General features: G+C 44.4%; 155 protein-coding genes (2 of these 155 only partly in view). 69 read left to right on the top strand and 86 right to left on the bottom strand.

Translation table 11 applies throughout. The annotated features are described in order from the left end of the window. Positions 1-112, bottom strand: the 5' portion of a protein-coding gene (locus EZE20_RS06075; protein WP_165933421.1) for a YcaO-like family protein. Its footprint begins 1652 nt before the window's first position; the window shows 112 of its 1764 coding nt (coding positions 1-112); its start codon is at positions 110-112; its stop codon lies beyond the left edge, outside the window. A gap of 616 nt (positions 113-728) precedes the next feature. Further along, positions 729-1025 carry a hypothetical protein gene (locus EZE20_RS24325; RefSeq protein WP_132115563.1) on the bottom strand — a complete coding sequence of 99 codons (297 nt, stop codon included), beginning with the start codon at positions 1023-1025 and terminating at the stop codon, positions 729-731. A 16-nt stretch (positions 1026-1041) separates the two neighbouring features. Between EZE20_RS24325 and EZE20_RS06065 the strand changes: the two genes are divergently transcribed. Continuing rightward, the gene (locus tag EZE20_RS06065; protein WP_132115561.1) at positions 1042-8904 is read left to right on the top strand and encodes a SpvB/TcaC N-terminal domain-containing protein; all 7863 of its coding nucleotides are present in this window, start codon (positions 1042-1044) and stop codon (positions 8902-8904) included. Between the two features lie 3 nt (positions 8905-8907). Beyond that, the gene (locus tag EZE20_RS06060) at positions 8908-17988 is read left to right on the top strand and encodes a Tc toxin subunit A-related protein (RefSeq protein WP_132115559.1); all 9081 of its coding nucleotides are present in this window, start codon (positions 8908-8910) and stop codon (positions 17986-17988) included. A gap of 130 nt (positions 17989-18118) precedes the next feature. On the opposite strand, the gene EZE20_RS06055 is transcribed toward EZE20_RS06060, so the two are convergent. After that, positions 18119-18496: a helix-turn-helix domain-containing protein gene (locus EZE20_RS06055; protein ID WP_132115557.1), complete on the bottom strand. Its 378-nt coding sequence runs from the start codon at positions 18494-18496 to the stop codon at positions 18119-18121. A 380-nt stretch (positions 18497-18876) separates the two neighbouring features. Here EZE20_RS06055 and EZE20_RS06050 point away from each other — a divergent pair, with 380 nt between their 5' ends. From EZE20_RS06050 to EZE20_RS06035, 4 genes are all read left to right on the top strand, one after another. Next, entirely contained in the window at positions 18877-20289 is a 1413-nt protein-coding gene (locus tag EZE20_RS06050) for a DUF1593 domain-containing protein (RefSeq protein ID WP_165933420.1), read from the top strand. A gap of 554 nt (positions 20290-20843) precedes the next feature. After that, positions 20844-21359, top strand: coding sequence for a helix-turn-helix domain-containing protein (locus EZE20_RS06045; protein WP_317129155.1), 516 nt, complete (start codon positions 20844-20846; stop codon positions 21357-21359). An 84-nt stretch (positions 21360-21443) separates the two neighbouring features. Next, on the top strand, positions 21444-22670 hold the full coding sequence (locus EZE20_RS06040; protein ID WP_228713583.1) for an ice-binding family protein: 1227 nt from the start codon (positions 21444-21446) through the stop codon (positions 22668-22670). A gap of 46 nt (positions 22671-22716) precedes the next feature. After that, the gene (locus EZE20_RS06035; RefSeq protein WP_132115551.1) at positions 22717-22860 is read left to right on the top strand and encodes a lasso RiPP family leader peptide-containing protein; all 144 of its coding nucleotides are present in this window, start codon (positions 22717-22719) and stop codon (positions 22858-22860) included. 24 nt (positions 22861-22884) lie between these two features. On the opposite strand, the gene EZE20_RS06030 is transcribed toward EZE20_RS06035, so the two are convergent. Continuing rightward, complete coding sequence (locus tag EZE20_RS06030) at positions 22885-24837, bottom strand: asparagine synthetase B family protein (RefSeq protein ID WP_165933419.1); 1953 nt, start codon at positions 24835-24837, stop codon at positions 22885-22887. A gap of 605 nt (positions 24838-25442) precedes the next feature. Between EZE20_RS06030 and EZE20_RS06025 the strand changes: the two genes are divergently transcribed. Beyond that, positions 25443-26144 carry a hypothetical protein gene (locus EZE20_RS06025; RefSeq protein ID WP_132115550.1) on the top strand — a complete coding sequence of 234 codons (702 nt, stop codon included), beginning with the start codon at positions 25443-25445 and terminating at the stop codon, positions 26142-26144. On the opposite strand, the gene porU2 is transcribed toward EZE20_RS06025, so the two are convergent. Further along, a complete protein-coding gene (gene porU2, locus EZE20_RS06020; protein ID WP_132115549.1) occupies positions 26141-29401 on the bottom strand; it encodes a putative type IX secretion system sortase PorU2 in 3261 nt (1086 codons plus the stop codon). The genes EZE20_RS06025 and porU2 overlap by 4 nt on opposite strands. Before the next feature lie 220 nt (positions 29402-29621). Here porU2 and EZE20_RS06015 point away from each other — a divergent pair, with 220 nt between their 5' ends. Beyond that, entirely contained in the window at positions 29622-30509 is an 888-nt protein-coding gene (locus EZE20_RS06015; RefSeq protein ID WP_132115548.1) for a phosphotransferase family protein, read from the top strand. A 13-nt stretch (positions 30510-30522) separates the two neighbouring features. Here EZE20_RS06015 and EZE20_RS24525 read toward each other — a convergent pair whose 3' ends face one another. The 3 genes from EZE20_RS24525 to EZE20_RS06000 all read right to left on the bottom strand — a co-directional run bounded on the left by EZE20_RS24525 (position 30523) and on the right by EZE20_RS06000 (position 32687). After that, positions 30523-31056 (bottom strand): endo-1,4-beta-xylanase, encoded by a 534-nt coding sequence (locus EZE20_RS24525; protein ID WP_262709642.1) that lies wholly within the window; start codon positions 31054-31056, stop codon positions 30523-30525. Positions 31057-31082: 26 nt separating this feature from the next. Continuing rightward, a complete protein-coding gene (locus tag EZE20_RS24520) occupies positions 31083-31817 on the bottom strand; it encodes an endo-1,4-beta-xylanase (RefSeq protein ID WP_165933418.1) in 735 nt (244 codons plus the stop codon). Positions 31818-32150: 333 nt separating this feature from the next. Beyond that, a complete protein-coding gene (locus tag EZE20_RS06000) occupies positions 32151-32687 on the bottom strand; it encodes a DUF4142 domain-containing protein (RefSeq protein ID WP_132115545.1) in 537 nt (178 codons plus the stop codon). Between the two features lie 199 nt (positions 32688-32886). Between EZE20_RS06000 and EZE20_RS05995 the strand changes: the two genes are divergently transcribed. Further along, complete coding sequence (locus EZE20_RS05995; RefSeq protein ID WP_132115543.1) at positions 32887-33495, top strand: dihydrofolate reductase family protein; 609 nt, start codon at positions 32887-32889, stop codon at positions 33493-33495. Between the two features lie 195 nt (positions 33496-33690). Then, complete coding sequence (locus EZE20_RS05990; protein ID WP_132115709.1) at positions 33691-35310, top strand: hypothetical protein; 1620 nt, start codon at positions 33691-33693, stop codon at positions 35308-35310. 413 nt (positions 35311-35723) lie between these two features. On the opposite strand, the gene EZE20_RS05985 is transcribed toward EZE20_RS05990, so the two are convergent. The 7 genes from EZE20_RS05985 to EZE20_RS05955 form a co-directional block, all read right to left on the bottom strand. Then, positions 35724-37649, bottom strand: coding sequence for an alpha/beta hydrolase-fold protein (locus EZE20_RS05985; RefSeq protein ID WP_132115707.1), 1926 nt, complete (start codon positions 37647-37649; stop codon positions 35724-35726). 104 nt (positions 37650-37753) lie between these two features. Beyond that, positions 37754-39310 (bottom strand): glycoside hydrolase family 43 protein, encoded by a 1557-nt coding sequence (locus EZE20_RS05980; protein WP_132115705.1) that lies wholly within the window; start codon positions 39308-39310, stop codon positions 37754-37756. Positions 39311-39334: 24 nt separating this feature from the next. Next, the gene (locus tag EZE20_RS05975; protein WP_132115541.1) at positions 39335-39856 is read right to left on the bottom strand and encodes a VOC family protein; all 522 of its coding nucleotides are present in this window, start codon (positions 39854-39856) and stop codon (positions 39335-39337) included. 36 nt (positions 39857-39892) lie between these two features. Beyond that, positions 39893-41569 (bottom strand): glycoside hydrolase family 43 protein, encoded by a 1677-nt coding sequence (locus EZE20_RS05970; RefSeq protein WP_132115539.1) that lies wholly within the window; start codon positions 41567-41569, stop codon positions 39893-39895. A 25-nt stretch (positions 41570-41594) separates the two neighbouring features. Further along, positions 41595-44054: a glycoside hydrolase family 95 protein gene (locus EZE20_RS05965; RefSeq protein ID WP_132115537.1), complete on the bottom strand. Its 2460-nt coding sequence runs from the start codon at positions 44052-44054 to the stop codon at positions 41595-41597. A 33-nt stretch (positions 44055-44087) separates the two neighbouring features. Next, entirely contained in the window at positions 44088-44792 is a 705-nt protein-coding gene (locus EZE20_RS05960) for an NUDIX hydrolase (RefSeq protein ID WP_132115535.1), read from the bottom strand. 214 nt (positions 44793-45006) lie between these two features. Next, complete coding sequence (locus EZE20_RS05955) at positions 45007-45930, bottom strand: AraC family transcriptional regulator (protein ID WP_132115533.1); 924 nt, start codon at positions 45928-45930, stop codon at positions 45007-45009. Positions 45931-46436: 506 nt separating this feature from the next. Between EZE20_RS05955 and EZE20_RS05950 the strand changes: the two genes are divergently transcribed. The 4 genes from EZE20_RS05950 (at position 46437) to EZE20_RS05935 (ending at position 52649) form a co-directional block, all read left to right on the top strand. After that, positions 46437-47027 (top strand): RNA polymerase sigma factor, encoded by a 591-nt coding sequence (locus EZE20_RS05950; RefSeq protein WP_132115531.1) that lies wholly within the window; start codon positions 46437-46439, stop codon positions 47025-47027. Positions 47028-47385: 358 nt separating this feature from the next. Next, positions 47386-48309 (top strand): SIS domain-containing protein, encoded by a 924-nt coding sequence (locus tag EZE20_RS05945; protein WP_132115529.1) that lies wholly within the window; start codon positions 47386-47388, stop codon positions 48307-48309. A gap of 53 nt (positions 48310-48362) precedes the next feature. Beyond that, on the top strand, positions 48363-50939 hold the full coding sequence (locus EZE20_RS05940; protein ID WP_228713581.1) for a glycosyl hydrolase-related protein: 2577 nt from the start codon (positions 48363-48365) through the stop codon (positions 50937-50939). 96 nt (positions 50940-51035) lie between these two features. Beyond that, a complete protein-coding gene (locus EZE20_RS05935; RefSeq protein WP_132115527.1) occupies positions 51036-52649 on the top strand; it encodes a T9SS type A sorting domain-containing protein in 1614 nt (537 codons plus the stop codon). A gap of 55 nt (positions 52650-52704) precedes the next feature. On the opposite strand, the gene EZE20_RS05930 is transcribed toward EZE20_RS05935, so the two are convergent. From EZE20_RS05930 to araA, 3 genes are all read right to left on the bottom strand, one after another. Next, a complete protein-coding gene (locus EZE20_RS05930) occupies positions 52705-54045 on the bottom strand; it encodes a serine hydrolase domain-containing protein (protein WP_132115525.1) in 1341 nt (446 codons plus the stop codon). A 183-nt stretch (positions 54046-54228) separates the two neighbouring features. Next, positions 54229-54933, bottom strand: a complete 705-nt coding sequence (locus EZE20_RS05925) for an L-ribulose-5-phosphate 4-epimerase (protein ID WP_132115514.1) — start codon at positions 54931-54933, stop codon at positions 54229-54231. 3 nt (positions 54934-54936) lie between these two features. Continuing rightward, positions 54937-56427, bottom strand: a complete 1491-nt coding sequence (araA, locus tag EZE20_RS05920) for an L-arabinose isomerase (RefSeq protein WP_132115512.1) — start codon at positions 56425-56427, stop codon at positions 54937-54939. Between the two features lie 589 nt (positions 56428-57016). Here araA and EZE20_RS05915 point away from each other — a divergent pair. Continuing rightward, positions 57017-57976: a hypothetical protein gene (locus EZE20_RS05915; protein WP_132115510.1), complete on the top strand. Its 960-nt coding sequence runs from the start codon at positions 57017-57019 to the stop codon at positions 57974-57976. 17 nt (positions 57977-57993) lie between these two features. Continuing rightward, a complete protein-coding gene (locus EZE20_RS05910; RefSeq protein WP_132115508.1) occupies positions 57994-60282 on the top strand; it encodes a hypothetical protein in 2289 nt (762 codons plus the stop codon). A gap of 29 nt (positions 60283-60311) precedes the next feature. Here EZE20_RS05910 and EZE20_RS05905 read toward each other — a convergent pair whose 3' ends face one another. Continuing rightward, positions 60312-61172, bottom strand: a complete 861-nt coding sequence (locus EZE20_RS05905) for a class D beta-lactamase (RefSeq protein WP_132115506.1) — start codon at positions 61170-61172, stop codon at positions 60312-60314. 200 nt (positions 61173-61372) lie between these two features. On the opposite strand from EZE20_RS05905, the gene EZE20_RS05900 reads away from it, so the two are divergent. Then, positions 61373-61981, top strand: a complete 609-nt coding sequence (locus EZE20_RS05900) for a gluconate 2-dehydrogenase subunit 3 family protein (protein ID WP_132115504.1) — start codon at positions 61373-61375, stop codon at positions 61979-61981. Positions 61982-61996: 15 nt separating this feature from the next. Next, the gene (locus EZE20_RS05895) at positions 61997-63715 is read left to right on the top strand and encodes a GMC oxidoreductase (protein WP_132115502.1); all 1719 of its coding nucleotides are present in this window, start codon (positions 61997-61999) and stop codon (positions 63713-63715) included. Positions 63716-63776: 61 nt separating this feature from the next. Here EZE20_RS05895 and EZE20_RS05890 read toward each other — a convergent pair whose 3' ends face one another. The 17 genes from EZE20_RS05890 to EZE20_RS05810 form a co-directional block, all read right to left on the bottom strand. Further along, entirely contained in the window at positions 63777-64646 is an 870-nt protein-coding gene (locus EZE20_RS05890; RefSeq protein WP_132115500.1) for a DNA/RNA non-specific endonuclease, read from the bottom strand. Between the two features lie 17 nt (positions 64647-64663). Then, a complete protein-coding gene (locus EZE20_RS05885) occupies positions 64664-65053 on the bottom strand; it encodes a nuclease A inhibitor family protein (RefSeq protein WP_132115498.1) in 390 nt (129 codons plus the stop codon). A gap of 677 nt (positions 65054-65730) precedes the next feature. After that, the gene (locus EZE20_RS05880) at positions 65731-66141 is read right to left on the bottom strand and encodes a cupin domain-containing protein (protein WP_132115496.1); all 411 of its coding nucleotides are present in this window, start codon (positions 66139-66141) and stop codon (positions 65731-65733) included. A gap of 71 nt (positions 66142-66212) precedes the next feature. Beyond that, complete coding sequence (locus EZE20_RS05875; protein WP_132115494.1) at positions 66213-67010, bottom strand: cation transporter; 798 nt, start codon at positions 67008-67010, stop codon at positions 66213-66215. A gap of 166 nt (positions 67011-67176) precedes the next feature. Then, entirely contained in the window at positions 67177-68133 is a 957-nt protein-coding gene (locus EZE20_RS05870; RefSeq protein WP_132115492.1) for a hypothetical protein, read from the bottom strand. A gap of 60 nt (positions 68134-68193) precedes the next feature. Continuing rightward, entirely contained in the window at positions 68194-69021 is an 828-nt protein-coding gene (locus EZE20_RS05865) for a helix-turn-helix domain-containing protein (RefSeq protein WP_132115490.1), read from the bottom strand. Between the two features lie 171 nt (positions 69022-69192). Beyond that, the gene (locus tag EZE20_RS05860) at positions 69193-69813 is read right to left on the bottom strand and encodes a hypothetical protein (protein WP_132115488.1); all 621 of its coding nucleotides are present in this window, start codon (positions 69811-69813) and stop codon (positions 69193-69195) included. 17 nt (positions 69814-69830) lie between these two features. Beyond that, positions 69831-70241, bottom strand: coding sequence for a hypothetical protein (locus EZE20_RS05855; protein ID WP_132115486.1), 411 nt, complete (start codon positions 70239-70241; stop codon positions 69831-69833). A 225-nt stretch (positions 70242-70466) separates the two neighbouring features. Next, the gene (locus tag EZE20_RS05850) at positions 70467-70721 is read right to left on the bottom strand and encodes a 2TM domain-containing protein (protein ID WP_132115484.1); all 255 of its coding nucleotides are present in this window, start codon (positions 70719-70721) and stop codon (positions 70467-70469) included. A gap of 10 nt (positions 70722-70731) precedes the next feature. Continuing rightward, the gene (locus tag EZE20_RS05845; RefSeq protein WP_132115482.1) at positions 70732-71184 is read right to left on the bottom strand and encodes a nuclear transport factor 2 family protein; all 453 of its coding nucleotides are present in this window, start codon (positions 71182-71184) and stop codon (positions 70732-70734) included. Between the two features lie 17 nt (positions 71185-71201). Continuing rightward, entirely contained in the window at positions 71202-71963 is a 762-nt protein-coding gene (locus tag EZE20_RS05840; protein ID WP_132115480.1) for a hypothetical protein, read from the bottom strand. Positions 71964-72046: 83 nt separating this feature from the next. Further along, positions 72047-72616, bottom strand: coding sequence for a Crp/Fnr family transcriptional regulator (locus tag EZE20_RS05835; RefSeq protein ID WP_132115478.1), 570 nt, complete (start codon positions 72614-72616; stop codon positions 72047-72049). 47 nt (positions 72617-72663) lie between these two features. Beyond that, complete coding sequence (locus EZE20_RS05830; protein WP_132115476.1) at positions 72664-73029, bottom strand: DUF2200 domain-containing protein; 366 nt, start codon at positions 73027-73029, stop codon at positions 72664-72666. Beyond that, positions 73004-73423: a DUF1801 domain-containing protein gene (locus EZE20_RS05825; RefSeq protein ID WP_132115474.1), complete on the bottom strand. Its 420-nt coding sequence runs from the start codon at positions 73421-73423 to the stop codon at positions 73004-73006. The genes EZE20_RS05830 and EZE20_RS05825 overlap by 26 nt, the downstream gene beginning before the upstream one ends. A gap of 4 nt (positions 73424-73427) precedes the next feature. Continuing rightward, positions 73428-75596 (bottom strand): cation:proton antiporter, encoded by a 2169-nt coding sequence (locus EZE20_RS05820; RefSeq protein WP_132115472.1) that lies wholly within the window; start codon positions 75594-75596, stop codon positions 73428-73430. A gap of 1008 nt (positions 75597-76604) precedes the next feature. After that, on the bottom strand, positions 76605-80024 hold the full coding sequence (locus EZE20_RS05815; protein ID WP_132115470.1) for a CheR family methyltransferase: 3420 nt from the start codon (positions 80022-80024) through the stop codon (positions 76605-76607). Between the two features lie 71 nt (positions 80025-80095). Next, the gene (locus EZE20_RS05810) at positions 80096-80524 is read right to left on the bottom strand and encodes a response regulator (RefSeq protein WP_132115468.1); all 429 of its coding nucleotides are present in this window, start codon (positions 80522-80524) and stop codon (positions 80096-80098) included. A 582-nt stretch (positions 80525-81106) separates the two neighbouring features. Between EZE20_RS05810 and EZE20_RS05805 the strand changes: the two genes are divergently transcribed. Beyond that, the gene (locus EZE20_RS05805) at positions 81107-82036 is read left to right on the top strand and encodes a nucleoside hydrolase (RefSeq protein WP_132115466.1); all 930 of its coding nucleotides are present in this window, start codon (positions 81107-81109) and stop codon (positions 82034-82036) included. A gap of 187 nt (positions 82037-82223) precedes the next feature. On the opposite strand, the gene EZE20_RS05800 is transcribed toward EZE20_RS05805, so the two are convergent. From EZE20_RS05800 to EZE20_RS05775, 6 genes are all read right to left on the bottom strand, one after another. After that, positions 82224-83777, bottom strand: coding sequence for a sulfatase family protein (locus EZE20_RS05800; protein WP_132115464.1), 1554 nt, complete (start codon positions 83775-83777; stop codon positions 82224-82226). Positions 83778-83932: 155 nt separating this feature from the next. Further along, a complete protein-coding gene (locus EZE20_RS05795; RefSeq protein WP_132115462.1) occupies positions 83933-86557 on the bottom strand; it encodes an alkaline phosphatase D family protein in 2625 nt (874 codons plus the stop codon). A 140-nt stretch (positions 86558-86697) separates the two neighbouring features. Beyond that, positions 86698-88365, bottom strand: a complete 1668-nt coding sequence (locus tag EZE20_RS05790; protein WP_132115460.1) for a RagB/SusD family nutrient uptake outer membrane protein — start codon at positions 88363-88365, stop codon at positions 86698-86700. An 18-nt stretch (positions 88366-88383) separates the two neighbouring features. Next, positions 88384-91794: a SusC/RagA family TonB-linked outer membrane protein gene (locus EZE20_RS05785; protein WP_132115458.1), complete on the bottom strand. Its 3411-nt coding sequence runs from the start codon at positions 91792-91794 to the stop codon at positions 88384-88386. 189 nt (positions 91795-91983) lie between these two features. After that, a complete protein-coding gene (locus EZE20_RS05780; protein ID WP_165933417.1) occupies positions 91984-93093 on the bottom strand; it encodes a FecR family protein in 1110 nt (369 codons plus the stop codon). A gap of 227 nt (positions 93094-93320) precedes the next feature. Beyond that, a complete protein-coding gene (locus tag EZE20_RS05775) occupies positions 93321-94766 on the bottom strand; it encodes an aminopeptidase P N-terminal domain-containing protein (protein WP_132115454.1) in 1446 nt (481 codons plus the stop codon). A 328-nt stretch (positions 94767-95094) separates the two neighbouring features. On the opposite strand from EZE20_RS05775, the gene EZE20_RS05770 reads away from it, so the two are divergent. Both EZE20_RS05770 and EZE20_RS05765 read left to right on the top strand, forming a co-directional pair. Continuing rightward, positions 95095-97017, top strand: coding sequence for a sulfatase family protein (locus EZE20_RS05770; RefSeq protein WP_132115452.1), 1923 nt, complete (start codon positions 95095-95097; stop codon positions 97015-97017). 65 nt (positions 97018-97082) lie between these two features. Beyond that, positions 97083-97547, top strand: coding sequence for a hypothetical protein (locus EZE20_RS05765; RefSeq protein WP_132115450.1), 465 nt, complete (start codon positions 97083-97085; stop codon positions 97545-97547). Positions 97548-97611: 64 nt separating this feature from the next. Here EZE20_RS05765 and EZE20_RS05760 read toward each other — a convergent pair whose 3' ends face one another. After that, positions 97612-98745, bottom strand: a complete 1134-nt coding sequence (locus EZE20_RS05760; protein WP_132115448.1) for a BamA/TamA family outer membrane protein — start codon at positions 98743-98745, stop codon at positions 97612-97614. 436 nt (positions 98746-99181) lie between these two features. On the opposite strand from EZE20_RS05760, the gene EZE20_RS05755 reads away from it, so the two are divergent. From EZE20_RS05755 to EZE20_RS05710, 10 genes are all read left to right on the top strand, one after another. Next, entirely contained in the window at positions 99182-100141 is a 960-nt protein-coding gene (locus EZE20_RS05755) for a tyrosine-type recombinase/integrase (RefSeq protein WP_228713578.1), read from the top strand. A 178-nt stretch (positions 100142-100319) separates the two neighbouring features. Continuing rightward, entirely contained in the window at positions 100320-101240 is a 921-nt protein-coding gene (locus tag EZE20_RS05750; protein WP_132115446.1) for a Wzz/FepE/Etk N-terminal domain-containing protein, read from the top strand. A 27-nt stretch (positions 101241-101267) separates the two neighbouring features. Then, entirely contained in the window at positions 101268-101546 is a 279-nt protein-coding gene (locus tag EZE20_RS05745; protein ID WP_132115444.1) for a hypothetical protein, read from the top strand. 378 nt (positions 101547-101924) lie between these two features. Next, positions 101925-104426, top strand: a complete 2502-nt coding sequence (locus tag EZE20_RS05740; RefSeq protein WP_132115442.1) for a TonB-dependent receptor — start codon at positions 101925-101927, stop codon at positions 104424-104426. A gap of 59 nt (positions 104427-104485) precedes the next feature. Continuing rightward, positions 104486-105934, top strand: coding sequence for an ABC transporter permease (locus EZE20_RS05735; RefSeq protein ID WP_132115440.1), 1449 nt, complete (start codon positions 104486-104488; stop codon positions 105932-105934). 1 nt (position 105935) lies between these two features. Beyond that, positions 105936-107285 (top strand): ABC transporter permease, encoded by a 1350-nt coding sequence (locus EZE20_RS05730; protein WP_132115438.1) that lies wholly within the window; start codon positions 105936-105938, stop codon positions 107283-107285. Positions 107286-107321: 36 nt separating this feature from the next. Next, positions 107322-108017: an ABC transporter ATP-binding protein gene (locus EZE20_RS05725; RefSeq protein WP_132115436.1), complete on the top strand. Its 696-nt coding sequence runs from the start codon at positions 107322-107324 to the stop codon at positions 108015-108017. A gap of 4 nt (positions 108018-108021) precedes the next feature. Further along, on the top strand, positions 108022-109440 hold the full coding sequence (locus tag EZE20_RS05720; RefSeq protein WP_132115434.1) for an ABC transporter permease: 1419 nt from the start codon (positions 108022-108024) through the stop codon (positions 109438-109440). 1 nt (position 109441) lies between these two features. Beyond that, positions 109442-110812, top strand: a complete 1371-nt coding sequence (locus EZE20_RS05715; RefSeq protein ID WP_132115432.1) for a DUF3526 domain-containing protein — start codon at positions 109442-109444, stop codon at positions 110810-110812. Between the two features lie 55 nt (positions 110813-110867). Continuing rightward, positions 110868-113039 (top strand): DUF5916 domain-containing protein, encoded by a 2172-nt coding sequence (locus EZE20_RS05710; RefSeq protein ID WP_165933415.1) that lies wholly within the window; start codon positions 110868-110870, stop codon positions 113037-113039. A gap of 27 nt (positions 113040-113066) precedes the next feature. On the opposite strand, the gene EZE20_RS05705 is transcribed toward EZE20_RS05710, so the two are convergent. Further along, positions 113067-114314 (bottom strand): mandelate racemase/muconate lactonizing enzyme family protein, encoded by a 1248-nt coding sequence (locus EZE20_RS05705; protein ID WP_132115428.1) that lies wholly within the window; start codon positions 114312-114314, stop codon positions 113067-113069. 286 nt (positions 114315-114600) lie between these two features. Here EZE20_RS05705 and EZE20_RS05700 point away from each other — a divergent pair, with 286 nt between their 5' ends. The 5 genes from EZE20_RS05700 (at position 114601) to EZE20_RS05680 (ending at position 119438) form a co-directional block, all read left to right on the top strand. Next, on the top strand, positions 114601-115518 hold the full coding sequence (locus EZE20_RS05700) for an ROK family protein (protein WP_132115426.1): 918 nt from the start codon (positions 114601-114603) through the stop codon (positions 115516-115518). Continuing rightward, entirely contained in the window at positions 115515-116423 is a 909-nt protein-coding gene (locus EZE20_RS05695; protein ID WP_132115424.1) for a DMT family transporter, read from the top strand. The genes EZE20_RS05700 and EZE20_RS05695 overlap by 4 nt, the downstream gene beginning before the upstream one ends. A gap of 243 nt (positions 116424-116666) precedes the next feature. Next, on the top strand, positions 116667-117578 hold the full coding sequence (gene rbsK, locus EZE20_RS05690) for a ribokinase (RefSeq protein ID WP_132115422.1): 912 nt from the start codon (positions 116667-116669) through the stop codon (positions 117576-117578). A gap of 31 nt (positions 117579-117609) precedes the next feature. Then, positions 117610-118605, top strand: coding sequence for a GRP family sugar transporter (locus EZE20_RS05685; protein ID WP_132115420.1), 996 nt, complete (start codon positions 117610-117612; stop codon positions 118603-118605). 296 nt (positions 118606-118901) lie between these two features. Then, positions 118902-119438: a DUF2975 domain-containing protein gene (locus tag EZE20_RS05680; protein WP_132115418.1), complete on the top strand. Its 537-nt coding sequence runs from the start codon at positions 118902-118904 to the stop codon at positions 119436-119438. A gap of 57 nt (positions 119439-119495) precedes the next feature. On the opposite strand, the gene EZE20_RS05675 is transcribed toward EZE20_RS05680, so the two are convergent. The 4 genes from EZE20_RS05675 to EZE20_RS05660 form a co-directional block, all read right to left on the bottom strand. Next, positions 119496-119984 carry an RES family NAD+ phosphorylase gene (locus EZE20_RS05675; RefSeq protein WP_132115416.1) on the bottom strand — a complete coding sequence of 163 codons (489 nt, stop codon included), beginning with the start codon at positions 119982-119984 and terminating at the stop codon, positions 119496-119498. Continuing rightward, a complete protein-coding gene (parS, locus tag EZE20_RS05670; RefSeq protein ID WP_132115414.1) occupies positions 119984-120496 on the bottom strand; it encodes a type II RES/Xre toxin-antitoxin system antitoxin in 513 nt (170 codons plus the stop codon). The genes EZE20_RS05675 and parS overlap by 1 nt, the downstream gene beginning before the upstream one ends. 334 nt (positions 120497-120830) lie before the next feature. Beyond that, a complete protein-coding gene (locus EZE20_RS05665; protein ID WP_132115412.1) occupies positions 120831-121253 on the bottom strand; it encodes a response regulator in 423 nt (140 codons plus the stop codon). 219 nt (positions 121254-121472) lie between these two features. Beyond that, complete coding sequence (locus EZE20_RS05660) at positions 121473-122078, bottom strand: hypothetical protein (RefSeq protein ID WP_132115410.1); 606 nt, start codon at positions 122076-122078, stop codon at positions 121473-121475. 334 nt (positions 122079-122412) lie between these two features. Here EZE20_RS05660 and EZE20_RS05655 point away from each other — a divergent pair, with 334 nt between their 5' ends. The 7 genes from EZE20_RS05655 to EZE20_RS05625 all read left to right on the top strand — a co-directional run bounded on the left by EZE20_RS05655 (position 122413) and on the right by EZE20_RS05625 (position 136262). After that, complete coding sequence (locus EZE20_RS05655) at positions 122413-123675, top strand: MFS transporter (protein WP_132115408.1); 1263 nt, start codon at positions 122413-122415, stop codon at positions 123673-123675. Positions 123676-123752: 77 nt separating this feature from the next. Then, a complete protein-coding gene (locus EZE20_RS05650; protein WP_132115406.1) occupies positions 123753-125249 on the top strand; it encodes an L-fucose/L-arabinose isomerase family protein in 1497 nt (498 codons plus the stop codon). Positions 125250-125310: 61 nt separating this feature from the next. Beyond that, the gene (locus tag EZE20_RS05645; RefSeq protein ID WP_132115404.1) at positions 125311-128502 is read left to right on the top strand and encodes a SusC/RagA family TonB-linked outer membrane protein; all 3192 of its coding nucleotides are present in this window, start codon (positions 125311-125313) and stop codon (positions 128500-128502) included. A 12-nt stretch (positions 128503-128514) separates the two neighbouring features. Continuing rightward, positions 128515-129948: a RagB/SusD family nutrient uptake outer membrane protein gene (locus EZE20_RS05640; RefSeq protein ID WP_132115402.1), complete on the top strand. Its 1434-nt coding sequence runs from the start codon at positions 128515-128517 to the stop codon at positions 129946-129948. A gap of 30 nt (positions 129949-129978) precedes the next feature. After that, on the top strand, positions 129979-132522 hold the full coding sequence (locus EZE20_RS05635; protein WP_132115401.1) for a hypothetical protein: 2544 nt from the start codon (positions 129979-129981) through the stop codon (positions 132520-132522). A gap of 57 nt (positions 132523-132579) precedes the next feature. Beyond that, on the top strand, positions 132580-135549 hold the full coding sequence (locus EZE20_RS05630; RefSeq protein ID WP_132115400.1) for a glycosyl hydrolase: 2970 nt from the start codon (positions 132580-132582) through the stop codon (positions 135547-135549). Further along, positions 135546-136262: an SGNH/GDSL hydrolase family protein gene (locus tag EZE20_RS05625; RefSeq protein WP_132115399.1), complete on the top strand. Its 717-nt coding sequence runs from the start codon at positions 135546-135548 to the stop codon at positions 136260-136262. Before EZE20_RS05630 ends, EZE20_RS05625 begins: the two co-directional genes overlap by 4 nt. A 2-nt stretch (positions 136263-136264) precedes the next feature. Here the strand turns inward: EZE20_RS05625 and EZE20_RS05620 are convergent, their stop codons facing one another. Beyond that, complete coding sequence (locus tag EZE20_RS05620) at positions 136265-137029, bottom strand: GntR family transcriptional regulator (RefSeq protein WP_132115397.1); 765 nt, start codon at positions 137027-137029, stop codon at positions 136265-136267. A gap of 533 nt (positions 137030-137562) precedes the next feature. Here EZE20_RS05620 and EZE20_RS05615 point away from each other — a divergent pair. Next, complete coding sequence (locus EZE20_RS05615; protein ID WP_132115395.1) at positions 137563-138144, top strand: HPP family protein; 582 nt, start codon at positions 137563-137565, stop codon at positions 138142-138144. A gap of 240 nt (positions 138145-138384) precedes the next feature. Here the strand turns inward: EZE20_RS05615 and EZE20_RS05610 are convergent, their stop codons facing one another. After that, positions 138385-139023 carry a hypothetical protein gene (locus EZE20_RS05610; RefSeq protein ID WP_132115393.1) on the bottom strand — a complete coding sequence of 213 codons (639 nt, stop codon included), beginning with the start codon at positions 139021-139023 and terminating at the stop codon, positions 138385-138387. Positions 139024-139373: 350 nt separating this feature from the next. Here EZE20_RS05610 and EZE20_RS05605 point away from each other — a divergent pair, with 350 nt between their 5' ends. The 3 genes from EZE20_RS05605 to EZE20_RS05595 all read left to right on the top strand — a co-directional run bounded on the left by EZE20_RS05605 (position 139374) and on the right by EZE20_RS05595 (position 142936). Further along, a complete protein-coding gene (locus EZE20_RS05605) occupies positions 139374-140558 on the top strand; it encodes a glycosyltransferase family 1 protein (protein WP_132115391.1) in 1185 nt (394 codons plus the stop codon). Further along, positions 140558-141862: a family 1 glycosylhydrolase gene (locus EZE20_RS05600; RefSeq protein WP_132115389.1), complete on the top strand. Its 1305-nt coding sequence runs from the start codon at positions 140558-140560 to the stop codon at positions 141860-141862. Before EZE20_RS05605 ends, EZE20_RS05600 begins: the two co-directional genes overlap by 1 nt. A 522-nt stretch (positions 141863-142384) precedes the next feature. Continuing rightward, the gene (locus tag EZE20_RS05595) at positions 142385-142936 is read left to right on the top strand and encodes a helix-turn-helix domain-containing protein (protein WP_132115387.1); all 552 of its coding nucleotides are present in this window, start codon (positions 142385-142387) and stop codon (positions 142934-142936) included. Between the two features lie 210 nt (positions 142937-143146). Here EZE20_RS05595 and EZE20_RS05590 read toward each other — a convergent pair whose 3' ends face one another. Next, positions 143147-143863: a hypothetical protein gene (locus tag EZE20_RS05590; protein WP_132115385.1), complete on the bottom strand. Its 717-nt coding sequence runs from the start codon at positions 143861-143863 to the stop codon at positions 143147-143149. 393 nt (positions 143864-144256) lie between these two features. Here EZE20_RS05590 and EZE20_RS05585 point away from each other — a divergent pair, with 393 nt between their 5' ends. The 6 genes from EZE20_RS05585 to EZE20_RS05560 all read left to right on the top strand — a co-directional run bounded on the left by EZE20_RS05585 (position 144257) and on the right by EZE20_RS05560 (position 152791). Beyond that, positions 144257-145885, top strand: coding sequence for a sulfatase family protein (locus EZE20_RS05585; protein WP_132115383.1), 1629 nt, complete (start codon positions 144257-144259; stop codon positions 145883-145885). Positions 145886-146097: 212 nt separating this feature from the next. Beyond that, entirely contained in the window at positions 146098-147168 is a 1071-nt protein-coding gene (locus EZE20_RS05580) for a DUF4249 domain-containing protein (RefSeq protein ID WP_228713576.1), read from the top strand. A 50-nt stretch (positions 147169-147218) separates the two neighbouring features. Further along, positions 147219-148154, top strand: coding sequence for a carbon-nitrogen hydrolase family protein (locus tag EZE20_RS05575; protein ID WP_132115379.1), 936 nt, complete (start codon positions 147219-147221; stop codon positions 148152-148154). Positions 148155-148377: 223 nt separating this feature from the next. Then, positions 148378-149778 carry an FG-GAP repeat protein gene (locus tag EZE20_RS05570; RefSeq protein WP_132115377.1) on the top strand — a complete coding sequence of 467 codons (1401 nt, stop codon included), beginning with the start codon at positions 148378-148380 and terminating at the stop codon, positions 149776-149778. A 46-nt stretch (positions 149779-149824) separates the two neighbouring features. After that, positions 149825-151234, top strand: coding sequence for an FG-GAP repeat protein (locus EZE20_RS05565; protein WP_132115375.1), 1410 nt, complete (start codon positions 149825-149827; stop codon positions 151232-151234). A gap of 348 nt (positions 151235-151582) precedes the next feature. Further along, the gene (locus EZE20_RS05560) at positions 151583-152791 is read left to right on the top strand and encodes a hypothetical protein (RefSeq protein WP_132115373.1); all 1209 of its coding nucleotides are present in this window, start codon (positions 151583-151585) and stop codon (positions 152789-152791) included. 50 nt (positions 152792-152841) lie between these two features. On the opposite strand, the gene EZE20_RS05555 is transcribed toward EZE20_RS05560, so the two are convergent. The 12 genes from EZE20_RS05555 to EZE20_RS05495 all read right to left on the bottom strand — a co-directional run bounded on the left by EZE20_RS05555 (position 152842) and on the right by EZE20_RS05495 (position 171725). Next, on the bottom strand, positions 152842-154740 hold the full coding sequence (locus EZE20_RS05555; RefSeq protein WP_132115371.1) for a glycoside hydrolase 5 family protein: 1899 nt from the start codon (positions 154738-154740) through the stop codon (positions 152842-152844). Between the two features lie 67 nt (positions 154741-154807). After that, complete coding sequence (locus tag EZE20_RS05550) at positions 154808-155521, bottom strand: RraA family protein (protein WP_132115369.1); 714 nt, start codon at positions 155519-155521, stop codon at positions 154808-154810. A gap of 33 nt (positions 155522-155554) precedes the next feature. Next, positions 155555-157204, bottom strand: a complete 1650-nt coding sequence (locus EZE20_RS24275; protein ID WP_199879875.1) for an SMP-30/gluconolactonase/LRE family protein — start codon at positions 157202-157204, stop codon at positions 155555-155557. After that, on the bottom strand, positions 157182-158471 hold the full coding sequence (locus tag EZE20_RS05535; protein ID WP_132115367.1) for an MFS transporter: 1290 nt from the start codon (positions 158469-158471) through the stop codon (positions 157182-157184). The genes EZE20_RS24275 and EZE20_RS05535 overlap by 23 nt, the downstream gene beginning before the upstream one ends. Then, complete coding sequence (locus tag EZE20_RS05530) at positions 158468-161344, bottom strand: glycoside hydrolase family 2 protein (RefSeq protein ID WP_132115365.1); 2877 nt, start codon at positions 161342-161344, stop codon at positions 158468-158470. Before EZE20_RS05530 ends, EZE20_RS05535 begins: the two co-directional genes overlap by 4 nt. Beyond that, positions 161341-162138 carry an SDR family NAD(P)-dependent oxidoreductase gene (locus EZE20_RS05525; protein WP_132115363.1) on the bottom strand — a complete coding sequence of 266 codons (798 nt, stop codon included), beginning with the start codon at positions 162136-162138 and terminating at the stop codon, positions 161341-161343. Before EZE20_RS05525 ends, EZE20_RS05530 begins: the two co-directional genes overlap by 4 nt. A gap of 11 nt (positions 162139-162149) precedes the next feature. Then, on the bottom strand, positions 162150-163340 hold the full coding sequence (locus EZE20_RS05520; RefSeq protein WP_132115360.1) for an enolase C-terminal domain-like protein: 1191 nt from the start codon (positions 163338-163340) through the stop codon (positions 162150-162152). A gap of 33 nt (positions 163341-163373) precedes the next feature. Continuing rightward, positions 163374-164702: an endo-1,4-beta-xylanase gene (locus EZE20_RS05515; RefSeq protein ID WP_132115358.1), complete on the bottom strand. Its 1329-nt coding sequence runs from the start codon at positions 164700-164702 to the stop codon at positions 163374-163376. Positions 164703-164742: 40 nt separating this feature from the next. After that, positions 164743-166179, bottom strand: coding sequence for a glycoside hydrolase 5 family protein (locus tag EZE20_RS05510; RefSeq protein WP_132115356.1), 1437 nt, complete (start codon positions 166177-166179; stop codon positions 164743-164745). A 69-nt stretch (positions 166180-166248) separates the two neighbouring features. Next, positions 166249-167700 carry a RagB/SusD family nutrient uptake outer membrane protein gene (locus EZE20_RS05505; RefSeq protein ID WP_317129154.1) on the bottom strand — a complete coding sequence of 484 codons (1452 nt, stop codon included), beginning with the start codon at positions 167698-167700 and terminating at the stop codon, positions 166249-166251. 44 nt (positions 167701-167744) lie between these two features. Beyond that, positions 167745-170738: a SusC/RagA family TonB-linked outer membrane protein gene (locus EZE20_RS05500; protein ID WP_132115354.1), complete on the bottom strand. Its 2994-nt coding sequence runs from the start codon at positions 170736-170738 to the stop codon at positions 167745-167747. A gap of 249 nt (positions 170739-170987) precedes the next feature. Beyond that, on the bottom strand, positions 170988-171725 hold the full coding sequence (locus tag EZE20_RS05495; RefSeq protein ID WP_132115352.1) for an IclR family transcriptional regulator: 738 nt from the start codon (positions 171723-171725) through the stop codon (positions 170988-170990). 224 nt (positions 171726-171949) lie between these two features. Here EZE20_RS05495 and EZE20_RS05490 point away from each other — a divergent pair, with 224 nt between their 5' ends. Further along, positions 171950-174307, top strand: a complete 2358-nt coding sequence (locus tag EZE20_RS05490; protein WP_132115350.1) for a TonB-dependent receptor — start codon at positions 171950-171952, stop codon at positions 174305-174307. Between the two features lie 5 nt (positions 174308-174312). Next, a complete protein-coding gene (locus tag EZE20_RS05485) occupies positions 174313-175473 on the top strand; it encodes a PepSY-associated TM helix domain-containing protein (RefSeq protein WP_132115348.1) in 1161 nt (386 codons plus the stop codon). Between the two features lie 197 nt (positions 175474-175670). On the opposite strand, the gene EZE20_RS05480 is transcribed toward EZE20_RS05485, so the two are convergent. Both EZE20_RS05480 and EZE20_RS05475 read right to left on the bottom strand, forming a co-directional pair. Next, positions 175671-177284, bottom strand: coding sequence for an SdrD B-like domain-containing protein (locus EZE20_RS05480; protein ID WP_132115346.1), 1614 nt, complete (start codon positions 177282-177284; stop codon positions 175671-175673). Between the two features lie 215 nt (positions 177285-177499). Further along, the gene (locus EZE20_RS05475) at positions 177500-178801 is read right to left on the bottom strand and encodes a DUF2254 domain-containing protein (protein WP_132115344.1); all 1302 of its coding nucleotides are present in this window, start codon (positions 178799-178801) and stop codon (positions 177500-177502) included. A 366-nt stretch (positions 178802-179167) separates the two neighbouring features. Between EZE20_RS05475 and EZE20_RS05470 the strand changes: the two genes are divergently transcribed. From EZE20_RS05470 to EZE20_RS05460, 3 genes are all read left to right on the top strand, one after another. Next, the gene (locus tag EZE20_RS05470; protein ID WP_132115342.1) at positions 179168-180109 is read left to right on the top strand and encodes a DUF808 domain-containing protein; all 942 of its coding nucleotides are present in this window, start codon (positions 179168-179170) and stop codon (positions 180107-180109) included. A 429-nt stretch (positions 180110-180538) separates the two neighbouring features. Further along, complete coding sequence (locus EZE20_RS05465) at positions 180539-180913, top strand: BlaI/MecI/CopY family transcriptional regulator (RefSeq protein ID WP_132115340.1); 375 nt, start codon at positions 180539-180541, stop codon at positions 180911-180913. A gap of 459 nt (positions 180914-181372) precedes the next feature. Beyond that, positions 181373-182542 (top strand): M56 family metallopeptidase, encoded by a 1170-nt coding sequence (locus EZE20_RS05460; RefSeq protein WP_228713574.1) that lies wholly within the window; start codon positions 181373-181375, stop codon positions 182540-182542. A gap of 220 nt (positions 182543-182762) precedes the next feature. On the opposite strand, the gene EZE20_RS05455 is transcribed toward EZE20_RS05460, so the two are convergent. Then, positions 182763-183134: a hypothetical protein gene (locus EZE20_RS05455; protein WP_199879874.1), complete on the bottom strand. Its 372-nt coding sequence runs from the start codon at positions 183132-183134 to the stop codon at positions 182763-182765. A 534-nt stretch (positions 183135-183668) separates the two neighbouring features. Between EZE20_RS05455 and EZE20_RS05450 the strand changes: the two genes are divergently transcribed. Next, entirely contained in the window at positions 183669-184430 is a 762-nt protein-coding gene (locus EZE20_RS05450; protein WP_132115336.1) for an SDR family NAD(P)-dependent oxidoreductase, read from the top strand. 204 nt (positions 184431-184634) lie between these two features. Here EZE20_RS05450 and EZE20_RS05445 read toward each other — a convergent pair whose 3' ends face one another. Next, positions 184635-186770 carry an alpha/beta hydrolase gene (locus EZE20_RS05445; RefSeq protein ID WP_132115334.1) on the bottom strand — a complete coding sequence of 712 codons (2136 nt, stop codon included), beginning with the start codon at positions 186768-186770 and terminating at the stop codon, positions 184635-184637. A gap of 250 nt (positions 186771-187020) precedes the next feature. Here EZE20_RS05445 and EZE20_RS05440 point away from each other — a divergent pair, with 250 nt between their 5' ends. Further along, on the top strand, positions 187021-187326 hold the full coding sequence (locus EZE20_RS05440; RefSeq protein WP_132115332.1) for a hypothetical protein: 306 nt from the start codon (positions 187021-187023) through the stop codon (positions 187324-187326). Here EZE20_RS05440 and EZE20_RS05435 read toward each other — a convergent pair whose 3' ends face one another. After that, the gene (locus EZE20_RS05435) at positions 187327-189531 is read right to left on the bottom strand and encodes a TonB-dependent receptor plug domain-containing protein (RefSeq protein WP_228713572.1); all 2205 of its coding nucleotides are present in this window, start codon (positions 189529-189531) and stop codon (positions 187327-187329) included. It lies immediately after the preceding gene. 745 nt (positions 189532-190276) lie between these two features. Here EZE20_RS05435 and EZE20_RS05430 point away from each other — a divergent pair. The 4 genes from EZE20_RS05430 to EZE20_RS05415 are packed head-to-tail and all read left to right on the top strand — an operon-like array spanning position 190277 to position 193786. Then, a complete protein-coding gene (locus EZE20_RS05430; protein WP_132115330.1) occupies positions 190277-191227 on the top strand; it encodes a glycosyltransferase family 2 protein in 951 nt (316 codons plus the stop codon). Continuing rightward, entirely contained in the window at positions 191224-192132 is a 909-nt protein-coding gene (locus EZE20_RS05425; RefSeq protein ID WP_132115328.1) for a glycosyltransferase family 2 protein, read from the top strand. Before EZE20_RS05430 ends, EZE20_RS05425 begins: the two co-directional genes overlap by 4 nt. Next, positions 192129-192815: a transmembrane-type terpene cyclase gene (locus tag EZE20_RS05420; protein ID WP_132115326.1), complete on the top strand. Its 687-nt coding sequence runs from the start codon at positions 192129-192131 to the stop codon at positions 192813-192815. The genes EZE20_RS05425 and EZE20_RS05420 overlap by 4 nt, the downstream gene beginning before the upstream one ends. Before the next feature lie 2 nt (positions 192816-192817). Then, positions 192818-193786: a UbiA family prenyltransferase gene (locus tag EZE20_RS05415; RefSeq protein WP_132115324.1), complete on the top strand. Its 969-nt coding sequence runs from the start codon at positions 192818-192820 to the stop codon at positions 193784-193786. Positions 193787-194579: 793 nt separating this feature from the next. Here EZE20_RS05415 and EZE20_RS05410 read toward each other — a convergent pair. Next, positions 194580-196577, bottom strand: a complete 1998-nt coding sequence (locus EZE20_RS05410) for an alginate lyase family protein (protein ID WP_228713570.1) — start codon at positions 196575-196577, stop codon at positions 194580-194582. A gap of 491 nt (positions 196578-197068) precedes the next feature. Here EZE20_RS05410 and EZE20_RS05405 point away from each other — a divergent pair, with 491 nt between their 5' ends. Continuing rightward, on the top strand, positions 197069-198607 hold the full coding sequence (locus tag EZE20_RS05405) for a DUF5060 domain-containing protein (RefSeq protein ID WP_132115320.1): 1539 nt from the start codon (positions 197069-197071) through the stop codon (positions 198605-198607). 227 nt (positions 198608-198834) lie between these two features. Here EZE20_RS05405 and EZE20_RS05400 read toward each other — a convergent pair whose 3' ends face one another. The 5 genes from EZE20_RS05400 to EZE20_RS05380 form a co-directional block, all read right to left on the bottom strand. After that, positions 198835-201132, bottom strand: a complete 2298-nt coding sequence (locus EZE20_RS05400; protein ID WP_132115318.1) for a S9 family peptidase — start codon at positions 201130-201132, stop codon at positions 198835-198837. Positions 201133-201260: 128 nt separating this feature from the next. Continuing rightward, positions 201261-202334 (bottom strand): ACR3 family arsenite efflux transporter, encoded by a 1074-nt coding sequence (gene arsB / locus EZE20_RS05395; RefSeq protein ID WP_132115316.1) that lies wholly within the window; start codon positions 202332-202334, stop codon positions 201261-201263. Between the two features lie 114 nt (positions 202335-202448). Then, entirely contained in the window at positions 202449-203051 is a 603-nt protein-coding gene (locus EZE20_RS05390; protein ID WP_132115314.1) for a YdeI/OmpD-associated family protein, read from the bottom strand. A 96-nt stretch (positions 203052-203147) separates the two neighbouring features. Next, positions 203148-203678 (bottom strand): DUF4385 domain-containing protein, encoded by a 531-nt coding sequence (locus tag EZE20_RS05385; RefSeq protein WP_132115312.1) that lies wholly within the window; start codon positions 203676-203678, stop codon positions 203148-203150. A gap of 261 nt (positions 203679-203939) precedes the next feature. After that, positions 203940-204320 carry a DUF3244 domain-containing protein gene (locus EZE20_RS05380; RefSeq protein ID WP_132115310.1) on the bottom strand — a complete coding sequence of 127 codons (381 nt, stop codon included), beginning with the start codon at positions 204318-204320 and terminating at the stop codon, positions 203940-203942. A 241-nt stretch (positions 204321-204561) separates the two neighbouring features. Between EZE20_RS05380 and EZE20_RS05375 the strand changes: the two genes are divergently transcribed. Next, on the top strand, positions 204562-205635 hold the full coding sequence (locus EZE20_RS05375) for a carboxypeptidase-like regulatory domain-containing protein (RefSeq protein ID WP_228713568.1): 1074 nt from the start codon (positions 204562-204564) through the stop codon (positions 205633-205635). On the opposite strand, the gene EZE20_RS05370 is transcribed toward EZE20_RS05375, so the two are convergent. From EZE20_RS05370 to EZE20_RS05325, 10 genes are all read right to left on the bottom strand, one after another. Continuing rightward, complete coding sequence (locus EZE20_RS05370; RefSeq protein ID WP_132115306.1) at positions 205632-206264, bottom strand: DUF2721 domain-containing protein; 633 nt, start codon at positions 206262-206264, stop codon at positions 205632-205634. The two genes, EZE20_RS05375 and EZE20_RS05370, sit on opposite strands and share 4 nt — an antisense overlap. 84 nt (positions 206265-206348) lie before the next feature. Further along, positions 206349-207224, bottom strand: coding sequence for a TraB/GumN family protein (locus tag EZE20_RS05365; RefSeq protein WP_132115304.1), 876 nt, complete (start codon positions 207222-207224; stop codon positions 206349-206351). Between the two features lie 152 nt (positions 207225-207376). After that, positions 207377-208303: a sugar phosphate isomerase/epimerase family protein gene (locus EZE20_RS05360; protein ID WP_132115302.1), complete on the bottom strand. Its 927-nt coding sequence runs from the start codon at positions 208301-208303 to the stop codon at positions 207377-207379. Between the two features lie 87 nt (positions 208304-208390). Further along, positions 208391-209776 carry a Gfo/Idh/MocA family protein gene (locus tag EZE20_RS05355; RefSeq protein WP_132115300.1) on the bottom strand — a complete coding sequence of 462 codons (1386 nt, stop codon included), beginning with the start codon at positions 209774-209776 and terminating at the stop codon, positions 208391-208393. A 33-nt stretch (positions 209777-209809) separates the two neighbouring features. Then, positions 209810-211015 carry a Gfo/Idh/MocA family protein gene (locus tag EZE20_RS05350; protein ID WP_132115298.1) on the bottom strand — a complete coding sequence of 402 codons (1206 nt, stop codon included), beginning with the start codon at positions 211013-211015 and terminating at the stop codon, positions 209810-209812. Between the two features lie 40 nt (positions 211016-211055). Then, the gene (locus EZE20_RS05345) at positions 211056-212024 is read right to left on the bottom strand and encodes a phosphotriesterase family protein (RefSeq protein WP_132115296.1); all 969 of its coding nucleotides are present in this window, start codon (positions 212022-212024) and stop codon (positions 211056-211058) included. Further along, on the bottom strand, positions 212011-213375 hold the full coding sequence (locus tag EZE20_RS05340; protein ID WP_132115294.1) for an FAD-dependent oxidoreductase: 1365 nt from the start codon (positions 213373-213375) through the stop codon (positions 212011-212013). Before EZE20_RS05340 ends, EZE20_RS05345 begins: the two co-directional genes overlap by 14 nt. An 8-nt stretch (positions 213376-213383) precedes the next feature. After that, positions 213384-214187 (bottom strand): sugar isomerase domain-containing protein, encoded by an 804-nt coding sequence (locus EZE20_RS05335; RefSeq protein ID WP_132115292.1) that lies wholly within the window; start codon positions 214185-214187, stop codon positions 213384-213386. 35 nt (positions 214188-214222) lie between these two features. After that, complete coding sequence (locus tag EZE20_RS05330; protein WP_132115290.1) at positions 214223-215149, bottom strand: ROK family protein; 927 nt, start codon at positions 215147-215149, stop codon at positions 214223-214225. Next, a complete protein-coding gene (locus tag EZE20_RS05325; RefSeq protein WP_132115288.1) occupies positions 215146-215943 on the bottom strand; it encodes an SDR family NAD(P)-dependent oxidoreductase in 798 nt (265 codons plus the stop codon). The genes EZE20_RS05330 and EZE20_RS05325 overlap by 4 nt, the downstream gene beginning before the upstream one ends. Before the next feature lie 109 nt (positions 215944-216052). Here EZE20_RS05325 and EZE20_RS05320 point away from each other — a divergent pair, with 109 nt between their 5' ends. Both EZE20_RS05320 and EZE20_RS05315 read left to right on the top strand, forming a co-directional pair. After that, positions 216053-216931, top strand: coding sequence for an AraC family transcriptional regulator (locus EZE20_RS05320; protein ID WP_228713566.1), 879 nt, complete (start codon positions 216053-216055; stop codon positions 216929-216931). Between the two features lie 743 nt (positions 216932-217674). Beyond that, positions 217675-218013 carry an IS30 family transposase gene (locus EZE20_RS05315; protein WP_132115284.1) on the top strand — a complete coding sequence of 113 codons (339 nt, stop codon included), beginning with the start codon at positions 217675-217677 and terminating at the stop codon, positions 218011-218013. Positions 218014-218572: 559 nt separating this feature from the next. Here the strand turns inward: EZE20_RS05315 and EZE20_RS05310 are convergent. Next, the gene (locus EZE20_RS05310) at positions 218573-219253 is read right to left on the bottom strand and encodes a LytR/AlgR family response regulator transcription factor (RefSeq protein WP_132115282.1); all 681 of its coding nucleotides are present in this window, start codon (positions 219251-219253) and stop codon (positions 218573-218575) included. Positions 219254-219777: 524 nt separating this feature from the next. Here EZE20_RS05310 and EZE20_RS05305 point away from each other — a divergent pair. After that, a complete protein-coding gene (locus EZE20_RS05305) occupies positions 219778-220236 on the top strand; it encodes a helix-turn-helix transcriptional regulator (RefSeq protein WP_132115280.1) in 459 nt (152 codons plus the stop codon). A 176-nt stretch (positions 220237-220412) separates the two neighbouring features. On the opposite strand, the gene EZE20_RS05300 is transcribed toward EZE20_RS05305, so the two are convergent. Next, positions 220413-230686, bottom strand: partial view of an SdrD B-like domain-containing protein gene (locus EZE20_RS05300; RefSeq protein ID WP_165933414.1) — the 3' portion only. Its footprint extends 454 nt past the window's final position; 10274 of the gene's 10728 nt are visible here — the last part of the coding sequence; its start codon lies off the right edge, out of view; the stop codon is at positions 220413-220415.

Below are 230686 nucleotides of genomic sequence, written 5' to 3'. Positions count from 1 at the left end.
CTGCATGCTGTGGTTTGATTTCAACATTTTTAAAATCCAGTTTCAGAATTGCTTTGTGAAGCGAATCATCCTCTGGGAATTCCACTGATACAGCTAAAGGATTCTTTTTCAAAAGTACTTCATCCTGCACAAACCCGTAATAGACTTCCAGAATCTCATGAAGCGAATAAGCAGGTTCATAGGTCTTCCTCAGGTAATCCAGGCTAATTTTTTCACAACCAAAAAAATCATTAATAATTTTGATTTGCAGGGAGTTATGGTACGTTTTATGCGTCTGGCCATCTGATAGAATTACGGCATTCCCGTTGGAGCCCAACAGAAACAGGGCTGAATTCCAGACCATGTCAGCATACGGGGAATTGCTGTGTTGATCCATCAGAATCACCGCTGCCACTTGCTAAGGTGGTATTTTTAACCGTACCCCGCCTGACTAACTTGGGTGATGTGTAACTTTTTTTCTTTAAAGATTCGTTGAAATTTTTCATAAAATGAGAGTTTACGAGTAAAAAAGAGAGGTTGCCAATGAAAAAGTCCAGTTTCTGGGACCAAAAAAATGTATCCAAATATACTTAACGGTTCCGGGAAAATAATTGAAAATTCCAAAGAAGGTTGAAATTTTGAAAATTAGTTTCATGCATAATGTGTAACTGCTTTATAATCAGAAATCTGGAGGCGAATCATTGGTAGTAACCGTTTAATAAAAACTGCCGTACTTTTCTTGTAACTGTCTACCTTCGGTTGTAATTTTTGGCCACAATTCCGAAAAAGGGTGTGTGTAGAAGTTGCTCGTACGTGCCATTTCTTATCAGGCCATTCTTACGGCAAAACAACTGCGTCCGAACAAACAGATCATCAGGTTTTAATCTGTTCAAGGCAAAGGGAACGCTACCTACTAAAATGATACGGGTGTACCATGACGAGTCACTCACACGCAGGAAATCAAGGAAATTCGGCTGAGTCCGGGTTGGCTGATTTCTTTCAATTTTGAATAGGTAGATACATGATTCCCATGATGGGTCAGTCATACTAAACCCTTGGCTTATGAACAGCAATTCTCAATCCAGGCAGGGAGGCAAACCTGAGTTGCCTGATATTCAGGAGCATACCGCTATTGGCACGCTCACTAAAGAATCTCCCACGGAAAGCAACCAAATCTCTATTCCGAAAATTGAACTACCCAAAGGTGGGGGAGCGATTAAGGGTATTGACGAGAAGTTTAAGGTAAATGCAGCCAACGGTACGGCCTCACTTGGCGTGCCATTACCCATTACATCGGGAAGGCAGGGTTTTTCTCCTTCGCTCAATTTAAGTTACAGCAGTGGGGGAGGGAACGGACCTTTTGGTCTGGGATGGTCGCTGGATTTACCCCAAATTAGTCGTAAAACGGATCAGGGAATTCCCAGGTACAGCGGAGAAGACGTTTTTACGATGTCTGGTGCCGAAGACCTGGTCCCGTATCTGCTCGAAGATAATTTAGGAAATTGGACTACAGACCGGCAGCAGGCTGGAACCTATACAGTGACTCGCTACCGTCCGAGAATTACCTCCGATCATTCACGCATTGAATTGATCGAACACGCTGCTCATCAGTCCTATTGGCGGGTTACTTCGGCTGCAAATGTGGTTACGATTTTTGGCCGCTCCCCGCAGTGTCGCATTGCAGACCCGGTGGACGGGCGAAAGATATTTACCTGGCTTCCCGAATTCAGTTACGATGATAAGGGGAACTGGATGCGATACAGCTATAAGGAAGAAGACCTGATGCTGGTGGCAGATACCGTACAGGAAAAACACCGCCGTAGCGGGCTGGAACGCTTCACGAACCGATACCTTAAGCGGGTTCGCTATGGCAATGCCCTTCCTTACACGCCTGATCCTTCGCTGCCCTATGATCCTTCAGCGCCGACCGACGACACTTGTTATTTTGAGCTGATTCTCGACTATGGTGAGCATGATACCGAAGTGCCACTTCCGTCCGAAGTACCCAACCAACCGTGGCCAGTCCGGCAGGATGCGTTTAGTAGTTACCGCTCTGGTTTTGAAATCAGGACGTACCGCCTTTGCCGAAACATTCTGATGTTTCACCATTTTCCTCAGGAGCAAAATCAGGATGGGAGTGATTTTGGGGTAAATTACCTGGTGCGCTCGCTGGCATTTTCCTACGTTCCTTCCTCTATTAATGATTCAGGGGCAGCGGAGGTAAACTACCTTGCCCAGATAACCGGTCATGGTTTTGTTCGGAAAGGCGATGGAACCTACAGTAAAAAATCATTGCCTGCGCTCACGATGGAATATCGCCATTTGCAGTGGAATACGGACATTAAACAGGCGAGTCAAAACGATTTGGAAAACCTTCCCGAAGGGCTGAGCGGCCAGTATCAGTTTGTGGATTTATACGGAGAAGGTATAAGCGGCCTGCTTACCGAGCAGGGAAATGGCTGGTATTACAAAAATAACTTAGGCGATATAGACGACGATGGAGAGGTGCAGTTTGGCAGCATGCAGCCTGTGCTGTCGAAACCCAATTTTACCGGGTTGGGTTCAGCCATCGCGCTGGCCGATTTGGACGCTGATGGTCTGAAAGAAATGGTCATTCAGGGAGGAGGTGTGCAGGGTTTTTATAGCATGGGAACAGGCGGTGAATGGCAGGATTTCACCTCTTTTCAGCACCTGCCAAATCTGGACATAAGTGACCCGAACGTACGTCTTCTGGATCTTACGGGTGACGGCAAGCCGGACCTGGTCATGACCGAAGAGCGGGTGATTACCTACTACCAAAGTAAAGGAAAGCTGGGTTACGAGGCCCATGCCCGGGCCCTGAAAGCGCTGGATGAAGAACGTGGCCCGGCACTCGTGTTTGCCGATGACCATAATAAGGTAATGCTGGCCGACATGAGCGGTGACGGCCTGACCGACATTGTCCGTATACGAAACGGTGAAGTGTGCTACTGGCCAAACAAAGGCTACGGACGGTTTGGTGCCAAAGTAACAATGGGCAACGTACCCCGTTTTGACCTGCCCGACCGCTTCAACTCGCTGCATCTGCATTTGACGGATATTAGCGGAACCGGAGCTTCTGACATTATCTACACAGGAGACGGGCATTTCAAAGCTTACATCAATATGGGGGGAAATGCTCTGTCGGATGTACAGGTTATTGAACCATTTTTCCCCATAGATGACATGGTGAACCTGCAAACGGTTGATCTGCTGGGAACGGGAACGAGTTGCCTGGTCTGGAGCAGTGGCCTGCCCGGCGACCGCACCTATCCGCTGCGTTACATCGACCTGATGGGCAGTCGTAAACCGCACGTGCTTACTGCCTACGAAAATAGTATGGGGATGCGAACCAGTCTGGACTATCGCAGCAGCACCCACTTTTACCTGACGGATAAACTGGCAGGATATCCCTGGATTACCAAACTACCTTTTCCGGTACAGGTGGTGGAGCGCTCCACCGTTGAGGATGCCGTAACCAATACTCAGTTTTCTACCCGTTATACCTATCATCACGGCTTTTACGACCATGAGGAACGCGAATTCCGGGGATTTGGTCGGGTGGATCAGTATGACACCGAGCAGTATTTAACGTGGAAGGATGAAAATGAAGATAGCGCATTTGAGCTATCGGAAGAAACTTTTCAGCCGCCGGTACTGACCCGGACCTGGTATCACACCGGAGCATTTTTCAGAAAAAATTTGGTATTAAATCACTTCAAAAGTGAATACTGGCCCGCCAGATACGAAAACATATTTCCTGGTGAGCTAGGAGTCTTATATGAACCCGAATTACCCGATGCTATACTTACTTCCTCACCTTCCATTCTGGATCCAAATGTTCTGGACTGGCTGACTGCCGGGGAATATCGGGAAGCCTCCCGGGCCTGTAAAGGAATGGTGCTTCGCACGGAAGTGTTTGACCTGAAGGCGGTTGATTCCCAAAATCCCACGGACGATGAACGTCGCCAACAGTTGAAGCCCTATACCGTTGCGGCCCATAATTGCCGGATTCTGCTGCAACAACCTCAACGGGAAAATGAGCATGCCTGCTTTCAGGTTCTTGAAAGTGAGGCCTTCACCCTAAGTTATGAAAAGGATATTTCGGATCCGCGCATTAGTCATTCGCTCATGATTGAAACGGATCGCTATGGTAACGTGCTGCATTCGGCCTCGGTGGCCTACAACCGCCTGAACCCTGACCTTAGTCTGCCACAAAAAGTTCAACAGGAACAGGCGAAGATATACATCACCTTTACCCGAAATAAGTACACCAACGATGTACTTTCTGGCAACAGCTACCGCCTGCGCATGCCTTGCGAGGCGGAGACCTTCGAGTTAAGGAATATTCCAAAGAGCGGACAATTTTATACCCTGTCTGATTTCGACGACGCATTGGCAGCAGCGACTACCGAAATCCCGTATGTCCAGCCGCATACCAACGCTGCCGAGCGTAGGAAAATCGAACATTCACACAACTTGTTCTTGAAAGATGACCTGAGCGGGGCGCTCAATCCCGGAGAACTTGAATCGCTGGGTCTGGCCTATGAATCCTACGCTCTCGCCTATACGCCTGCCATGCTTTCCCAACTTTTCCCGGCAGGCTTTTTACCCAATAATATTCTTGCCACGGATGGATTTTTCGTTCATTTTAACGGAGATTCTGCCTGGTGGGTGCCTTCGGGTACGGCCCGATATCTGCTGGCAGGTGAAGGAGTAAATGACGCCGCCGCGCGCTTTTTCAGCCCCATGGCTTACCGTGATCCGGCGGGTTCGCAAGTACAGGTAACGTATTACAAAACTTACTATTTCTTTACCCAAAGCAGTACAGATGCCCTTGGGAACACCATTACTGCCGAACGATTTAATTTCCGGACTTTGAGTCCCGTTACGATTCGCGATGCCAACGATACGTTGAGTACTGCCATTTCGGATGAATTGGGAATGGTAAAAGCCACGGCGCTATTGGGTAAAGATCTGGACGGAGATGGTACTCCCGAAAGTCAACTGGCTGACAGCCTGTCGGGCCTGAATGAATGGACGGATGACGAAGAGCCGGCTATTCAGAACTTCTTCCAACTGACCGACGCAGATGCTATCGACGTTGCCGCGCGAAATTTTCTTCGGCAGGCTACTTCCCGCTACGTCTACGATCTACACGCCTGGACTACCCACCAAAAACCTTCCGTCACTTGCGGAATCATGCGTGAGACGCATCATGCCGATCTGACAGCCGGGCAGGAAAGTGCTTTGCAAATTGCTTTTGAATACACAAGTGGGATGGGGCAGGTAGCCATGGTGAAGTCCAAAGCCGAACCCGGTTTGGCCAAAACGACGACCCTTCATCCCGATGGCACCTACACTGTTGCCGAACTGGATACTTCTCCCGCTATTCGTTGGCTTGGCAATGGACGCACCGTGTTGAACAACAAAGGAAATATGGTCAAACAGTATCAGCCCTACTTTTCTGTAACTCCTGCCTACGAAGATGCTCCGGAGTTGGTGGAAACGGGTGAAACTTTTATTATTTACTATGACAGTTTGGGTAGGCATATCAGCACTATTTTCCCCGATGATACTTTGCAGGAAATACACTTTGATGCCTGGAAGAAAGAAATTTGGGATCAAAATGATATGGCGCTGCAAAGCCCGTGGTACAACGACCGCATCAATCGGCTGATTGACTCACAGTTGACTGCCGATGGTAAAGACCCCGCAAAAGAACAAACCGCTGCCGCCAAAACCGCAGCCCACGATGCTACTCCCTCGGTAGTTCATTTCGATTCGCTGGGACGACCCGTCCTGACCGTGGCCCATAACAAAAGGCACGATAACAGCGACGAATTTATTCAGACTTCTATCGATCTGGACCTGGAAGGGAATGCGCAATTGGTAACCGATGCGCGGGGCAATACGGTGATGAACTATCAGTATAACATGCTGGGTACCCGCGTGTACAGCAATAGCATGGATGCAGGTGAACGGTGGCAATTTGCTAATGCACTGGGAAAGCTGCTCATTAGTCGTGACGCAAGAAATCATACAGTGGCAATTTCTTATGACGCCTTACACCGGGAAACACAGAAGCGGGTCACGGGCGGAGATGGTGTGTTGCTGAACCATGTGTTTGAAAGATTAATTTACGGGGAAAATCAGGCCAATGATAAAGCGCTGAATCTACGCGGCAAAGTATGGCATCACTACGACACGGCGGGCAAGGTGGAATCCGTTGCCTTTGATCTGAAAGGTAATTTGCGGCACCAATTTCGAAAGTTAAATCAAGACTATAAGGCCGTTCCGGATTGGAGTGGTGCAAATCCGGATGCCTCTTTACAGGCTGGTTCAGGCTCGGAAACACGCATGACCTACGACGCTCTAAATCGCATACGTACCCAAACGCACCCGGATGGAAGTACGGTGACCCACGGCTATAATGCCGCCGGGCTGCTTGACCGGGTGGATGTTACCCGTAACGGAACCACGGAGGAGTATGTGAAAAATATAGACTACAATGAAAAGGGACAGCGCAGGTCAATTACCTACGGAAATGACATACGAACAACCTATACCTACGACCGCGAAACTTTTCGTTTGCTGACCATTATCTCCCGTCGCCAGAATAATGAACTATTACAGGAGCTGCACTACACCTATGATGCCGTAGGCAATATCACCGAAACGGAAGACCGCGCCATTCCAACCCGATTTTTTGCCAATCAGCTCATTGCTCCTCGTAACCGCTACACCTACGATGCCGTGTACCGCCTAACGGAAGCGCAGGGTAAAGAGCATGTAGCGCAGGTCAACCACAGCACCTGCGATAACTGGAAAGATTTGCCCTTTCTGAAAAAATATAGTCCAAACGACGATATGCAGTGGCGTAATTACACCCAAACGTATCGCTACGATTTGGTGGGCAATATTCTGGAAATGAGACACCTGGCCACCAATGGCAACTGGACGCGCACGTATACCTACGAGGCAACAACCAATCGTCTGATCCAGACGCAGGTCGGAGGGCAAACCTACACCTACGCCCATCATCCGGCGCACGGTTTTCTGACCTCACTTCCCCATTTGCAAAATATGAGCTGGAATTTCCGGGACGAATTATCCGGCACTACCACTCAGCGAATATGTACAGGTACTGAGCCGGAAACTACATTTTATGTATATAATGGCGCTGGCAAACGGGTGAGAAAAATTACAGAAAACCAGGGCGCAGGAGGAAATCCACCAACCGTCAAGGAGGAAAGGCTATACCTGGGAGATGTTGAAATTTATACAAAAATAAGCGGCAATTACTCCGGACTCATAAGAACTACACTGCACATCAGCGACAATCAGGGCCGAATTGCCATGATCGACTCTCGCAACGGAATAGACGACGGAACGGATACTGTAACGGTTCGATATCAACTGGGAAACCGCTCCAATTCAGCCCATCTGGAACTAGACGGCACGGGCGCCGTCATATCGTATGAGGAGTATCATCCGTATGGAACCACGGCTTATCAGGCCGTGAGTGCGACCATTCGGGCCGCCGCCAAACGCTACCGCTACACTGGCATGGAGCGAGACGAGGAAACCGGCCTTAGCTACCATAACGCCCGCTACTACATGCCCTGGCTGGGCAGATGGCTGAAACCGGATCCGGTGGGGATGGCGGCAGGTGTAAATTTCTATTCCTACGTAAATAATAATCCAGTAAAACTGATCGACCCTAACGGCACCGACGACGATGAAGGATGGGGTTGGGGTACTTATCTGGCTATCGGAGCAGTAGTTGCAGTAGGGGTTGTAGCGACTATTGCAACAGCAGGTGTTGCTGGTCCTGCTTTTGCAGCAGCCGGTAGTGCTATTGCAGCGGGTGCAGGAGCAAGTGCTGCCACTGCTGCTACTGTTGGAACAGTTACAGCAGTTGTAGCCGGGGGTGCCGCAGCCGGTGCGGTCGGAAATGTTGCAGCCACTGCGACATCCAATGCATTGTTTGATCGAGAAGACTCTTTGGGAGACGCTGCAATTTCTGGTGCTGCGGCAGGGGTAATTACTGCAGGGGCAGGAGCCGCAATAGGAGCAGCTGCCAGAGGTGCTGGAACGGCGGCAAGAGCTGCTCAAACCGCAGGTACAGCTAGCCGAACACAAAGGGCTGTGGCTACGGTTGCAACGGCTGCCGAATCATCTACTGCTGCTAGGACTGCACTTAGAGCTACTAGGGGTGCAACGTTGGGAGCTGTGGGAGGTGCAACGGCTGAGGCTACAAGGCAAGTTTCGGCTGGTGAAAGTCTGGATGCTGGGCGTATTGGAACTGCAATGGCAGCGGGAGCTGTATTGGGAGGTGTTCTTGATCCAGCAATTTCAGCAACAAGCTTACCAGGTACTATGGCTCAGGCTACTCAAAGGGCAAGTGGTGCCGGTACAAGAGCCGGAATTTCACTTAGATCATCTGTACAGACTGCCAGAGCGCGAGCCAGTGGTGAGAATTATTTAATTACGAGACATGGTGATGTCTCAGGTAGAGAGGTAGTATCAGTTGCCACACCAGAAGGTCCGAAAGCTTTTTATAATCGTACTGGAGGGGGTGGAACTAATTCAGGTGGTGCAAAAGCTGGAGATTGGGCTCCATTTGAAGGATTCTCTCAACGAGACGGTGTTTTCGAATACAACGGCAATATGTACAGAGTTCCCAATGAATGGTTTATAAAGCATCGCATTAGTGCAGGATTAGATGAATCTAGTCCTCTATATAGGTTTGGAAGTGATCAAAATATTTCCACGTCAAAATGGCTCCTAAACCAAAATATTCCAAAATCTACTACTTCACGTTCTGGGGCTGAGGTAAATCCTGAATTGCAAGCAGCTGGAATTGAGATACCGGTATTGAATTTTATAAATGTAAACTTCTAAATCATGCCATCAGACAACCAAACTATCCCCTACCATGTTTCCGGACGAGTGACGGACATGAGCAATTTTCCCCTGGACCAATTGCTCGTCCGGGTATTCGATCGGGACCTTCGTAGCGAAGAACTGATTGGGGAAACTGTCACCAACCGCGACGGGTGGTATAATCTGGACTATTTCCCCGAAAATTTTCTGAAAGATGAAAAACAATATCCCGATTTGGACGTGAAAGTTTTCACTCGAAACGGACGACAGCTGCTCTATGAACCGACCATCAAAGAGATTCGGTTCAATGCCAGAAGGCGGGAAGTAATTGACATCAAATTGACCCGAAGTATACCTAGGGAGGCTGACGAATTTACCCGGTATTTAGGTGAACTAGACGCTCTACGAGGAGATGTGCCCATGTACGAATTAGATGAAAACGAAAAGGTGCAGGACATTAGTTTTCTGACCCATGAAACTGGAATTTCGGGCGAAAGGATTGAATATCTGGTACTTGCCTATCGTTTGGAGGCCCAGTTCGGATTGCCGCCTATGGTGGCCTACGGTTTGCTGCGAATGGAAACACTCATTCGCCGGGATATGAAAGATATGTTGCGGGCTCGATTTACCATCGGGCTGGATTCAGATCTTCAACTGTTGCTTTTTGATCTGGCACTATTAGATGAGAAACGAATTCAGGCAGATCTTGAAACAGCCGTTACTGCTAACTACATCCCTAAGAATGCTCTGGAAGAATACCGGAAAGCAAAGGAAATTTTGAACAAATATCGTCCTGAGGCCAGCGATTTTGACCAAAAAGAAAAACCACGCCGGGTACTGAATCTTTTGTCTGGATTTATTTTAACCGATCGAATCAGTCAGGTCACAGAACTGCTAAATCAATCGAGTGGCGATATGAACGCTTTTTTCGAATCGCTGGAAGAAAATGATTTATTTACTACCAATGAGGACAAAAATAATGCCGAAGTAAGCCTCTTGCTTGGCTCACTACTGGGCTACAACGAGGAGCTTACGGAGGAGATAAAGCGCGTGGCAGGTGTTCGCAGGCCGGAGGATCTCAAAAAACTGGTTCAGCTGGAAGATTCGGACTGGAAAGCTATTTTAGGCAAGGTATCTGGTGAAGGACTAAATGAAACAAATTCTCTGAACCAAAGGATCGTGGATTTCCATGCCTCACGAATGGTCAAGAATCTGGAAGCCAGGTTTCCTTCTGAAACATACCTGAGACGGTTAATCCTGGATAAAAATCCGATGCCACGCAGAAAAGAACTGGGGGCATTTCTTATGGATCATCCTGATTTTGATCTGAAAGAAACACGCCTGGATGCCTATTTTAAAGAACATAAATTGCTGGATGAAAGAGACGAATCGGTAAAAGTTGAGCTGAAAAGACATCAGCGTATTTTTCGGCTAACGCCTACGTATGAAATTGCTAAAGGGCTGATGGATCAGAATATTCATTCTTCCCAGGGAGTAGTAGCCGTTGGGAAAACCCGATTTATTAACGAAGTGGCTTCAAAAGCCGGACTGACGCTGGCAGAAGCAGAAAATGTTTTTGCCAAAGCAGAGAGAACGCACACGGCAACCTTGCTGGTGGTGGCCGATCTGAACGATATGAAGGTTGCTGCCGGGATTCCGGCTTTGGCAGGCGATCAACTAGCCCTGAAACTGGGGAAAGTTGGAGAGGACTTTCCTACCCTTAAAAACCTTTTTCATCTGACAGATACTTGTGCCTGTGAGCACTGCCGTTCTGTGTACAGTCCAGCGGCGTATCTGGTTGAACTGTTGCAGTTTTTGGATAAACGAAGAGTAAAAGACACGCAGCCACCCATCACTCTGACCAATGCCAAAGACGCCCTTTTTGAACGGCGTCCCGACCTGGGTGACCTGGATTTGAGCTGCGATAATGCCAATGTACCTGTTCCTTACATTGACTTGGTATGCGAGGTTTTGGAAGAATACATTAGCCCGGATCCCGGATTTAATTTCAATGGGCAGGTAGCCGCAGGCGCGCCGACCAATGTTCTGCTAACAGCCCTTTTAACTTCCGGTTTTCCCGTCACAGATAAGGCAAATATTTTTCCGCCAGATGTACATGGCGACTTTATTTTGCGTGATAAAAATCTGGTATTAAAACTGCACAATACGGGGGTTAACCAATGGAATATTAAGGAGCTTCACCAAACGTACGGCACCGCCAATGAGCTTTCTGCCAGTCCCTACTATGTTAATGAAAATGCTTATAATGTACTGAAAAACAGCGAGTATGCCTTTGGTCTGCCTTTTGATTTATCCCATACCGAAGCCAAAGCTTATTTTGATCGCTTCGGCATTGCCCGTGCGGAATTGATGGCGTCGCTGCAGTCGGGTAGTCAGCCAGCCGATATCGACCTCGCTGCTGAGCGGTTGGGACTGACCAAACAACAAAAAGATCTGGTAGTCACGCAAGCGGTAGGTAATCAAAATGTGTATTGGAATACTGCCGGCGTGGCAAGTACAGAAATTAAGGTGGTTTCGACGATGCTGGACAAAACCGGCCTTACTTATCGGGAATTGAATGAGCTTTTGGAACTTGATTTCATGGGCGCAAATCTTTTCATAAAACACCTGGACGAGAGTTGCGATCTTAGTCAAAAAACGATTGAGAACCTCACCGCCGGAGTGCTGGACCGCATTCATCGGTTGTTGCGGCTGCGAAAAGCTACCGGCTGGTCGTTTCAGGATTTGGATGCCATAATCATGACGCCCGCTTTGGGAAACGGTAACCTCGATACGGCCTGTTTGATCAACATGGGACATTTGGTGGAAATAAAGGATAAAACCGGTCTTAAAATTTCTGAGCTGACGGGTTTTTATGGCGATATACCTCATACTTTTACCAGCAATGAAAAATACGTACCGCTCTACCAGCAGGTATTTTTAAACAAAGCGACCAATGGCGAGATAAATCCGGAATTATTACCGGAAAAAATTGATGGCTCTACCAATCTTGTCACTCATAAAACCTCTTTATCACTGGCACTGCAACTCACAGAAGTTGATTTTGACCGATTACTTGCAGGCATGACCAATACGGATCTTAGCTGGGCAAACCTTAGCTATCTGTACGCCTCGGCTCGTTTTTGTAGTAAAAGAAAAATATCTATAAAAGATTATCTGATCTACAAGGAATTGACTGCTCTGGAACCCTTTGCCTCACCAGCCAATACCCTGCAATTTATCGACTATCTGGATCAGGCAAAAAATTCGACCTTGTCTGCTGCTGATGTGAAATATATGCTGCACCACGAGTCCGAAAATCTTGATTTGCGCAGCATTACCGACAATAAAATCAGTGAAATGCTGCTGCAAATTCAAGAAAGTTATGCAGCAGCCTACCTTGCAAACAGATCGGCATTTGATGACAATCTTTCCGTAGAAGAACTCTCAGGAAATTTGAAAACTATCCTTCTTCGTCTGCCAGGAATTACCCAGGAGATTGCCAATGATTTTGTAAAAATGGCAACCGGTGCCTGGACTGAACCTCCGATGCCGGCTGCTTCCGGGTTTATTGATGAGTACCTGGACTTATTTCTGGATACAACCCCTATCATCGCAGCTCAGGCAGCGATCTCCCCCGCCGAAGACAATACCGATCCACAAGCCGGTGCGACAAAAAAGGCATTCATTCAATCCATTCTTGACCCCTTATCGGCTTTTCTTTTTGCAACAGATAAAGAAAATGCCCTGATTTCCATTTTGGCAGAATCCTTCCGTACCGAGCAGGATGTTGTCAGTTCTGTCCTGGTTTACAGCGAACTGGGCCAGCCGGGAGGCGACTATCTATACGATTTGCTTACGGACGACAGCCTTGTTGATCTAAATGATCCGGAAAATTTTCCGGTGGTAGACGAAACAACTTACCCCAAACAATACGATTCGCTTCGGCTGCTGCACAAAATGCTGCCCATGATCGCCTCGCTGGGAATACCTGCTACCGACCTGACCTGGTGGCTTGAATCTGCCGGACCGACCCCGGTAGGAATGGGTTGGTTGCAGCCGGATCAAATTCCCTACAAAAACGCGCAGACTGCCGCTTCCTATCAGCAGTGGTTGCACCTGACAGGCATGGTGGCGGTTTCAAAGAAATATCCGGCTCTCGAAAATCCGGCTGACCCTGAGCAACCTTTTACGTTTGTAGGAGTACTCGATCTGTTGTTGAATGGAGTTTCAACCGCTGATTGGCTGGATCAGCTTGCGGTAATCAGTGGGTATGACAGACAGGCGCTGGAAGAACTGGATGCACATTTCGGATGGTCGAACCCAACGCTGGAATCGTATAAAATGCTTCAAACCTGGGATAGGCTGGAAGAAAGCATGGAATACATCCGTAAAATGAACGTAACCGTTGCCCAGGCGCTTGAAGTAACCAAAACCGAACTAACCGGTGCGGACGCTGCCATGCTGCGGGCGGCACTCAAAACGCGCTACTCTGAGTCGCTTTGGCTGATCACGCTGAAAGAAATCATGGATAAAATTCGTCCCCAAAAACGGGATGCACTGGTTTCCTATATCCTGGCCGAAAATGCGGACGTAACTACCACAGCCGACCTGTATGATTTTTATTTGATTGATGTAGAAATGGAAGCCTGCATGCCTTCTTCACGCATCGTGCAGGCGCATGGAGTTGTGCAATTATTTGTACAGCGCTGTCTGATGGGCCTCGAACCTAACACGGCCGCCGATACCGTGGCGGACCCTGGATGGGAGCAGTGGAAATGGATGAAAATGTACCGCGTTTGGGAAGCCAACCGGAAGGTATTTCTATATCCTGAAAACTGGATTGAACCCGAACTGCTCGACGACAAGTCGTATCTTTTTTCTGAACTGGAAAATGAACTGCTACAAAACGAGCTGAACGAGTTTACGACCGAAGAAGCCATTATTCGTTACGTAGAACGGCTGGACGATATTTCTTTTCTGGAAGTGATGGCAACTTACTACGAAACCGAAGCCTACACGATGCACGTTTTTGCCCGCTCCAAAGGCGGCGATCCTCCGCAGTACTACTACCGACGTTTTGAAAGTGAAAGGTATTGGACACCCTGGACGATGGTGCCGTTGGAAATTTCCTCCAATCAGCTGTTGGCCTTCAAGCGCAACAGCCGGCTGCATTTGGCCTGGCCGGTGTTCACCGAAGAAACCAATGAAGATCAGATTCCGACGACACCAGCCGTTTCAGGATCTAATAATACACCTTCATCAAAGCTCAATATTCCCGAGAAACGGTTGAAAATTCAATTGGCAATCAGTCAATTCGCTAACAATCAATGGAAGCCCAAGAAAATTTCGCAGTCAGCCATTACCACTGACTTTACCATATATCATTCAGAGCTGAATCATGAAAAATATAACCTGATTTATGGTCCGTTCACAAATACAATTTTGGTTTTTCATTCTTCATGGGATAACAATACCGAGTACCACACTCGGGATGGAATTTTCAAAATCGCCGGATGCCAGGGATATCCCGAACTTTTGGATACCCAGCAAAAATACATGCGGGATTTCTTGCCGGATATCAGCGATGCGTATTTGCGGCCACAGCGCTATTTTGAACAGGGAGTATTTAATTCACCCGATAATCTCTTTATTTTACATTTGCTATCCTTCTTTGGATTGTCTGAACGGCTGAACAAAACCCCCGGCCTGTTCCGAATTTCTCACCCATTTCAGCTTAATTTGTTCGATATTATCGGGTATGTTTTCATGCTTCTGCTTTCTAATGTTTTCCGAGACGGCAAAGGGAAAGAACGATTTGTCAAGCTTCCGTTCGGTACCTTATTTCCCTATTTCTTTGAAGATAGTCATCAAGCCTACGTAGCGGTACCGGGTTTTTATGGTAAAACAAAAGATGCTAGTGGAAATGAAATGACTGTGCGGCGTACCTTCTCCGATATTCATAAATTGGTCATGGATCTTTGGGCTCTGTTTGTTAAATATGTACAGTTATTTCAGGCAAATCAGGATGCTGCCGCAACGTTCAACGCACTACAAATTGACCCTGATTTTCTGCATATTGTGACAGAACTGGAAGTCTACAAAACCTTGAGCATCGGGGAAGAATGGCGGAATTTTTACTATCCCATGATGTGCAGATTGCGAACCGTTCTCTATAACCAGGGTGTGGATGGCATCATGAAAAGAGATTTGCAAATGGAGCAGAACGACTTTAATTTCAATGCGAACTACGCTCCCGCACCGACACTCGTTACGCCTTATCCGGTTGAGGATTTTGATTTTAGGAGTGATGCCAGTTACAGTTCCTATAACTGGGAGCTGTTTTACCATACTCCTCTGATGATTGCCAATCGCCTGCGTAACGATCAGAAGTTTGATGAAGCCTTCCGATGGTATCACTACATGTTCAATCCAACTGGTACGCTGGACGGAGTAGTTCCAAATAAATATTGGGTCACCAAACCTTTTTTCCAACACACCGATAGCGATTATCTGGCACAACGAATCGACGTGCTGTTGTATAAAGTAGCTACTCCCGGCACGCCTGAAATTGCCGAATTGGAATTTGCCATAAATCAATGGCGCGAAAAGCCGTTCCGACCCCATACCGTGGCCCGTTTCCGACCCGTGGCCTACCAGAAAACCGTGCTGATGAATTACCTGCAGGCGCTGATCGACTGTGGCGACTACCATTTTCGGATGGATACCATGGAGTCAATCGTGCAGGCAACGCAATACTATATGTTGGCCCATAAACTTCTGGGGCCGAAACCTCGGGTGGTCTCGCCGGTAGTCAAACCTCCTTACCAAACCTACAACCAAATGGAGGCCGACCTGGATGCTTTTGGGAATGCGCTGGTGGAATTGGAAAACCTAATCCCGGATTTGAGTACCCTCCCGCAGGGTGGAGCTGAATTGCCTCCTGTTCCCGAGACACTTACGTCGCTTTATTTCTGCATTCCGCTCAATGAGAAAATGCTTGGGTACTGGGACACCATCGACGACCGGCTATGGAAGATTCGCAATTGCCGCAATCTGGACGGGGTAGAACGTTCGCTTGCACTTTTCGCGCCGCCAATCGATCCCGGTGCGCTGGTTAAAGCGGCAGCGGCGGGTTTGGATATTGGCAGCGTGATAGCCGGTATGAACGCTCCACTGCCACACTACCGCTTCAATGTGCTTGCACAAAAAGCAACCGAACTGGTACAGGAAGTGCGGTCATTGGGGGGCGCGCTGTTGCAGGCCCTGGAAAAGAAAGACGCCGAAGCGATGTCTCTGCTACAAAATAGTCTGGAACGTAAAATTTTGAAGCAGATGCGTAGCATAAAGTTGCTGCAAATCGAAGAATCAGAACAGCAGATTGAGGTCCTGAACAAAACCAAAGAAACTACGCAGGAAAGACATTCCTACTATGCGTCTATTGAAAAAATCATCGACAACGAACAGTTGAATCTGGATAAATTGTCGGAAGGGCAGGACTTTCAGCTGGCTGCCCAAATTGTGCAGGCAACCGGGGCGATTTTGGGCCTAATACCGGATTTCAACATTGGCGGTCACGGCGCTGGCGGATCGCCCGCGTTTACGGCCTCTTTTGGGGGCTCCAATCTAGCCGAGGCCGCCAACGCCGCCGCAAGCGTACTGAATATTCTCAGCAGTCAGGCCAACTATCAGGCTAATCGAGCGAGTATTCTGGGTGGATACGACCGCCGTTGGGAGGACTGGAAATTACAGGAACGTACCGCGGCTCTTGAAATCAGACAGATAGATCAGCAAGTTGTTGTGGCCGAATTAACTAAACAACGCAATGAAAAAGACCTGGAAAATCATGACATTCAAATTGAGAATAACGAGAAGTCCGAAGCCTTCATGCGGGATAAATATACCAACAAGGATTTGTATCAATGGATGATTGGAAAAATCAGCAGCGTGTATTTTCGTGCCTACCAACTAGCCTATGATATGGCCAAAAAAGCGGAAAAAAGCTATCAGCACGAGCTGGGCAACAACGATACTTTTATTGATTTTGGCTACTGGGACAGTCTGAAAAAAGGTCTGCTGGCATCTGACCAATTGCTACATGATGTCAAACGAATGGAGGTTGCTTACCTGGACAAAAATAAGCGGGAATACGAAATTACAAAGCATGTTTCGCTGGACATGCTGGATCCGCTCGCCCTCACAAGGCTGCGTGCCACGGGTTCCTGCACGTTTGATATCCCTGAAGCCGTGTATGATATGGACCATCCCGGCCATTACTTTCGCCGCATCAAGTCCGTCAGTATTTCACTGCCCTGCATTGCCGGACCGTATACATCGGTGAGCGGAAAGCTTTCCCTGGTAGCCAATAAATTTCGCAAAAACACGGACATGGCTCAGGGGGCTGCGACTCCAATCGAAGAATATCAGGAAGATCCGGGCAATGATAGCCGCTTTGCGTATAACATTGGCACTATTCAAAGCATTGCCACAAGCAGTGCACAAAATGATAGCGGTCTGTTTGAATTCAATTTTCGCGACGAACGCTACCTGCCTTTTGAGGGCACCGGAGCTATTGGAACCTGGCGTTTTGAATTGCCGGAAATGAGACAATTTGATTATCAGACCATCCGCGATGCCATTGTACACGTACGATACACGGCCCGCGATGGCGGCAGCACGCTGCGCGGGTTGGCTTCTAGTACCCTGGCTGAAAAACTAACGGGTTTGGCTCAGGAATTAGGCAAGACCGGTCTACACAAAGCAATTAGTCTGCGACACGAACTTCCCAACGTATGGCATTTGTTCAAAACCAACGGAGACGCGCTCATTACCCTTGAAAAAGAAAGGCTTCCCTACTTTACGCAACCTTTGGCAGCGAGTATCAGCAACGTTATTTTTCTGGCCCGACTTGAAGATAATGCAGCTTCTCTCACTCTTCAACTAGATGGCGACGACCTTGTGCTGAACCGTAACGACAGCTGGCAAATGTGCATCGGAGAAACCACCGAAATCGACCTGAATACTCAGTTTCAACTCACGATTGACGCTGGCGATCGTCCTAAATTGGTAGAGTTACTGATGGTTGTGAAGTATGAGTTTTGAATTTTAAGTCTAAATTTCCTTCTTGAAAATTTAGGGTTAATTTTCCTATTGCCGCAGATTATGTCTCGCAGTCCTGAGATTCAAAACAGGATTGTGAGACATAGCGTTTGAAGGGTATGTAATTAAAGAGTCATCTTAATTCATACTCAGCAATCAGCGCGTCGACAGGTATATGCAATAACTTGCTGAATCTACGCACCATTGTCATCGAGAGTGCACGTTTGTAATTAAGTATTTTACTAATAGTACCTTTATCACCAAATTCTTTGGCGAGATCGGCAGGTTTGTATCCAAAATCTTCCATTCGGATTTTAATCATCTCAATGGGATCAACTTCTGGTAATTGGCTTGTTTTTTCTTCATAGCTAGAAATCAGATGTGCTACCAAAAGTTTCTCTTTGTGCTCATCCGTTCCATTTTCTGCGTACTTGATTTCCTGATAGCGAGTCAGTGCCTTGCTGTATTCTTGCTCAGAATCTATGAGATACCAGCTTATTTTCCGGCTCATGACTAAATTTTTTGATTTGTTGGAAACAAGACAAATATTTCACCATTTACTCAATTTCTCCGATGAAATGCAGTACTGCCCTGTTTCCTGAGTATAAAGTTAAAACTTTGACAACAAAAAATCCATTTAATAGCCATTCGTGGTTGATATTAATGCTTTTATAGTTTTAAGCTGTAAAGATTTGTAGTCTCGGCAGTCAGATAAAGCCGGTTCAGTAGGAAAAAAATATCACTACACAGGAGCCCTGAATTATCCGGATATATAAAGTAACCGCAGCACACATGCAAATGATTTTATACCTTTATCAAAAATCGTCGAAAACTCGTTTCATTGGTTTTTCACCAACTTTCCTGACAACCTAATCTATGCCAACAATGCTCATGAATGCTATACTCAAATTAACATTTTTCACCCTACTTTTCAGTTTCGGTATTTTTTCACCTCTGCTTGCTGCAGATACAAAACCCAGAATCATTATCATTTCAGATATTAGCGGAACAGCCGAACCGGATGATTATCAGTCATTTATACGGTTTTTGTTGTACAGCAATGAAATGGAAATCGAAGGAATTGTTGGGGTCGGTTCCATTTATGGGCCCACCCGGGGAGACAATAAATATTTCCACGAGGTGATTGACCTGTATGGCACCGTGCGCAACAACCTGCTGAAACATGCCAAAGGCTATCCTACGGCAGACTATCTAAAATCGCTGGTGACGGTGGGTCAGCGGGGAACAGTAGGGATGGAAAATGTTGGCGAGGGAAAAGCTACTCCGGGCTCAGAGATGATCATTAAAGCATTGGAAAGAAAGGACTCACGTCCCCTGTGGATTAGTATTTGGGGGGGCACATCCACAATGGCACAGGCGCTGTGGGATATCAACTATTCCCGTGGTTTTAGTAAGAAGAAGATCCAGACCTTGCTATCCAAAATCAGGATCTATGATATTGCCGGTCAAGATAATGCGGGTGGATGGATTGCCAAAACCTTTCCGGCGGTATTTTACATCCGATCTTCACAGCAGTTTTTGGGCATGGCCGAGGGGCACGTTGCCGCCGCACAGGGAGGGAATCTTGACGTTGGTAATACGGAATGGTTCAAAACTAATATTCAGGAACAAGGGCCCATAGGCGGCATTTATCCAAAAAGAAAATACAGTTATGAGGGCGACACACCTGCCTTTATGCACCTGATTCCAAACGGTTTGTCAGATCCTGAAATGGTACATTATGGAGGATGGGGCGGACGATTTAACAAGGAAAAAGTCAAGAATCCGGCGGTACGATCAAATAAAGTTCTGGAAAATGAATTTTACGATTTTTTCATGTACAACGACGCGAAGGATTCCTGGACATATGGTGATAAGACTTATACTAATGTGTTTAGCGGACTTTACCGGTGGCGCGAAGAATATCAAAATGACTTTGCCGCCCGTATCAAATGGACGATGCTTTCCAACGAAGAAGCCAATCACAATCCGGTAGCGGTAGTGAATGGGGATAAAACGAAAGAAATAATTCGCATGAAGTCTACGCCTGGTCGTAAAATTCAACTGAGTGCCAAAGGTTCGAATGATCCGGATTCTGATCAGCTTTCGTACGAATGGTTTTACTATATGGAACCCGGGACCTATAATCAGCCGGTAAAAATCACAAATTCGGATGCGGAAACGGCTACGTTGCACATCCCGACGGATGCTGACAATACGGAAATTCACATCATTCTTAGAGTTCGAGATTCCGGTATACCCAATTTGTTTGCATATCGGCGTATAGTTGTAGTGGTTAAGTAGTAATGCTTTGGAATGTAAAAAGTCATCTATGTATCCATGGAATAAAATGGAGTTATAAAATATTTTATCTGGAATTGGATGTTTCAGGAGTCCAAAACCTCTTTAATGCTCATTTACCCGTAGATGTTAGAAAAAGTCCATAATTCCGCACAAAAATGCATTCAAAAATGTAAATGAATGATAATTTTCAGTTATAAAAAATTGCCATCCGAACAGGTTTTAATGGGTTAAACAAAGAAATTAAAACCATTTTGAGTAGTTAAGGATATAGTACATATTTTAACAGATGTACACAATTTTTATACACAAAGAATAAAACAAAAGCCTTGGCTTGCTTTATTATATTCCTGATAAATGTTATAAAAAGTTAAGGTTGTAAAATTTTCCCTTCATGAAAGAATGATCGGTGAAACTAACTATTTGTTATCCAGTATTCTAGCTGTGCGTGTCATTCAGTTGGCCTAACATTCTTAACCTTTTACTTCCCTATTCGCTTGATTCTACACATTAAATATATGGTTAGCCTATGTTGCAAAACGTTGGTTCAGGCCATTTTGGACGAATATGATATTCCCTACAAATCCATCGAATTGGGGGAAATAGAGCTAAAAAGTGCCATTTCTGATGAAAAAAGAGCAGAATTGAAGCGTGCTTTGCTGAAATCGGGACATGAACTTATGGATGATCGAAAGGCTGTTATGATCGAAAAAATCAAAGGGGCTGTTATTTCCATGATTCGAGAACCAAATGAAGAACTAATCTTAAAGGTAAAACATTCTGACTACCTGTCTAAGAAACTGGATTACGACTACACCTATATGGCCAACCTGTTTTCAGAGGTTACAGGTGTAACTATTGAACATTTCATCATTGCTCATAAAATTGAGCGAGTTAAGGAACTTCTGTTGTATGACGAATTGAATCTCACCCAAATCGCTGAAAGCCTTAACTATTCCAGTGTTAGCCATTTATCTAGTCAGTTTAAAAAAGTTACGGGACTTACCCCTACTTTTTACAAACAACTTAAAAACAAAAAACGAACGATACTTGAAGATGTGGGAAAAATATAAATCAAATACATAATTATATAACGCTATTGAGTCAAAATACAGGCAGATTTGTGAGGTTATATCGGCTACACAACCATTATGTATATGAAAGGCTCAAATTTACTACTATTCTTTCTTCTCGCATGCGCTGTTAGTAATGGCTTTGCGCAAACGATGGCTCCCAACTTGCGGACTGCTGCGAGCTTTGCACTGTTTACGGTCAACGGAGCATTTACTAATTCGGGAGCCTCACTAATTAATGGTGACATTGGAACCAACGTAGGTGATTTAACCGGATTTCCACCCGGAATAGTAAATGGTAGCATCCGCCTGCAGGCTTCCTCCGAAGCAATTCAGGCTGCATCCGATGTAATAGCCGTTAACACTTATTTAAGCGCTATCTCTTGCGGAACAACCCTTTCGGCAGAATTGGCCGGGCTAACACTTACGCCTGGAATTTGGTGTCAGCCTACGGCCTCGGCTACGACCCTGAATGGTTCGCTAACGCTCAGTGGATCCGGTATTTACATCATCAAACTAAATAGTGCGTTAACCACCGGCACCGCATCAAGTATCGTATTGACGGATGGAGCTTCGGCAAACAATGTCTTTTTTCAAGTGAACGGTGCAATTGTGGCCGGAACAAGTTCCAGTTTGCAGGGGACATTTGTGGCAAATGGTGCCATAACACTCAATACTGGTGCGTCTCTCATGGGAAGAGGATTGTCGATCGCAGGAGCTATTGTTCTGAACGGCAACACTGTTACGAATGTAGCAGCCCCGCTTCCTGTTTCGCTTGTGTCGTTTTTTGCCAAAGCGGAGACAGCCACAAATACGGTGGATATAAGCTGGACAACGTCCTTTGAGACAAACAACCGGGGATTTGTAGTTGAGCGAAGCAAAGACCTTGTGACTTTTACCAAAGTAGGCGAAGTGGGTGAAATCGCCGCGACGAGCAAAGCCCTCAAAAACTACACACTTGTGGATCTAACTCCCTACACTGGAACAAGTTATTATCGACTGAAACAGACGGATCTAAACGGAAGAACAACAATTTATCCGGCCATTTCGGTGGTTCTTCGTGCCGATTCGTACAGTGTTTACCCCAATCCAATCAACGATGATGGTCAGTTTTCACTTCGGTTAGATGAGCCGGAAACGGCCACGATTCGCTTCTATGGTACCGATTCACGCTCTTTGCCAATTCAGAAAACTAGTGTGGAAGCGGGAAATCTCCAATTGAAATCGGCAGATAAGCTATCCGCAGGCGTATACATCCTTACGGTTGAAGAACGAGGCTTAACGCGCCAATATCGCTTGCTCGTCAGGTAATTCGGTCCCATTTTTTACAAATGTTTTCTTAAAATTCCACTTGACCATGAGGACAAAATCTATTCATGCCCTGGCGCCTGCGCCAAAAAAAGCTTATATAGCCCCAAAAATCGTTAGAGTTGGCCACGTGAAAGATCTCACGATGAAAATAGGTTCTTCCACGGATGGAATGGGGAGCTTTGGGGGCTAGCACCGTGAGCTGAAAAACTAACTTTTAACGACGTTCCGAAACCGAACTGAGCCAGAGGGAGAAGTAAATAAATCGGCTTAAAAGCCAGTTATAGCGTGTTTTTTGTTGGATAGGTATTCGGGAATTAAATACCACATCGACGATTTGGTGAAAAACAGTTCGGTCGATGATTTCCCAAATGGCGTGCGATGGAAGGGTAAACTGCTCCTGAGTAGCCAAATATAGCTGCCTTGCCGAAAGATTTCCGTACTCCACAAAATTTGTTTTTGATTGCCGGTCAATTATTGCCGCAGGAAGAACATTTTGGAGGCCGTTACGTATCAGCCCGCGCCCTCTGCCCTGATCAAAATTTACCCACGATGGGGTTGAAAGCCCGAGTTCAACCACGCGTTTATCAAAAAAGGGAAAGGCGTACTGATGCCCGTAGTAGGCTCCAATATGGTCGAACTGCTCATTGCAAATCACATTGGTAGTATTGATAATTTGACTTACTGGAACGTGATTATTGCCTGAAAAACAAGCGTTTAGTCCCTTGGTAGTTTGAAGATTTCGGGAAAAAGTTAGTTGCCTGAACTCTGGATTGAAAGCACTGTCAATTAGCTCTACATGTGCCATTTTGTCCCTAAGCCTTTTGATACAATATCGAATAATACTTGCCGTCGAAAGATGCAATTGTTTTTTTTGATTACTTATCGAACGCAGAAACGCACCCAGGTGCTCACGTCTAAAACGATTGGTAATTTCGGTACCGATCAAATGCAACAGGTATTTCTCCAATTTTTGCCGGTCACTCAAACTAAGCCATTTGTCGCTGATTTTAGTAAAATTACTGCCAGGCCATGAAATTCTCTGTCGACAGGCGCGCTCTAACCCGGTCCAATCCTGACAATCAATCAACTGATCCAGATAGTCAAAGCCGGTGGGAATAACACTGTCTCCGTCGTGACCGGTAAGAATAGTGTCGCAGCCTAATTGCCGGGCTTTTATTGAAACGCTCAGGTGAAAACTCGACGGGATGATAAACTGCTCGGGCCGATCAAACAGGCGATTTATTTCCAGTATTGAGCTAAGCACATCAGCTATTGGCTGAACGGTATGATGCTCAGGATTCCACTGCTTGAGTACTTCTTTGACGTAAAACGTTTCGTCGGTAGACGAAAGTCCGGTATCAATTGTAAATGTGTGAACCGACGCCCGTCCCTGAGTTTGGAGCAGCTGCTGCGCCATAGAACTCACCGCGGAGGAGTCCAAACCGCCACTCAAATGAGAACCAATCCGGTCTTTGCTTCTCATGCGGGAATCAATGGCACTAGTAAAATCATCCTCAAATTGTGCGGCATAATCACCCGCAACTTTTAATCCGTCCAATCGACTGTGATCCGGTTTCCAATAGGGTGTATTCAGAGTTTCGGTGCGACTCAATTGCAGACAGTGTCCGGGCAAAACACTATAAATTCCTTCGTAAAAAGTCTCAGAACTGTACGGAATGTAGGCTTTTGGCCAGCTTAGATACTCCCGGAATTTGTTTCGGTTGGGTTTGACAACTACCTCTTCGAATGCAAGTAATGCTTTGATTTCCGTGGCAAAAGCACAAAATAAACCCGGTTGATGCACATAATACAGCGGTTTTACGCCCAAAATATCCCGTGCACACAAAAGCAGTTGTCGGCGGGCATCCCAAAGAGCAATCGCAAAATCGGCGTTTGGTTGGTTAAATGAGGCATTGCTGTCCCGAAGGTAATTTGGGATGAAGCAACTTTCTGTATTTATTTGGGTAAAAAGGGTTGTATCTGCAACGGAAAAAACCTCAGCCTTGTCATCTGTTTCAAGGGTGCCATCAAACGACAGCAAAACGCCTTGTTGCAAAAAAAGGCTTTTGACTTTACCCCTGTGGGCCAAAAGGCGCTTTATTGCTGTGATGTCTTGGGGTGATGTTTCGCGTCCATCAAAACGGATCATTCCAGCAATTGCGGCCATAGTTTGAGGATGTCAGTAGGTAGTCTTGGGAAATTATCCTGAGTTAATTATTTAGGTAAATAAATGACAATTTCTAATTCAGCGTTTTGTGATCGGTAATTACCTAAACTTAGGCTTAATTATATGTATTACAAGAACGTGTTTTTCTGATTAATAAGCGAATGCTCCGTAGGAGCTGCCTGTTTTTGGCTCAATAGGTTCGCACCCAGGGTGCTAAAAATCTTTTGCTCAGTTAAAAATCAACCAACAGCTTTCCTCGCTGAGGCTGGAATTGTTAACTATTGATAACCAAGCTTCTAACCAATAAGTGATTGTCTGATTTTATCATTCAAATTTATATTTGCTTTATTGTTGATCGATGAATAGTCTGGTAAAGTTTGAATTTAATTTGGGGTATTTTTCGGGTGACGCCAATCTGCCAGCGAGCTTTGACCGCCCTGCAGTCCTGACCGCTCAGCCTGACATTTAAAATATTTACAATTTCATTCATTCATCAGTAACTAGATGCGTAAATAGTTAAACAAACGGTTATATTTAGGTACGCGCTGCTGAAAAATTGTAGATTGTCATTTTAAACTATTTTAATCAAGAATTACCACACAAGAATGCTAAAAACCAGATGTTTACAGGCAACCCTGATCATAACCCTCCTGATCGTATGCATGAGTTGTCAGGATAAGGACGCGAGACCCGTAGTGAACGATTCCGCTTATTTTCCTCTGGAAGTTGGAAATTTCTGGATTTATCAGGTAACGACTGAAAGTTTTGCAGCGGCGAATTTGCCTGTAAAACAGACGTTTCAGGTCCAGCAAAAAATCAGCAGTTCCTTCGCCAGAAATGGGGAAATGGTTTTTGTATTGGATGAATCTTTCCGACCCAACGCGGACTCTCCCTGGAAACTCACAAGCATTCGCACGGTCCAAAAAAATAGGCTTGAAGTAATTGAACAGAATGATAATGCGCCGGTTGTTCCTTTAACATTTCCAATTGATTTAACGACCTTTTGGGACAAAAATCGTTACAACACAAGTTCGGAGAAGTTGCTTAATTATCAGGACGTAGCTCGCCCTTTTGCAGTCGAAAATCTCGATTTTGCCAACACAGTTACGGTTTCGGGTAGCAACGATTCTACCCTGGTTGGACAGGAAAAATACCTGCGAGTTTACGCGCCTGGTATTGGCTGCGTGTACCGGGAAGATAGGTCGCTGACCTTTTGTCAACAGTCACCCACTTGTATTGGGAAGGGTAAAATCGAGTCAGGCAGCATAGAGAGGTGGGTGTTAATTTCCTCAGTACAAATGCCTTAATCTTGCCACAGCACATTGCCAGAGCGCCGTTCGCTGCGTCCATCCTGCCAGTTTAGTTGAAGTCGGAAAGGGTATAGACCCGGTGTCTGAGCTTGCCACAAAATCCGGTTTTTGCCGGTCCGTACCGGAAGAGGCCCTTCAAAAACCGGGATTCCCAAAACTGAGTAGATCGTTAAAATGGCTTCGGCGGGAAGATCCAAAGTTGGCAGGTTTAACTCAAACCGAACATAAGAACTTGCCGGATTCGGATAACTCTCGAAGGAAAAAGGTTCATTAGTGCCGGCCACCTGCAAAATCAGGGTGTATGGTGGCTGCGTACGGTTTCCGGCGGCATCTTTTCCAAAAACAAGGAGATGGTACGTACCTCCTTCATCCAGAGTTAGCGTCGTTTTAAACTGAATGTGATTGGTTGAAATACGCTGAACGGTCAGCCTTTCAGAAAGGATTTTTTCCGGTTCACACGTTTCGCAAGGGGCAATAAATATTTCTACGGCATCAGCATCTAGTACTGATAATGGGTTTTCGTCAAATAGTTCAATCGTAAGTTCGGGGTTTGGACCCAGCAGAACATTATTTTGCTGCACAGCGTCATTGACCAAAACCGAAAGTACCGGACTAACATCATCCGGCAGGACATTCACCGGATAGCTGCTTCCAACACTAGCTATGCTCCAATCTACATCCAAAACTCCGGTGTTATTATCTCGACTCAGTTCCGCAATCTGCTCGTCAGGATCAATCCTCAGCTCGATTTTTTGCAGCATTCCGTCGTTGGGAATATTGATTTTTAGGGTATCCCGATACCGAAAAGAATCAAAATGAATGACCTGATCGCTTATCTTTTTACCAATCATTCGTAAAGAAACCGCCACAGATTGATCCGGCTCAAACCGGCCCAAATTCGTCAATGGAACAACCACCTGAATGGAATCACTATTTTTCAGGGTACTTCCCCTCACTACAGCCTGAATGTACATCCCGTCCGGGCTGAGCGAAAAATCTGGACTATTCAAAGGATACATCACAAGGGCTGGATCACCCTGCAGCACCATTTGCAGAAGTACCGATGTGTCGTATAAGTTGACTCCTTCGTTGTCGAGTTCAGCGTTTACCAGTTGTTGGATGCGACCAAACGCAAGGCCCCAGGTCGCCGGATTATCAAATAATGTTTTGTAAAGCTTTGTAAGGTAACGTGCTGTGGATGTTTCGTAGCTGTAATAACTATGAGCCAAAACCAGCGCTGCACCCTTTTCGGGAGCCAGTAACCAATCGGTAGACAGGGTGTTGAAACGTGAGAAAATTTCACCCACTCCGCAGCCATTAAAAATCATCATGGGGTAATGAGAATTACGAAATCCGTTTTGAGGAGCCGAGGCGAAACCAAAATTCATGTCTGTAATGGCCGGTCCGGCGTGACCCAGAAAGGTGAGTAGACTCACGCCTTCATTGACCGTCGGTGCCAGGTTGACTGGCTCCACAAGCTCGTAGGGATTGCTTTTACTGAATGATTTTACCTCGCCCCCCAGCAATCCATTTTCAAAAATAGTCTCCAGACCATGCATCGCTGATTTCAGGCTTTCTGCTTCGTTTTCAGACTTTCCGCCACTTATATGGACCAATTGTTTGCGCCAAAGCCCATTGGAAGTAGCGCCTTCCAGGCGTTTAACTTTGGCCAGGTAGGTCAATACCTGCTCATTGGACTGCACGTTTAGCCGCCCGGTCGGGATAGCGGGCGTGTTCTGAGAAAAGCCTTGTAGACCCGCCGTTAACAAAATATCAGAACCCGGATAACCCATTGTAGGCACAAGGTCATCGGTTGCGGTTTTGACAAAGTAGGGATAACTGTTGGCTTTACCCAACAGCAGCAGATTCTTCACTGAGCTTGAATGCAGCATAAAATCAGCAAAACGACGAATCGCCAATGGACTGCGTTCACCGTAGTTGAAAGCGTCAAAAAGCGAGTCCACCTCTACCACCAAAGGCTTGTGGGCGCCTCCTTCCACCGAAGCCCGGTAGTCTGCGTAGGCAATCGCCGATTGTTTGAGCGACCCATGGGTCAGGATCAGGTAATCCATTTCTGCGGGGTAGGATTTACGTAAACGTACAGATTCTATTTTCATAGGTTTCAATACCTGACTTGCCAGCAAGATTTTTCGGTTTTGATTCATCCCATCGACCACAATTTGGACCTGGTCGCCGGTATTTTTTAGGGGTAAAAAACGGCAATTTATTGGATCCGTTATGTCATAGACAAATGCTGATGGCGGTGTATTTTGCAGCGGTACAAGCGCCGTCTGACGCTGCCCGGCGGACAGATGAAACACCCGGCCTGTTTGGCCCGACAGATTAAAACCCTGTGGGTAGGTTACCTTTACGTACGAGATTGAAAATTGATTGGCAGCGCCGTTTCGTTCGGGTTTAAAGAGCAAGGTAAGCTGATTTTTCGGCAACAATCCGGGAAGGAGCGTTGACCGGAAAGTTTGGCTCAAAAAGCCCAAAATACGAAGTGAAGCCAATGGTAATTCGTCTTCAAGTTGCACCTGAATCTGATGAGGTGCGTTATCACGACCGTTGACAAGCCCTTCCACTTGAATAGGCCCGGTTGTTGGCAGGTGATCGGCTAGAGTAAAAGTAACTTTGCCTACCGAATCTGCCGTTAACATGTTACCCGTCCAGTTTTCGTGAGGTTCAAAATAACTCTGCTGTAAAAAGGGTTCGATGCCTTTTAAGTTATTAAACGAATAGTCACTCGTAAACGCCTGAACCACCTCCTGCAAGTGATATTTTTCGGGTACGAGCCCCTGCGCTGAACCATCATACACAGCTACACGTTTACCGACGACTGTCTGATTGAACGTTAGAAAATAAGCCGATTGATCTGAATACAACGTTTGGTAGGGATGTGGGCGCTTCTGAGGACGATACAAAAGCGAGTCCTGACTACCGTCGTTTTTCTCTCCGTAAAATTCCAGGTAAGATTGTTCCTCAAAAAGGCCGTTTTGTAAACCAACAAGTCGGATGGCGACTTCTTTTCCACGAAAAAATACTTGCCAATTGGCCGGATTTCTACTCAGAAATGATGCATCACTTTCATGTAAATCCTTGTAGCTGATTCGGTAAACACCCGTTTTGTTTACAGTAAATTTCACGTACGCTTGCCCCTCTCCGATCCACTCGGTCCCGTATAACGCCTGAGATTGTACGCTGAACGTAAAGACCAGTAGCCACAGGGTAAGTATCCCACATTTTAAATCCATAGTTGCCAGCGGACTTCATTGGTCACGCCTTGTCAAATATACCCTTATTTTGCCGTAATAAAGCCATTTAGGGAGGCTTATGTTACATGAATATGTTGGAGCAGTGTTTAAAAATGATCACTGGTTTCTCCAATTCTGATGAAAAAATCCTAAGTTTGATAGGTTTCACTTTTGATTTAAATCTTGTTTTTTGACGAACAGAATCTTTTACCCACATAAAATGACATCCATGCACACGCAGAAATTACGCGTAGAAATTGAACAACAACTAGGCAGAAAAATCCAACGTTTTTCCTTGTTGGGCAAAGGCATGTGTAACAATGCCTGGCTGGTACTTGCCGAGGATCAGCAGCGGTACGTGATCAAGGAGGAAAAAGCTGAAAAACAGGAAGAAGAGGAGAACGACTTACTTGTGGAAGCAGAAATCATTGTGAAATTGAATGAAAAATTGCCTGAACTACCAATTCCACAGGTGGTATTTATCAACGAGAACCCAAAAATGTATGGCTATGAATATGCAAAGGGTGAATTAATGAAAATTGCCTGGAATAGCCTAACCGAAGGACAAAGAAATGAGGTATGTATTGGACTTGCCAGCTTTCATGCCAACTTGATAAATGCACTCAACATGGGCGAAATAGAGGAGCTGCAACTATCGGTTAATTTGTCCGATGAGGAAGATGAGGATGCGGTGGAAGATCTGAAACTTTTTCAGGCTGATGTGGAGCTTGCCGAAAACTATAAAGAAATGGCAAAGCTATGTTACGAGATCGTACAGGCCACAGCTTCGCAGGCAATTTTGGGCCTTTGCCATAACGACAGCCATCACGAAAACATCCTGATTCAAGAAGGACAATTATCCTGCGTCATTGATTTTGGCGATGCGGATTTTGGCGACATTCACCGGGAGTTTACCCGATATTTTCAGGATTATCCCGGCTATGCCGACTTAATCATTCAAAACTTTGAGAAACAGTCCGGCAAAAAACTATCCAAAAAACGGATTCTTGCCTTGACTGTACTTGATGCTTTGGAGGAACTACGAAGTGATTTCAAGGAATTTGGACATGTGGATTGGTTTGAACAGTTTTGGCCATTTTTATGCTAACTAAATCGGTAGACTAGTTAGTAGTAAATGCCTGATTGTTAATCACTTTTTCTGTTACATGTGTAGTGAATGTTTGTTTGGTACCGTCGGGTTTTGTAAGCAACAGTTTATAATCACCCGAAAAACCTCGAAATTTCACCTGACCATTTTTGTCCGTTCGTACGGTTAAATTTTTGGTCATCCAGTCATTTTTTATCAGTTTCACAAGCCGCCTATAAACCGGTTTGGGATTAAAATCTTTGTCTAAAAGCCCGCCGCCTTTGAGCCAAATCATACGGTCGGATAACCCCCACCAATGAATGGAAACCATGGAAGGATAGCCAAAGGCCAGTGTATAAAATTGCTCGGCAAATTCGGCCTGTGCTTCCTCCGTCCATACCCCCTCGCGCCAGCCGCCTGTAATGGCTTTTCCCGAAGACTGTGGTGTGAACTCTGTAATATGCAGCGGCAGACCAAGTTCCTGATATTTATCAAAGGTGGATACAACCTCTACGGGCGAAAACCACATGTCGCGGGGTTCGTGGGCCTGTATGCCAATACCGGTCACTGGTGTATTACGGTTTTGAAGCTCTTTTACCAACTGATAAAATTTTTGCGAACCTCAGGTTTGGCAATTACATAAAACTCATTAATAATGAAATCGCCGGCGGAGTCTGCCTCAAACGCCCATTTATACGATTTTTCTACCCACGATACTGTTTGATCAAGCGTTATACCTTTTACATCGTAACGAGTTCCTTCGTCGATTTTACTTTCACCAAATACGTTGTCTTTCAATGCAGATTCCCACGGAATAGTCGTTACCGGCTCATTCACTACATCCCACATCTTCATTTGGTTTTTGAAACCGCCCACCAGATTTTGAATGCGTGCCTTGTACAAATCCGTGGCCAAATCAGGCGGCACTTTCAATACCCAGGGCGGTGTTCCAGACATATTAGTCCATCCCAGCGTATGGCCTTTGGGGGTAATTCCATTTAGTTTGCACCAATCCAGTTTTTGCTGCAATTTTTGCCATTCCGGTTTACCTTGCTCTTTTTCGTAGGGAGCCCATTTGACTGTCAATTCCGTAAAGTTGAATAATTCAGTAAACCGTTCCTGAAATTTTCGCACCTCCTCGGCGCTGAGCCTTGGACTAAACATTTCTTCGCTTAGATTGCCGAAAAGAAAATCCTGGGTTTGCTGGTTAATTTCAATTTTGACTCCTGACAAAGGTTTCCCCTGCATGTCGGTAAAGGTGAGCAGGGCATCGCCTTTACGGAATTTCTCAATATTTTGCCGTGCCTGACTCAGCAGCTGTGCTTCCACTTTTTGCTTATCAGTGTTTTGTCCAGGGGATTTTATTGGAAAAAAGTGGATGAAGCAAAAGCTTAGCATCCTTATTAAAAGTGGCATAGAATTTAATTGAATTTCTTTTTTCATTCAAATAGTCAATTAGTTAAATTTTGTACCTCCCAGCTAAACGAAATGTTTCAATCATCCATTGGTTCTGCTACCATTGAAACAGGTCGCACGGGCATTTGTCCCGCTTTTGCGTTTTTATTTTGAGTGAAAAGTTCTGCATTCTACCCAAAGAAAAAGCGCCGTAAGTATTTAACCTACGGCGCTTCCTGAATTTTGAGTTCTTTCTTTCATCAATCCTTACGGATTTGTCATATTCCTGATACTATCGCGCAGCATCATTGCCCCATTCAGGTGTTGTTGTAGAGCAGGCAATTTGCCCGCTGCCCAGTTTGTCAATTCGGCGTCCCGACCAGTACCATTCTGATTTTGAAAGAGTGCAATCGTTTCCTTATGCGAGTTAATCATCATATTGGCAAATGTACTATCGAAAGCCATTCCCTGCCTTGCCATCAAAGAATCGACTTTCTGCTGTTTGGCAGTACTCAGTGTTGCCGGAAAGTTGATTCCTTTTGAACTGGCAATTGACATGATTTCGTTGTTAGCCTTGGTGTGGTCATCAACCATCATTTGTCCAAAAGCCTTCACAGATTGTGACATTCCTCGTTCCTGCGCCATTTCTCCCAGTCTTACTTCCAGCATGCCGCCATCTGCCGCTGCTATGACAAAGTTCCGATCCATTTCTCCCACCAGATTGTCGTCATTGTCGTCATTATCACAAGCACTTACCGCAAATAAGTAGACCAATAAATACGCAAATAATTTAACCTTCTTCATAGTTCAAACATCAGATATAGTGATTGATTACTACTATTTAGTGGTTAAATAACTATGCCTATGTAAGAATTGACTAAAAGAAATGTTTAAAGCTTAATTTCATAGTTCCTGTCGGAATCAGCCTTTATGAATGACGCAAATACAGGACAACTGCGTGAATAAAATTTCCCAAATTTGTAACTAATTTAACGCTGAGGGCATGAGAAAAATAGTTGTTCAGGAATTTATCTCTTTGGATGGAGTCATTCAGGCTCCGGGTAGGCCAGATGAAGATACAACCGGAGAATTTAAACTTGGAGGTTGGGTGGCTCCCTATTTCCAGGATGCAGACGCGCAGGCTAATGAGTTTATGGAAAGAAATTTGATGGCGACTGACCTACTTATGGGTAGAAATACGTATAAAATTTTTGCCGACTATTGGCCTGATCATTCAGACAAATGGCCAGGCATAAACGAGGTTACGAAATATGTTGTTACCGATCATTTAGTCGAGCTAAGTTGGGTAAATTCAGAACAGATATCGGATGATGTCATTGCGAAAATCAAAAAACTAAAAGACGGAGAAGGTTCCGTTTTGAAGGTAATTGGTAGTAGTGTTTTGGCTCAAACCCTGCTTGAACATGATTTGGTTGATGAATTGGTACTTATGATTTTCCCGGTGATCTTGGGGGCTGGCAAACGCCTTTTTGCGGATGGATCTCATCCTGCTGCATTTTCAATGACTGAAAGTGTAGTTACATCCAACGGGGTATTTCTTGCAAGTTATACGCGAGCAGGGGATGTAAAAACCGGAATTGTTGGGGACTAGCAAAGTGAAATTCATTTTGGTTTAAACTGCCCCGCTAAAATTTCCGATAGATTTTGTTTGAATCCGGCTTTGTAGTAGTGAATATTAAATATGTAACTATTTAAAAATTGCAAGGCGATGCAACAAACTTTCAGATTTTTTACCTTCCTACGGCTTCCAGGATTTTACAAAACCATATTCCCGGGCTTAGTCCTGATGATTATGACTTTTGTGTCGTATGGGCAGGTGCCAAGCCCGCTTGAAAAAGTAGTCATTACTGCTACAAACCAGAAAACCAACGTTCGTGTCGGAGAAAATGGGGAGTTATTGATCAATGTTTCGGCTAATGATGCCAAAGCTATGAAGAAGCGGGGTCTGGTGCGATATAGTGATTTTGGTGCGCCCGTCGATGGTAAGTCTGACGCGATTGACGCCATTGCTGCGGCACATGCCTATGCCAATCAGCAAGGACTACCCGTGAAAGCCGATGAGGGTGCTACCTATTACGTTGGCAGAAAGGAGCGAACGGCTGTGATTCGGACGGATACCGATTTTGGTAAAGCCTCTTTCATTATCGATGATGTGGATGTCGAAAACCGTAACACCTCCATTTTTGTGGTGAGTTCGAGTCTTCAACCCTTCGCTTTGAAAGGAATAACTTCGCTGAAACGCAATCAGGACAAAATCAGCGCTACCTTGCCCGGTCCGTGTCTGATTACGGTTACCAATTCAACTAAAAAACATTACATCCGGTACGGCCTGAACCAAAATAACGGTGCATCGCAGACGGATATCTTTATTGTTGATAAAAATGGAAATGTGGATATGGATGCGCCGATAATCTGGGATTTCGAACAGATTACGGAGATGAGTGCCTTGCCAATTGACGAAAAACCTCTGACAATTACCGGCGGCCGGTTTATGACCATAGCCAATCAGGCCGAATCAAAGTATACGTATTATCAGCGGAACATTGCCATCAAGCGCTCCAATGTTGTCATTGATGGGCTCGAACACCGCATTACCGGCGAAGGCGACCACGGAGCGCCTTATGGTGGATTTTTGAGTATCCGGGATTGTGCCTATGTAACTGTAAAGAACACGATCCTGACCGGTCACAAAACGTATAGTACGATTGGTGCGGCGGGAAAGCCCGTTTCCATGGGTTCTTACGATATTTCCCCAAACCGCGCTTTGAATATTTCATTTATCAATTGCAGCCAAACCAACGATATCAACGATCGAACGTATTGGGGTATACTAGGGTCGAATTTCTGCAAGAACATACTTTATGATCGCTGTGTATTTTCGCGCTTTGATGCCCACATGGGAGTGGCAAACGCTACTATCCGCAATTCAACCCTGGGTCATATGGGTATCAATGCTATTGGCAGCGGGACACTTCTGATTGAGAATAGTACAATCCGGGGTAATACGCTGGTGAATCTCCGCTCAGATTACGGAAGTACCTGGCAGGGAGAGTTTATTATCCGTAACTGTGTTTTCGTCCCTTCCGGCGGTCGGCCTGTCACCGCTTCATTAATTGGGGGTTCGTATTCAGGTCAGCACGATTTTGGTTACATCGCCTACATGCCGGAGCGAATAATAATTGAAAATCTAAAAATTGATGATTCCAGCCATCCCGAAAACTATAACGGGCCGGCTATTTTTGCCAACTTTAACCCCCAAAAAACGGACGAATCGTACGAAGAGAAATTTCCTTATGTGATTACCAAAAACGTGACGCTAAAAAACGTGACTACCGTTAGCGGAAAACCCCTGCGCGTGAGTGATAACGCGTTCATGTTCAGGAATGTGAAGGTGGAGGTACAGTAGAAAGTCTCCATTCTTAATTAGCTTACTATCAAGTGCTCAACCGAGTTCTTGTGCGTATGAAAGCGTTTCTTAGAAGGAAAATTAAACCCTATGCACTCTTACGAAAACAAGGGTCTTCCGTTTGGTGATGTTTCATTGGGGTGCAAAAGAATTTGCTATTCGAGATAACCAGATTTGTGTAATCTTCCAACAGTGGTAGGGTAGATTTTGAACCACTAGTGGAATTTAAAGTCCTTTTTTATAACAGGACAGGTTATACTTGGTTAAATAAGGAGCGATTTTATCAACTAAAACAATAGTTTTGGCTGCAAACTAGAAGTCTTGCAGCCAAACTTTGCTTTTTTTGTCGGTTTCGGCTGATTGGATATAAAAGCACCTTTTACGCGTACCGAATAATTCAATCAGTAAATAGTTCAGGGTTGAAATAGCAATTGAGAAAACCTATGCAAATCGTGCCGCCAAACAGGCCAGGTATGTCCGCCGGGTGATTCGCTGTACTGGTATTTTACGCCCAGTTCATCAAACTTTTGCAACATAATCTGACAATTTTTATGGGCAATATCTTCGGGTCCACCCATTGAAATGTACAGTTTTTTCAGATTGGAATTGATCGTTTTCGCATTCGTTTTCATGAACTCATACTGTGGTTCCGAAAGCTGGGGATTGTTGGCGAACCATCCCGAACTGAATACACCCAAATAGGAAAACAGATCCGTGTTTTTAATTCCGGCATACAGCGTTTGCAGGCCGCCCATTGATAGTCCGGCCAGGGCGCGGTTTTTGGCATCTGTCTCTACCTTAAAATTGCTTTCCACAAACGGAATTACGGCTCCTTTCAACTCATTTTCAAAGGTTCGAAGCACGTTTTCATTGAAACCTGCCAGTCCACCCGTGCTTACATTTCCATCAACCATGACCACGACCATGGGTTTTGCTTTATTTTCGGCCACAAGGTTATCCAAAATCAAATCCGTTTTGCCTTGCGTTGCCCACCCGCGCTGATCTTCGCCTCCACCGTGCAAAATGTACAGAACGGGATATTTTTGACTTGCCTGTTCATAGCCCGGTGGTGTGTATACATACATTTCACGCCAGCTGTTCAGGGGTTTTGAAAAATAGCGCTTGATTCGAATGTCTCCATGCGGCACATCTTTAAGGGCATAGTAGTCGCCATCAGGCGTTGGAATTTCGATACCGCTTGCCATTCGGCCCATGCCATAAAACGTTTCACTGCCGGGATCGGCGACAGCCAGCCCATCCACTAGCAACGAGTAGTAGTGAAACCCCCGGCTGACGGGTTGGGTAGTTACCTGCCAAAATCCGGCGCTATCTTTTACGGCATCGTATTTTTTACCTAAATCAAATTGGACCCGCTGCGCATCGGGCGCTTTAACCCGAAAAACCACCCGATTGTCGGGAAGAATTTGGGGGAATTTAGACGAACGTATAGTGGTTGCCGCCGGTGTGCCCAAAATAGTGTACTGCATAAAAGTTGACGGATCAACTGGCTTGAATAGAAACTGAGAGAACATATACAAGCCATTTTTCCAAACCTTAAAATCGTGAACACCGGGCTCGATGTAGTACACATGTGGCACCTGATGCTGATATAAATAGTCGTGCGTGCGCTTGCTGATGGAAAGCAGGCCGTCACCATCGCCGCAGGAAATCCACAAAAGTTTGAGTTTGTCTTTGGCCAGTTGCGGATCTGGAACTAATTCCGCAGGCATTCTGGTATTGGGAGCCGACGAAAATCCGCCTACCCAGGCAAAGGTATTCAGATGTGTAAGTCCAAAATTGAGCGATTGCCCGCCGCCCATCGACAACCCCGCAATCGCGCGGTGTTCAGGGTCGGTTAGTGTCGGGTATTTTTTTTCAATAAATGGAATCAGATCCGTAAGCAGGTCCTTTTCAAAGGTAGCAAATGCTGCCACTTTGTCTTTATCAAAGACATTTCCCACGGCGCGGTCGTCTTTCATGGCCCGGCCGTTGGGCATGACCACAATCATAGGTTGTAACTTCCCATCGGCATACAGATTATCTAGAATTACCTGCGGATTCCCGCCTTTGAGCCATTCTTTTTCATCCCCACCTATGCCATGCAAGAGATAAAGTACAGGGTATTTGGTTTTTTTGGAAAAACCCGGAGGTGTATATACGAGCGCTTTACGCGTTGTGCCTACCGTTTTAGACGCATATCGTACGGTATCCAGTTGTCCGGTGGCAATGCCAGACCGAATCTGATCAAAACCCCGGGGCATTTCTTTGTCGATTTTTTGAGCCTGTGTACTCAGCGCCATCAGCAACGGGAGAGCCATAAGGGAAATAAGTTTTTTCATGTTCATAGGTTCAATAGGTTAGGTGAAAAAATCTATCAGTTTAAGAATTCAGGAAAAGAGTTTCAGTAAAAAAGGTAGCAATACAAATTCATAATCGCGAGCATTTACCGCAAACCGGTATTTAGGTGGAAAAAGTCAAAATCAGCATTTCCTCCGGTTTCTTTGGTCGCGAATGCAAATAATCCGAAGCGATAGCCCATAAAGTGGGGGAGTGTATAGGGCATTTTCATAGGCGCTCCGATGGCGTGCCAGGTTTTGTTGTCGAGGCTGTAAAAGAATTGGGCAATATCTTTTCGATCTTTAAAATCACATTGTGCTTTGAGGTACACCCGATTCTGAGTCAAGGGAACAGACGCCGAGTTTTTGGAATCTGCGGTCACCAACTCGATTTTTCGAATGCCGTTTTCAACACTGACCCCGACCCAGCCGTAGTTTTTTTGAAGCAAACAAAGCCCCGCGCGGTCTCCTTTTTTCATGCCCGACACATCGAGCAAAGTATGGCCCGTACATTCAGGTCCGATGGTGCGTTGGGTTAAGGTGTTTCGAGCCGCAACCAAAGACGAATCAATCCGGCCGGTTTTTAAGCGCAAATACCCTTTACGTTCCTGCAATGACCATAACGCGTTGTCAGGATTATGATTCCACTGCCAAACCAGCGGAAGTGAGGCCTGACCTTTTTTCCGGCTAAACTCATCGGAGGCCACCAAACCCGGAATCAGGCTTTGATTTTTTGGCAGCGGGAGCGTTGCCGGTACTTTTCCATCAGTGCCCAAAACGGGCCAACCGTCTTCCCAAACTACCGGAACCAGGTAAGGAATGCGTCCTACGCCTCCCGAATCCTGAAAAAGATAAGCGTACCACTTGCCGTCGGGTGTATCAATGAGTCCGCCCTGCGCCACGCCCTGATCCTGTAAGGCTACCCGGCCCTCGTACGGTCCCGTAATTTTGTCGGCGCGATGAATGATAACGGTTCTCATACCACCGCGTGGCCAGCTAATATGAAAAAGGTAGTATTTACCTTGTACTTTAAACATTTGTGAGCCTTCGGCGGCCAGTCCGCCCTGCGTTCCTGACGGAAGGCTGGCGTTCTCAATAAGCACCTGCTCGGTTGTGCCGGGCTTAATCCCGCTGGCATCAGTGTTTAATTCAACAAGCTTGATTTTACCAGCACCGTAGATCAGGTAGGTACGGCCATCATCGTCAAAAAACAGGCTGTGGTCATGGTAGGAAGGTCCAAACGAAACCATTTCCCAGGGATCATTTTCAATATTTCTGGTCGAAAAAATGTAGGTTTTTCCCGTGGTTTGAGCAAAGGTTGTGACGTAGAATTTTCCCTGATGATGGCGAAAACTACTTGCCCATGAACCCCGGCCGTACGCATTTTTTCCGTGGCTAAGCGTGAGGGCATCCACCTGAGCCAATGTATCATAGGCGTAACTAACCAATTGCCAGTTGACCAGGTCTTTCGACTTCATAATCGGTAGTCCGGGGCTCATGTGCATGGTAGTGCTGCTCATGTAGTAGGTGTCACCAACCCGGATCATGGCTACGTCGGGTACGTCGGCGTGGATGATTGGATTATGGGCCGATTGCGCCATAGCAAAACCATCACCTAACAAAAAGTAAACTGTCAGAAATGCTAAAAGGAATGATGATTTCATCATAAGGAAAAAATTATAAATCAATCAATTAAGCGGGCCGATAAGCTCTACAAATGTTCCGTCAGGATCCTGAACCAGGACAAAATGTGCATCCTTGTTCAGGAGAATGGGCGAATTCCCAAGTAGCGGAATCTGCCGTTGCGCCAGGCGATCCAGAATCGGTTTTAGAGACTTGACCTGAAAGGTGATGTACTGCATGCCGGTATCGTCCTGAATGACTTTTTGGGCCGGATGTGTAGATTTTTTACCAAAACTCATCAATTTCCAGTCGGTAGCTTCGGGACTATTTTCTACCTTCAAAATATTCACCAAAACCGCCGTTCCGCCCGTCAGTCCAGAGCGATTGCCAAAATCTTCGTTTATGGTGAAACTGCCCGTTTTTACCATTCCGAGTGTATTGATGTAAAAATCCAGCGAGCGGTCCATATCCTCAACTACCACGCCAATACCGATTTGTCTGCTGGTAAAGTTGGATTGGGCCTTCATCGAAATACACACAAGGAGCAGGAAGGCTGTGCAGAAGATTTTTAAAGAGTTATTTTTCATAAAAAAAGTAAAATGATGAGAATATTGTAAAAGGATCTACTTAAACATAGGATCATTGCCGCTGTATTTCAGATACTTAAAAGAGGCAGAATTCGTTGTTGCCTCGCCTGAGGAAGTTGCGTAAAGGCCATACAAACAACCAATGAACCCACCGGCAACTTTAGTACTCAAAAACTTACCATCTACATTATCTTTCAGCAAAGTCCAGCTTTTGGCATCGGTGGAAAAATGAAAGGAATACGAATCACCAGCCGACGAAATGCGGAATAAAACTTTCTCTGTGGAGGTCGGAAGGTCAATTTCAGTGAGTAGGTCCATGGACTTATCGTTGCTTTTCCAGAGTTGTACAACGGGCTTGTCAGAAGAAATCGATTTGCTCAAAAAGTAAAAGTGTTTTTCATCCTGTAAAATCATCAAACCAGCCTTTTCCTTAGAGGATACCGGCGTGAATTTCACCTCCGTTTCGGCGGTGCTGTACAGGTGTTGTTGCCGTTTTCCTATGAAGGACGGATTGCCCAATTCCATCACCGTCTCAGGTTTTAGTTTAAGCGTAAGGCCCTGCTTTTTAGAGAGCGAATATGAATTTTTGTCAATTGTCCGCATGAAAAGCAGCGTGGGGTCCAGGGTTTTATCGAATTTCATGGTATAGGAAAAATTACCAGACTGGGGAAGTGCCCCTTTTTGTTTTACTTCTTTGTAATTGGCCGTATAGGCATACTGTATTTCCTTAGTATCAGGATTTATAATTGGCCAGTCGTCCTTCCATTCAACAGGCGCAATAAATGTCTCACGACCTGTATTATAAAAATCGCCTTCATAGGGCCGTACCGCTAGAAAAATAGCGTACGTTTTGCCATCCGGGCCTTCCACAAACTGCGCGTGACCGGCCGAAGTAACGGGGTCCTTGCGGTCGGCAGGTAAATCTCTTTGGGTTAAAATCGAATTGTTGGCATACGGCACGTAGGGTCCCCATACATCCTTACTTCGGAATACTACTTCGGTATGATTGATTGACGTTCCCCCTTCGGCAGCGTAGAGATAGTACCAGCCATTCCGCTGTAAAATGTGGGGTGCTTCTATCCACACAGGTTTTTTGCTCAAATCTACACCGCCGTTTACCAGTTGTTTTTCTTCTCCGATCACTTTCAGAGTAACCGGATCAAACTCATACATGCGGATGGTGCGGTGGCCTGAATACAATGGTTTACGATTGGGTGCATCACTGTTGTAGAGGATGTAAGCCTTACCGGTTTCGGTGTCGAAATACAAAGAAGGATCGATGCCACGCACCTGCGGAATTTTGACCGGATCACTCCACGGTCCGGCGGGATTGGTAGCCGTGGCGACGAAATTTCCATCATGATCTATGTCGGTGCAGGTTACATAAAAAGTGCCCTTGTGATAGCTTATAGCCGGAGCAAAAAGCCCACGCGTGAGGTGTTCGCCCATAAAATCCATTTGCGAGGGACGGTCAATGACGTTGCCGATTTGCTTCCAGTTTTTTAAATCCTTGCTGTGAAAAACCGGAATGCCCGGAAAGTACGAAAACGTGGAATTGACCAAGTAGTAGTCTGAGCCCGCCCGAACGATGCTTGGATCCGGATAAAAACCCGTAAGAATGGGATTTACCAGCGTAATAGATTGGGCCAGTACAGGGAAATTCAGCAGTACGCACAGGAGCGAAAGCAGGTAAGAACTTCGTAGTTTATTCATGATTCAATGAGTTAAAATGGGTTGTTTATAGAGCAGAAAAGGAATACACCTGTCCGGGTTTGGTAGAAATATCATAAAGCCAGGTTTCTTTAAGCACCAGTGGCGTTAGTTTTGCCTGTGCCGAAATGCGGGGCTGAGGCGTTGGTTCAAGTTGATAAAATGGATTTGGATTTTCTCCAATCGCTTTTTTCAGTTTGCGGCGGGAGTCCCGAATCGGATTTGGAACCCGAAGTCTCAAATTACCACCAAGGGTCGATTTGACGGAAACGCTCGTCAATTTACCTGCTTCCCATTTCATATCAACAATCTCAAATCCACCCAACGCCCGAATTCCGCCAATGCTGCCTGCCGGCCATACGTCGGGTAGTGCCGCCAGCAAATGCACCGCTCCATCGGCGCTTTGGACCAGCATTTCTGTAATGCCGGAAGTACAGCCAAAATTTCCGTCAATTTGAAACGGGGGGTGTGCATCAAACAAATTGTTGTACGTACCCCCACCTCCGGGGTTTGAACCCAGCGGGGAAAGTTGATTCTGAATAAGCGTATAGGCATGATTGCCATCCTGCAGGCGCGCCCACCAATTGACCTTCCAACCCATGCTCCATCCGGTTGATACGTCACCGCGCTGCATGAGGGTGGTTCGTGAGGCCTGAAACAAGTCGGGTGTACGATAGGCCGAAATCTGGCTGGAGGGGAAAAGTCCATACAGGTGCGACACATGCCGGTGATGATCTTCCGGGTCGTCTACGTCATCAAGCCATTCCTGCAGCTGTCCGTGTTGACCAACGTGCATGGGCGGCAAGCGGCGACGCAGATTTCGAAGTGTATCCGCAAAATCGCGGTCTTTTTTCAGAAGTTCTGCTGCCCGAATAACCGTAGTGAACGCATCAAAAACAAGCTGATTATCCATAGTTGTCCCGGCATCCAAAGACGAACCGGCGTGGGCTTTTGGTGCATTTTCGGGTGAGCTTCCGGGGTTAATTACCAGCCAGGAATTGCCGGGATGCTCCACCAGAAAATCTGCATAGAACAGAGCAGCTCCTTTCAAAACCGGATAAATACGTTCCAGATACTTTCTGTCTCCATTGTACATAAAATGTTCCCAAAGATGTTGAGCTGTCCAGCTTCCACCAGCTGTCCACATACCCCAGAAGGCTCCGTCAATTGCCCCGGTCACCCGCCAAATGTCAGTATTGTGGTGGGCCATCCAGCCCCGGGCACCGTACATGTCACGCGCGGTTTGTTGTCCGGTAACCGACAACTCTTCTACCATTTTCAAAAAGGGTTCATGAAGGTCGGCAAGGTTGGTTTTTTCAGCAGGCCAATAGTTCATCTGCGCATTGATATTGATGGTATATTTGCTGTCCCAGGGCGGTCTCATTTTGTTATTCCAGATTCCCTGAAGGTTGGCAGGTTGTCCACCAGGCTGTGAAGATGAAATCAGCAAATACCGTCCGTAGTGAAAGTAAAGTGAAACCAGGTGCGGGTCGTTGGCAGTTCGGAAATTTTTTAAGCGCTCATCCGTAGTCAGTTGTGCGGCATTGGTAGCTCCCAGATCGAAATGAACCCGGTTGAAAAATTGCTGATAAACCTTTTGGTGCTGATCCAAAATAGTTGCATATGATTTTGGAAAAGCCTTGTTCAAATAGCCCAACGCGCGGGCATGCGGATCTCCGCTTAGCTCCTGATAATTGGTAAAATTGGAGGCAATAGAAATATAAATCGTGGCGGTAGTAGCCCCGGTTACCAAAAGGGTCGAGTCAGTGGAACTTATGATGCCTCCTTCGGTTTTCAGGCGGGTAATTCCCTCGAAATTAACCAATCCTTTCACTCCTTCGTGATCGGAGGTGGTAGCCTGCAGCATTAATTCATTGGGTTTACTTGTCTTTATTTGTGCCGGTTTATGTTGCGTTGCGTAGGATACTGTAAAAGTTAATTTTCCAGGTTTATTGGCAGTCAGATGCATGATTAATACCCGATCCGGGAAAGATGCAAGCATCTGCCGCGTATAGGTCACATCCTCGACTGAATAGGTGGTAGTGGCTACGGCACGTTCCAAATCCAGCTCCCTGGAATACTCGGTATAGCTTTCATGCCCGGGAAATTCAAGGTGTAGCGAGCCGACCGGCTGAAACATTTGCCCGTGTGATTTTTTTGTAATGATGGATTGATTGGCCAATTGCTCGGCATCTTTTTGTTTGCCATCAAAAATCAACTGTCGGATTTGGGGTAGAGCGGCCCGGGCCGCCGGATTGTCATTTCGGTTGGGTCCGCCGCTCCATACTGTATGTTCATTGAGTTGAAGTATCTCTTTTTCAACATTTCCATACACCATCGCCCCAAGTTGTCCATTGCCAACAGGCAGGGCATTTTCCCATGTATTTCCCGAAGGGCTCGTGTACCAAAGTTTTAATTGGGGTTGTTGCTTTGAAAAAGCCCTCGATGAGCAGGCCATTAAAAACAGGATAAGTAAAGTCTTTTTCATAAACAGGTATAATGGTAAAAAGATGTGCAGGGCTCAGGTAAGTTCTGCAAACTCAGGCAGAAAAGAATTGAAGCCTTTCAGGTAGTCCTGATATTTATCAGCGTTTAAGCGGTACAATGTGCCTTTTTTTGTTACCGAAGCCGCGTCCTTTTCTCCGGTACTTTCCAGGATTTGGGTCGAAAGAATTTTCCGGCTAAAGTTTCGTCGGTCCAGCGATACATTATAGATAGCCTCGTAGAGTTTTTGCAACTGTGGGAGGGTAAAGGTGTTAGGCAATAATTCGAAGCCAATCGGAAACATTGCCGCTTTATAGCGAAGCTGCCGAAGGGCTACTTCTACCATTTGATCGTGATCGAAAATCAGCGATGGCTTTTGAGAAAGCTCAATCCAGGAAGCATTATGATTGGCGAGTGCAGCAGGATCCTGATCATGAATCGAAATGAGTGAATAGTATCCCACCGAAATGGTCCGCTCCACAGGGTCCCGATCAATTTGACCAAAGGTATGCACCTGTTCCAGATAAGGATTGTGAATGCCCGTCAGGTTGAAAAGGATGCGAACGGCAGCCGCGTGCAGATCTTCTTTTTCGTTCAAAAAGCCACCCATCAATGACCATTTTCCCAGCTCCGGTTCAAAATTACGTTTGATCAACAGTAATTTAAGGCATTCTCCGTCGAAGCCGAAAATGATGCAGTCAACGGCGACCAGGATGCGGCCCGAATGCGGGTAGTTCGCCATGGAAAAGGTTGATTTTTAAAGTGTTGTAATATAAATTTTTAATGTGTCAAATATACACAATTAAGGGTAGAATAGTGTTTATCCAGTATAAATAATTAATTTATTCAGAAAAAAAGAAGTAGTTGCTCAGAAGTCCATTGACCGGAAAGTTTGAGGTACCTGTCGGTTTGTAACGTTAGTTAAGCAGATTTCTTTGGTTCTTGCCGGCATCAAACTACGACTCAGGTGGTTGCTTCCGTCTATACCGGCCTTCGATCTTTCGATATTCGACCGGCGAAAAACCCATGTGCTTTTTGAACAGCCTGGAAAAATAGAATGGATCATGTATGCCAATTTCAGCGGCAACCTCATTCACTCGCAAATCACTGAAATGAAGCAGTTGACAGGCTTTTTGTACCCGAAGGTGATTAAAGTATTCAATGGGTGCATAGCCGGTAGCTAGTTTAAATTTTCGTGAAAAAAAAGACACCGACAGGTGGACGGATCGGGCAAACTCCTCAACCGTCAATGGTTCGGACAAACTGTTTTGCATCCGGTCTATTGCCTGGTAAACAGGATTGTGGGTATCACTAATGGGAGATGGCGGCTCAAAATTTTCGGGTACCAGAAAGGAAGCCAAAAAATAGGAAAGTGTAAGGTTGGCATATAGCAGGTTGGCCGTGCTGTACCCCTTTAAAAAGGTCTCAAAAATCTGATCAAATAGCTTAACCCTTTCCGTGGAATACACAACCCGGCCCGTATGCAAGTAATTTCCGGTTCGGTCCCGGAATGCATCAAGTAGTTGTGGTGAGCCGTTGCCAATATAATGAAACCAATAAATTGTCCATGGATTTTGCGGATCTGCTCCGTAGGAATGAGCTAAAAAGGGAGGAATGGCAAGGAAGTCCCCCGCCTGCATGATTAATCGATGGGTTGGCAAATCCACCCATCCCTGACCGTCGGTGCAATACAAAAATATAACCTGTGAAATACCTGCCGGTCGATGATAGTAATGATGTTGGGCTTTAGGGTAAAATCCCATACGGGTGATCAACAGCGCACTAATCAGGGGCATGCTCAGGCATTTTTCGACCATAGCTGCAGGTACTTCGATGATTTTTTCACCCGTGAATCCTCGACTTTTTCCAGGTACTACCATTCGGAATAATAAAGCTTTTAAAATCTATAAATGTTAGGTAGGATTCTCCATGAATGGAAAAGAGCTTAGGTATGAAAAGATACTGAGAAAGCTGCTTTGGGTAGAGGTATTTCTATTAAATGGCTCAAAATCATGGTGTACATTAGAAGTAAAGTTATATCTGGTTGGTATACAAGTAAGTATTTGAAAATAGAATAATCCATGTTTTGGAGAAAATACTTCATTTTCTTTATCTCAGAAAATACGAATTTTGTGAGAATATTGTACAATTTAGACTCCCGAACCGCCTTTCGAATCGAACAAAAGGTCCTCACGCAGTCATTGGTACCGGGCAATAAGGGCCTGCATTAAGTTGATCCTGGAAATGTACCCAAGAATATACTTTTTTCAGAGTCAATCGGATGATCAACAGCCCTAACAAACGCCGGTTTAAATGTAAAGTAACTACCATAATCAAAAAAAATTGTAAACAAGAGTAATTGGCTGGATACAATTTCGCAAACCTTATGAAGGATAATTTAACAAAATCAGAGCACGTTGAACTCTGGAATTCGTTTCGGGATGGTAGCATGTCCGCTTTTTCGCAACTATATGACAACTTTTCTGATGATCTATATCGCTATGGTTATAACCTGGTCCGTAACCAACAACTCGTAGAAGACTGCCTGCACGGGTTGTTTCTACATTTGCACGAGCGCAAGGAAAGCCTGGGTTCTACCGATAATATCCGATTTTATTTATATAAAGCCATGCGCCGCCGACTGTTCGATTCGGTCACCCACCTAAACCGGTTCGACTCGCAGGAGTGCCATTTTGCACAAGCCACTTTTGTGGTACCTCCTCATGAAAGTGAACTTATTGATTGCGAACTCAGGACGCAACAAAACATCCTTTTGGATGCTGTTTTGAATAATCTACCTAAGCGACAGCGCCAGATTTTGTGCCTGATTTATTTTAAAGGACTTTCCTATCCACAAGCAGCTGAGGTGATGAATATTTCAATGAAAAGTGTTTATAATACGTTAAATATCGCCATTTCAACGCTACGAATGCAGGCCAAAGTGACTTTTGAACGAAATGGGGCATTTCTTTGCTGATTACTTTTTCTGATGGATACAATACCAATCCATAATTTTTTGAACTAAGTAGCTGTTAGCTTTTAGGTGAGTAGCGGAAAGCCGCCCGGCCATTAGTGAGTTATTGTGCTAATAATCAAATGTTTGTACCATTATTTAATTATCTATTTAAGTAGTCAGGCAGAACTAGATTATATTTTGAAAATATAAACTCTCAAATGCCCCTACGAGGCTTAAAAATTCTGATAATTCAAGAGTTATCCCTTGAAAAATATACTCTAAACTAATTCTGCCTGACTACTTATTGAAAACCAACATGTTCAAGTACTTACCTGGAAAAAAGTGCTTCAATTAATAAACTAATCGACTCGAAAAGTTCATGAAGGAAAACAAAATCTTAGCCGAAATCAAAGAAATTCCTCAGCGGGCGATGACCTTGCTGCAATCTGAAATTCCTGCCCTTCCGACGGCAGTTCCCTATCTGGGTATGGGTTCCTCGTACTTTGCCCCGCTGGCTTTTAAATACATGGGTGTACCCATCCAGCCTGAAATCGCCTCCGAATACGCTGCCTATTTGTTCACCAAAAAACAGCCGTTAGCCGTTATCCTTTCGCAGTCGGGCCGTAGCAGTGAAGCACTTTGGTGTACGTCCCTTTTTGATCAATACGTAGCCATCAGTAACTACCCCGAAAACGCACTGAGTCATCAGGAAAATGTTCGCATGGCCATCGACCTGCGGGCGGGAGAAGAGCATTTTTCTTCTTCCAAGACCTTTGTCAATACTCTCCTGGCGCTTTACAAAGGATTTGGGTATGATCCGGCCCCAACGGTTGAATTACTTATTTCCCGTTTTTCTGATTACGAAGCCAGGGGTAAAGAATTGGCCGGACAAGTATTTGAACTTTTGGCTACCCGGCCAATTCACGGCATTTATATTACCGGCAGTGGACCCAATATCGCCACAGCCATGGAAGCAGCCTTAATTTTGAGTGAAAGTACGCAGCGAAGTTTTCAGGGCCTGCCCATGGCCCAGTACGACCACGGGCCCAAGGAAACTGCACCGAACAGTTTGGTCATCCAGATTATGGCACCTGGCAAAAACTACGAGCGTACTCTTAAACTGAATGAAACCATTCGTCAGTTTGGTGCACACGTGCTGACGCTGGAAGCAGAAGATGTTGAAGAGCACTTTTCTATTTTGCATCATAGCGTGGTATTTAATTTTATGGCTTTTTATCTCTCCGAGCTACTGGGAATCAAAGAAATGTTTGCCGTTGGCGGAAAGGTTACGGAAGTTCATTGAACCATTTATAAATCGTGCAAGGAATCAAAATAATTACTCATAATCGGAAATCTATGTGGCGGATCTGTTGCCTGATTGGGCTTTGTTTAATGGCTTTGGGCATGAAGGTAGCACGCGCGCAGCAGCCAACAAGGCTCTACATTGCCAACGACGAACATACCGATTACAAGTGGACGGGCAACGAGGCGCAGTATGATTCGGCTTTTGTGCACATGCTGGACTACTACCTGGATCAAATCGATTCCACCAAAAACAATCCAGATGATTTTCAGGCGCGTTTCAATTGTGATGGCAGTTTCTGGTTGTACACCTACGAAAAATACCGAAGTCCCGCGCAGTTCAACCGGTTGGTAAGCGCCATTGAATCGGGTCATATCAGCAGTCCGCTAAACACCTTGGTTAGCACCTACGGCGCACAGCCAACCGAGGCGGTCTTGCGGGGTATGTACTATGCCGGGCAGATGGAACGTAGACTCGGACTACGCTTTCCAATGGCTGTGTGCATGGAAAATCAGACTTTACCTCTTGGTTTGAGCTCTTTATGGGCCGGTTCGGGAGCCAAATACAGCTGGCGTGGAGTGTGTGGTTGCGCCTCTCGGCTTTCCAATACTAGTCTTGCGCATCGTCAGCATCAATTGTACCGCTACATGGGACAGGATCAAACCGGTGTTTTGATGAAATGGTACAACCTGAGCACGGACAATAAATCACTGGGTGGATACGCAGAAACGAGGCTGGTAAATGAGCTCCATCAAGCCACCGAATCCATTGCTCAAACCGTCGAGCGCTTATCCAACCTATGCTACACAACTGCCTATCCCTATCACATAGCAGGGGCTTTTGGATACGGTTGGGACGATTTGGCAACGTTCGTTTCTCCGGCTTTTGTGCAGGCTGCACAACAAACCACAACCACTGATCGTAAAGTTCGGGTATCGAATGAAGAGGATTTTTTCAAGGATATCGTCAGGTCCTATCCTGATTTACCCACCGAATCGCTTAGCTATGGTAACGAGTGGGACACCTACTCCGCTTCGATGAACGAGACGACAGCATTGGTCCGGAGGGCTACCGAAAAATTAAGAAGTGCGGAAGCGCTGGCTTCGCTGGTTTCTTTGCAGAATAAATCGTTTGGAAAGAATTTGATTGAACTTCGCCAAAAAGCCTGGGAAGGGTTTGGCCTGTACTGGGAACATGACTGGACCGCAGACGGTCCTGTATCGGCGCAGGACCGGGGGAATTGGCAGAAAAAAATGCAGGAACAGATTTCTACCTACGTAGATACGCTCTATCAGCTCTCGTCTAAATCTTTGGGACAGCAGCTCAAAAAATCTACCAATCCCCGCTTTTATGTTTTTAATCCTTTGAGCTGGGAAAGAGACGATGTGGCCGATATTGAGTACGATGGAAATTATCCGGTAGCTGTACTAGATGTTTCTTCGGGTCAACTATGTGCCAGCCAATTGATTACAAAAGAGGGGAAGCGTTTCCTGAGAATTATGGCCAGGAAAATTCCGTCGGTTGGCTACAAAGTCTTTGAGCTCAGTGAAGGGAGTTCGAAAAAACTTCCGGTTGCCGCCACGCTTTCGGACGGATTTTTCAAAAATGCTTTGTACCGTTTGCGAATACATCCGTCCGGCGTAATTTCCCAACTCTATGATAGTTTGGCTCAAAGCCGGCAACTCATAAAGATCCAGGATGGAAAATACCTAAATGATCTGGGAACACTTAAACTTGATGATGGTGAGCCACTTGTCATAGAAAATGAAGGCCCTGTATCCGTTACATTGAAAGGCACTTCAAGTCTTCCTGTGTTGCATTCGTTTCGGATTACGCTTTTCAAAGATATTCCCCGGATTGAAATTCAAAATTCGATTGAAGAAAATTTTAAGGACATAAAGACCTGGGCATTCTCATTTGATCTTATAAATCAAACCACCAGTCATGAAGAATTAGGTGCGGTTTTGACTGCAAAAATTCAAACCCGCGGCGGCGACTATTCCGCTCAAAATGCGCGGTATGATTGGCTGACGTTCAATCATTTTGCTGATTTGAGTGAAGAAAATTACGGTGTAACCCTGTCAAATCTTGATTGTAGTTTCTTTAAGTTGGGAGCTAGCACGCCCGATTCACTATGGGAACAGTCGGCACAGCTCTACGCGTTGGCGGGCGGCCAAACGGATGGTGAAAAATTGGGGATTCCGGCTCAACATGGGCAGAGTCGCTTTAACTATCATTTTGCTCTCACAACCCATGCGCAGGCATTTGATGCAACCGCAGCCATGAAATTTTCCCTTGAACACCAAAATCCGCTGATGGCTCAATGGATTACTGGTACCATTGGACGTAGCCCCAATGAATTTTCCTTGCTTTCGGTTACCGACCCTGACTTGCTGCTGTGGAGTGTCAAACCATCCGAAGAAGGAATTGAAAAGGGACTTATCACCCGCTTTTGGAATCTTGCAAATCAGCCCAAAACTCCGGCTTTTCGACTGAACCTGTCCGTCCGAAACGTACGGCAGACCACTCACCTGGAAACTGACGAACTGCAATTAACAACTACAAAATCTCCATTTACAGCTATTTTCAACCCCTACCAACTGCGTACCTTTCGCTGGATTATACGGTAGAGATACAGATAATCCTGAATTTTAATTGGAGGAATATCGGGAAAATCCGGTAAAAACCCGTTTACAGCTTAAAACCTGGATTATCCTGATTTACAGATGAGCATTAAATTCTTTTGGTATTTTAAAATTTGGATACTTGTATTCACGAGCGTTTCCCCGGCGTTGGCTACTACCTACTATGTTTCTTCGACAGGCAATACTACTAATGACGGCAAGACCGTTTCAACCCCATTTTTGACTATTCAGCAAGCCTCGAATTTGACCATCCCAGGCGATAGTGTGCTGGTTATGAATGGTGTATACACCACAACTTCCGGCCCGTTACTATCCATAACTCGATCAGGTACGGCAGGTGCCTGGATCACCTACAAGGCTATGAATGGACACAGCCCCAAAATTACGGCCTCGGGCAATGTGTGGAATGCTGTGAGTATCAACGGTTCCTACGTTGTTTTTGAGGGTTTTGAACTGATGGGTAATAACGCAAATCTTACGTACGAAGCCGCTCTCAAATCCTATAACGATCAGGTTAGTGGTGTGTCTGCACCTAATCCGGTTTTTAATACTAACGGGCTTTCGATTGGTGGACTGCGCGACGAATCAAAAAAACCGCATCATGTAATCATTCGTAGCTGCAAAGTACATGATTTTCCAGGTGGAGGAATCAGTGCTATTCAAACCGACTACACGACTATTGAAAATAATCTGGTTTTTAATAATGCCTGGTATATGGTGTATGGCGGTAGCGGAATCAGCGTGTTGACGCCCTACAACAGTGATCAGGTCTCGACCTACAAAATAATTGTTCGAAACAATACGTGCTTTTCCAACAAAACAACTATTCCCTGGATCTCGCTGAAACGATTGAGCGATGGAAATGGCATTATCATTGACATCAATCAATATCCGTATGGCGGAAAAGTAGGTGACGAAATGTATGTGGGACGCACACTCGTAAAGAATAACCTTTCGGTCAATAACGGCGGCTCCGGAATTCATGCCTATCGGGCCAATCATGTGGATATGATCAACAATACAGTCTACCAAAATGGTACGGTGCTGTCCGATTATGCTAATATTTTTGCGAATGACTGCGTGGATGTAAATATCATAAACAATATCAGTTATGCCGCTATGGGCAAGAATTGTAATTCCACTAACCGAAATGTCAATGTGGTTTACGACTATAATCTGTATTTTAACGGTATAGTGGCGGTTAAAGGTCCACACGACCGGATTGCTGATCCCGAATTTGTCAACCCCTCGTCAGACCGTATCGTGGCCAATTTTCAACTAAAAGAATCCAGCCCCGCCATTGATCAAGCCACGCAAACTGCCGGTTTTTTCAGTCAAAAAGATATACTCGGAGTTGCTCGCCCGCATGGACTCGGGCCTGACATTGGAGCCTATGAATTTACTAATGCGCTACAGGAAATCATTACGAGTGTAGTTTCACTTCCTATACGCCATTCGGCTAGGGTGTATCCCAATCCTGCGAAGGAAAGCCTGACCATGCAGTTACCGGAGGATCTGAATTCTAATGTAGACGTTGAAATACTGGATTGCCGCGGGACTTCCCTTAAAAAACAAAACGTATCACAGCAATCAACAGATCTTAACATTCAATCGCTCGCCAGCGGATTATATGTGCTCGTAGTTTCGGAGAACAATCGCGTAATTTCGGTGCACACCTTCGTCAAGGAAAAATAGTACTTATAAGTGAATTGCACTTGAAATCTGAATCTGCGGGTGTTTTCAACTGGATTCAGGGCTTTCTGACAAAATCAAACGCTGCGTTTCCCTGTGAAAAGTGAAAGGCTTTTTGGCCCACTTTTTCAAAGAAAATCATTTTGATTCTCGCAGCCTCAAACCCAAATTCTGTATCGGAGTACGGTGTCAGCTGGAAAGCGCTTTGACCCGTCGCTTGCCCGAATAAGTTGCCGTCTTTTACAAAAACAGTAATTTCCAGCGGAAAATTGGCCGAAGTGTAGGTCCCCTCGTAGCTTGTCAATACTTCTTTTTCGACCTTTACTACTTTGCGCACCGATAAATCGGGATATGAAAGCGGATAACCGTAAGCGGCATTCAGAATTTGAATGGAAATATCGTTGGGTTCAAATTGTTTTCGACCGTTGACGAGCTGAATAAACAGGGTTTTATCCTCCCGATTATAGCCCACAAAAGAAACATAGCTTTCAATTCCGCCCCCGTGTCCATAAAATGTACGTCTTCCAAAGGGCACCGAACTAATCCCATAGCCGTACCCATCTTTGAGGTCAATCATGGCGGTCAGGCTTTTTTCGGAAATCAGCTTTCCATTAAAAAGGCCTTCGTAGAATAGCGCCAAATCAGAGGAAGTAGTAGCAATGCCTCCGGCCGCCGCGGCCCAGTCAATGTTCCACTCGGGTTGAGTAGAGAGCCATTTTTCACCGGTAAAAATGTAGGATTTCGCAAAATCTTTACGATCCTGCGGCCGGCCATAAAACGTATTTCGAGCACCAATTTTAGTCAAAATCCGGTTCTTTAACAGATTTTCGTAGGTGTCTCCCGTAATGGTTTCAAGAATCAATCCAAGGAGCAGGTAGTTGGTATTGCTGTATTCGTATTTTGTATCGGGTTCAAATTCGGTTTTTAGAGTTTTAAAGGTTTCCAAAAATTGCTCTTTGGTGATGGATTTATCCACCTGCTGTAAAAATCCAGGCATGTTGGTATAATTGAAGAGTCCCGACCGATGCCTGAGCATCATGGAAATCGTGATTCTGTCTGCGTTTGAAAGTTGTGGGTAAAATTTAGATAGCGGATCGTCCAGCCTGATTTTTCCTTCTTCCACCAACTGCAGGATCAGCACCGCGGTATAGGTTTTGGTTATAGAGCCAATCAAAAACTGGGTTTTTGAATGATTTTTCACACCCGATTCCAGATTCTGAAAACCTGCTGAACGTTGGAAGAGTACGCTGTCGGCCCGTTTGACCAACACATTTACAAAGAAGAGTTCTTTTTGGTCATAGATAGTAAATAAACTATCAATCGCTTTGGTATCCAGCTTTTGCGCGGTTCCACAGGCGCTTGTAAGCAGAAATATGAAGTATGGAAATACGTGTTTCATCAGACGTTTGCTTTGTGTTTTCAAGGAAAAGCCCAACTGCCCGTTCGGGCAGTTTTAATGGCTTTCAGCGAATGACGGCAAAATGTGAAACAGTACGTCCAATAATCGGATAAACACTACTATTTTAAGGATTTATGGTAGAATTGTCACTCTTCAGAAACCCTGTCACCAGCAATTCTCTATTTAGCAACCCTGTCCATAGTAGGCATTTTTTCCGTGCTTTCGCTCGTAATGTTTTAGTCGAAGGCTGTCCTTTAGCGGGTGTGTATTCGGATTTATTTGCAGCGTCAGAAAAGCCATACGGGCGATTTCTTCCAGTACGGCTGCATTGTACACCGACTTTGCAGCATCCTTCCCCCAGGTAAATGGCCCGTGGTTTTGGAGCAGGATCATTTCCATTTCCTGATTGGATAGTCCTTTATCCTGAAAACAATTCATGATCTGATGGCCCGTTTCGTGCTCGTAATCGCCCTCAATCATGGCATCGGTCAGCACAGAAGCGCAGGGAATTGGCTGATGGGTATGATCGGCATGGGTGGTTCCAAAAATTGGAATATCAAGTCCAGCCTGCGCCCACGCCACAGCGTATGTACTGTGGGTATGCGTGATGCCGCCAATGTTTTCCCAGGATTTATAAAGAAGCGCGTGGGTTTTGGTATCAGAAGAGGGTCGCATGGTTCCATCTACCACCCGGGCGTCATAATCCATAATGACAATATCTTGCGGATGCAGGTTTTCGTAAGGAACGCCACTGGGTTTTATCCCGAACACAGCCCGATCCCGGTCCACGGCACTTACATTACCAAAGGTAAAGAGTACCAATCCAAGCCGGGGCAGCTGACAATTGGCTTCGTAGGTTTCTTCCCGAAGCGTTTTATATGGATCCATAGATTATCGGAAGGCTATTTCGTTGAGTGTTAGTGTACTTTTCAAATTTCGGATGGTTGTATTTTTATCAATGACCACCAGTTCAATTCCCAACATTTCGGCCAGGTCTTCTATATATTCAGTCGTCAGATTTTGGCTATATCCGGTATGATGCGCGCCACCTGCCAAAATCCAGGCATGAAGTCCGGTTTCCATATCGGGCTGAGGCTTCCATAGCACGCGTGCCGTAGGTAACTTAGGGAATTCACGGTCTATTTCGACGGCCTCTACTTCGTTTACTAATAACCTGAACCGATTTCCCAGATCAATCAGCGAAACGTTGAGTGCCGGTCCGGGAGCGCCATTAAAAACCAGCCGAACCGGATCTTCCTTTCCACCGATGCCCAGCGGATGTACCTCACAGCTAATTTTTCCCGCCGCAATCGACGGACAAATTTCCAGCATGTGGGAGCCCAGCACCATTGGATTTTGAGGATCAAAATGATAGGTGTAATCTTCCATGAATGAGTTTCCTCCCGGCAGACCGGCAGCCATTACTTTCATAAGCCGGACAAGTGCGGCTGTTTTCCAGTCGCCTTCACCACCGTAACCGTAACCTGCCGCCATCATACGCTGCGAGCCAATACCCGGCAGTTGACGCATGCCGTGCAGGTCTTCGAAGGTATTGGTATAGGCTCCATAGCCGCCATCATGCAGGAAAGCTTTTAATCCCAGTTCGATTCGCGCTGCCTCTATCAACGAGCTGCGCGCGGACCCATTTTGGTACAAAGAAGGCATCAGTTGATAGCTGTCCTCATATTCCTGCATTAGCTCCTGAATTTCTGCATCCGAAATCTGCCGAATAACCTCTACGAGATCGCCTACTCCGTGGGTGTTTACCGATAACCCAAAGGCTATTTCTGCGGCTACTTTGTCCCCTTCGGTTACGGCAACCTGCCGCATGTTGTCCCCAAAACGCACGACTTTCATAGTTTTGAGCGTGGATTTACCCACAGCTACGCGGGTCCAACTGCCAATTTTTTTCTGAACCGATTCATTTTCCCAATGCCCCACCACCACTTTGCGGTTAATCCGCATACGGCTCATAATAAACCCAAATTCCCGGTCACCATGGGCCGATTGGTTTAGGTTCATAAAATCCATATCAATACTGTCAAACGGAATGTCCCGATTGAACTGGGTGTGCAGGTGCAGCAAAGGAATTTGCAGGGCATTGAGACCACTGATCCACATTTTTGAGGGTGAAAACGTGTGCATCCAGGTAATGATTCCTACACAGTTGGGGGTGGCGTTTGCCTGCTTACAGATCGTCAGAATCTCCTCGGGAGTTTTGACAACGGGTTTAAAAATAACCCGGACGGGTATAACCGAAGAATCGTCAAGGGCTTTGGCCAAAATTCTTGAATGTTCTTCGACTTTTCGCAGGGTTTCTTCCCCGTATAGATGTTGACTTCCGGTTACGAACCAAACTTCGTATGCTTGTAATTCAATCATATAGATTTTCGAAAATGATAAAGATGTAGGTCCTGGGGAATAGTAAAAGGTATTGATATTTAACTGATAACCAGATAAATATCAGGTTTAGAACGCTATACAACAAAACAACCAAAACCTGACTTTTAATATAAATTTGAGGAAGTTGGCTATTTTGTATAGAATACTATCAATCAAAAGTACTAATTGTGTTAAGATTACACAATTAAACGATACGCTGTTTATTTCAATTATAATTGACGGTGAGCAGATCATCTAAAGTTGCATTCTGCTTTTTCTGCTCCGCTGCTATTCCAGAAAGTTTGTTTCTATTGAATCCGGTAAATTAGCTTCGCAGTTTGCAGGTTGAAACAACTATTGAATGCTTACGAACCAATTATTCATTTCCCATGATTGAATTTTCATATTTTTTATTTTCCAGAAAACTAAACCGGAAAAATTGGGGTAAGAGTGCATCGTAAAATAACAGATCCAGGTTACAATTCTCACCGCTGCAAACCACGAGATTTAATTGAAATATAGGCAATGAAGGTATAAAATTTTTAATTTGCACAAACATCGGATTTTACATCCCTCAGACCCATCGTCCATGTCGCTGCATAAGAATGATTTTTTTGAAGGTATTTACCAGTTGAAAGAGGAACTTCACACTAGTTACACGCAGTGCAGATGGCGTGCAGTGGATTATACCTTCCCTTCGCCAAAATCAGTAGTAATTGATTTTTTACCAATACCTTTTGATGATCCTCTACATTGGATTGCACCTGTCAGTGGACTGATTCGGGTACAACAGTCAAAACCCTTTAATTTTCGCTATTTCGTATGGGAAGAAGGAAAAGAGCAAACAGTCAGCCAACTAAGTTCGGAAAAGATTGCCGGCAAAGATTCTAAAACGTTTGTTGATCTACTGAACACGATTCCGGCATCTCTTTCTGCTAACGAACAATTATTGCCGTTGGCCCCCGAATTCTGGCAAACGGGATCCGGCGAACCCATCGTTTTTTTCCGAAAACAACCCGGCAGGCATACTGATCCTGCAACTAATGGCCGGATTTTGGAGGATTGGAAAAATGCGATCGGTGAAAGTGAAACAGCTTCGGTAAGCGGTGAAGCACCCGTTCAAAAAGCCGGCACTGGAAAAATACCGCTTCGGGCGGTAATTCTTGCTGCCATCGGTATTATGTTGGCGTTTGGTGCCTTTATGGTAAAAAGAATGATTGATACAAGGTCAGTTTCACCAACAAGGAAAGTACACGCGGTAAAATTCGACTATGAGGTTTTTAAGAAAACTATTGATGAAGGAGTATCCATGGAGCAAAGCGGTGACTATGTGCATGCCGTGGAGCTTTTTGAAGTTGCTTCAAAATTTCCAACCTCTGATATCACCAGGAAAACCCTAGATAGTTTGGGTGATTCTTACTTTTTGCTCGCTACCACCGAGTGCAATAGATATAAACAGAGTCAAAATGCCGAGCTATACTTCATCCCAAACCAGTACTTTCATTATGCCTCCATCCTAAAAGGCACAGCACGGAAAAAATGCGAATAAAATTCTTACTTCTACTTTTGCTCTCATTCCTTGGATTCCAGCGTGTAATGGCGCAAATGCTGGACGATCGGAACCTGTATGATATTTGGCTTGCCGCCGAAAAACATATTGACGCCGGTCGGTTTGACAATGCCAAACTTCTGCTGGAAGGGCGTCCAAATGTTCCGGAATTTCAACAAAAACTCAAAACCACCAAAATCTTGCATACGCATTTTCAGGCAGGGGAGCGTTTTTTTAAGGCCAAAAACTACAAGGAAGCTCTGGCGCAGTACAGCAAATACCGATCAATTGAAAGAGATATTCATGTTGCCATTTTTGATACTCGAATAGAAACCTGCCTGAAACAATTGGAACGGATCCAAACCAGGAAATTGGATGATGTAACACGGGTAGTTGCGGGCTTTGAATGGGCCTACAAAGGAGAGAAACAGCTTTCGGTTTTGGATACAGCCGCAGCCTCGAAGAGCTTTGCCAAAGCGAGACAACTGGGCGGGAGTCGAAATTCTACGTTGCGGGAGCAGTATCAGGAAGGCTTACAGGCAGTAAAATCCTTAAGAGTATGGGGAGAACGCTATACGGTAGCGAAAACCGGAAATGATCCGGATAAAACGCTGGACCTGTTGAAGGAATATCGATTGGCTTCCAGGTATATTATTGGCGGACTTGAAAGTGAAATTAAAAAAATGGAGGAAAAATCAACCGTAGCACCAGAAGTCAGGATCATGGATTTGGCAAACAAGTGTCAGATTACGGACCTTATTTACTTGATACAAACCAATAAAGCTGCGTTCGCGGATTCGGATGAAATGTTGATGCTAATCAATGAGTTTATGCAAATGGAGAATGATATAAATTCCTTTAAGCGCGGGCCAGGAAACTATGAATTTATCAAAAGTGGGTATGAGAGTTTGATCAGGAAAGGTACACAAGTTCCAAAGATTGGTTTGCAGCTTGGGGCGTGTGCCCAAAAGCAATTTGCCGAATACCTGATTGAACTGGCTCAGATCAGCGAAAAAGCAGGTGATCAAAACAATTTGCAAACAAGGTATCAGGAGGCAATCAAATATTTGGTACAAACCAAACAAATTGCACCGCCCCAAATGCTGCCGCAGGTTGAGGAGTCGCTCAGCCGGCTGGCCGGCAAACTTACATGTGATGAAATACGTGCTGATTTTAAAAAATGGGCTGATACTGCCCAAATGGAGCTAGCCAACTGCCGGGTAGTTCAGGCAAAGAAGGCCTGGGATGAAGGACTCGCAACCCTGATAGGCTGTGAAGCAAATAGCTCCAAATTTTTGGAGCCATACAGGCCGCTGGCCAACCAACTAGCCGCACGGTATCTGACCGACAGTTTATATACTTCTTATAACACACAGGCGCAAAAGGCTATGGATGCCTTACGTTGCGAAGATGCAAAAGAGTTGTTCCAAAAAATGGTCGCGCTTGATGTTTGTAATGTGGCAATTCGGGATAGTGCGTATGCAAAAAACATACTTCGGATTGCAGCCTGCGAGCGGACGAGTTGTTTTACTGGCAATAGTGAAAATGCGGCGCAGAGCATTAAAAACAAAGAATGGAAGCAGGCGTATGTCTTGTATAAGTCGGCCTATGAATGTGGAAATTTTGCTCAAAAGGAAAGAATCAGTGAAATTCTTTTGGCAATCGAATGCGACGCCTATCCCGAAAAATGCAGTGGAAGAGGGCCCAAGCTGTCTGTGGAACCAACCGCACGGTTGCTGGCAAATAAACCAAAATATACCGAAGAAGGTGTTGGTAAAGCTACTGGCTATGGCTATTTTACTTCTGCCGGGCTTCAGCTTACATTTTTGTCTTATGAAAGTCCACTGGATTTTGTCCTAGGTGTGGAGTATTTCCGAACGGAATATCAGTCGCTCCAAATCATTCAGTCCAAAGAGTACACCTCATCCGAATTTGATATTTCCGGCGCGGCGATGCATGTTGCAGTCAAGGTTCATAAACCAAATGCAAATGCAAGTAAATTTCGACCCTACCTGAAAGGTGGTGTTGAGCTTCTGATGCCCATGAGCTATGCCCGAATTGATTTGGAAAATGTCTCAAACTCAACTAATAATCGACTGCTACTAAAAAAACAATCGCTCAATGCACTTGGTGGAGTTGGGGTTGAAATTCAGCGTAAAAAGTTTGGGTTCTTTGTGGAAGCCACGTTGGGCTACAATTTCTCGGGTTTGTACAATTCCAACTTTATTACCTCATCGGGATCAAAAGGTATTACAGAGTCCTATTTCAGAATGGCCGGTATCAGGACGGGGATACGGTTTTGGTGAATGGGATGAGGCAGGATTTTGGGCTTCTATCAGTTTAAAATCCCCAGATCCCGAAACACTGCTTTGGTAATATCTTTTCGGCAATTGCCAAACATTGGGCTGTTAAACGTTCTATCCTGCAATAATCGGGTTGCAAAAATGTACACCTCTTTTTCTTTTTCGATGTAACCCACCCACCAACCGGTATTGGTATTGTTATCCCTCGTCCATCCGGTTTTGGTATGAAACGTATAGCCATCAAGCTGTTGGGTAATCATAACTTTTTTAACGAGTTGCATAGTGCGTTTTGAAAAAGGAAGTTTTTCTTCGTAAAGCTTTTTAATAAATTCTACCTGATTGAGAGGAGATATTTTGAATGCGCCAAAATTCCAAAAATCCGCGTCGGTTTGGGATAAGTCAAGATTTCCGTAATCGGTTAACGAAAGATATTTTTTGTAGTTTTCCCTGCCAATTTTTTTTGCCAATTCAATGAATACCCAACCGGCAGAAACCTCAAACGCCTCTTTCACAGTCATATCGTGGTAAATTTCGGGCCGATAGCCATACTTAACCGTATCTGTGCTCCCGACCCATTTCACCACTGTGTTTTCGTCCTCAATCGTCCTGGTTTCCAGCGCAATCAGTAAATTAATTATCTTAAAAGTCGATGCCGGAAGCGTTTCAAGCCTGGTCTCCAGCGTATCGGACATAATCCACTGCTTTCTCTTTCCATCATATACGACAATAGCCCCTTCTACCCGGCAGGAATCAAAGTAGGATTGAAAATCATTGCGGATTGATAGTGTATCTCGCTTATCCGCGTGGGACGAATTTCCAGATTTATTCTGGTTGGAACAGGAAAACGTGCCAAAGGATACGAATAGTCCTGCGAATATATAGTGCCACGTCATGGGATATGGATAATTATGTGAGTGGTAGAAACGCAATAGTTAGGGTCTACGCCTGGAACGTTGAAATAGTATTATCTCCGCAGCTTTAAGAAAAACGAAGACATGCAAATGTAGTGAGAGACGCAATACTGTGCGTCTTTACAACCGATCTTTAAAAGTATATTTTGGTAAGTTCTGCATTTTACAAATAAACATTACGCATGAATAGAAGAGAGGCAATTAGTCATGTAGCCCTGCTTTTGGGTGGGGCGTTTTCGGCGCCAACGCTGCTGGCTATGGATCATTTGGAAAGTAGAGCGGCGGTGAAAAACGCTACCGTTGTGTTTGAATTAAATGAGATGCAGAGGAAAATCGTTGCGGAAGTAGCCGAGATGATTATCCCCAAAACCGATACGCCCGGAGCACTGGAAGCAGGGGTACCGGACTTCATTGAATTAATGCTCAAAGATTGCTACCGACAACCCGAACATATTAGCTTTAATGAAGGTATTCAACAGCTAAAAACCGCTGGATTTTTGACAAAATCACTCGCCGAAAAAACGGATTTTCTACGCAGGCTGGAAGAGGATACGAAAGAAATGATGAAGGCTTATCAGGTACAGCAATCAAAAATGGGTGATAATGAAGACCAGGAACTCATCAAAGTTCAAGCCAAAGGTCTTCCCTTTTGGCGGCTGATGAAAGAACTTACGCTGCTAGGGTATTTTACCTCCGAAGTGGGAATTAGGAGCTCTTTTGACTACGTGCCAATTCCCGGAAAACTGGAAGAAGTAAAATTGAAACCCAACCAAAAAATGTACGCGTACTGATCAATCGCTCCTGACATGAACTTAAACCTAGTAGTAGATAAAACCCACCGATACAACGCCATTGTGGTAGGTTCCGGTATGACGGGCGGTATGGCGGCCAAAGAACTTACCGAAAAAGGACTGCACGTGCTGATGATTGAGCGCGGGCGCGAAGTCAAACATATTGAAGATTATGACACCGCCATGAAAGCGCCGTGGGAGTTTGCTTACCGCGGAAAAGTACCCGTGCATTCGGCGGAAGAATTATGGGCTAACAACCGGTTTGGTACGTTGGCTAACGAAGAGACAGGGTCGTTTTTTACCAACGACAAGCATAATCCTTACATCGAAAAACGTCCATTTGATTGGATTCGGGCCTACCACACGGGCGGAAAATCCATGCACTGGGGACGGCAGTCTTACCGCTGGAATCGGCAGGATTTTGAAGCCAATGCCAAAGAGGGCATCGGCGTGGACTGGCCGATCCGCTACGACGACCTTGCTCCCTGGTACACGCACGCGGAAAAATTTGTGGGCATTAATGGAAATAAAGACAATCTGGAAGTTCTTCCGGATGGTTTTTTTCTGCCCGCCATGCCCATGTATTCACCCGAAAGACATTTTTCGCAGACGATGATGAAAAAGCTGAATCGTCCGGTTGTCATCGGACGAACGGCCAATCTGACCAAACCTCAGCCGTGGCACACGGCCCTTGGCCGGGCTACCTGCCAATACCGAAGTAAATGCGCCCGCGGGTGTCCTTATGGCGCAGTTTACAGTTCGCTTTCCGGGGCTATTCCGGCTGCAACTCAAACCAGGCGTCTTTCGATGCTGCACGACACGATTGTTTCGGAGGTACTCTTCGACGAAAAAACTCAAAAAGCTACCGGGGTGCGGGTTATAAATCAGCATACACGCGAGGTGAGTGAATATTTTGCGGACATAATCTTTTTGAATGCCGGTTCAATGAACACGGCAGCCTTACTTCTGAACTCTAAATCCAACCGTTTTCCCGATGGTTTGGGAAATGATAGCGATCAGGTGGGCCGAAATATCATGGATCATCATTTGGGCGTTGGCGCTAATGCCAGCGTCGAAGGCTTCGAGGACGATATTGTGTATGGTCAACGGCCCAATGCGCTCTACATTCCCAGATTTAGAAATTGGGCCAACGACAAACAGACCGAATACATGCGAGGCTTTGGGTATCAGGGGGGCGCTAGCCGAAGCGATTGGAAACGCGGGGTTGCTCAGGACGGTTTTGGCGCTGATTTCAAAAAGCAAATAACGCAGCCTGGCAAATGGAACATCGGGTTTGGCGGTTTTGGAGAAGTACTGCCAAATCCTGATAACCGAATGTATCTTGATGCCGAAAAGACGGATTCATGGGGAATTCCGATGATTGTTTTTGATGCCGCTTTTGGGGAAAATGAACTGGCTATGCGCAAAGACATCGCCAACTCCGCTGCCGAAATGCTCGAAGCGGCAGGATTTAAAAACATCAATACCTACAATCGACCCGAAGTGCATTTGGGATTGGGAATTCATGAAATGGGGACGGCCCGTATGGGTAAAGATCCAAAAACGTCGGTTCTCAACAAGTACAATCAGGTGCATGCGTGCAAAAATGTATTCGTTACGGACGGGGCCGCAATGGCCTCTTCTTCCTGTGTCAATCCGTCGCTAACATACATGGCACTAACCGCGCGGGCGGCAGATTTTGCCGTATCAGAAATGAAAAAGAAGAATTTGTAAATTCTTCTGAACAATAATTTCAATTCTACGCAACTGCCATTGACGTACAGGACAATGAATCTTAGTTCTGTGTTGGGGTATCAAAAAAATATCCCAACACAGAATCCGTAGGATCAAATTTCTCCTGTCGCAAAGCCGCCCGAACGTTTGGATGTACATCTGTAAAGAACGTTACTCCTGCTGCTTTTTCAATTGCCGAAGGAGTTGTAATAAATGATGCCCAACTTTTGTTATTTGTCAAGGATGTCTGATTGGGGAAATCAACCGCAATGACCGGCGTTGTCTCAGAAATTTGATTGACCGTTCCAAAATTGGGTATAGCCACGATTACCTTGTATTTATGGGCCGGAACGTTTACTGAGTTCTTGATACTGTTGGCCATTCCTTTACTCCCTTCGCCACCGGTGCCGTACGTACCCGCAATGATATAGAGACGATAGTTTTTTTGAGCTAACGTACGGCAGTAATCTTCCAGTCTCGCCCACGATTCACGGTTAAGTTCCGGGGCTTGGGGAATCATATTGGTCATCAAAAACGTAGCAGAATTATCAGCAACCGTTTTGGTTCGGTCTGCGGAAGGACAAAGGTGCCCCCGGTCAAAACCAGAATTTGTATAATCCGACGGTAGTACCCGGTACCAGTTCACCGGCAGCGTTTCATCCGGTTGGAAGTTGTCCTGCCGATCCGCCGTACCAATCCAATCTTTGGATAGTTCCCAACTCACCCAATTGGCGTGACCTTTAGCTTTGTTATAGCTCAATGCGTATTGCGGCAAAATCATCAAGTAATTGTCAGCTGTACTTTCGGCAGCATTGGAAGGATTGCCCAAACTCAGGTGAACGCTTTCAGGAATTGAAGGGGCAATGATGACTGGCCTGACGCAACAAACCGAAAGCCAAACCAGGAGCAGTACACAAAAGTGTTTTTTCATAAATAACGTTGAGTTTGTCAGGTGCGAACGACCATCGTTTGCAGGCCATGAATGCACTGATTGTGGAAACCCAGGTAATAGAGGCTTACTTCCCTGTTTCCGACTTCGAAGTATTTAATATTTTCAAGGGTTGAATCCAGGATTTCTCTGATCGTAATAAATCGCTCTACACGTTCACGTGCTGAGTCGTCATACCAGGAATGATGAGTAGTGACGGCGGTCCAAAAATGAAAAGGATCACGGGTGAGTATGGAAATATTTTGGTCAATACCAAAGAGTTGTCTGAATTGCTCCGGACCGAAACTTCCCGATGAGTCAGGGTAATCTTTGCAGAAAAAATGTACCGGTTCGTCAGACTCGCCCGGATAAAGTAATCCTTCCGTAAGGGGCACCATTTGTGATAGCATTCACAAAGGTAAATAAGATCAATTCATGTAGCTAATGTAAAAAGGAAATTTGAATGAATTGACATAAAAATGTCAAGATTGGGAGCCCACATCAGGAATTGTAGATTTTAAATTACTTGACATCCAGGAGTGTAAGTGCCTGATAGTTAATATATAAAACTTTTGTTCTTAACTAAAAAAAGCAGAATTTAGGGGTTGTTCCCATAATTATTCTCATAGGAAAAACTTTTCAAAAAATTAATAAGCTGTCAGAGATACTCTTATCTCTAAAATATGTAACTATAAATCAAAAAACTAATAAATGAAGGTCTGATTATAATGAGAGAATGTAGAGTTTGATCTTAAAAATTGAATACCAAAACATGTATTTATGATTCATAAAAAACAATAAAAAAACAGCTCAACTTCAATATGAGGCTGAGCTGTAAATCAAAATTAATCCCAATCTATGTACCTGCGCAAATGTTTCAGGTCATAAACTTTTACTAAGATATAATGCAAATGTTAACTACAAATTAAAATGAATCAAAATTCGCAGACTACGTGACGAAAGGGCTATTAATTGTTATGAATGGAAAAAATCACTAACTGGCTATGGGGTAATTTTCAAAAATTAGCAACCTGAAAAAAAGCAATTCTTACCCAAAGAGAGCATTTACTTTATTAGGATACTTTTTTTACTTTTTTTCCGCAAACCAATTGACAATTGCAGGCATGTTGCGTTCAAATCCACCGGGAATGAAAAAATTCAGAATCCCTGTTTTTTGGTCTGTACGGTTACAAAAATCATGTTGGGTTCTCGCCGGAATTCTCAAAAAGCTTCCTTTGGCAGCGTCTATCCATTTTTCACCAACCAAAAAAGTTGGAGTACCTTCCAGAACATAAAAAACTTCGTCATTTTCCGGATGCTGATGCGGACCCGGACCATTGGAATTGGGTTCAAGCCACCACTCGGAAATGCTGTACTTTTCATCGGTTTCTTGTTCATCTGCTTTAAAAATGGCGGTCATTGTTCCACACGAATAAATTCTACCTTCCCCCTTGGATAGAAAAATTGTATTATCTGAATCTTTTTCAACCTCTTTCATGTAGTTCGTAATTTAATTGTGGTGATTTTATTGGAAAGTTACAAAAATGAGGGCTCCCAGTAAACAAACATTTATTTGGCCAGATTCAAAATTTTCCCTGCACCAAGCGCCACCAGAATAAATACGAGGAGTCCCACCAGTAAATCAGGGTAGTTTGAATCCGTTAAATATACCAGGGCGCCTGCAAGAATCACCCCCAGGTTTACCATAATGTCGTTTGAAGTAAAAATCATACTTGCCTGCATATGTACTTCTGCACTTTTGCTTTTTTGCAGCAGGTACAAACAAAGTCCGTTTCCTGCCAATGCAAGAATCGAGACAAAAATCATAAGCCGAAAAGCAGGGTTTGCTTCCTGACCTGTAAATCTTCGAATGACTTCCAAAAGTCCCAAAACCGCCAGAAGAAATTGGAGGTATCCGGCCGCTTTTGCAATGGACTTTTTCCTGGCTAAGGTTCCACCAACAGCATAAAGCGCCAGGCCATATACCAAACTGTCGGCCAACATATCCAAACTATCGCCAATAAGTCCCATAGAACCAGCAATAAATCCGGTGGATAATTCCAGGATAAAAAAGAAAAAGTTAATGGCCAATACCTGCCAAAGCAAACGTCTTTCCTGCACAGAAGTATCTGCAGGAATTGGCAGATAATCCGCAGTAATGCTTTCAATATAGGTACTGTCAAAGTTTAGAGAATCAAGTCTTTGAAGTATTTCTACATGACTATTTGTGTGATAAACAGTCAGTTGTCGGTTTGGAATATCAAAATCTAAATTCCTGATAATTTGCAAATCAGCAAGTTTCATCCGAATCATCTGCTCTTCGGATGGACAATCCATTTTTGAAATTTTGAATAGAGTTTTCTGCATGGCAACCGCTCAGATAGTTGGATAAAGTTAAATATTCCTATTGACCCATGCTTCAAATATACTCGCAAAATCAACTTGCATTAATTGATTGCCTATTGAAATTTTAGTACTGATAAACAAACCCGAATATACAAATCAGACTATTCTAATACCTACCATTTCTGAATTATGGGGTAGTATTCCATTTCAAATATACATCCGCTACGGAAGGATGAACGTCCATTTTCAACATTTCTGCAAAAGATTCATCACTCATTTCCTGCTGATGTTGCCTGAGCGCATTCCATAATTTTTTCAAAACCTGTTTTCCACCGGCATCATAAATGGCTTTGGCCGACCCGTGAAACCTGCTCTGATACCAACCATAATTTCTTGGCCCCATACCTAATGTAGCGTACAATTTTTCAAAATCATGTAGACTGGTATAGGAATATTCTGCCGTTCCGGCATTTATTATGAGGTTTGGAAATGCTTCCAGTGCGGGCAAGAGTTCAGGTTTTTTTTCAGCTACGTAGGTATGCAGCATAATGTTTACGAATAGTTCTCCCATCCAATGCCGGTGCATTTTCAAACCTGCCTGAGCGGTGTAGGAGTGCCCCATTTCGTGCAGTGCCAGCAGATCAAAAAAAGGCATCATGGTATACGTTCCGTCGGGTTTGGCATAGGCAGTTTTAAACTGAGATGCCAGTGAGGCGGGCAGAGTATCAACCGGCGGGATAAAACTTCGCCAAAAATCATTGTCTTCCGCCGCAATCACCAAACGAACCTGATCCAAATTGTGCGGAAAACCATACACGTCATGCAAAGGCTTGGCGGCAACGGACTTCCAATCCCCCGGTGCAAGAATATAAAGTTCTGTTTTCGGGGTAAATCCAACCTCTTTTTGAAAAAATACTTCCGCATTTTCCATTAACCGGGCAATGAATGCGGCCCTTTCCTGATGTCCGATACTATACCGGATCGTTTGGGAATAACCCATCAATTTTTCCAGTGGAAGTGAATCCGGTATTACTTGATGGGCCGATTGACCCCAAACCGAATTGCCGAGCAAAAGAAGCGTACAAGTGATACCAGGAAGGCTTTTTAGCTTCCAAAACGTCAGAATACTCGTTTGGTTTTTCATGTTTTTTTTAACCAAAGGTATTGTCCGCATCTTCGTAGTGCATAGTAAAAAATCGACAACTTACCAGCGAAGGTCTTTTTGCATTCGTAAGGGGGTTAACAATAGTTGCTGCTCAATAATGGAAGGATTTACGCCGGCAAATACTTTGAAATCCCTGATCATGTGCATTTGGTCATAATAGCCTGCTTCGTAGGCAATTTTAATCCAACTCATGTGCGGGAATGCTTCACGCAGGCGGTAGGCCCTGGAAAATCGCAAAATACGCGCATACATTTTTGGATTCATACCAATTCTTTCTTTACACGTTCTTTCAAATTGTCTGAGGCTCAAACAGGAGAGTGAAGCTGTTTTCTCCATGCTCAACCTTCCATCAGTGCTTAGTAATATACGCATGGCAGCATCAAATGGGAGTCGTGTTTTGAGCGCTGTAGCCTGCTTTAAAAGGAATTTTTCAACGATATTTTTACCCTCTTCCAGCTCAGAAAGATTGCAAAGTTGTTCATGAATGATTCTCATTTCGGATCCAAAAACATCTTGTGCGTCCAAACCTGCGTCCAATAAATCAATCATCGGAATACCCAACATCCGGTACATGCCTCCCGGAAGAAAATCTACCCGAATCGCTCTTAATTGATTCGATACGCGTATGTTGACCCGTGAGTACTGAGGGCCAATCAATACTATGGATGGTTGTTTGTCGAATTTGGTTTGCAAATCCCTCCCCATCGCAACTGGGTCATTGCAGTAAAAAATCAGCGACTGGAAGGGGGTGGGAGGATAGGGAGTTACTACCTCGCAATGATTTTCAGGAAGCTTGACATGTACCGTGGAAATAGTCAAAACATATTCCTGTAATGCCAGATGAGGTACGTATATTTTCACATCCATTGCTACCTTTACTAAATTTCCAATGAACAAGTATAGGTATTTATTAGTAAAATAATGCTGATTGTTTATTGAACGGATGTTCTATCATTTGACAATGAAAGGGAGGATTCATCCAGAAACACTAGTTGTTCTGCACAAATCCTCCCAATAAAAATATGGAAATACTTACTATTACCTGAATAAACCGAATTTCAGACCGACATACCCTGTTAATCCGGAAAGGTCAGTTTGATCAAAATTTCTATAATTCATTTGACCAACATACCGATAACCGGCACCAATATTGAAACGTACGTTTTTGTGTAAGTTAACTTCGAGTAATGCGGATGGTTCAAGCTTGAAAAAGTTGGACTCGCCCAGCCCAGCTTCGCCATTATCATCGTCCATTTGTACTTCTCCAAACCCGACGTACAGAGGCAGGGTTAAATGCAAAAGTCTATTTGACAAAAGCGTAAATTCTCCGAATCCACCGGCTGACCAATAATCCATATAAATATTTGGTAAAGTTTCGCTAACCGGATTTATTTGATTCATCGAAGTATTATAAAAACCTCCAAAAGAGAATTTATCGTTAAAAGAAACTCCCCCTCGCAGGTGAAACAGCGATGCGTGGCTGCCATCCATTTGGGTGAACGCATAACCCGGAGAAACAAAAAAACCTATGTTACTGGCATTTAATGACTTCGTGTTTCCAAATACTGTTTTGGGCTCTGTGACAGTTTGGGCAATGCTCACTTTTAGATTGCACACACAGAAGGTTACTATAAAGAAATACTTGATCGTCGTTTTCATGAAAGTTTTAAGTTGATTTATAAAAATTGGAACTCTAATACATCTTCATTATCCTCAAAACGGATGCTTGATGAATCATTTGATATGAAATACCAATCATCATCTAATTCAGATAATGGAGAATTTTTTGGGAAACCTAAACGCAACTCAGTTATGCCGTCATCACTAAATACGAAGTAGTTTCCTACAATAACTTCGTCAGTTCTTGTAGCAGTAACAGTTCCATCCTGAAGAAAGACAAAGAAAAATTCACTAACTGAGGAAGTCATTGATTTACCTTCCTCATCGAATTGTGAAATTCTTAATCCCGCAGGAAAGAGTAGAGCTGTTTTTACCGTTTCAGGACTGCTCGCAAGATTTATTGATTCTTGATTTTGACAAGAAATGGTTGCCAGTAAGACGCAAATTAAAAAACATACTTTTTTCATAGATATGCTCGAATAAAGTTGAATTATCACTTTAACGGCTCGGAAATAACTTAATTTTTTAAAGCGGTTATTAAATGTTATTTAGGTTGCTATAAATTTTTTTTAGGATGGCTGTTTTATAGATAATTCAAAATTTATTCCTAATGAAAGTCTTCTAAAAAAAATGCCCGGTAAAGCTTACCGGGCAACGTGAAAAAATACAAAATTTAATCTTGCTATGTTTTATTAGTAATTTTTCAATATCCTGACTTCTCTGTCAATTGAAAAGAACTTATCGGTATGGTATACTCCCAGCCAATGAAACAGGAGTCCAACTCCCCAGCCAAGAGCTGGCCAAACTGGCCACAAGTAGGAGGTGTCGGTGAATGCCCAAATAATCCAGTTTATGGGAAATAGAAGTATAAATACCGTTAGATGAATTTTGAAGCCCACCCGCCTTTTGGCTTTTTCGATGATTTGATTTTCGATGATTATGTTCATGTCGATGGGTTTAGTCGTTGATGGGTGGGAGAGAAGCTTCCGGCAGCCCAGTCAAAGACAGCCTTTTGCATAAGTCACTAAATAACGCTGTATCCAGATAACCATGCAGATAAAAGACCTTGCCCCAGCGCATTTTTATGATGTGTACACCTTCGTTTACATACGGCTCTCCATTAGCCGGGGTGGCCGTGTCTTCCCATTCAACGGCAATTGTAGTATTCCAGGGGGTACCGCTTGCTACTACATTTTTAATCGTAAAATGTAGCTGAGGGGTGATCGTGTACATTCGTTTGAACCACCTGCGCATACTTTCAACGGAATGTCGCGTGCCTCCGATGGGGTGATTTCCTGAAAAGGTATGTATGATTCTTGGCGAGATTCCTTCTAAAACAGATTCGTAATCTCCGCGGTTTAAGGCTGCAAATGATTTTTTAACCATTTGCTTTATAATATAGTGATACATGATTTTCGGTTTTAGAATTAGAAATTAATACCCACTTTGAGATCACCCAGCCCATAAAAACTCGAAGTTTCCATGCGGGGCCATTGGTTGGTGTTGACCGGGACGTAGCCAAATCCAGCTTGTCCAATCAGAAATAAATTGAACTTATCCCGTTTCAGAACATTGATTTTATACCCAACAAATGATTGTGTGAAGATGACAAACGCTTTATACGATTTTCCGTCAACTATGCTGCTGCTCACCTGCCCCTGTCCAAGGTTGACAACTTCTTCTACATGCAAACCTTTCCAGAGGTATTGCCTAACTGCCACAGACCCCATATAGGCGGAGTACACTCCATCTTTATTAAAAGCTTCGCTGCTGCTTGCCATAGACTCAGGTTGAATCAGATAACCAATCCCAAGTTCCGTTTTGAATTGCCTTTCTGGCCTGAAAGCATAGGTAATTTTACCTTGTGCCAAACGGAAAACTCCGGCGCCCAGAGGACTAAATTCAGATCCCCATCGCTTCGGTACAGTTTGGGCCTGCGCTCCCAAAGCCAAAATTAGAAATAGCAAAGAGATACGGCCCGATTTGGCTGGTTTGGAAAATCGCCTGCGTAGCTGAATGCCTTTCCACATCCATAAGCCGGTGGCTATCGTCAATGGAATAATCAGGACTTTGGTTAAAAATTGAAAAACGGGTATTTCACCCAGCGGAGAATAAATGTAGGCGCCCATGGCACCACCTGCGATCAGGTGCATGATTCTCATCAAATTGCGTTCGGTTGAAGCTTTCATGTTTTGTACTGGTTAATTTTGATTAATTAATTGACAGTACAAAGGTTGGCAAAGCCCATAACCTGCGCATTCACCTAGGTGAATTAGTAAAACTTCCCGGCAAGTTCTGCCCTGATTCGGCTCAAACTTTGGGGCTTTACCCCCAAATAGGAGGCAATGTAATGCTGAGGAATCGTTTGGAAAAGTTCGGGGTTTTTTGAAATTAACTTCAAATAGCGTGTTTTCAGGTCATCGGTCTGATGCTGTTTCAACCGATCGGCGGCGCTGAGATAGGCTTGTTCAGCCATAATTCTGCCCAATCTTTCAAAGCGTGGATAGTTGTCATATAATTGCAAAATATCCTTTTTATGGAATTCTGTATACGTAGTGTCGGTCAGTGTTTCAAAATATATTGGACTAGGAGTATCAGTCAGATAACTTTGGAAATCAACCGCAAAGTCATTATTCGAGAAAAAATAGTAAGAAAAATCTTCGCTATCAATCAGCCGAAACGTTCGGATGATTCCGGAATGAATAAACAAAAGCCTGGAAAAAGGTCGATCTGCCGAAAAAATAAGAGTTTTCGCTGCTACGCATCGAATTTGTCCAATGCCTTCAAAGTACTCCATTTCTTCTTCCGTAAAGGATCGGAATTTTGATAGAAAATCTTTCATACAAGTGTCTAATAATTAACCTTCTGATAAAATTTTAAAAATAAAGGCTAAGCACTTCTCAGGATTTTCTCCATCTTTCTTCCTTTCGCCAATTCGTCCACTAATTTATCCAAATACCTAACCTGCTGTGTAAGTGGATTCTCAATTTCTTCAATTCTATACCCACAAATCAATCCGGTGATTAAATGTGCATTAGGATTTAAGTTGGCCTTTTCAAAAAAATCTTCAAAGGTCACCTTTTGAGCAATTAACTCTTCCAGTTTTTCCTTATGAAAACCGGTGAGCCACTCAATCACCTCATGCAATTCATCTTTTGTACGGCCTTTGCCTACAATTTTATTTACATAATGAGGATAAACCGACCCGAAGGTCAATTTTGCCATTCGTTCATTGTGTTCTTTGGTTACCTTCATCTTTGGTTAATTTATCTAGTTTCCCTTTCTTTTTTACCAAATTTTTGTAATCCCATTGAATTTCTCTTGATTTTTTAAGCCAACGTTTCAAATTGTTTATGTCAATTTCAGAGACGTTTGTATAAAATATGGAGGCATCTTTAAATCTCTTTCCCAGTACATTCAGTCTACTTTCTTCAAAGTCCGCACCGCTCCAAAACATAAGTCTAATCCCTTTTTTCTGCTTGCTATACCCGACTATTGGGTTATTGTCCAAAAACCACACCGGATGTGCATGCCATATTTTATTTTCCGCATCATTTAATTCACTAGCAATAATGTTCGCCAATCGGTCGCATACTAATTTGTCATCTTCAATTTGCTCTTCGTTGTATTTTTTGATCTCGGAATTCATAGCTTTAAATGTTTTCTTTTTCTTCTTCCTCTTTCTTGAATATATTACCGATACCTTTCCCAATTTTTTGAATTGCTTCAATACCTAAATTTATAGGTTCGCTGGAAACATCTTTATAGGTAGTACTCGCAAAAGTATGGCTAAATTGTTGAGGATAAATGACTAATTTATTATTCAAACCAAAATGCTTTTCCATTTTTACCGGAATATTTTCCAACAAAGTAGAATAAGATGCTGAACCTTTCCGGGCTGAAACCAGGATAATCAAATCATCGTCCGATATGCTTTTGGATAAAATCAGAAGATCTTCCCAGTCATCAAAAAAGTGGATCAGAATGGCTGAGGTAATTTTAAATTTCTTTATAACGCGTTCAATTGCTTTTTTTGTTTGGGCGTTACAGTATATAATCATCGGAATACTAAGTTCTTCAGCCAGGGTGCCGGTTTTAATGATCCAAAGTTCAAAACCATTTTCCAGCTCTGCGAAGGGTGGAACGATGGAAATTATCCTTTTATGTAAAACTAGTGGTTTTTGTAAATCACTCACAAAAATTGTTTTGTCGGTACCATTTAAAATACTATCTAGTTTTTCACCAACAAGTTTTGTTAAAAAGTCATTTTTCTGTGGCCAACCCAATATAACGATATCTGCCAATATTTCTTTAGATATACGAGCGATTCCACAAGCGGGGTTATGATCAATTGTAGTAATAATATTTACATTGGTTTCTGAGGCCGATGCTTCCATAACAAATTCTTCAAGCTTATTCCTCGCTTTCATAATGTTGTGTTCGGCTTCCTCATCATTTGATACGACCGATAGAATAGATACAGGACTCGTTGACTTCTTATCCCTAATGTAAATGGAAAATTCAAGTAATTTTTCAACATCCTCCATGTCAGCAATCGGCAATAAAATATGTTCATTATCAATTGTCTGGATCATAGCAATGTCAGAAGTATCATCAGCTGACTCAATGACTATTTGTTTTCCGGCCTTTTCAGTAACAAAAGAGGCCGTGACGCAGGTAATCAAAATGAGAATAATAGTACCATTCAAAATGTTTTCATCAAGAATTCCAGCGTTGAATCCGACTAAAATAATCGCTAATGTTGCGGCGGCGTGTGAACTACTTAATCCAAATATTAGCTGTCTTTGTGCTTTTGAATACTTACACAAAATTTGGGTAAACCACGCGGCAAGCCATTTACCAAAAAAAGCCACAATGGATAAGGTACCTGCTACAATCAATGCATCAGCCCCATTGAATATTACCTGCAGGTTTACCAGCATCCCGACACTAATCAGAAAGAAAGGAATAAACAATGAATTGCCTATAAATTCAATGCGATTCATCAGGGCAGAGGAATGTGGAATAAGTTTATTGAGTGCCAATCCAGCAACGAAAGCACCGATAATTGGCTCAACTCCCGCTACTTCTGCCAGAAAAGCCGCAAAGAAAACGACTGATAGTACAAAAATATAGTGGGAATGTTTTTCACTTTCCAAAGTACGAAAAAACCACTGAGCTATCCTTGGTATCAGGTAAAACATGATTGCTGAGAATATAATCAGGGAAAATCCCAATCGTAACCAAAATTCCTGATTTAAACTTCCTTCATTGCTTCCAATTACAACGGCCAAAAGTATAAGTACTGCCGTATCGGTCAAAATCGTACCACCAACGGTAATTGCTACAGATTCGTTTTTTGAAATTCCCAACTTGCTTACAATGGGATAGGCAACTAGGGTATGTGTAGCAAACATACTGGCTGTTAAAAAACTCGCATTGAAATCATAACCAAGGATATAATGACAAACAGGAAATCCAATTGAAATAGGAATGATAAAAGTAAGAAAACCAAAAAGGATACTTTTATTCTTAAATGCTTTAAATTGATTTAAATCCAGTTCAAGGCCCGCAATAAACATAATATACAGTAAACCAATGGTTGAAAATAAATCAATTGCCACCGTTTTTTCAAGGATATTAAGACCAAAAGGTCCGACAACAACACCTGAAATAATTAAACCAATAATACTGGGAATATTTAATTTCCGTAGTAAGATTGGAGAAAGTAAAATAATGAATAGAATGAGAGAAAAGATTAGAACCGGATTACGCAAGGGTAAATCAAATTCATGCATTAGTAATTTGAAGAAGTCTGTCATTTTCGTTGAGTTAAAGTAATTTATGAAAGTTTGGTTTTATTGTTTAGGTTATTTTCATTAGTAAAATCTATTTATAGCAGTGAAGTTGAATTGAGTATTTAAGCAAAATTATATTAGGTTTATAAGTATCACAAAGTATTGATTTACAACCACATAAGCCCTAGTGGCTAATAACCTAAAAGCTAACAGCTACTTAGTATGAAAAATTGACGGTAGTATTTTGCCACAACGAGAAAAATGTGTACAAATCTCGACGTCGGACCACCATGTTACGTGTAAAAAAATGAAATGTGTTCTAAACTTGATTTTGTTGTTAAGCTAACTAAGTGCCTTATGATTCTATAAAGAAAAGAGTATGGCATTGGGCAATGATTGGGAGGGGATCAGTAGTAGCGTGTGACGGTATTCAAACGTCTACCCAAACAAAAATCAGTTGGAATCATGTGTGAGGAATGAGTATTCTGCAATTTCTGCAAATCTACTACAAAACTGTATTCGTGGTAGTGGAGGATCGGCTTGCAGTCAAAAAAATATCAAAATTCTAGTGCATTGGATTACACTTGCAAAACGTTTAACCGGTGGTTGCAGCGAGCTGCCAATGCTAAGTGGCCTGCTTGTATTATTGGTGAGTGAATTGAAATGTAAATAATTTTGAATGTCAGGCTGAGCGAACAGGGCCGCCTGGCGGTCGAAGCCCGCCAGCAGCTGACTCCGATCAACATGCGACCCTGTTCGTTCAGCCTGTCAAGTTTTATATCGATCAATGAGCATGTTGGTAGCTTAAAATGAGCCATAACAAGTCTACATCCACACCCCTTAAAACAATACTTTAATTTTCAACTATAACCGCATGGGCTTTATCCAAAGGAAATGGTATCACACCCGTGCAGGGTTACAAGTTGTTTACTACCCCTATTTCCTAAAATAGAAAAAACGATGACATAGTCATCGTTTTGTGTTGGAAACTCCCGAAGTGCCTTTTTGTTCGTTGATATTTGCTAATCCAAATCATTCATTCACAGGTAAATAAATATCAAATTGAGCCCCAACTCCACTTTCACCTTTGGCCGTGATGGTTCCGTGATGGCTGTCAATAATTTTTTTCACAATGGCCAAACCAATGCCCGTGCCGGCATAACTTTCTTTTCCGTTCAGGCGTTGGAAAACTACAAAAATTCTGTCTTTATACTGCGGATCGAAGCCTATACCATTGTCACAAAACGATAGATGTGTATACTGTTTATCCGGAACCAAAGCGCCGTGGTCCAACAATGCGTTGGTCCGCTGAAAATGCAAACCTGTTTGTTTATCGCTCTTTATGGTGATCTCCGGTGGAACATCCGCCTTTGAAAATTTAAGCGAATTGCCCAGTAAATTGGTAATAACCTGCCGAAACTGAAAGGGCTTTATCCACGCAAAGCCCAAAGCAGTAAACTGAATCTCCGCATTTTTTGCCTGTAAACTCTCTTTCAATTCGGCAATTACTTCAATAACAATCTGGTCCAAATCGGTTGATTCAAACGTATGATCTTTACTGCTGCTGTGCGAGTAGGCCAATAAGTCTTCAATAAGGATCTGCATTCGATTGGCGGCAAGCTGCATTCTATGAAAATAATCTTTTCCGGTTTCAGACAATGCTTCATGCTCATTTTTCAAAATTCTTCCGGCAAATGCCTGAATTTTACGCAAGGGTTCCTGTAAGTCGTGACTCGCTACATACGAAAAGGATTCTACTTCCCGATTCATTTTTTCCAGTTCTTCATTCTTTAACACAAGCAACTTGTTGGCTTCCAGCAATTCAAAGGTGCGTTGGGCAACCTGATCTTCCAGTTGCTTTTCAAACAATTTGTTGGCAATCTGATGCTGCTTTTGCTGGGTTATATCCTCGATAGCCAATAAAATGAATTTTTCCTCCTGACCTTCCGTCGAAATATCACAAACACTCATAAGCAACACACGATTGCCAATGCCCGGAAAATCGTGGCTAATTTCTACATCCGTGATTTCGGTCTTGCTGGGAAGGTTAACTTTAAGCAGCGTATGCAGCAGCGGTATATCCCATTGGCCATTTTCAAGTTCAAACAGCGATGTGCCCACGATTCGGGGCCTACTGATTTGGAAAGTTTTAAAGAACGCACTGTTGGCCGTTTTGATCCGGAATTTGGAATCGAGCATCAGAAGTGGTTCTCTGATCGTACCGACAATCGCTTCCGCATAATTTCTGGAAGTCACCAGTTGTCTATTTACGCTGATCAGCTGATGATTCAGAACGGTCAACTCTTCGTTGGTGCTCAGGAGTTCTTCTCTGCTTGCCTGCAATTCTTCGTTCAGACTTTGCAGCTCTTCGCTGCCACTAAGCAAATCTTCGTTGGCGGCCTGTAATTCCTTATAGGCCATTTCCTGGGTTTCGGTAATGATTTGGATGTCCTGATAGGTCTCTACCATTTCCCGTTCCAGTTGTTTTATTCGCAGATCTTTTTCGTCTTTCTTCTGTTGTGTAGAAAGTCTGGCTCCTTTTTTACCAGTCTCTAAGGCCAGAGATTTTACCGGCAATTTAAACAATACCAAAAAGTGTGGTTCGGCCAGGTTAGTCAATGGGATAACTTCGATAGACAGCAGGCGCATTCCTTCATCTACCTGTACAGGAAAATTTTCCTTACTGATCGGAATTCCCTGTTTTTTAACTTTGTGAAATAGATTTCGTAATTCAAAAGCCAGTTCATTTTTAGCCATTTTCAAGAGGTTGTGACTGGGCTCTCCGGACGCTTGCTGCAGGTAGCCAGAGGTATCCCCCCTAAACTGCACAATTTCCATGGTTTGATTGATGACTACCCCCGCCGGTGCGTATTTAGTCAGGATCATCTCATCGGCTGCTGACTGAAAATCTGGTTTTACTTTTTTAGGATCCTTCAAGGAACTGTAACCCGTAAAGGTTTCCTGGCTTGACGTAGTGGTAAATGGTATCGATTTATTGGCAACTTCCTTTCGGGCAAACAATTTAAATGCTTTGTTGGTGGACTTAAAAAGTCCGGTCGCAACGGCGCTAGATTCCGATTTGCCCAGCAGTAAATACCCGTTTGGTCCCAGGGCATAATGAAAGGTACTCAGGGCTTTCTTTTGCAAATGAGATTCCAGATAAATCAACACGTTTCTGCAGCTTATCAAATCCATTCGACCGAAGGGCGGATCTTTCAGAAAGTTGTGTACCGCAAAAATACACATATCCCGAATTTCCTTTTTTATCTGATATCCACCCGCTTGTTTGGTGAAGTATTCGTGTAAAATCTGATCGTCAACTTCCGTAATTTCCTTGGTGGTAAAAAAACCTTTACGGGCTTTTTCGATGGCCGGAGCGCTGAGGTCAGAAGCAAAAATCTGCACCTGATGAACATGCGGACCAAGTAACTGACGCAGGCTAATGGCCAGAGAATAGGCTTCCTGCCCCGTGCTGCAACCCGCCACCCACACCCGAATGGGAAGTCCATCCTTTTGTTTTTGAATAAGCTCAGGAAAAACCTTCTCAATTAAATGATCGAATACGTTTTGATCACGAAAAAATGTGGTAACCGGAATCAATAAATCCTGAAACAAGGCATCCTGCTCGGTTTTATTTTGTTGCAGAAACCAAATATAGCTGCCAAAATCTTCGGCTTTGTTGATGGCCATTCGCCGGGAAATCCTTCTGCGAATCGTGCTTTGCTTGTAGCTTGAAAAATCGGTTCCTTTCCAAACTCTCAGGAAAGAAATAATCTGATTGTAGCCTTCATCCTCCGTTATTTCAGTTTTTTCCGGTTGCTCCAAGGGCTGAAAATGATTTCTGAGTTCCAGTATTTTTTGGGGAATTTGATCAGGTGAAAGTATGTAATCAACCACACCCATGCTAATGGCGTTGGCGGGCATTTGTTTAAAGGCCGAGGAGTCCTGATCCTGAGCAAACGTAAGCCCGCCCTGAGCTTTAATGGCCTGTAAGCCCTTCGATCCATCTGACCCCGTACCTGACAACACCACCCCAATTGCGTGCGCTTTGTGGATGGTAGCCAATGAGTCGAAAAATAGATCAATTGGTAAATTCGGTTTATTAGTACTGCGATCCGGTCGCAGGCTCAGCTCCAATACGCCGTCGTTTGCCGTAAGCATTTTGTTACTGGGAAGAATATAAATGTGATTTGGCCGTACTTTAATATCATCACTGATTTCCAGAACCTTAATTGGTGTTGCTTTTTGCAAAAGCTCGGGCAGAAGGCTTTCGTGATTTGGATCCAGATGCTGAACCAAAACAAAAGCCATACCCGAGTCTTCGGGAATGGCCGTTATCAGAGTCCTGAATGCATTTAATCCACCGGCAGAGGCACCAATTCCAACTACTGGAAAAAGATTATCCGAAAGGACAACCGGGTTACTTTTACTCCTTTTTTTGACATCGTCCATACAAATAGTACATTTTTAAAAAGATCTGCCGTTGGCTGTACCATTTTTACGGGAAATTTTTACGTGAGTAATCAGGCTAAAAGCAGTAGTGCCTGATGAATAAATTTTTTGAGCTCGTTATAATCGCAGGATTTGCGAATATAATGTTGCGCACCATTGTGAATCAATTTCGCTACTTTTTCTTTGTCAGAAGAAGTTGAGATTATGATTATGGGCAATTTGTTAAGCTGCTCGTTTCGCCTGATTTCCGAAAGACACTCAAATCCGTTCATTCGGGGCATATTCAGGTCCATGAAAAGCAAGTCAGGAAGAGAATTACTAGTGGCAAGCAGTTTCATAAGCTGTTCCCCGTTTGCGACGGTTACGAGCTCAGTTTTGATTGGTGACTCGTCGAGTGCGTCTTTAAAGAGCAGACAATCATCGGGATCATCCTCTGCAAGAAGGATGGTTAAAGCTGAAAACTTTGGTGCAGCATCCTCGGCCGAACCAGGATCAATCATGTGATTTTCCACCTTACCTTCCGCTTAATTGTGATTCATACATTATGAAAATGTATCCTGTAAGGTACGAATATAAATCTGAGTACTAAGCTTATATAACTTTTAATTTTTGAATGATGATAAGAATCATTCTTAGTTTTCAGTTAAATAAGTGGTCTGATTTAACAAAAAGACCAGTTGAAGCGCTATAAACCAGAATAAAATGCCAAATTTATTTTTAAAGTTCCAAAGACTGGATTTGGTTGAAAAAAAATAACATGGCACTTTTTATTCCCAACTATTCCAATTTTCTGATTTTTAAATAATTTGCAGATACTTATCAGACTTGTCCATAAGCCCGAATAGGTTTCATAAAAAAAGTTACTAAGCAAAAAAAGAATCAATAATTATTGAATACTAAATAACTATTTGATCCTGAAAATATTTAGAACAATTTGTTTTAATTTTGATTGTCCAGTAAAGGATTTAGAGGCAAAATAAATATGTTGTATAGACAAGCAATAAAACAATAAAAATTTTAAATTTACCTCCAAACTTTACCACAATTTAGTCCATGGGCAAATGTGAGATAACGTATAAACTATGATACAAAAACGCTTTTTTGTAAGCTTGTTGCTACTTTGTATAGGCTTTTCAGCCATGGGTCAAAAACAAAAAGTATGGCTTGATGCTGATACAGGAAATGAAGTTGACGACTTGTACGCCATCGTGCGGTTGGTCAAAGAACCGTTGGTAGAGCTTGTTGGGTTAAGCTCGGCACATTTCAATAATCCTGATCTGAACGTTTTTGAAAAATGGAACGGCTACCAAACCAAAGGGCTCAATACCGTTGCGGAAAGTCAACGTCTGAACGAGCAGATTTTAAAGACCCTCAGCCGGTTGGATATTCCGCATCCGCTCGGCGCTGATCGTCAAATCGGGCGGGCGTGGGGCCAAAAAGAGGCACGTCCCTCCCCGGCTTCAGAAGCACTTATTACGGCAGTTAAAAAGCTTCCCGACGGAGAAAAGCTTGATGTACTGACCTTGGGCGCTTTATCCAATATCGCCTCTGCCCTAATTCTTGCACCCGAAATTTTGCCCAAAATTAAGGTGTACGCGTTGGGTGCGAGGTATAATCCTAAAACTAAGGTTTGGGATAAAGATGAGTTCAATATTCGCAATGACCTCAATGCCTTCAACTACATGTTAAATCTAAACGGTCTTGATTTTACCATTATGCCCCTTGAAGCGGCCCGCCCGCTTGAATTTCAGAGAGAAGCCACGTTCAGTCAATTGAATGAGAAAGTGGAAATTGAAAACATTCTGAAAGTACGTTGGCAAGAGCACGCTATCGGAGACAAAGCGCGCATTATGTGGGACTTAGCCTTGGTTGAAGCCTACCTGAAACCCGAATTAGCCACGATTGAGACTGTTCCAACTCCACCCGAAAATAGTGGAAGCAAAGTTCAAGTGTACACAAAGATTGACGAGAGAAAATTAGAAGAAGACTTTTGGCAGGTTTTGAAAAAGTAAGCTCCCATTCTTTTTATAGTTGGGCAACTTCTCAGGGTAAGAAAGTGCCTGAATTGATTCCGCGGATTGGGTAGAAATAGTCCAAAATGGAATTACCTTATTGAACTCACTTTCTCCTGAATTGTATCATGCGGCACTTGTGGCAGGTGGCCACAGGTGCCGCTTACTGAATTTTAAATAAATCTTTTTACTTCAATTCCAGGTTTTCAATTTTACCTGCGCCTGCGCCCCGGATTTTTTGATAGGTATCAATCATTTCTTTTAATTTTTCGGGTTCAGTCTTTGCCAGATTGGAGGTCTGGCCTGGATCATTTTTTAGATTATACAGCTGATAATCAGACGAATTTCCCAGCTCGATTTTTACTTCATTATTTCGGGCCGGACCTTTGTAGGGGGGTATCATGGCCCAATCGCCTTTGCGGAGGGCCGTGCGGGAGGTAGCTTCCAGAATCAATTCCTGCCGACCAACGGTGCTCTTGCCAAGAAAAGTATCCAGCAGGTTCTCGCTATCAACCGTCTTTGCGTTGCTGCCTACCAGAGCGGCCAGTGAAGCCAGCAGGTCAATTTGACAAACCAATGCGTCAGATACTCCGGGTTTGATCTTCCCTTTCCAATAAGTTATGAAGGGAAGACGGGTACCGGCATCAAATAGACTGTACTTTCCACCCCGCAATTTCCCGGCCGGCTTGTGGCTGCCGATTTTTTCTTCGGCGTCGTCGTAGTATCCATCGTTAAGTACGGGGCCATTGTCGCTGCTTAGAATGATGAGCGTGTTATCCATCAGTCCTTCGGCTTCCAGGGTTTTAATTAGCTCACCTACGCACCAATCAGCCTCCACGATTACGTCGCCACGCGGGCCCATGCCCGACGAACCCACAAAACGCGGACTGGGTGTGCGTGGAACGTGGGGTTGTTGCAGGGCATAGTAGAGAAAAAAGGGCTTGTCTTTTTGTTTTTTGACATACTGCTGCGCTTTTTCCAAAAAATGATCCGCCATTTCTTCATCCACCCACTGCGCTTTTTTGCCTCCTTTCATATATCCAATTCTGGGAATACCATTCACAATGCTGTTGTTGTGGCCGTGATGCCATTTCATTTTCAACAGTTCAGGATTGTCCTTGCCCGTTGGCTCGCCTGGGAAATTTTTATCGTAGCTTACCTCAATCGGATCGTTGGGATCAAGATTTACTACACGTCCATTTTCAAGATAAACCGTAGGTACCCGATCCTGCGTAGCGGCCATAATGTACCCATAGTCAAAACCAACTTCGTTAGGGCCGGGCGACACCCGTACGTTCCAGTTCATCTCGCCACTGCCAAGACCCAGGTGCCATTTGCCAACGACGCCGGTATGATATCCCTTTTCTTTCAGTAGTTTGGGAATTGTCATTTGGGCCGTGTCAATTATGAGCGGGGCCGTGCCGGGCAGAATTTTTGCATCCGCATTTCGCCACGGATACGTCCCCGTCAGGATAGCGTACCGGCTGGGTGTGCAGGTAGCGGAAGTCGCGTAGCCATTGGTGAATCGAACGCCGCCGTTGGCCAATTTGTCCAGATTTGGCGTTTTGATTTGGGTAGCCCCATAAGCCCCAACATCGCCGTAACCCAGGTCATCGGCATATATGAGTATGATATTTGGTTTTTCGGGTGCAGAATTAGTACCCTGTTTGCGATCAGAATTTTTCGTGCAGCCACTGCTTAGTAGAAGTAAAAAAATAAATAGAAAAGAGTATTTAATCATCGGAAATTGTAGTTAAATGGATAAGGTAGGGAAATAAATGAGCGATGTATTGCCTTTGCTCTTTGCTGGTAGAATCAATAAAATCCAGTTTTTTACCCTACGTCCAATTTATGAATTTTAGTAAAATTAGTAATTGTAAAAGCCAACCGACGCAATTACCCCAGGGAAACCAGCAAGGGAGAGCTTTTGCGACCTGCCCTCAGTCCTTTGAATTCCTTCCATAAGTCCCGGTCAGGGTCGCCTACTCTTAGCGTGTATTTGCCTTTCTCAAAAACCGGTGGACGATAGCTTGTGCCCTGAATCCGTAACGTATATTCTATTTCGTGCGATACTTCATTGATTACCTGCACAACCGCATCCTGAAAATCTTTAACTTCAACAGATGGCAGGTAGGCAAGTGGCGTTCGACCATAATTTTCCCGTTGATGGATGGTCTTAGGCCAGCCTTCATACTGACTTTCAGCAGTTGGCTGAGCCGGGTCAGCGCTGCGCTTCCAGCATTCCAGGGTAATTTTACGGCTTGCCGGATCAATTTTTACGATTCCGTAACCAGTAGCCCGGTCATGAATAATAGCTGGTTTTAAGCCCGTTAACCGGGGACTGGCCGCCGCATGCACGGTTATTTTATTTCCAAAACCATCTTCAAAATTTCCGGTATAAGCCGGACGACCCGGCAAAGGTTGATGAGTGGCAGGGAGCTTGGGCCACCAACGTCGTGGGAAAATGTTGTTCAGAGCTGGACCTGCAAAGGCAAAACCCGCATCTTCATGCGTATCTACTCCGTAGTGAACAATGGACGCAAGGTGCTGATCACCGGCTAAATGCAGCGTAAAGCCGCGGCGAATGATGTCAACGGCCCGGTTGCGTTTGCTGTGTGGCCAACCGTTGGAGTCCATGTCGCGGGTAGGGGCATCACCGCTGATGTACTCGCCGGGTTTTGGTATAGGGAGCGAGGGTACTATCTGATCCCCAGTGGAATTTTCTGGCAAGGTGGCAAGCGTACAGAAATTTGTTGCCGAAAGCAGAATTTTCATTCGTGCGCCTTGTTTCCAGTCGGCGGCCCAGGCTTGCAGAAATTTTTCCTGACGTGGGCCGAGCAGTTCAGCCTGCGGTGCGTTGAGGTAAGTTTTATCTTTAAAATCCAGGTTGGTAATAAACCCATTCTGAATTCCTGCTACGGCGGGGAATATGTTTTTTGGCGCCGACTTAAACTTACGATCTTCTACAATGGCAAAACTCAGCGGGCCCCAGTTCCAGTGGGTATAGTACACGCTAATCCCCTGTTTAATAGGCGTCGGGTCGTAGGGGTCCGGTAAGTGACTCGTTTGGGTCTGCTGCACCATTCGTACCCAATCGGGATGCATTTTGTATCCACCCGAATCTTGTCGGGCATAGGTTGTGCCTTCGGCGTCGGCCGCTTTTCCACCTTCACCCCACACATTGCCATGATATACATCATGGTCATCAGGAATGGAAATGCAGGGTACGTGCCGAAACACATCACGGTAAGACCAGCCGAACTGTTGCCACTTTCGCATATAATCCAGGATAGATCGGTCAAGGGTTGTGGCTTCCACGCCAAATCCACCGGAAGCCTCATAGAACTGATCGCCCAAAAAAAGGGCAGCGTCAATGGAATGGTGGAGAATATTTTTTCTCAAATCTGCATCCGGAAATCCATGATCGCAGTTGCAGCTAAACAAACCCAACTTTATGGGTTGATCCATTGGCGGGGCAGGGGCGATACTTCCCTCATATTCGTAAACATGCGGTTGGTTGTCGCTCGATCGCAGGGTATATTTAAGTCGGTAGACGACCGGAGTGGTAGCTTGCCAATCGGTGAGTCGAAAGGCCGCGATTCGGCTAACGGGATCAACCGGACTTGTAGCCACGGTATGCCATCCATTCGTCCCCCGAAGTTCCAGCGCAACATCCTCTGCCGTGTTTCCTACTGGTGCACAAAGTGCTGAAAGCTTGACTGTTGCGCTATGAAGCGTATACTGAGCAAAATAAACAGGGCCATAGGTTCGCTCCGTATCTGCCACAATTCGGGTCCCTTCTACGGTCCAGTTTTCAAAGCGTGCGCTGGGAGAAAATTCCTGTTGCTCCGCTATATCTGCATGACTAAGCAGCGCCACCCCCCCACGAAGCTGTTGATGGTCAATATCCTGAACAGTTGTTTCAGCAATCAGGGCGGCTCCTTTGAGTACTTTAAGATGAAGAGAGTTCATGCCTGCCGTAGTAGGCTGTCCGCTCATGGACAAGGTAAGCGGCTCGTTAAGTTGCGCAGAGTTCAGAGGAGAATCAATCGTTTTTTTACCAACCACCCATTTCCCATCGGCCCTGATTCCAACGGTTAACCCTTGCCCGTAGATCGCTGCTGAGCGGTAGTCATCAATCGGACCTTTGCTGCCAAGCCTCAGGCCAATCAAATCGGAGGGGGCTTTTGGGTTTAGAAATTGAAAGTCTGTTTTGATAAAAAAAGTCCCGGGCTGAGATCCCAGTTCGTGGGTGAGTAGCGCAACTGAGCGATTTTTACCACGTACATTACATTCCAGCCCGCCCGAGCGGATTTGCCAATCCTGTAACCGGTTGGCCCACAGGGTTTCTCCTGCCCAGGTACGGTCGGGTAGCGTGTGCCAATTGCTGAGGTAGGGAGTCAGACTTGTGGGAAGTTCACTGGCAGAATCCTGTTTTTTTGGTTGCGCTCCGGCGGGAAGTATCGACAGACTGGCCGCCGATGCCAGCAGAGAGTTTTCTAGAAAGGTACGACGTTTCATGTAAGAATTCAGGAATGAAGGAAGCAAGAAGAATAGTTTACCCCCTGATTAACATTAATATATAATAAAGTTAATGATAGAAAAAACGGGCTGCTCACCGAACATTTTAGAGGCAGGAGCAACCCGTTTTTGCCTGCTTTTTATTTCAAATTTGGATTAATATTTACCTCACTAAGTGGAATAGGCCAGGTTTCATCAATTCCTGGCCGGAAGGCTTTGCTGGTAACAAACCACCGATTGTTCGGATCCGTGGTGGAGGCATTTTTCTTCCGCAGGTTCCTGGCCGCTGGAAAGGATGCACCATAAAAATCTCCTTTCAGGACCTGTGCAGCCACATTCCAGCGCATCAGGTCCCACAGCCGAATGCCTTCCAGGGCAAGTTCGTTGCGACGTTCACGCCGAAGGATGACGCGCAATTTGGTCGGATCGGTTTCCGTAACCCGAGGCATATTGACGCTCGCCCTTCCTCTTACCACGTTGATGGTTTGGTCGAGCAGTGCCTGATCAATGGCCGAACCGGCTTCCAACCGTGCTTCCAGATAGCTAAGCAGCACTTCTGCGTACCTGATTATGGGCAAGTCTGCCCCAGAATTCATCAAATCGCCACTCAGACTTTCGACATTAAATTTGCGCATGCCAAAACCCGTCCGGGTGGCCTGCTTGGAAGTCGTGAGCTGATCTACCGAGCGGGTAGAATCGGGATGGGTAATATACGGTAGTCCCTGAAAAGAATCTCCATTGAAAAGTACCGTATATTTCAAACGGGGATCCCGATTTTTGGTAGGTTCCTGTACATCAAACAAAGGATTGCTGTATGAAAAAGGGGTTCCATCCGTAAATTCATAGGATTCTACCAAACTTCCCAGCGGGTTAAAAAGGTGCCAACCGCCATTCAGGGCGGGAAAAAAATGCTGATTCATGGAATTAGGTGCCTGATCCTTTACGTATTGAGTCGAAAAAATCAATTCTTTACTCGCCTCATTAGTCCCATTGAAGAGACCTGCATAGTTTGGATCAATGATATTATCTCCAAAATCAATAATGGTTTTATATGTTTCAGCTGCCTGTGAAAAATTCCGGTCGGCAAGTTGCGCACGTCCCAGGAAAGCCAAAGCTGACTGCCGGGTAGCCCTGCCCCTTTCGGTAGGGGGCAGATCACGTTCGCGGGGCAAATCAGCGGCCGCTGCGGCAAATTCTGCCGTTGCATAGGCCAATATTTCGGCTTTGGGAGCTTTGCTGACCGTGTTTGCCTCCTGTAAAGAAAGCGAAGCCGTAACCAGGGGAACCGAACCAAACGTCTGAGAAAGATAAAAATATTGGCAGGCTCTGAGAAATCGGGCCTCAGCCACCATACGTTTAATCTTGTCGGGTTCGATCGTTGCCTTAGCTATATTTTCGATAAAATAATTACTACGTGCAATTCGGCTATAACTCGCTGTCCAGTAATTATTTAAATACACATTTGCAGCCGTAAGGTTTCCATTTGTCAGCTGATTTAACCCTGAGTTGTCACCCCGGCGGTCGTAGGCGTTGTCCGTCGCCATTTCAAGCAATATCATGCCGTGGTAGGACCACCAGTCAGTGGCCGAACCCTCAGCGCGGGTGGCAGGAGCAGCGGCCATTTGAATATTGCCACGGTAAAGACCCGTAAGCGCCAGCATGACATTGCCTTCGTTGGTCCAGAAATTTTCGTTCACGTAGCTGCTTAACGGGGCTTTGTCCAGCTGATCGGCACAGCTACTAAGTAAAAGTAGCATGGCGACTAACCAGGGAGTTATTTTTATGGGAAAAATGTATATGCGTTTCATCGTTCAGATCTTGTTAAATTAGAAATTGATATTTAAACCAAAGGTATAATTGGCCAAAATGGGATAAAATGCGCCACCCGTATTGATTTCCGGATCCCAGCCTTTGCGGTACTGACTCAGCAAAAACAGATTTTCGGCATTGGCGTACATGCGCAGGTTAGCCATTTTGAACCGTTTCAAAACTTCCTGAGGGAATGTATAACCGACCTGTAAGTTTTTGAGCCTCAGGTATGAACCGTTCAAAATCCAGAAAGATGAGTTGAAGGCATTTGTGGCGTTGTTGGTACCCGTATTTGAAATGAGTTCCATGCGGGGATAGCCCGCGTTGCGGTCGGGGTTTTCGGGAGTCCAGCGTTCGTCCATGTGCCAGCGCTGTACGCCGCCGCTGTTAAAAAATGCCCAGCCCGCGTGGTTGTTGAGGTACCCGTTTACACCGCCAACTCCTTGAAAAAGGACTGTAAGATCAAAGCCTTTAAAGTTGGCACTCAGGTTGATGCCGTAGCTCAGCTTCGGAATAGTACTGCCCAAAACCGTCCGGTCATAGGTAGGATCTACTTTCCCGTCGGGCACACCATCCGGGCCGCTGATGTCTCGGTAGCGAATATCCCCCGGCTTTGAATTAGGCGCTACGGCAGATTGATTAACCCAGTTTTTTACATCTTCTTCATCCGTAAACAATCCGTCTGTTTCGTACCCATAGTATAGGTTCATAGGATAGCCCAAAAACAGCGTGCTGCCATTGCCTACCAGTCCGTTGGGTTGGGTGATATTTCCCACACCCAAATCAACTACTGAATTATTGATATAGGTTAAATTTCCTCCAACGGAAAAGGCAAAATCACCAATCGTGCGGCGGTGATCCAGCGTAAATTCCCAGCCATTGTTGGATAGCTTCCCTGAATTTTGCTGACCAACCGTGAAACCCAAAACTCTGGCCACGCTGGAAGCGGGACTAACCAAAATATCGTAGGTGAATTTATTAAAATAGGTAACGCTAAAATTTAAAGAACGCTTGAAAAAGCTGCCTTCCAAACCAATATCCCGAGTCCTGGTCGATTCCCAGTGAAGGGTAGTATCGGTGATAGTTGTGCGGGCTACGCCGGTGTTGATGGAGCCACCAAACGCATAGTTGAAGCCTGTGTTCAGAACATTTTGATAGGGGTAGTTTCCGATATTCTGATTGCCAAGTGTACCCACCGAAGCCTTCAATTTTAGCTCGTCAATCCAGGTAAGGATTTCTTTAATAAATCTCTCCTCACCCAGACGCCAGCCCACCGCTACTGAGGGAAACAGGGCATATTTTTGGTTAGTCGGAAAGCGGGAAGAGCCGTCGTATCGAATGGCTCCTTCCAGCAGGTATTTATCCTGAAATGCATACTTGGCTCTTCCGAAATACGATTCCAGGGCCCATTCAGCGGCACTTCCGTCGGTAATCTGCGCACTTGCGTCACCGGCGGCAATTACCGTAATGACATTGGTAGGAAGATTTGAACGGCTCAGCGAAAGATTTTCTGAAAATTCTGACTCGAACGAATAGCCGCCAAGAAAACTGATTTCGTGTGCACCAAAAGTAGTGGTATAGTCAGCAAAAGCCTGAATTGTGCGGTAGTTGCGGGTATCTATTCCTTCGGCCAGTGACGAAGGCCCGAGAACAATCGTGGGGTTGAGGCGCTGAGTTGCCAAAAACCGTGTATCGCGACCGTTGAGCTGCGTATAACCACCCAATACGGAAAATTTAAGTTCTGGAAGTATGGTATAATCCAGGCGAAGGTTGGCTCCTAAATCCGTAGTTTTACCTGTATAAAATGAATCATTTCGCAAATACGAAACGGATGTGCCTTTATTGGAAACCCCCGTTCCCCAATCACCATTGCTGTATTGAATCGGAAAAATAGCGGGCATTCGTACAGTTTGGTTAATGATCCCAACCATGTCATTAAAATCCAGCGTAGCGGGTGGAGCGGGCTGTTTGTCAATGGTTTGGATGGCTGAAAGACGGGTAGTTAGCTTCAATTTTTTAGAAAGCGTACTCGTCAGGTTTAAACGAATATTGAACCGGTCAAACTGATTTTTATCGATGATTCCGGCCTGCCCCAGGTACCCAAAAGAAAGCATGTATTGATTGTTGTCGTTGCCATTTGAAATCGAAAGATTATGGCTTGTCTGGGCTGCACTTTTTTTAAGAGTCATGCCGGGAAAATCACTGTTTGGGAAATTATCCGGATCGCTGCCATTTTTGAAAGCTGCGATTTGCTCCTGCGAGAAGGAACCTGGATCTGCTTCATTGAGGAGCTCGGCGTACTCCCAGGAATTAACAAATTCAGGCAGTGCAGTCGGTTTTTGAAAACCTACGTAGCCGTTATAACCAATGCGAAGTTTGCCGGCTTTACCTGTTTTGGTAGTTACCAGAATAACGCCATTGGCGGCTCGCGCGCCATAAATTGCAGCAGAGGATGCGTCTTTTAGCACCGAAATCGACTCCACATCGTTTGGATCAATGTTGTTAAATGAGTTGGCAGGAATGCCGTCAACCAAAATGAGCGGATTAGTATTTGCGCCAAAAGAACCCACGCCCCGAATCTGAATTGTACCGCCGCTCGCACCCGGTTGTCCCGACCGCTGTATGACGGTTACGCCCGGCATTTGTCCCGCCAATGTCTGCGAAAGCTGAGTGTTGGTCCGGTTGTTGATTTGTTCGGCATTGATCTGCGCCACCGAACCGATAAGCTTGGCTTTGGATTGCTGCCCGTAGCCCACCACAATCACTTCGTTGAGGGATTTGTTTTCAGGGACCAGTTGAATCGCAAAGGTAGTACGGCTGCCAACCTCTACCTCCTGAGGAAGGTAACCTACAAAACTAAAAATAAGGATTGCTGATTGATCTGGTACATTTAGTGTAAATGCTCCCTGCGCATTGGTGGTTGTGCCCCGCTGAGTCCCTTTGAGCACAATGCTGACGCCGGGCAATCCTTCGCCGGTTTCATCTTTAACCGTTCCTTCAAGGGTAATATCAACCGATTGAGACTCTGCGGGTTGGTCTGATTGTCGGGAAGAGCTGCCTTTTTCAGGTGCTTTTTTCAACACGATGTAATTCCCATTGACCAGGTAGATGATTTGCTGTGGAATAAGCAACCGATTGAGCACCGATTCCAGGGATTCATTTTCTGCTGAAATCGACAGAGCTCCGGCTTTTTGCAGGACCTGTGGCACGAAGGTGAATTTTACGCCAGTCGCTTTTTCCAGCTTATGCAGGATAGATTCCAGCTTTTGATTCTTGACTTGAATGGAAACCGGTTTGCTGAGAATTTCCTGGGCAAGGGTATTTTTGGCAATCGACAAACCGCCAAAAAGCAAAACAAGCATCAATTGAAGGCATGCACTTCTCATGATTCGATAAGGTTTAGGAACGTAATGCAGTAGTTTTTTCATACATTTACCAGGTTGTTTTTGTGAAAATAAAGACAATGAGTCCCCTTCCACCCGTGCTGCACGGGTGCCTTCGCTCGTCAAGTGAATTGTGGGGTAGTGGTCGGTAATGTTCCAGCATTACCGACTTTTTGTTTGTGTACGGGTATGTATTTTTAATTCATCTGGATTAGAGTTAGGTGAAAAATAAACTTAATTTCCACAGCCCGAACCTTTCACGATGATCTCTGAGCCATACACCTCGTACGTTGCACCGATTGTCTGACAAATGATATCAAGCTTGCGAAAGAGCGGCTCGGTTCCCAAAGGCGCCGTAACGCTGCAATCAGAAATAGTCTTATGATCGTATTGAATTGTCACGCCATAGGATTCTTCCAGCGTTTTAAATACATGAACCACGGAGGTATTTTCAAAGTAGAAATTCGGGTAAACCTTTGGAGGGTTGAGCAATAAAGGTTCTTTCACGATCTGTCGGGTTACAAGAGCCTTTTGCGGATCAAAAGTTAGCTGCTGATTCGGTGTCAGCAAGGTCACTTCACCACGTTCTCCACGCTGATTTTTCTGAAAATTTTCCAGAGTAAATACTTTTACTTTCCCGGAAGAAACTGCAACTGTGGCCATGACGGTTGCCGAAGGTGAGTCGATGGTAAAGCTTGTGCCCACCACCTGCGTGACCAGGCCATTGGCATACACCAAAAACGGACGTTGCTCGTCTTCGACTACCTCAAAATAGGCCTTCCCCGACATGAATATCTCCCGACGTTGGGAAGTAAATTGTGCCTGATAACTTACACGGCCTGAGGGAAAGAGCTTGACGATACTTCCATCGGGCAGTTCAATCCTTTCGGCTTGCTGACTGCGATTTACTTTTTCAATCAGATTCTCCGTTTGCCCGGCCACCTGACCCTCGTAGGTATTGGCAGATTGTACATTAGTGATTTTCCAAAAATACCAGCCACCGGCGCTCAACAGAAACAGAATACTTGCCGCTGCGATCCAACGTCTCCAAAGATTGGGTTCAGGGACGGCTAATTCTAATTCAGGGACAGATGAATCTTGCTCAATTTCCTGTCTGATTCTCTCCCACAAATGCTCGCCCTGCTCATCGCCTGGTACTTCCTGCATCTGATTCAGAGCCAAATACATAGCTTTGGCGGTTCTTACTGCCAGCTGTTTTTCTGGGAAACGAATCAAAAAATCTTTCCAAAACTGCTCATTCACTTCGTTGGGAGCGATGAGCCAATTTCTGAATTGTGGATCATTCAGCAATTGTTCGGCGGTTAAAGTTGAATAGTCCTTCAATGGATTTATTGAATAAAAAATACAATATTTTTTGTTTATAGAGATATAAAGGAGCTTTCCTCGCAGATGACCCATTGGCGAAGAATTTTTTTTAAATGTTTTTCGAATTGCAGGCAGATTGTCATAAAGTACACGGCCTATTAAATGAAGTTCCAGGCAAAAAAATGGCTCGCCAACCGAGTCCGGTGTAGCGAGCCTGTTGCGAATTATGAACTCAGGTAGTTAGTTTACGGACGACGCGGAGGCTTTTTGAAATCACTTTTTTCGCTCATAAGTTGTTCTATATCAGCGACTGTACGAGGCGAACCCAAAGACAAAACCTCATGTCCTGTTTCCGTAACCAGCACGTCATCTTCAATACGAACGCCAATATTCCACCATTTTGGGTCACAGGGTGAGTTGGCCGGTATGTAAATTCCCGGCTCAACGGTTGTCACAAAGTTAGGAAGCATTAACGGCCCCATCGCCGGATTCTTGTCGTTGGTCCTGACCATGGCATCGTGTACATCCAAACCCAGGCTGTGGGCGGTGCCATGCATGAAGTATTTGCGTGTTGTGAGAGAGTCGGTGGCAATTCCCAGCCGGATCAGTCCTTCCTGAACTACCTTAAACGCTGCCTGATGTACCTGTCGATACGGTTTATTTGGTTGACAGGCCGCAAAACCAGCCTCTTGTGCCGCCAACACTAGTTCATAAATGGCCTTTTGTTCGGGTGAAAACTTTCCATTGACTGGCAAAGTCCGGGTAATGTCCGCGGTGTAGCCGTGATATTCAGCCCCGCAATCGGTCAGGAATAAATCACCATCGACCAGCGTCCGACGGTTGGTAATGTAGTGAAGAATGCAGCTGTTTTCGGCACCGCCCGCAATGGATCCGTAACCCACATACTCGGATCCGTAGGATTTGAACGTATATTCCATTACGGCTTGTGCCTGATATTCAGTTATTTCAGGATCCATAAACTTCATGACTTCCCGATGTCCCTGTCCGGTAATATCAATTGCCCGACGCAGCAGCACCATTTCTTCGGGCAGTTTTTGCTGCCGAAGCTGAGCCATCATCGATACGAACGTCCGTGGTAGCACTTTTTGATTTTTGGTTTTGGCCTTTACCTGTTCAATCAGGTCGTATAGTTCGGCAGTATTTCTTGGATCACGTCCATTGACTACGCCTTCTGGCAGTACATAAAATACACTATCAAAGCGGGAAAAATCAAGGGGGAAATTTGCAAAATCTTTACCCAAATTTGCATTTTTGATCTTTAATTCCTGGGTAACACCTTCCTTTCCCAACCGCCGTCCGGTTACCGATTCCCGGCGCAAATCCCGCTCCTGCGCGAAGAAAAACTCAGTGCCTTTTTGAGTGCCTGCAGATACTTCGTCTTTGGTAATAACCAATAAAGCGTTTGGTTCAGGATAGCCAGTGAGGTAGTAAAAATTCGGATTTTGGGCGTACTGAAAGTCTGTGTCATTGTTGCGGTTTCGTTCAGGATTCGCAAAAACCACAACTGCTGTATTGGCAGGCATCAATTCCCGAAGTGCGGCCCGGCGTCCGGCATGGAACTGCGGAGTCAAAAAGTCTTTGTCGTAAAGCTGCGGAAGTTCAGGCAGTTGCTGCGCAATTACCACCGATACCTGACAAAAGAGTATCAGCAAAATGGAGAAGTGTTTCATTTATTGAAAGTTTGATTTTTTTAAGTATAGTAAACTTACTAAATTTTTCAACGACCTGAATGCAGGGTTGAGGCATAATTTCAATTCTTGATCATCCCTGGTTAGAATTGTAAAAGAAAATTAGGATTTCAAAAAATCAAAACCTGATTATTTCCCAGAAATACGATAGTAACTTTTGGAATTTCCAGGCTCTATTTGAATATGTATTTCGTGTAGTAAACTCAAAATTGAGGGTTCGGTACCTATAGTTAAGCATCATGCACGCTTAATTCCAAATGCGAGGCTTCTTGCTCAGGAGATTTGGTTGATTTAATTTTCAAATAATTTTATGAAAAAGCATTGCCTGGTCTATCTATTATTAATGACGCTGTGCGTTTCGGGATATGCCCAACCCAAACCCAATATTTTGTGGATCACCATTGAAGATACCTCGCCGCAGTTTGTTGGTTGTTATGGCAACGCCGATGCCCGAACGCCCGTAATTGACCAAATGGCAAGGGAAGGCATTCGGTTTACCAATGCTTTTTCAACCGGAACAGTCTGTTCTCCCAGTCGTAGTACGCTCGTTACTGGCGTCAGGACTTTTGAGGCAGGGACCGGAAACCATCGAAGCAATTACCCGCTTCCGTCACGAATTCATGGATTTCCTTACTACATGCAGCAACAGGGCTATTACACGTGCAACAATAGCAAAACGGATTACAACGTGGCAAATCCCGCTGAGTTTACCAAAAACGCCTGGAACGAGAGTTCGGGGAAGGCGGGTTGGTGGGACCGCAAGCCTGGACAACCCTTTTTTGCCGTATTCAATTACAACGACTCGCATCAGTCACGAACCATGACCGATCCGTATGAAAAATACGTGGAGACAGTGCTTAACGAGCTCCCTTTACAGGATCGAATTGCAGAAAATGCCTTTGCCATGCCTCCCTTTTACCGCGACAGTCCCGAAATGCGTAAGCAGTTTGCCCGCGTGTATAATTCTATCAAACTGACTGACAATAAAATTGGACAATTGCTTCGTCGACTTGAAAAGGATAAGCTGCGCGATAGCACCATCATTTTTTTCTTTGCCGATCATGGCGAAGGAATTCCCCGCGGAAAAACCAACGGTATTAATTTGGGTTACCGGGTGCCGTTTGTAATTTGGTTTCCTCCCATGTATAAGCATCTCTCACCCTGGGGCGAAGGTGGTCAGGTATCCAATGAACTGATTGATTTTGAGGATCTAGCGCCCACACTCATTCGACTCACCGGCGGCAGTTTGCCTGATCATCTCAAAGGCCGCGTACTGCTCGGGCCGCATCGTTCGCCGTTGGTTAATCATTTGGTGCTGTCCTCAGATCGATCCGATAACGGCATTGATATGAGTCGGACCGTTACAGACGGTCGCTATTTGTATACGCGCAATTACATGCCCTACATGCCGGAAGCCCGCTACATTCGCTACATGGAAATTGGGGACATTAAGCAGCATATGCGTCAGGATTTATCGAACAATCAACTCAATTCCTTGCAGGCTGGTTTGTTTGCTCCCCGGCAGGCGGAGGTATTATATGATTTGGAAAATGATCTTTGGGAAACCAGGAATCTAATTGACGATCCTGCTTTTGCCAGGTTAGCAACGCGTATGCGAAATCAATTGGACCAATCACTGATAAAGCGGAATGATGTTTTGTTTTTGCCTGAATATGAAATTGCCCGGCTTTCCAAAAGTACAACTCCCTATGAATTTAGACTAAATTCTAAAAAGTACCCAATCAAAGAAATCTATGCGGCCGCTTCTCTTTCGGGACACCGATCGGCGGCTGTTCTTAAAAAACAGGTTCAGTTGCTGAAAAACGCCAATCCGGTGGTCCGCTATTGGGCAGCGGTTGGGCTGCGCTCCCAAACGAAAGATCATTTGCATACGTACAAACAAGAATTGATTCGCGCTCGAAACGAAAGCTATCAACCCGCCGAAATTATACTGGCCGCATTGCTGTACGAATCTTTTCAGGATAATATTGCTGTCGAAACGCTGAAACACTATTGCGTCTCCGATAACATGGAACTGGCCCTGATGGCCGTCAATGAATTGTTGTATGTAAGGGATAAAGGCCCTTTTGTAGAAACTATAAAATCCCGGCATCAGGTACTGGCAGCCACTCCCGGCGGGGCACTTGCAACTTCCTATAAAGTTAAAGCGGCCTGTATGGATTTTCTGGGTAGTCTGGGTTTGGTGCCAAATACGCCTGCCTTTAGTGAATAAAGTTTGGGATCGTTAGGTCTAAATTTCTTTACTTGCCATCTCAAAATAATCTTGTCCAAACAGCAATGAAGGGCGTTCCAAAGGAAAATAAAACTGAATTTGAATGGGCCATGTTTTTCCAAATTTGGGGCTTTGCATTAATTGCCTTGCCTGCGCTGTATTTTAGTATTAGCAGTGCCCGTGATAGGAAGCAGATCGTTGATAATCAAGCCTATGCAGCTGCAACTGTTGTTAAGATTAAAAGTATCAATAAAGGCAGAGGCTCTGTGCCACACCTACGATTTTATTATTCCTTTTCATACAAAAACCAGGTGATGCAAGATGCGGCGGATTATAAGTATCAGCGTTATTTCGTGGATTTTTCAGAAGATAAATGGGCTTTTGTCGTAGGGAAGCAATTTCCAGTACTATTTTCATCTAAGGACCCAACGACTCACCACGTACTATTTTTCCGTTCAGATTTCGCCAAATACAGCCTCGCGTTCCCAGATTCGCTGGCGTGGAGTGAAAAGGTTTTTTATTCAAAATGAGCTTTGAATACCTCAACGTGTAAACTGCAAGACTAGCTTAAAATAGGTCTTTCACAGTGAAGGCTTAAAAGGCTTCTCCAATGAAAAAATAAAATCCAGGTCCTTCTTTGGTAAGGGCAACATCAAAACGGGTAAAAATATCTTTCTTGGGAAAGATTAAAAATCGAACCCCGCCACCACCGGAAAACACAAATTTTTGTAGAGAAAGATTGTTGAAATTATTAAAGACTGTGCCGCTACTTGCAAAAACGGCCGCCCCCCATCTTTTGGCAAAGGAAAAGGGCAGCATACGGTATTCAACCTGAGCAGCAAGTTGGTTTTTGTCACGGTATCGTCCCAGGTAGTAGCCCCGGTTAATGCTTTCTCCGCCAAGCAAAGCCAACTGATTGAATGGAACATTCCCCGTGTTGAATTGTCCAAAAAGCTGAGTAGCCAAAACATTCCGTTCATTGATGCTTTTGTAAAAACGATTGTCGGAAATGATGGTTGTAAAAGAAAAATCACTCCCCCAGATTTTATCGTATCGTAGAAGTGCCAGTTCAGAAAAAATACCTTCCCGTACATTGAGTACATTATGTCGCGTATCATACATGAATCCCCAGCCCAAAGCCAAATTAGCCGAGCCGTTGCTGCCCGCAGGTAATTCGTCGATAGTGGTGTTAGCTGGCCTGAATCTTACCGAGCTAAGACGCTGAAAATCAAGTTCAAGGCCGGCGTAAAAATTGGGCAGAATCTGACGAAGCACTCGTTCTTTAATTTGAAGCTGATTCGTTTCTACCAATGCGGTGTATTCAGAAGGCGAGTCGGGTCCGATTCCATGGTAGAGCACAGGAAAACTCTGAAATCGAAAACGACCAGGAAAAACCCATTTGGACTTATCCGAAAACAAATTGTGGTCAAACCAGATGCCATACTGATTTTCCAGAGTCAAAAATGTAAACCCATTGATTTCACTTAATCGGTTGGTAGTATCTTGTTTTGCATAATACACATACAAACTGCTAAGCCCTAATTCCCAGTTGGTTTCAGGGGAGTAGGCAACAGTGGGATAAATTAGAAATCGGGGTTTGGATATTGAAGCAGTGTCGTTCAATAAAATATTAAAATACCGGGAAATTAATCCAGGCTTTTTCTGGGCAAAGGAGGGGGAAAGACAAACAGCTAAAATTAAAATAGCACTTATAAAACTCTTTTTCATAGTGGGGTAAAGTAACGAGAACCTGAATGCTATTAATGATGATTTCCCTTTTTTTTGAATTCCAAATTCTTTTACATTGTCACGTCACTTCGAATAGATCAGACCCTGTTCTTACTTTTTAGTACTAACAGTTGCTTGGCAAAAAGTGTTTCTTAGGCTAAGTGAAAAGCGTATATTGTTGTACTATTATTGGTTTTGTGCAATTTTCTCTACCAGAAGTATTGTAGAAGCAGTATTTAATGGCGTTGGTACACAACAAAGCCCTTGTGGGTGTAGAATGAAAGTTTCAGAATCGAAGGAGGTAGAACTATTACTCCGGCTGACAACAGAAAAGAGACCGTAGTACATACTTTAATTTTTTAGTTACTTCTGCTTAAATTATCAGAAGTAAAAATTTTACTAACTTGGACCTTTCTCAGTTCAAATCAATTTTTATATGAATCAGGAGTTTTTCGAAAACAGGGAGCATGCGCTTACACATTTTTCTGAAAAAGTTACCCGTTATATTCAATCCGGACTTGAAGGTTCGGCCAATACACAACGTGGTTATCAGGCAGATATTCGCGATTACGCCGGATGGTGTCAGGCGCAACTTGTGCCGGCTTTTCCGGTGGAGGCCGATGTGTTGTCGGCTTATTTGGCCGAATTAGCCGATACGGCCAGGTGGTCAACTATTCAACGGCGAATGTCGGCGCTTCGCAAATGGCATGAGTTGAAAGATCTGCCTTTTCCGGGCAAAGAAAAACAGGTTTTAGCCGTTTTGGAAGGGATTCGCCGGGAAAAGGGTAGTCGTCAAAAGCAGGCGCCTGCTCTGGATTTGGATGAATATCGTTCGTTGATTCAGGATTTGGATATTCAAAATCCGACAGAATTGCGCGATAAATTGGTGCTCTTGCTGGGTTTTACGGGAGCTTTTCGACGCTCCGAACTTGTGGCGCTAAATATTGAAGACCTGAATTTTTCACGACAGGGACTCATCATCACGATGCAGCGGAGTAAAACCAATCAGTATGGAGAAATTGAGCAAAAAGCATTTTTCTACCATCCTGAACCTTTGCTTTGCCCAATTCGAACCCTTGAAGAGTGGCTAAGCCTGCGTCCGGCCAACGGACCACTGTTTGTGCGTTTTAGGAAAGGAAAAACACATGGCGAAGTTCGGCTAACCGAAGAGCGCCTTTCCTGCAAAACGGTAGACAATTTGGTAAAGCATTACTTTGGTGTGGAGTTTTCGGCGCACTCCCTTCGGGCTACTTTTGTAACTGTTGCCAAGCTAAATGGCGCCGACGATCTGGAAGTAATGCAACAAACCAAGCATCGAACTTCGGCGATGATTCAGCGATATACCCGAACCGATGACATCAGAAAATACAACGCTGCCAAAAAACTCGGGTTATAAAACTTTTCATTAGCGGATAGGAGTAAGAGACCGAAAGTTATGTTGAGGTCAGGTATTTGACAGGACGAATAGTAAAGTATCACTTCTGTTGCTTTTGTAAATACTAAAATTATCACTTAGTCTGACATTTTACTTCTTTGAAATTCAATTTATCCATTTTTAAATGCCAGGCTAATTTATGACAAATTCAAACCGCGAAAATAGTGCCATAGAGATTGACCTTCATGTTTTTTTTAAAATAATAAAAGCTGAAATAATTGTTATTGGCCTTTCAATTTTTCTTGGAGCAGTTTTAGGTAGTTTGTATGCCTTTACTTTTAATTCAAATCCTGAGTATACTGCTACTGGTAAGATATTGCCAGAAGTCGCTTCTAAACCTACAAATGGCCTGGGAGGCTTATTCGAAATATTGAAGCAATATGGGGGGAATATAGATATGTATAATACCGAAATTACACGACCTGATATTTATGAAGAAATAATTAATACAAGCAAATTTTATACGTACTTACTTTCAAAAAGTGTAGGGACAAGCAACAATAAGAAGTTGCCTTTTGAGCAGTACTATTTGACTAATTTTTCGCATAAAAATAAAATCGGGGATCAGGAAAAAGTAGATTCAGCGAGTAGTAACACAATTTTTCATTACAACTATCAACAAACTATTCAGAAAAGAATAGTAATAAATTCATCAAAAAAGAATAGCCTTGTATCAATTTCTGTAAAAATGCCCGATCCAGTGGTAGCTGCCGATATTGCCAACCTCACCATTCAGTACTTAATAGATTTCATTACCAAATATCGAACGGAGAAGGCTCGTCAGGAATTGGCATTTGTAGAAAATTTAATAAAAAATAATCAAAAAGATAATTTTTCAAAAGAGATTCATGAAAGTCTGATGGCTTCTGAATTACAAATGAAAATAAAAATACAAGAGGATACCCCTATAATTCAAGTGTTGGAGTATGCACAGATTCCGGTGATAAAAACGAACCCTTCCCATCTGTTGATTATTTTGCCATTCATTTTTATAGGGTTACTGCTTGGAATACTAGTTGCAATTTTCAAAAATAACGAGTATCACATAATTACCAGATAATTATTGATCTGCTCTAAATCAATTTTAATGCAAAGCCGGCAGCTTCCGAATTTCAAGCCCGTCCGGTTCCAATTGCTGATTCTACTTCCATTTATCTCGGCCCTCAGTCAGACTAATCGTCAAAGCATCCGCATCTTGCTGCCAATCAAATACTATTGGCTCTGCGTCCCAATTTTATTGGTGGATGAATTGGCACGTAAAGAACATGAATGTCAGGCTGAGCGTAGTCGAAGCCAGTTTATACAGTCGGGCTTCGACCGCCAGGCGGTCCTGTACGCTCAGCCTGACAAATTTCTCGAACTCTAACTTTTCTTTACTGGATTATTCACCGATCAATAATACGACTCATTCACGATAAAATTCCCCGGATGAATGTCCCCCGGCTTCCATAAGTTATAATCCAAAGCAGCATCAAAAAGGTCAGTAAGGATCGTGTCACTTCTCCCCCACAGGCATCATCTGCCCAATGTTTCAAAAAAAGAGATGTACAATAGAAAACCAAATCTCTTTTTTTGCAACGGTGTTGCATTATGGAGAAAAATTATACATTTTTGCAACAGCGTTGCAAAGTCGGGATGCATTATGTGACACAAATCGAATTTGTTCAGGAAATTCCCTGAAAAATGTCATATGCCTGCTTTGTCCAAGATTTTACCCCAGGAAAACATCTAAAAAAGTAAATTCATGTATGCAAAAATTTTATCTGCGCTCTTTTTTATTTTGACAATTACCCCACCTCTATTGGCCCAAAAGACCCTTACGGGCCTGGTAACAGATTTGGAGAACAGACCAATTGAGGGAGCAAACATTCTTCTTTCAATCCCCGGCGAAAACAAAACTGCCGTAAGTGACAAGGATGGGTATTTCGAAATCAGGAATTTGACCCAATCCAGCTATACCTTACTGGTAAGCATCATTGGATTTGAAACCAGAAGGCAGTTAGTAGAAATTGACGGATCAATGGTCCGACAAATCATTCAATTGGCGCCCTCTGAAACTACCTTACAGCAAGTAGAGATCATTGGTCGCGCAAACAGGGCTTATACAAGTGAATACAGTTTTTCTGCCACTAAAATTGCAATTAAAAACAAGGATCTTCCCCAGGGTATCAGTACGGTTACCAAAGAATTGATTGCGGATCGGCAAGCGTTTCATTTGGCAGATGCAGTAAAAATTGCAAGCGGTGTCATTCCTTCCAGCTTCTATAATCAATATGCCATTCGGGGAATCAGCCAAAATGAAGAGGGGCAAATCATCAATGGGATGCGTACCCGGCAGTACTATTTTTTGCAGCCGCTTACTACCAATATTGAGCGTGTAGAAGTACTGAAAGGGCCAGCCTCCGTAAGTTTTTCCAGCGTTGACCCAGGCGGTAGTATCAACATGGTAACTAAAAAACCCCTGTCTGAAAAACATCGGGAAGTAAGTCTGAGTGCAGGCAGTTTTAGTACCATGCGCGCAACGTTGGATTTCACCGGACCACTCAACGAATCAAAAACACTACTTTATCGGCTAAACGGCGCTTATCAGGAAGCACGATCTTTCCGTGACCTGGTAAGTAATAAGTCTGTATTGGTATCGCCTTCTATCAGCTATATACCCAATGACAAAACGGCCATTAATACGGAGTTGATTTTTAGCAATCTGCAAGGGAATCTGGATCGCGGACAACCCATTTTCGGTGCAATAGCCGGACAAACAGATTTAAACAGTACACCAATAAGTCTGAATTTGGGAGCGGCAAATGACTTTTTTAAATCAAAGGAATTAATTCTGATGGCCAACCTCTCACACAAATTTACCCAGAATTTCAGTTTCATAGCTTCCTACATGAAACAAACGTGGACGGAGGATTTGCAGGAGCACCGGACGACTAATGCATTTGCAGTTGACATCACGGGAGTGCCGGTAACAAGTTTGGTAGGTATGCAGATGGTGCAGCGCAGGCAGTTCTGGAATACGGATAATCTCAATGCCTACTTTACACTCAATTTTGGTACCGGAAAAATCTCCCACAAGCTCGTGGCGGGCTACGACCTGCAAAGCTGGCATAAGCTAAAAGGCGGCGGACAGAATGCAGCGCGTGGATTTTTATTATCTGATGGCTCCGCAACTAACACATTTAACGTTGCCAACGCGGCAAACTACCAAACGATCAGGATAGGTGATAGAAGCCTTCCACGACCGAATGCTAATTATTTTGACTTAAATAATCCGACCTATACCATCCGAAATGTTAGCGATTATGTCCTAAACTCCCGTGTTGCAGTTCCTTCCGCTCTGACCACCACCCACGCTGTGTATGTGCAGCAGCAGATGAGCATTGGGAAGCTGGCGCTTTTGCTGAGCCTTCGGCAGGAATGGTTTGAGGACATTACCAATTACAACGCACCGAGCGAAACCGCATTCACCAATAGTGCGCTGCTTCCGCGAATCGGCCTGACTTACACGCTCAACGCCAAAATAAACGTATATGGAACTTACCTCGAAGGCTATCAACCGCAGTCAAATACAGTAACATTAATGCCTTCAACCGGTAATTTTTTCTGGGCTACTCAGTCTGCCGCACAGTTTTTGCCTTTAGAGAGCGACCTTAAAGAACTAGGCATAAAGGCCGAATTTTTTGACAATCGACTGACATGGAATGCCGCCGTATATGAAATAAACCAAAAAAATATCCTGATGAATGCCAATGATCCGGCCAATCCTGATTTGCTCGTTCAGCGAGGAGCAGATCGTAGCCGTGGATTTGAAACTGATTTGGCCGGATACATTTTTCCTAACTGGCAAATAAATGCATCATACAGTTACATCGACGCAAAAATAATTCAGGATGCAACTGAAAGTCTAATTGATCAGCGAAAGGAAAATGTACCAAAACACTCGGGAAATGTCTGGACCCGCTACAACTTCGCAACGGGTTCTGCGGTAGAAGATCTTGGAATTGGCGCCGGTATACACGCTCAGGGTAGCCGAATTCCGTGGTTTACCAGAGCATTTGAGGTTCCTGGATTTGCAACAATTGATGCGGCCATTTATTATAACCCAACCAAAAGTAAGGTACAGGTTGCCTTAAATATGAATAATATATTGAATTCAACCTATTGGGTGGGCGCACAAAATTATACCCGCTTGTTTCCGGGGACTCCTCGAAACTTTATGCTAACTGTAACTTATAAATTCTAATTCATAGGCCTGATCGTGTTCAGAAATTTTACCTTATCCGGCTATTTTTACAAGTATTCATGCGAGTGAACCAATTAAAATTACTTGCCAGGCAAGTATGGACCAGTACTTTGAAACGCCCCGGCACCAGGCTATTACTCGGGATTTTCAGTATCCTTCTGCTTTTTGCTCTGTTCACAGGATATACCAATCTTATGGAGCAACAGCAAACCGTGGAGATATACAGTCATGAGGTCAGGGAGCGCTGGGAAAACAATCCGGACAAGCATCCTCACCGCATGGCACATTATGGCTATGTAGTTTTTCGGGAGCGATTTCCGCTGAGCTTTTTTGATTTTGGTATGGATAGCTACCTGGGAAACGTAGTCTTTCTGGAAGCACACCGACAAAATACCGTCAATTTTTCGGAGGCAAGCCTGTCGAATGGCATGATCCGGTTTGGAGAAATTTCAGCCGCTATGATTCTGCAATTACTTCTCCCGCTGTTGATTTTTTTCTGGGGCTTTAATCTTATTTCTCAGGAAAGGGAAAATGGTACCCTTCGAATTCTGCTCACGCAAGGCGTAAGTTGGCCAGAACTGATTGTCGGGAAAGCGCTGGGACTATTTGGGTTGTCTTTATTGATTTTCCTGCCTGCCGCAACGTTGGGCTTGATACTTCTGGTGACCAATCCAACCACTAATGAGCACCCACAGGCCTATGTCCGGTTTTTGGGAATGATTAGTGGCTATCTGGTTTATTTTTCAATCCTGTCATTCTTGGCTGTTTATTTTTCCGCCAGAAGTCATTCTTCCAAATCTGCTTTGATTCAGCTCATCGGTTTCTGGTTATTTTTTACGCTGATTCTACCCAAAGTATCACAGGTTGTTGGTCAAACCATTTATCCTTCTCCTACAAAAATTGAATTTGATACTGCTGTGGAAGAAGAACTGATTCGTCAGGGCGATAGCCACAACCCCAACGACCCGCATTTTAAGGCGTTAAAAGATTCACTTCTGACGGCCTATGGCGTGGATTCTACCCAAAAGCTTCCTTTCAACTATGGTGGATACGTGATGCGGGAAGGAGAAAAACTGAGTGCCCAAACCTACGCACGTCATCAGACTGAGTTAGTCAGGATTTATCAGAAACAGCAAAATTTTGTTCGCTACACTGCATTCTTAAATCCCTATATGGCTATTCGGAATCTCTCGATGGCCTGGTCCGGAACGGATTATGCTGCTTACAATGATTTTCAGAAACAAGCCGAGGACTATCGGTACAAATTGGCTCAGACCATGAACGAGTTGCAGATAAAGTACATCGGCAACCGTGTCATTAGTTCGGCAGATAAAAGTGCCATCATCAGCCAGGAAAACTGGGCTAATTTTCCGGATTTTCACCATGTATTTTTACCGATTAGTCATGTTTTTACCTATGAGTGGATATCTATGGTATCCTTGTTTTTCTGGATCCTTGGTCTGGGATTTCTTGTAAAAAAATCATCTAAAGGTTTACGAGCATTTTGACATGAAATCACTACTTCTAAAAAACTTTCTACGTTCCAAAGGATTGATGTCAGGACTCATACTACTGTTTATCAGCGGACTAATCAGTTTGAATTTTGGGAAGCACTTTCTTGAAAAAAACACAGAAACTATACAAAAAACGGCTCATTACCAACAAATTACGATTGATCGGTACGCGGAGTATGTCAATACGGAAATGGGACTATTGTTGTATTATCTGCGTTTTGGTTTGGCCAATTCCCCTGATCGTTTATCGGGTCTTTCCATTGGTCAGCGTGACATCACACCATCGGTACACAGTGTAACTATCCGCAATCTGGAAGAGCAAAAGTATAGCAGTGAGCTTACCAATCCAATGTATCAGCTATTGGGAAATCTGGATTTTAGCTTTATCCTTATTTACTTCTTCCCCCTCATAATTATCGCTTTTTGTTTTAATCTAATCTCCGAAGAAAAAGAGGAAGGAACCTGGCGTTTGGTACTGAGTCAGGCGGGAAGTCCACAAAAAATGCTACGAACCAAACTCGCTATCCGATACCTGAGTGTGGTGCTGGTGTTGGCGGTGCTTTTATTTGTTGCAAAATTTTACCTGACAATACCAATTACATCTGCATTTTTAGCCTACGGCCTGAGCTGCCTGCTTTACGTGAGTTTTTGGTTTTGTCTTTGCTGGCTGATTATAAGCTTTCACAGAAATTCAAGCCAAAGTGCTTTGCTATTACTGGTCTGCTGGATCATGCTGACAATGATCATACCTGCTTCCTTGCAGGCATGGGTAGTTAGCCAATATCCTGTACCTGAGGCATATGCCACTGTACTGGAAAGCCGGGATGGCTATCATACACAATGGGACAAGCCCAAAGAGCCAACCGTGGACAGTTTTCATAAACGGTATCCTCAATTTGAGGCCTATTCTCACCCAGCTGGAAAGGATTACAGTTGGCTGTGGTACTACGCCATGCAACACATGGGCGATGAAGCTGCCGCCAAAGACTCCAAAGCCTTAAGAGACAAACTCAGACAACGAAACGAGTTTAGCCGACAGGCAGGGTTACTTTTTCCTTCCATTCATACGCAGCTCACGCTCAATGAATTGTGCCTTTCTGACCTTGATAATTATTTAAATTTTCTGGAAAAACTGGAAGAATTCCACGAGCAAAAACGCCTGTATTTTTATCCCAAAATATTTGAGGAATCACCCGTGCCTTCCGAAAACTGGAATGCCTTCCCGCTCGAATATTTTCAGGATACCATATTAATTAACTGGGTCAATCTCATGCTGCCCTACCTTTTGATCAGCTTACTTTGCCTGGTTTGGGCGCAATTTAATTTCACAAGACACATTTTCTGAACAATCCTTTAACCTGCAAAATCCATTTTACAAACTATGCTAACTGCTAAAAACTTAACCAAAAACTACGGCACGCACCGCGCGCTGGATGGCCTGAATCTGACGATTGAATCGGGCGAAATATTTGCTCTCCTGGGGCAAAACGGAGCTGGTAAAACCACCACAATTAATTGTTTTTTGGGCTTCATTGAACCTAGTAGTGGTGAGGCCATAATCAATGGTTTGTCAGTAAAGGATCATGCGCTGGAAACCAAAAAACATTTGGCCTATATTCCCGAAACGGTCATGCTGTATCCCAATCTGACAGGAAGTGAAAACCTGGCGTTTTTCTCCTCACTGGCAGGTTTTTCCTATTCACAAAAGGAATTGGAAACATTTTTACTGAAAGCAGGCCTTCAATCCGAAGCACACCAACAACGGGTTGGTGGCTATTCCAAAGGAATGCGGCAAAAGGTTGGAATTGCGATTGCCCTGGCTAAGAAAGCCAAAGCTTTGCTGCTGGATGAACCAACGAGTGGTCTGGATCCGAAAGCCTCCAATGAATTTTCAGAAATTGTAAAGGTGCTGTCCAAAAACGGTACGGCTATTTTAATGGCTACTCACGATATTTTTCGCGCCAAAGAAATTGCCACGCGCATTGGCATCATGAAGGAAGGTCATTTGGTTTCTGTCATTGAGGCAGCAACTATTTCGGCCAACGAACTGGAACAGTTGTACCTGCAAACCGTTTGAGGCCATGAAAAACGTCATCGCAAACAAAGAATACCTTTCCTCGCTCCGTGAACTGCGCTTTAAAGTGATGGGAGCCTTGGTGTTAGTTCTACTTTTTACGGCTCTTGCCGGCGGTTTTGTTGCTTTTCAGACTATGAAAAAAGAGCGGGAAATGGCTCAGGTCGAGGCCCGCGAAACCTGGCTGAATCAGGGAGAGAAAAATCCACATTCAGCAGCACACTACGGTTCTTTTGCATTTCGTCCAAAATCAGAGCTCAGCTTCTTTGACTTCGGGGTTGACTCATACGTAGGCTCAAATGTGTATCTGGAAGCCCACCGGCAAAACGACGCTAAATTTTCCGCGGCCCAGGACAGTTCCTCACTCATTCGTTTTGGCGAAATGACCGTCGCCTTTGTGTTGCAGCTGTTGGTTCCTTTATTGATTATATTTCTATGTTTTGACGCAATTTCCAAAGAGAAGGAGGAGTATACCCTCAAACTGATGCTGAGTCAGGGTGTAAGTATACAGCAGGTCGTTTGGGGCAAAATTCTGGGCTATAGCAAGGCTCTTTCCTGGATCATTTTGCCGACTTTGCTGCTGGTATTTGTGCTCATGATCGCTGGAACAGAGGCAGGTTTTACTGCGGACAGTTTCCTTCGTTTCGGGTTGGTCCTTGGAATATACTGCGTTTACTTTTTCCTTTTTCTGGCCTCGTCAGTATTGGTATCAGCCTATTCGGCCTCCTCACGAAACGCTCTTTTGTCTCTCCTGGGAATCTGGATATTAGCCTGCATTATTTTACCCAAAGCTACGGCTAATTTAGGTGCAAGTGTTTTTGAAGCGCCGTCTAATTTTGAATTCAGGGAAGCCATAAAAAAAGATGAAGCAAACGGCATTGATGGTCATAATCCATCCGACAAGCGATTTGATGCTTTGAAAAAGAAAGTAATGGCCCAATATAATGTAAATTCAATTGAAGAGCTACCAGTCAATTTTGATGCTATTGCCATGCAGGAAGGAGAAAAGTATTCTTCAATGGTATATAGTACGCACTTCGATAGAATCGAGCAGATTTATCAACAGCAAAATGCTATTTCTGCCTATTCAGCCTTGGTTAATCCCTATATGGCAGTCCGAAACCTTTCGATGGGGCTAGCCGGCAGCGACTACAAAACTGCCCTTGGCTTTCAGAAGTATGCCGAAACCTATCGGTATCAAATGGTTGAAATGCTAAATAATTACATGCGTGATTTCTCAAAAACCGGTGATTGGGAGAAAAAAGCTCCTGCCGAAATCTATGCGAAAATGCCTGAGTTTGATTTCAAAAATCCTGGTATTGGACAGGTTCTTAGTCAGCAATGGATAGCCCTCCTGGCGATGTTTCTTTGGGTGTGTCTATTGGTATTTGCCATAAATAATTTATCCAAACGTTTGACTTTCTAATATGAAACAGTTTTCTATAATTGTTCGTTATGAGGCACTTAACCTCATGCGTAGCAGACTTTTTCAGGTAGCTGTGGGGTTACTTCTGGCGGTAGGTATTTACGCTATTTTTTATGGGAAAAATGAAATTGACCGTCAAAATGAGCTACTTATCGAAATTAGGAAAGATGAGGGAACCAAACTGGAAACGCTGAAGGCGACTATTACGACGGATACCCTGCCAAACGTTGTTGGTAACCGGACCTATCGCCTGGTCGACAATCCGCCTTCGGCGCTGGCGAGTCTTTCGCTGGGTCAGCGCGATATTTTTCCGTACTACCTCTACGTACGGTACTGGTCACTGACAAGGCAATTGCTCACTGCCGAAATGGCTAATCCCGAAAAACTACTGGCTGGGAATTTTGACCTGGCCTTTGTGCTGATCTACCTGTTTCCTTTATTCATTATTGCCATTAGCTATAATCTTCTCTCGGCAGAACGCGAAGGCGGTACGCTCGGACTTGTACTCTCCAATCCTATATCTGAACAAAGACTTACCTATCTAAAAATAATTTTTCGTTTTCTGATCACATTCGGAATGGCGCTTTTTCTGGTTTTGGCTGCGCTAATTATTTGTTCCATTACGCCCAATGCACAGATTTTTTTGTGGGTGGTAGCCATGGCACTTTATATTTTGTTCTGGTTTGGCGTCGTGTTAATCATTACAAACAGGAAGAAAAACTCTGCTTTTAATGCCTTCGGTTTGCTTGGCTCCTGGATTGTCCTGGTCGTACTAATTCCGGCTTGTATCAACCTGTATCTTGCCAGTGCCTATGCTACTCCACCTCGCAATGACCTTACGCAAGCCCTGCGACATGAGTACGAGGAAATTTGGGCAAATTACGACAATAAGCCCTACCGCTTTGCCAGTCTGCAAAAGCTTTCTAAACAACACCCTGCCTACCGGGTCGACACAAGCTACAATGCCGATGATAAATACATGCTGGCTGAATTTGAATTTTATGATCAGCGGCTCGCGCCACTCTTTGAAAAATACACCTCGCTATCGCTCAAACGACAGGAAATCTCCCAAAAAGCCGGCAGCATTTCGGTGGCAGTAACGGCACAGAATTACTTCAATGCGCTAGCCCGCACGGATTTGGATGCTCATGTTGCCTACATCAGTTCTGTTGAAAAATTTCATGAGGAGTTAAAATCCTATTTCTATACCCAGATATTTACAAATACGGCTTTCAAGCCCGCAGATTTTGAGTCAATCCCGGCGTATACTGCCGATAATGAGCGAACTAATCAGGCAAATTCCAAACTATTGCTTTACCTGGCAATCAATGTTTTGGTGGTTTGGATCGTGGGTATTTATTGGAAAAAGTAAAATGAACTACTTCCTTAAATTCAAACTATTTAGTTCAATATTGCTAATGCTTGGTATGGCCCATAGTTCAATGGCGCAGGACGGGACGATATTTCCTCCTGTCCTGCCGCCACGGGAAATTACGGCTCTTGAAATTAGGGAAAACATCTCCATTGATGGCAGATTAAATGAATCTTCCTGGAATCAGACAATCACAAGCGGTAATTTCTTTAAACAATTTCCTGATCAGGGCGGCTCTCCAACATTCGATACGGAAGTAAAAATACTGTATAACCGCAAGAACCTGTATTTTGCGTTTTTCTGCCGCGATTCTTTGGGAAAAAAGGGGCTTAGAGTTCCCGACTTAAAACGGGATTTCGACTTTTTTGAGTTTGATTTGGTGGGTGTTAACCTCGACCCGTTTCTGGATAAACGCAATGCCCAGGTGTTTCAAACCAATCCCTACGGAGTTCAGCGCGACCTTCTTGCATTTGATGATGCCTTTTTTGATCGGGAATGGGATGGGTATTGGAAGGTTCGGACCACCCGAACAGATTCAGGTTATGTAGCCGAAATGCAGATCCCGTGGGCAACCCTGCGATATCCGAAAGGGGAAGTTCAGGATTGGGGTATTCAATTCATTCGCCGTAGCCGCCGGTTAGGTGAGCAGTCTTCCTGGTCGCCATATCCACGGGCTTATAATCCATACCGAATGCCCTACGCCGGACTGCTAAAAGGAATTAAACCGCCGGATCCTTCGCTTAACCTTCGGGTGCAACCATACCTGCTTACTGATTATACCCGGCGGTTTGTCGACAGACAGCGGCTGTCCAATTCCTTTTCTCCAAAAATTGGTGGAGAAATCAAATGGGCAATTTCTCCGCATACGGTTCTTGACCTTACGTTCAATACCGATTTTGCTCAGGCCGATGTGGATCGACAGGTACAAAACCTGACTCGTTTTTCAGTTTTGTTTCCTGAAAGGAGACAATTTTTTCTTGAAAATGCCACCCTGTTTAATCTCGGAGATGACTTTAACCAGCCATTTTTTAGCCGTCGAATCGGACTGTCAGATAATGGAACACCAATACCTCTGGACGCGGGTATTCGACTGGTTAGCAGAAATTTGAAGCAAAATTTTGCCGGATTATTTGTCAGGCAGCGACAATCAGCCGAAAACCGAATTGGCGTTACCAATTTTGGTGTTTTGAGATACAGCAAAAATATCGGTGAAAAACATCGGGTAGGGACTATGGTTACCTTCAAAAATTCGGAAGCAGGTTTTAACAAACCCGGTACAGGGAATGCTACCTTTTCGATTGATGGTTTTTTGCGGATTACCGAACCTTTGAGTTGGAGCTTTATGGCTACCAAATCTCAAAGCTCAGAGCCTGACGGGAATGGATATACGGCGCTGAGCCGCCTGGAATATAGAAGCAACAACTGGTATTTGTTTGCAGTAAATTCTATTATTTCAAAAGACTATAACCCCGCAATGGGCTTTGTTTATGGCTCAAATCTAATCAATACCAACTTGGGTGGTTATCACATTGCGCGACCCAAATGGAAGCCAAAGTTTGTGCGGCAAATGGATCCCGGTGTCTATCTTGATATGTATCACCGGGCCGACAATGGAAAGTTTCAGCAGGCAGAAGTTACTTTTTTCCCCATTTGGATCATTGCCAATACTGGAAACCGTCTCACTGGAAATGTGATACCAACCTGGCAGGTAGTTGATCAGGCCTTCCCTATTGTTGGCCTGACTATCAGCCCCAATAACTACTACTACACACGTTACCGATTTTCTTACGATTCTGATCAATCCAAATCTCTTACCTGTAAAATATTTTCTGAGTTTGGAAATTTTTATGACGGTAAACTCACTACCTTAACCGGTGAGATTCGGTATTCGCCCATTCCACAGGTTTCGGCCCGAGTCTCCTATACCCGAAATGATTTCGAGAATATAGGCGAGAAGAGGGAATCAAGAATCAGTCATTTGTTTGCCCCCGAAGTAAGACTTGCATTCAATCCGCGGATACAACTCACTTCATTTTATCAACACAACTCAGCGGCTAGTCAGGACGTATGGAACATACGTTTTGCCTGGGAATTTCAACCCCTTTCTTTCTTCTATTTTGTCTACACCAGCAATAGTGCTCAACTATTTAGTAATGAGCTCAAACGTCCACAACTGATTCGTAATGAACAAAATATAGCCAAGATTACGTATTTGAAGCAGTTTTGAAACGTATGCACCCTTTGATTTTCCCTTTCATCCAACTTTTTCTGCCGAAGTAATGAACTTTGTATCATAAACGATTCCCAAACCGGCAGTATTTGGAATCGACATCTTTCCATTTTTAACTTCAATCGTGGGGCTGTACCACGAAGGGCTTTTCGAGCCGGGATTCATGACAAATTCCTGCAAACCGTACAGATTGGATGCAAGGGCGGCAAATTGCCAGAACGGACCAATGAGTGGATCTGCTTTTGGGGTATGGGGAGCAATGACTTTGCCGTGTTGCCTGGCAATTTCCGCCACTTGAAGTGTCCGAAGAAGTCCGCCGTTATAGTATAAGTCCGGTTGCAAAATATCACACACGCCCGTTCTTGCAAGCCGGTCAAACCGGTACAGGCTCGTATCCTGTTCGCCACCAGCGAGTTTAATTTTTTTCAAAGCCTGATTGACTTGCCGGATGCTGTCTTCATCCTCAAAATTACAGGGCTCCTCAAAAATCGATACGCCATAATCTTCCAGAAGTTTACCTGTATTTATACCTTCCGAGCACGAAAAAGATCCGTTCCCATCGGCGTAAATCGTCACTACATCGCCCAGTATTTTTCGTACCATGGGTACAAATAAACTCGTTCGTTTATCGTCCTCGGCGGTATTGGCCATGCGTCCGCCTACCTTGATTTTCACACCAGTCGCACCGGTAGCTTCCAGTTTTTGGGCAAGACGATCCACCACTGCTTCCATTGGTTGGCCTCCTCGGTAAAAATCTGATATATAGACCTCGTAGCTGCTCCTTACCGATTTTCCAAGAAGTGCGTATACGGGTTTTTGGTAAAGCTGTCCCAGCAAATCCCAGGTGGCAAGTTCGAGTGAACCTATACAATTCCAAAGGGGCATACCGGCGTATTTATAATTACTGTTCAGTCGGTAAGCGTTGTCGGCCAGTACTGGCAGATCTCGTGCATCTTTTCCCACAAAATGAGGTTTTACCAGACCTTTGAACAGTGAAATAAGATTTGGCATCCGGTCATTGCAAAGTGTCATCCCCTGCGCGCCGTCCTTCGCAGTAACTACCAGCAATAACCTGCCAGCTTCTGAACCCTCTTTGAGTTTGAGCAGTTCGACAGAGCGAATGCTGACCGGATCAGGAAATACTTTTTTCAGGTCAGGTAGCGGCCAAGCTGGTAAATCATTAGAGGTTTTGCTATAACCACAAGTCAGGCCACCGATTGTTGCCACGGCGGCCGCACCGGAGATTTTTTTCAAAAAATCAGCTCGATTCATAGGCAAAGCGGGTTTTGGATGTTCTTGAATGATAATACTCTCTCAATTAAGGTATATTCTGACAAATGACATACTTAATTAAACGTAAAGTAAACCATACGTAAAGCAAAGGTGAGTTAGCAACCTACTGAAATTTTTTAATCCTTGAAAATGCACGAGCTGTCCTAAAACAATTTAAGCCTTAAACAGGGAAAATTTAACTTTTACCATGTTTAGCAAAAAAAGGCAAAACTTTTGGAAAGCTATTTGGGAGGATGAAAAAGGCTGGAAACCTAAGATTTAAAGTATGAAAAAACTGGCAATTGGCATTGACATAGGCGGCACCCGAACCAAGGGTGGTTTGGTAGACCTGAACGATGGACGGGTCATTGAAAAATTTATTTTCCCTACTGAAACAACTGACGTCGCCAGGTTTGAACAAAGCCTTCATGCGGCCATTGACAATCTGAGAAAAAAGGCTGATAACATTCAACTTCCAATTGTCGGCATTGGGGTAGGAGTGTCAGGATTCGTGTGGGAAGATGGCAGGGTTGATACGACTTTCGGTTTTATGGATTTTCTGGACGATTATCCTCTGGCAGATATACTTACCAAAACTCATGCCCTGAATTGCCTGATTGATAATGACGCCCGACTGGTGGCTCTAGGGGAAGCAGTTTTTGGTAATGGCAAGGCCTATGACCGCGTTCTGGTCCTCACATTAGGAACTGGACTTGGAGTCGGTTTTGTAACTAAAAAGCGCTTGACTGAGAAACTTCCATTTGGTCACATGGCTGGCCATATAAAAATTTCCGATGCAACAGATCGCTGCTATTGTGGCAAAATGGGATGTTTGGAATCATTGGTTTCGGCGAGTGGAATTATTCAGGCTGCACACCGTCTCCAATGGTTTGAAAAATATCCCGACGTACCTCTGCGCGCTGATTCGCTGTTCGACGCACAGGCAGAAGGAAACCTTCTGGCGGGTCAGGTAGTTGAAGCGTTCCTGAATAATCTGAAAAGCGGAATTTCCAACTATGTAAATATTTATGCACCTGAGATTGTTATTTTAGGTGGTGGACTCGCTGGAAGTCTGCAAAAATTCCTCCCCGATTTGCAATCCGCAGTTCAGTTGGGTCCCACAAAAAACTATACTTATCAACTTCAAATCTCAAAACTACATGAACTGGCAGGCATTCTTGGAAGTGCGGCCCTATTCCTATGAAAAACAAAGCCTGGATCTACTATTCAATTGCCGCTGCTCTCTTTTGGGGGGTGTGGGGCGTAGTTGCTAAACTCATCTCCGAAGATGTAAAACCGTATACCAATCATGTACTGTTTACTCTGGGAATGCTTTTTACCGTTCCTCTGGTTGTAAATAATGTTCGACGGGAAAAACCTGATCAGCGTGGCATACGCTGGGGGCTACTTTCAGGTATTCTGGCTGTTGCCGGGAATGTGGCTGTCTTTCAGGCTTTTACCAACGGAGGCCTGGCTGCAATTGTCATTCCCCTGACGAATCTTTACCCGCTGGTAACGATTGCTATTGCCCTTTTGATTTTTAATGAAAAACTGAATTGGGTGAATGGCATTGGCATACTTTTGGCCATTCCGGCGGTGATTTTGCTCTCGGGCCAATCGCTGTTAATTGATAATCCTTCGGCTTTTTTTCAGTCCTTTGGTCCCAGTAGTTGGTTGTTATTTTCGTTTGTTGCGCTGTTTTTTTGGGGTGTTTTCAGTGCAACTCAAAAAATCACCACTCGCTACATTTCATCCGAATGGGCCTACACAGCTTTTCTGGTGTCCTGCATTTTTCTATCCATTCTTTTTCTTCTCATGGGAGAGGTTCACTTTACTATTTCCTCTAAAACGCTTTTTCTTGGCGCGTTGGCCGGTATGCTCAATGGACTAGGAGTTTTATGCAGTTTTGCTGCTTATAAAGCAGAAGGGAAAGCTTCTCAGGTGACTACAATAGCCGGGGCATTGCAGCCGGTGTTCACCATTCTGCTGGCAATAGGCTTTCTTTCAGAAAAGATAGGGTACATTGAAATTATCGGCATTTTTACCGCGATCATTGCTGCGCTGGCACTCGCATACGAAACAAATGCAGCTGCGCCAGAAATTTCATAAAATGTTCAACTCGAATTTAAACAGAAGTCGACAAGTACCTACGGTGTTAAGTATTTAAATTTTTAAGTGTCTAAGAACGGGAGAATTATTAAAAAACTTGTTTTTACCACTATGCACCAACGGTAGCACGTGCTATGTATACGCGATGACCGTAATAGGTGCCTAAACCGATACTATATGCACACAAAAATTTTACAGGTAAACTCTTGACTTAGAATTTTTTATCAGTAAAAACAGCCGCACATGCAGGAAAAAATTGTTGTTGTTGGGAGTTCCAATACAGATATGGTCTTAAAAACGTCCAGATTTCCCTTTCCCGGTGAGACGATTTTGGGCGGAGAGTTCTTTATTTTTCAAGGGGGAAAAGGCGCCAATCAGGCGGTAGCAGCGGCTCGTTTGGGGGGGCAGGTTCACTTTATTTGTAAAGTTGGAAATGACTCGTTCGGCCAAAGTGCAAGAGAACATTACCTTAATGAAGGAATCGCAATTGAGGGTATTTCCCAATCGGCGCATCTGCCCACAGGGATTGCTGTCATTACGGTCAATGCCGCCGGAGAAAATTCCATTATTGTTGCCTCCGGAGCCAATGCGCAGCTGGATGTTGAAGATCTGGTAAATCAGGAGCAGATTTTGCGTGATTCCAGCTGGATTATCACGCAATTGGAATCACCTTTACCAGTAGTTTCCTACCTGGCAAGCTACGCACATCAGCAATCCAAACGGCTGATCCTGAATCCTGCACCTGCTCAAACACTTCCACCCGAAATTTATAAGGATCTGTTTCTGATTACTCCTAACGAAAGTGAAACCAAGCAATTGACCGGAGTAGAGGTAGTGGATGAGGCATCAGCCAAAGTAGCGTGTGCAGTCCTGAAAAACTACGGTGTAAAGCATGTCATCATTACGCTGGGTAGCAAAGGCGCTTTTTTGTCCTGCAATGAATTTGAAGGTCTCATCCCTGCTCCATTAGTGACGGCTGTTGACACAACCGCCGCGGGAGATATTTTCAATGGTGCGCTCGTGGTGGGCTTGTCCGAAAATATGGACTGGCCCTCTGCCGTGGTGTTTGCCTGCCGGGCCGCGGCACTTTCGGTCACCCGAATGGGAGCCCAAACCTCTGCGCCTACCCGTGAGGAGATTTCCGATACCATTTAATCTACTTCTAAACCTACCTTAGCTCTGCTTTATGTTTACGATTGATACCTACTCGACCGCGATCATTTTTTGCCTCATTACCATGCTTTGCTGGGGTTCCTGGGCAAATACGCAGAAACTTACTTCTTCCTCCTGGCGATTTGAACTCTTCTATTGGGACTATGCTTTCGGGATCTTGCTGCTTTCCCTGATCCTGGCCTTTACGATGGGCAGTTACGGGAGTGCCGGTCGCCCCTTTTTGGAGGATTTGCAACTGGCCGAGCCTGAGTATCTATTCTCGGCTTTCGTTGGCGGGATACTATTTAATCTGGCGAACATCCTTTTGGTGGCCGCCATTGTGATTGCCGGCATGGCAGTTGCCTTTCCGGTGGGTATTGGCATCGCATTGATTTTGGGGGTAGTTGTTAACTATTTGGACAATCCGCAGGGAAATGCTACGGTACTTTTTGCCGGGGTGTCACTCATTGCTTTTGCCATTATCCTGAACGCCAACGCCTACCGGCAAATTAATCGGGAGGCAGCATCATTTTCGGGGAAAGGCCTTGCACTGGCTGTGGTGGCTGGTGTCTTGATGGGCTTTTTCTATAAATACGTAGCCATTTCCATGGTGAGTGACTTCATCAATCCTGAAATTGGCAAACTAACTCCGTATACAGCTCTGGTGCTTTTTGCCTGTGGAATTGTCGGTAGTAATTTCATTTTTAACGGTCTTCTGATGCGCTTTCCCATTTCCGGCGAGCGACTTCACATGCGTGATTATTTGAAGGGTTCTATCAAAGACCATGGCATTGGCCTGCTGGGCGGAATGATCTGGCACGTGGGCATGTCCTTTAACATCATCGCTTCGGACCTGGCCGGACCGGCTATATCCTACGGATTGGGTCAGGGGGCAACCATTGTGGCTGCTATTTGGGGAATTTTTATCTGGAAAGAATTCAACGCTGCTTCAAAAAAAACATTCAATCAATTGTATTTGATGCTTGTGCTATACCTGATCGGCATTGGATTGATCATTTGGGCAAGGTAAATGTAGGCCTGAATTGCGTTTCAGGGTAAAAACAATCGTAATAAACATTTTTAACAAACCATAACCTTTCTTCTTGCCTTAGGTACACCTTTGGACGGAATTAAAATCAATGGTATGGCCGATCACAAAACCAATTGATTACACTGAATAAGCAGGAAAGGGGAATCATATTTAAACTAAAAAAATATTGTTCTGGTTAAAACGTACAATAAATAATTTTTGATTATAAATATATATTTATTGTTTTTCAATAAATACTGATTATTTTTGCCACATCATTTTAACAATCTTCAAGTATGTTCCGTAGAAATAATTTGGTATTTGGTGGCCTCTACCTCATGGCATGGCTTATTTTCGTAGGCTTATGCGTGGAAGCCGGAGGCATGATCGTTAATTTTGTTTTTAGCCTTTACAATCCCGATTTTGTCAAAAATCTTTATCAAAAACTTGATTTGAGTCAACTGTATTCAGAGAGTAAATGGGGATTTTTCAGCATGTATAGTTTTCTGCTTAGTATCTTCATCCTGAAAGCCTGGTTGTTTTACATCATCATCGGACTTGTAGGTACACTCAACCTGTCTCAACCCTTCAAAAGTCTGGATGTAAAACAGATTCTACGTATTAGTTCCTGTACATTCTCTATTGGGCTTCTGAGTTACCTTGCTCAACAAACCAACAAAAGCTTAGAAAATTCAGGTTTCAAAATCGACAATATAGAGACATTATTGCCAGATAGCCAGGCGTTTATATTGATGGCAGGAATCATTTATGTTATCGCTGCCATAGTGCTAAGGGGAGTTGAAATCCAAAAAGAAAATGATCTAACCATTTAAACTCACTTGAAAATTATTTATAAACGGTCTTGTTTTTGTTGAACATTCATTCAGCGTTCATTTTTCGCTATTTTTCCTGCCCTGCATCAATCGCTGATCAAATTTCAGCGGGACTTTTGAAATGACCTTTATTTTTGCTGAGTCCGGATGTTTTGGATTGATCAAATAATTGAATTCCGGCGGTACAATACTACTCGGTACTTTCAGAACGGCTGCGGCATTTTCAATAACAAAATCGTCGCCAATAAATTGAGTTTCAAGAGTGGGTGGTTTGGCGTCCCAGTTTTCCGGTAAATCCTCGATACTTAATTCCAGCATACTCACTTCTGCCGGAATATCAATCTCTACATAATACCGATCCGTTGGTAAATCCTCACTGAGATCTAAATGCACGGACACTTCCAGGGTTGCCAGGGCGCGCGATTCGGCTGTGTATACCAAATATGTATTCAAACTATTCCAGCGATACCCTTCCGTCAGCGCCGCCCCAATTCCCTGCAAGGTCACTTCCAGGTATTTTTCCCGTTCGATTCGATATACCCGCATCAAGCCAAATTACCATATTCAAGCCGGTTGAGGCTATTTCTGACTTCCTGAATTCCCGTGAGCGAATCAAAAAGACTTTCTGGCGTAGCGCCACCCAAAGCAAGGGTTGGCTTTTTGAGCCACCGCTGAAATTTTTCCTCTTCGTCATTAAAAACTTCGACGCCAAAATCCAGCAATTCGGTCAGAACCAGAATCATCTCACTATCTCTTCCACTCAGAAGGTCTTTATCTTTCTTTTTTTTATTGTAAGTAGTTTGCGGAATATCAAAAAGTTGCAATAAGTTTTTAACTGGCAGATTTGCCCGCTTGCTGATCACTTCGATCATCTCGTAGGGTAGCCCTTTTCTGATAAGTCGCACCCGATCCATAGGCGTTGCCCACACGTACTTCCCATCTGTTGCCTCGATGTTCCATTCCGGTCCTCCGGCCTTCACAGCTTTTGCCCGCTGAATACTTTTCGTAGGATTATAACGTCCGGGAATGCCTGAATTTTTATCTAGTTTCGTTTCCATAGCAATATATTTGCTATAAATGTACAGTAAAATTGCTGTGTTGTCAATTTTTACCTTCCTATATTCTTTTAGACGATCGCTTAAATAGAAAATATTTATTGATCGGTGAATAATCCTTTAAAGAAAAGTTAGAGTTTGAGGAATTTGTCAGGCGGCCCTGTTCGCTCAGCCTGATCATTCAAAATTATTTGCATTTTAATTCACTCATCAATAAGATGAGTTTTTGAAGAAAGCAAATACTTTGCCTGCACAAATGCCAATTATCCAGAATCGGGTAATTGTGCTGTGGCGGTTCAAATCAATTCGTGGAGTTTGGTTTTTGCAGTAACCAAGACTAAAAATTGTTAGGAGCGGCGCACTTTACCCAATAGTCCATGATTACCTTGACCGTCGCTTTAATGTCCTCATAAGCACCGGGCTTTACAAAAAATCCCTGTGCAGAAGTACTGTACGCATCAATTACCGCCTGATGATTGAGGGCAGTTGTAAAATACACATAAGGAATGCACCGAAGGCTTAGCTCGGCGTCGGTCTGAATTTTGTTTCTAAGTTCCAGCCCATTGAGTTTAGGCAAGTTAACGTCCGAAATGATAATAAAGGGCCGATCGGACGTTGAATAGAGGTATTCCAGGGCGGATAGGCCATCCATAAAATACATTCTCTTATTCGGGAATGCTAAATCATTAAAAACCTCTTCCAGCAGGAACTGATCGTCCAGGTCGTCTTCAATTATGATAATTGTGCCATTTTTATCCATGAGCGCTTGTGGTATTTGAACAAAAATAGCATTAAAAATAATATGCCTGCTAAAAAGTTATTGTATGTCTGTGTTCCAATTAGTTAGATCAATTGTTTGAAAAACAGTGCCTAATGGAAAATATCGAATATTTGTTTCTTTGGTTATTGTCTTTATAGCCTGATTCTATTGGAAGAAAACGGATGAAAATTTACAAATTATTTTGCAGCGGCCTATATTTCAGTCCTTCCAGCCCCAGGGAGCCGCGGGTGCTGCCACGGGTTGAGTCAGATCAAAGCGAACGCTTATTAACCGATCAGAGCCCATGCGCCGAAGATTGTAAGTAAAGGAACGGTTGGGAATGAGCTCGATCCACCATACATTGCCACCTGCCGCCGGAAGTATATCCGTAGTTTGCCTATCTGCCGGAAAGTACTGCATCGTTGCACTTCCGCTATTGGTCGTACTCCCGCCGTACATCGTAATTTTATCGGATGTGCCGTCTTTGTGCCGATGATCGTGTTTAAGCTGCAATGCCGTCTGATTTTTGGTAAAAACCCAGGTTCTTGACAGATCGTCGCCCACAACAAACGGAATACGAATCTGATCATCCAAGCAGGCACGAACGTGCATCAGTAATACTTTTCCGGCAAAAAGTGTATCATTTGACGGGGCAGAATGCACAGTACCAGCATAGGTATTTCCGCAAAGCTGCTGCAAGGATTGCCAAAACACCACCTGATTGTCAGATAGTTTTGGAGCATCCTGTGCATAACTATTCTGAATGGAAAGGCTTAGGATGGAAATCAAAGTCGATGCGAAGAAAAGGCGGGCGTAGGTTAACATGATAGGGAGTTAAGAGCGGTTAAGAAAATATTTTCTGCAAGTATACTTTGATGAAATGTTTATATCATCAACATGACTGAATGACTTTTAATATTTTTTCCTGAAAGTCCCGAGAAGAATACAAGAACAGTTGCAATGGGCGTTACGGTAAATCGTCTTCATTTGATAGATATCAAGTGATAGAGTCTACCGAAAAAGCATGAATTTCATGTAGTGTTCATGCAGGGAGCATCATATGAATTTTCCAATATTTTAAACTAAAACTACCAAATCTATTGACTTTTTAATTTTCAGGTTATAGCTTTGTTGGCATTAACTTAGTGCGTTAAGTAAAATGAAATATTCTTCTACCCGCTGGTTTATCGTCTTTCTGCTGTTTGTAGCAACTGGTCTGAGTTTTCTGGATCGGCAGGTACTATCAATTGCCATTATCAAAATTCAACAGGAGTTCGCCATAACCGATGTTCAATATGGTATGATCAATACCAGTTTTCTAATCAGCTATGCGGTCATGTTTACGTTGGGTGGTTGGCTCATCGACCGAATCGGTAGCAAAACCGGTTTGGCACTGTCGGTTGGATTATGGTCTTTGGCGAACTGCATGCACGGATTTATGACCAGCTATACCCAACTTCTGGCCTTTCGTTTTTTACTTGGTGTGGGGGAAGGAGGGTGTTTCCCAGGCGCGGCAAAAACGGTCTTCGAGTGGTTTGATAAAAAGGAGCGCGCTTTGGCTAATGGTATCGCCATTGGTGGCTCGGCAATTGGAGCCGTTGTGGCACCACCCTTGACTATATGGCTCACGGCATTGTACGGGTGGCGCGGCGGATTTCTGCTACCTGGAATTATCGGGCTGGTATGGGTGGTCGTTTGGATGTCCGTGCGATGGAAGGCAAAACCTGAAACGAAATCTGATGGAATTGTTCCTGTCTCAAAAGATCAGATTGTCCGAATTCCGTTTCATAAACTTATGAAAGCCAGGACCGTATGGGTTTTCATTGCGATACGTTTTTTACTGGATCCTGTTTTCTATTTTCTTATGTTCTGGATTCCCAAGTATCTGAGCGAAGCCCGTCACGTATCTTTCGAGCGGATCGGTTCACTGTTCTGGATTCCTTTTCTGGCATTGGGGATTGCAAATATTTTGGGTGGGGGCCTTTCGGATTTCCTGATCAAAAAAGGTTTTTCAGTCAATAAGGCCCGTAAAACCATCATGGGCGTAGCGGCAACGTGTACACTGCTTACTCCACTGGTTGAATGGGTTTCTTCGGTTGAAATAGCAATTGCCCTGATGTCCGTGTTTATGTTTGCCCATGGCTTTTGGATCACTAATTATATTACTTCAATTTCAGACATTTTTGGACAAGGTGCCACGTCAACCGTCGTTGGTCTTAGTGGTACAGCCGGAGCGGTTTCGGGCCTGTTGCTGAATCCCTTAATGGGACTGGTAATTCAAGAGTATACGTATCGTCCTCTATGGATTGCCTCGGGTGTTATGTACCCGTTGGCATTTGTACTTTTCATGCTTCTAATCCCTACAATAAAACCCTTCTTTGAAAGCAGCGCTTCCCATTCTGTGGCTGCTGTGGAAGGTTAAAAAGAGCATTGCTGAACAGCAAAAAAAATTTTTGCAAAAAAAACTTAGTGCACTAACTCAAAATTATAAAAACACAAATGAAGAACAACATGGATGTAGCGGTAGAAACAACGATAAGTCCACAGGCCTTACGTCATCGGGAGCGAAGCAAACCAAGAATTGGCGTATTTGGAGTGGGATATTTTAAATATTGGGCTCAGTTTGATGGACTTTTAGATCAGCTTCTTAAAAAGCAGGAAGTTTTTCTGGAAAAAATTCAGGCCGGAAGTGATGTAGAAGTTGTAGATTTTGGGCTAGTCGATGATGCAACCAAGGCTTATGAGCTCGTACCGAAGTTAAAAGGGGCAAACCTGGATCTGATATTTTGCGACATGCTTACCTATGCAACTTCAAGTACCTTCGGTATTATCATCAAAAGCATTGATACACCGATTGTCCTGGTAGCGCTGCAACCTGATAAGGCGATGGATTATAGCAATGCCTCTACCTACCTGCAACTCTACAATGATGATATATGTGCGCTGCCGGAATTTGCCGGAGTAGCTGTGCGGATGGGTAAAAAAATACCAGAAATGATCATTGGCACGCTGCATGATGATCCCGAAGCGGAGTCCGAAATTCAGGAATATTGCCGCATTGCCGCAGTTCTACATGATTTGAAAACTGCCCGAATAGGCCACATTGGTCATCCGATTGAATCCATGCTTGACATGCATTCTGATTCTACCATGCTAACGGCTCATTTTGGTCCGCACATCGTACAGTGCGAAGCACATGAAATTGTGACGCGCTACGAGTCTGCTACCGAAGATGAAATCAGACCGGTTAAGGAGCGGATATTAGATTTTTTTGATACCCCGGACCCGGTTTCCGATCCAATTTCCGAAAAGTTAAAGGAAACCGATCTTCATGTAGCAGCGCAGGTAATGGTTGCGCTGGAAAAGTTTGTTCAGGATCGAAACCTGGACGCACTGGCTTACTACTATGACGGCCCGGAAGCAAGCGTAACCCGGCTGGTGATGTCTAACCTGATCGTAGGTAACTCACTTTTGACGGGTGCGGGCTTTCCCATGTGCGGTGAGTCTGACCTGAAAACCTGCATCGCCATGTTTATCATGGAGCGGCTGGGGATTGGAGGCAGTTTCGCCGAGTTTCACCCCGTAGATTTTAAGGAAGATTTTGTTCTGGTAGGCCATGACGGTCCGCACAATATTGCCATTGCGGAGGGACGACCTGTGCTGCGGAGTCTAAAAAAATACCACGGAAAACCTGGTTTTGGTGCCGGGGTAGAATTCCAAATTAAGGAAGGTCCGATTACGATGCTGAGCATAAGCTCTACGTACGATGGAAAATTCAAGTTTGTCCTTGCCGAAGGAGAGTCGATCAAAGGACCGATTCCACCCACCGGAAACACCAATACCCGAGGGTTTTTTAAACCCGACGTACGCACGTTCCTGAAACGATGGATGATGGCCGGACCTACCCATCATTTTGCACTGGGGATTGGTCACAAAGCAGCTACTATTCAGAAAATTGCTGACTATCTCAACATCGAATGTGTCGTCATTAACTGATAAAAATTCATTTTCATGCACTGATTATTAATCAATTACTATTTCCTAAACCCGTAAAATTATGTACACAAGTAACTACCAACGCCTGTTACTCTTGCTGCTGGGAATGTCCCTGACCCTGAGTATCATGCAATCCGACGCCATGGCGCAGGAAGTCGCCAAACAATTGATTCGTGGAACAGTAACCGCTGCCGGTGAAAATGCACCTTTGGTGGGTGCAACTATTGCCGAAAAAGGAACAACTAACGGAACGACCACCGATGTAGATGGAAACTTTCAACTTAGCGTATCCCCGCAGGCTACATTGGTGGTTAGCTTTATTGGCTATACGTTTCAGGAAATACCGGTAAATAACAAAAGCGTCATTACCGTCGCTTTACAGGCTGATCAGCAGCAATTGCAGGATGTAGTTGTGGTTGGCTACGGAACGCAACGTAAAAAAGATCTTACCGGATCAATCACGAAAGTATCAGGTCAGGATTTATTGCAGCCCTCGGCGGTGAGCTTTGATCAAATGCTTCAGGGTAAAGCGCCCGGTGTGCAGGTGACCCAAACCACCGGAGCTCCCGGCGGTAACGTGAACATCCTGATTCGGGGCGTTAGCTCCATTACGGGTGGAAATCAGCCTTTGTACGTGATTGACGGCTTTGCCATTGGCGCAGGTGGGGGAGGTTCCGACATGCGCAGTTACGGAGCCAACAGCTTTTCCTCAGCCGGCATGGCAAATAATACCGGAAATCGGGTAAATCCGCTGGCTTCAATCAATCCTTCGGATATTGAATCCATCGAAATTCTAAAAGACGCCTCTGCTACTGCTATTTATGGCTCTCGCGGTGCCAATGGCGTAGTCATTATTACCACCAAACGTGGTACTTATGGCAAATCACAAATTAGTGTAGATGCCTCCTACGGTTTTCAGCAGGTAGCCAATAAACTCCCGATGCTCAATGCCAGTGAATATGCCGAATATGTCGCTGACGGCCGCGATAATGCCTGGGTGTATGCCGGAGGCAAAGCCTCAGACCCTAATTCGGTACGCTCGGCTGCTACGCGAGTCAGGCCTGAATTTAGAAATCCTGAGTCACTTACAACCGATACTGACTGGCAGGATGTGCTTTTCCGAACTGCACCTGTTCGAAACATGCAGGTTTCCTCTACCGGCGGAACGGACAAGCTACGGTATTTTATTTCGGGAGGATATTTTTCTCAGGAAGGAATTATTATTAATTCAGACTACAATCGGTTTAATCTTCGGGTCAATGTGGATGCACAAGTTACCAAACGAATCAAGCTTGGAACTTCCACTTTTGGATCCTACGGCTACGGTCGATTTGCCAACACCGAATCACATTACGGGCAGGGAGGACTACTGAGTAACGTATTGGCGGCTTCTCCCACTATTCCGGTCTATGACGATCAGGGAGCGTATTACTTTAATCAGGCAGATGTGACGGACGGGCTCGGGTTTTTAGCAAATGTGCTCGCGGTCGCTAATGGAACAGAAGATCAGCGAAAGATAATGGATGTAGTTACCAATAACTTTATCGAAATAAACCTGACCAACGATCTGGTTTTTCGCAGTTCGGTTGGGGTAAGTTTCAGTTCCAACAATACCAAACTTTGGCGTTCCTCAGCTGTCCCTAACTTCACTACACTCAACTATCCTGCTTCCGCCGGAGTGTCAAAGTCGGAGAATTTAAACTGGTTGAATGAAAATACCCTTACTTACAGCCGGGTTTTTAGCAACAAGCATTTTATTAACGGGTTAATCGGTTTTACTGCTCAGAAAAACCGCTTCGACCGGGTGGCGGTTGGGGCCTCAGATTTCCCTACTGAATATGTACCATTCATCTCAGCGGGAATTGTCAATGCGGGTTCTCAACTGGTCAATGAATGGGGGCTTCTCTCCATGATGGCGCGGGTAAATTATTCTTATGCGGGTAAATACATGTTCACGGCAACGATTCGACGCGATGGCAGTTCGCGTTTTGGAGCCAACAATCGTTGGGGTTCTTTTCCTTCATTTTCGGTAGGTTACAATCTTGCCGAGGAGGAATTTATGAAAGATATTCGGTTTATAAGCAACTTCAAACTCCGGGCAAGCTATGGTATTTCGGGCAACAATCAAATTGGTGACTACACTCACATCGGGCTTCTTTCAACCACCCGCTACGTGAAGAATGGAGCACTCAATCCCGGTTTGGTTCCTAGTACCTTGTCAAATGATAATCTTACGTGGGAAAAATCACGGCAAACAAATATTGGACTTGATGTAGGGTTATTCAAAGACCGGCTCAACCTTACACTTGATGCTTACCGGGACCTGAAAACGGATTTACTGCTGGCAGTACAACTTCCTGCGGCTTCGGGATTTAACAGCTCAACGCAGAATATTGGAGATATAGAAAACAAAGGTCTTGAACTCGGGATCCAAAGTGGAATTATTCAGAGCAAAAATTTCCAATGGAATACAAACTTCACGTTTAGCCACAACCGAAACAAAGTACTCAAACTGGCGACCGAAGGCGGGAGAATTTCTAATTCTGCCTACCAGATAACAGAGGTTGGTTCGCCCATTTCTAGTTTTTTTCTGATTAATAAACTCGGAGTCTTTATGTCGAGTGCGGAACTGGACGGGGCAGCACTTCAACATCCGCGAACGCAGGCCGGTGATCTTAAATTTGAAGACATTAATGGTGATGGCGTGATCAATCAGAGTGATCGAAAAATTGTGGGTACGCCATGGCCGGATTTTACCTGGGGATTTGATAATACGTTTAGCCTCGGAAACCTGAATCTGAGTGTAAGTGTAGTTGGCTCGCAGGGCGCGTACACTTACCTGGATGCGGGCTCTTCTCTGCTGGGTTCCAACGCCGTACAGAATAATCTCATCCGGACCGATCGTCGGTGGCGTTCGGAGTCAGATCCTGGCGATGGGATCATGCCTCGTTCCATTCGCAGTAACCACGCACTTGGATTTGGTACTTCGTCTCATTACTTATTTGAAAATTCTTTCCTGCGTATTCGAAACGTACTGTTGTCCTATGACTTTCCTAAGGCACTCATCTCACGGCTGCGTCTTAGCAATCTGAATGTATACACCAACGTAGCAAACCTGGTTACTTTCACAAAATATCCGGGCTACGATCCAGAATCGAGTACAACGGGGGATAATGTCGTAAACGCGGGGATTGATTATCTGAATTATCCCTTACCCAGAACGTACACACTCGGAATTAAGACCACCTTTTAACAAGCACTGACAATGAAAAAATATAGTAAGTACCTGCTCCTGGGGGTTCTGCTGACCTCCTGTTCCGAATTCCTGACGCTCCAGCCCGAGTATCAGATCAATGAGATTGCTTTTTATAAAAACGCAAAAGATGTTGAAACGGCTCTCACCGGAACTTATGCCGGATTACAGGGGCTGCATGATGCTGCCATCGTGTATTTGGGCGACTTGACGACCGACAACACAGAAATCCGCTGGACATCCCCCACCGTGGCTGAGACAGAATTTGATGAGGTTAATCCTACGCCGGCCAATGGTTTTCTGAATACCATCTGGACTAGCTGTTTTTCAACCATTTCCAGAAGTAATAATATTCTTTCCCGGCTGGATGCCATCAGCATGACCGATGCTCAGAAAAGGCAGTTTAGGGGAGAAGCCTTGTTTTTGAGAGCTTACAGCTATTTTTACCTTGTCCGGATCTTTGGAAACGTACCGATCGTTGAGGTAGCCTTTCGCAGTCCGGATGAAATCATGGAATTCGATATGACCCGCCGTCCGGTTACTGAGGTTTATTCGCTTATTATCAATGATTTAAATGAATCAGCAAGTCTGCTCAATGGTCTTTCACTACCGGGCAAATCCCACGCTTCGGTTGGTGCCGCACGTAGCCTGTTGGGGAAAGTCTACCTGACGACCAAACAGTTTGAGCCTGCGCAAAATGTACTCAAACAGGTTATTGACCAAAATGCCTACACGCTGAATCCTGACTATAAGCGGTTGTTTGTCAATGGTAACAATGAGCTTGAAGAGTCAATTTTTGAAATCAAATATCTGTCAGGAAATGTCGGAGAAGGAAATTCATTTTCGAGCATCTTCACACCGGCGCGTTTCGATATGGCCATTTTTCCCGGCAATATGCAGGGCTCGGGTCGCGTGCTGCCAACCCGACAAATGGCCAATGCCTACGAGCCCGGAGACCGCCGAAGAAATGCTTCCATTGGTGATTCGGTCCGCCTGGTATCAGGCCGCTTTGAGCAGGAATTGCATGGATTGAAATTTGTAGATTTTACTACGGGCATCGTGGGTGATGGAGGAATAAATTTTACGGCGTTGCGGTATGCAGATGTACTACTGATGTATGCCGAAGCTCTAAACGAAACAGGCAATACTACGCAGGCTTTACCCTTTATTAACCAGGTGCGCGAAAGGGCAGGATTGGCTCCACTTGCCGGATTATCCAAAGCCCAATTAACCCTGGCGATAGAGCAGGAACGAAAAGTTGAATTTTTTCTGGAAGGTCACCGGTGGTTTGATCTGCTGCGGACTGGTCGTCTGCAAGTGGTGCTAAATGACTATTTTCGGCAGAACGGACTTGCGTTTACAGTAGCCGACCACGAGTTGCTGATGCCGATTCCGCTTCGGGAAATTGACATAAATCCTAATTTGGGTCAAAATCCCGGCTATTAATTATTGTAATTGAACCAAGGTTTAAATGCTATGCAAACTTCACGGGTAAAGATCCTTTTTATTGTATTTTTTCTGGCCCACAGCTGCGGACTTGTTCCGCAGCATGCCCGGGCACAATCCATTGCATCCTCACTGAAAGGGCAAAACTTCAATTCAATTACACTTGAAGCGTCTTTAAAACCTTTCCGGAAAAATGATAAAACCTATATTCGGCAGGTAGCCAGAGAAATGTTCGTGCAGTGGCATTCATTACTACGGCATACAGACACCGTCTCGGTCATGCTTTGGACAAGCGACGGCTCGGAGATTCTTGATTATAAAGGAACCATGAAACAGCCTTTGGAATGGGCAAAATATCTGGGTAACCCAAACACCAAATATGAAGTTGGATCAGGGCCCGAAGAGTTGTCTATTCATGAGCGTGCCTATTTGTACATGGAAAATCCGCCGGCTTTTACCTATGGTGATCTCAATTTCATTATTCAAACATTGAAAGAAGAAGGGAAAAAAGTAACAGGTAAGCCCATTCTAATTGGTGCTACTTTTGATCCCGGACCCGAATTTGCCAAATCAGAATTCAAGTACAAAAAGCATCCGGAGATATTGGGCGGTAGTGCAATGGGTCACAAATCATTTGTGAGCTGTTATTCGGTTCTGAATGCAGACACTGAGTCCTACGCCGGGTTTCCCAAAGGAATTCCGGCCAACACTCCTTTTGGTACTTTTTTTGGTCGGCAAAGTGAGCATTTTCTAAGAGATCTGGGCTATGATTTTATTTGGTTCAGCAATGGTTTTGGCTTTGGAGCCGAAGGCTGGTCAGCTACCGGAGCAACATTTACAGGCAAAGAATTCCAGCAAGACCGGTTGTCCGGACTTACCGCAAAAATCAACGAATTCTGGCAGTTGTTTAGAAAGGAATGTCCAGATTTTCAGATACAAACCCGGGGTACCAACCTTTCTGTTGGAGCGGATCTGGCGCGTGATGCAGTCAATCTTAAACAGATTTATGAGGGAGGTTTTAACATGCTTCCTCCGCCAAATTCACCCTGGGCCGCTTTGGACGGTGATTTTGGACTGGAAATGGTTGGTTATATGTCGCGAATGTCCGAGCTGCCCGATCACCGCTTTTTGTTTCGCTACTACACCCACGATCCCTGGTGGCTCAATAGCCCCTGGCTGGACCGCTATGGCCGTGAGCCGCATGACATTTACCTGCCTATGTCCGTGAGCCGACTAGATGCCCGCGGGACTATTGGTATTCCCACGCACCTGAACTTTTTAACGATTGATAATTCATTGGGCGAGATGCCTACGCAGGTTCCTGACGAAGTGACCCCGCATATCCTGAAAGCACGTTACGATGCCCCGACCGCACCTGGTCCGCTCGTATGGGTTTACCCATTCGATGAGTATCATCAGTGGGCATACGATGACAAAGAACGTTTGCCGCAGGTCTATTACGGAGACTGGTTTATTCGTCAGGCAATAAACAACGGGTTGCCATTGAATACGGTAATTTCTACTACTTCATTCCAGGCCGCGATTGCCGGGAAGCCCGATTTGTTTAAGGAATCTACCCTTCTGACTATTGCGCCTGATGCCGGCTCGACGCTGGAAAGCGCCCTGATTAATTTTGTGCAAAAAGGTGGTAAGTTGATCATTTTCGGTCCTACGGATCATTGCGGTCCGGCATTTCTGGAATTTATTAACCAAAAAAACGATGTCCCGCTCGAAGGAGAATTTAACGTGAGTACCTCGATGTCAACCGATCAGCTGGAAGAACCTTATCCTGCAAAAATAAATCACCGGTCACTGTTTAACGGTGGGGGGGTTCGTTCCGTATTGAAAGACCGACAGGATTCTTACACCCGTTTGCTGGCCGAAATGCAACAGGGGACACATCGTAGAGATGCCGCCTGGATACGTAACAAACCGGAATGGAAGGGAGGGAAAGTCGCCTATGTTCGTGGTACTAATACGAGCAGTTTTACCGGCGGAAGGCTGCTGACGCCTGATACTACCAAAACCTACTTTGAGGGATCGCTATTGCTTCGGTACCTGCTACCCGAATTTGGTCTGACTCACCGAATCGAAAAACGGGATCCTTCGATCAAAAACCCAGTACTGACCGTTGCCCGTTCCAACAATGCTTTTGTCTTCTCTGGCTATAATCCCAACAGTACGGTCCGGCAGCACTTTCGATTTGAGCAGGGAGCACCGTTACTTTTGGGGTTGGAAACCCGGCTGGTGGAGGGGCATTCTTCCTACACAATGCCCACAGCCTGGAACCGCGAATGCAGGGTTTTTGTGGAACAAAACGACGGAATCATTTCCTTCAAAGAACTTCATTCCGGGCAAAGAGGCATTAACAAAAGATATAGCGTAGGTGGATTAAAGAATGCAACCGTTCGGATTTACGCCGAAGAACAAGTAAGTCCCTCTCAGTTTCATGCCTATGGAAATGCATCCTATCCGTGGAAAACAGGGCAAGTGCCGTTCAGGCGAGTATCTGATCATTTGGGAAACTATTTCGTGGTTGAAAAAATAACAGGAGAACTGGTAGTTTCCTGGTAATGAAAATGCCTGCTTTTGGCACAGGATTGATTAACTGTATTTTTAAACCCGGAAGAAATGAGAAACAAGATTTACCTGATTCTAAATCTGCTGCATATTACTACTTGCTGCCTTGCCCAGCCGGGTGCGGCCCAGCCGGGTGCGGCCCAGCCGGGTGCGGCCCAGGAGATAAAGGTGTTGCAGCAGGGATTTCAAAATCCGCAGGGAACTGCCCGACCTAAGGTTTACTGGTGGTGGCTTAATGGACATACAGATACAACGCTTTTGAAAGAGGAACTACGGAGTATCAAAAATGCCGGTTTAGGTGGGGTAGATATTTTTGAAATTGGATTCCGTCCAGACGGACAGGTACCGGCGGGTCCGGCCTTCATGGGCAATGAATCAATCAAAACAATTACTACCGCCATACGTGAAGCCACGAAACTTAATCTGGAAGTTGGATTAAATCTGGCCAGTAGCTGGAATGCAGGAGGAAGCTGGGTAACGCCACAACATGCAGCGAAGTCGCTTTATTTTTCCTCCATAACCACTACACAACCTGGGCTGCAAACTCTGTCAATTCCTTTTCCCGAAATTCCCCGAAAAGATACTAAGGGAAATGAGTTGCTCATCCAGTTTGATCCCGACGGTAAACCCGTATATCGGCAGGAAGTTGCGGTTCTGGCTGTCCCGATAAATGAAGAAAGGAAACATTTGGATACTGCCCGGATTATAAATCTTAGTCAATTGTTTGACCCAAAAACCGAAACTCTGCGCTGGAAAGTACCGGCGGGTCGCTGGGAAATTCACCGCTATGTGTGCTCCAATTCAGGGGATCCGCTTCTTTTGCCCAGTCCCAATTCCCGCGGGCCAATCATTGACCATTTTGACTCCACGGCCACCCGAATGCACTTTATGTATTTCATAAACCGGCTAAAACCCGTTTTGGGAGATTTTAGAAAAACAGCCTTGAAAAATCTATATTTAGCCAGCTTTGAGGCTAAAAACGCCCTATGGACGCCTACGCTTGCCGCTGAATTCAAAAAGCTAAACGGCTATGAAGTGGAAAAATTTCTGCCATACATCTTTAACAAAAACGCTTTCGATTCACTGACAACCAGCCGCTTTCAGCAGGATTTGAACCGAACGATTTCTGAGCTTATGATCAATAATCATTACCGGAAGGGTAAAGAAATTGCCAATAGTTATGGGTTGAATCTTATTTCGGAGGCGGGCGGTCCTGGCCCGCCGCTACACAATGTACCTGTGGAGGCCATAAAAGCCCTGGGCTCACTGGATGTTCCGCGCGGGGAGTTCTGGATTAACCATGAACGGCTCGATGGGAGCAAAGAAAATATTGACCTTTTAATGCTGGTAAAAGAAATTGCGGCAGCATCCCATTTGTACGAACGTAAAATTACAGAGCTGGAAGCATTTACGAGCTTTCAAAACTGGCAGGAAGGTCCCGGCGACATGCGACCTGTCGGCGATCGGGCTTTTTGTGAAGGGATGAACCGGGCGGTTATTCACGGATTTACTCATAATCCTACCAAAGATGGATTTCCGGGTAATGTATATGCTGCCGGTACCCACTATAATGTCAAAACTACCTGGTGGTCAAAGGTCAGGCCATTCAACGACTACTTGTCCAGAGTTTCCTATATTTTACAGGAAACCGACTTTTTTGCTGATGTTCTATATTACTATGGCAATAAGGTGCCAACTTTTGGAACACCAAAAAACACTCGTTTTTCGGTAGGTTCGGGTTATGATTACGAATTGATCAACAGTGAAAAACTTCTCAATGATTTACGTGTGGAAAACGGCATGCTGACTTTACCGTATGGCGCCAGGTTTAAAGTTCTGGCACTGGATGAAATCGTGGGCAATGATCTGGCTGTTTTAAAAAAGCTGGAAGCCCTCTCCAAAGCCGGGGCCATTATAACTGGTAAGAAACCAGCCGCTACATGGGGAGAAAGTCAGCAAATAGTCGAAAGGCTGTGGAGTGATGGGGGAGAATTTTCCGTCAAAAAAGTTGGAAATGGGAAGGTGTTTACAACTTCTCCCCTGCAAATCCTGCAAGAAATGAGCTTACAACCCGATTTTGATTATCCTGATAAAGGATCCCAAAGGCTGGACTACATGGGTAAAAACCAGCCGGCTCTTGATTTTATACACCACAAAAAAGGAAATCTGGATTTTTATTTTGTGCGTAATACCACAGCACAGGCGCTCTCACGGCTGTGTTCGTTTCGTCAAAAGGATAAATTTCCGCAGCTATGGAATGCCATGACGGGGGAAATTCTTCCAATTCCAGTTTTTAATCAAACCACTTCTCAGGTCGAAATTCCGCTAAGTTTCGATCCCTTTGGTTCGTACTTCGTTGTTTTTTCCGGACAAATTAGTGCTCCTGCCTACACTTCTGTTAGTGATAGTTCAGCACATCCGCCGCGGCTGGAATATACGGCCAAAGGAATTCAGTTTTGGGAGAAGGGAACTATTGAATTAAAGGAAAATTCTGGGTCAAAAAAAATTAATAATTCGATACAAGAGCACACTTTATCGGGGCCATGGGATGTGCAATTTTCCAAGGGCTGGGGCGCACCTGAATATGTGACCTTTTCAGAGCTGATTTCCTGGTCTGAGTCTACCAATAAGGGGATATCCTACTATTCTGGAACCGGAATCTATACCAAAACCTTTACCTTTGAAACCGATCATTCAGGACAGGTTTACCTGGATTTGGGAAAGGTTGGAAAAGTAGCCGAAGTGTGGCTCAACGGAAAATCGCTGGGTATTACGTGGACTGCACCCTATCGCTACAATATTACGAGTCATGTACGTGCTGGTGAGAATTTACTCAGAGTCGAGGTCATCAATACCTGGGCAAACCGCATTATTGGAGATATTCGTGAAAAAGAAAACTTTACCCAAACGAATTTAAAAGTAAGAGGATCCCGGGAATTGCTTTGGTCAGAAACACCCCTGATGGAATCAGGATTAATCGGCCCCGTTAGTATCCGTACTCTTAAACCTACCCAACCATGATTCACAAAACTGCTTTGTTTTTACTGGTATCTTACCTGAGTGTACCTTCGTTCGTTTATGGGCAAATGGCCAATTCGACCGAGTATCTGGCTGATGTCAAAAAAGAATTACAAGCCGTTTGGCCCAAAAACAGAACAATTAACGTAGTTTTTCACGGACATTCGGTCCCGGCAGGATTTTGGCACGACCATGAAGTTCATAGTCTTGAATCTTATCCACACCTGGTGTTCAGAAAGCTAAAAGAGCAGTACCCGTACGCAGTGATTAACGCCATCGTAACTGCCGTTGGCGGGGAGAATTCGCAAAAAGGCGAGGCCCGGCTGGAAGAACAAGTGCTGGTTTACCGCCCTGATGTGCTATTAATTGACTATGCACTCAATGATCGATTTCTTGGTCTTGAAAAATCTAAAGAAGCCTGGGAAAGCATGATTCAGAAAGCACTTGCTAAAAATATAAAAGTAATATTGATTACTCCATCGCCCGATCAACGGGTAAATTTGCTCGAAGCTGACAATTTATTGGATCAGCATGCCAGGCAGATTCGGCTTCTGGCAGAAAAATATGGTTTAGGTCTGGCAGATCCGTACGCAGAATTTAAGAAAATTGCTTCTACTGGTACGTTACCGCAGTATATGTCTCATGTCAATCATCCCAATCTGAAAGGCCATGAAATTATCGCTCAAAAGGTAGTTGACTGGTTTATCTTCAACTAAATCTAAGCACCCGTCAGCCCGTGGTCGTTGTAGTCAGGATTAGCCACTATGGCAAATTTATACTTATCGCCCCGGTAGTAGGATCGCTCAATTTCGACAACTTTACTACCCGCGCATACCACGGCACTATCCAAAATAAACATAGCGGTGGCCCTGGTTAGCTCAAAGTTGTTCTCTTGTGCCTCAGGTTGTACAATGTCCGTGCTGAGGGTTTGTTTGACTTCCTCAATTTTCAGCTGGTAGGTACTTTCGTATACCTTAAAATAGGAAATCTCGGTAGGAAGCCGGTTAATGTTGGGGCACATACCAAGCGATATATATTTTAATTCATCCTTGATGATTTCATCATCCGCAAATCGAAGCTGATGGATTTTCAGTACCGGTCCATCAATTATGAAGTGTCGGCCGCCAATTTCAGACGAGATGCCGTCAGGAAGAATGGTTTTTTCTAGCACCAGATTTTTTGGTTGAAATCCTTCGGCAATCAAACTTTCATGAAACCCCCGGCGGGTGGCATAAATTGAGCCAAGCGTACGTACAAGGTGATGATCAGTCGTGCGATTGAGTACATAGGTGCCTTTTCCCTTAATCCGTTTAGCCCAACCTTTCGATTCCAAATCCAGCAAACTTTTCCGGGCGGTTGTGTTGCTGATCTTGTATTCCCTGATCAGTTCATTTTCTGATGGAATCTGATCACCCGGTTGAAGCTCACCGATTTTTATTTGTTCAATAATATTTTCGCTGATGGCGATAAATTTTGGTTTCATCAAGGGGGTAATGACGGGTTTTAACTAAGAATTGTTTTATCCCCGGAGTAACTCCGGGGAGGATTTAGAATTCTATACATTTTGGTAAAAATATAGAATTAATGCAAGTTGTAAAAATGAAGGTTAAATAAGATACATTAAACCAGGATTTGAAGCATCTACCCAAAAACTGACGAATGCAGCCAGTAAATTTAACTGATCGCCCAATTTTCCAGCCAGGGGGGCATACTCACCTCCCGAGTTTTTGGATCAGAACCCTGATTAATACACCAATCAGTCTCCCAGGTTATACCAGGGATTACACGACCATTTCCTTCAAAATGTTAGAAAAATAGAAATTTGGAATACTAGCTTAATCAGTAAATTAGGAAACCATGTCAATTACCTATAAAATATCGTCATACACCATAACAAAAGGTTATCAATCTCGCAGGAAATAATTGGTTAGTTTTGGGTACTTAAAACGTATACAGAGCTCAGACAGGCTCATGAATTGTGAGTGAGAATCACGGAGTGGCCTCATTAGAGAGAATATGAAAAAGAAATTCAAACAACACGTGCGACTGGCACGCTATGTTATTTATAAAGAAACTTTACTGGATTTCAGGGAACATACGTGGACATTCATTGGCTCGTTCGTAGGCATAGCCCTGATTGGCTGGCTGAGCAGTTTGTACTTTTCTGAAACCGACAATCTGTTTTTAATCGGATCTTTTGGTGCTACCTCAGTTCTGCTGTTTGGGCAACTAAACAGCCCTCTGGCGCAACCCCGAAATCTACTGGGAGGGCACCTGATTTCGGGCATAGTGGGAGTCATGATGGTGCAACTGCTACCCCATGATCTATGGTTGTCATCGGCTTTGTCGGTTTCGCTTTCTATTGTTCTCATGCAGGTAACCAAAACCCTGCACCCGCCCGGAGGAGCCACCGCTTTGATTGCCAATATCGGCTCAGAAAAAATACGAAGTTTGGGTTATTGGTATGTCCTTAACCCGGTTTTAACTGGTGTATTGGTGCTGCTGATTGTTGCTTTGATCATCAATAACATAACCCCTAATCGGCAGTATCCTTACAATGCGGAGTGGTACAAGATCTGGAAAAGAAGGTACCGGTAAGAAATACCTTGTTTCTGTTAAGAGAATGCAGAAGCTAATCATACGTATAATTGTACCGAACAACGGATAATTCAAAACTACCCTCCGTCCGGGTAATTGTGGCGCTGCTTACCCTATTTTCATCATCAAAAGTGTAATCGAAATTGAGAACAAAAGCAGCATTTCTAAATATCCCCTGATTTGGCAGAGTGACTTTCTTCAAAAGATGGGTACTATATTTCCCTAAAACATCGCCTCTAATTAAAAATGAGGAGCTTCCCAACGGTTCACTTCCTGCCTGATCGTATTGGGAATGTTGGTATACCCATAAGTAGCCGTATAGTTTCCAAATCCATCATGATTCATGACTTCCCATTTCAGCAAGTTACCCTCCGGTGAAAACACCCGGCTTATCAGGTCGCCTTCGGTGCTATGGGCTGCAATCCAATAACCATTTTTGTATAAATAGTTGATCTCGCTGCTTTTACCTTCTTTTGAGACAGTTGCCTGATCACCAAACCCGTTGCTGTTTAGTTTGTATTCCTTTATTGTTCCATCATATGATAAAGTGGCCCGGTCGTCCGTTGCTTTTAAATTCCAAAACTCATTGATGCCCGAAGCTATATGTGACAGTCGATTTTGAGAATCGTATTCGAAACGATAGGGTAACTGAGTCATAGCTTTTTCTGAGGATGGTGTTGCTAAAAATTCCAGCAAAACATCCTTTACCAAAGACTGAGGTACTTCAATAGCAACTATGTCGACTTGTCGGGAAGTAATTGCTTGTGCTTTATCCTGTGCCGTTATCACAAGCCCAACAGGCATAGGCGTGGAATTCTCACGTTTGCATCCAGTCAATAGCATCGTAGCAACTCCTCCAAGAAGAAAAAATCGTTTCATGATTCAGACGATTTAATGGGTGAAAATGAGATTGATAAGGGTATATCCAACTAACGAAATAGGTTTTTTGATCGTACCTGTATACAAATCTTTTTGTTGAAAAAATAATGCAGATTCAGAGTTGATATTTTCCCCATTTTCCTCAGCTATTTAAGGAATTACATGTATCAGCCTACAAAATTAACCAGAAAAAAAATGGGCTATTTAGTGCTGGAAATGCACGTGGCGAATGCTTTTACTAACTATCAGTTACTTTAAATATCGCAACCCGAATCTGCAAGTCCAGCCACTCTGCGACACTGGCATACCTTTAATACAATGTTAATGAAAATTAAACATTGGAAATTCACATGATTCAACTTGATAAAGTAGGGTATGATACCTACGAAACTGGAAGTGCCAGAAAAAAAGAAGTTCAATTGCCAAATAATCTTATCTGTTTTTCACACCTGCGATGGGATTTTGTCTTCCAAAGGCCCCAACATCTACTGACGCGCTTTTTAAAGCATTTTACCATACATTTTATTGAAGAACCGGTATTTGACGCCGAGTTGCCTTATTACAGTTTTAGTGAGCGGTCAGAAAACCTGACACTTGTGGTGCCACACCTCGTACCTGGTATGAACGAGGAACAGATTAGTGCGGCACAGGAAGCATTACTTGCTAAATTTTTACAGCAGGAAGACCTGATGGATTATGCATTTTGGTACTATACACCAATGGCCCTGGCATTTAGCCACGGATTCAGACCCGCCCTGACGATCTACGATTGTATGGATGAATTGTCAGCTTTCAAATTTGCTCCCAGTCAGTTGCAGATTTTGGAAAAGGAGCTATTGAAAAGGGCGAATATCGTGTTCACCGGCGGACAGTCTCTTTACCATGCCAAACGGGATATGCACCATACCATTTATCCTTTTCCCAGTAGTATTGACAAGGGTCATTTTGGCAAAAGTCGTGGACAAATTACCCCTCCCCAAGATCAGGCAGGCATCCCGCAACCCCGACTTGGATTTTATGGGGTAATTGACGAACGCTTTGATCTGGATTTAATTGAGGAAGTAGCCCGACAACGTCCTGCCTGGCAATTTGTATTGATTGGTCCGGTTGTCAAAATTGACCCATCGTCTCTTCCCAAATTACCCAATATTCATTTCCTGGGCACTAAGTGTTACGAAGAATTGCCGGGTTATCTGGCTGGTTGGGACATTGCATTAATCCCATTTTTACTCAACGAGTCCACGCGTTTTATCAGCCCGACAAAAACACCTGAATACCTGAGTGCCGGTATACCTGTTATTTCTACTCCGATTCAGGATGTTGTTTACCCCTATGGAGAAGAGGGTATTGTACAGATTATCAGCACTCCTCAGGAACTGATCTGTGCGTCCGAAAAAATCTTGAATCAGCAGTTTGACAGACAGGAATGGTTGACACAAGTGGATGCATTTTTGGCTGATAAATCCTGGGATAGCACCGTCGAAAATATGGTCGAACGTATCAGAGATTGTTTTTTTACAAAATCAATCTACTGATGCCACCACCTGAATTAGAGATATGGGGTGGTATTGAGTGTACCATTAACCGCATTGGAAATGTATATGCAGACCAGTTGGAGTATGCCGGGCACTACGAACGGGAAACCGACCTGCGCCAGATAGCTGATTTAGGAATCAAGACGCTTCGATACCCGATACTTTGGGAAAGGCATCAGCCCCAAAACGGGAAAGCCATTGACTGGACTTTTGCGGAAACGAAGCTGGCGACTTTGCAGGAGTTGCAGATTGAACCCATTGTGGGTTTGGTACACCACGGCAGCGGGCCGGCTTTTGTATCTTTCTTTGACGGAAGCTTTGAGCAGGGATTGGCCGATTATGCCCGGCAAGTAGCAGAAAAGCTTCCATGGGTCAACTTCTATACCCCCGTCAATGAGCCGCTGACTACCGCACGGTTTTGTGGTCTATATGGTTTGTGGTACCCGCATGGGACCGATGATTATAACTTCGTCCGGGTGCTGATCAGCGAGTGCAAAGCAACTGTGATGGCCATGCAGGCGATTCGGCAGGTGAACCCTTTGGCGCAATTGGTCTTTACCGAAGATTTGGGCAAAACATACAGCACTGCCATGCTGCATTATCAGGCCGACTTTGAGAATCATCGACGCTGGATTTCTTTTGACCTGGTGTCTGGAAAAGTAAATGTAAAACATCCGATGTGGGAATACCTGCTGTGGGCAGGAGCTCAGGAAGAAGACCTTTATTTTTTGCTCACTTCACCATGTCCTCCCGACATCATAGGTCTGAATTACTACATCACCTCTGAGCGGTACCTGGATGAAGCACTGGAAACTTATCCCGCAAATACGCATGGCGGAAATGGTCGTCATTGCTATGCCGATGTAGAGGCAGTTCGCGTTCAGCTGGACGAACCTACTGGTCCGTATACGTTGATTAAGGAGGTGTGGGACAGGTACCATTCACCGCTCGCTGTCACCGAGGTACATTTGCATTGCACCCGTGAACAACAATTGCGCTGGTTTTACGGAATGTGGAAAACTGCCTGCCAATTAAAAGAAGATGGCGTTGATATTCGTGCCATAACCGCCTGGGCTATGTTCGGCTCATTTGGGTGGAATAGTTTATTAACCAAACCACCGGGAAACTATGAATCGGGGGTTTTTAAGCTCACTAAGAATAAGTTAAAACCGACAGCATTGGCCGGATTAATTGACCAGCTTATTCGCAAGGAGAAAATTCGTCCTTCGACTCTGAATGGCGAAGGGTGGTGGCAAACCGAAGAGAGGTTGCTCTATACTGAATGGACCCAACCACCTGCCTGATGTGAACAGTTCAGGTGGAATATAAGGAATAGTATATTTGGCATCTTTTTAGAATGGGCAAAAAAGGATGATTTCCTCATGCCTTTCTCGTTGTAAAAAAGCAGCTAACAGAATCGTTCCCTTTATCTGCCTTTCCTTATTGATGGATGAATTGGCCCGTAAAGAACATGAATGTCAGGCTGAGCGAAGTCGAAGCCAGTCTACCGGCGGGCTTCGACCGCCAGTCGGCCCTGTTCGCTCAGCCTGACAAATTTCCTAAACTATATACTTTCTTTACAAATTTACTCACGTATCAATAAAGTGCGCTCCCAACCATTTTGAAAAGCGGTACTTTTGTTTATATATTCGGTGAAACGCATAAAGATTTATAAATATCTTTGAGAGAAATCATTCCTCTTTTTCTTTGCTTTTTTAACCAAAAATGGGAATTCATTCCCTGAATCATCCCGTGTCAGGTAAATGTCGGGTAATTGTAGTGGTGTTGCCTATGGTTCTTTCCTTACTTTGTGAAAAAACATACATATGAAAACAGGTCAATTAATTAAAGAACTACGGCTGAAAAAAGGCATCACGCAGGAAGATTTAGCCGCCAAAACCGACATAAGCGTGCGGACCATTCAACGCATTGAAAGCGGCGAGGTAGACCCCCGTGCCTATACACTTCAATCCATTGCTGCGGCTTTGGACGTAGCGTATGAAGTTTTGATATACAGCACATCTGAGGGGAATGCCATTCAGGAAAAAGAAAGCAGTAGGTGGCTTCCCATCCTTCATCTCAGCGGTCTGTTGTTGTTGATTTTTCCCCCCATTTTGGTTTGGATCTGGAAACGGGATGAAGTCCCTGGAATTCGCAGGCACGCAGTAGAGGTACTGAACTTCCAGTTGAGCATGTCGCTTTACTTTCTTGTCTTCGTAATTGCCTTTTCCCCGCCTCTCTTGCTATTGATTTTTCTTTTCAGCCAGGTTATGATTATTTTGAATTCGGTGAAGGTAACCAGTGGGCAACCCTACAAATATCCTTTGTCGATACGGTTTTTGAAACAGGAAATGGTGGTTCAGAATGCGTATGAATGAAAGGCTATATTGTTCTATATCCTGCTTGAAAAGTAGTTTAATAATTCCAAACCTACAGCACTAATGGGCTGGTTGATTTTCTGATTATTTGCCTGTGATATAAAAGAACCGGAAATATTGGGAATCTGATTCCTAATATTTCCGGTTTTGCAAATACATAAGAACTAGTTAAACTTCTGCCCGAAACACCTAACGAGCACTCAAATAGTTTCAGAGATTAAAATTCAATCCAAACGAAAGGAGCGTATCATCCTGCCTGAAATCTTTGTTGAATAAATTAAAACTCTTCATGAGCTGAACCTGTAATTTGATTTTTTCAAATCCTCCACGCACCGTAAGTGCTGGTTCCAACAAGAATGTAGATGCATTGTCATTCAGGTAATTGACCTGATTAACTCCGTCAAAAATCAAGCTTCCTCTTACATTGGAGTAGTTCAGACTTGCCAGTCGGGTTGAGCCAGTAACAGTAAAAAATTTATTGTAATAACTAAAAGAGGGTTGCACCCCAAACCGCATAAAATTAGCTTCGATTATACCGGTGGTGTTCGGGTTTTGTGCCAGGCTGCCGGGAAAATGATTTTCCATGTTTCCTCCACCAATCAATGCATATACGTCGAAATGCATGTTCGGATTTACATTGGTAAAATAACCGATTCCACCTTCTATCATTTTACCGTAACCTCCCGTTTCGCTGCTTTCGTTTTTTGGAAATACGTAACCACCATTTGCCTGAATGGCCAAATGGTCGCTTATTCCGTAGGCTCCCTGCAATTCAGCCTGATTACCGTTACCTGCAACGGTAATGCTTGATTGTCCTTTGGCGCGGATTACAGGCACATTCTGTGTATTGGGAATGTAGTACTTGGGGCTGCATCCGATGGCCAACAAGCCAAGTGAGGCAATAGTGAGTTGATGCATGATTTTCATACGTGCGGCTGATAAAAGTGTTAGACTTTTTTTTGAGATTATTAAAAATCAGTAAATAAAAGTATGCCATGCATTAGAAATGTAAAGATGAGGACCCCAACTAAAATGACTTATCCATACGTGATAATCACATGGGATATGCAAGAAGTAGCCATGTGAAGCTTTGGGTATATTATGTATGAAGGGTTTTTGTAGCAGGACTAATGCAGGAAGTGAACTTACTTGAAAAATATAACTTGTTGAACTTGAATTTGTAGCCAAATGATTTAATATAGTTATAAATTTAGGTAGGATGGCATACATGAGTAACTATTTCTTGAAAGAACCTTATGGTCTCATTTATTCTCTCGTAATTCTAAATTAAGAGTAATCTCATTTAACCAGTTATCTTCTATGAAAAAACCGTTTCTATTCTCTTTTATGTGCTTTTTGACGGCGGCCACGTTACTGACTTCCTGCCAACAGGAAGAGCGCAAACGCCCCAACATTGTTTTTATCATGTCGGATGATCATGCCTATCAGGCTATTTCGGCGTATAGCAACAAGCTGCTTCAAACCCCAAATATTGACCGAATTGCCAACGAAGGCATGCTTTTTAGCAATGCGTGCGTGACGAATTCTATTTGCGCGCCGTCGCGGGCGGTGATTCTGACGGGAAAGCACAGTCATCTGAACGGCAAGATTGACAACTATTTCCCTTTTGATACCACTAATATTACCTTTCCTCAAATTCTGCAATCCAATGGCTACCAAACGGCCATGTTTGGCAAGCTTCACTTTGGCAACAACCCGAAGGGTTTTGATGAATTCAAAATACTGCCCGGTCAGGGACATTACTACAACCCTGATTTTATTACCAAAAAGGAAGGGACGATTACCCTCACAGGCTACGTGACAGACCTGATCACGGACATGACGCTGAATTGGCTCAAAAATGAGCGGCAGGAAGATAAACCCTTTTTCCTGGCCTTTCTGCATAAAGCTCCCCATCGCGAATGGCTTCCTGCGGAGCGGCATTATAAGGAATTTATCAACCGCAGTTTTCCGGAGCCGGCCACCCTTTTTGATACCTACGAAGGGCGGGGAAGAGCTTCAAAAGAGCAGGAAATGAACCTGTTGACGCACATGAACTGGGCAGGAGACTCGAAGATTACTCCTGAAAATATGGATAAACTGGGCATTAAAGAATCGCATTCGTACGACAAGGGAAACTACACAAGCACCGTGGGACGCATGAATCCTGAGCAGCGCAGGGCATGGGATGAAGTTTACGGGAAAATGAACGAGGAATTCATTAAAAACTACCCAAACATGTCCAGGACTGACCAAATGAAATGGCGGTATCAGCGTTACATGCAGGATTATCTGGGTTCGATTGCGGCGGTTGATGAGGGCGTAGGCAAAGTGCTGGACTTTTTGAAAGAAAATGGTCTGGACGAAAATACGATTGTGGTCTATACGTCCGATCAGGGGTTTTATCTGGGAGAACACGGCTGGTTTGACAAGCGGTTTATATTTGATGAATCCTTCAAAACACCGCTGTTGGTCAAATGGCCGTCGGTGATTAAACCAGGATCAAAAAATAGCCAAATGGTTCAGAATCTGGATTTTGCGCAGACTTTTCTGGAAGCAGCCGGCATCATTCCGCCAGCCGACATGCAGGGCGAAAGTCTGATTCCAATTTTTAAAGGAGAAGGTAAGAATTTCAGAGATGCAGCCTACTACCACTACTATGAGTACCCAAGCGTTCACATGGTGAAGCGGCACTACGGCATTGTGACGGAGAAATACAAACTCGTGCATTTTTACTATGACATCGACGAGTGGGAGCTCTATGACCGCACGAGCGATCCGAATGAAATGAAAAACGTCTATAACGATCCAAAATATGCTTCCATAAATGCGGAGCTACACAAAAAACTAGCCGATTTACGAATAAAGTACAAAGATTCGGAAGAACTTGACAAGCAGTATATTGAAAAGTATAAAGAGCTCGAAAAAGATGGGAAAATATTCCGGTAGTATACCCGTTGAAATGTACATTTTGAAGATTTAATCCGGGCCGCCAACACTTTTTCTAAAATTGTTGGCGGTGCTTTTTTAACATTTAGTTAGGCGATTTTAAATATGCAAAACTCCGGTCATCAATCGATATGGTAATATGGTTTAAAAGGCATTATTTTAAATTCTTTCTTTTTACACTACTTAATTTTACTGGCTGCATACAACCATACATGCCTCCTGAAATTGTGCGTGCAGAAAGCTTTTTGGTTGTGGACGGGTTCCTTAACGTTAAACCACTGACAAACAGTCAATTTAAGCTGAGTCGTACACAAACTATTTATGACAAAAAGCTGCCGGATTTGGAGCAAGAGGCCTTGGTACGCATAGAAGGTGATAAGGGCAGTGTTTTTGATTGTATCGAAAGCCATCCAGGAGTATATACACTTGGGCCAAATACCTATGCAGAAAATGAAAAATTTCGGCTCAGAATTCAATTGCAAGATGGCAAGGCATATGTATCCGAATATGTCCCGGCAATGCAAACTCCGCCAATTGACAGTGTAACCTACCAGGTAAATCCAGACAATTCGGATGTACAATTTTACGTTAGTACACATGACCCACAAAATAAAACACGCTTTTATCGATGGAGTTTTGAGGAAACATGGGAATATCAAATGCCACTTTTTTCCAATTATGATATTCGTGACAAACAAATTGTACTTAGAACGGAAGGCGTAAATCGGTGCTGGGACACGCGTAAATCCGGCAGGATTACCGTTGGTTCATCTGTCAGGCTTAGCGAAGATAAAATTCAGGAAATGCCCATTACCTATGTTCCTGTTGGTAGCGAAAAATTGCGATATAAATATAGCATACTGGTTAAGCAGTTTGGCGTTTCGCCAGAAGAATTTGAATACTGGAACAATCTTTCTCAAACCAACGAACTCACCGGCGGGCTATTTGATGCGCAACCGACAGAAGTTACAGGGAATATTTCCTGCATCAGCAACCCCGGCGAGCCGGTTTTTGGGTTTTTTAGTGCAACTTCATTGGAAGAAAAACGATTGTTTGTCACCGAAGGATTGGGCGTGCTTAATTACCTGGATTCAACTTGTGAACCACTAGACACCTTGCCGGCCTCCGAAGCGATCCGGATGAATGAGGAGCTGTCACATTTGATTTTGGTTGAGTTTTTTGTTCCCGGATCGCCTGAACTTTGGTTTACCATGGGCAGTCCGGCGTGCAGCGATTGCCGGGAATTAGGTGGAACTACTAAAAAACCACCCTTTTGGGAGTAATTTTTGGACTGAATTTAATTCCATTTCCTACCAATTTATAAATTAGATTTATGCAAGAAAATAAACTAATAAAAGTAGGTGTTGTTCAGGCAACGCCTGCGCTATTTGACATCAAAAAAACGGTGGAAATTATTATTTCCTGGATTGAAAAAGGAGCTAATGAAGGCTGTCAACTACTTCTGTTCCCAGAATCATTTATTCCCTGCTACCCACGAGGGTTGGATTTTGATGCAATCATTGGACGTCGAACTGATAAAAGCCGAAATCAGTGGCTGGATTACTGGAACAATTGCATTGAAACCGGTTCAGAATACATTACCCAAATCGGTGAAGCCATCAGAAAAGCAAACCTTTTTGTAGCCCTGGGCGTCACCGAAAAAGAAGCAATTGGCGGTTCCTTATATTGTACATTGCTCTACTTTGATACGAATGGCTCCCTGATTGGAAAACATAGAAAATTGAAACCAACTGGCCTTGAACGGTACATTTGGGCAGAGGGTGATGGAAGTACTTTGGTCGGTTTTTATACCTCACTGGGCAAAATCAGCGGACTGATTTGTTGGGAAAACTACATGCCTTTGGCACGAATGGCACTCTATACCCAAGGGGTAGAAATTTACCTGGCTCCAACCGCAGATTCAAGAGAAAGCTGGCAATCTACCATGCAGCATGTAGCGCTGGAAGGGCGTTGTTTTGTACTTGCAGCTAACCAATTCGTTAGAAAGTCTGACTATCCTGAGCGCTATGCGGAGGATTTAAAGGACGAACCCGACACGATGAGTTCGGGAGGAAGTGTTATCATTTCACCCATGGGTGAGGTGTTGGCTGGTCCGCTCTGGAACGAGGAAGGTCTATTGATAGCAGACTTAGATTTTTCACTTTTGGCCAAAAGTAAACTTGACTTTGACGTGGTTGGGCATTACGCCCGAAATGATGTTTTTACGTTTGGGGTGGCTAATCAGCCAAATCTGCTGAAAGTGACGTAGGGAAACTATCTCTCAGAATGTTTATTCCTGCATATCGATTCATGACTTATATTTAAATAGTTACAATATCCATTTTTGTTTTGTTACCTCTTCTTTGTTCTACGGATGCTCTAAAAATATATACTTCTTTCATCTACATTTTAACAAAAATTATCAGATATTGCCACTTCAATAGCGGTGACAAAACTCTATTGAATTACTCCTTTCATAGCTAAACATATCCATGATTCGTTTATTTTACTCCCTCGCACTGCTTATTTGCCTCGTTTCTACAAGTAAAGCACAAATTGGAATCGGTGCCGAACCACATCCATCAGCTGCACTTGATCTGAACGCAACTGACAAAGCTTTTTATCCTCCCCGAGTTACAACCGCTCAAAGAATTGCCATTGAAAATCCGCAGGCAGGTGCCTTTGTCTACGACACCGATAAAGGCAGAATGTATTTGTACGATGGGCAAAACTGGTACCCGCTTACGATAGAAACCAATGGTGCTCATCCTCTCATTGACCGCTTTGCAAGCGATGGAAAACAACAAGACTATTTTGGGCATAGTGTAGCAATTGATGGCGATTATGCCATTGTTTCAGCAGTTGCCCATTCATCCTTTAAAGGGCAGGCCTACATTTTTGTGCGGGAAGGGAATACATGGAAGGAGCAGGCTGTTCTTTCGTTTCCTGCTGGGCAATCTGGTGATTATTTTGGAATGAGTGTATCAATTTCAGGGAACTACGCTGTTGTGGGCGCCAATAGAAGGACAGTTCAAGGCGTCAATACTGAACCTAATTATGTGCAGGGCATAGCAGTTGTTTATGTACGTTCAGGCTCAACCTGGACTCAACAAGCGGTACTTTCAGGTAGTGACGGTGCTTTATATGATGGTTTTGGAACTTCCGTTTGCATTAAAGGTACTGATATAATTGTTGGTGCCCCGTACAAAAATCAGAATATAGGTCAAGCGTATATATTTTCATTGCAAAATTCCCAATGGACTGAACAGGCTATTTTAAGAAATGAGCAGGGTACTTCCGGGGCCTCTTTTGGTCTTTCAGTATCTATATCTGGTGATCATGCAATTGTAGGTGAACCATATGGGTTTACTGATGAGCTGGGTGAAGCCTATATCTATTATCGTTCAGGAAATTCCTGGATCATGCAGTCTCGTTTAATGAAAAGTAACAGTAACCCAGACGAAAACTTTGGGAATTCTGTACTTATTACTGATAAGTATGCGGTTGTAAGTTCTCCTAGTGAAGCATATAATTCAGGAACTATCATTATATACCAAAGAAATGGAATAAACTGGAATGAATATACTACACATCTAATTTTTTCCGGTGTACCACATCTCAATTTTGGAAAAAGTATTTCTATTTCTGATGATTATTTATTAGTTAGTGGTCAAATAGACGATAGTTCAATAGAATTTGATAAGGGTCGGGTTTATTTATTTAAAATAGAAGAATTCAATACGACATTAGTGAAGCAATTCTCAAATACTTCACCTCCTAATTCTAATTTTGGACATAGTGTAGGAATTTCAGGAAGTTCATTTATAATAGGAGAATATTATTTTGACAGTGGACGGGGTAAAGTAGCTTTTGGTACGGTTGATAATTTTTAAAATATAGGTAGTTGTTCAATTTTCTTAACCCGCTAATTTGAATTGTATGATACGTACCCTTTGTTCCCTCTTTCTTATTTTAATTGTTTTTTCCAAATCTGTGGCACAAATTGGAATCGGTGCGATGCCACATCCTTCCGCAGCTCTTGATCTGAACGCTACCGACAAGGCATTTTATCCTCCCCGAGTTACAACTGCTCAAAGGATTGCCATTGAAAATCCGCAGGCAGGTGCTTTTGTTTACGACACCGATAAAGGCAGAATGTATTTGTATGATGGACAAAACTGGTATCCGCTTACGATAGAAACCAATGGTGCTCATCCTCTCCTTGACCGCTTTGCAAGCGATAGAACACAACAAGAGTATTTTGGGCGTAGTGTAGCAATTGATGGCAATTATGCCATAATAGGTGCAATCGGCAATCCCCTTAATAAAGGAAACGCTTACATTTTTGTGCGGGAAGGAAATACATGGATTGAGCAGGCGGTAATTTCACTATCTGATGGACAAAATTATGATAATTTTGGTATGAGCGTGTCAATTTCAGGTGGTTCCGTGGTAGTTGGTGCTAGTTCTAAGACAGTTATAGGCGATAATAATGCACTTAATTATAATCAGGGCGTTGCAGTTGTGTTTGTCCGTTCAGGAGCAACCTGGACTCAACAAGCGGTACTTTCTGGTAGTGACGGCGCATTGAATGATAGTTTTGGCACTTCCGTTTGCATTAAAGGGACCGATATAATTGTAGGCGCACCTTATAAAAATGAAGGAAAAGGGCAGGCGTATTTATTCACTTTGCAGAATTCTGAATGGACTGAAAAGGCCATTCTAAAAGATGAACAGGGGACATCGTACGCCCAATTTGGTTTTTCAGTTTGCATATCTGGTGATTATGCAATAGTAGGTGAACCATACATAAACAATGGTGTAAATGTTGTTAAGGGTAAAGCCTTTGTTTATAACCGTTCAGGAACTACCTGGTCGCTGCAGTCTGAATTAACTAATAGTTATGGTACCTCAATGGGGAATTTTGGGAATTCGGTACTTATCACTGACAAATATGCAGTCGTAAGCTCGCCTAATGAAAGCTATAATTCAGGGATTGTCAGGATATACAGAAAAGATGGAACAAATTGGTATGAATATCCCGAGTTGCGGAATAATTCCGGTATACCTAATTTCAATTTTGGAAAAAGTATTTCTATTTTTGATGACTATCTATTAATTGGTTCTCAATTAAACGATGGTTTAGCAGAATTTGATACGGGCCGGGTTTATTTGTACAAATTAGACGAATACTACTGGAAATTAGAGAAGCAATTCTCCAATAGTTCTCCTCCTGCTTCTAATTTTGGATCTAGTGTAGGAATTTCTGGAAGTTCATTTATTATAGGCAGTTATGGTTTTGATAATTATAAAGGGAAAGTGTCTTTTGGTACTATGGATACCTTTTGAGTTAGCCTATAAATGGTTTGTTACTACTAATTACTTCCAATATTTTCTCCTAAAAAAGACAAACGTAAAGATTAATAAAGAGACCCCAAAAACTGCGAACACGATATTTACAAAAAGCCAAATCCAGGTCATAATTTTACAATATAAATTTCAACAAACATACGGTGAATTATTTGAAGTATTGAATACCAAAACCAAATAGATGTGTAGGAAATTCAAACTTTTGATCTTAAATTTAAACTTTAAAAAAATTAATTTTATAATATTGAATTGATTTTCAATACGCTCTTTACTAATAAAAGTAAAATGATTGCCCTGAAATGGCTATTGGGCGGGTATTTTAAATTTATGATTAAAATAGTTGACATGTCTTATTCCAACAGAATTAAATTTGGTTTCCAGCTTTTGTTGTTTTTTATTGGATTTGAATCACTGGCCCAAAAGAATTATTCCGCTCTTGTTCAGCCCGTGTACTCAGGCAATGAAAGCACAGCTTTGAGTATTTATGACACAAGCCCGGAAAGTCCGGATGGTAAATATATTTGCTTCATCAAATATCCGGCCATTGCACAAGGTGGGCATTTGGCTCCACCGGTGCGGGCAGAGGTAATGCTTAAAAACAGAGAAACCGGAAAAATTTTCAAAGTCAAAGATGTTTATTGCAACAACCATAATGGCGCCAATGCACTTTGGATCAATGATTCGCTGGTAGCTTTTCAGACAAACCATTTTAAAGATTTTGAAATCTATAATGTACATTCTCAAAAATCAGAATTTGGAATTATTGATGGTGAATTAGGTCATAAATCTTTTGGGAATGTTATTTTTTATTCAAAATGCAATGCCAGGCTTCTCATTCCGGACAACTCTCGTACGCCCTATAAGCCGCAGGAAGAAGGCTTTTTTTCTTTGGATTGCCTGACGGGGAAAAGTAAGCAGTTTATAAAGCAGTCTGAAATTATTGCTGCATTTATGAAGCAAAATAAAAAAGTTACAGATAATGAGACAAAAATCCTGCATCTGGAACCGAATTCATCCAATACAAAAATTATGTTTGACTACCGGTATCGGAGTGAAAACGGGACAAGTTGGCACGATATGCACGGAATTGTTTCAGACGATGGAAGTGATCCAACCTGGGTCAAAGTTCGACCCATGCACGTAGTTTGGTTTGACGATGAAACTATGTTCGGTGTTGATACAGAAGATTCAAAAAAGAGAATTTTTCAGTATGATCTAACTGGTAAAAAGTTAGAAATACTGGGAGGAACATCTACGCACGTGGGAGTATCGCCGGACAGAAAATGGTACATCGGGGAAAGCGATTTTTATAAAGCTGAGGCAGATGGTTTTACGAGAGTTTACCTCTACAAGCGCGGACAAACTAGTCCATATGCTTTGTTGGCTGAATGGAAAAACTCAAAAATAACCTGGGAATGGGTTGCACACGTGAATCCGTCCTTTTCGTATGATGGCAAACGAGCCTATTTCATTCGTGCCAGTACTAATGAAGATAAATTTGAGGCAGTGAGTATGGAGTTGCCTGAGTTTGATTAAGGGTTTTGGGGTTGATTAGTCTGGATTTGCAGGTTGAGATTCCTCCATCACTAATGAATCGAGCCAGTAAAACCCAGATAAACCCGGCCAATCCACGGAAATGTAGTAGCCGCCCCGGCATTGGCCGTAACTATTTTAACAAAGGAAGTACCGGCTGGAAATGAGCCGAGAAGATAGGTGCATTTGGCCACCGGATTGTTGGTCGTTCCTGAATATTCACTGGGATAGGCAGGCCGAACTGTTTTATTTGCCTTAGCCGTATGCCATGATTTTCCGTTTTTGGAATATTGGAAGGATAAAGAATCGGCTCCATCGCCAAAGGCTACAACTTCAAGAGACTTTATTTGATCTGCGCGGTAAACCAGTTCACCTGATCCGCTGGACACCGTGCGTTCGGCCTGATAGTATTCCTCCTCCGTTTGCCGAAGTCGCGGCCAGGTTTCCGAGCTAATCGTCAGGTTGGGACTATGCGAATGCGTTTTTGAGAAATCTTTCAAGTCATCGACCATCATTTTTCGATCAACTTTAATTGGCCCAACTACGTTCGAGGGAGAGGTGCTGCCGGACCTATTTTTCCCATTTACACGGTAATAGTACGTTTCACCCGGATTTGCCGACGAGTCGGTAAACATTGGATAAAAGTAAAGATCAAAGCTAATGTCCAGATTCCCACTCACATTTTTCCACGGCCCGGTTTTTGAGGTAGCCCGCTCTACTTCATAGTACCGGGCACCGGGTGAGGCCCGCCATTTCAAAGCCGCAAAGCTTTTTTCAGAACTTTCAAACAAAATAGGTGGGTCAGTTGGCGCTGGCAGCGGCGGTATTTTCATCCCCTGAATTTTATAGGAATGCTCCCGAATAAGCATCAGGTTTTTGGTTTCGTTGAAATACTCACCGCTGTCAAAGCCCGGCCAACGGCTTCCTCCCCAGCCGTAGCTATGAAAAAGTACGTGGCCCCCAATGCCTCCCGTGTACTGATTTTTCATTAGACTCCATAGCAAACCACCACTCGTGCCAGTGTTTTGGACTTGTTGCAACACCTGCTCAAATCCGTCCATTCGCTGAAACTCATCCAGCAACAGCGGGCGTTTGCCTTGACAAACAGCCCACAATTCTTCAATAGTGCCTTTGTAATTGGGGTACTGACGGGTTTTTACCAGATCGATATGCGGGCAACGTTTCAGAACATCATCCACAAGTTGGGTCAATTGAGTGGTTCCATTGGCACGTCGCGGATCAGCAATCATATGGTTTGGGTCAATTTTTTTTAAGAAAGTCGACATTTCACTGATCCACTCAACTTTATCATTGGGCACCTCGTTCCCAAATTCCCAGGCCAGAATAGATGTGTCGTCCTTATATAATTTTCCTGTAAACTGATTTTTACGATTTACCAAAGCCGATAGAAAATGTTTGAAACCTGCTTTGGATTCAGCCGACGTATAATAGTCACCGCCACCGTGAAGTGCACTGAAAGCTTTTGTTCCTCCCCAGTAATTATTTTCCTTTACCAGACAAAGAATTACCCGAATATTGTATCGATTGCAGAGTTCCAGCATTTTGTCCATCTTCCGCAGGACCAATTCGTTGTACTTTTGTGGTCCTTCAATCATTGCCTCATAGTTTCCCGAACCGTCTGAAACTGTAATTCCCCAGGTTCTGAAAACGGTTATCCCCATTTGCGCCATGTCCTTGAAATAGCCCTCCATTTCATAGCTAAGTTCCATCGGATCATAGGCGTAGCCACTGGCAGGATTGGTGTTCTTGTAGCCATCGTAATGCCCGTTGATGTTGGGTGTATTAACTCCGATGAATCGAAAAACCTTATCGCCATCATACAGTTTGTCGCCTTTTCGGGTAATAAAATTATCTAATGACTGCGCCCGACTTAATGATCCAAAAATCAACCAAATGCCACCAAGGAGAATGAGATTTACGAATTTTTTCATGCGAAAACTATAAAGCAACTAGTAAGGAAAAATCCCAGCCTGCGGTTCAGGCTGGGAAAAATGTCGGTCAGAAACGACCGAATTCTGAATATACATCAAACGGATCTCGCCCTTTTGCCATTTCGGCCCGGCTTTTGGCCTCACTGGCAAACCATTCTTCGGCAAGTTCGAGCACTTCAATAGTTTTCTCAAACGGCACAATCACTACCCCGTCATTGTCACCAAACACATAGTCCCCCGGATTGACCCGCAGTAGGCCGTCCATTCCTTTTACGTAAATCGGAATCTGATAATCCACCACCATGAACCGCCCAAAGGCTTCAACGGGATTGCGGAACCGGCAAAAGGTGGGGAAATTCATATCGATTAAATAGTTGCTATCGCGGGTGGAGCCGTCAATTACTGCTCCAACGCAGCCATGGGCCGCAGCAGCCGTGGCGGATATTTCCCCAAATTGTCCGCATGATAAATCCCCTTGCGTATCACGAATCTGCACCACACCATGCGTCATGCTTTTAAACATGCCCAACCGAATGTCGTGTATTTTTTCATCCCGGCTCGGCGTGGCTATGCCGTGGCAGGTAAAAGCCGGTCCGGCTACTTTCATGGTATGTAGCAATGGATAAACCCCGCTCGACATGCATTGCGCGTGGTAACCCAAATGTTCGAGGGCGTCTGAGACAAGTCCGGCATATAGTTTCAAATATCGGGACTGAATTTCCTGCCAATCGTAATTAAGTTCAAACTGGCGGATGGGGTACGCATTAGTGATAATTTCCATAGGATGCTTTACAGTTTTATTTTGATTAATATGTTAATTTATAATTCCTTTTAGGGAGGTGCGATACGAAAGAAGCTGTCCGTTTTGAGCTTCGGTGATAATCAACCCCAGCTTTCCGTCAGGATCAAAGGCACAGTTGGTTGGGTTGCTTCCGGGAAGTGAAATGGTATGGCAAATCTTGCCTAATTTGTTGATTACCTGAATTTTACCCGTGCCATAAACCGCCACGTAGAGATTTCCATCTTCACCAAAAGCCATGCCATCCGGTCCGCCCGGGCCAGAAGGGCCTTCTACCTCTGCCCATACGTTGGCATGGGTCCATTGATGCCTGGTATGGTCCCAATCTCCTTTCCACAAACGATGTCGGTACGTTTCAGCCACAAAGAGCTGTTTTCCGTCGGCACTAAATGCCAGGCCATTGGGAAAATACAGTCCCTCCGCAATTTTGCGGGCAATGCCATCTGAGGACAGCAGGGCCACATAGCCCGTGGGCTCCTGACGGGAATTTCCCGGGCAGGTAAATACCAGGTTACCAGCTGAGTCAAATGCCAAATCATTTGGGGCATTTAGTGGCATGCCTTCAATTGTTTCCAGAAGTGTTTTTGTAGTTTTTGTGGCAGGATTAAATACACGAATGGCATTTTTTTCGGCATCACAAAACCAAAGCTCTCCATTTTTGTGGAAGGCCAGCCCGTTGGGTTTGCCGCCAACGTGATAGCGTTTTAGCTGTCCATTTTGTAGCTGCACGAGGCCTTGACCCTGCAATTCTACGCCCCAAAGACTTCCATCCTTGGCAAAAACAGGACCTTCCGGAAAGGCAAGACCCGACGCCAGAACCTGTAAACGTTCGGGCTGCGGCAAGGGATAGGCCTGATGAATAGCGGCTATTTCCTGATCTGACAGGGCGCGGTCAAAAATGGCTAGCCCGGACAATTGCCCGCAAAAATCATTGCCAATTTCACCCAACCGATGCACGGCACCCACGGTAAAATCCGATCCGTCTTCCCCTCCATCAAAAATTCCCTGTGGATAGTGGTAAGGGTTGCGATCTTCGTGCGCATCAAAACGGCCATTGTGATAGGAGCGAATCTGTGATCCATCGTAGGTCATGGCTACAAAAGTCCACTCGTCGTAAAGTACCGGCGTTTGTCCAATCGATACATCAACGCACCATTTCTCACCAACTGTCGGTCCGCCAATGCCAGATATATGCCCACATACCTGATCGCTGCTGCCATGCAGGCGAATATTCAGAAAGAGACAGTATTGCCGTTTCCGCTGGGTTTCGTTCCACATGCCCGCAATGGCCTCACACTCCTGAGGCGTCGTACTTTTGAGTCTGCGCCGCACCCAGGCCAGCAACGTGACCTGCGCCTGCGGGCCACGAATGTTGAGACCCGAACACTCGTTTCGGGGAATGTACAGGTAAGCATTTTCCGCAATAGTTACCGAGCCATTGGCCAGAACGCCCTCTTTGGTTAGAGGCAATTCTCCCGCAGCTTTTTTCAGAATATACGGATATTTGCCTTTGGCTTGGAAAGGAGTATCTCCGGCAAAATCCCACAGACAAAGCAGGTTAGGAATTGATTCCAGGTAACTTTTCTGCACCAGAACAGGTGTGTTTTTTAGCATAAAATAACTTCCGGTTAATGCTGTATTTTTAAGAAAGATCCGTCGTTTCATGCTGGGCCTTTTGCTGATCCTTATCAAAATAAACCCAGGCTGCCAGGCTCAGAAACAGTCCACCCAGAATATACACGGCAGAAAGTCCCGCCAAACCTTTGGAAAGGCCAAGTGTTGGTTTGAGAATTCCCAGCAGGTAGGGAGCAGACGCCCCTATCAAAAAGGCACAGGCCAGCACCAGACCGTAGGCCGAAGAGCGGATTTTTGGCGAGACCACCTCGTAGAGTGACGCCACGATATTTGAGTCGTACCATCCCCGAAAAACTCCGAACAGAAAAAGTGCCACGTAGGTTAGCAGCGGCGAAGTACTCAGACTCATGATCAAAATGAAAGGCGCCGCCAGAAATAACCCCGCCGCCTGAACAATCACCCGGCTTTTAGGTAGCCGCAGGGCGTAATGATCAGAAAGTTTGGCGCCTATCAAAACGCCCAGGAATGCACCCACGTGGTGATAGAAAAGAGAAGAAAAACCGGCGTCAGTGAGCGTCAGCCCAAATTTATCAACCAGAAAGGTCGGCATCCAGGTCAAATATCCCACGTTGACAAACACCATGCAGCCAAAGGCGAGCGTGAGCAAAACTACCGTGGGTTTCTTGACGATATGGGCAGCCGTTGCCAGCACTTCCTGTTTTATGTTCTTTTGGGGAGCAAGAAGTGGTGGATCTTTCGGGATCCTCAAAAATATTACTCCCGCCAAAACTATACCCAAACCTCCAAATAGAAAGAATGCATTTTGCCAGCCATAATGCTCACCGATGTATCCGGCAATCAGCCCGCTGAGGATAATTCCGGCATAGACGGCCGTTTGATGAATGGAAAGTGCAAAGGCCCGGCTTTTGGCATACTTTTCACCAAGCAGCGCATTAGAAGACGGTGCATAGAAAGCCTCGCCTCCACCCGTGGCAATGCCCCGTAGCAAAATGAACTGCACCAGTGTGGCACAAAGTCCGGTGAAAAGGGTAGCTACCGACCAGAACAACAGGCAAAAACCGATGATGTTGCGTCTGGAAAAACGGTCGCCCAGAAAACCGGCGATGGGAACCAGCAAGCCGTAGGTCCAAACCAGCGAGGAGGCAATTAGTCCCAGCTCGGCGTCGGTAAAGCCTAAGTCGCTGCGAATCAACGGTAGAACCACGCTGAAAATCTGCCGGTCGGCCTGATTGAGGAAAAAAGCCAGCCAAAGCAGCACCAGCAATTCCCAATGTCGGAAGCCTCCTGATTTTTTTGCAGTTGGAATTTTTGAAGGTATTTCGGAAGGTGCGTTCATGGCTTGATTTCTTGTTTAGGAGCGTTCCAGGCAGATACTTCCAGCACGGCTTTGGAGGATTCGGCAGGCTCACGCCAGAGCACATCCAGGTCAATCAGGCGACTTTCTCCGGCAGCCAGCCAGTCAAAATTGTCGGATGCGGTAAAGGCGCGTTTGGTCCCGGTAATATATACTTTCATCATAAATGCCGGCACTTTTCCGGTATTGGTCACGCGAATCTTTACTGCACTGCGGTCCCGTGAAGTTTTTTGTTCAGAAACCTTCACCATAGTAAGCTGCGTGCTGGTTTTTTCAACCGTAGGTTTTAAGAACGGGCCGTTTTCGAGGGTAATCCAGTTCATGGGCTGATTGACATACTGATTATAAAAATCCGATTCCTGCATTTTTGACAAAACCCTCGGAAAATAAAATGAGCGCGAAAGCAGTTTCCCGCCCTGATCCTTAAATTCGAGCAGCACAAACAGGTATCGGTCGTTGTAAGAAGTTGGAATGCTAAAACTCCCCAGATCAAACAGCGGCGTCACGGTTGCCCGGCTGCTTGCCTTTTGACTAACGGTCAATGTTTTACCATAAAGGTTTTTAAATGAATCATCCAGCACACTGACCGAAACAGTACCCCGCAAATCTGATGGCAAGGAATGGGTGATTCGGGCATTAAGCGGCAGGTTTTCACCTGATTTCCAGAGCAGTCGTGGCAAATCAGCCGCTACGTGGGTGGGCTCGTAGGTCCTTTTCAAAAAGTAGTAAGGCGCCGCCGCATTGCCAAACCAATCCATGAGCTGAATGGCAATGACGGGCCAATGCCGCTTGAAAACCCAGGGCATCAGGCCGGCAGTTACGGGATAATTCCCCTGCATTTTTTCCGAAAAAATCTGGTAAAATTCTCCTGCGCCTACCTGCGTAGCTTCCGAAATCGTTTCCAGCGACGGATCTTTCATGTCCGAAATATGCGAGGCCCGGCTCAGCATGCGTGGCACCCGGCTTGGGCCGTATTCGGTAAAGTGATGGGTGAATTCCGGATGCTTATCAGCAAAGTCTTTTTCCCACATTTTTCCCAAATCAAAAAACTCTTTTGCGTTGACCGTTTCCCGAAAAACAGCGGGTTCGGGAATGGAGTGCATGCCCGTTTCGGATACCCACGCTTCGTATTTGTAGCTGCGGTTGTACCAATTGGGATCCATGTCAGGGTAGGCGTGCATGCTGCCGTCATCGGGAGTAGTGCGGACAAAAAAGCGGGCGGCCGTCGCTACGGATTTATCAAAAATATCCAGGTTGCGTTCCAGAATGCCGATTGAAGCAGCATTTCCGTAGGAGTAAGGATTAAACTCATTACCCCCACACCAGACAGCCAGTGACGGATGATTGCGAAGCCGGAAGATATTCTGTACTACCTGCGCCTCCCACACGTCCTGCGGATAGCCCGGCGTGTCCTGATTGCCAATCGGGAAATCCTGCCAGACCATGATGCCCAATTCGTTGCAAATGTCATACAGATGATCGGATTCGAGCAGTCCACCACCCCAGATGCGGATGAGTTGAACGCCCATTTTTTTGGCTGCTTCCAGCGTCCAGCGGTAGCGCTCGTAGGGCAGATCCAGCAGAATATCCTGTGGGGTGAAATTCATGCCTTTAACAAAAATCTTCTGCCCGTTGACTACAAACTGCCAGTTCTCCCAGCGGTCAAAAGTGCGCGGTCCGGCAGTGGCCACCCGCTCAATAGTCCGCAGGCCATAGTCAAAGCTGAGCTGATCGACAGCCTTCTGATCATTTTTCAGTGTAAGTTTTACCTCGTATAAATTGGCATCGCCCAGTCCATTTGGATTCCAAAGGGCCGGATTTGGCAGTGTCAAATCCTGTTCGAGCCAGTTTCTTCCTTCATACAGTTTGAGCTGAAATTCCTGAATCAGGGGCTTTGCAGAGCCTTTGGTTGCCGGGTTTTTAGGTGTTATTTCTACCTGCACGCTCCACTTTCCTTCAACCGGATCGTAGCGGCTTCCTTTTTCGTTAGGGTGATTAAGCTGAGTATTTTGCCACGGATGCAATGTTTTTTGAAGTGAATGCGCATTGGCAAAAACTTCCAGAGAAAGGTGCACTTTTCCCTCCGTAGCGCTAAGCGACTTTGTGGTCAGATACGGTCTTTCCAGATGAAAGGCCGGCATGATTTCCAGGCGCACACCCTGCCACATGCCTACACTAAAAAATGCCTCGCCACCGCTGCCACCCGAGATTACCCAGGGTTTAATGATTTTACCGCTTGCCCGGGGATTGAATCCGGTACGTTTGGAGTAATCACGCTCGCCGGTTCCACCCTCGCGGGGCAGGTCTTCCAGCCGGGTAGCTTTTTGGCCCCAGTTGCCCGCCCGAACTTCTACGACCAGCTCATTTTCATCTTTTAAAAACCTGCTGACTTCTACGGTTGGTCCGCCAAACATGCCTTCGTGTACGCCCAGCAAAGAGTCATTGAGCCAAACTCTGGCAAAATAATCGACGCCGTCGAAGCACAGAAAGGCCACATCTGTTTGAGTATGAGCAGGCTTTTTGAAGGATTTACGGTAGTACCACACCTTTTCATCCATAAACAGATATTGCTCGGAATTTTTGTGGTAGTAGGGATGCGGCAATTTACCTGCTTTATAGTACGACCAGTGAACCGAGTTAGGAATACTGGTCTCAAATTCGTCTTTCAACGTTTTTAACTCAGACAAACCAGAGATGGGTTGATCGGTGTGACCGAGTGTCCAGCCTGTGCCGGATAAATCCACGTGCGCTGAGCCGCTACGCTCGCTGATACGGTAAGGCTGCCAGAGATTTTTTTCAGTTTGTCCAAAAGAAAAATGGCAGGTTATCAGTAGTATAAACAGAAGTTTTTTCATGATTCATCTGGGTTTTTGTAAGGTGAACCTTTGCCGTAGCCGCGCATTAGCAGCATGCCGCCATCAATAACCAGCGAAGCGCCCGTCAGGTAGGTGCCCGAAGAGAGCAGGTCTACCACTACGGCGGCGATTTCTTCGGGTAGTCCAAAACGGCCGGCGGGAATGCCATCTATGACTTCTTTAAAAAAGGTGGGATTGGCGCGCGCCTCAGCCGTCATGTCGGTCTCGACAGCACCGACGGCAAAGGTGTTCACGTTGATGCCATGCGGGGCGAGTTCCAGCGCAGCGGCCTGCATCAGGGTTTCGAGGGCGCTTTTGGATGCACCATAGGCCGCCTGACCGTAGTTGGGTCTGACGCCGTTGACGGAGGTGATGCTGGAAATGCTACCTCCCTCTCCACGGCTAACCATGTATCTTGCAACGGTTTGGGTTAAAAAAAATGGTCCTTTGTAATTGACATTCATGAAATCATCTACGTCGGACTCGCTCGTGTCCAGAAAGTGTTTTTTGTAGGATAAACCCGCATTATTGATCAGAAAATCAAAACCCTGCATGCTTTCCCAGGCTTGTTGACCCAGTTGAATAGCCTGTTGGGAATCAGACAAATCAGCCTGAAAAATATAAGCTTCACTCCCCATCGCCACGATCTGATCGGCTACCAGCTGTGCTTCGGATTCATTTTTCAGGAAATGCACGCCTACTGTGCAGCCTTCTTTCGCCAATTGCAACGCTATGGCTTTGCCAATGCCGCGGGAGGCTCCGGTGACGAGTGCTTTCTTTTTTGTCAGTCGCATAAAACTAGCAGTTAAACTCCACCCACGGTTGGGTACCAGTCAGGTTGGTAGGGATCCTGATGAAAACGGGCGTAGTAATCGCCTTTTTCTTCGTAGTATTTTTCATAAAACTTCATTTTATCCTCATCCAGACGTACGCCCAAACCCGGTCCCTGCGGTACTTTGATGCAGCCATTCTCGTAAGGCAACAGTCCGCCTTCAATAATATCATCCGTCAGGTAGTGATAATGTGCATCACCCGCAAAAGTCATGGTCGGAATTGTGGAGGCGGTATGCAGCATCGCGGCGAGTTCAATGCCAAACTCAGCCCCGCTGTGCATGGCCACACCGAGATTAAATGTGTTACAAATAGCCACCAAATCCTTCACGCCCCGCGGACCTTCCCAGTAGTGCAAATCCGTGAGGACAATATCTACCGCGTTCATCTTGATGGCGGGTGCCAGATCGTCAAATCGGGCGGGGTACATATTGGTCGCAATGGGTATGCGCACCTGTTGCCGAACGGCCGCATTGCCATTCAAACCCCAGGATGGATCCTCAAAATACTCGATGTTAAGATCTTCGAGCCGTTTGCCCACTTGCACCGCCGTAGCCACCGACCACACGCCATTAGGGTCAATGCGAAGCCCAAAGTCGTCGCCCAGTTTCTGTCGGCACAGTTCCAGTACACGGGCTTCCTCCATGGGTTTCATAACTCCGGCTTTCAGTTTCATGGAATTTACCCCCAATGTCTCGTGTAGTTCTACACAGTAGTCGGCCAGGTCTTCGGCGGTTTGGTCATGACCGCCCCCCGGTCTATCGTAGCGCCAAAACAAATACCCTATCATGGGTATCTCACTGCGCACCTGTCCACCAAGCAGATCGCTCATGGGACGTCCCATAATTTTTCCCTGAATGTCCAGACACGCCATTTCTATGGCCGCGTAAAGCCGACTGTTGGACATGTAATAAATTGAGCGCAGCACTTTGAGTTTCAGTGTTTCGAGGTGAAACGGATCCAAACCCACAATTCGGGGCTTCAACTTTTGCAGAGCCGCCCGCTGATCGCCGCCACCGACTTCACCCAAGCCCGTCACACCCTCGTCAGTGATGACTTCCAGAATGGTGCGAAGAAAATAGCCGGGGTGAACGCCCGTGTTGTGCCGAAGCTGTGCATTGAGCGGAATGGCTACACAGCGGGTTCTGATGTCAATGATTTTCATACAATACGTTGCTTTCCGATCAGGAAATAAGAATTAGTTGAGAGAAATTGCGAGTTGTTTGGGTGAATCTTTTTTGATTGAAAACGTATGTTCGGTCGTTTTGCCCTGCCGGGTAACCTTTACTACATAATCTCCATAAAATCCTTTGAACGAATGGGACTTGGTTGAAACCGTAGCGTTAAAATTGGTTTTCCATTCCTGGTTGATTAAGGTATTCAGCGCGTGATAAGCGGGTTTGGGTTGCAGGTTCTCGTCCAGAAATCCACCCCGCCATTTGTCTTCTCCCGCTACGGCGGTACCGTCGGCCACGTTCCACCAAATGATCGATTCAACCGCCGGATGACTAAACCAAAGCCGGTAAAAATTGCGGGTAAGTTTGGCCTGATTTTCCAATCCTTCGGACGTGTGGGGCAAGGCAGGAATCGTAATTTCTGATACGTGAATTGGCAGATTGTGTTTGCCATAGAGATCCAAAGCTTTGAAAAGTTCGTCCGGCTTCATGGCCTTACCTGCTACTACGTTGTGATGCAGAGGTTCGCTAAAAAAGTGGAATTGCAGCCCCAAACCGTCAATTCGGGCGCCTCTATTTTTTAAATCATTAATCAGTAAGTTAAAAGGCGTGTATTCCCGGTGGTAGTTTTGCCAGGATTCGGTCGTAACCTCGTTGAGAAAAAGGCGGGTATCCGTGGGGAAGTTCCGCTGAGCGGTCATAAAAGCTTTCAACGGATATTCAGGGGGCATTGGAACTGCGGGATGATCTTTCAGCACTTCGTTGACAACATCCCAGGTTTTGACCGTTGAGCCGTAACGATCGGCCAATTGCCTGATCCGAAGATCGATCAACGGCTGAATTTTGCTGGTATCTTTCGGCAACCATTCAGGAACAGCGTGCGCAGTATTGTCCCACACCAGCGTATGACCTTTGGGTGTTATTCCATTTTTTTTACAAAAATCAAGTACGACATCCGGTGGCGGGCGGCGGTAAATTTCCGGACTTCCCGCTTCGTAACGGAGCTTTCCCTGTTGAGGTTCGAGCGTTTTCCAGTAAAATGGAACACAGGCCAAATTGAATAATTCCTTGAATACTGTTTCGTAGCGCTCGTTCTGCGCCGCAGTTTTGAACCCTTTTAGCATGAAAATATTGGAACCAAATAAAAAGGCATGTTTTATCTGTGTCACCTCAATCTGCACGGTGCCCTTTGCATCGGGAAAACTCAGGGTAAATTCTCCTTTTCGGTTGGCTTCAATACCTTCCTGAATTCTTTTTTCAACCTCTGGATTTGTCCATAGCGAATCCAAAGCGGTGGTTTGGGCATATGCTTCTGAACTAATCAGAAGTAAAAGCAACAGTATTTTCTTCATAACGGATGGGTGTTTTCTGGTCTAACTAGTTTGATATAAATCAATTGTCATGTTCAACCCTCACAACAAGTGAGCGTGTAAAGGCTGGAATTTCTGCCTGTGTACCACTGAGGTTTTCAGCAGCTGACCAGGTATTTTTCCATGGATCATAAAACGTAATTCGGTTGTTTTTTTTGGAATTCAGGGTTATTCGCTGTGCCTGTACAGGTTTCGGCAAGTGTCCTTCTACCAGTTCCGTTTTCCAATTTGATGTTGCATCCCGAATCCAGTATAGCGAAGTGTTTTGGCCTTCCAAAGCATAAATTTTCAAACCGTTTTTTCTTTGAATTTCTCGGGCTTGTGCCTTCTGAGCCACGGGATCAAATCCTTTGATTGCTTGCTGAAAGCGGCCAAAATGTCCCCACAAATTGTTCTTGTGAATGTAAAATTCCCAGTGCCAGCTCTGACCGGGAGCCGCAGCGCCCGAAAAGAAGGGAGCAAACAGCAGATCATGCAGCAGAATGCCCGCCGTGTCTTTGGCATACAGTCGCGAAGGCCCGGCATGATTAGGTTCAACGGCACCTACTTCTGAAAGTATCACGGGTTTGTCGGGACTAATCGCGCGTAGGGTACGAACGGCGTCAGCCGCCAACTCATCCATGGGGGCCTGGCAAATTGGTAGTTGAGCGCCTTCGTCCAGATAGCGATGCACCTGAGCGATTTGGTTGGTGGGCAGTTGCATGTATTTCCTGTATAGCTCAATGGCTGACGGATTATCCATGCTACCCAAACTCTGCATCACAAGCTGCCGTGGAAACCTTTCTTTGACCTTTGGAAGTATTTCCTGGGTCCAGTTTAGCAGCAGTTGAGGATCTTTCAGCGGCACCGCATTTATTTCATTCCAAAGTTCCCAACCCATCACTACTGGGTTATCTGCGTAGCGATTGGCCAGATATTCAGCACGTTTCAGGTATAAATTCTTCCCTATTCCAGATTCAAAAAATGACTCCATGGTCTGAACCTGCGAGGCGTAGGGCGGACGGTCAAAGGCAACAGAACCCGCAAAACGTGCGGGAGAATTGGTTAACTTCCTGAAATGTTCCAGACAAAACTTAATGCGAATGCCGTATTTTTCTGCAAGCGCCACTACTGCATCCGTCCGTTCGGCCAATCCTGAATCATACATTCCTGCCGTTTGGGGCTCTACTTCAAAATGTGGCGCACTTAGCCAAATGCGCGTATAATTCCCACCATTTTGCGAAAGTTTCTGAAAGTAACTTTCGTAGTACTCCCGAATGCCCTGCGTACTGAGCTCGGAACGGGGAAAACAAATATTGGGACCAATGGGTATAAATACCGAATCGTTTTCAAAAGCCAGGTAGCGGCTGTCGCGAGTACTTACTTTTACAAATCCGGTTTCCGTTGCCAGTTGGTTTTTATCCCCGGCAGACCAGGGATAAAAACTCAGCACGGCGACAACTAATTGGATCAGATTCATTACCTGTTGGTTAGGTACAAACACATGTTGAAGGTTTAGGAATAGAGTCTACTACTTGTTTGTAATGAATTAATACCCGGGATTTTGATCCGTATTGGGATCCAGAGCGGTATTAAAGTTTAGCTCGCCAACGGGAATGGGCCAGAAAAGGTGCTTGTCGGCTACATCTTTACCTGTTGCGTCTTTAATTACCTGACGAAGTTTTGGAATTCCCAACCGTTTGAGATCCAGCCAACGCTTGGCTTCGTACTGTGTTTCGTAGCCCCGCTCTTTTAGAACCAGGTCATAGAATGATTCGGCAGTATAATCGGCAAGTTTGAAGTCAACCGACGAGGGCGAGGTATGTGGCTGACCATACGCCCGACGGTGTACCTGATTGAGCGCTTCTATGGCAGCAGCAGTAGGTGCATTATTTACCCGGGCGTCGGCCTCGGCAAACATCAGGAGAACATCTGCATAGCGGTAAATAGGGAAATCGTTGCCTGCACCGGTTTGGGTGGGAGCGAGCGGATCAGAATACTTTTTACATAGTAAGGAGTTGGCACCCAGGCCAATATTCCAGGGATACCAGGTATAGCTCTTGCGTAAATCTGCATTATCCCAGTTTTTTTGTACCGGATTAGATTCTTTGTCGCTATAATGTGCGAAGAACCCGCCAGCACCATGAAGTCGGGCACCAGGATGGTGGGCAAACATAGCCAGGTACATCCCTTGTCCGTTTTGACGGGTCATTTTCAGATAAAAAATTTCTTCCGGTGTTGATACAATTGTTGGGCCAAATACTTTTTCAAAGTCTTCGGCAACTGTTACAGGTACCAGCGAAAATCGTCCGGAATCCATTATTTCTTTGGCTTTATCCCGCGCTTCGGCGTATCGATTGAGCGTAAAATACACCTCCGCCAGCGCAGATTTAGCGGCCCATTTGGTGGCCCGACCCACTTGTGCAGGAGTTTCGGGCAAATTGTTTTCGGCTTCTGTGAGGTCAGCAATAATCAGGTTGTACACTTCCTGCACGGAACTTTTGGGCACGTTGGGTTCATTGAGCGTAGCTTCGGTCCGAATGGGTACGGCGCCCCAGTTACGCACCAGCCAGAAATAGTTGAAGGCCCGCAAAAACTTGGCTTCGGCTACAAATTTAGCCACGTCTGCCTGACTGATATTGGTTCCGTTTGGAGCGTTCTGAATCACCAGATTAGCGTTACGGATTCCAAGGTAAAACAGACGCCAGCCATCATCTGTCCTGGGAATATTGGTACTATTCAATCCCTGAAAATCGCTGAGTACCTGATAGCTTCCCCGACCGTAGCTATAATCGGTATAGGCTTCCAGTTGAGCACCCAGCTGTCCGCTGATGTTATTGGTTGCCCGCAGCTGCTCATAGACTGCATTTACAGCTGTTTCTACCTCACCGGCTGTATTGTAAAAAGTCTCCACGGCAACGGCTTTTGGTGATTCCAGCAAAATATCCTCGCAAGACATCAGCGCAAGAAGTGGAATAAGAATGAATATTTTTTTCATCATGAATTAAGTCTAAATTTTGAAAAATTTACAGCCTGGGTTTCCAATCAAAATCCTACACGGATACCGGCGGTTACGGCTTTGGCGGTTGGGTAGCTATAATGATCAATACCCTGTCCCAGCGAATTAGCGCCCCCCTGTGAGTTCGTTTCGGGATCCCACCAGGAGTATTTGGTCAATGTCAATAGGTTTTGACCACTCACAAAAACCTGAGCAGTACGAATTCCTCGCACACCCCACTGTTGTAGCGGCAGCTGATAGGCTAGCTGAATGGTCCGAAGCCGTAGATAAGAACCGTCCTCCACCATGCGGTCGGAGTAGTTGTACGAATTGGAACGGGAAATAATGGGGTACCTGGCGTTGGGGTTGGAAGGAGACCAGTTGTCCAGAAAAACCTCGCGCGGCATGTTAAGTCCAAAGCCGTAGTCGAGTGTATTATTTATTGAGCTGACATTTACCAGATCATTGCCCTGCGTTCCCTGAATAAAAATGGTCAGTTCCAGACCTTTGTAGTTCATGGTAGAATTTAAGCCATAAATAAAATCAGGATTTGGATCGCCGATGATCGTTTTATCCAGTTGATTGATCACACCGTCCTGATTCAGATCTACGTATTTTTCTTTTCCCTGTTCGGTATATCCATCTCTCAAATAGCCGTAGAAGACGCTCATGGGTTCTCCTTCACGCAGTAAATTGGCTGCATCGTTAATCAGCGTTACGCCTATGCTTCCACCCAGAATATCCGCTCCGTTATAGAGTTTAACCACCTTGTTCCGGTTAAAGGAAATATTTCCTCCCAGATCCCAGGTAAAATCACCGTCCAGAATCCGGCTATCCAGAGATATTTCCAGCCCTTTATTTTGAATCTGTCCCACATTTTGAATCGTACTTGTAAATCCAAAGCCAATGGGAAGTTGAACGGTATTGAGTAAATCGCGGGTATTTTTGATGTAATAATCTACTGTTAACCGGTAGCGATTATTAAGGAAAGCCGCATCAATTCCGAAGTCCGTTTGTTCAGTTGTTTCCCATCTCAGATTACCAGGCAGTCGGGTACCCGGTGCAAAAGTGTTGTAAAGCGCATCGCCGAAAACTGTTTTTCCGGCATTAAGGTTATTCAGCGTGGCATAGGCACCGATAGCCTGACTACCGGTTTTGCCCCAGCTAGCCCGAACTTTCAGGTCAGAGATTGTCGTATTTGTCCGTAGGAATTCTTCTTCCGAAATACGCCAGGCCAATGCCGCCGAGGGGAAATATCCCCACTTGTTGCCTTCGCTATACCGGGAAGAGCCATCGGCCCGAAAACTGATTGTGGCCAGGTATTTACCAGCGTAGCTATAATTAACCCTTCCCAGGTAGGAAAGTAGCGTGGCGAAGGAATAGCCCGATGACGGAATACCCGGCGTTCCGGCTGAACCCAAATTGTAGGTTTCGGTAATATCACTCAAAAATCCAACACCCGAACCTCCCAATGATTTATTGAGAAAATCCTGGTACGTAAATCCCGCTACGGCTGAGATATTGTGTTTATCGCCGAGAGTTTTGACATAGCTGATGGTATTTTCGCTTAGCAAACTTGTGCCTCGGGTAGCCGATACGTTAGCTGATCCCTGGGAATTGATAAAGGTAGTCTTTGTGTAATTATCGGTACGATCATCATTGCTTTCAATACCTCCCGAAATTTTAATGGTTAATCCGTTGAAAGGCTTATACAGTAAAGCTGCATTGGCGAGTACACGGTTCGCGTCCACTATATCGAATTGTTCATTGATATGGTTCAACGGATTTGTCAAAACGTTTGAAATAAACGGATAGGCCGTTGCCAATACCCGATAGGAGCCGTCCTCATTGTAAGGTGTGAGCGTAGGAGGTGATGAAATTGCCGCCGAGATCATTGTTCCACCCCGGTTGCCCCCCGCATTGTTTCGACGCTGCGTCACAATTTTAGAAAGCGTCGCTCCGTACTGTACGGTAAACTTAGAATTGATGTCGGATGTGATGTTGGCGCGTAGCGAATACCGATTGTAGTCACTGCCTTTGATAATCCCTTCCTGTGCAAACGTGCTGCCCCCAATCGAAAAGCGGGTTTTCTCATTTCCGCCACTGATGGTCAGGTTGTGGGTTTGCATGGGTGCACGCTGAAAAACCAGATCCTGCCAGTCAAAGCTATCGGTGAAACCATCGATTTGTGCCTGGGTAAAATAGGGCGCAAGTCCGTCGTTGGTCGCCTGTTGATTGTAGAATTGCGCATATTCACGAGCATTCATTAACTCCAACTTCTTTCGTAGGGTTTGTTGGCTGAATGTACCCTCATAGTCAACCTGCATTTTTCCGGCTTTCCCTTGCCGTGTGGTAATCAGCACAACACCGTTAGCTCCCCGAGAACCGTAAATGGCGGTAGCTGAGGCATCTTTCAGAATTTCAATGGATTCAATATCACTGTTATTGAGTATTGTCGGGTTGCTGCCCGAAGTCGGAAAGCCGTCTACAACATACAGCGGCTCGTTACTTCCCTGCACCGAATTTGTACCCCGAATCCGGACACTGACCGCCGCACCGGGCGCACCATTGTTTTGGGTTACCTGCACGCCGGGTGCCCGTCCCGACATAGCCTGCAACACGTTGGTTGCCGGAAAGGCATTGATTTCCTTGGCTTTAACCTGTACCAGAGATCCGGTTAAATCACTCTTTCGTACGGTTCCATAGCCCACGACTACCACCTCGTCGAGCTGCCGATCGTCCTGTTGTAAACTAACCGTCAATACACTTTGATTTTGGACCTGAATTTCTTTGGGTTGGTAGCCAACAAACGAAAATACGAGCACGGTATTGGGTCCCGGCACGCTAAGTCTGAATGTTCCATCGGCTTCCGTAGTAGTGCCATTGGTCGTCCCTTTGACCAGAATACTTACTCCCGGAAGCGGAAGTTGATCGGATTCCCCTTTTACAGTGCCTGTTACCGCCTGTGCCTGCCCCAGAACCACAGGGCCCACAGCGAGCAACAGAACAAACAGGAGTAACGTGTTTAGTTGTTTTTTCATAAGGAAAGAGTTTAGATATTTTATATTATAAAACTAAAATTTGTTTTATGGACAAATAAAGTACTATTTATCGATATACTCCAAATAATTAAGTGAAATTTATCAAAATATGTAGGAGAAGCTTATTTAAATTTTATTATATAAAAATAACTGTATTTATAAACAAAAAAGCCACAGTTATTTACCTGTGGCTTTGAGGAATGGATTCAGAAAAAAATATATCTGCAAGGGAAAAATTTGAGGCAAAACCTAGTTCAAATTTGTATTAATTGCCTGCGCTGCTTTCCGTAAATTATTGACCAATTGCGTTTTATCTGTGGCCATGTACCGATATTCCGGAAGGTAGATACTTAGACTTGCGGCGACTATACCTTTTCGTCGAATCGGCACGGCAATTCCTACAATGTGCCGGTTAGAAATAGTTTGCAGAGCAAACTCCTCCCGCTGAATCAGGGAAAGCGCCGCAAAAAGTTCCTCTTTGGAATGTACTTCCGGCCAGGCGTTGTCCGTAGGCAATCCAAATTTGAGGATAAACCGCTCAATCGTTTCGGCAGGCAACATCGCCAGTAACATCCGGCCGGAGGCCGATTCATACGCAGGTTTTTCTTCCGAAGTTCTGACCTGCAAATCCTGTTCGGCAAAGGTACGGTAGACGATAAGTCGTTGACTGTCTTTGAGTATAGCCAACAAACAATTCTCGTTAGTCAACCTTGTCAGTTCATCCATTGCCTGCTGTGATGCTTCCATCAGATCTTTATGGTAGGCATCATTTCCGGTCAGAACGTAGGATTTTGATCCGAGGATATAGCCTTTCTTAGCACCCAATTGTTCGATATATCCCCGCGTCACCAGCGTCTTTAAAATATTGGCGCAGGTGCCGTGGTTTAATCCAAGACTATCGGCAAGCTCGCCAAGGGGCTTGGGTTTTTGAGGATCCATAGCAATGAGTTCCATTAAATCCAGAGCGCGATGTATAACTTGTATCATAAAATCAAATTTTATATTACAAATATAATAAGTTTTTTTAAGATATGGAATGATCTTGCCGCCCGGGGTGAGGGGACAGAATTTTTCAAAAAAAATTAATTTCTGTTGCACAATATCATTTGGTCAGTACCTTTGTCTCACTATTTAGAATTAGTCTTAATTAATTCAAAAAATTCAGCAGACCGCTGAAACTGTCTAAAAACACTCTTTTTCAAATTTTTAACATGAGATTAGTATACACCTATCTGATCATTAGTTTGCTACTGCACTTGACGCATGTTTCCTCTCTGGCCCAAACTGGCCGAATCAGTGGTCATGTAACCACAAGCGATGATAAACCCGCTGAATTTGTGAATATTCAGCTAAAAGGTACTGGTAAAGGAGCCGTTGTATCGACCCAGGGAGATTTCACGCTTGAAAGTATCAAAGCCGGGCAGTACACCCTGCTGGCATCTTTTGTGGGATTAAAAGCCCAATCCCAGACGGTAACAGTACAGGAAGGGCAGACCACCAAGGTCAATTTTACGCTGCTGGAAGACAGCGAAGAGCTCAAGGAGGTCGTCATTAGTGCCAATCCCAGCAAGTATGTTACCGATTATCCATCCATTTCGTTGCGTTTGAAAACTCCTCTGCTGGAACTTCCTCAAAATATTCAGGTGATTACGGCGCAGAATTTGAAGGACCAGCAGATTTTCAATATGCAGGAGGGAGTTATCCGCAATGTAAGCGGAGCGACCCGTTCGGAACACTGGGAAACCTACGCCCGGATTGTCATGCGCGGTTCACGGATAGCCGCCTTCCGAAATGGGGTGAACATTACCGAAACCTGGGGCCCGCTCAATGAAGATATGAGTGTGGTCGAGCGTATCGAATTCGTTAAGGGTCCGGCCGGTTTTATGCTTGCCAATGGCGAACCCAGTGGTTTTTATAATGTTGTGACCAAAAAACCTACGGGAATATCCAAAGGTGAAGTTGGCATGACGGTAGGCAGTTTTGGCACGTATCGTAGTACCCTTGATCTGGATGGCCTGTTGACCAAGGATGGAAAAATTCAGTACCGACTGAACATGATGGGCCAGCTGAAAGGCACGCAGCGACCTTTTGAATTCAATAACCGAACCTTAATTGCCCCGGTATTGAAATTTCAAATCAATCCAAAAACATCCTTGACTACCGAATACACTTATCAGACAGTTAATATGTCGCCCATTGGTTCCAACTACATTTACTCGCCGACCGGACTTGGTGATCTGCCGGTTGATTTCACAACTCTGGAAGCTAATATGACGCCCACCAGGATTAAGGAGCATTCGGTATTTATAACTCTTTCACATACAATCAATGACAATTGGAAATTTACCGGACAACTTGCCTATCTCAATTTTAACCAGGTAGGATCGAGTTTGTGGCCAACGGGTTTTAGGGGAGATACGCTTCTGCGTGCCACGTCCAATTGGGATATTTTGGGCCAGACGCGGGTTGGACAGTTTTTTGTCAATGGAGATGTTTCTACGGGACTTATCAAACACCGTATTTTGGCCGGTATAGATATGGGCGATAAAGATTTCTACCACGACTGGAGTCAGGGTGGGCCTATTACCGGCACCACGGGATTTAACGTCTTTAACCCGACCTTTGGTACTGTGGCGGCTTCTCAGTACCCGGTTTTTGATCGCAGTCTGGGCGTGCGTGAGCGAGGAGTTCACTACAATAATTTGTATACAGCCCTTTATTTACAGGATGAGATTCGTCTGTTGAAAGACAAATTACGTGTGACACTGGCGGGTAGATATACCGTAACCGGAGACGAAGATCCCTATTCCGGAAAAGTTGATTCCAAAAAATTTACTCCGCGGGTAGGTTTGAGCTATTCGGTCAATCGCAATACAAGTGCCTACGCCGTGTGGGACGAATCCTTTATTCCGCAGGCAGGCGCAACTTTTGCCGGGGATCGGTTCCGGCCAATAACCGGTACCAATCAGGAAGTAGGTATCAAGCAGGAATGGTTTGATGGTCGGTGGACAGCTACGGTAGCTGCTTACCAAATTACGAAAAATAACGTGCTGGCACCTGATCCCGAGCACCAGTTTTTCTCCGTCCAACTAGGGCAAACCCGCACTCAAGGTCTCGAATTTGACGTTCGTGGACAACTTTTTCCTGGTCTTGACGTCACCATGAATTATGCCTACACCGACGCTAAGGTGACTAAGGATACTGAAAATACTGAAATCAATCGTCAGGTACCTGGCACCGACCGACATATTTCCAACCTGTGGCTAAACTACCGCGTTCCTACTGGTAAGGCGGCAGGCTTGGGGCTATCATTTGGTGCCTCCCACGCAGCCGGGCGTACGGCCTGGTACGGAGCCTACGACCGGACCCTGGATCCCTCCATGCCTGCCTATACCCGGTTTGACGCCGCCGTTTCCTATCAGCTTGATAAATTCGGTGTAGCACTTAACGTGAACAATCTTTTCAATGCCGATCTTATATCGGGTACCTACTACGCATGGGGTGACTTTTACTACTGGCAGGCCGAGGCGTATCGAAATGCCCGTCTAAGCATCAACTACAAATTTTAAACCGAATGAATTTTAAGAAAATCTTTGGTAAAATTCATCTATGGCTTGGACTTTCGTCCGGGCTATTGGTGTTCATTATAGCTATTACAGGTTGTTTGTACGCCTTTAAAGATGAGATTCTGGATCGAACAGAAACCTATAAATACATTCAGGAACAAAATAAGGCCTTTCTGATGCCGTCTGAGATGGAGGCTATCGCCAGAAAGGAACTACCCGGCAAACTGCTTCATGCCATAAAATATAATTCCAGAAATGAGGCCGCCGAAGCTATCTTTTACCACTACGAGCCGACGTACTATTACACCATTTATATCAATCCGTACGATGGGCAGGTACTCCGGATAAATGATAATGAAACGGGTTTCTTTCATTTTATCCTTGATGGCCATTTTTATCTATGGTTGCCGCCAGCGATCGGTCAGCCCGTGGTCGCCTCGGCCACGTTGGTTTTTATAGTACTGCTGATTTCCGGTCTGATTATGTGGTATCCTAAAAACAGAGCAGCTGCCAAACAACGGTACGCTTTTCAATGGAAAGCAACCACGAAATGGAAACGAAAAAATTACGATTTGCACAACGTTCTGGGATTTTATGCAAGTACCCTTGCGCTGGTATTTGCCTTAACCGGCTTGGTTTGGGGGTTTCAGTGGTTTGCGAATAGCTACTATACCGCGCTGGGGGGAGAGAAATCTCTGCTATACATGGACCCGGTTTCTAAAACACAGACCAGCACTCGTACCGTTACCCCACTTGCGGGAATTGACAAGGTTTGGCTGAAAATGAAGGCCGAATATCCAACCGCCGCCTACATTGAGGTACATCCGCCCGAAACCGATTCTTCTTCCATTGCTGCCAATGCAAACCTGGACAAAGGCACGTACTGGAAAACAGATTACCGTTATTTTGATCAGTACACGCTTAAAGAACTACCTGTCTCGCATGTGTTTGGTCGGTTAAAGGATGCGACAATTGCCGATAAAGTGATGCGGATGAACTACGATATTCACGTTGGAGCCATCGGTGGACTGGCCGGAAAGATTCTGGCCTTTTGCATCAGTCTGCTGATTGCCTCCTTACCTGTCACCGGGTTTATGATTTGGTACGGCAAAAGGAATAAGGTTAAAAACCGGGATTTTAAGCGTGAGGTTGTTTTGGAGGAATCATGAAATAAAAGGATGAGTGGCGGCTTTTGGTTAGGCTACCTGTAGGAATAAATCACTTGTTAATTTCGGCAGGTAGCAGGGCCGATAGTAAAAGCCCGCCTGGTATTTGCGGGTTTTTACTTGCCACCTACGCTTTCAAATCCTATTTGGTGATTGGACCCTAGGTGCATGTCTAGTTGCCCAAAACTATTCCCCTTAGCTCAGTTGAGCTTTACGATATTGGTACGTACGGGAACACAAAGGTTTGGAAGACAACTTCCTTCCACAAAAACGTAACCCGGGCAGCAGCCATCGTTGGGGCAGGTTCCAGTGGCGTATGTGAACGAGTATATGTAAGTTCCAGGCTTGTTTTCGGTTACTTCAAGCGTATTGCCGACACCTGCCTGCGTTTTGGATCCGTTGGGTGCGGTTCGATACCAAACGACACCTGAGAATTGTTGGGGTAATCTAAATGTAGCATTGTTGGTCTCTCCCTGTTTAAGCCGGAAAGGTACGGTATAGCAGGTTGTAGCGATATCGTCTTCTCCGGCCGTAAGATTATTAGGGGTGCTATCATCATCTTTTTCAGCCATGTAAGAAATCTCAGCGGTATTATACCAGATACCCGATGATAAAGCTTTTGCATAAGTTGTTATGCTTATTGAATCTCCGGGAACTAAGGATCTTATAACCCATTTTTTTATATTTTCCTTAGGAGTGTAACCACTTGAAATAAGAGGATTGTTTAATATATAATTAAAAGAATAGGAGAGTGCCTGCATTTCTGGATTTTTTAAATCAAGGTAATAATCAAATACTTCGATGTCATGAACCACCGATAGACCCTGATTTTTTAGTGATACTATTGACTTAAAATATTGTCCAGGCCAAATAATTTTTTGGGTAACTTTTCGGGAAAGCATTAAATCAACCGGTTGGGTTTGAGCCGGTCTGGATATAAATGCAGCATTCATGCTGTTATTGTACCTAAAAATTCCGGTTGAATCGGTGTTTAATTCATATGATGCACTATAATATACAGGATTAAAAAATGATTCGTATAATGTATCACTTCCATTACCTGAGCGATTATACTTGGAGGATAACATCAGGCTATCAGGAATGCTTTTGTTATTCATATTTAAAACGTAGTTCTCCGTCAACAAATTGATGAAGCTGTATCGACCTTCCTCATCTGTTGTATCTGAGTACATTGTACTATTGTTCATAGTTGCTATAGAAACTTCAATTCCCTTAACTCCGGGTTCACCTTCCTCACGAATTCCATTGTCATTTAGATCTTTCCACATCACTCCACTTACACTACCCAATGGCGGTATAGGACGAGAGATGAGTGCGGCATCTATGGTAGATAAATCTCTGGATTGTCCTGGAAGGGATGGATCTATAAATATGTAATCCAAGGAACCATAATAAGGATAAAAATCGCTATCTAGATCATCGGGAACACCTGTGGCATTATATAAAGAACTCAATTCGCACTCTAGTGGTATTGAATACTTTGAAATTAGCATTGAATACCTGCCTTTTTTCAGGCCTTCAAAACGATATCTACCATCTACAGCAGTGGAAAGTGTACCGATGGAGGACAAGGAAAAATCAGATGTATCACTATGGAGATAGAGGTGTATTTTTACGTCTTTCACTCCGGGCTCAGCAGGATCCCGGTGACCATTATTGTTGAGGTCTTTCCAGACGATTCCGCTGATGCTTCCGGTAGGTTCATTCTGAGCAGTGGCAATCGATTGAATCAGAAATAATTGTAAAAGGGTAAGAAATAAGATGCCTGTGAGATGTGGAGAGTTATTTTTCATTCAGACGTGGTAGAATACAGTAGGAAAAAGGGTTTTATCAATGAGGTATATTCGGTTACGAAAGTACTATATTTCACCTTTCAAAGGGTTAATGGATATAAAAATAGTTTGTATAAAATGTTCCATTATGGTTCTCGCTTAAATTGGCAATTGACCATTTGCTTTTGAAGCATGCAGACATTAACTCAACTATCTATATTCCAATATTTTTCCAGTCAGTATTGCATAATTTCATCGTAGATTCTGTTTGCCCTCACAACCGCCTGTTGGTCCTTTCCGTTTTTCCTAAGGTCATGAATCAAACTTTCGGATTTTTCAATCAGTGCGGCTTTAAACTCTTCATGTTTTACCAAAGGCATCACCTTTCGTATAGATAGAAGCATCTCTTCAAGGACATAAATATTGGATGTAGCATAAATCTGAATCTGATTGAAACATGCCCCTACCACTCCATGGTAGGTGTAGCTTTTTTTAATTAACCGGATGTCCTCATTTCTATCCATTTCTACGATTGGCGGAAAGTTTTTTTTGGCCACCAAAGACAATCCTGCACCGAGGTATCCAATACAGGTCATCGCCGTGTGGGGATCATTGATGCCCGGTGATAGTGCACGAACGGCCACTTCAACAATCTGTTTTATGGAGAAATCAATTTCCTGTACCGGCGTTCGGCGACTACCAATGGTAAAAAAGGATGTCGCCTTTTTTGTAAGTTCCGGGTTGAGATGTTTATAGGAAAGTAAGTATGCAATTAGCTCATGAATGGATACAAAATCACCAACCTGCACCCGAATATCGACCACCAAATCGTTTTCACTGGCCCACTCGGAAATTTCTTCAAAGTTAATTGTTTGCAGGAAACCTGTATGAGTAGCCTGCACAGGAATAACCCATTGTTTCTTAGCTTGTACTGTACTTCGGGCGTCATTTCTGCTAATGGATGCAGTTACTGATCTATCCTTCTGCATAAAATTGTGAATGGCTTCTTCGAGGGCTTTAAAAGAAGAGGTGATAACACTTTCGGCCTGAATAGATGAAGCCATGTGGTGAATGAAATATATAAGTACTCCTAAGCTGACAATAGAAAGCAGAAATGCAAAAACAACCGAAATTTTGGGAATGAATTCCTCTTTACCCGTCCCGCCAATCATCAATAGTACCAAAAGCGAGTAACTGAACGTAGAAATAAAGGTACCGATAACAACCTGATTTCCTTTATCCGAGATGAAATTCCGTAGTAATCGGGGGCCAAATTGACTTGATGCCAGCGTGAGCGCAACGAGCGTGATGGAAAAAGTAACACCCGCCAGGGAGACCATAGAGGAGGCAATCGTAGACAATACCGCCCGCGCGCCTTCTTTATCACCACCGTATAAAAATCCCTGAAAAGGCAACTTGCTATAGGTAATGGTATCATCTACCCATAAAAGTCCGGCAGCCGCAAAAATTGAGCTCAGAGTCATTAGGGTAGGGACAAACCACAGACTACTGACAATTTTTTTCCAGAGTAGATTCATGGTTTACGTTGGGTTTTCAGACTGTTTATTCTTAGTCAGCGTACGGTATATCAGATAAAGGCAAAATTTGATTTTACTACAAAAATCATTCCTAATCCTCAGGATCCAGATGTTTCCTATATTTCAGGATAATTTGGAAGCAGAATTTTCAGAACTGAATTATTTTCGTAGAACGCGGTAGCTGGAAACACTTCCGAAGATTCAGGTATCAATTAGAAAAATGTCCGATGATAAGCGTAATTGAACCATTCCCACTTTTTTTACTACTATTAATCAACCCTTTTTGTCTATTTTTGACGAATCCTTTCTTCGAATTTTAGCTCGGGGGATCAAATAACTTATCTTTACTTAACAAACCTTGATTTAATGGCAAGTGGTCTTCTCGCCCTTTTAGATGATGTTGCTGCACTGGTAAAAGTTAGTGCCGCAAGCCTGGATGACGTTCCAACGCAGGTCGCAAAAACAACGGGAAAAGTTTCCGGCATCGTGATTGACGATACGGCGGTTACCCCTAAGTATGTAGTTGGCCTGGATCCCAAACGCGAGCTTTCCATAATTTTCCAGATTGCAAAAAAATCCATCATCAACAAAGTGATTTTTTTGGGTCCGGCAGCATTGCTACTTGGATACTTTGCACCGGCAGTAATTCCTTACCTGCTCATGGTCGGTGGGGCCTACCTATGCTTTGAGGGCTACGAAAAAGTTCATTCCATATTCAGTAAATCAGCTCATGGAACAGAGGAACAGTCTGCCGGGGATATGGATGTGATTACACCGGAAGAATTGGAAAAAAAACGAGTCGGCAGCGCGGTACGTACAGATTTTATCCTTTCCTCAGAGATTATGGCGATTGCCTATTCGACCGTTAATGAAAGCCCACTGGTGACCCAAATTGTAGTTCTTTTTACAGTTGCTATTTTCATAACGGTTGCCGTGTACGGGTTTGTAGCCATAATCGTAAAAGCTGATGACATCGGTATACACATGACTAAGGAGAAATTTGGTCCTACGACCCGCAAAATTGGTCGCGGGATTGTAAAATCAATGCCAGGATTCCTGGTTATTCTAGGCTATGTAGGTACCGCAGCAATGCTTTGGGTTGGTGCCGAGATCATTGCGCATGGTATTCCGTTTTTTCACCACTCGATTGAAGCATTAGAACATTCGTTGTCCAACATACCTTTTCTGGCATGGGTGGTGAAGGTAGTGGTTTTGGCTTTGGGCGGAGTAGTCCTGGGAGCAGTGATCGCGCAGGTTATTACCCTGGGCAAAAAGCTTTTTAAACGTCCGGCAGAAAAAACTGCCTAACAAAACCTGGGACGCGGCTACCTAAAAACGGCTCATTGACGAGCTAAAATTCAATTTCTTTAACATACGACCTTGATTTTCAATCTTTTCGAACCTTTCCCATTGTTTTAGCATCTACCTACATTGCTGGACAAGGGAAAGGTTATTGAGAGCTTGCGTTCTTCTTTTTTTTACGCAAAACAGCCACGGTTCGCCGGTTTGTTAGCTGTTAGTATGGTCTTTTCCGCCTTTGGCTTAAAGTAAAGCAGTCGCTTTTTCCATGGCATGGGCGCTTCCTTAATGCTACAATTCATCCTTCAATTCTGCCCGTTATTCTACTCAAAGTGAATACCATGAACCCAAAATTTTTCCACAACTACTAATTAATTAGTTTGTTTACTAAAAAGTTAGTAGTATATTTGGGCCATTGGATTATTAGACTCTTTAAAAATGGAAATACGTTCGCTTACGAAGGCAGAAGCAGAAATTATGAAAATCCTGTGGCAACTGAAAAAGGGATTCATAAAAGACATATTGGCTAAAATGGAAGACCCAAAGCCGGCTTACACTACGGTAGCGACCTTTTTAAAGATTTTAGAGAAGAAACAGGTTGTTTCTCATAGAACTTATGGAAACTCCCACGAGTTTTACCCGCTGATAAGTGAAGAAGACTATCGTAAACATGAAGTTGATCAGCTGATGGAAAATTACTTTGATAATTCCGTGGCCAATCTTGTTTCCTTTTTTGTAAAGGAAAAGGGTTTGGACGAGCAGGATTTCAATGCGCTTACCGATTATGTTGAAAAGAATAAAAAAACTAATTAAACCTGCCGCTTGTCTATGGAACAGATCCCTTATCTTGCGAAAGTAAACCTTTGCTGGCTGATATTTTCTGCCTGCTATTGGCTTTTTTTTAGGAAACATACTTTTTTTTACCTGAATCGTGTCTTTTTATTGGCGACACTTTTCCTTGCTGTATTTGTGCCGGCAATTCAGTTTAGCGAGCCCATTTATGTACTATCTCAGCAGGCTCAGAATGTTTCTTTAAACGATTCAGCCGTGCCATTAAAGGTTCCATTACCATCTGAATTTGACTGGGGAATATTGCTAATTCTGATATATTTGGCGGGCCTATTTGTGCTCTTTTTCAAATTTTTAAACGGGATATTTGGGCTGAAAAAGCTAATAGAATCGTCCTTGTGTATTCCCATGGAGGGATTTACGCTTGTTTTACCAGCAACTCTACCAATAAAGAATTCAGGCTCGTTTTCTTTTCTAAAATACATGGTTATTTCACCTAATGACTATGCAAATCATTTTGAAACGGTTTATAACCACGAAGCTGTTCACATTCGACAATTACACAGTATAGATATACTTTTGGTTGAATTGCTAAAAATTATTTTTTGGTTCAATCCCGGGATTTGGCTTTATAAAATGGCCCTAAAAGAAACTCATGAATTTCTGGCGGATGAGATCGCAAGAAATAAAGATGAGTATGCAACTTTTTTACTTTCTTACGCAAAGCATGCACCCATCAGGACTATTTCAAATCAATTTTTTAGCTCCTCCTTGCTCAAAGAGCGAATTTATATGATCTACACAAATCGGTCGCCTCAATGGATGCGTGGAAAGTATTTTCTTGCTGTTCCCCTGATTGTATGCATGACTTTGCTTTTTTCAGTTCAGGCTGAAAACGTAATTTTACCCCAAAAGCCAGCGAGTAATCTGACAAAGACAGAGCCCCTTTCGCCACCTGTAAACACGATTGTTGAATTGAAAGAAAATGTCGCAGATTTAAAAAATTCTGTGAAAGCACCGACCCTATTGCAGGAAGACGGTACCAGTAAAGCTTCCAGCAACGATTCATTGCCTTCCATTACCGATTCGATTTCTGAACTGAAACAAGCGTTGGCGCAGGATGATTTGGGAAAGGCTAATAGATTATTGGGAGAAACAAACCGAATGATCATGAATGAAAAACGTCGATTATTTTTTCAGGAAACAGAATTGAACCTGCGAACCGAGGCTTTTCGGATACAGAAAGAACATGTGAAATCGGAGGTAGTCATCGAATTGGCCAATCGGGTAATGGCATTTTCTGAGAATGCACTAAAAAGTGCCTTAGCCAGCCTGAAAGCCATGGAGAACGAGTATGATCACATCTATCGTGAGTTACGACGTAAGTCTGACGCCCAAAGAGCAGCGAAATCAAAAGCTACACAACAGGAAATTATCAACGACCTTACGAACGAAGGCATTGTATCCGATACAAACTCGATTTCTTACCGACTTCACAACATGTTCATGATTGTAAACGGTGTAGAGCAGCCGGAATCGGTACATCAAAGGTATAAAGCAAAATACCTGCAATATACCTGGATCGAATGGGTGTATAATTGGGAAGGCGTTTCAGGGCATCGCGTCAACGGGGTCAGATATGATGGAAAGTAGAATGTCAATAATAAACCGTCATAGAAACATAAGGCTTTGGCAGAAAACATTTCCAGACTTTATTTTCATCCCTTGTCGATGAACAGTGGCAATTATGGAGGCGGGTAAAATTTACTAGTGCCCTGACAACTATTCGTACTACACCTTGTTGGAATAAGTTGGCACTAATTTTATGTAACTCGTTTTAGCAAGTGTTTATAGATCAAAGCGAAAGCTCAAATCAGCCGGTTATTTTTTGTTCCAAAATGCCCATTGTTGATTTCTGTCTTTTATTTACAAAATTTTGCCCCACAGCTGCCATTTTTTTAGCGGCTTTGGGATCTTTGGCTACTGCCAGCACGGTGGGTGCGAAGCGCGCAATGTCTGCTTCACTATCAAAATCAAAAAGCCATTCGTCAAGTCCTATATCTCGCCACATGAAGCCCTTGCTGGTCTGCTCGGCGAAACGACCAACAATAGCCGGGATGCCATTGCCGATACACATAATTGGCGAATGCATTTCCAAACCGAATAGACCGGCGGACCGCAGGTATGTACTTAGGGCTTCATCGGTGAGCCAATAGCGGTCTCGCCAGACTACTTTGTCTTTCACATCTTTGGGCTATTGTGCTTTTACTCGAAATGTGTCTACAAGCAGATTACATGGTATGGAATGCCATCATGTGGGAAATTATATGAAAATCAACGAATGATGGATAATTTAATCTGGGTTAATTTTCCCAATTCAAAAGCTATAAATGATTGGGAAGAGCCAGGAAAAATAAGACTACAAAGCTTTTTGGACTACTTATATCTACTACTAAACGTACATCGGAAATAGTTGGTATCGCGTATTTGGTGATCAATTTTTCCTTGTTTACCCGAATCTCAAAAACCATGGCAGGCCTCATAGGTAGCATTTAGTACCCATATAAATCGGCATTTAGTACCCCATTTGTCTTTTATTCTTTGATAAAATCAGGAATGCTGGCTCAAAGAATGCAATTCAATGGCTATTTGCCGGGTATCATTTTTGCCTGTAAGAAGTCGGTCGTAAGATTCGTTTCCAATTTCTGTAAGTATCCAGAGAGTTGATCAGGAAACGTATACCAAAGTAATTTTCAATTTTATTTTTAACATTTCATCAATGAAAAAATTAGAGAACAAAGTAGCAATTATTACCGGTGGCGCAGGCAGTATTGGCAGAACAACAGCCGGGCTTTTTCTGGAACATGGAGCCAAAGTACTGTTGGTGGATATAAATGAAGAAGATCTAAAAAAAGCGGTTGAAGATATAGGGGGAATGGACGTAAAGTATTGTATGGCAGATGTTACCAAGTCGTCGCAAGTGCAAAAATACGTTACTCAGGCAGTAGAAGCTTTCGGCAAAATTGACATTTTTTTTAACAATGCGGGAATTGAAGGAGTGGTACAACCAATCCAGGATTACCCGGAAGAAATGTTTGATAAAGTACTGGCAGTTAATGTAAAGGGGAGTTGGTTAGGCAACAAATATGTCTTGCCCCAAATGAATGACGGGGGAAGTATCATTATTACTTCCTCGGTGGCGGGCTTGCTCGGAAGTGCCAATGTTAGCGCATACATTATCAGCAAACATGCGTGTGTTGGTGTTATGCGGGCAACAGCGGTCGAAGCGGCACCCCGAAAAATCAGGGTTAACAGCGTACATCCGTCGCCGGTAGATAACCGGATGATGCGTTCACTGGAAGAAGGGTTTTCTCCGGGACAGGCAACCGCAGTAAAGGAACAATTGGAATTGACTATTCCGCTCGGGCGTTATGCAGAGCCTGTTGAAATTGCCAAACTTGTTTTGTTTCTGGCCAGTGATGAAAGCCAATTTATCACGGGTACCACTCAGGTTATTGATGGTGGAATTACTGTTCAATAAGACTTTTTTTTAGCAGAAGACTAAGACGATTTGGCTTTTTTAAAGAAAGCTAATTTATGAATTTGGAAGTTGACGAATGCTCTACTTCACTATTTGATCAGGATTTCATCAACTTCCGAATTCACCTATAAGCTATTCAAATGATTCTCTTTGGTGTTAAAAGTGTACTTCTTTACCTGCTATATCCCTTAGGTCAATACGCACTCATTTAATCCATTTAAGGATTTCCTGTTCAATAGTTGCTTCGTCGATTCCGTGTTTGATGCTAGGTAAAGAAGATTGTTTCGTTGCCTTCCCTGCGTAAACAGTCAAAATTGAACGTTCATTTAAAGGCGTTTCGGTAGCATCCACGGGATTGATTAGCAACAGTTTTTGATCCGAAAGTGTACGAACAAGGTCTGGCAAATCATACTCGGTTATGGCTCCTGCCACGGCAGACATTATATGCTTTGGCTTGTAGAGGCGCTGCTCGGTAATTGATTGAAAGGATGAAAGAGGATTAATCAAAACAATGTGTTCAAATGGATTTTTAATCATGGCTGCGTGCAAAACATCCGTAGCAAAGGTCCCCTGTGCAATCACTGAAACAGTCGAAGGGGGTGATGACAGCTGTTGAAAAAATGTAGCCAATCTTTGAATTTCGGCAGCTCGCACCGCCACTAGACTTTGATGTACCTGAATTCCGGCAAACCATATATTCAATGGTGATCCTTCCAACATAGAATCCCCGCCTTTGAGGTAACCATTTCCGAGCTCGCCACATCCACTCAAATCCGCAGTAAGTACATCATAGCCTCCTTTGGCCAGTTGATCGGCGAGTTGGCCACTAGCCACGGGGGCTGATTTCCCACGGTCGTCCAGCAGCACTATCGTTTTTCCATTCGATTTTCCTGGTTTTAACCACAAAACCGGAATGAAATAGTTACCTGCCCCTTTGACTAAATATTTTTCAATGGCATAGTCAGTCCGCTGCAACCTTCCTGAAAAAATAGACTCGTCAGGTGAATTTGGAGCAATATATCCTGATATTTCCATAACCGAGGCCCTCAGCTCTGCCGTCGCTTTTGAAGAGTGCCCTCGTTTGTTTACTAAATCCAGGGCGTACTGATGTGACAAATCAAATATTGACTTTCCTTTCAAATGTTGCAGTACATTTCCTGGCGGTGTTACATAAAGCTCTTCTTCTTTAAAAATCTCTGTTTTTACATCAACAGACGAACCTGGGTTGTTGAGATGTTTTTGAAAAAAAGCGTATGTAGCCTCCCGGTTTTTCAGTGTTGAAGCGTGTGGGGCGTCATCCTCCACCTTTTGCAGGTAATCAGCCTGTTCAAATGCCCGAAAGGCCCCTTGGGCTTCCTGATAGGCGTCGCGAACGCCCTGAATACTAAACATATCCCGGGTGGTACTGACGATCAGGGTTGGTTTGGGAGCCCGGACTTCCAGAAAATCCGCCATATCCAATCCTTTTTCCAGGGTATAAAGTAAATTTTGTTCCGCATCCTGCGGTCCTGCCGATTGCCAGAGTTTATCGTAGGTCGTGATGTAACATTCAGGCGCAGAGGCTAGTATGCGTTCGTCTACAGCGGCGATGTAGGCAGTTTGGGTTCCACCACCCGAACGCCCGGTTATTCCAATTCGGGCAGCGTCGACCTCGGGCCTGCTAATCAGGTAGTCAATGGCGCGAATGCCATCCCAAACGAAATAGTAGGCAATACTTCGGCCTGCGAGAAAAGACTGCGCACCGGCGAAGGCATGTTCTTTGGTAGGGGAGGACTTGCCCTCCAATCCGCCGTATTCCCGGCGTTCACCTTGACCGATTGGATCAAAAGCTAACACCACAAATCCCTTTTTTACGTAATTCAGGATCGTGTGTTGGTAAACATCAGACCGAAAACCTGTTGGACTGTGACCGCTGCAATAGAGAATGGCTGGTGCTTTACCTGATGTTTTTTCCGGTATAAACATCGCTGCCGTAACAAAATAGCCTGGTTGTGATTCAAAGTACAGTTTTTCAACCCTAAAACCGTCACGCTGTAAAGTGCCGGTGATGACGGGATTCAGGGGAGTTTTTTCAGGAAAGATGCCCAGCGCTTCTTTTAAACGTGTGCGAACAAATTTCTGCCGTTTTTGCCAGTCGCTCTTTGTTTTTAGTTCGGTAATGGCCGCATTTCGTTCACTAATTTGGTGGGTTGCCCGACTATACAAATGTTTATACAAGGACATGCCCGGTGTGCCGTCGTGCATTTTCCAATAGTCAAAGACCGACAGATTTTCCTGAGCATATGCCCCAAAATTAGTGAGTAGTGCACCTATACAGAACAGGGTAAAATATATTCGCATCGTTTTCAGAAAATCAATTGTTGTAAGATTTTGTCAAAGAGAGCTATGCGTAATAAGTAAAAAGAACGCAATGTTTACTAGATGCTCATTAACCTATATATCATGAACAGTAGAGAAGTAAAATATTAACAAAATACTAAGTAATATTAAAACGTATTAATCACGATATAATCTTGTATTTAAGTTTTCTGATGCATATCTTTGTACAATCGTTCCTATTGCAGTTATTTATACTTTAATCAATTCGCTCATGCCAAAGTTAGATCGTTCGGATTTTAAATATAATGCTAAGGTTTTTGAAAAGACCTGCTTGTGGTGTGGAACGGTATACTACGCCAGTCGCTCCACGGCAAAGTATTGTACTTCAACCTGCCGTGGATATGCCAATCAGGCAAAAAATGCGGAGGAGCAGGTTCCATATGATGAAACAGAAAAAATGATTTCAGCTTTGCTTTCGGAAAATGCCTACCTGAAAGGGCAGCTTCAGCGGTATGTTCTAGAAAATCAAGCGTTGAAACAAAAGTTGGGGATTGAATCTTCGGAAGGAGATCAGTAATTAAATACTGGCTCGAAGTGCTATCAATACGTTACGTCCCGGTGCACTCACCCCGCTGGCAAACATCCGATAGTTGGTGTCCAGCAAATTTTCTGCGGCAAACTGTATTGTCAAAGTAGGGGAGAGTCGACAAGCGGCACGCAGGTTGAGCGTCCACCAGGAGGGCATGCCATCCGGTGTGGCACCCGACTCATTATCCTCAGCATTCAACCGATACTCTTCAATACGTTTCCAGCCATTAAACATACTTAATGCTTCCATGCGCCATTTTTTATACGTCCACTCAACGCTACCTTTTCCATACTGTGGAGGAATATGATCCAGCGGGCTTCTGTTTTTGTCCGACTGTTGAATTGTACCTTTTGTTACATTATAGGTAGCCATCACCCGCCACCCTTTCGCCGGGTACAAATTTAACTCCAAACTCATGCCGCGGACGGCCGCACGGAGTTCATTTTGATTGGCAATTATCCGGCTCATTTGTCCATTATACAGCAAGCTATCCTTTCCGTTGAGCTGAAAAGGGGACGTTACCAGGGCATTCTGCAACCAGGAATGAAAGACAGTCCCGTTAAATTTCAGCATATTAGCCAGCCATTTTTCAACCGAAACTTCCAGATTATAGGCGTATTCCGGCTTCAACATTGGGTTGGGCACAATGACCAAACCCGGCTGCGAGTCAAACACCTTTCCTAAATCATCTACATTTGGTGCCCGAAATCCCGTGGAACCCAGCAGAGATACCTTACTCTTTACCCCCGGAATCAGCACTACGCCAAGGTTTCCGGTTAAAGCCGTAGATGCCTGTGCGGCATGATCAAAGGGAAAAGGGAAAAATTCACGGCTCACAAAGGCAGCCCGCAGGTTAACCTGATTGAGCCGAAGACCGCCCTGCAAAAACCACTTTTCGGCAAGTTGCAGGTGATTGGTTCCGTACAGTGCCAACCAGTTCATCGAACTACCCCCATCGGGGTAACGTGTATCGGCGGCTGTCTGACTGCCGCTACTCCTGTCAGTATTCGTAGCTTCTGAATGAACGGAATTGTAGACCCATTCCAGGCCGTAGCGAAAGGTATTTCGTCCCGATTTTTTCTGTGCATCCATGTTCAGGCTGTACGCCAGCACGCTTTCTACCTGACTTTTCAATAAATCTCTCCCAAACGTCCGACTATTTCTACTTTCTTCAATCCGTTGAAAAGCCGCTGTAACCTGCAATTCATCGTAATATTTACTGCCAAAATAAAACGATTGATACGATGCCATCAATCGTTTTTCGGGTCCATAGTACCATTCCGCAAAGCGCGGCAGACCATTTGATACAACCGTCAGTCGGTCATAACGAGGAACATTAGTTGTTGTGGAGTAATGCAAATTGAGCACGTGGGTACTTTTTGCTGTCGGTCGAAACAAAACCTTTTGAAATAAATCCAACTGTGCATACGCTGTGCCTATCTGTCGGTTTGGGTCCGGGTTCGGACGCATCACGTCCTGCCCCTGCTGTTGGACTGTATAAAAGTACCTTTTCCCAAAGTCAGGGTATTCTTTGCGTCGATTTTCTCCCTGACGTACATCCCCGAAATCAGAGAACGAAACGCTAGTGAGCGATCCCCACTTTTGACGACCATAGTTAAATGTTACATTAGTTGTTTTTTCATTGGCCGCTGATGAATACCGGGCCATCGCAGAAGTTTGTAGAAGTGGTTTATTTGTCAGGGACAACGTGGGCATTTTGCTTCTAAAATGAATCACCCCGCCGAGGGCATCACTGCCATACACCACTGAATTTGGACCAAAGACTACCTCTACCTGCTCAATCATCTGCTGATCTATTCTCAGGACATTTTGCAGATGTCCGCCCCGAAAAATCGCATTGTTCATCCGAACACCATCGACCACCAGCAAAATTCGGTTAGCTTCCAATCCCCGCAAAATAGGACTTCCACCACCTGCCTGACTTTTTTGTACAAAGATCTGTCCACTCTGAGCAAGCACATCGGCGGAGGTCTGTGCGTTTCGGAAGCTTATTTCCTGACTCATTATCTGCTCAATCTGAAAGGGAAGCAGACGTTTGATTTCGCCGAATCTTGATGCCGACACCACCACTTCGTCCAGTTGCAACGTATCATTCCGGCTCACCTGTGCCTCCACATTCGTACATGAGCCAAGAAAAAGAAGAAATATTGAGTTGAACACAAAATTTTTCAAGAGCTGAATTGGTAAACAGTAATGAATAGTAAACGAGATTTTTACCAGGAAGGAAAATTACCAATTCTGAGCATACAGCTAACAAATGCACTTCATACTTTTTTCATTAATAGCTCCTTTGGGTTCAAATGTGCAGGTTAACAGGATCTATTTCCTGGGACTTATTGAACCAAAAAACCACCAATACGGCTGACTAATGAATTGACTACCTGATAATTAAGTTATTTTGACTGCCTAGAACTAACAAACATTCTCCCTATACCAGCTTCCAAAAAGAATTGGCCAGCAAAACCCGACAGCATTAAATCTCTAAACCAGGCAATATTCAGTCATTTACCTGGGCCAGGGTGACAAAAGGCTACGAGGGTTCGCCACAATGAAAATTTACTTTTGAGTATTTTAGAATTACATATTACTTTTATAACCTCTATCATACATAACATTTGGTTGAAGAGCGTACTTATCGTTGGTTCAGGTACAAGAAAACTCACTATTTAATAAATTCTCAGTGCAACAAATGGTACGTTTACTAACCAAAAAATAACGGCAAAAACCCTTTCAGGGCACATTCAGGGATCTAAACAGGACTTCACACCACAGTATACTAAACTTATTGAACACACTTTTTTAAAGAAATTAATAGTTACAATTCAACCTGCAAAAGTATGTTTAAATGCACGAAATGGAATAACAGGAAATAGTATTCATTTTATGTCACATATAATTCCATTTTTTCTTTTTTCAGATGTATCAGCCACTAGTATCTGTTATAATACCTACATACAATCGTGCCTACGCCCTGCCCGCTACAATTGAGGCAGTTTTAAATCAAACCTATAAGAACCTGGAAATAATTATTGTAGATGATGGTTCTACGGATAATACAGAAAGTGTTGTAACTACCTATGGAAACAAAATACGCTATATTCAAAAAGATCATTCCGGACAAGGCGACACACGAAATGTAGGCTTACACCTGGCCAAAGGAGAGATTATAGCACCGCTTGATTCGGACGATATCTGGAACGAAGATTTTCTTGAACTGAGTGTCAAACATATGCTTGAAAATCAATTAGATATGTTCTTTTCTAATTGGGCACACCACATCTCATCAAAAATTAAAGTCAATGCTCTTGCGCAATTTCTCAAAAGCAGGCATATACCGAAAAGTGGTTGCTATGTATTTGAGTATTCAGAATTTAGAAAAATTTTGATAAAAGATTCCCTGGCAACTAGTTCAAGCTTAATCGTACGAAAGTCGGAAATACCATTTGGATGGAACCCACAAATAAATATAGGGGATGATTATTTTTTACAACTCGAAATGATTTTTAAAAATCCAAAAAGTCGAGTGGGTTTTACTGATCAGGTACTTTGGCAAAAAAATGTGGATACAAGCAATATCTGTGATGGCAGAAAAGGTGTTGCCTTTAGGCAGTTAATTATTGACGATTTACTCCTGATCAACGCAACATTTAAAGACCTCATGAGTGACCGGGAGAAGGAAATATTTTTTACAAAAATACTCCAAAATAAAATTCTGGTGATTTGTTTTTCAATTTTGGAACGAAAAATTGGAAAAGAAATGAAGCAAATCTTTATTGAACTATTTTCCAAACCTAAATTGCTATTTTTTGCGGTAAAAACAGGAATACTCAAAATTTTAATTCGAAAAATTCCACAAACGCAAAGATGAAGTTAGCTAGTGAAACACGGAAAGTACCATATGTATCGGTAATTATTACAACTTATAATCGTGCTGATGTACTAAATAATGCAATTGAGAGTGTACTTAGTCAGATGTATAAAAATATTGAAATTATTGTAGTAGATGACGGTTCTAACGACAATACAAAATCACTATTAGAAAGTTACGGCGACAGAATAATTCCAATCTTTAAATCAAATACTGGTAAATCTCATAGTAGGAATACCGGACTTTCCGCGGCAAAAGGATCTTTAATTGCTACGCTGGATTCTGATGACGTCTGGTATCCGGATTATCTGGAAAAAGCAATTGATTTCTTAACAAATGAAAAATTAGATGCTGTTTTTTCAACATGTCAACTTCATAAGTTTAAGTATCAACACTTTGTAAATAACACATATCATGTTTTCCAATATAAAGAAATTAGGGAAATAGTCTTAAACTATTGTCCGGCACCGACATCCGGTGTTGTCATGCAGCGTACATTCATTGGCGATGGCTGGAATAATTTGACTTTGGAATATGAAGATTGGCATTTACAAATCGCATGCGTACTCAAAAACAAAAATTGCAGGGTAGGTTATATAAGTGAAATTTTGTGGGAAAAACGCGAGGATGAAGTTGTAAGGAACAAATTAAAGACCACACCGCAAAATCAACGACGTCAATGGGATACCGGGATATTGTTAAATCATTTGAGGGATGATTTAACAAAAGAAGAAAACAGTATCATTCAACAATACCAGGTAAAAGATACCATAAGGTTACTGATTGTCTTGATTAAAAATAGAGAAAACTTAACCAAAATATGGAAAGAGATCTGTTTCATTTTTAGCAAACCAACCATACTTGTAAGAATAGTTTCTAATGCATTATCAAACAAAATAAAATGAAGTACATTATTGCGTTGCTGGTACCAATAGGAGGTTTGTTATGGACATCTGCTTACTTACTGATTGTCCTAAAAGGAATAAAAGACAAAGCACACGGCATGCCACTCGTTGCACTTGCCCTAAATTTTACCTGGGAATTTGTTCATGTTTTTATTTACCCCTCTTACGGTATATCTCTTTATTTAAACTTATCCTGGTTTTTAATAGATTTGGGTATTACCTATACTTATTTCAGGTATAGCTATAAATCCTTTGAAATGTACTACTCCATAAATAAAGTACATTGGCTTTTATTAAGCATCACTACACTAGTTTTAGCATTCATGTTAAACTATTATGCAGAGGGTTACTTTTCGCAATTACAGAATATAACTACCAAAGAGCTACTATTTGCCGAAGTCCTGGTTGGTTTTATTGTCTTTCTTTTTGTTCCCGGTTGTATGATTGCCATGCTCTTCCAGAGAAAAAGTTCGCAAGGACAATCTTTTTTTATTGGTCTTGCGCTTTCAATAAGTATTATCATCTATGTTTTAGAAATTTCATTTAATCCATTTCATCATCAATGGGGAAATCCATTTATGATGGTGCTGATGGCTGTATGTATTATTCTACAAATGTATTATACGGTATTGATTTACCACCAAATGAAACAAGAGGGTAAAAATCCCTGGAAAACATTTTAAGAATGAATTTTATCCGTTTATCAACATGGAAAAACAAATTAGCTCCTTTTTTATGCATTATGTATGCATTTTACTATAAAAATCCATTTACAGTTTTTGAAAAACAACTGCAAATAATATTCTTTTTATTAGTAGGTATTATTTTACTGGCGATTTGGGCTAGCTTAATAAATAACTACTTTGATCTGGAAGTTGACACAAAAGTTGGCAAGCCAAACGGAATGGCAGGAATTACCCCATTTTTTAGGGTAGTAAGCCTACTACTTTGCATGCTTACAGGTTTGGTTTACACTTATTTTTTACTTTCTTATAAGCTGTCTATTCTCTTTTATGGTTTAAGTTGGTTATGTTTTTACGTATACTCTGCTACTTCCATCAGGCTAAAAGAAAAGCCATTTCTTGATTTACTGGCTGATGGTTTGGCTTCTCAATTATTTCCTTCACTCTTTATTTTTGTCTTTCTTTTTAAAGAGGATTTTCAAAACAATTACCTGTTCATTTTTTCAGGCAGTTTGTGGCTATTTTTTGCCATGGGTGTGCGAGCTCTAATCATACATCAGTATGGTGATAAAGAAAAAGATCAGAAAGCAGGCTTGACAACCTATGTTGTTGGAATCAACGAGGTTATCCGAAAAAATACAGAATTATTTCTACTGTTTTTAGAAATTATAGCCTTTACAGTTTTTGCTCTTTCTATCCATTGGATATCCTTCATTCTGCCATTGGTTTGTTATATAGTACTTTTTTATGTTTTGATACATAGTTATCAAAATATACGGATTGTGTATTTCAAAGTAACAAATGAAGAAGCTCATAGAATATTCTTATATGATGCTTATACATTATTTGTATTCTGTCTTTTAGGTTTACTTTGTTGGCAAAATTATCAAAATCTGGTTCTTTTAGTAGTTCATTTATTAGTATTTCATTCGGCGATACTTGTAAAAATGTATAATAAAATATCGGTTTAGTTTACATTCCACTATCCCATATTTACCTGATACCCTCAACTCTTTTCATTTGACCGAATTTGTGTTTTAATTGAATTACATTCAAAATTGGTTAGAAAAAATGATTAAACGATCAGTATTTTGGAATTAATTAATACGTTTGAAAAAGTTACACGTACCATCAAACTTCAACTCCTTAATATTGATGAGTGAATTAAAATGTATATAATTTTGAATGTCAGGCTGAGCAAACAGGGCCGCCTGAAAAATTCCTCAAACTCTAACTTTTCTTTATAGGAATATTCACCGATCAATAAAACCAATGATGTACTTTATTGGGTTAGCCCATTCTTAAAAGTCACCTTTTTAAGATTTAATTACACTACTCTACTTCCTAAAACTTGCTTTCTGCATTTTTTCAAAAGTCCAGTAAAGGTAACCTTCCCATTGCGTCTCACTATCATCCTCCCTAATTTTCGAGTAGACACACAAACAGACTTAAACCCGTTGGAATTACAGAAAATATTACTTCTGATAATTAAACATTATCAGAAGTAAGGAATTTACCTAAGTTTTGTTTTCTAAAAGCCTTAATTAGGCTATTTTGGAGCGCTAGCCCTTACCCGGTTTTTAATGAATGAGTTGATCCCACATGGATCGAACCAGCAGTTTTGTAGATTTTCTGCGTGCCTGATGTAAAAGTAATAGTGTCATAGGCGGATAACCAATTTGTATTTCCTACTACTTTTGGAACAATTCCTTTCCAGAATAACAACCTGAAAAAAGCAGGCTATCCGTTTTTAATGCTTTCATATTACCTTTTTACTGCCACTCCTTCACTCTCCCTATACGGCACCACAAGCTTCCAGGTCTTGCCCTTAGCCGTTACCTCCACCTGCACCTCCTTTTCATTTTCAGAAAGCACTTTGGCTTGAACCGCGGGGGTGGCACCTTCAGAAGGAAGCAGAAGCCATACTAATGTCTGATCGCTCGGGATATTGGTGGTGTAGATCGTGGCGTTGTTAGGCGAGTAAACGTTATACTCCGGACTATACCAGCCCTGTATTTCCGGCTGCTCTTGCCCTTTGACAAAACGTACATCCAATTTCGTGTTATCCATTCCGGAGGAGCTTACTGGAATCACCGCCAGATTGCCTTTGAGATTGGTAGTTTTGACGATAGTGCCGGCTTGGGTTACTGCACAGTCGGGGTGCCAGTGCCAGAGGGTTTCTATTTTCCGGGGTCGGTCGGTTTGGATGCGGTCTACCACTACCCAAAATTCCCCACGTATATACAGCATGGCGCGGGAATGCACGGCGGTACCAGTAACGTTTTTAAAATCGGCAAACTGACCGGTGGCGTAGTCGAACTCGGGGGTGATTTTGGCTTGGCTGCCATCTAGCGGTGCTTCGGCCAGTTTGGGGCCGGGGGCTTGCCCATTGCCGTCGATCAGAACCAGATTGTGTCCGGCGCTGCCCGTGGCATAGGGCCGGAACTTACCGGCAACCTCACCTGTATAGGCAAAGCGCCCGGCGTCCACCAGCAGATCGCGCCCGTAGGCCGTCACCGACAGATGAAGCTTGTCGTTGTGCTGATGCCCACTACCCCAGGGCCCAATGTCAAAAAACGACCAGTGCGCCTGCGCATCGTACCCACTCCGGGAAACCAACTGCCCCGCCCAGGGAAAAAAGTAAGACGGCCCATCTACGGGTTTCCTTCCGCTCTTTCCGTTTGAGACCGCATAGGCCCATTCGGGTTTATTGTATTTTTTGGCTGCCTTCATCAGCAAATCCCGGTCGCTGCCCCGATCGCCGTCGTTGTTCAGAATACGGTACCCGTCGGGACGCACCGCCCGGGCAATGTAGTCGTACATGTTTACGATGGTCTGATTGAAAAAATCCGGCAGAGGACGATTTGCACGGTCGCAGATGTCTTTGAAAAGCTCAAAATTTGCCAGCGCCACGTTGTGGTAGTGCGAGGTAAGCTCAGTTTGGATGCCATCCGGGTACACCTGCCCCTTCATACTTTCGGTCATTGCTCCAATGGAATAGGTGAGCCACTCATCCGCCTGCTTATATTCGGGAAAATTGGTGGCAACCGTCGCCAAAGCCGAAATTTCCATCGTCAGCCAGTTGTTACCGCCGTGAAAGTGACGGTTGTAATGGGCGTGGTCGGGCAAACTGCTCAGCATCAACAGCTGCGTGGCTGGCGATAGGTGGGGGCTGTTGATCATGCCATAAAAAATTCTCGACCAGGCCTTTACACGGGCCGCCACTTCCAGCCCCCGCCAAACCGATGTGCTGCTTTTGGCAGCGGGATAGGGCATGCTTTTGATGATAAAATCACGCAGGAAGGCATCAATGTACCGAGCGTAGGCTGGATTACCGGTTTCCCTATACGCATTGTAAACCTCCAATAGCTGCGAGTGTCGGTTGGAGAGCCATGCCCATTCGCGGTCGTTGTTAGGGCCTTTGTAGTGCCAGTCGCGGTGGCCGTCGGGCAGCAGCGGTAGTACGCCCCGTACATTCTGCACGAAGAACACATAGTTCAGCGTAGTATCTGCATTCGCTACGGTCCTGACAGAAGTTGATGGCTGTTTAATATGAAGGTATGAAGCCGTATTTCCGTTTTTGTAATAAGCCAGAAGCTCCGTGCAAGCCTGTACCAGATTTCCGTCGGCATGAGCCCGCTTTACTTTTTCCATACCCGCGGTACCCAGGTCAAACTGATCCAGCATGGTCCGCATGGTCTCCGGTGCAAAGGCACAAACATCAGCGACGGAGGTAAGATCCTGCCACCTTTTCTGGGCCAAGAGGTGGGTTGAAAAAAGGAGTAAAAGGAGAAGGAGCGGGAGTACACGGGTATGGGTTAGGGGTATCATGACGCAGAATTTTTTGATAACTAATCTCTTTAATAAAAGAACTTTTATGGTTTGCCTACTGTGTGAAAAAACAGCAAATATACCTAAGGCAGTCCCAATGCCGTATGAGTAGCCTTTTCACCCGACTCATTTCTTCCATTGAAAAAATAAAGTGACACACCTTACCATCCAAACTGAATGATCAACCCCATTTACTTCTTTTAACTACTGCCGAATCGTATCAATCTTAGCCGCCTACTGTGTGCTATCCATCGGCTCGGCGCCAGCCAAACCGGCTCTCCCCGTTCGAAGGCCACTGGGACCTACCCGTCAATGGTTATATCGCCTGGATTGGATTCTTCGGGAGTAAATTAATATAGGAGAATGCCTGTAAAGGAGGCTTTTATATCCAAACAACACAATCATCCCAAACTTTTCAGGTTATGAACCGATCTATCCTTACGATATTGCTTCTTTGTGCTACGCTGGTGGTAGTGGCCCAATCCGGCAAAAATACCTTAACCCAACAATGGGGAGTGTACGAACTGGTACTTTCCGGCCCCTCCTCCGGCAATCCTTTTATGGAAGTGAATATCGACGCTACGTTTAAAAGCGGGAATCACAGCATCAAAGTACCCGGCTTTTACGATGGCGGGGGTACGTACCGCGTGCGGTTCTCGCCGCCCAGCCAGGGAAGGTGGACGTATGAGACCACGAGCAACGTTTCGGCGCTTTCGGCTAAGAAAGGGAGTTTTCGCAGCGCGGCCCCAACGGGTTCCAACCACGGTCCGGTAAAAATCGTCAATACGCACTACCTGCGCTACGCCGATGGAACACCCTTCTACGCCGTGGGTACAACAGCCTACCAGTGGACGAGCGTGAAGCAATCGGTGCAGGCAAAAACTCTAGAAACGCTGTCCAAAGCTCCTTTCAACAAGATCAGGATGTGCGTGTTTCCGAAACATTACCAGTATGGCAACGAAACCCAACCCTGGGCGTACCCTTTTGTACGTAAAGACACCATAAATGACCTGACCCAACCCAACTATGAATTCTTCAGGAATTTTGACGCGCGGGTAGCCCAGCTTTCTGATCTGGGCATTCAGGCCGATGTCATTCTGTTTCACCCCTATGACTCCTGGGGTTACAGCAGGATGGGGAAAGAAATGAACCAGAAGTACGTCCGCTACATGATCGCCCGCCTGTCGGCCTATCGAAACGTGTGGTGGTCGCTGGCCAACGAATGGGACGTACCGAGTATAAAGACCGCCATTGACTGGGAAGGTATCGGTAGCCTGCTGCAACGGGAAGATCCGCATCAGCGCCTGCGGGGCATCCACAACTGGTACGATTCGGAAGACCATTTTTTTGACCACAACCGCCCCTGGGTTACACATGTGAGCACGCAGACCGCCCAGTTTTACAACGCAATCAAATGGCGCAGGCAGTACCAGAAACCCTTACTGTTTGACGAAATGCGCTACGAGGGCGACGTAAAGAGTAGCTGGGGCAACATGAAAGGGCAGGAAATGGCGAGCTATTTCTGGATGGCCGGATTGAGCGGTGGGTATCCCACGCACGGCGACACCTTCCGCAACGATGCCGACGAGGACACCGAAGTGCGCTGGTGGGCCAAAGGCGGCACTCTGATGGGCGAAAGCCCCGAGCGAATTCGTTATTTCAAGTCCGTGATGGAGCAGGCGCCAGTCACCCAAATGTCTCCTGAACTGCTGTACCCTGGTGACCCCAAAAAATTAAGCACCAACCTGTATATTTTCTCCAAGCCAGGAGCCTACTACCTTGCCTACGTAGCCGAGGTCGGACAGGTCATAGAACTAAACCTGCCGGGCACCAAAGACTACACAGTGGAAGTGCTGGACACCTGGACCATGAAGCCCCTCGAACGGTCGGTAACAAAGCCAGGACTGTACACCTACAAAACAACGACTCCATATACGGCTGTCCGGATGTACGTTGATTGATGGAAGCAGCTGATACACATCAGCTCAACCAGGGGATTACTGGATTGGCTTTGTGTATACCACGCCTACACAATCCATAATTTTTTAAAAATTATATAGCTATCACTCCCTTCGAATTGCCAGCTTTGGAGGCTTGCGGGAGGGCCTCCTTGGCTGGATTGAGATGTATCAAAGTCTTTCTTTTGTTTATATAGCGGCGCATTCATTTGATTTTTTAACAGGTTTCTTCAATCCTTATTTCCCTCCTTTTCAAGGGCCAATTGTTCCTCAAAGGAAGGTGGTTCCACACCCAGCAAATGCTTCACAAAATAGTCACGCCGTTTACGTTCGCCGTATGCGCCACCCATAGAATGACCCATGTTGGGAATCATCAGAAAATCAAAATCTTTATCGGCCTTGACAAGCGCGTTTACCAGTTGCAGACTCGATGCAGGGTCCACGTTATCGTCCATTTCGCCCAATATTAACAATAATTTCCCCTGTAACTTAGGTGCATGTGTTACGTTTGAAGATTCTTCGTACTGTGGACCAATTGGATAACCCATCCACTGTTCATTCCACCAAATTTTATCCATGCGATTATCATGGCAACCGGATGACGATACTGCAACTTTATAGAAATCAGGATGGAACAGCAAAGCACCTGCCGAATTTTGCCCTCCGGCTGAGTTGCCAAAAATACCAACCCGGCTCAAATCCATGGCCGGTTCCTTTGCTGCTGCTGCTTTCATCCACGAGATCCGATCGGGGAATCCGGCATCTTTCAGGTTTTGCCAGCATACATCATGAAATGCTTTGGAGCGGTGGGAGGTCCCCATTCCGTCTAGTTGAACCACAATAAAACCAAGTTCTGCCAACTCAAACATTAAACGCGGCCGTTCTGCTTCGATAAAGGATTTGGGGGCATGAGCACTATGCGGTCCGGCATAAATGTACTCGATGACGGGGTATTTTTTGGCGGGGTCGAAGTTTGTTGGCCGAACGACAACTCCCCAAATGTCCGTCTTACCGTCACGTGCTTTGGCAGTAAATACTTCAGGGGCGCGCCAGTTTACTTTTGCATATTCTGAAATATCACCTTTTTCCAATTCCATTACTACCTCACCGTTGGCAGCTGAGCGCATGACCGTAACGGGCGGCATATCTACACGAGAGTACAGGTCAACAAAGTACTTTTTATCAGGCGAAAAGAAGGCACTATGATTGGCGTTTTCGGTCGTTAGCGGCGTGAGTCCGGTGCCGTCAAATTTAATTCGATAGTATTGCACATAGTACGGATCTTCCATGGGATTTATACCTCCGGCTGCAAAAATGAGCGTTCGACTGCCCTCGTCCACATGAATGACATCCCGTACGACCCATTCACCTTTGGTGATTTGATTTTTAACCTTAGCCGTTTGTCCATCATACAAATACAAATGATTCCATCCGTCGCGCTCCGACATCCAAATGAGTTCCTTGCCGTCGGCGAGATCATACCGAAATCTTTTCCTCGAGCTGGAACTGGGTGAGTAGGTAAAAAAGGTTTTGCACTGTTCGTCCACGAGCGCCCGAACGGCACCTGTAGTGGCGTTGACTTCCAAAACCCGATATACCTGATGGCCGCGCTGATTGTACTCGAATGTAAAGGAACGGCTGTCGTTACGCCATACTGGTCGGGTGGTATTGTACGGATGATTGAATAGTACATCGTCAATGGGCAAATGCATTTTTTTATCAACTAGAAATAATTGGGGGCGTCGGACCGTCACAACATCGCCCGGTTTGAGGTAGTCCCGACTTTCGAGTTTGGGTTGTAGCTGATCCTCGGGCGAGGAACGAACATAATAGACCAGGTGTTTCTGTCCGGGCCGTACTTTGTTTGTGACCAATTTTTTAGAATCTGGGGACCATTGAATAAGAGCAGAATAATATTCTCCTTCGGCCCCATCAAAACTAAGCTGGGTTTCCAGGTTCGTTTGCTTGGACCGAATGTACAGATTATGATTTTTAATATAGGCGCTATATTCGCCGTCGGGAGAAACAACAGGTTTTTCCGTGGATTTGTCTGCCTGCTCCTCTCTGTTTGCACCCCAATAGCCAGGTGCTCTGGAAAATACGGATTGTTTTTTGAGCAATGAATCAGAGGCAAGATTATATGACCATTCATAACCACTTGCGGAAAATTCAATCACTCGATCATCCTGACTATACGATAGTGTGGTAAATGGCAGATTATATGGATCGATAGAAGCATCACTCATGGCAGCAAGTTTTTGAGCCAATTTTCCCTGATCAAATGCCGGTTGGCGGCTTTTTGCAGCCGGGTCAACGGAAAAGAATTCTTTCCCGAGTGGTGTTTGAATTAAGTACCAGGCCAATCGACCGCTCGCTGACCAATGAATGGTGGGGGGTGTATTGTAAAGTTTATCCATTGCCTTTTTCATTTGAATGGCTTTGGCATAATCCTCCAATTTTCCCTGGGCAAATCCTGAATCAGGGAATAAAAGTACAGATAAGAGCAGGGTAAAAATTGTATTCTTCATATATTGGGTTCTATGGTATTTGAGCACCGGTAGTTACGTAATTTTATTGGGGATTTGACTAGTATTCATGGGAGTGTTCTTTGCCGGTTTACCTCTTTAAAGTTGGCGCAGATCCACATTTCTCAACCTCAAACCATCTCCGCTTTATAGTATTTATCCCGAAGCCAAAAAGCCACATTGACCAGGGCAATGAGTGCCGGTACTTCTATCAAAGGTCCGATTACCCCCACAAACGCCTGCCCGGAATTGATACCAAAAACTCCAATTGCCACCGCAATGGCAAGTTCAAAATTATTGCCAGAAGCAGTAAAGGCAATGGACGCGTTCTGTGAATAATCTGCGCCCTGCATTTTGGCAATAAAAAAGCTTACCAGAAACATAACTACAAAGTAAATCACGAGCGGAATGGCTATCAAAAGTACATCGCCCGGTAATTGAACAATGAGTTCCCCTTTCAGAGAAAACATCAGAATAATAGTAGACAAAAGGGCTATCAGGGTGATTGGTGAAATGAAAGGAAGGAATTTTTGTTCATACCATAGTTCGCCTTTTAGGGCCGTCAGGCCAATCCGGCTAAGAACGCCGGCGGCAAAGGGAATTCCCAAATAAATTCCAACGCTCACCGCTATTTCTGCAATCGTAATATCTACTGCCAGACCTTCCAACCCAACCAAAGGAGGCAACACGGTAATGAAAAAGTAGGCATAAAAACTATAAAGCAGAACCTGAAAGACGCTGTTCAGCGCCACAAGACCCGCGGCATATTCGCGGCTTCCCTCAGCCAATTCGTTCCAGACCAGGACCATCGCAATGCAGCGGGCGAGTCCAATCAGAATCAAACCGACCATATATTCAGGATGATTGGGCAGAAAGATAATGGCGAGTAAAAACATAAGAATCGGCCCGACAATCCAGTTCAGGATCAGCGAGACAGTCATCACTTTGGTATTGCGAAATACCTCGCCCATTTTATTGTATTTAACTTTCGCCAATGGCGGATACATCATCAATATCAGTCCAATCGCCAGCGGAATATTGGTCGTTCCACTTGAAAATGTATTAATATAGGCCGGAATGGAGGGCATGAAATTTCCAAGGGAAACACCAATCGCCATAGCAATAAATATCCAAACCGTAAGGTAACGATCAAGAAAGCCGAGTTTTTTTCGATTGGCGGCCGGAGCACAGGTATTTGAAGACATATACGTAAGTAAGGGATTTTGATTTAGTAGATTTTCGATCGAACAGTTCCAGCACGAACCTGAAATTTTGGTGGTAAAGCGTTTACCAAATATTGGTCTTATTATTTAAATGATTCAAGATTCCGACTTCTTTTTCCACAAGAGGATGCCAGGCTTTTCATTCCGTGAGGTACAGTCGACAATCTCGTCGATCCGCTTTTGCCGTGTTTCTGCGCGTTTGGCCAGCGTTACCCACTGCAACAAATTTCGTTTATCCGACCGGCTCAGGTTTTGAAAATAGTTTTGGGCATTGGTGTTTTGAGCAAGTGCCAAAGTCAGGTCGTTGGGTATTACAAGTTCTTCTACCTCATCCAGAATAGTCCAGGAGCCGTTCTGTTTAGCAATTTCTATCACGTTCAGGCCAGCCTGAGTCATTAATCCCGTTTCTATAAGCTTCTTTATTTTTTCCTTATTGATCTTCGACCACACGCTTTTAGGCTTTCGCGGGCTGAATAACTGTTGATACCGTTCATTGTCCAAAGGCCTGGCAAGACTGTCAATCCAGCCAAAGCATAAGGCTTCATCCACAGCCTCACTCCACGTGAGAGATGGGGTTTTTGAAGTCTTTTTATAGTAAATAAGCCATATGGACTTTTCAACCGAATGATTCTTTTGCAACCATTCTCTCCATTCCTGCCGATTTGCCGGACAAAATGTAGAAACTTCTTTCTCAGCCATTGTATATGTCACCATTGAAAAATTCGATCCGGAAAGATATTCAAATCCCAAGAAACTAGCCGATCACTTTCCAAACTTATTGCGATCAGTCATCCTTCATGAACCATAATACCTTTCCCGAAATTCCTCTTTTTGCCGAATATATTCCGGATGATCCTTTGCCCGAAACCAAAATTCTTTAAAAATGGCAGCAGCCCGTGCTTTTTCATTGGAAAGTGCATCATCCTCCTGTTGTAGTTGCGCATTGCCTTTGTTCTTGCTGCCTGCCGAGTACGGGTATTCCTTTCCGGAGCTTTGATCCTGATCCCCTGCGGAATATTTGCGGCCACTTTTGTGGTTCGCATAGCGACGCGCCCGCGTAAAACCCATTTGAAGGTACTTACGAGCCATATCGGCACCAATAAAATCATTTTCCAGAAGATACTTTTCAAAAAGTCCGAAGATAGTTTGGGCAGAAATCCTGGCAAGTTCTTCCGTCCTGAATTTCCAGTGTGGAAGCAGTTCGGATTTGTAGGGTTCCACCAGCAACACGCCCTGCTCTCCCACCCCGATGCGGTACAGCTCGGGATTTTTACGAAAATCTGTCTTTTTGAAATCAAGCGTGTAATCAAAAGCATTGCGAGCCATAGAATATTTTGAGAATTTGGGAATATAATTAGCTCGTTAAAAAAGAATGCCGGACAGTTCCTGACTCAAAATAGTATTCTCAATTGCCTCAAAATTGCTCCAAATTCGAAACTAAGTCAATGCTATTTCCAGCCTGATGCCGCTAGTGCACGGGATCATTGGAAGCAAGTGATCGGCAAAAACTTAACCCTTTTCCAAAAAAATAGCTGAGAAGGAACGATCCTTCTCAGCCTGTAAACCCTAAGACTATTTATCAAAGTCTTATTCAAAAGTCAGAGTCCTTTTTGTAATCTCTTTTTCGCTGGTAATTACAAAATCTTTTACTTCCTTTTCTGAGTTACTCACGATGGCAAGTTTATACTCACCTTCCTGTAACTGACTCAGGTCGAACTTAATAGAGGCTTCGGATTGCTTTTTTCCTATACTCTCACGTGCCAGAATATCCCCATTTGAATTTAGGATTAAGACAGTGGCGGCAGCAAGCTTTGACTTCTCAATATTTACGTTTAATCTGCCATCTACGGAGGTATAAATTCCGGTGGAGAACGAAGTCGCTTTTTTAGATTCTTCACCCGGACCGGCAAATGCTACGGTAGTGGCTAAGGTAAAGGCAACAAGGATGAATTTTAAGTTAGTTTTCATGGCTTAGTTTTGTTTTGGCTAGTTTTTGTCTTTTTGACTCTACAAAGTTGGGGTATTAAAAGGTACTATGTATAACAAAGTACAGGAATGGATTTATTATTGGATGAGCGGCGAAATCCTTCATTACAGGATTTCAAACGTTAGGATTATCTTTGCCAGGTCTATCTAAAAGTTCCGTTTCATGTACTCGATTTTTTCATTTCCTAGTATCAGAAAATCACTCTTTACCACAATCCTCAGTTTGTTTACTGCAATTGTTTATGGTCAATCTGCTCAGGTGACTATATCAGGTAAAGTAACCAATGAGAAAACCGGAGCACCTATTCCGTTTGCCAATGTATACATAAATAATTCCTCGATTGGCACTACTACCAATGAAAACGGAGCCTATACGCTCGCCAATTTGCCTTTGGGAAACCTGGAACTTGCGGTGTCTAGTTTAGGCTTCAACCCCATCAAAGAAATCGTTCGCTTTGAACAGCCTGGTCTAAAAACGGTACATTTCAAAATGAGGGAAGGAATTGAACTGGACGGGGTCATCATTTACTCCCGAAAAAGTAAGTTATTGCAGCAACGCATCAAGATTATTACCAGGGAATTATTGGGGCAAAGCAAGTTTAGTAAACAGTGCAAGCTACGAAATCCGGAAGTATTGCGAATTACGGCTCCTGACAATGGCCACCTGTTGGCCCAAACTACGAGTCCTTTAATTATTGAGAATTACGCACTCGGTTATATCATCCATCAGGATCTTGACGATTTTGACTATCATGAAGGGAAGGTGTACTACGGCGGGAACACCCGATTTGAGTTGATGAAACCTGAAAACGAGGCGCAACAAAAACTTTGGCGGGCCAATCAGAAAATTGCCTACAAAGGTTCACTCAAACAGCTACTTTCCAGTATGGTATCTGATAGCCTTCAGGAAAATGGATTTCGGGTATTTCAGGAAATTCCGGAGTCTCGCCGGGTTTTCAACACCGTTCGGGTATACAATGGATTAAACCCGCTAAAAAATCATTTGAATAATCGACTCGAAGAAGTGCGGGGTATAACGTTGATTCAGCCCGGAGAATTAGAAACAGAGCGGTTGGTAGTTACCCAAACACAGCTGGAAGTGTTTAATATGAACAAACGCGGGCGGTCGCCCTACACCGATATGGCATACTCGTACAGTACTATAAAGATGCCAAACGGATATATTGTGATTACACCACAAGGATGGGTGGTTACACCCATGGGATTTGAAATAAGAGGCGACCTGGGCAACGACCGCTTCGCCAATCTATTACCCTCCGACTGGAAGCGGGATTAGGCTGAATCTTCATTTACCGAAATATTATCCGTGAGCAGGTTAACTTCCGACTTTTCTGGTGCTTTCGTTTCTGTTTTGCGCCGGCGCTGCCACCATCTTTTTTTACGCTTAGTTAACCCTTCCAGGTTTGTTTTGAAATAGTGAAGCGCCTCATCCATCTCTCGGTTAACAGCCTGCCGCGCAAGACTTGATTCCCGAATGAGCAAAACACTGGTATAAAAAAGCATAACTGCGCCAATCATGCTCAATAAAACCGGCAACCACGTCCTTCTTGAATTGATTACGTCCAGTATTCCCAAACTCAAACTTGTAGCAATAAAGACGCCCAAAGATAAATAGAGGGTCGTAAGTGCCCGCTGCAATAGTCGGGTACGTGTGGTAGCTTTCTCCATCAGATAAAACAGCAAGGCACCTTCCCGCGTCAAGGTTTCTGGTTCTTCACCGCTTTGCTGCACCAATGTTTTCAGCTGTTCGAGCAGATACCGGCAACGATCAATGACACGGCTCAGCCGCTGCGAAGTAATCGTAATCAGTGATCCGCAGGCCAAAATAAGCACCACCGGTGCGATCATGGACGAAAGAATGGTCAGCGTTTGGGATAATCGGGTTATCGCAGGTAAATCTCCCATAGGTACTATTTTATGTAGTATTTCAGTTATTTTGATGCTGTCGCTAATGATTAGTAACACGCGTAGAACTGAAAAAGATTCGACTTATCGGGCCGAAATGGGCGAAACACTGTAACCGAGCCTTTTCAGCTGCATGAGGAGTCCGCTGCTGTAACGCAAGTGTCCGTAACCAACGGCCACAAAACAATTCTTTTTTTGAAAGGCTTCATGGAGTTTAGGCAACCATAGTAAATTTCGCTCGGTTAGTTGCAAGGCGTCACTTCCGGGTGGGCTTTCCAGTTCGAGCGCATAGTCAATGTCAAATTCCAGGTATCGATTCAATACTTCACAATCGGTGGCATCATCGCGCAACATAAGGTCCATCAGGGTTACACACGCAGCCACATATCCGGAATTTTGCACGGAATCTCTCGATTCAGACCCTTCTTTAAGAATTAGTGCGTGTTCTTTATCCAAAGAAACAACAGGTATACCAGTTGCTTTTCCTAATTTTTCTATCCGATGATCCATTAATTCATACGATGCCCGATGCAGGGTGTCACAAAAATTTTGAATGTATAATCGTGCAAGGGTAAGCGTCAGAACCAAAGGTGGAAGCTTGTAATAACTATCATCTTCGGCCTTTGTCACAAAAGCAGACATGCGCTGCTGCTGCTGTTGTGTAAGTAGTTGCTGCCATTTCTCACGGTTCCAGGTTGCATAGCTAGTCCCAGAACTCACATCCAGCTGATTATCTGCCGATTTTTCTATAAACAGGACCTCAGCATTTTTCAGCTTTTGAGTTGTGGCAGGCAGCGAATGAATAAAATCGGGCTGAACCTCGTGGAAAGTTCCCAGCAAATAAGACACGTACGGAACATTTTCGCTACGCACCTCCCATAAAATTGTTTTTGGTTTGGACTGTCCGGCTAATCGAAAAGGGATTAGTAGAAATACAATATAAACACCTAAACGAAGCATAAAGTATCAGTATGATTAGCGATAAGCCAAGTTACTTGTTTTTATCAAACTTTCTACTTTTCCACTTTTGTTCCGTAGTTATTGTATGCATGTACTACTGTTTTCTGATTCACGCTTAAAATAAAGCCAATTCTGAAACTCAATTCATCCAGTTACAGCAAGGCCTTAAACGTCTTTTCCACTACGGCTAAATCCTGAGTATGCGCTTCTACCGCATTCAGCGTATTAGGAGATTTTGTTTCCAGGCATTGCTCAATCACCACGTGCGGACGAATCTTCATGGACGAAAGTTCCTGAACCAGGCGGTCGTAATCAATATCACCTTCGGCTGTAAACGTTTCTGCCCAAATACCATTGACTGATTGCCTGATGTGCAGTTCTACCACTCTTTTTCCGTATAATTTCAACACATCAAAAACGGCAGCCTGTGAGTTTTCGGTACCGCGATAGACCCAATGCACATCAAAACAAAAGGAAACATTTTGCGGACTCGTATTGAGTAAAATATGGTGAAACTCCCGGGCACCAGCTTTCAATTCCACGTCGTGCGTGTGGTAGGCCAATGTAAGTCCCTTTTTTCGCAACTTGGCACCTAGTCGCTCCATGGCAGCGGCCTGCAAGGCCAATTGCGCATCATTTTTGAGTTCAGGCGCCCCCCACTTAATAGGATTTGGATTGGTTACCACGATTTTAGTACCATATTTTTTCACCACATCGGCTATTTCCAGAATCGTCACAATGGATTTTCCGATCGCTTCCGCCTCGTGTAAAACACTGCCGACATAAATAGAAGGCATCGCAATTTTGTGTTTTTTCAAAGCGGCTACGTAGTTTTCGGCCATTGCTCTATTTGCCAAATTAGGCTCAAATGCCTTGATACCCGTTTTGGCAACATCCGCAATATTCTGCTCCAAATGCTCTCCGCCCCACACTTTGTTTTCCCGCTTATAAAAAGTTATCCAATTGTAGTCGTTGCAGGCAATGGAAAATGCGGCCGGTGCAGGAGTCACTACCGATGCCAGCGGAATTGCGGGCAGAATGGATAGAAAATTACGTCGGTTCAATTGGTTTGATTCCATAAGTAGGTAGTATTTGGACAAATTAAAAGTACAAAAAAACCTTACAGGTTATACGGAATGGCAAAGATCCGACCTGTAAGGTCTGTACTAACTCAATTTCATTTTTACCGCATCCCAATTCAGGGCTTTATTTTGGGCCGAACTGATGTTGCAGGCAATGGAAGGCCCTGCCGTTCTGAGTCCAAAGGTGGCATCTTCCAAAATTGGAGCACCGTTCCGAATGCCGTTGAAAAAGGAAATCATGTGGTCAACACGGTCGTCGTAGCCTTTGGGTGGGGTAAACTCAATGGTTTTGCCCATTTCAAAACCGCCTTTGGCATCGCCGTATTTTTCTTTGTACCATTTCGTAAATTCTTCTTTTTGCTGCGCCGAAAAGCTGTCAAATGAATCATATCCGCCAAATCCCGGTGCAACGCTTCGTTTCAGGGTTTTTAATTTAAAGTCATTCCAACCGATGTCAATCGCTCCGTCGGTACCGATTAGTTTAATACCAAAACCACCTTTGCCTTCTCCGCTCGCCAGATTAACGCGGGTGTATAGTTGAAATGATGGATGCGTTTTGGCTTCGGGATAGGTCATAAATGAATTGACCAAATCGTAGGCATCCCGACCGTCTTTCCAGTAATTCACTTCGCCCAGCGCCATGATTTTAGTCGGTCCGATAGCACCCGTGATGGTATGCAGACCCGTCAACAAATGCACGATCAAATCACCCGCCGAACCGGTGCCATATTCTTTGTAATTGCGCCACCGAAAAAACCGTTCCGCGCTGAAAGGGATTTTGGGTGCATTCCCCAAAAACGCTTCAAAATCAATGGTTTGCGGCGAGGCATCGGTCGGAATGGAATACTGCCAGGCTCCTTTGGCGTCGGTGCGGTCGCAGTAAGCTTCTACGTAGGTCAATTCGCCAATAGCGCCTTGTTCAAAGTATTTTTTGGCTTCCAAAATAGCAATACTGCTGGCGCGTTGACTGCCTACCTGCAACACCTTGCCCGTTTTCTTTTGCGTATCAATGATGGCCTGCCCTTCCTCAATTCGTTTAACCATCGGTTTTTCGCAATACACGTGTTTTCCTGCGTTCATTGCGTCGATGGCCATTTTTTGGTGCCAGTGGTCGGGTGTACAAATAAGTACGGCGTCGATGTCTTTACGGGCCAATAGTTCACGGTAATCTTTAGTCACAAACAGATCTTTACTCCATTTTTCTTTGGCACGTACCAACCGCCCGTCGTACAAATCGCACACCGCTCCCAGCTCTACACCGTCAACTTTCAGGGCGGCGTCGGTGTCAATGAGTCCAATGATTCCTGAGCCGATCAGCCCAATTCTGATTTTATCTACCGCCGCTACTTTGGCCGTGGGCAGCAGTGTCCTTTTGACGGTTTGCTCTTCGGCAGAAGCGTTGGTTGCCAGACTAAGTGCCGCAACGGAACCGCTGACATTTTTCAAAAACTTTCTTCTTGAATTTCCCATTTTTACAAAAATTAAACTCTTTCAAAAAATGTTTTAGTCATTTTTCATGGTTTCCAACTCTACAATTTCACCCGTTTCTTTCTTTCGTAAAATGACTTTTTTATCACCATTGGGCAGGATTTCCTCTTTAATGAACCAATGATCAGCATCGTATTCTTTATATACCGATGGTTTGGACAGTCCCGTTTGTCCGCGCCATATCGGAAGCTCCACGGGTTCCCATTGTTTAGTTTTCGCTGATTTATAAGCAGCATCAATGATGGCGTTGACCACATAACCATCATAAAAAGTTTCAGTAGGCTGCGTTCCTCGCTCAAAGGCGTTGAACATATCAATGAACATATTGGTGTAACCCAATTCGTGCGCTTCGTCGCCCACAGGGAATTGCCATCCGGTGGCCGATTCGGCCTTTTCCACGACGTAACCGCCATCGCCCGCGCCGCTCGTAAACATTTCAAAACCAGTGCGCAACCAGGAGTTCAGCCAGATTGTCCCTTCGGTACCCATGATTTCGTCGCGCAGATCCATTCCGCCCCGGAAGGTCCAACTTACTTCAAACTGTCCAATAGCTCCGTTCTCATATTTGACAAGCCCAATGGCGTGGTCTTCGGCGTCAATGGGTTTAACCTGCGTATCGGCCCAGCACATCACCTCCACGGGTTTGATGTCTTTGCCAATAAAGCTGCGGGAAATTTCGACACAATGGCAACCCATATCCAGCATGGCACCGCCCCCTGCCAATTCGAGATCCCAAAACCAATCAGAATGTGGTCCGGGGTGCGTTTCTCTGGATTTGGCCCAAAGAATTCGGCCAATTGCTCCGCTCTTGACACTACTGAGTGATTTCAGGAATTTTGGGGTATAACACAGGTCTTCCAGGTAACCCGCAAAAATACCGGCCTTTTCGCAGGCAGTCATCATGCGCAGGGCTTCTTCGGCGGTGCGGCCCAGCGGCTTGGTACACAAAACGGCCTTTTTATGCTTTACGCACAGGTTTACCGCTTCTTCGTGCTGATAGTTGGGAAGGGCAATAACGATTATTTCGGCATCGGGATGCCTGACCGCTTCTTCCATATCAGTAAAATAATGAGCGACCGCATAGTCTTTTGCAAAGCGCGCCGCCGATTCTTCCCGACGGGAGAAAACGACCTCGACTGTATCTTTGCCGCGTCGGCCGCTTAATGATTCGGCGTAGAAGCGGCCGATAAAGCCCCCGCCGAGAATACCAATTTTTGCCATCGTTAAATCTTAAATAAGGTTAATTATTAATTTTTGCTCATCACATATAAGCGTTTTTTTGCTCTTTAAAGCTGAATATGCGTTGGGGATTTTCGATGAATAATTTATTAAAAAAAGGATGTAAACCTCTCTCTGTCAGCCCTTCGACAAAGTTCGTCAACAAATAATCCAGTCCCGGTTTTCCGTCATACGATTTCCAGTACGTATTTCGGGCCGCATCCATCCCGACGGTGATTTGGTTCGGATACGCAAACAGTAGTTTTTCCAGCAGCCAATACGTCCAGTTTTCCTGGTCGTTTTTCCACCGAAAAGCGCTGTCATATTCTACACTGACGCCCGTTTGCATTAATTCAAGATGGTAACCCAAATCCTTGTTTCGATCGGTATGTGAAAGTACAACATGATTTAAATCCGCACCCAATTTATCAAAAAGCAGTGCCTGTTCCAGTGCCTGATTTCCGTTGGTGGTATGGGTTAGGATAGGCGCTCCCGTTTCCCGATGCGCATTGACTACGGCACGAAAAATCTTTTGCTGATGCAACGTAAATGGCTCATCACCGGTGGCTAATTTCAATAGTCCAGCTTTAAATTCGCTACGATTAATCACAGGCCCATTGTAATCAAATGTATCAATACCCGTCTGAATATCGGCAATAAAAAGGTCTGTCAATTGATCTTCGGAATACTGATACCGCCAATGACTCGCAGGATAATATATTTCCTGATGCATACCCGTACAGCCAATGAGATGAACACCGGTCCGTTGTGAAATATCAGCCATTTTAGCGGCATTTCTTCCGGCATTGGCAGGCATGGCATCCACCATCAGACTACAACCCAACTCTTTTAACCCCACTAATTCCTGACTGATTTTGTCAATATCATTTAACAAAAAATCAGGATTTTGGAAAGTCACATAACTTTCATCGATCATTACGTGCTCGTGCGAGAACGTAACTCCAATCTCATCCGTCGGAATATCCCCCAATATAGTTCTAATGAAAGACATGGCTGTTTACATTTAATGTCCAATCTTCTTTGCCCGTACTTGCTTTTTTATCAGGTACTTCTAAAATACCTCCACCTTTAAAAAGCTCTTCCCGCAAAAGACTCAGATCCAATGCAGTTGCAGAAAAATCATGGGCAAGCGACAGACCCGCCGCTAATCCGGCGGCCGTTCCCATAGACATAGTTTGTGCCATGGAGCGACAGGATGCGTGGGCATCGTGCGTGGCCGAAAAACACCTTCCCACTACCCATACTGTTTGGCTTCCTTTGGGAACGATGGTACCGTATGGCACACCGTAAATGCCGTTTTTCGGGATATATTCCCAATGGGTTTCACTCGCTCCGTTTTTGCCTTCGCGGTGGTCTTCGATGGGTGCACCGCAGAGAAGGATGGAATCGTCGGGGATTTGCGCCGACATACACTCTTCCTTCGTGAGTCGATGTTCACCGTACACGCGCCGGGTTTCACGAACGCCGATTTGGTGAGATAAACCAATGATTTTGGCATCGGCATAGCCGGGCACTTCTTTCCGAAAAAAGCTTTCAAACAAAAACGCCTGCTTTCGACCCTCTATCTCGGCCTGTGTCAACTCGTTTATATTCAGCGCATTCAACCCCGAAACTTTCACAGCCACGGTTGAAATGCACCTGGGGATGTTCATCGCGTGCGCGGAGCCTTCCTTACGAGGCAATGGCATGGAGGTATCGGCCATGTGTTGGGCCAGCATTTTTTTGCCACCTGCTTTTTCGTATTCTTCCAACTCCACATTGGCCATTCGGAAGGTCGTTGTCAGGCTTTGAGCCGGTTCTTGTTCACCCGCAATTTCGTAGTCAAAGCCAGCCAAATGACAGAAATCCGCATCGCCAGAGGCATCAATAACCCGTCTAGGCGTAATTGACCAAAAACCAGATTTATTCCAAAAAATACATTCGTACCGACCATCGGGAGTTGATTGGACATCAATCAAGGTGGTATGCAGCAATACATCAACCCCTGCCCTGAACAATAGGGTATCCCACACATTTTTGAGTCGTTCGGGATTATAGTTGACACCCGTACCTGCGCCATACGTGTTGGGTCTCAGGAAAATTTCGCCATGTTTATTCAATTCATTTACAACAGTATCCGGCAATCCTCCCACAATTTTTTTCGGATTTTCGCCGGGTGTAAAAAACCCGTAAAAAGTATCCAACATTTGCGTGGAAGTACCGCCGAAAAAACCGTAACGTTCAACTAAAAGCACGTTATGTTTCGACGAAATCGCCGCACCAATGGCCGCCATACAACCTGCCGAGCCCGCGCCAATGACCAGAATATCTACGTTTTCAATTATTTTCCTATTCCTAAACATACACTTTTTCAGTTTTTCTCCGACACATAACTCTGTATTCCCACTTTTTTATACAATCGTGAAACACGGTGCGCGTGCTCATCATAGGCTGACTGAAACAACTCCGTGGCCCGTTCTGCTCCCACAATAGCAGCGGCCGTGAGCACTTTGGGGGGCTCGCCGGCCTGTGTCAATAGATTTGCCAATTCAGCTTTTATACAATTGATAATCATACACGAACCAACCGTAGAGCCGGGCGCAACGGGCGTGTCCAAATTTTCGACCTGAATCATGGCATCGCCGATGGGTGCGCCCGAATCCAGAACAATGCCACAGAAATCCTGTAATTTCAGTCCGTCTTTCCGCTTGCTGATGCTTACTTCGGAATGTTTCTCCGAAATAATTCCTACGGTTTTGATTCCTTGTTTTTGAAACAGCTCGGCCAATTCAATTGGAACCACATTGCACCCTGAGGAGGAAATGATAAGCGCAGAATCTTCGTCGGTTAAGTCAAAATTTCGCAGGATTTGTTTGGCAAAGCCCGGGACATTTTCCAAAAACATGGCCTGTCGCTGACCGTTGGCTCCCACGACGAGATTATGGAATGTTAGCGACAGCTCTACAATCGGATTAAAGCCCGGAAAAGAACCGTAGCGCGGCCACATTTCTTCCACCATAATTCGGCTGTGGCCGCTGCCAAAAATATGTACCATGCGGCCCGACAAAATGGAATTGGCAAACAAACGGGCAACTTCCAGAATTTTATCTTCCTGCAAAGCAACTGCCTCCATCAGGCCCTGGCATTTTTGTAAGTATTGTTTTGTATAACTCATAAGAATATTGATGAAAGTTTTGGGAGAATAGGGGACTAAATATGTGGTAAACCAATGGCAGGAGTTGTTCTATTTTTTGCCTTTTCGATGGCAAAAGCGGCAGCTCCAACAGCCCCGGCCAAATCGCTGAATTTGGCCTGTTTTATAATCGTTTGTTTTTCTTTGGGTCTAAACTCATATACGTCCAAAAATGCGTTAAGCGGTGTAAATAAGGCTGCATCGGCTTTGGTTATTCCTCCGGCCAGTACGATGATTTCGGGCGATAGCGCATTGGCAAATGAGGCAATAGCCAAGCTTAGTTTACGTAGTGAATCCAGCCATAGCCAGGTAGCAAATGGATCGTTATCTTTGTACCCCTGCACCAATTGGTAGGTCGAAGAAAATCGCCCTGAAGATCGCCGTTTAATAGAATAATTTCCCAGGGCGTATTCAAGGCTGCCGGGCATTCCCAGGATGCTTAGTTCATCATCGCCTGCATTAATTGTGGTGTGCCCAAAATGTCCCGCCATTTGGCTTAAACCTTGATACAATTCCCCGTTTATTAGTAAACCGCCACCTACCCCGGTTCCCAAAGTCAACAGAATGGCATTTTTGTAACCACGGATTTCTCCAAAAGCAGACTCAGCGATCAGTGCTGCGTGCGCGTCGTTGATTACGAAAGTTCTGGTAGCGAAATAGGCTTCCCATTGGAAATTTTCCACGCCCAACAACCGCCCCGGCATGTAGGAAATACAACTGTTTGCCTCATTGGCAAAGCCAGGACATGACAACCCTATCAGCTCAATTGGCTCATAATGAACGCTTTTAAGATGCTGTACTACTTCCAGTATCGTCTCTCGCCATTTTCCCTCGCCGTCATCGTTGGTTGGTACCGAATATTCATTCAAAATCTCTCCTTCTGAATTGAGAATGATTCCCTTACTATTGGTCCCGCCTACGTCAATTCCAATGGCTGTTTTCATTGTTCTACTGCGTTTTGATATTGACCTTCCGACACTTCCCAGCCGCCGTCCACGTAAAGCGTTTGACCGGTAGTAAATCCAGACCCGTCTGACATAAAGTAAATTGCTGCACTGTCCAAATCCTCGGGACGACCGTTTCTTCCCCCATCGAGGGGCTGTTTGGTTTTGACAAAGTGTAGGATGACATCGTCTTTGCTCGCCCGCTCAGACATGGGCGTTTCGACCAAGGCAGGTGCTAACAAATTGACCCTAATATTATCAGAAGCGTAATAGGCGGCAATAGATTTGGTAAAGCCAATAACGGCCGATTTGGCAGCCGCATAGGCATGAGTCACGAAGTATTTCGGCGAAGGTGAAAAACCTAGCACGGAGCTCATATTCAGGATTGTACCACCCGTTCTGCGCTCCCGAAATTTTCGAATTGCGGCCTGATTGGAAAGCATCAAACCCGTAAGATTCAGTTCAAACGTTTTATTCCAACCTTCCAAACTCAGTTCGTGCAAAGGCCCATCGCCAAATCGCCTTCCACTTCCTCCGGCTACGTGGTATAACCCATCAAAACCACCATACGCACGAATACACAAATCAATTGCTTGTACTGAAGTTGATTCTTCTATGGCATCTCCTACTAAAACTTCGCCCGCTTCACCAATAATTTCTTTCGCCTTCTGACAACTTTCTGGATTTCTTCCTACCAAAACCACCTTTGCCCCGTGGTTGACAAATGCCTTCGCAGCCGAAAGGCCAATACCCGTTGTACCGCCCATGATGACTATTTTTTTGTTTTGTAACATACACCAGGCAAAATAATACCGTTAATAAACAGATGAACTGAAAAACAATACAAAAAAAGGAGGTTTAATGCTATATTTCCACCACAAAACAACTTATACCAATACTATCTTGACTAATATAAAATCAACCAAAAATGCCTTATTCCAAAAACTGCCGCTAACCCCGGGCAACTCTTTCATCATTCATCGCTACGAATCGCCCTATTTCGAAACGCCCTGGCATTTTCACGAAGAATATGAATTGGTGTATTGTGAAAAAGGCTTTGGAAATAAATTTATCGGCAACAGTTTTTCGTCCTATCAGGAAGGGGAAATTGCGTTCATTGGTAAGAACGTCCCGCATCTTTTCAAAGCCGATGACTCTTTTTATGGCCCTGAGGCATCGATAAAGCCTAGTTCTATCGTCGTGCAGTTTGTGGAAGATTTTTTGGGAAAGGAGTTTTTTAACAGCCCCGAAATGGCCGAAATGAAGCAGGTACTTTCGCTGTCCCAAAATGGTCTGATGGTATTGGGAAATACCCGTAAGAAAATCAAGGTTATCCTTTTTGAAATGCTCGAACGTGACAAAATCGGTCGTTTGGGAGGGTTGTTGGAAATCTTTGGCTTACTATCTGATTCCAGAGAATTACAGCCACTTTCCATCCAACAAATCAGCGGTATCAACGTCAGCGACAGTCAGAAAATGAATAAAGTGCTGGAATACGCCCTGCTTCATTACAAAGAGACAATCTCACTTCGGGAAGTTTCCGACCTGACAAATCTTTCAGAATCAACCTTTTGCCGCTACTTCAAATCCCGTACTCAAAAATCTTTTCTGGCTTTCATCATCGAAATACGTCTAAACGAGAGTAAACGACTTTTAAAAGAAACAGACCTATCCATTCTGGAAATCTGCTACGAATCGGGATTTAATAATCTGTCCAATTTCAATCGTTTGTTTCGAAAGCAGTTCAGGGAAAGTCCGGTGGAATTTCGAAGATCGGTGTAACTGATGGAGTACAGCTATGTAAATTGTTGCGCAGGTGGATGCTAAAAAAATATAGTACTAAACTATTTTTATTCGGTATGGAATTTAAAAAATAATATTGTAAACTTGTGCCAATATTATTTTTAGAGGAGGGATATTTTCGACAGCTCGGTTGTTTTACAGCCGAGCTGTTTTGCATTTTATTGATTCGCAATCGATTAACCACCTCTTGTTTTTGTATGGAGTAGGCGCCAACAAACCTGCCCATAAATGATAGCTCGCATGACCAGGAGTGTTGGATTTCTGAAAGTGGTTACAGGCTATTTTTTCTAAAATACCTTGTCAATAGTTGTATTTTCTGAGTTCCCCAATTTATCATATAACTCTTCTTGCGGCTATGGTGCAATCACAAAGGGGGTATGGGGTTTGGTCTTTATAAAGAGCATTTTAATGGGAAAAGAGCCTGTTTAACAACACTTTCGTACACTTTTCGCCGACTACCCATTATTAGCAGGATTGCCGCTGACAATACCGAAGATACTTTCTTACCTGCCTAAGGGAACGTTATTCTCCTGAACAAATAAGCGGTGTACTGGCACGTAGAGCGGGTTCAAAGCAAATAAGACATGAGACAATTTATCGCTATACATATGCTATCCAATCCACTGATAATGAGAACCTTATGTCTTTTTTAAGGATTCGTCACAGGAAAAGATAAAGCAAAAGAGGAAGTGTAGGGAAAAGAGAATCAATTCCAAACCGGATTGGAATCGAACCGCAGCGGCGGCCCGGATCAACCAGCAGTGGTTGAGCAAAATACCGAAATTGGTCACTGGGAAGGGGATACAATAATTGGGGCTAATCATGAAGGTGTATTGTTGACCTTAGTCGAGCGAGTAACGAAGTATACTATTGTTTCAAAGTTAAAATCTAAAAATGCTGACGAATTGGCTAAAATGCTGATTTACAGAGCAAACAAATGTGATTTACCTGTAAAAACAATTACTTTTGATAATGGGATAGAGTTCTCAAAACATCAGAAAATTGGTGCTGAATTAAAGGCTGACATCTATTTTGCAAGGCCCTACCCTAGCTGGGAGTGAGGGCTTAATGAAAATACAAATGGCCTGATTAGGCAGTATATTCCGAAATCCTGCCCAATTAATATCGTCAAAAAAAGTGACATAAAATGGATTGAAAATCAATTAAACAACAGACCTAGAAAAACTCTGGGGTATTATTTCCCATTCAATGTGCTCTTAAATACCAAGTTGCACTTCAAACTTGAATCCAAGAGTTGATTACAATGGAGTGTGCGCATGGTTTATTCATGTTTAGATTTTACATGTTATTGGACTATTCATGTGATTTACCTATTGATCAATGTTTGTGCTAAAAATGTACTTGTTTTGAATGAAGGGTGACGAGTTGCACGTCATGTAAGTAAATGACATGTTTTATTAACAAAAGGGTAAAAAACTTGCAGAAAGTCCAAGACACCAATTTTCCTGCCAAAGTGATGAAATACTTGCAGGTATAGTATCAATCCTACATATTGAATAAAGAAAAAGTATATACTACATAAGTTCAATACGGTGACCTAAACCACTAATTTGATAGCTAATAGAAATAAACCCGGCGTTGAAAGCTGCCCCCGTACAATTAGTTCAGTTTATCAATTATATTTTTTCGAAAAGTGCGGCCAACAGGTAGCACTTTTCGGTTTATGAGGATTTCGTTGGTTGATAAATTCAGGCGATTGAAGTAATCCATATTAACCAAAAATGCCTTGTGAACCTGCACGAAACGAGCATCAAGATCTTTTATGGCACGTCTGAGCGAATATTTAATCGTGTAGGCGCTATGATGCGTTTGTATAGTAATGTAATTTCCTTCTGCGTGGATAAACTGAATATCCGAAAAGGGTATAGCTTTCTTATGGCTAAACTTACCGGGAATTAGAAAAACATTGGGAGTGGTAGTCGAGATGAAGGGAGTTAGTAGTTTTTTCACGATTCCCAGTAAAGTAAGGGCATGAAAAGGCTTAATTAACAAATTACTCTGAGGCGCAATTGCCAGCGTAAGATCCAAAATATGCGCCTGCGGATCTGCGGTAATCAATATAATCGGGAAGATAGGCTTTAGCTCCCGAAGCAAGGAGAAAATCTCGCCATCAGATAAATTAATTTCAGAAATCAGCAAATCGGGAAATGTCGTACAGCAATGTGCTCTCGCTTCACTCAGGGTATGTACGAATGTCAATCTCAGTACCGGGAGGGGTTCAAGCATACTCTGCAATCGCAGCCTGCAAGCAGGATCATCTTCAATAATCAATACATTCATATAACTTCATTCACTACATTTTATGGTACCAATTCGCTACTGTATCAATTAAAAATAGCCAAAAAACTGATAGTTTTTTGGCTATTAATGAAATTTTTTAAAAAGCACAGGTAATACATCCCGGGGTTATTCAAATGTATCTTTTTCTGAACCGGATCTAACCTTTCATGCTAAAAACCGTTTTAATTACTTCCACCGTAAATCAGAACTTTTTAGTTTTTGAGAACAAATTGAACAACAATGAGGTACATCTTTTAGGTATTTGAACGCTTGCTACATTCTGGAATTATGTATCTGAATGTATACTATCTTCTTCAAAAAAGATTTCTGTAAAATTTCATTTATGTTTATGATTTTGATTTGTAAATTAAATTGTCTGTCGATCACGTACTTCAGGTGCTGTTCATATGCACATTTACGAAGCATTGTGTAAATGGTTTATTCTTTATTCAGACTAATCGTCTACTTTGCCTGAGTAGTTAACTCCTTCAAAAAATTAAATACACACATTATTTATTACCAGAATGAAAGAGCCCTCAAACAATTCAGACAGACAGATTACCTTGATAATACCTCCCGCAATGCCCTTGGAAGTATTGATTGAAGCCTTGCAACGAAACTTTACAATTGAGGTGATTGAAGTAAATGCATTTAAACTTAATAGCAGAAGGAGTACAGCTCCTGTTCAATACAAAGAAGTTGCGATTCAGTCAGTCACGAATAGTTTTCAGTCTCCGGCGCGTCTAAAAAACAAGGAGTTTCAAATACTGAAGCTTTTGGCAGAAGGTTGTAGTTACGACCAAATAGCTGAAATTCTTGAAATATCACTGAATGGGGTTCGGTATTACATTAAGAAAATTTACAAAGCCCTCGATGTACAGAATTCAAGAGAAGCAACAAGTTGGTACTATCAATACCATAAGTCTTTCCCGGAGAATTGGATACAAAACACAGATAATGAATTAAATAACTTTGAAGAATAGAGCTAAATTTACGCTTTGTAAGCTTCTTCAAAAAAATGTCAGGGGTAGACAATCGCCTCTATGCATAACATAGTCCGTTGGATTCGGTGTACATGGAAACTTATTTTACTTAAAAAGGCTACCACAATTGATTGAGGTAGCCTTTTTAAATACTGCGAACCTTGTATGATCTCGTATTACTTTTTCTTCTTTGTAATGACAAACGGTACGCAAACATCTACCGGGCAGCAGTCTTCCACCACGATAATAACCGGGCAGCAACCTTCGGCAGGACATGTTCCCGACGTGGATGTGAAGGTGTACTCGTAAGTTCCGAGTTCGGTTTCACTTGCCGTGTAGGAATTGCCAATAGCCACTTGTACCGGCTGTCCGTTTTGTGCCTTGCGGAACCAAACCACACCCGTGTATTCCTGTGGTACATTTAGCGTCAGAGCACTTCCCTGTCCACGGCACAGTAAAACGGGTACTGTAAAGCACTCACGATCAATGTCGTCTTCCGTTTCATCGCCGTTGCCGGGTGTACTGTCTACGTCGTCTTCGGTCATCTTCGTGATCTCAGCCGTGTTGAACCATACGCCGGCAGCGATGATTTTTACGCTGATTTTCAGACTTACTGTGTCTCCCACAGCGAGACTATCGAAGCTCCACTTTTTGGTCAGCTGCGAGTAGCTGCCGATGTCAGCCGTACTGCTCAGGTACTGAACTCCGGCATTTAATTCGTCGGTAACTTCAATGCCATGCGCCGTGGCTTCACCTTCGTTCCAAACCCGGATCGTGTAAGTCAGCGTTTCACCCAGCATCGCCAGTTTTTTGTCAATTGCTTTGTCCAGCGCCAGGTCATAGGTCTTGTTGCAATTCAGACGAGTGACTACAATCGTATCGCTGCATTGACCATTGCTGATGATGAACGAGTAGTTGGTTGCTACGCTATTCATGCCACTGATTTTGCCGCTTGACGTAATCGTCGCCGGGTTTCCAGCCATCGCTGTCCAGGTAGCACCCGCCACGGTTGGCAGGGTTAACGTGTCAAAACAGGTGGTTTGGTTGGGCAATTCGAGCACACCCCGGAAGACGAATACCGTATCCGAACACGTACTGCCAAGCGTAGCATCGCGAAGAATGAACATATACACACCATTTTCATTCAGCCCGCTAACAACTCCTGTTTGGGCAGAAATACTTATACTAAACGGATTGGTTGCCGCACTGATCCATTCTTCGCCAGCCGCAGCGTCAGGCAGAATTACAGAAGTTTCAGGCTGACAAACAAATACTTGCGCAGGTCCGGCATCTGGTTTGACACACACATCGGCACAGTCACGATAGGGAACCAGAATGCTTACATCCGTAAAGCAGTCATCCTTGCCGTTGAAGATTCGGACAATGTAAGTTTGTCCGGTTGTCTGCACCGGGTTTGGCAGATTAGCTACGGTGATAGTCGATCCGGTTAACGCCGTTGCGGATGAATAGTTTGCCAGTCCGGCTACCGAAGTGGCGAAGCTGAATTTATTTCCACCACTAATTCCGGTCACCACAAACGACGCATCATTTTGGGCCGTTTTGCCATCGCAGGTAGCAGCTGAGGCATCGGTCGCAGCAAACGTTGGCGCTACACAGGGTGAAATCAAGCCCGCGTCAATCGTTGGGTTGTCTTTATTCAAGCCCGTCAGCGTTGGATCAAGTGTTACAACCGGCGAAAGTCCAGCGGTGGTAAAGTCGTTGTCGCTTGCGTTGTTACCGATATTTTGCTTTGAAGAAATCAGGCACGAATCGGGAAGCGTCGTTACGTCAATCTGCACGATGTAATCGCCTTTACCCAAATTCGAGAAGCTATACGCTCCGTTTCCAGCGGTGGTCGTTGAATCAAGCTTTGCACCCGGTGCACCTCCCACGGCTGACCAAAGAATCACTTTCACGCCATTGACTCCCGGCTCCCCTGCATCCTGCTGCCCGTTGTCGTTCAGGTCTTTCCAGACGAAGTCGCCGAGGCTGCCTTTTGGTGAAATCAAACCTGCGTCAATCGTTGGATTGTCTTTATTGAGTCCCGTCAGCGTTGGGTCAAGCGTTACAACCGGCGAAAGTCCAGCGGTGGTAAAGTCGTTGTCGCTTGCGTCATCACCGATATTTTGCTTTGAAGAAATCAGGCACGAATCCGGCAACGTGGTTATGTCAATCTGCACGATGTAGTCACCCGCCAGAAGATTCGTAAAGCTATACGCTCCGTTTCCGGTAGTCGTGGTTGAGTCAAGCTTTGCTCCCGGCGCACCTCCCACGGCTGACCATAGAATCACCTTCACACCATTCACACCCGGTTCGCCTGCGTCCTGTTGTCCGTTATCGTTCAGGTCTTTCCAGACAAAATCGCCGAGTGAACCTTTGGGTGAAATCAAACCTGCGTCAATCGTTGGGTTGTCTTTGTTAAGACCAGTCAGCGTTGGATCAAGTGTTACAACCGGCGAAAGTCCAGCGGTTGAGAAATCGTTATCGCTTGCGTCGTTACCAACATTTTGTTTTGATGAAATCAGACACGAATCGGGAAGCGTGGTTAGGTCAATCTGCACGATGTAGTCACCCGCCAACAGATTAGTAAAGCTGTACGCTCCGTTTCCAGCGGTGGTGGTTGAGTCGAGTTTTGCACCCGGCGCACCACCTACGGCTGACCAAAGAATCACCTTCACACCATTGACACCCGGTTCGCCTGCATCCTGCTGACCGTTGTCGTTCAGGTCCTTCCAGACGAAATCGCCGAGTGAACCTTTTGGTGAAATTAAGCCAGCGTCGATCGTTGGGTTATCTTTGTTAAGACCTGTAAGCGTTGGATCAAGTGTTACAACCGGCGAAAGTCCAGCGGTGGTAAAGTCGTTGTCGCTTGCGTCATCACCAACATTTTGCTTCGGTGAAATCAGGCAGGAATCGGGTAGCGTGGTTACGTCAATCTGCACGATGTAATCACCTTTACCCAAATTCGTAAAGCTATACGCTCCGTTTCCGGCGGTTGTGGTGGAATCCAGTTTTGCTCCCGGCGCACCGCCTACGGCTGACCAAAGAATCACTTTCACGCCATTCACACCCGGCTCGCCAGCATCCTGCTGCCCGTTGTCGTTCAGGTCCTTCCAAACAAAGTCGCCTAATGAGCCTTTGGGTGAAATCAAACCAGCGTCAATCGTTGGGTTGTCTTTGTTTAAGCCCGTCAGCGTTGGATCAAGTGTTACAACCGGCGAAAGTCCAGCGGTGGTAAAGTCGTTGTCGCTTGCGTCGTTACCGATATTTTGCTTTGAAGAAATCAGGCACGAATCGGGAAGCGTGGTTACGTCAATCTGCACGATGTAATCGCCTGCCAACAGATTCGTAAAGCTATAAGCTCCGTTTCCAGCGGTTGTGGTGGAATCGAGTTTTGCTCCCGGTGCGCCACCTACGGCTGACCACAAAATCACTTTCACGCCATTGACTCCCGGCTCGCCTGCGTCCTGCTGCCCGTTGTCGTTCAGGTCTTTCCAGACGAAATCGCCAAGTGAACCTTTTGGTGAAATTAAGCCAGCGTCGATCGTTGGGTTATCTTTGTTAAGACCTGTAAGCGTTGGATCAAGTGTTACAACCGGCGAAAGTCCAGCGGTTGAGAAATCGTTATCGCTTGCGTCGTTACCAACATTTTGTTTTGATGAAATCAAACACGAATCGGGAAGTGTGGTTACGTCAATCTGCACGATGTAATCGCCTGCCAACAGATTCGTAAAGCTATAAGCTCCGTTTCCAGCGGTTGTGGTGGAATCCAGTTTTGCTCCCGGCGCACCGCCTACGGCTGACCAAAGAATCACCTTCACACCATTCACGCCCGGCTCGCCGGCATCCTGCTGCCCGTTGTCGTTCAGGTCTTTCCAGACGAAATCGCCAAGTGAACCTTTTGGTGAAATCAAACCAGCGTCAATTGTTGGGTTGTCTTTGTTTAAGCCCGTCAGCGTTGGATCAAGTGTTACAACCGGCGAAAGTCCATCGGTGGTAAAGTCGTTGTCGCTTGCGTCGTTACCGATATTTTGCTTTGGTGAAATCAGGCAGGAATCGGGAAGCGTCGATACGTCGATTTGTACAATATAATCACCCGCCAACAGATTCGTAAAGCTATACGCTCCGTTTCCAGCGGTAATTGTTGAGTCGAGCTTTGCTCCCGGCGCACCGCCAACAGCTGACCACAGAATGACTTTCACACCATTTACACCCGGCTCGCCTGCGTCCTGCTGCCCGTTGTCGTTCAGGTCTTTCCAAACAAAGTCGCCGAGGCTGCCTTTGGGTGAAATCAAGCCCGCGTCAATCGTTGGATTGTCTTTGTTTAAGCCCGTCAGCGTTGGATCAAGTGTTACAACCGGCGAAAGTCCATCGGTGGTAAAGTCGTTGTCGCTTGCGTCGTTACCGATATTTTGCTTTGATGAAATCAGGCACGAATCGGGAAGCGTCGTTACGTCAATCTGCACGATGTAATCGCCTTTACCCAGATTCGTAAAGCTATATGCTCCGTTTCCGGCAGTGGTGGTGGAATCCAGCCTGGCCAGCGGCTGACCGCTTGCGCTGGCGCTCCACAAAATCACCTTCACGCCATTCACACCCGGTTCGCTGACATCTTGCTGTCCGTTGTCATTCAGGTCCTTCCAAACAAAGTCGCCGAGGCTGCCTTTGGGTGAAATCAAGCCCGCGTCAATTGTTGGATTGTCTTTGTTCAAGCCCGTCAGGGTTGGGTCAAGCGTTACAACCGTCGAAAGTCCAGCGGTGGTAAAGTCGTTGTCACTTGCGTCATCACCGATATTTTGCTTTGAAGAAATCAGGCACGAATCGGGAAGTGTGGTTACGTCAATCTGCACGATATAATCACCTTTACCCAAATTCGTAAAGCTATACGCTCCGTTTCCGGCGGTGGTCGTTGAGTCGAGTTTCGCACCAGGCGCACCGCCAACGGCTGACCAAAGAATTACCTTCACGCCATTGACACCCGGCTCGCCGTCGTCCTGCTGACCGTTGTCGTTCAGGTCCTTCCAAACAAAGTCGCCCAGGCTACCTTTTGGTGAAATCAAGCCCGCGTCGATTGTTGGGTTGTCTTTGTTAAGACCAGTCAGCGTTGGATCAAGTGTAACAACTTCACTCAAACCATCGGTTGAGAAATCGTTGTCGCTTGCGTCGTCACCGATATTTTGCTTTGAAGAAATCAGGCACGAATCAAGAAGTGTGGTTACGTCAATCTGCACGATATAATCGCCTTTACCCAAATTAGTAAAGCTGTATGCTCCGTTTCCGGCGGTGGTCGTTGAATCAAGCTTTGCACCCGGTGCACCGCCAACGGCTGACCAAAGAATTACCTTCACGCCATTCACACCCGGCTCGCCTGCATCCTGCTGACCGTTATCGTTCAGGTCCTTCCAGACGAAATCGCCGAGGCTGCCGACAGGGCATAAATTATCTAATTCTACTGTAATGTCGTTGTAACAAGTGCTGTCTGAGCCAAATAAACGAACCGTGTAACTTTGTCCACCAATAGGAGGAGTTGGTAAGTTTGTCGATAGTAAACCACCTCCACCGATGATTGATGCAGTGGCGAAAGTTTTTGAACCCGTATAGGTTGCACCCGTCGTATAATCGTAGCGGGCACCGGGCGTTACGTTGCTGATCTGCAAAGTTCCTTTTTGGGTTTCACAATTGTAGGAAACCTTCAATGTCCCATCAGGCAAATCAGAAAATGTCACATTTACCGGCATAATCACTGAGCAGACAGCATCGTCTAATTTAATATAATATGTACCGGATGTATTGACCGGATTTGTAGCTGCGATAGTTGCGCTTGAATTTAGCCAATAGGTGCTTGTTGTTCCCGTTGTATTTACAATGGCCGTGGCCAAATCAAGCGTTACAGGTCCGCAGGCTACGACGTCTTTAACGGTCAGCGTAGGTGTAGGCAATACTTTCACGACTACTTCATCAGTGAAAACACACCCTGATGCGTTGGAATATCTTATGGTGTACGTAGTTGTCTCGGTTGGGCATACGGTTGGTTTAGCCGAATAGATATTCATCAGGGTTGGGTCAGCAGGCGAAGCCGACCATTCATAGTTCACACCAGATACGGCGGTGAGACCGATACTTGTACAAGTACCCTTACAAATTTCTGCATCGAAACCAGCTACATTGCTGATTTTTTTACCAACTCGAACCGTTGTGCTTGCGGTCGACTGACAGCCACTGCCATAGCTTACCGTCACCGTATAAGTATACGTACCTGCCGGTGCGGTGGACAAATTAACAGAAGGCTGTGCCGAACTTGTACTGCTCAGATAGTCCGAAGCATCTGCGGGCGAAGCCGTCCATGCGTAGGTTGCTCCGCTTGGAGCAGTATTTAGTGCCAAAGTAGATGAACCACCTTCACAAAAATTATATATAGTAGGTAATTGTGCTGTATAAGCTGATGCTATGACATCAATCGGAAAAGTCAGCACACAACCCGAAGCATGGGTTGCTGTTAAAGTATAAGTTGTATTGGTGGATGGTTCAACCGTAATTGTTGAGAAATTAGGTGCATAGCTTTTCAGACCATCCAGTTTATCCCATGTATAAGTCCAGCCGGCATCAGCCGCATTATTGACTCCAATGGTTGCCGGGCCTGCACAAGAAGCAGGTGGGTTGGGCGTCACCGTAGGAGGTGTTGCCAAAGAAACATCGATTGAACTTGAGCCAACGCAAGTTCCTTGTGTTGCTGTTACTGTATATGTTCCTGCGGCGTTAACACTTATAGAACTGCCGGTAGTAGAGCCAATAATACCAGGTCCACTCCAAGCATAGGTTAGTCCGGCGGGAGTAACAGGCCCAATATTGAGTGTACCACCTGCGCACAATTTATTAGTTATCGGTATGCTAATAACCGGAGATGCGGCTGAGGTAAAAACTACACTATCCATTAGCGAACAATTAGCGGCTGTTTGACCGTTTGTGGCCGTCAGATATAAGGTTATTTTTCCTCCAACTGCGGTAGCGGGTAAGGAAACAGTGGTTTGTGCCAGAGTTGGATTCCCAAACACAACGCCCGAAGCAGGTACGGCCGTCCACTGATAGGTATAACCCGCAAGTCCGGCTCCAGCTCCAACACTTATGTCATCTCCTGCCGAACAGAAGGTGGCATTGTCGCCTGCTTCAACAATTACCGGCGATACTACCAGTGAAACGGTATCTTGCACAGAACAACCCGTTGATGGGTCGGTCACCGTAACATACACCGAAGTATTGGCTGCCAAGCCTTTGATGGTTGGCAAGGCGATGGCGGTATCGGCAAGGGTAGCCAACAAACTTTCCGGACTCCAGAGGTACGTGAGTCCCGGATTTGCCGCAGGACCAACAATGGTGTAGGGAGTTCCCTGACAGACTGATTGAGGCGAGCTATAATTGACGTTGGGTTTACCGATAGCTCCGGGAAACACTTTAATATCAATTCGACAGGTGTCAGCCCCCGGGTTAATCAGTGTCAGGCGATAGCTGACAGCTACCAGACCACTTGGGTTGGCAATCACCTGATTTGGATGAGGTCCGCCCGGAGTCAAAGCTACTTTAGTTATTGGGTCGAAAAGTTCGTTGTTGATGGGCGTGCCATCCAGGCGAGTCCAAATGTAAGTTCCCTTAGATGCATATTGGATAGGTCCAATTTTATTAGTTGGTCCGCCACACGCAATCGCAGGCACTGCACCTAATGCCAAGTTACAGATGTTGCCTCCGGAGCCACACGAACAGTAGTCATAAAATGCAGTATCTTGTCTAACGCATGCTGGGTTAGCAGCGTTAAAGCTGGTTCTGATTAACCAAACCTGATAAGTTCCGGTCGTTTTGCCAAGTGTTGGATTCGCGAGTGCAAAATCGGTCATTGCTCCGGTGGGATTGGTCAATCCGGCAATAACATCGGCAGCCGTGGGCATACCTGTTGTTGCCGTGCCGGGTATAATAAGTGCCTGCCAACTATAACTGATGCCTGGCTCCGAGACGGTACCTATATTAGAAGCTCCAAGAGGCAAAGTGGTACTGCAACTGTTTTCCATACACTCCTTAATCTGAAACGACTGGTTGGGCGTGCGGTAAACGGTTACTTTCTGGGTAGTAAATTGTACACAGCCTGAGGTACCATTTTGTGCTTTCAAATAATAGTTGATTACATTCACACCAGCCGGAGCGGAAAGGGTTGTCAAGATTGGGTTGACTGTACTTGTGGATGTTAAACCTAAACCCGGTGCCCATTCATAAGTTACCCCGGCCTGGGAAACAATACCAACTCCAAGCGTTGCGGTATCTCCCTGACATCGGGCAATATCGGCAAGGGCAGGCAGCGGCGTAACACTTTCGTTTTTTACTGTCACCGTATCAACTAAACAGCCATTTAACGTTAAATAATAATCAGCTGAAGCACCAACCGCCGGCAATATAGAGAGTGTTGGAGATGCGAAATTAACATTGTCGAGACCCGTACTTGGCGACCAACTGAAAGTGTTCGTTACGAAATTGGCATACTCACCTACGGGGGAGGCAGGCCCTAATTTAATAGTTGTGGCTCCGCACGTAAACTGAATACGACTGCCTGCATCCTGTTTTAAATACTCGACGTTTAAGGTATCAAAACTGGTACATCCACGTGAATCTGTTACCTGAAGAAGGAATTTTCCTTCTTGTGTAATGTTTAAATCAATTGTCAAAGGAGCAGCCGAAACCGTACCCGATTGCCCTTGCACTACATCTATTAAGTTACTTAAAGTTGTAAGTTTGTAAGCATAAGGAGCTTGTAAACCATCAGCACTAGGTGTAATCGTTGTAGATACTGCCAGAGAGCTGTTCTTACAAAAAGCATAGGTTTTACTTGATAGATTGGTTGAGTGGGTTTTATTGGTCGAGAATGTCAACGAAATAACATTACTGGTATCCGCTATGTCGCAGTTTGGTACACAGCTTGATGCAATGTCAAACGATGTTTGCCTAACAATACGACGGTAAAAATAGGTGCCCGCAGTAGAGGCATCAGGAGAAAGGTCTTCTATGTCACTATCCGGAATATCAGTCCAGGGACCGGTAGCACTACTGGCAATTTGCCATTGGTAGTGGGTAGGTGTTGGTGCAGGATTTGAATCCGCATTTCCAATAATCGTTGGAGTAATGTATATGGTTTTTGTTCCATCAATAGGTAATACACCTCCATCAGCACAGAAATTTGTAATTGCGGGCGTAGTAAGCACATTGGTATTGGGTTTCATGACGGGGTAATTAAATTTCGTCATAAAGCCCTGAGCTCCCGTTGAAGTATTAGTAGGCGTGAGTCGGTAGCCGGAAACAGTGGCAGTACCATTGTCATTATAAGCTGTTGGCGTTATCGGAAAGCCGATGGTCGTTATTGTCTGTCCAACAATATAGGTATCACAACCATCCAAGACAAAATCATTTGGTACACTTGTACCCGCTGCTACCTCGTCATTTTGGTCAGAGAGGTAAGTACCATAAACAACTTTCTCAATACTACAGTCAGTTATACCGTAGTAAGAGCCGTCTGTTGAGTTGGTCATGGTAGACTGAAACGCACCGGTCGTGATTGGGGTTGAATTAGCATTTGACATCAGTGTGTGTAATCTGCCAATATCATCAATGGCAATCTTTGTTACTGTCCCAATACCACCGGAGGCTACTCCGAAAGGCGTTGTGTTTAACTTTAACGTTGTTAGGTTGGCATCATAAACTCGAACCATGCCTGTAGCCCGCTGAATCGTTACTACATCCCCGTTTGTTGGATTTGTAGTAATTGAGCCTATGTTATAATTGCTACCGACAATTGGTGTCTGCCATGTATTTGCTACGATGCTCCCCGATTTGTTGAAACGCATAATCATCGAGCCATTTGCCGTAGTGGAAGCTGCTCCGGAAGTTACGGGTGGCATTACACCCAGGCCTGAACCACTCATCATTACGTATAAATCTCCCGATTTACTCATAGTAGCATTGTTTACTAAACTTCCACCAATAGTGAAATAAGAAGAATACTGAAGACTATTGTCAGGCTTGAAAATCATCACCATCACAGCCGATGTTAACGTAGAGGGTGTAAAGTTTGACTGAAAAGCGGCTGCCGTAGTCGGTATGATACCGGTTTGTGTGCTGGATTTAGTTACCCTAAAGCTGAGATAAGTGGTTCCATCCGGTGCTGAGAATAATGTACTAAAATTGGTGCCCGAATTAACATCGCTTGAATTAATGGTTAGACTACCACCAGTTGGTCCCACATAAGTGCCGTAAGTACGGTTTCCATTCGCATCAAACTTACTCAGGACCGCAACGCTACCATTATTCGATAAATTTGCCGTAGATTGCCAGGCATTGGCTGTGATAAAGGCCGGATTGGCACTGGCACCGATTGTTGCACTAGTAGGGTTAATTGCGAAAAGTACAAGTGGCTCAC

The sequence above is a fragment of the Arundinibacter roseus genome, assembly GCF_004348825.1.
Lineage (GTDB): Bacteria > Bacteroidota > Bacteroidia > Cytophagales > Spirosomataceae > Arundinibacter > Arundinibacter roseus.
Note: the sequence above shows the minus strand (reverse complement) of the source record. Positions and strands in the feature narration are given on the sequence as shown.

Coding starts and splice junctions, on each gene's coding strand:
- EZE20_RS24325 (WP_132115563.1), bottom strand. CDS start 1,025: ATGACTGACCCATCATGGGAATCATGTATCTACCTATTCAAAATTGAA.
- EZE20_RS06065 (WP_132115561.1), top strand. CDS start 1,042: ATGAACAGCAATTCTCAATCCAGGCAGGGAGGCAAACCTGAGTTGCCT.
- EZE20_RS06060 (WP_132115559.1), top strand. CDS start 8,908: ATGCCATCAGACAACCAAACTATCCCCTACCATGTTTCCGGACGAGTG.
- EZE20_RS06055 (WP_132115557.1), bottom strand. CDS start 18,496: ATGAGCCGGAAAATAAGCTGGTATCTCATAGATTCTGAGCAAGAATAC.
- EZE20_RS06050 (WP_165933420.1), top strand. CDS start 18,877: ATGAATGCTATACTCAAATTAACATTTTTCACCCTACTTTTCAGTTTC.
- EZE20_RS06040 (WP_228713583.1), top strand. CDS start 21,444: ATGAAAGGCTCAAATTTACTACTATTCTTTCTTCTCGCATGCGCTGTT.
- EZE20_RS06035 (WP_132115551.1), top strand. CDS start 22,717: ATGAGGACAAAATCTATTCATGCCCTGGCGCCTGCGCCAAAAAAAGCT.
- EZE20_RS06030 (WP_165933419.1), bottom strand. CDS start 24,837: ATGGCCGCAATTGCTGGAATGATCCGTTTTGATGGACGCGAAACATCA.
- EZE20_RS06025 (WP_132115550.1), top strand. CDS start 25,443: ATGCTAAAAACCAGATGTTTACAGGCAACCCTGATCATAACCCTCCTG.
- porU2 (WP_132115549.1), bottom strand. CDS start 29,401: ATGGATTTAAAATGTGGGATACTTACCCTGTGGCTACTGGTCTTTACG.
- EZE20_RS06015 (WP_132115548.1), top strand. CDS start 29,622: ATGACATCCATGCACACGCAGAAATTACGCGTAGAAATTGAACAACAA.
- EZE20_RS06000 (WP_132115545.1), bottom strand. CDS start 32,687: ATGAAGAAGGTTAAATTATTTGCGTATTTATTGGTCTACTTATTTGCG.
- EZE20_RS05995 (WP_132115543.1), top strand. CDS start 32,887: ATGAGAAAAATAGTTGTTCAGGAATTTATCTCTTTGGATGGAGTCATT.
- EZE20_RS05990 (WP_132115709.1), top strand. CDS start 33,691: ATGATTATGACTTTTGTGTCGTATGGGCAGGTGCCAAGCCCGCTTGAA.
- EZE20_RS05985 (WP_132115707.1), bottom strand. CDS start 37,649: ATGAAAAAACTTATTTCCCTTATGGCTCTCCCGTTGCTGATGGCGCTG.
- EZE20_RS05980 (WP_132115705.1), bottom strand. CDS start 39,310: ATGAAATCATCATTCCTTTTAGCATTTCTGACAGTTTACTTTTTGTTA.
- EZE20_RS05975 (WP_132115541.1), bottom strand. CDS start 39,856: ATGAAAAATAACTCTTTAAAAATCTTCTGCACAGCCTTCCTGCTCCTT.
- EZE20_RS05970 (WP_132115539.1), bottom strand. CDS start 41,569: ATGAATAAACTACGAAGTTCTTACCTGCTTTCGCTCCTGTGCGTACTG.
- EZE20_RS05965 (WP_132115537.1), bottom strand. CDS start 44,054: ATGAAAAAGACTTTACTTATCCTGTTTTTAATGGCCTGCTCATCGAGG.
- EZE20_RS05960 (WP_132115535.1), bottom strand. CDS start 44,792: ATGGCGAACTACCCGCATTCGGGCCGCATCCTGGTCGCCGTTGACTGC.
- EZE20_RS05955 (WP_132115533.1), bottom strand. CDS start 45,930: ATGGTAGTACCTGGAAAAAGTCGAGGATTCACGGGTGAAAAAATCATC.
- EZE20_RS05950 (WP_132115531.1), top strand. CDS start 46,437: ATGAAGGATAATTTAACAAAATCAGAGCACGTTGAACTCTGGAATTCG.
- EZE20_RS05945 (WP_132115529.1), top strand. CDS start 47,386: ATGAAGGAAAACAAAATCTTAGCCGAAATCAAAGAAATTCCTCAGCGG.
- EZE20_RS05940 (WP_228713581.1), top strand. CDS start 48,363: ATGTGGCGGATCTGTTGCCTGATTGGGCTTTGTTTAATGGCTTTGGGC.
- EZE20_RS05935 (WP_132115527.1), top strand. CDS start 51,036: ATGAGCATTAAATTCTTTTGGTATTTTAAAATTTGGATACTTGTATTC.
- EZE20_RS05930 (WP_132115525.1), bottom strand. CDS start 54,045: ATGAAACACGTATTTCCATACTTCATATTTCTGCTTACAAGCGCCTGT.
- EZE20_RS05925 (WP_132115514.1), bottom strand. CDS start 54,933: ATGGATCCATATAAAACGCTTCGGGAAGAAACCTACGAAGCCAATTGT.
- araA (WP_132115512.1), bottom strand. CDS start 56,427: ATGATTGAATTACAAGCATACGAAGTTTGGTTCGTAACCGGAAGTCAA.
- EZE20_RS05915 (WP_132115510.1), top strand. CDS start 57,017: ATGTCGCTGCATAAGAATGATTTTTTTGAAGGTATTTACCAGTTGAAA.
- EZE20_RS05905 (WP_132115506.1), bottom strand. CDS start 61,172: ATGACGTGGCACTATATATTCGCAGGACTATTCGTATCCTTTGGCACG.
- EZE20_RS05900 (WP_132115504.1), top strand. CDS start 61,373: ATGAATAGAAGAGAGGCAATTAGTCATGTAGCCCTGCTTTTGGGTGGG.
- EZE20_RS05895 (WP_132115502.1), top strand. CDS start 61,997: ATGAACTTAAACCTAGTAGTAGATAAAACCCACCGATACAACGCCATT.
- EZE20_RS05890 (WP_132115500.1), bottom strand. CDS start 64,646: ATGAAAAAACACTTTTGTGTACTGCTCCTGGTTTGGCTTTCGGTTTGT.
- EZE20_RS05885 (WP_132115498.1), bottom strand. CDS start 65,053: ATGCTATCACAAATGGTGCCCCTTACGGAAGGATTACTTTATCCGGGC.
- EZE20_RS05880 (WP_132115496.1), bottom strand. CDS start 66,141: ATGAAAGAGGTTGAAAAAGATTCAGATAATACAATTTTTCTATCCAAG.
- EZE20_RS05875 (WP_132115494.1), bottom strand. CDS start 67,010: ATGCAGAAAACTCTATTCAAAATTTCAAAAATGGATTGTCCATCCGAA.
- EZE20_RS05870 (WP_132115492.1), bottom strand. CDS start 68,133: ATGAAAAACCAAACGAGTATTCTGACGTTTTGGAAGCTAAAAAGCCTT.
- EZE20_RS05865 (WP_132115490.1), bottom strand. CDS start 69,021: ATGGATGTGAAAATATACGTACCTCATCTGGCATTACAGGAATATGTT.
- EZE20_RS05860 (WP_132115488.1), bottom strand. CDS start 69,813: ATGAAAACGACGATCAAGTATTTCTTTATAGTAACCTTCTGTGTGTGC.
- EZE20_RS05855 (WP_132115486.1), bottom strand. CDS start 70,241: ATGAAAAAAGTATGTTTTTTAATTTGCGTCTTACTGGCAACCATTTCT.
- EZE20_RS05850 (WP_132115484.1), bottom strand. CDS start 70,721: ATGAACATAATCATCGAAAATCAAATCATCGAAAAAGCCAAAAGGCGG.
- EZE20_RS05845 (WP_132115482.1), bottom strand. CDS start 71,184: ATGTATCACTATATTATAAAGCAAATGGTTAAAAAATCATTTGCAGCC.
- EZE20_RS05840 (WP_132115480.1), bottom strand. CDS start 71,963: ATGAAAGCTTCAACCGAACGCAATTTGATGAGAATCATGCACCTGATC.
- EZE20_RS05835 (WP_132115478.1), bottom strand. CDS start 72,616: ATGAAAGATTTTCTATCAAAATTCCGATCCTTTACGGAAGAAGAAATG.
- EZE20_RS05830 (WP_132115476.1), bottom strand. CDS start 73,029: ATGAAGGTAACCAAAGAACACAATGAACGAATGGCAAAATTGACCTTC.
- EZE20_RS05825 (WP_132115474.1), bottom strand. CDS start 73,423: ATGAATTCCGAGATCAAAAAATACAACGAAGAGCAAATTGAAGATGAC.
- EZE20_RS05820 (WP_132115472.1), bottom strand. CDS start 75,596: ATGACAGACTTCTTCAAATTACTAATGCATGAATTTGATTTACCCTTG.
- EZE20_RS05815 (WP_132115470.1), bottom strand. CDS start 80,024: ATGGACGATGTCAAAAAAAGGAGTAAAAGTAACCCGGTTGTCCTTTCG.
- EZE20_RS05810 (WP_132115468.1), bottom strand. CDS start 80,524: ATGATTGATCCTGGTTCGGCCGAGGATGCTGCACCAAAGTTTTCAGCT.
- EZE20_RS05805 (WP_132115466.1), top strand. CDS start 81,107: ATGATACAAAAACGCTTTTTTGTAAGCTTGTTGCTACTTTGTATAGGC.
- EZE20_RS05800 (WP_132115464.1), bottom strand. CDS start 83,777: ATGATTAAATACTCTTTTCTATTTATTTTTTTACTTCTACTAAGCAGT.
- EZE20_RS05795 (WP_132115462.1), bottom strand. CDS start 86,557: ATGAAACGTCGTACCTTTCTAGAAAACTCTCTGCTGGCATCGGCGGCC.
- EZE20_RS05790 (WP_132115460.1), bottom strand. CDS start 88,365: ATGAAACGCATATACATTTTTCCCATAAAAATAACTCCCTGGTTAGTC.
- EZE20_RS05785 (WP_132115458.1), bottom strand. CDS start 91,794: ATGAAAAAACTACTGCATTACGTTCCTAAACCTTATCGAATCATGAGA.
- EZE20_RS05775 (WP_132115454.1), bottom strand. CDS start 94,766: ATGAAACACTTCTCCATTTTGCTGATACTCTTTTGTCAGGTATCGGTG.
- EZE20_RS05770 (WP_132115452.1), top strand. CDS start 95,095: ATGAAAAAGCATTGCCTGGTCTATCTATTATTAATGACGCTGTGCGTT.
- EZE20_RS05765 (WP_132115450.1), top strand. CDS start 97,083: ATGAAGGGCGTTCCAAAGGAAAATAAAACTGAATTTGAATGGGCCATG.
- EZE20_RS05760 (WP_132115448.1), bottom strand. CDS start 98,745: ATGAAAAAGAGTTTTATAAGTGCTATTTTAATTTTAGCTGTTTGTCTT.
- EZE20_RS05755 (WP_228713578.1), top strand. CDS start 99,182: ATGAATCAGGAGTTTTTCGAAAACAGGGAGCATGCGCTTACACATTTT.
- EZE20_RS05750 (WP_132115446.1), top strand. CDS start 100,320: ATGACAAATTCAAACCGCGAAAATAGTGCCATAGAGATTGACCTTCAT.
- EZE20_RS05745 (WP_132115444.1), top strand. CDS start 101,268: ATGCAAAGCCGGCAGCTTCCGAATTTCAAGCCCGTCCGGTTCCAATTG.
- EZE20_RS05740 (WP_132115442.1), top strand. CDS start 101,925: ATGTATGCAAAAATTTTATCTGCGCTCTTTTTTATTTTGACAATTACC.
- EZE20_RS05735 (WP_132115440.1), top strand. CDS start 104,486: ATGCGAGTGAACCAATTAAAATTACTTGCCAGGCAAGTATGGACCAGT.
- EZE20_RS05730 (WP_132115438.1), top strand. CDS start 105,936: ATGAAATCACTACTTCTAAAAAACTTTCTACGTTCCAAAGGATTGATG.
- EZE20_RS05725 (WP_132115436.1), top strand. CDS start 107,322: ATGCTAACTGCTAAAAACTTAACCAAAAACTACGGCACGCACCGCGCG.
- EZE20_RS05720 (WP_132115434.1), top strand. CDS start 108,022: ATGAAAAACGTCATCGCAAACAAAGAATACCTTTCCTCGCTCCGTGAA.
- EZE20_RS05715 (WP_132115432.1), top strand. CDS start 109,442: ATGAAACAGTTTTCTATAATTGTTCGTTATGAGGCACTTAACCTCATG.
- EZE20_RS05710 (WP_165933415.1), top strand. CDS start 110,868: ATGGCCCATAGTTCAATGGCGCAGGACGGGACGATATTTCCTCCTGTC.
- EZE20_RS05705 (WP_132115428.1), bottom strand. CDS start 114,314: ATGAATCGAGCTGATTTTTTGAAAAAAATCTCCGGTGCGGCCGCCGTG.
- EZE20_RS05700 (WP_132115426.1), top strand. CDS start 114,601: ATGAAAAAACTGGCAATTGGCATTGACATAGGCGGCACCCGAACCAAG.
- EZE20_RS05695 (WP_132115424.1), top strand. CDS start 115,515: ATGAAAAACAAAGCCTGGATCTACTATTCAATTGCCGCTGCTCTCTTT.
- rbsK (WP_132115422.1), top strand. CDS start 116,667: ATGCAGGAAAAAATTGTTGTTGTTGGGAGTTCCAATACAGATATGGTC.
- EZE20_RS05685 (WP_132115420.1), top strand. CDS start 117,610: ATGTTTACGATTGATACCTACTCGACCGCGATCATTTTTTGCCTCATT.
- EZE20_RS05680 (WP_132115418.1), top strand. CDS start 118,902: ATGTTCCGTAGAAATAATTTGGTATTTGGTGGCCTCTACCTCATGGCA.
- EZE20_RS05675 (WP_132115416.1), bottom strand. CDS start 119,984: ATGCGGGTATATCGAATCGAACGGGAAAAATACCTGGAAGTGACCTTG.
- parS (WP_132115414.1), bottom strand. CDS start 120,496: ATGGAAACGAAACTAGATAAAAATTCAGGCATTCCCGGACGTTATAAT.
- EZE20_RS05665 (WP_132115412.1), bottom strand. CDS start 121,253: ATGGATAAAAATGGCACAATTATCATAATTGAAGACGACCTGGACGAT.
- EZE20_RS05660 (WP_132115410.1), bottom strand. CDS start 122,078: ATGTTAACCTACGCCCGCCTTTTCTTCGCATCGACTTTGATTTCCATC.
- EZE20_RS05655 (WP_132115408.1), top strand. CDS start 122,413: ATGAAATATTCTTCTACCCGCTGGTTTATCGTCTTTCTGCTGTTTGTA.
- EZE20_RS05650 (WP_132115406.1), top strand. CDS start 123,753: ATGAAGAACAACATGGATGTAGCGGTAGAAACAACGATAAGTCCACAG.
- EZE20_RS05645 (WP_132115404.1), top strand. CDS start 125,311: ATGTACACAAGTAACTACCAACGCCTGTTACTCTTGCTGCTGGGAATG.
- EZE20_RS05640 (WP_132115402.1), top strand. CDS start 128,515: ATGAAAAAATATAGTAAGTACCTGCTCCTGGGGGTTCTGCTGACCTCC.
- EZE20_RS05635 (WP_132115401.1), top strand. CDS start 129,979: ATGCAAACTTCACGGGTAAAGATCCTTTTTATTGTATTTTTTCTGGCC.
- EZE20_RS05630 (WP_132115400.1), top strand. CDS start 132,580: ATGAGAAACAAGATTTACCTGATTCTAAATCTGCTGCATATTACTACT.
- EZE20_RS05625 (WP_132115399.1), top strand. CDS start 135,546: ATGATTCACAAAACTGCTTTGTTTTTACTGGTATCTTACCTGAGTGTA.
- EZE20_RS05620 (WP_132115397.1), bottom strand. CDS start 137,029: ATGAAACCAAAATTTATCGCCATCAGCGAAAATATTATTGAACAAATA.
- EZE20_RS05615 (WP_132115395.1), top strand. CDS start 137,563: ATGAAAAAGAAATTCAAACAACACGTGCGACTGGCACGCTATGTTATT.
- EZE20_RS05610 (WP_132115393.1), bottom strand. CDS start 139,023: ATGAAACGATTTTTTCTTCTTGGAGGAGTTGCTACGATGCTATTGACT.
- EZE20_RS05605 (WP_132115391.1), top strand. CDS start 139,374: ATGATTCAACTTGATAAAGTAGGGTATGATACCTACGAAACTGGAAGT.
- EZE20_RS05600 (WP_132115389.1), top strand. CDS start 140,558: ATGCCACCACCTGAATTAGAGATATGGGGTGGTATTGAGTGTACCATT.
- EZE20_RS05595 (WP_132115387.1), top strand. CDS start 142,385: ATGAAAACAGGTCAATTAATTAAAGAACTACGGCTGAAAAAAGGCATC.
- EZE20_RS05590 (WP_132115385.1), bottom strand. CDS start 143,863: ATGAAAATCATGCATCAACTCACTATTGCCTCACTTGGCTTGTTGGCC.
- EZE20_RS05585 (WP_132115383.1), top strand. CDS start 144,257: ATGAAAAAACCGTTTCTATTCTCTTTTATGTGCTTTTTGACGGCGGCC.
- EZE20_RS05580 (WP_228713576.1), top strand. CDS start 146,098: ATGCCTCCTGAAATTGTGCGTGCAGAAAGCTTTTTGGTTGTGGACGGG.
- EZE20_RS05575 (WP_132115379.1), top strand. CDS start 147,219: ATGCAAGAAAATAAACTAATAAAAGTAGGTGTTGTTCAGGCAACGCCT.
- EZE20_RS05570 (WP_132115377.1), top strand. CDS start 148,378: ATGATTCGTTTATTTTACTCCCTCGCACTGCTTATTTGCCTCGTTTCT.
- EZE20_RS05565 (WP_132115375.1), top strand. CDS start 149,825: ATGATACGTACCCTTTGTTCCCTCTTTCTTATTTTAATTGTTTTTTCC.
- EZE20_RS05560 (WP_132115373.1), top strand. CDS start 151,583: ATGATTAAAATAGTTGACATGTCTTATTCCAACAGAATTAAATTTGGT.
- EZE20_RS05555 (WP_132115371.1), bottom strand. CDS start 154,740: ATGAAAAAATTCGTAAATCTCATTCTCCTTGGTGGCATTTGGTTGATT.
- EZE20_RS05550 (WP_132115369.1), bottom strand. CDS start 155,521: ATGGAAATTATCACTAATGCGTACCCCATCCGCCAGTTTGAACTTAAT.
- EZE20_RS24275 (WP_199879875.1), bottom strand. CDS start 157,204: ATGAAACGACGGATCTTTCTTAAAAATACAGCATTAACCGGAAGTTAT.
- EZE20_RS05535 (WP_132115367.1), bottom strand. CDS start 158,471: ATGAACGCACCTTCCGAAATACCTTCAAAAATTCCAACTGCAAAAAAA.
- EZE20_RS05530 (WP_132115365.1), bottom strand. CDS start 161,344: ATGAAAAAACTTCTGTTTATACTACTGATAACCTGCCATTTTTCTTTT.
- EZE20_RS05525 (WP_132115363.1), bottom strand. CDS start 162,138: ATGCGACTGACAAAAAAGAAAGCACTCGTCACCGGAGCCTCCCGCGGC.
- EZE20_RS05520 (WP_132115360.1), bottom strand. CDS start 163,340: ATGAAAATCATTGACATCAGAACCCGCTGTGTAGCCATTCCGCTCAAT.
- EZE20_RS05515 (WP_132115358.1), bottom strand. CDS start 164,702: ATGAAGAAAATACTGTTGCTTTTACTTCTGATTAGTTCAGAAGCATAT.
- EZE20_RS05510 (WP_132115356.1), bottom strand. CDS start 166,179: ATGAATCTGATCCAATTAGTTGTCGCCGTGCTGAGTTTTTATCCCTGG.
- EZE20_RS05505 (WP_317129154.1), bottom strand. CDS start 167,700: ATGATGAAAAAAATATTCATTCTTATTCCACTTCTTGCGCTGATGTCT.
- EZE20_RS05500 (WP_132115354.1), bottom strand. CDS start 170,738: ATGAAAAAACAACTAAACACGTTACTCCTGTTTGTTCTGTTGCTCGCT.
- EZE20_RS05495 (WP_132115352.1), bottom strand. CDS start 171,725: ATGATACAAGTTATACATCGCGCTCTGGATTTAATGGAACTCATTGCT.
- EZE20_RS05490 (WP_132115350.1), top strand. CDS start 171,950: ATGAGATTAGTATACACCTATCTGATCATTAGTTTGCTACTGCACTTG.
- EZE20_RS05485 (WP_132115348.1), top strand. CDS start 174,313: ATGAATTTTAAGAAAATCTTTGGTAAAATTCATCTATGGCTTGGACTT.
- EZE20_RS05480 (WP_132115346.1), bottom strand. CDS start 177,284: ATGAAAAATAACTCTCCACATCTCACAGGCATCTTATTTCTTACCCTT.
- EZE20_RS05475 (WP_132115344.1), bottom strand. CDS start 178,801: ATGAATCTACTCTGGAAAAAAATTGTCAGTAGTCTGTGGTTTGTCCCT.
- EZE20_RS05470 (WP_132115342.1), top strand. CDS start 179,168: ATGGCAAGTGGTCTTCTCGCCCTTTTAGATGATGTTGCTGCACTGGTA.
- EZE20_RS05465 (WP_132115340.1), top strand. CDS start 180,539: ATGGAAATACGTTCGCTTACGAAGGCAGAAGCAGAAATTATGAAAATC.
- EZE20_RS05460 (WP_228713574.1), top strand. CDS start 181,373: ATGGTTATTTCACCTAATGACTATGCAAATCATTTTGAAACGGTTTAT.
- EZE20_RS05450 (WP_132115336.1), top strand. CDS start 183,669: ATGAAAAAATTAGAGAACAAAGTAGCAATTATTACCGGTGGCGCAGGC.
- EZE20_RS05445 (WP_132115334.1), bottom strand. CDS start 186,770: ATGCGAATATATTTTACCCTGTTCTGTATAGGTGCACTACTCACTAAT.
- EZE20_RS05440 (WP_132115332.1), top strand. CDS start 187,021: ATGCCAAAGTTAGATCGTTCGGATTTTAAATATAATGCTAAGGTTTTT.
- EZE20_RS05430 (WP_132115330.1), top strand. CDS start 190,277: ATGTATCAGCCACTAGTATCTGTTATAATACCTACATACAATCGTGCC.
- EZE20_RS05425 (WP_132115328.1), top strand. CDS start 191,224: ATGAAGTTAGCTAGTGAAACACGGAAAGTACCATATGTATCGGTAATT.
- EZE20_RS05420 (WP_132115326.1), top strand. CDS start 192,129: ATGAAGTACATTATTGCGTTGCTGGTACCAATAGGAGGTTTGTTATGG.
- EZE20_RS05415 (WP_132115324.1), top strand. CDS start 192,818: ATGAATTTTATCCGTTTATCAACATGGAAAAACAAATTAGCTCCTTTT.
- EZE20_RS05405 (WP_132115320.1), top strand. CDS start 197,069: ATGAACCGATCTATCCTTACGATATTGCTTCTTTGTGCTACGCTGGTG.
- EZE20_RS05400 (WP_132115318.1), bottom strand. CDS start 201,132: ATGAAGAATACAATTTTTACCCTGCTCTTATCTGTACTTTTATTCCCT.
- arsB (WP_132115316.1), bottom strand. CDS start 202,334: ATGTCTTCAAATACCTGTGCTCCGGCCGCCAATCGAAAAAAACTCGGC.
- EZE20_RS05390 (WP_132115314.1), bottom strand. CDS start 203,051: ATGGCTGAGAAAGAAGTTTCTACATTTTGTCCGGCAAATCGGCAGGAA.
- EZE20_RS05385 (WP_132115312.1), bottom strand. CDS start 203,678: ATGGCTCGCAATGCTTTTGATTACACGCTTGATTTCAAAAAGACAGAT.
- EZE20_RS05380 (WP_132115310.1), bottom strand. CDS start 204,320: ATGAAAACTAACTTAAAATTCATCCTTGTTGCCTTTACCTTAGCCACT.
- EZE20_RS05370 (WP_132115306.1), bottom strand. CDS start 206,264: ATGGGAGATTTACCTGCGATAACCCGATTATCCCAAACGCTGACCATT.
- EZE20_RS05365 (WP_132115304.1), bottom strand. CDS start 207,224: ATGCTTCGTTTAGGTGTTTATATTGTATTTCTACTAATCCCTTTTCGA.
- EZE20_RS05360 (WP_132115302.1), bottom strand. CDS start 208,303: ATGGAATCAAACCAATTGAACCGACGTAATTTTCTATCCATTCTGCCC.
- EZE20_RS05355 (WP_132115300.1), bottom strand. CDS start 209,776: ATGGGAAATTCAAGAAGAAAGTTTTTGAAAAATGTCAGCGGTTCCGTT.
- EZE20_RS05350 (WP_132115298.1), bottom strand. CDS start 211,015: ATGGCAAAAATTGGTATTCTCGGCGGGGGCTTTATCGGCCGCTTCTAC.
- EZE20_RS05345 (WP_132115296.1), bottom strand. CDS start 212,024: ATGTCTTTCATTAGAACTATATTGGGGGATATTCCGACGGATGAGATT.
- EZE20_RS05340 (WP_132115294.1), bottom strand. CDS start 213,375: ATGTTTAGGAATAGGAAAATAATTGAAAACGTAGATATTCTGGTCATT.
- EZE20_RS05335 (WP_132115292.1), bottom strand. CDS start 214,187: ATGAGTTATACAAAACAATACTTACAAAAATGCCAGGGCCTGATGGAG.
- EZE20_RS05330 (WP_132115290.1), bottom strand. CDS start 215,149: ATGAAAACAGCCATTGGAATTGACGTAGGCGGGACCAATAGTAAGGGA.
- EZE20_RS05325 (WP_132115288.1), bottom strand. CDS start 215,943: ATGTTACAAAACAAAAAAATAGTCATCATGGGCGGTACAACGGGTATT.
- EZE20_RS05310 (WP_132115282.1), bottom strand. CDS start 219,253: ATGAATGTATTGATTATTGAAGATGATCCTGCTTGCAGGCTGCGATTG.
- EZE20_RS05305 (WP_132115280.1), top strand. CDS start 219,778: ATGAAAGAGCCCTCAAACAATTCAGACAGACAGATTACCTTGATAATA.